This is a genomic window from Mucilaginibacter psychrotolerans (assembly GCF_004519315.1).
Taxonomy (GTDB): domain Bacteria; phylum Bacteroidota; class Bacteroidia; order Sphingobacteriales; family Sphingobacteriaceae; genus Mucilaginibacter; species Mucilaginibacter psychrotolerans.
The window spans coordinates 171,238-401,923 of the sequence record NZ_SOZE01000002.1; the positions used below are offsets into that span (position 1 = coordinate 171,238).

201 protein-coding genes and 3 tRNA genes (1 of these 204 cut by a window edge) are annotated in these 230,686 nt (G+C 45.8%); 92 read left to right on the forward strand and 112 right to left on the reverse strand.

What is annotated here, in order from left to right:
• The 5 genes from E2R66_RS02855 to E2R66_RS02875 all read left to right on the forward strand — a co-directional run.
• Window positions 1–73: the final stretch of a sensor histidine kinase gene (locus tag E2R66_RS02855; protein WP_133226559.1), read on the forward strand. 731 nt of this gene lie to the left of the window's left edge; only the last 73 of its 804 coding nucleotides appear in the window; its start codon lies off the left edge, out of view; it ends in the stop codon at window positions 71–73.
• Window positions 74–120: 47 nt separating this feature from the next.
• Window positions 121–303 carry a hypothetical protein gene (locus E2R66_RS02860; protein ID WP_134737898.1) on the forward strand — a complete coding sequence of 61 codons (183 nt, stop codon included), beginning with the start codon at window positions 121–123 and terminating at the stop codon, window positions 301–303.
• 125 nt (window positions 304–428) lie between these two features.
• Window positions 429–905, forward strand: coding sequence for a hypothetical protein (locus tag E2R66_RS02865; RefSeq protein ID WP_133226555.1), 477 nt, complete (start codon window positions 429–431; stop codon window positions 903–905).
• Between the two features lie 125 nt (window positions 906–1,030).
• Window positions 1,031–1,672 carry a response regulator transcription factor gene (locus tag E2R66_RS02870; protein ID WP_133226553.1) on the forward strand — a complete coding sequence of 214 codons (642 nt, stop codon included), beginning with the start codon at window positions 1,031–1,033 and terminating at the stop codon, window positions 1,670–1,672.
• Window positions 1,673–1,702: 30 nt separating this feature from the next.
• Entirely contained in the window at window positions 1,703–2,773 is a 1,071-nt protein-coding gene (locus E2R66_RS02875) for a PA0069 family radical SAM protein (RefSeq protein WP_133226551.1), read from the forward strand.
• 16 nt (window positions 2,774–2,789) lie between these two features.
• On the opposite strand, the gene E2R66_RS02880 is transcribed toward E2R66_RS02875, so the two are convergent.
• The 4 genes from E2R66_RS02880 to E2R66_RS02895 all read right to left on the reverse strand — a co-directional run bounded on the left by E2R66_RS02880 (window position 2,790) and on the right by E2R66_RS02895 (window position 5,723).
• The gene (locus tag E2R66_RS02880) at window positions 2,790–3,653 is read right to left on the reverse strand and encodes a hypothetical protein (protein ID WP_133226549.1); all 864 of its coding nucleotides are present in this window, start codon (window positions 3,651–3,653) and stop codon (window positions 2,790–2,792) included.
• Window positions 3,654–3,813: 160 nt separating this feature from the next.
• Entirely contained in the window at window positions 3,814–4,731 is a 918-nt protein-coding gene (locus E2R66_RS02885; RefSeq protein WP_133226547.1) for a helix-turn-helix domain-containing protein, read from the reverse strand.
• 12 nt (window positions 4,732–4,743) lie between these two features.
• Window positions 4,744–5,163, reverse strand: a complete 420-nt coding sequence (locus E2R66_RS02890) for a nuclear transport factor 2 family protein (protein ID WP_133226545.1) — start codon at window positions 5,161–5,163, stop codon at window positions 4,744–4,746.
• 26 nt (window positions 5,164–5,189) lie between these two features.
• Complete coding sequence (locus tag E2R66_RS02895; protein ID WP_133226543.1) at window positions 5,190–5,723, reverse strand: carboxymuconolactone decarboxylase family protein; 534 nt, start codon at window positions 5,721–5,723, stop codon at window positions 5,190–5,192.
• A gap of 131 nt (window positions 5,724–5,854) precedes the next feature.
• Between E2R66_RS02895 and E2R66_RS02900 the strand changes: the two genes are divergently transcribed.
• Window positions 5,855–6,619, forward strand: a complete 765-nt coding sequence (locus tag E2R66_RS02900; RefSeq protein WP_133226541.1) for a DUF4184 family protein — start codon at window positions 5,855–5,857, stop codon at window positions 6,617–6,619.
• A gap of 25 nt (window positions 6,620–6,644) precedes the next feature.
• On the opposite strand, the gene E2R66_RS02905 is transcribed toward E2R66_RS02900, so the two are convergent.
• Window positions 6,645–7,388 carry a zinc ribbon domain-containing protein gene (locus tag E2R66_RS02905; protein WP_133226539.1) on the reverse strand — a complete coding sequence of 248 codons (744 nt, stop codon included), beginning with the start codon at window positions 7,386–7,388 and terminating at the stop codon, window positions 6,645–6,647.
• The gene (locus tag E2R66_RS02910) at window positions 7,388–8,485 is read right to left on the reverse strand and encodes a Nif3-like dinuclear metal center hexameric protein (RefSeq protein WP_133226537.1); all 1,098 of its coding nucleotides are present in this window, start codon (window positions 8,483–8,485) and stop codon (window positions 7,388–7,390) included. Before E2R66_RS02910 ends, E2R66_RS02905 begins: the two co-directional genes overlap by 1 nt.
• A gap of 67 nt (window positions 8,486–8,552) precedes the next feature.
• On the opposite strand from E2R66_RS02910, the gene E2R66_RS02915 reads away from it, so the two are divergent.
• Entirely contained in the window at window positions 8,553–8,747 is a 195-nt protein-coding gene (locus E2R66_RS02915; protein ID WP_133226535.1) for a DUF2683 family protein, read from the forward strand.
• A 346-nt stretch (window positions 8,748–9,093) separates the two neighbouring features.
• Here the strand turns inward: E2R66_RS02915 and E2R66_RS02920 are convergent, their stop codons facing one another.
• The 3 genes from E2R66_RS02920 to E2R66_RS02930 form a co-directional block, all read right to left on the reverse strand.
• Entirely contained in the window at window positions 9,094–9,462 is a 369-nt protein-coding gene (locus tag E2R66_RS02920; RefSeq protein WP_133226533.1) for a TM2 domain-containing protein, read from the reverse strand.
• A 154-nt stretch (window positions 9,463–9,616) separates the two neighbouring features.
• A complete protein-coding gene (locus E2R66_RS02925; RefSeq protein ID WP_240049223.1) occupies window positions 9,617–9,931 on the reverse strand; it encodes a DUF2752 domain-containing protein in 315 nt (104 codons plus the stop codon).
• Window positions 9,924–10,340 carry a DUF4199 domain-containing protein gene (locus tag E2R66_RS02930; protein WP_133226531.1) on the reverse strand — a complete coding sequence of 139 codons (417 nt, stop codon included), beginning with the start codon at window positions 10,338–10,340 and terminating at the stop codon, window positions 9,924–9,926. Before E2R66_RS02930 ends, E2R66_RS02925 begins: the two co-directional genes overlap by 8 nt.
• A gap of 153 nt (window positions 10,341–10,493) precedes the next feature.
• On the opposite strand from E2R66_RS02930, the gene mfd reads away from it, so the two are divergent.
• A complete protein-coding gene (mfd, locus tag E2R66_RS02935) occupies window positions 10,494–13,844 on the forward strand; it encodes a transcription-repair coupling factor (protein ID WP_133226529.1) in 3,351 nt (1,116 codons plus the stop codon).
• On the opposite strand, the gene E2R66_RS02940 is transcribed toward mfd, so the two are convergent.
• Window positions 13,845–14,084 carry a PIN domain-containing protein gene (locus E2R66_RS02940; protein ID WP_133226527.1) on the reverse strand — a complete coding sequence of 80 codons (240 nt, stop codon included), beginning with the start codon at window positions 14,082–14,084 and terminating at the stop codon, window positions 13,845–13,847.
• 167 nt (window positions 14,085–14,251) lie between these two features.
• On the reverse strand, window positions 14,252–14,464 hold the full coding sequence (locus E2R66_RS02950; protein WP_133226523.1) for a DUF2281 domain-containing protein: 213 nt from the start codon (window positions 14,462–14,464) through the stop codon (window positions 14,252–14,254).
• Window positions 14,465–14,642: 178 nt separating this feature from the next.
• On the opposite strand from E2R66_RS02950, the gene E2R66_RS02955 reads away from it, so the two are divergent.
• On the forward strand, window positions 14,643–15,128 hold the full coding sequence (locus E2R66_RS02955) for a macro domain-containing protein (RefSeq protein ID WP_133226521.1): 486 nt from the start codon (window positions 14,643–14,645) through the stop codon (window positions 15,126–15,128).
• A gap of 209 nt (window positions 15,129–15,337) precedes the next feature.
• Here the strand turns inward: E2R66_RS02955 and E2R66_RS02960 are convergent, their stop codons facing one another.
• Window positions 15,338–16,105 (reverse strand): slipin family protein, encoded by a 768-nt coding sequence (locus tag E2R66_RS02960; RefSeq protein ID WP_133226519.1) that lies wholly within the window; start codon window positions 16,103–16,105, stop codon window positions 15,338–15,340.
• A 278-nt stretch (window positions 16,106–16,383) separates the two neighbouring features.
• On the opposite strand from E2R66_RS02960, the gene E2R66_RS02965 reads away from it, so the two are divergent.
• Window positions 16,384–16,947, forward strand: a complete 564-nt coding sequence (locus tag E2R66_RS02965; RefSeq protein ID WP_133226517.1) for a hypothetical protein — start codon at window positions 16,384–16,386, stop codon at window positions 16,945–16,947.
• Here the strand turns inward: E2R66_RS02965 and E2R66_RS02970 are convergent.
• The gene (locus tag E2R66_RS02970) at window positions 16,916–17,683 is read right to left on the reverse strand and encodes a hypothetical protein (RefSeq protein ID WP_133226515.1); all 768 of its coding nucleotides are present in this window, start codon (window positions 17,681–17,683) and stop codon (window positions 16,916–16,918) included. The genes E2R66_RS02965 and E2R66_RS02970 overlap by 32 nt on opposite strands.
• Window positions 17,680–18,459, reverse strand: a complete 780-nt coding sequence (gene rsmA / locus E2R66_RS02975; RefSeq protein WP_133226513.1) for a 16S rRNA (adenine(1518)-N(6)/adenine(1519)-N(6))-dimethyltransferase RsmA — start codon at window positions 18,457–18,459, stop codon at window positions 17,680–17,682. The genes E2R66_RS02970 and rsmA overlap by 4 nt, the downstream gene beginning before the upstream one ends.
• A 230-nt stretch (window positions 18,460–18,689) precedes the next feature.
• On the opposite strand from rsmA, the gene pdxA reads away from it, so the two are divergent.
• Window positions 18,690–19,745 carry a 4-hydroxythreonine-4-phosphate dehydrogenase PdxA gene (pdxA, locus tag E2R66_RS02980; protein ID WP_133226511.1) on the forward strand — a complete coding sequence of 352 codons (1,056 nt, stop codon included), beginning with the start codon at window positions 18,690–18,692 and terminating at the stop codon, window positions 19,743–19,745.
• Between the two features lie 81 nt (window positions 19,746–19,826).
• Window positions 19,827–21,011: a DUF5009 domain-containing protein gene (locus E2R66_RS02985; protein ID WP_133226509.1), complete on the forward strand. Its 1,185-nt coding sequence runs from the start codon at window positions 19,827–19,829 to the stop codon at window positions 21,009–21,011.
• A 12-nt stretch (window positions 21,012–21,023) separates the two neighbouring features.
• On the opposite strand, the gene E2R66_RS02990 is transcribed toward E2R66_RS02985, so the two are convergent.
• From E2R66_RS02990 to E2R66_RS03005, 4 genes are all read right to left on the reverse strand, one after another.
• Window positions 21,024–21,518, reverse strand: a complete 495-nt coding sequence (locus E2R66_RS02990; RefSeq protein WP_133226507.1) for a GNAT family N-acetyltransferase — start codon at window positions 21,516–21,518, stop codon at window positions 21,024–21,026.
• Between the two features lie 7 nt (window positions 21,519–21,525).
• Complete coding sequence (locus E2R66_RS02995; RefSeq protein WP_133226505.1) at window positions 21,526–22,269, reverse strand: ABC transporter ATP-binding protein; 744 nt, start codon at window positions 22,267–22,269, stop codon at window positions 21,526–21,528.
• Window position 22,270: 1 nt separating this feature from the next.
• Window positions 22,271–23,746, reverse strand: coding sequence for a DUF5687 family protein (locus E2R66_RS03000; RefSeq protein WP_133226503.1), 1,476 nt, complete (start codon window positions 23,744–23,746; stop codon window positions 22,271–22,273).
• 75 nt (window positions 23,747–23,821) lie between these two features.
• Complete coding sequence (locus tag E2R66_RS03005; RefSeq protein ID WP_133226501.1) at window positions 23,822–25,102, reverse strand: replication-associated recombination protein A; 1,281 nt, start codon at window positions 25,100–25,102, stop codon at window positions 23,822–23,824.
• Between the two features lie 65 nt (window positions 25,103–25,167).
• On the opposite strand from E2R66_RS03005, the gene E2R66_RS03010 reads away from it, so the two are divergent.
• A complete protein-coding gene (locus E2R66_RS03010; RefSeq protein ID WP_133226499.1) occupies window positions 25,168–25,821 on the forward strand; it encodes a DNA-3-methyladenine glycosylase family protein in 654 nt (217 codons plus the stop codon).
• 46 nt (window positions 25,822–25,867) lie between these two features.
• Complete coding sequence (locus E2R66_RS03015) at window positions 25,868–27,433, forward strand: TlpA family protein disulfide reductase (protein WP_133226497.1); 1,566 nt, start codon at window positions 25,868–25,870, stop codon at window positions 27,431–27,433.
• 120 nt (window positions 27,434–27,553) lie between these two features.
• Here the strand turns inward: E2R66_RS03015 and cphA are convergent, their stop codons facing one another.
• Window positions 27,554–30,181 (reverse strand): cyanophycin synthetase, encoded by a 2,628-nt coding sequence (gene cphA / locus E2R66_RS03020; RefSeq protein WP_133226495.1) that lies wholly within the window; start codon window positions 30,179–30,181, stop codon window positions 27,554–27,556.
• A 165-nt stretch (window positions 30,182–30,346) separates the two neighbouring features.
• On the opposite strand from cphA, the gene E2R66_RS03025 reads away from it, so the two are divergent.
• The 3 genes from E2R66_RS03025 (at window position 30,347) to E2R66_RS03035 (ending at window position 33,193) form a co-directional block, all read left to right on the forward strand.
• Window positions 30,347–31,273, forward strand: coding sequence for a cyanophycinase (locus tag E2R66_RS03025; protein WP_133226493.1), 927 nt, complete (start codon window positions 30,347–30,349; stop codon window positions 31,271–31,273).
• Complete coding sequence (locus tag E2R66_RS03030) at window positions 31,270–32,112, forward strand: isoaspartyl peptidase/L-asparaginase (protein WP_133226491.1); 843 nt, start codon at window positions 31,270–31,272, stop codon at window positions 32,110–32,112. Before E2R66_RS03025 ends, E2R66_RS03030 begins: the two co-directional genes overlap by 4 nt.
• A 100-nt stretch (window positions 32,113–32,212) precedes the next feature.
• On the forward strand, window positions 32,213–33,193 hold the full coding sequence (locus tag E2R66_RS03035) for a hypothetical protein (protein ID WP_133226489.1): 981 nt from the start codon (window positions 32,213–32,215) through the stop codon (window positions 33,191–33,193).
• On the opposite strand, the gene E2R66_RS03040 is transcribed toward E2R66_RS03035, so the two are convergent.
• The gene (locus E2R66_RS03040) at window positions 33,182–34,249 is read right to left on the reverse strand and encodes a DNA methyltransferase (protein ID WP_133226487.1); all 1,068 of its coding nucleotides are present in this window, start codon (window positions 34,247–34,249) and stop codon (window positions 33,182–33,184) included. The two genes, E2R66_RS03035 and E2R66_RS03040, sit on opposite strands and share 12 nt — an antisense overlap.
• A gap of 172 nt (window positions 34,250–34,421) precedes the next feature.
• On the opposite strand from E2R66_RS03040, the gene E2R66_RS03045 reads away from it, so the two are divergent.
• From E2R66_RS03045 to E2R66_RS03055, 3 genes are all read left to right on the forward strand, one after another.
• On the forward strand, window positions 34,422–34,601 hold the full coding sequence (locus tag E2R66_RS03045; protein ID WP_134737899.1) for a hypothetical protein: 180 nt from the start codon (window positions 34,422–34,424) through the stop codon (window positions 34,599–34,601).
• 265 nt (window positions 34,602–34,866) lie between these two features.
• On the forward strand, window positions 34,867–35,484 hold the full coding sequence (locus E2R66_RS03050) for a hypothetical protein (protein ID WP_133226485.1): 618 nt from the start codon (window positions 34,867–34,869) through the stop codon (window positions 35,482–35,484).
• A 160-nt stretch (window positions 35,485–35,644) separates the two neighbouring features.
• A complete protein-coding gene (locus E2R66_RS03055) occupies window positions 35,645–37,819 on the forward strand; it encodes a carboxy terminal-processing peptidase (protein WP_240049224.1) in 2,175 nt (724 codons plus the stop codon).
• Window positions 37,820–37,911: 92 nt separating this feature from the next.
• Here E2R66_RS03055 and E2R66_RS03060 read toward each other — a convergent pair whose 3' ends face one another.
• Entirely contained in the window at window positions 37,912–38,418 is a 507-nt protein-coding gene (locus E2R66_RS03060) for a hypothetical protein (protein WP_133226483.1), read from the reverse strand.
• A gap of 72 nt (window positions 38,419–38,490) precedes the next feature.
• The gene (ffh, locus tag E2R66_RS03065; protein WP_133226481.1) at window positions 38,491–39,819 is read right to left on the reverse strand and encodes a signal recognition particle protein; all 1,329 of its coding nucleotides are present in this window, start codon (window positions 39,817–39,819) and stop codon (window positions 38,491–38,493) included.
• Between the two features lie 266 nt (window positions 39,820–40,085).
• Between ffh and E2R66_RS03070 the strand changes: the two genes are divergently transcribed.
• Window positions 40,086–42,539, forward strand: coding sequence for a DUF5916 domain-containing protein (locus E2R66_RS03070; RefSeq protein ID WP_133226479.1), 2,454 nt, complete (start codon window positions 40,086–40,088; stop codon window positions 42,537–42,539).
• A gap of 72 nt (window positions 42,540–42,611) precedes the next feature.
• Here E2R66_RS03070 and E2R66_RS03075 read toward each other — a convergent pair whose 3' ends face one another.
• The 8 genes from E2R66_RS03075 to ruvX all read right to left on the reverse strand — a co-directional run bounded on the left by E2R66_RS03075 (window position 42,612) and on the right by ruvX (window position 47,958).
• A complete protein-coding gene (locus tag E2R66_RS03075; protein ID WP_133226477.1) occupies window positions 42,612–43,628 on the reverse strand; it encodes a DUF3078 domain-containing protein in 1,017 nt (338 codons plus the stop codon).
• 63 nt (window positions 43,629–43,691) lie between these two features.
• Complete coding sequence (locus tag E2R66_RS03080; protein WP_133226475.1) at window positions 43,692–44,015, reverse strand: hypothetical protein; 324 nt, start codon at window positions 44,013–44,015, stop codon at window positions 43,692–43,694.
• Complete coding sequence (locus E2R66_RS03085) at window positions 44,012–44,764, reverse strand: hypothetical protein (protein WP_133226473.1); 753 nt, start codon at window positions 44,762–44,764, stop codon at window positions 44,012–44,014. The genes E2R66_RS03080 and E2R66_RS03085 overlap by 4 nt, the downstream gene beginning before the upstream one ends.
• Window positions 44,765–44,828: 64 nt before the next feature.
• Window positions 44,829–45,659: a glucosaminidase domain-containing protein gene (locus E2R66_RS03090; protein WP_133226471.1), complete on the reverse strand. Its 831-nt coding sequence runs from the start codon at window positions 45,657–45,659 to the stop codon at window positions 44,829–44,831.
• A 44-nt stretch (window positions 45,660–45,703) separates the two neighbouring features.
• Window positions 45,704–46,261, reverse strand: coding sequence for a glucosaminidase domain-containing protein (locus E2R66_RS03095; RefSeq protein ID WP_133226469.1), 558 nt, complete (start codon window positions 46,259–46,261; stop codon window positions 45,704–45,706).
• Window positions 46,262–46,263: 2 nt separating this feature from the next.
• The gene (locus tag E2R66_RS03100) at window positions 46,264–46,902 is read right to left on the reverse strand and encodes an O-methyltransferase (RefSeq protein ID WP_133226467.1); all 639 of its coding nucleotides are present in this window, start codon (window positions 46,900–46,902) and stop codon (window positions 46,264–46,266) included.
• A 155-nt stretch (window positions 46,903–47,057) separates the two neighbouring features.
• Window positions 47,058–47,435 (reverse strand): GxxExxY protein, encoded by a 378-nt coding sequence (locus E2R66_RS03105; protein WP_133226465.1) that lies wholly within the window; start codon window positions 47,433–47,435, stop codon window positions 47,058–47,060.
• Between the two features lie 112 nt (window positions 47,436–47,547).
• Window positions 47,548–47,958: a Holliday junction resolvase RuvX gene (gene ruvX / locus E2R66_RS03110; RefSeq protein ID WP_133226463.1), complete on the reverse strand. Its 411-nt coding sequence runs from the start codon at window positions 47,956–47,958 to the stop codon at window positions 47,548–47,550.
• Window positions 47,959–48,109: 151 nt separating this feature from the next.
• On the opposite strand from ruvX, the gene E2R66_RS03115 reads away from it, so the two are divergent.
• The 4 genes from E2R66_RS03115 to E2R66_RS03130 all read left to right on the forward strand — a co-directional run bounded on the left by E2R66_RS03115 (window position 48,110) and on the right by E2R66_RS03130 (window position 52,547).
• The gene (locus E2R66_RS03115; RefSeq protein ID WP_133226461.1) at window positions 48,110–49,252 is read left to right on the forward strand and encodes a DNA polymerase III subunit; all 1,143 of its coding nucleotides are present in this window, start codon (window positions 48,110–48,112) and stop codon (window positions 49,250–49,252) included.
• A gap of 2 nt (window positions 49,253–49,254) precedes the next feature.
• Window positions 49,255–50,706 (forward strand): regulatory iron-sulfur-containing complex subunit RicT, encoded by a 1,452-nt coding sequence (ricT, locus tag E2R66_RS03120; protein WP_133226459.1) that lies wholly within the window; start codon window positions 49,255–49,257, stop codon window positions 50,704–50,706.
• Window positions 50,707–51,186: a gliding motility lipoprotein GldH gene (locus E2R66_RS03125; RefSeq protein WP_133226457.1), complete on the forward strand. Its 480-nt coding sequence runs from the start codon at window positions 50,707–50,709 to the stop codon at window positions 51,184–51,186.
• 74 nt (window positions 51,187–51,260) lie between these two features.
• A complete protein-coding gene (locus tag E2R66_RS03130; protein ID WP_133226455.1) occupies window positions 51,261–52,547 on the forward strand; it encodes a tetratricopeptide repeat protein in 1,287 nt (428 codons plus the stop codon).
• Between the two features lie 222 nt (window positions 52,548–52,769).
• On the opposite strand, the gene E2R66_RS03135 is transcribed toward E2R66_RS03130, so the two are convergent.
• Window positions 52,770–53,150 carry a hypothetical protein gene (locus E2R66_RS03135; RefSeq protein ID WP_133226453.1) on the reverse strand — a complete coding sequence of 127 codons (381 nt, stop codon included), beginning with the start codon at window positions 53,148–53,150 and terminating at the stop codon, window positions 52,770–52,772.
• A 71-nt stretch (window positions 53,151–53,221) separates the two neighbouring features.
• Here E2R66_RS03135 and E2R66_RS03140 point away from each other — a divergent pair, with 71 nt between their 5' ends.
• Both E2R66_RS03140 and rmuC read left to right on the forward strand, forming a co-directional pair.
• Window positions 53,222–53,473, forward strand: a complete 252-nt coding sequence (locus E2R66_RS03140) for a hypothetical protein (protein ID WP_133226451.1) — start codon at window positions 53,222–53,224, stop codon at window positions 53,471–53,473.
• A gap of 61 nt (window positions 53,474–53,534) precedes the next feature.
• Window positions 53,535–54,902: a DNA recombination protein RmuC gene (gene rmuC, locus E2R66_RS03145; RefSeq protein ID WP_133226449.1), complete on the forward strand. Its 1,368-nt coding sequence runs from the start codon at window positions 53,535–53,537 to the stop codon at window positions 54,900–54,902.
• A gap of 134 nt (window positions 54,903–55,036) precedes the next feature.
• Here the strand turns inward: rmuC and thiL are convergent, their stop codons facing one another.
• Together thiL and nadA are read right to left on the reverse strand one after the other, a co-directional pair.
• Window positions 55,037–56,083, reverse strand: coding sequence for a thiamine-phosphate kinase (thiL, locus tag E2R66_RS03150; RefSeq protein ID WP_133226447.1), 1,047 nt, complete (start codon window positions 56,081–56,083; stop codon window positions 55,037–55,039).
• A gap of 133 nt (window positions 56,084–56,216) precedes the next feature.
• Window positions 56,217–57,209, reverse strand: a complete 993-nt coding sequence (gene nadA / locus E2R66_RS03155; RefSeq protein ID WP_133226445.1) for a quinolinate synthase NadA — start codon at window positions 57,207–57,209, stop codon at window positions 56,217–56,219.
• A 407-nt stretch (window positions 57,210–57,616) separates the two neighbouring features.
• On the opposite strand from nadA, the gene nadB reads away from it, so the two are divergent.
• A complete protein-coding gene (gene nadB / locus E2R66_RS03160) occupies window positions 57,617–59,209 on the forward strand; it encodes an L-aspartate oxidase (RefSeq protein ID WP_133226443.1) in 1,593 nt (530 codons plus the stop codon).
• Window positions 59,210–59,345: 136 nt separating this feature from the next.
• Here nadB and E2R66_RS03165 read toward each other — a convergent pair.
• Window positions 59,346–59,418 (reverse strand) — tRNA-Gly (locus E2R66_RS03165).
• Between the two features lie 71 nt (window positions 59,419–59,489).
• Here E2R66_RS03165 and E2R66_RS03170 point away from each other — a divergent pair.
• Complete coding sequence (locus E2R66_RS03170; protein ID WP_133226441.1) at window positions 59,490–60,002, forward strand: gamma carbonic anhydrase family protein; 513 nt, start codon at window positions 59,490–59,492, stop codon at window positions 60,000–60,002.
• Here E2R66_RS03170 and E2R66_RS03175 read toward each other — a convergent pair.
• The 5 genes from E2R66_RS03175 to E2R66_RS03195 all read right to left on the reverse strand — a co-directional run bounded on the left by E2R66_RS03175 (window position 59,992) and on the right by E2R66_RS03195 (window position 66,479).
• Window positions 59,992–61,638 carry an Ig-like domain-containing protein gene (locus E2R66_RS03175; RefSeq protein WP_133226439.1) on the reverse strand — a complete coding sequence of 549 codons (1,647 nt, stop codon included), beginning with the start codon at window positions 61,636–61,638 and terminating at the stop codon, window positions 59,992–59,994. The genes E2R66_RS03170 and E2R66_RS03175 overlap by 11 nt on opposite strands.
• Window positions 61,639–61,753: 115 nt before the next feature.
• Window positions 61,754–63,616: a tRNA uridine-5-carboxymethylaminomethyl(34) synthesis enzyme MnmG gene (mnmG, locus tag E2R66_RS03180; protein WP_133226865.1), complete on the reverse strand. Its 1,863-nt coding sequence runs from the start codon at window positions 63,614–63,616 to the stop codon at window positions 61,754–61,756.
• 63 nt (window positions 63,617–63,679) lie between these two features.
• A complete protein-coding gene (locus E2R66_RS03185; protein ID WP_204985849.1) occupies window positions 63,680–63,961 on the reverse strand; it encodes a CBU_0592 family membrane protein in 282 nt (93 codons plus the stop codon).
• Window positions 63,961–65,826 carry an ABC-F family ATP-binding cassette domain-containing protein gene (locus tag E2R66_RS03190; protein ID WP_133226437.1) on the reverse strand — a complete coding sequence of 622 codons (1,866 nt, stop codon included), beginning with the start codon at window positions 65,824–65,826 and terminating at the stop codon, window positions 63,961–63,963. Before E2R66_RS03190 ends, E2R66_RS03185 begins: the two co-directional genes overlap by 1 nt.
• The gene (locus E2R66_RS03195; RefSeq protein ID WP_133226435.1) at window positions 65,826–66,479 is read right to left on the reverse strand and encodes an oxidoreductase; all 654 of its coding nucleotides are present in this window, start codon (window positions 66,477–66,479) and stop codon (window positions 65,826–65,828) included. Before E2R66_RS03195 ends, E2R66_RS03190 begins: the two co-directional genes overlap by 1 nt.
• A gap of 1,054 nt (window positions 66,480–67,533) precedes the next feature.
• Here E2R66_RS03195 and E2R66_RS03200 point away from each other — a divergent pair.
• Genes E2R66_RS03200 through E2R66_RS03210 form a run of 3 tightly spaced genes read left to right on the forward strand, consistent with a single transcriptional unit; the run spans window position 67,534 to window position 69,867 of the window.
• On the forward strand, window positions 67,534–68,310 hold the full coding sequence (locus E2R66_RS03200) for an MlaE family ABC transporter permease (protein WP_133226433.1): 777 nt from the start codon (window positions 67,534–67,536) through the stop codon (window positions 68,308–68,310).
• 1 nt (window position 68,311) lies between these two features.
• Window positions 68,312–69,094: an ABC transporter ATP-binding protein gene (locus E2R66_RS03205; protein WP_133226431.1), complete on the forward strand. Its 783-nt coding sequence runs from the start codon at window positions 68,312–68,314 to the stop codon at window positions 69,092–69,094.
• Window positions 69,091–69,867: an MlaD family protein gene (locus tag E2R66_RS03210; RefSeq protein ID WP_133226429.1), complete on the forward strand. Its 777-nt coding sequence runs from the start codon at window positions 69,091–69,093 to the stop codon at window positions 69,865–69,867. Before E2R66_RS03205 ends, E2R66_RS03210 begins: the two co-directional genes overlap by 4 nt.
• Window positions 69,868–69,980: 113 nt before the next feature.
• Here the strand turns inward: E2R66_RS03210 and E2R66_RS03215 are convergent, their stop codons facing one another.
• The 4 genes from E2R66_RS03215 to E2R66_RS03230 are packed head-to-tail and all read right to left on the reverse strand — an operon-like array spanning window position 69,981 to window position 74,710.
• Window positions 69,981–70,496 (reverse strand): glutathione peroxidase, encoded by a 516-nt coding sequence (locus E2R66_RS03215; RefSeq protein ID WP_133226427.1) that lies wholly within the window; start codon window positions 70,494–70,496, stop codon window positions 69,981–69,983.
• Window positions 70,497–70,540: 44 nt separating this feature from the next.
• Window positions 70,541–70,966 (reverse strand): rRNA maturation RNase YbeY, encoded by a 426-nt coding sequence (gene ybeY / locus E2R66_RS03220; RefSeq protein WP_133226425.1) that lies wholly within the window; start codon window positions 70,964–70,966, stop codon window positions 70,541–70,543.
• Complete coding sequence (locus tag E2R66_RS03225; RefSeq protein WP_133226423.1) at window positions 70,966–71,388, reverse strand: ATP-binding protein; 423 nt, start codon at window positions 71,386–71,388, stop codon at window positions 70,966–70,968. The genes ybeY and E2R66_RS03225 overlap by 1 nt, the downstream gene beginning before the upstream one ends.
• A gap of 1 nt (window position 71,389) precedes the next feature.
• Window positions 71,390–74,710 (reverse strand): DUF4175 family protein, encoded by a 3,321-nt coding sequence (locus E2R66_RS03230; protein ID WP_133226421.1) that lies wholly within the window; start codon window positions 74,708–74,710, stop codon window positions 71,390–71,392.
• Window positions 74,711–74,828: 118 nt separating this feature from the next.
• Here E2R66_RS03230 and E2R66_RS03235 point away from each other — a divergent pair.
• Window positions 74,829–74,902 (forward strand) — tRNA-Pro (locus tag E2R66_RS03235).
• Between the two features lie 268 nt (window positions 74,903–75,170).
• On the opposite strand, the gene E2R66_RS03240 is transcribed toward E2R66_RS03235, so the two are convergent.
• On the reverse strand, window positions 75,171–76,400 hold the full coding sequence (locus E2R66_RS03240; RefSeq protein ID WP_133226419.1) for a CehA/McbA family metallohydrolase: 1,230 nt from the start codon (window positions 76,398–76,400) through the stop codon (window positions 75,171–75,173).
• A 366-nt stretch (window positions 76,401–76,766) separates the two neighbouring features.
• Between E2R66_RS03240 and E2R66_RS03245 the strand changes: the two genes are divergently transcribed.
• The 3 genes from E2R66_RS03245 (at window position 76,767) to E2R66_RS03255 (ending at window position 82,524) form a co-directional block, all read left to right on the forward strand.
• The gene (locus tag E2R66_RS03245) at window positions 76,767–79,769 is read left to right on the forward strand and encodes a SusC/RagA family TonB-linked outer membrane protein (protein WP_133226417.1); all 3,003 of its coding nucleotides are present in this window, start codon (window positions 76,767–76,769) and stop codon (window positions 79,767–79,769) included.
• 22 nt (window positions 79,770–79,791) lie between these two features.
• A complete protein-coding gene (locus tag E2R66_RS03250; RefSeq protein WP_133226415.1) occupies window positions 79,792–81,378 on the forward strand; it encodes a RagB/SusD family nutrient uptake outer membrane protein in 1,587 nt (528 codons plus the stop codon).
• A gap of 66 nt (window positions 81,379–81,444) precedes the next feature.
• Window positions 81,445–82,524, forward strand: coding sequence for a phosphatidylinositol-specific phospholipase C1-like protein (locus E2R66_RS03255; RefSeq protein WP_133226413.1), 1,080 nt, complete (start codon window positions 81,445–81,447; stop codon window positions 82,522–82,524).
• Between the two features lie 175 nt (window positions 82,525–82,699).
• On the opposite strand, the gene E2R66_RS03260 is transcribed toward E2R66_RS03255, so the two are convergent.
• Window positions 82,700–85,300 (reverse strand): MGH1-like glycoside hydrolase domain-containing protein, encoded by a 2,601-nt coding sequence (locus E2R66_RS03260; protein ID WP_133226411.1) that lies wholly within the window; start codon window positions 85,298–85,300, stop codon window positions 82,700–82,702.
• A gap of 235 nt (window positions 85,301–85,535) precedes the next feature.
• Window positions 85,536–86,396, reverse strand: a complete 861-nt coding sequence (locus E2R66_RS03265) for an OmpA/MotB family protein (RefSeq protein WP_133226409.1) — start codon at window positions 86,394–86,396, stop codon at window positions 85,536–85,538.
• A gap of 208 nt (window positions 86,397–86,604) precedes the next feature.
• On the opposite strand from E2R66_RS03265, the gene E2R66_RS03270 reads away from it, so the two are divergent.
• Both E2R66_RS03270 and E2R66_RS03275 read left to right on the forward strand, forming a co-directional pair.
• Window positions 86,605–88,095 (forward strand): M28 family metallopeptidase, encoded by a 1,491-nt coding sequence (locus E2R66_RS03270; protein ID WP_133226407.1) that lies wholly within the window; start codon window positions 86,605–86,607, stop codon window positions 88,093–88,095.
• A gap of 102 nt (window positions 88,096–88,197) precedes the next feature.
• Window positions 88,198–90,432: a tetratricopeptide repeat-containing sensor histidine kinase gene (locus E2R66_RS03275; RefSeq protein ID WP_133226405.1), complete on the forward strand. Its 2,235-nt coding sequence runs from the start codon at window positions 88,198–88,200 to the stop codon at window positions 90,430–90,432.
• Between the two features lie 9 nt (window positions 90,433–90,441).
• Here E2R66_RS03275 and E2R66_RS03280 read toward each other — a convergent pair whose 3' ends face one another.
• From E2R66_RS03280 to E2R66_RS03295, 4 genes are all read right to left on the reverse strand, one after another.
• Window positions 90,442–94,188 carry an ATP-binding protein gene (locus E2R66_RS03280; protein WP_133226403.1) on the reverse strand — a complete coding sequence of 1,249 codons (3,747 nt, stop codon included), beginning with the start codon at window positions 94,186–94,188 and terminating at the stop codon, window positions 90,442–90,444.
• A gap of 67 nt (window positions 94,189–94,255) precedes the next feature.
• A complete protein-coding gene (gene fabD, locus E2R66_RS03285; RefSeq protein WP_133226401.1) occupies window positions 94,256–95,134 on the reverse strand; it encodes an ACP S-malonyltransferase in 879 nt (292 codons plus the stop codon).
• A gap of 88 nt (window positions 95,135–95,222) precedes the next feature.
• Window positions 95,223–95,861, reverse strand: coding sequence for a GTP cyclohydrolase I FolE (gene folE, locus E2R66_RS03290; RefSeq protein ID WP_133226399.1), 639 nt, complete (start codon window positions 95,859–95,861; stop codon window positions 95,223–95,225).
• Window positions 95,862–95,870: 9 nt separating this feature from the next.
• Entirely contained in the window at window positions 95,871–96,287 is a 417-nt protein-coding gene (locus tag E2R66_RS03295) for a 6-pyruvoyl trahydropterin synthase family protein (RefSeq protein ID WP_133226861.1), read from the reverse strand.
• Window positions 96,288–96,365: 78 nt separating this feature from the next.
• Between E2R66_RS03295 and mqnB the strand changes: the two genes are divergently transcribed.
• Both mqnB and E2R66_RS03305 read left to right on the forward strand, forming a co-directional pair.
• Window positions 96,366–97,064, forward strand: coding sequence for a futalosine hydrolase (gene mqnB, locus E2R66_RS03300; RefSeq protein WP_133226397.1), 699 nt, complete (start codon window positions 96,366–96,368; stop codon window positions 97,062–97,064).
• A 143-nt stretch (window positions 97,065–97,207) separates the two neighbouring features.
• Window positions 97,208–98,143: a menaquinone biosynthesis family protein gene (locus E2R66_RS03305; RefSeq protein WP_133226395.1), complete on the forward strand. Its 936-nt coding sequence runs from the start codon at window positions 97,208–97,210 to the stop codon at window positions 98,141–98,143.
• Window positions 98,144–98,232: 89 nt separating this feature from the next.
• Here the strand turns inward: E2R66_RS03305 and E2R66_RS03310 are convergent, their stop codons facing one another.
• Both E2R66_RS03310 and E2R66_RS03315 read right to left on the reverse strand, forming a co-directional pair.
• Window positions 98,233–99,855, reverse strand: coding sequence for an ATP-dependent DNA ligase (locus E2R66_RS03310; protein WP_133226393.1), 1,623 nt, complete (start codon window positions 99,853–99,855; stop codon window positions 98,233–98,235).
• Window positions 99,852–100,976 (reverse strand): ligase-associated DNA damage response exonuclease, encoded by a 1,125-nt coding sequence (locus E2R66_RS03315; protein ID WP_133226391.1) that lies wholly within the window; start codon window positions 100,974–100,976, stop codon window positions 99,852–99,854. Before E2R66_RS03315 ends, E2R66_RS03310 begins: the two co-directional genes overlap by 4 nt.
• A gap of 264 nt (window positions 100,977–101,240) precedes the next feature.
• Between E2R66_RS03315 and E2R66_RS03320 the strand changes: the two genes are divergently transcribed.
• Entirely contained in the window at window positions 101,241–101,606 is a 366-nt protein-coding gene (locus E2R66_RS03320) for a response regulator (RefSeq protein ID WP_133226389.1), read from the forward strand.
• A gap of 78 nt (window positions 101,607–101,684) precedes the next feature.
• On the opposite strand, the gene E2R66_RS03325 is transcribed toward E2R66_RS03320, so the two are convergent.
• The 5 genes from E2R66_RS03325 to E2R66_RS03345 all read right to left on the reverse strand — a co-directional run bounded on the left by E2R66_RS03325 (window position 101,685) and on the right by E2R66_RS03345 (window position 108,303).
• Window positions 101,685–103,880 (reverse strand): M56 family metallopeptidase, encoded by a 2,196-nt coding sequence (locus tag E2R66_RS03325; RefSeq protein WP_133226387.1) that lies wholly within the window; start codon window positions 103,878–103,880, stop codon window positions 101,685–101,687.
• Complete coding sequence (locus E2R66_RS03330; RefSeq protein ID WP_133226385.1) at window positions 103,877–104,239, reverse strand: BlaI/MecI/CopY family transcriptional regulator; 363 nt, start codon at window positions 104,237–104,239, stop codon at window positions 103,877–103,879. The genes E2R66_RS03325 and E2R66_RS03330 overlap by 4 nt, the downstream gene beginning before the upstream one ends.
• Before the next feature lie 198 nt (window positions 104,240–104,437).
• Window positions 104,438–104,818, reverse strand: coding sequence for a hypothetical protein (locus tag E2R66_RS03335; protein ID WP_133226383.1), 381 nt, complete (start codon window positions 104,816–104,818; stop codon window positions 104,438–104,440).
• A gap of 217 nt (window positions 104,819–105,035) precedes the next feature.
• Window positions 105,036–106,313 (reverse strand): DUF3472 domain-containing protein, encoded by a 1,278-nt coding sequence (locus E2R66_RS03340; RefSeq protein ID WP_133226381.1) that lies wholly within the window; start codon window positions 106,311–106,313, stop codon window positions 105,036–105,038.
• Between the two features lie 31 nt (window positions 106,314–106,344).
• On the reverse strand, window positions 106,345–108,303 hold the full coding sequence (locus tag E2R66_RS03345) for a beta-galactosidase trimerization domain-containing protein (RefSeq protein WP_133226379.1): 1,959 nt from the start codon (window positions 108,301–108,303) through the stop codon (window positions 106,345–106,347).
• On the opposite strand from E2R66_RS03345, the gene E2R66_RS03350 reads away from it, so the two are divergent.
• A complete protein-coding gene (locus tag E2R66_RS03350) occupies window positions 108,295–109,002 on the forward strand; it encodes a 2OG-Fe(II) oxygenase (protein ID WP_240049225.1) in 708 nt (235 codons plus the stop codon). The two genes, E2R66_RS03345 and E2R66_RS03350, sit on opposite strands and share 9 nt — an antisense overlap.
• A 29-nt stretch (window positions 109,003–109,031) precedes the next feature.
• On the opposite strand, the gene E2R66_RS03355 is transcribed toward E2R66_RS03350, so the two are convergent.
• Window positions 109,032–109,718 (reverse strand): hypothetical protein, encoded by a 687-nt coding sequence (locus E2R66_RS03355; RefSeq protein ID WP_133226377.1) that lies wholly within the window; start codon window positions 109,716–109,718, stop codon window positions 109,032–109,034.
• 246 nt (window positions 109,719–109,964) lie between these two features.
• Between E2R66_RS03355 and E2R66_RS28245 the strand changes: the two genes are divergently transcribed.
• Window positions 109,965–110,111: a hypothetical protein gene (locus tag E2R66_RS28245; RefSeq protein WP_158288325.1), complete on the forward strand. Its 147-nt coding sequence runs from the start codon at window positions 109,965–109,967 to the stop codon at window positions 110,109–110,111.
• 71 nt (window positions 110,112–110,182) lie between these two features.
• Here E2R66_RS28245 and E2R66_RS03360 read toward each other — a convergent pair whose 3' ends face one another.
• On the reverse strand, window positions 110,183–112,117 hold the full coding sequence (locus E2R66_RS03360) for a tetratricopeptide repeat-containing sensor histidine kinase (protein WP_133226375.1): 1,935 nt from the start codon (window positions 112,115–112,117) through the stop codon (window positions 110,183–110,185).
• A gap of 141 nt (window positions 112,118–112,258) precedes the next feature.
• Between E2R66_RS03360 and xth the strand changes: the two genes are divergently transcribed.
• Entirely contained in the window at window positions 112,259–113,032 is a 774-nt protein-coding gene (xth, locus tag E2R66_RS03365; RefSeq protein WP_133226373.1) for an exodeoxyribonuclease III, read from the forward strand.
• On the opposite strand, the gene E2R66_RS03370 is transcribed toward xth, so the two are convergent.
• Window positions 113,029–113,412 (reverse strand): VOC family protein, encoded by a 384-nt coding sequence (locus E2R66_RS03370; protein WP_133226371.1) that lies wholly within the window; start codon window positions 113,410–113,412, stop codon window positions 113,029–113,031. The genes xth and E2R66_RS03370 overlap by 4 nt on opposite strands.
• A gap of 164 nt (window positions 113,413–113,576) precedes the next feature.
• Here E2R66_RS03370 and E2R66_RS03375 point away from each other — a divergent pair, with 164 nt between their 5' ends.
• On the forward strand, window positions 113,577–113,864 hold the full coding sequence (locus E2R66_RS03375) for a PH domain-containing protein (RefSeq protein ID WP_133226369.1): 288 nt from the start codon (window positions 113,577–113,579) through the stop codon (window positions 113,862–113,864).
• 8 nt (window positions 113,865–113,872) lie between these two features.
• Here E2R66_RS03375 and E2R66_RS03380 read toward each other — a convergent pair whose 3' ends face one another.
• Window positions 113,873–114,610 carry a GNAT family N-acetyltransferase gene (locus E2R66_RS03380; RefSeq protein WP_133226367.1) on the reverse strand — a complete coding sequence of 246 codons (738 nt, stop codon included), beginning with the start codon at window positions 114,608–114,610 and terminating at the stop codon, window positions 113,873–113,875.
• 59 nt (window positions 114,611–114,669) lie between these two features.
• Here E2R66_RS03380 and E2R66_RS03385 point away from each other — a divergent pair, with 59 nt between their 5' ends.
• Together E2R66_RS03385 and E2R66_RS03390 are read left to right on the forward strand one after the other, a co-directional pair.
• Window positions 114,670–115,479 carry a tRNA pseudouridine synthase A gene (locus E2R66_RS03385; RefSeq protein WP_133226365.1) on the forward strand — a complete coding sequence of 270 codons (810 nt, stop codon included), beginning with the start codon at window positions 114,670–114,672 and terminating at the stop codon, window positions 115,477–115,479.
• Window positions 115,480–115,487: 8 nt separating this feature from the next.
• Window positions 115,488–117,602: an alpha-amylase family protein gene (locus tag E2R66_RS03390; protein ID WP_133226363.1), complete on the forward strand. Its 2,115-nt coding sequence runs from the start codon at window positions 115,488–115,490 to the stop codon at window positions 117,600–117,602.
• 166 nt (window positions 117,603–117,768) lie between these two features.
• Here the strand turns inward: E2R66_RS03390 and E2R66_RS03395 are convergent, their stop codons facing one another.
• Window positions 117,769–119,718: an amylosucrase gene (locus tag E2R66_RS03395; RefSeq protein ID WP_133226361.1), complete on the reverse strand. Its 1,950-nt coding sequence runs from the start codon at window positions 119,716–119,718 to the stop codon at window positions 117,769–117,771.
• Between the two features lie 25 nt (window positions 119,719–119,743).
• Window positions 119,744–121,102, reverse strand: a complete 1,359-nt coding sequence (locus E2R66_RS03400; RefSeq protein WP_133226359.1) for an MFS transporter — start codon at window positions 121,100–121,102, stop codon at window positions 119,744–119,746.
• A gap of 131 nt (window positions 121,103–121,233) precedes the next feature.
• On the opposite strand from E2R66_RS03400, the gene E2R66_RS28250 reads away from it, so the two are divergent.
• Entirely contained in the window at window positions 121,234–121,401 is a 168-nt protein-coding gene (locus E2R66_RS28250) for a hypothetical protein (protein ID WP_158288326.1), read from the forward strand.
• Window positions 121,402–121,794 (forward strand): ACT domain-containing protein, encoded by a 393-nt coding sequence (locus E2R66_RS03405; protein ID WP_133226357.1) that lies wholly within the window; start codon window positions 121,402–121,404, stop codon window positions 121,792–121,794.
• Window positions 121,795–121,856: 62 nt separating this feature from the next.
• Here the strand turns inward: E2R66_RS03405 and E2R66_RS03410 are convergent, their stop codons facing one another.
• The 3 genes from E2R66_RS03410 to E2R66_RS28255 form a co-directional block, all read right to left on the reverse strand.
• A complete protein-coding gene (locus E2R66_RS03410; RefSeq protein WP_133226355.1) occupies window positions 121,857–122,333 on the reverse strand; it encodes a hypothetical protein in 477 nt (158 codons plus the stop codon).
• Window positions 122,334–122,680: 347 nt separating this feature from the next.
• Window positions 122,681–124,102, reverse strand: a complete 1,422-nt coding sequence (locus tag E2R66_RS03415; protein ID WP_133226353.1) for a glucoamylase family protein — start codon at window positions 124,100–124,102, stop codon at window positions 122,681–122,683.
• Between the two features lie 74 nt (window positions 124,103–124,176).
• Window positions 124,177–124,326 (reverse strand): hypothetical protein, encoded by a 150-nt coding sequence (locus E2R66_RS28255; RefSeq protein ID WP_158288327.1) that lies wholly within the window; start codon window positions 124,324–124,326, stop codon window positions 124,177–124,179.
• Window positions 124,327–124,416: 90 nt separating this feature from the next.
• On the opposite strand from E2R66_RS28255, the gene E2R66_RS03420 reads away from it, so the two are divergent.
• The gene (locus E2R66_RS03420; RefSeq protein WP_133226351.1) at window positions 124,417–125,442 is read left to right on the forward strand and encodes an acyltransferase family protein; all 1,026 of its coding nucleotides are present in this window, start codon (window positions 124,417–124,419) and stop codon (window positions 125,440–125,442) included.
• Between the two features lie 223 nt (window positions 125,443–125,665).
• Here E2R66_RS03420 and E2R66_RS03425 read toward each other — a convergent pair whose 3' ends face one another.
• A complete protein-coding gene (locus E2R66_RS03425) occupies window positions 125,666–126,424 on the reverse strand; it encodes a class I SAM-dependent methyltransferase (RefSeq protein ID WP_133226349.1) in 759 nt (252 codons plus the stop codon).
• Between the two features lie 152 nt (window positions 126,425–126,576).
• Here E2R66_RS03425 and E2R66_RS03430 point away from each other — a divergent pair, with 152 nt between their 5' ends.
• The 3 genes from E2R66_RS03430 (at window position 126,577) to E2R66_RS03440 (ending at window position 129,564) form a co-directional block, all read left to right on the forward strand.
• Window positions 126,577–128,115 (forward strand): YifB family Mg chelatase-like AAA ATPase, encoded by a 1,539-nt coding sequence (locus E2R66_RS03430; protein WP_133226347.1) that lies wholly within the window; start codon window positions 126,577–126,579, stop codon window positions 128,113–128,115.
• Window positions 128,116–128,227: 112 nt separating this feature from the next.
• Window positions 128,228–128,821, forward strand: a complete 594-nt coding sequence (locus E2R66_RS03435) for a hypothetical protein (protein WP_133226345.1) — start codon at window positions 128,228–128,230, stop codon at window positions 128,819–128,821.
• A gap of 368 nt (window positions 128,822–129,189) precedes the next feature.
• The gene (locus tag E2R66_RS03440; protein ID WP_133226343.1) at window positions 129,190–129,564 is read left to right on the forward strand and encodes a response regulator; all 375 of its coding nucleotides are present in this window, start codon (window positions 129,190–129,192) and stop codon (window positions 129,562–129,564) included.
• 72 nt (window positions 129,565–129,636) lie between these two features.
• On the opposite strand, the gene E2R66_RS03445 is transcribed toward E2R66_RS03440, so the two are convergent.
• Together E2R66_RS03445 and E2R66_RS28910 are read right to left on the reverse strand one after the other, a co-directional pair.
• The gene (locus tag E2R66_RS03445) at window positions 129,637–132,603 is read right to left on the reverse strand and encodes an outer membrane beta-barrel protein (protein ID WP_158288328.1); all 2,967 of its coding nucleotides are present in this window, start codon (window positions 132,601–132,603) and stop codon (window positions 129,637–129,639) included.
• Between the two features lie 213 nt (window positions 132,604–132,816).
• Window positions 132,817–133,143 (reverse strand): hypothetical protein, encoded by a 327-nt coding sequence (locus E2R66_RS28910; protein ID WP_134737900.1) that lies wholly within the window; start codon window positions 133,141–133,143, stop codon window positions 132,817–132,819.
• A gap of 7 nt (window positions 133,144–133,150) precedes the next feature.
• Between E2R66_RS28910 and E2R66_RS28915 the strand changes: the two genes are divergently transcribed.
• Window positions 133,151–133,615, forward strand: a complete 465-nt coding sequence (locus E2R66_RS28915) for a hypothetical protein (protein ID WP_240049226.1) — start codon at window positions 133,151–133,153, stop codon at window positions 133,613–133,615.
• Between the two features lie 250 nt (window positions 133,616–133,865).
• Window positions 133,866–134,138, forward strand: a complete 273-nt coding sequence (locus E2R66_RS03460) for a hypothetical protein (protein WP_133226337.1) — start codon at window positions 133,866–133,868, stop codon at window positions 134,136–134,138.
• 90 nt (window positions 134,139–134,228) lie between these two features.
• Here E2R66_RS03460 and E2R66_RS03465 read toward each other — a convergent pair whose 3' ends face one another.
• The 3 genes from E2R66_RS03465 to E2R66_RS03475 all read right to left on the reverse strand — a co-directional run bounded on the left by E2R66_RS03465 (window position 134,229) and on the right by E2R66_RS03475 (window position 139,284).
• On the reverse strand, window positions 134,229–136,826 hold the full coding sequence (locus tag E2R66_RS03465) for a zinc-dependent metalloprotease (RefSeq protein WP_133226335.1): 2,598 nt from the start codon (window positions 136,824–136,826) through the stop codon (window positions 134,229–134,231).
• 94 nt (window positions 136,827–136,920) lie between these two features.
• The gene (locus E2R66_RS03470; RefSeq protein WP_133226333.1) at window positions 136,921–138,159 is read right to left on the reverse strand and encodes a PDZ domain-containing protein; all 1,239 of its coding nucleotides are present in this window, start codon (window positions 138,157–138,159) and stop codon (window positions 136,921–136,923) included.
• A gap of 129 nt (window positions 138,160–138,288) precedes the next feature.
• On the reverse strand, window positions 138,289–139,284 hold the full coding sequence (locus E2R66_RS03475) for a YihY/virulence factor BrkB family protein (RefSeq protein ID WP_133226331.1): 996 nt from the start codon (window positions 139,282–139,284) through the stop codon (window positions 138,289–138,291).
• A gap of 46 nt (window positions 139,285–139,330) precedes the next feature.
• Between E2R66_RS03475 and E2R66_RS03480 the strand changes: the two genes are divergently transcribed.
• A complete protein-coding gene (locus E2R66_RS03480; protein WP_133226329.1) occupies window positions 139,331–139,942 on the forward strand; it encodes a SixA phosphatase family protein in 612 nt (203 codons plus the stop codon).
• A gap of 251 nt (window positions 139,943–140,193) precedes the next feature.
• On the opposite strand, the gene E2R66_RS03490 is transcribed toward E2R66_RS03480, so the two are convergent.
• On the reverse strand, window positions 140,194–141,102 hold the full coding sequence (locus E2R66_RS03490; protein ID WP_133226327.1) for a hypothetical protein: 909 nt from the start codon (window positions 141,100–141,102) through the stop codon (window positions 140,194–140,196).
• A gap of 254 nt (window positions 141,103–141,356) precedes the next feature.
• Here E2R66_RS03490 and E2R66_RS03495 point away from each other — a divergent pair, with 254 nt between their 5' ends.
• Window positions 141,357–142,922: a glycoside hydrolase family 10 protein gene (locus E2R66_RS03495; RefSeq protein WP_133226325.1), complete on the forward strand. Its 1,566-nt coding sequence runs from the start codon at window positions 141,357–141,359 to the stop codon at window positions 142,920–142,922.
• Here the strand turns inward: E2R66_RS03495 and E2R66_RS03500 are convergent.
• From E2R66_RS03500 to E2R66_RS03515, 4 genes are all read right to left on the reverse strand, one after another.
• Window positions 142,919–143,710, reverse strand: coding sequence for a hypothetical protein (locus tag E2R66_RS03500; RefSeq protein ID WP_133226323.1), 792 nt, complete (start codon window positions 143,708–143,710; stop codon window positions 142,919–142,921). The two genes, E2R66_RS03495 and E2R66_RS03500, sit on opposite strands and share 4 nt — an antisense overlap.
• Window positions 143,711–143,752: 42 nt before the next feature.
• Window positions 143,753–144,985, reverse strand: a complete 1,233-nt coding sequence (locus E2R66_RS03505) for a peroxiredoxin family protein (RefSeq protein ID WP_133226321.1) — start codon at window positions 144,983–144,985, stop codon at window positions 143,753–143,755.
• A 95-nt stretch (window positions 144,986–145,080) separates the two neighbouring features.
• A complete protein-coding gene (locus tag E2R66_RS03510) occupies window positions 145,081–145,404 on the reverse strand; it encodes a hypothetical protein (RefSeq protein ID WP_133226319.1) in 324 nt (107 codons plus the stop codon).
• 24 nt (window positions 145,405–145,428) lie between these two features.
• The gene (locus E2R66_RS03515) at window positions 145,429–146,568 is read right to left on the reverse strand and encodes an acyl-CoA dehydrogenase (RefSeq protein WP_133226317.1); all 1,140 of its coding nucleotides are present in this window, start codon (window positions 146,566–146,568) and stop codon (window positions 145,429–145,431) included.
• Window positions 146,569–147,149: 581 nt separating this feature from the next.
• On the opposite strand from E2R66_RS03515, the gene E2R66_RS03520 reads away from it, so the two are divergent.
• From E2R66_RS03520 to E2R66_RS03545, 6 genes are all read left to right on the forward strand, one after another.
• Window positions 147,150–149,213 (forward strand): M13 family metallopeptidase, encoded by a 2,064-nt coding sequence (locus E2R66_RS03520; protein WP_133226315.1) that lies wholly within the window; start codon window positions 147,150–147,152, stop codon window positions 149,211–149,213.
• 150 nt (window positions 149,214–149,363) lie between these two features.
• Window positions 149,364–150,023 (forward strand): nicotinamide riboside transporter PnuC, encoded by a 660-nt coding sequence (pnuC, locus tag E2R66_RS03525; protein ID WP_133226313.1) that lies wholly within the window; start codon window positions 149,364–149,366, stop codon window positions 150,021–150,023.
• 9 nt (window positions 150,024–150,032) lie between these two features.
• The gene (locus tag E2R66_RS03530; protein WP_133226311.1) at window positions 150,033–150,590 is read left to right on the forward strand and encodes an AAA family ATPase; all 558 of its coding nucleotides are present in this window, start codon (window positions 150,033–150,035) and stop codon (window positions 150,588–150,590) included.
• 308 nt (window positions 150,591–150,898) lie between these two features.
• Window positions 150,899–151,459 carry an RNA polymerase sigma factor gene (locus tag E2R66_RS03535; RefSeq protein WP_133226309.1) on the forward strand — a complete coding sequence of 187 codons (561 nt, stop codon included), beginning with the start codon at window positions 150,899–150,901 and terminating at the stop codon, window positions 151,457–151,459.
• A complete protein-coding gene (locus tag E2R66_RS03540; RefSeq protein ID WP_133226307.1) occupies window positions 151,456–152,037 on the forward strand; it encodes a hypothetical protein in 582 nt (193 codons plus the stop codon). Before E2R66_RS03535 ends, E2R66_RS03540 begins: the two co-directional genes overlap by 4 nt.
• Window positions 152,018–153,394 carry a hypothetical protein gene (locus E2R66_RS03545; RefSeq protein ID WP_133226305.1) on the forward strand — a complete coding sequence of 459 codons (1,377 nt, stop codon included), beginning with the start codon at window positions 152,018–152,020 and terminating at the stop codon, window positions 153,392–153,394. Before E2R66_RS03540 ends, E2R66_RS03545 begins: the two co-directional genes overlap by 20 nt.
• 237 nt (window positions 153,395–153,631) lie before the next feature.
• On the opposite strand, the gene E2R66_RS28260 is transcribed toward E2R66_RS03545, so the two are convergent.
• The 3 genes from E2R66_RS28260 to E2R66_RS03555 form a co-directional block, all read right to left on the reverse strand.
• Window positions 153,632–153,805, reverse strand: a complete 174-nt coding sequence (locus tag E2R66_RS28260) for a bacteriocin-like protein (RefSeq protein ID WP_158288329.1) — start codon at window positions 153,803–153,805, stop codon at window positions 153,632–153,634.
• A gap of 400 nt (window positions 153,806–154,205) precedes the next feature.
• Window positions 154,206–154,931 (reverse strand): LytR/AlgR family response regulator transcription factor, encoded by a 726-nt coding sequence (locus E2R66_RS03550; RefSeq protein ID WP_133226303.1) that lies wholly within the window; start codon window positions 154,929–154,931, stop codon window positions 154,206–154,208.
• A gap of 2 nt (window positions 154,932–154,933) precedes the next feature.
• Window positions 154,934–155,947 carry a sensor histidine kinase gene (locus E2R66_RS03555; protein WP_133226301.1) on the reverse strand — a complete coding sequence of 338 codons (1,014 nt, stop codon included), beginning with the start codon at window positions 155,945–155,947 and terminating at the stop codon, window positions 154,934–154,936.
• A gap of 224 nt (window positions 155,948–156,171) precedes the next feature.
• On the opposite strand from E2R66_RS03555, the gene E2R66_RS03560 reads away from it, so the two are divergent.
• From E2R66_RS03560 to E2R66_RS03590, 8 genes are all read left to right on the forward strand, one after another.
• Window positions 156,172–156,384, forward strand: coding sequence for a hypothetical protein (locus E2R66_RS03560; RefSeq protein WP_133226299.1), 213 nt, complete (start codon window positions 156,172–156,174; stop codon window positions 156,382–156,384).
• Entirely contained in the window at window positions 156,378–157,277 is a 900-nt protein-coding gene (locus E2R66_RS03565) for an ABC transporter ATP-binding protein (RefSeq protein WP_133226297.1), read from the forward strand. Before E2R66_RS03560 ends, E2R66_RS03565 begins: the two co-directional genes overlap by 7 nt.
• Window positions 157,278–157,288: 11 nt before the next feature.
• On the forward strand, window positions 157,289–158,086 hold the full coding sequence (locus E2R66_RS03570) for an ABC transporter permease (protein WP_133226295.1): 798 nt from the start codon (window positions 157,289–157,291) through the stop codon (window positions 158,084–158,086).
• 235 nt (window positions 158,087–158,321) lie between these two features.
• On the forward strand, window positions 158,322–159,314 hold the full coding sequence (locus tag E2R66_RS28755) for a hypothetical protein (protein WP_204985850.1): 993 nt from the start codon (window positions 158,322–158,324) through the stop codon (window positions 159,312–159,314).
• A 65-nt stretch (window positions 159,315–159,379) separates the two neighbouring features.
• Window positions 159,380–160,693, forward strand: a complete 1,314-nt coding sequence (locus E2R66_RS28760; protein WP_204985851.1) for an alpha-L-rhamnosidase-related protein — start codon at window positions 159,380–159,382, stop codon at window positions 160,691–160,693.
• Between the two features lie 87 nt (window positions 160,694–160,780).
• Window positions 160,781–161,878, forward strand: a complete 1,098-nt coding sequence (gene dinB / locus E2R66_RS03580) for a DNA polymerase IV (protein WP_133226293.1) — start codon at window positions 160,781–160,783, stop codon at window positions 161,876–161,878.
• 198 nt (window positions 161,879–162,076) lie between these two features.
• Window positions 162,077–162,421 (forward strand): hypothetical protein, encoded by a 345-nt coding sequence (locus E2R66_RS03585; RefSeq protein WP_134737901.1) that lies wholly within the window; start codon window positions 162,077–162,079, stop codon window positions 162,419–162,421.
• A 190-nt stretch (window positions 162,422–162,611) separates the two neighbouring features.
• Entirely contained in the window at window positions 162,612–163,931 is a 1,320-nt protein-coding gene (locus E2R66_RS03590) for an ammonium transporter (protein WP_133226291.1), read from the forward strand.
• 176 nt (window positions 163,932–164,107) lie between these two features.
• On the opposite strand, the gene E2R66_RS03595 is transcribed toward E2R66_RS03590, so the two are convergent.
• From E2R66_RS03595 to E2R66_RS03615, 5 genes are all read right to left on the reverse strand, one after another.
• Window positions 164,108–164,728 carry an ABC transporter ATP-binding protein gene (locus E2R66_RS03595; RefSeq protein ID WP_133226289.1) on the reverse strand — a complete coding sequence of 207 codons (621 nt, stop codon included), beginning with the start codon at window positions 164,726–164,728 and terminating at the stop codon, window positions 164,108–164,110.
• Window positions 164,729–164,892: 164 nt separating this feature from the next.
• Window positions 164,893–165,678 (reverse strand): acyl-ACP--UDP-N-acetylglucosamine O-acyltransferase, encoded by a 786-nt coding sequence (lpxA, locus tag E2R66_RS03600; RefSeq protein ID WP_133226287.1) that lies wholly within the window; start codon window positions 165,676–165,678, stop codon window positions 164,893–164,895.
• 3 nt (window positions 165,679–165,681) lie between these two features.
• The gene (locus tag E2R66_RS03605; RefSeq protein WP_192901937.1) at window positions 165,682–167,079 is read right to left on the reverse strand and encodes a bifunctional UDP-3-O-[3-hydroxymyristoyl] N-acetylglucosamine deacetylase/3-hydroxyacyl-ACP dehydratase; all 1,398 of its coding nucleotides are present in this window, start codon (window positions 167,077–167,079) and stop codon (window positions 165,682–165,684) included.
• A gap of 99 nt (window positions 167,080–167,178) precedes the next feature.
• Entirely contained in the window at window positions 167,179–168,216 is a 1,038-nt protein-coding gene (gene lpxD / locus E2R66_RS03610) for a UDP-3-O-(3-hydroxymyristoyl)glucosamine N-acyltransferase (RefSeq protein ID WP_133226283.1), read from the reverse strand.
• Window positions 168,217–168,421: 205 nt separating this feature from the next.
• Window positions 168,422–169,648, reverse strand: a complete 1,227-nt coding sequence (locus E2R66_RS03615; RefSeq protein WP_133226281.1) for an HD domain-containing protein — start codon at window positions 169,646–169,648, stop codon at window positions 168,422–168,424.
• 139 nt (window positions 169,649–169,787) lie between these two features.
• Between E2R66_RS03615 and porX the strand changes: the two genes are divergently transcribed.
• From porX to E2R66_RS03630, 3 genes are all read left to right on the forward strand, one after another.
• Complete coding sequence (gene porX, locus E2R66_RS03620) at window positions 169,788–171,341, forward strand: T9SS response regulator signal transducer PorX (RefSeq protein ID WP_133226279.1); 1,554 nt, start codon at window positions 169,788–169,790, stop codon at window positions 171,339–171,341.
• A gap of 390 nt (window positions 171,342–171,731) precedes the next feature.
• On the forward strand, window positions 171,732–172,148 hold the full coding sequence (gene tsaE, locus E2R66_RS03625) for a tRNA (adenosine(37)-N6)-threonylcarbamoyltransferase complex ATPase subunit type 1 TsaE (RefSeq protein ID WP_133226277.1): 417 nt from the start codon (window positions 171,732–171,734) through the stop codon (window positions 172,146–172,148).
• Window positions 172,149–172,200: 52 nt separating this feature from the next.
• Window positions 172,201–173,427, forward strand: coding sequence for an alanine dehydrogenase (locus tag E2R66_RS03630; protein WP_133226275.1), 1,227 nt, complete (start codon window positions 172,201–172,203; stop codon window positions 173,425–173,427).
• Window positions 173,428–173,495: 68 nt separating this feature from the next.
• Here the strand turns inward: E2R66_RS03630 and E2R66_RS03635 are convergent, their stop codons facing one another.
• A complete protein-coding gene (locus E2R66_RS03635) occupies window positions 173,496–176,783 on the reverse strand; it encodes a PAS domain S-box protein (protein WP_133226273.1) in 3,288 nt (1,095 codons plus the stop codon).
• A gap of 430 nt (window positions 176,784–177,213) precedes the next feature.
• Between E2R66_RS03635 and E2R66_RS03640 the strand changes: the two genes are divergently transcribed.
• The 3 genes from E2R66_RS03640 to E2R66_RS03650 all read left to right on the forward strand — a co-directional run bounded on the left by E2R66_RS03640 (window position 177,214) and on the right by E2R66_RS03650 (window position 183,248).
• Entirely contained in the window at window positions 177,214–178,062 is an 849-nt protein-coding gene (locus E2R66_RS03640) for a 3-keto-disaccharide hydrolase (RefSeq protein ID WP_133226271.1), read from the forward strand.
• Window positions 178,063–178,592: 530 nt separating this feature from the next.
• Window positions 178,593–180,923 (forward strand): glycoside hydrolase family 3 protein, encoded by a 2,331-nt coding sequence (locus E2R66_RS03645; protein WP_133226269.1) that lies wholly within the window; start codon window positions 178,593–178,595, stop codon window positions 180,921–180,923.
• A 792-nt stretch (window positions 180,924–181,715) separates the two neighbouring features.
• On the forward strand, window positions 181,716–183,248 hold the full coding sequence (locus tag E2R66_RS03650) for a carboxylesterase/lipase family protein (protein WP_133226267.1): 1,533 nt from the start codon (window positions 181,716–181,718) through the stop codon (window positions 183,246–183,248).
• A gap of 244 nt (window positions 183,249–183,492) precedes the next feature.
• Here E2R66_RS03650 and E2R66_RS03655 read toward each other — a convergent pair whose 3' ends face one another.
• Window positions 183,493–186,663: an ATP-dependent helicase gene (locus E2R66_RS03655; RefSeq protein WP_133226265.1), complete on the reverse strand. Its 3,171-nt coding sequence runs from the start codon at window positions 186,661–186,663 to the stop codon at window positions 183,493–183,495.
• A 123-nt stretch (window positions 186,664–186,786) separates the two neighbouring features.
• Here E2R66_RS03655 and E2R66_RS03660 point away from each other — a divergent pair, with 123 nt between their 5' ends.
• Window positions 186,787–187,353, forward strand: coding sequence for a hypothetical protein (locus E2R66_RS03660; protein ID WP_133226263.1), 567 nt, complete (start codon window positions 186,787–186,789; stop codon window positions 187,351–187,353).
• 66 nt (window positions 187,354–187,419) lie between these two features.
• Here E2R66_RS03660 and E2R66_RS03665 read toward each other — a convergent pair whose 3' ends face one another.
• The 4 genes from E2R66_RS03665 to hpt all read right to left on the reverse strand — a co-directional run bounded on the left by E2R66_RS03665 (window position 187,420) and on the right by hpt (window position 190,366).
• Complete coding sequence (locus E2R66_RS03665) at window positions 187,420–187,833, reverse strand: HIT family protein (RefSeq protein ID WP_133226857.1); 414 nt, start codon at window positions 187,831–187,833, stop codon at window positions 187,420–187,422.
• Window positions 187,834–187,924: 91 nt separating this feature from the next.
• A complete protein-coding gene (greA, locus tag E2R66_RS03670) occupies window positions 187,925–188,398 on the reverse strand; it encodes a transcription elongation factor GreA (RefSeq protein ID WP_133226261.1) in 474 nt (157 codons plus the stop codon).
• Between the two features lie 384 nt (window positions 188,399–188,782).
• Complete coding sequence (locus E2R66_RS03675) at window positions 188,783–189,721, reverse strand: 2-hydroxyacid dehydrogenase (protein ID WP_133226259.1); 939 nt, start codon at window positions 189,719–189,721, stop codon at window positions 188,783–188,785.
• A 102-nt stretch (window positions 189,722–189,823) separates the two neighbouring features.
• Window positions 189,824–190,366: a hypoxanthine phosphoribosyltransferase gene (gene hpt / locus E2R66_RS03680; protein WP_133226257.1), complete on the reverse strand. Its 543-nt coding sequence runs from the start codon at window positions 190,364–190,366 to the stop codon at window positions 189,824–189,826.
• 411 nt (window positions 190,367–190,777) lie between these two features.
• Between hpt and E2R66_RS03685 the strand changes: the two genes are divergently transcribed.
• Together E2R66_RS03685 and def are read left to right on the forward strand one after the other, a co-directional pair.
• Window positions 190,778–192,007: a M16 family metallopeptidase gene (locus tag E2R66_RS03685; protein ID WP_192901938.1), complete on the forward strand. Its 1,230-nt coding sequence runs from the start codon at window positions 190,778–190,780 to the stop codon at window positions 192,005–192,007.
• Between the two features lie 21 nt (window positions 192,008–192,028).
• Entirely contained in the window at window positions 192,029–192,601 is a 573-nt protein-coding gene (def, locus tag E2R66_RS03690; protein WP_133226255.1) for a peptide deformylase, read from the forward strand.
• Window positions 192,602–193,208: 607 nt separating this feature from the next.
• On the opposite strand, the gene E2R66_RS28265 is transcribed toward def, so the two are convergent.
• Window positions 193,209–193,320: transfer RNA gene (locus E2R66_RS28265), tRNA-Asp, on the reverse strand.
• Window positions 193,321–193,472: 152 nt separating this feature from the next.
• Here E2R66_RS28265 and E2R66_RS03695 point away from each other — a divergent pair.
• Window positions 193,473–193,949, forward strand: coding sequence for an Lrp/AsnC ligand binding domain-containing protein (locus E2R66_RS03695; protein ID WP_067188338.1), 477 nt, complete (start codon window positions 193,473–193,475; stop codon window positions 193,947–193,949).
• 219 nt (window positions 193,950–194,168) lie between these two features.
• Here E2R66_RS03695 and E2R66_RS03700 read toward each other — a convergent pair whose 3' ends face one another.
• From E2R66_RS03700 to E2R66_RS03715, 4 genes are all read right to left on the reverse strand, one after another.
• On the reverse strand, window positions 194,169–195,356 hold the full coding sequence (locus tag E2R66_RS03700; protein ID WP_133226253.1) for a class I SAM-dependent rRNA methyltransferase: 1,188 nt from the start codon (window positions 195,354–195,356) through the stop codon (window positions 194,169–194,171).
• Between the two features lie 50 nt (window positions 195,357–195,406).
• Window positions 195,407–196,057, reverse strand: coding sequence for a zeta toxin family protein (locus tag E2R66_RS03705; protein ID WP_133226251.1), 651 nt, complete (start codon window positions 196,055–196,057; stop codon window positions 195,407–195,409).
• A 3-nt stretch (window positions 196,058–196,060) separates the two neighbouring features.
• On the reverse strand, window positions 196,061–196,411 hold the full coding sequence (locus E2R66_RS03710; RefSeq protein WP_133226249.1) for a hypothetical protein: 351 nt from the start codon (window positions 196,409–196,411) through the stop codon (window positions 196,061–196,063).
• Between the two features lie 199 nt (window positions 196,412–196,610).
• On the reverse strand, window positions 196,611–197,726 hold the full coding sequence (locus tag E2R66_RS03715; protein ID WP_158288330.1) for a DUF6515 family protein: 1,116 nt from the start codon (window positions 197,724–197,726) through the stop codon (window positions 196,611–196,613).
• Window positions 197,727–197,912: 186 nt separating this feature from the next.
• On the opposite strand from E2R66_RS03715, the gene E2R66_RS03725 reads away from it, so the two are divergent.
• Complete coding sequence (locus tag E2R66_RS03725) at window positions 197,913–198,695, forward strand: hypothetical protein (RefSeq protein ID WP_133226243.1); 783 nt, start codon at window positions 197,913–197,915, stop codon at window positions 198,693–198,695.
• Between the two features lie 113 nt (window positions 198,696–198,808).
• Here E2R66_RS03725 and E2R66_RS03730 read toward each other — a convergent pair whose 3' ends face one another.
• The 4 genes from E2R66_RS03730 to E2R66_RS03745 form a co-directional block, all read right to left on the reverse strand.
• Window positions 198,809–199,378 carry a thiamine diphosphokinase gene (locus E2R66_RS03730; RefSeq protein WP_133226241.1) on the reverse strand — a complete coding sequence of 190 codons (570 nt, stop codon included), beginning with the start codon at window positions 199,376–199,378 and terminating at the stop codon, window positions 198,809–198,811.
• A 975-nt stretch (window positions 199,379–200,353) separates the two neighbouring features.
• A complete protein-coding gene (locus E2R66_RS03735; RefSeq protein ID WP_133226239.1) occupies window positions 200,354–202,333 on the reverse strand; it encodes a glycoside hydrolase family 97 protein in 1,980 nt (659 codons plus the stop codon).
• Window positions 202,334–203,111: 778 nt separating this feature from the next.
• Complete coding sequence (locus E2R66_RS03740; RefSeq protein WP_133226237.1) at window positions 203,112–204,122, reverse strand: dipeptide epimerase; 1,011 nt, start codon at window positions 204,120–204,122, stop codon at window positions 203,112–203,114.
• A gap of 5 nt (window positions 204,123–204,127) precedes the next feature.
• The gene (locus E2R66_RS03745) at window positions 204,128–204,736 is read right to left on the reverse strand and encodes a hypothetical protein (protein WP_158288331.1); all 609 of its coding nucleotides are present in this window, start codon (window positions 204,734–204,736) and stop codon (window positions 204,128–204,130) included.
• Between E2R66_RS03745 and E2R66_RS03750 the strand changes: the two genes are divergently transcribed.
• Complete coding sequence (locus E2R66_RS03750; RefSeq protein ID WP_133226233.1) at window positions 204,735–205,724, forward strand: hypothetical protein; 990 nt, start codon at window positions 204,735–204,737, stop codon at window positions 205,722–205,724. The two genes, E2R66_RS03745 and E2R66_RS03750, sit on opposite strands and share 2 nt — an antisense overlap.
• A 142-nt stretch (window positions 205,725–205,866) precedes the next feature.
• Here the strand turns inward: E2R66_RS03750 and E2R66_RS03755 are convergent, their stop codons facing one another.
• From E2R66_RS03755 to E2R66_RS03770, 4 genes are read right to left on the reverse strand one after another with little or no spacing between them, the layout of a single operon-like run.
• Complete coding sequence (locus tag E2R66_RS03755) at window positions 205,867–206,475, reverse strand: rhomboid family intramembrane serine protease (RefSeq protein WP_394347168.1); 609 nt, start codon at window positions 206,473–206,475, stop codon at window positions 205,867–205,869.
• Entirely contained in the window at window positions 206,472–208,217 is a 1,746-nt protein-coding gene (locus E2R66_RS03760; RefSeq protein ID WP_133226231.1) for a M14 family zinc carboxypeptidase, read from the reverse strand. Before E2R66_RS03760 ends, E2R66_RS03755 begins: the two co-directional genes overlap by 4 nt.
• Window positions 208,218–208,251: 34 nt before the next feature.
• Entirely contained in the window at window positions 208,252–208,653 is a 402-nt protein-coding gene (locus E2R66_RS03765) for an MmcQ/YjbR family DNA-binding protein (RefSeq protein ID WP_317130760.1), read from the reverse strand.
• Window positions 208,610–209,329, reverse strand: coding sequence for an outer membrane beta-barrel protein (locus E2R66_RS03770; protein WP_158288332.1), 720 nt, complete (start codon window positions 209,327–209,329; stop codon window positions 208,610–208,612). The genes E2R66_RS03765 and E2R66_RS03770 overlap by 44 nt, the downstream gene beginning before the upstream one ends.
• 77 nt (window positions 209,330–209,406) lie before the next feature.
• Between E2R66_RS03770 and pepT the strand changes: the two genes are divergently transcribed.
• Window positions 209,407–210,672 (forward strand): peptidase T, encoded by a 1,266-nt coding sequence (gene pepT, locus E2R66_RS03775; RefSeq protein ID WP_133226225.1) that lies wholly within the window; start codon window positions 209,407–209,409, stop codon window positions 210,670–210,672.
• A 43-nt stretch (window positions 210,673–210,715) separates the two neighbouring features.
• Here pepT and E2R66_RS03780 read toward each other — a convergent pair whose 3' ends face one another.
• Window positions 210,716–213,301: a PIG-L family deacetylase gene (locus E2R66_RS03780; RefSeq protein WP_133226223.1), complete on the reverse strand. Its 2,586-nt coding sequence runs from the start codon at window positions 213,299–213,301 to the stop codon at window positions 210,716–210,718.
• A gap of 284 nt (window positions 213,302–213,585) precedes the next feature.
• On the opposite strand from E2R66_RS03780, the gene E2R66_RS03785 reads away from it, so the two are divergent.
• From E2R66_RS03785 to E2R66_RS03800, 4 genes are read left to right on the forward strand one after another with little or no spacing between them, the layout of a single operon-like run.
• Window positions 213,586–214,233, forward strand: coding sequence for a TetR/AcrR family transcriptional regulator (locus E2R66_RS03785; RefSeq protein WP_133226221.1), 648 nt, complete (start codon window positions 213,586–213,588; stop codon window positions 214,231–214,233).
• Entirely contained in the window at window positions 214,217–215,584 is a 1,368-nt protein-coding gene (locus E2R66_RS03790; protein WP_133226219.1) for a TolC family protein, read from the forward strand. Before E2R66_RS03785 ends, E2R66_RS03790 begins: the two co-directional genes overlap by 17 nt.
• Window positions 215,585–215,602: 18 nt before the next feature.
• Window positions 215,603–216,655, forward strand: coding sequence for an HlyD family secretion protein (locus tag E2R66_RS03795; protein ID WP_133226217.1), 1,053 nt, complete (start codon window positions 215,603–215,605; stop codon window positions 216,653–216,655).
• A 4-nt stretch (window positions 216,656–216,659) separates the two neighbouring features.
• Window positions 216,660–218,201 (forward strand): DHA2 family efflux MFS transporter permease subunit, encoded by a 1,542-nt coding sequence (locus E2R66_RS03800; protein WP_133226215.1) that lies wholly within the window; start codon window positions 216,660–216,662, stop codon window positions 218,199–218,201.
• A gap of 254 nt (window positions 218,202–218,455) precedes the next feature.
• On the opposite strand, the gene E2R66_RS03805 is transcribed toward E2R66_RS03800, so the two are convergent.
• Both E2R66_RS03805 and E2R66_RS03810 read right to left on the reverse strand, forming a co-directional pair.
• On the reverse strand, window positions 218,456–219,040 hold the full coding sequence (locus tag E2R66_RS03805; RefSeq protein ID WP_133226213.1) for a carboxymuconolactone decarboxylase family protein: 585 nt from the start codon (window positions 219,038–219,040) through the stop codon (window positions 218,456–218,458).
• Between the two features lie 75 nt (window positions 219,041–219,115).
• Window positions 219,116–219,661 (reverse strand): peroxiredoxin, encoded by a 546-nt coding sequence (locus E2R66_RS03810; RefSeq protein WP_133226211.1) that lies wholly within the window; start codon window positions 219,659–219,661, stop codon window positions 219,116–219,118.
• Between the two features lie 191 nt (window positions 219,662–219,852).
• Between E2R66_RS03810 and E2R66_RS03815 the strand changes: the two genes are divergently transcribed.
• Window positions 219,853–221,781 (forward strand): YARHG domain-containing protein, encoded by a 1,929-nt coding sequence (locus tag E2R66_RS03815; protein WP_133226209.1) that lies wholly within the window; start codon window positions 219,853–219,855, stop codon window positions 221,779–221,781.
• On the forward strand, window positions 221,778–222,401 hold the full coding sequence (locus E2R66_RS03820; RefSeq protein WP_133226207.1) for a DUF2306 domain-containing protein: 624 nt from the start codon (window positions 221,778–221,780) through the stop codon (window positions 222,399–222,401). Before E2R66_RS03815 ends, E2R66_RS03820 begins: the two co-directional genes overlap by 4 nt.
• A 108-nt stretch (window positions 222,402–222,509) precedes the next feature.
• On the opposite strand, the gene E2R66_RS03825 is transcribed toward E2R66_RS03820, so the two are convergent.
• Window positions 222,510–224,138, reverse strand: coding sequence for an NADP-dependent glyceraldehyde-3-phosphate dehydrogenase (locus E2R66_RS03825; RefSeq protein WP_133226205.1), 1,629 nt, complete (start codon window positions 224,136–224,138; stop codon window positions 222,510–222,512).
• Between the two features lie 175 nt (window positions 224,139–224,313).
• Here E2R66_RS03825 and E2R66_RS03830 point away from each other — a divergent pair, with 175 nt between their 5' ends.
• Window positions 224,314–225,513: an AAA family ATPase gene (locus tag E2R66_RS03830; RefSeq protein ID WP_133226203.1), complete on the forward strand. Its 1,200-nt coding sequence runs from the start codon at window positions 224,314–224,316 to the stop codon at window positions 225,511–225,513.
• Window positions 225,507–226,076: a DUF4276 family protein gene (locus tag E2R66_RS03835; protein WP_133226201.1), complete on the forward strand. Its 570-nt coding sequence runs from the start codon at window positions 225,507–225,509 to the stop codon at window positions 226,074–226,076. Before E2R66_RS03830 ends, E2R66_RS03835 begins: the two co-directional genes overlap by 7 nt.
• A gap of 63 nt (window positions 226,077–226,139) precedes the next feature.
• Here E2R66_RS03835 and pgl read toward each other — a convergent pair whose 3' ends face one another.
• From pgl to E2R66_RS03855, 4 genes are all read right to left on the reverse strand, one after another.
• The gene (pgl, locus tag E2R66_RS03840; RefSeq protein ID WP_133226199.1) at window positions 226,140–226,868 is read right to left on the reverse strand and encodes a 6-phosphogluconolactonase; all 729 of its coding nucleotides are present in this window, start codon (window positions 226,866–226,868) and stop codon (window positions 226,140–226,142) included.
• Window positions 226,869–226,874: 6 nt separating this feature from the next.
• Window positions 226,875–228,386, reverse strand: coding sequence for a glucose-6-phosphate dehydrogenase (gene zwf / locus E2R66_RS03845; protein WP_133226197.1), 1,512 nt, complete (start codon window positions 228,384–228,386; stop codon window positions 226,875–226,877).
• A 147-nt stretch (window positions 228,387–228,533) separates the two neighbouring features.
• Complete coding sequence (gene gndA, locus E2R66_RS03850; protein ID WP_133226195.1) at window positions 228,534–229,961, reverse strand: NADP-dependent phosphogluconate dehydrogenase; 1,428 nt, start codon at window positions 229,959–229,961, stop codon at window positions 228,534–228,536.
• A 1-nt stretch (window position 229,962) separates the two neighbouring features.
• The gene (locus E2R66_RS03855; protein WP_133226193.1) at window positions 229,963–230,586 is read right to left on the reverse strand and encodes an HAD family hydrolase; all 624 of its coding nucleotides are present in this window, start codon (window positions 230,584–230,586) and stop codon (window positions 229,963–229,965) included.
• Window positions 230,587–230,686 lie beyond the last annotated feature (100 nt).

Sequence of the window (230,686 nt, forward strand, 5' to 3'; positions counted from 1 at the left end):
CAGCTCACCAGGTAAAGGTTGCTACGTAAGCATTGATGTAAATCCCATTAGCAAAGAGACTACCATAGCTTAAACCGGCAACCGTTTGCCTTGCCCCGGTTGATACCTATATTAGCCCAAATGCTTAAGTCGGTGTACTTTTTGCTTAAATTAATGGCTTTGATACTGGCTATCGTGCAATATCTAAAAATGAAGCCTACAGTACATGCTTACTGGCTACCTTACGTGCTTTTAATTGCTATTTACGTTTGCTACGATGAAAGGGTGGGTAGGCATCAATCATTGCAATTTGTACGCAAGTAATATCAGTAGTGATATTTCCTTTTTGTTTTACGCCTTTTTTCTGAATGGTTTGCTGATAACGCCATCTTTTAAAAAGCGGGATAAGCCTTTTTATAGCTATAACGCTGACATGCTCACTTATCAACATGGCGTTCTTACAAGGCTTTTGGCATCTGGATACCTACACCATACTGTTGCATTATATAGCCGTCATGATTTTGTGCGGCCTATATTTTTACGAGCTCCTGCATTACACCATCCAACCGATATCCATCATTGTGCTACCTGGTTTTGGGCAAACACCAGCTTACTGGCTTTTGCGTAGCCAACTTTATGCCTCGTTTCCCTATATGGCCTACAAAAGCAATTACAATTACATTCACAGTTTATGGGCATCCCAATATCTCTGCTGCCATACTATACAGCTGGTTAAGTATGGCTTTTTTATGCTTCCGAAAGCCGGCCAAGCCTGCAGGGAGGATATAAAGTTCGTATCTTTTGGCTTTAAAAAAACGGTACAAAACCGGTTAAAATTGTGCTTGCAGTATTATTCACATTTATTTAACTTAACCATCGTTATTTACGGTGCCCGCGCTTCTAATTATACGTTAAGAATTAACTAATTATTCGTAAAAAAATTTTAAGCGCAGAGCAGCCTTTATAGGGGTTGCTGCTAAACAATAGCAGCAGCTAGCCGGCAAAGGGTTGTTGTATTACGATATATGTTGACCCCCTTTTACAACAAAAAATGCCTACGGAAGCTACACAAATAGTACTGGTTGATGACCATCGCCTGTTCAGGAGCGGACTGGTGTCGCTGATAAACAGCCTTGGCGGATATAAGATACTTTTCGAAGCCGGCAACGGCGAAGAACTTACCCGCAAACTATCCCCGCAACTGAAACCCGATATTATTCTGCTGGATATAAACATGCCGGTGATGGGCGGGATAGAAACCGCGCGATGGCTAAAAGCAAACTATCCGGATGTCTGCGTAATCGTACTCTCCATGTTTGAGGATGCCGAAAAAGTGCTGACTATGGTGAAGCTGGGTGTAAAAGGTTACTTGCTCAAAGACTCTGAACCATACGAGTTTGAGCACGCGCTGCGCAAGGTAGCTCAAGGTGAGATCTATTATCCCGAATTTGTTACCCGCCATCTGGTAAACAACTATAACCGCAATGCTGACGATGTAAAACTGAACAGCCGCGAGCTGGAATTTTTAAAACTGGCCGGTACCGAACTCACCTACAAAGAAATTGCCGACCATATGTGCATCAGTGCACGCACCGTTGACGGTTACCGCGACCAGCTCTTCGAAAAACTACAGATAAAGAGTCGTGTGGGCCTGGTACTCTATGCCATAAAAAACAATTTGATAGAGTTGTAATTTGCTAATTTAATTAGCAAATTTGTGCTTATGGCGCATGAGGAGAATCCTGAATTTTTTAAGGGTAGAGGGGCACAGGTAAACACACACAACAAATTTCTGAAGAATAAGTACGTGCTGGAGCATGCCGAAGGGCTTGATGAACAACTGCTTGAAGATACCCGCACACAGCTTTTTGAGGAGAGTGCCAAAAAAATTGTAAGCGAATCAAACAGCCCCGACCTTGGTCGTTTCGTTTCTATAAACCCCTACCAGGGCTGCGAGCACGGCTGCATATACTGCTACGCCCGCAATACGCACGAGTATTATGGTTTCAGCGCCGGGTTGGATTTCGAGCGTAAGATCATCGTAAAACGCAATGCGCCCGAGTTGCTTGAAAAGCACTTCAACAAAAGAGGCTACGAGCCCGTACCCATGGTTCTCTCCAGCAATACCGATTGTTACCAGCCTATCGAACGGAAGCTGAAAATCACCCGCGCTTTGCTGCAGCTGTTCCTTAAATACCGCAACCCGGTGAGCATCATCACCAAAAACAACCTGGTGCTGCGCGATCTGGATATCCTGGCACAAATGGCAGCCATGAATCTTATCCATGTGAATATATCGCTCAATTCGTTAAACGAATCGTTACGCCAAAAGCTGGAGCCACGTACCGTAACCGGAATGGGCAGGTTGGCCGTGATACAAAAACTATCAGAAAAAGGCATCCCCGTTAGGGTCATGGTTGCCCCCATCATTCCCGGACTAAACAGCAACGAGATGCCCGAGATTATCAAAGCCGCTGCCGATAGGGGAGCTTTGGCCGCAGGCTTCACCATCGTACGCCTCAACGGTAGCATTGCTGAAATTTTTACCGATTGGGTGCACAAAGCCTTTCCCGATCGCGCCGAGAAAGTGCTGAACATGATAAAAGCATGCCACGACGGCAACTTGAACGATAGCGACTTCGGCCGCCGCATGAGCGGCGATGGCCACGTGGCCAACTCCATCCATCAACTATACCGCATGGCTTGCGTGCGCTTTTTGGCCGGCCGCGAAATGCCGCCTTACGATTTGAGTTTGTTTATTCCTAAAGGCGGGAAACAGATGGGGATGTTTTGAGGTTAAAAATTTAGGGTTAATTATCGTTTGCGTTTATTTCGTAAATATAGTACTCCCCGCCAAAGTACTTGAGAACGATCTCTTTTACTTGGTGGCCGCTTTTGATTTTAATTACATGCCTCACATCTACTCCCAGCCCAATGCGCATGTTTTCTTCATAATAATTGCTGTGGATGTCTACCGTATCGAGGTCCTTGCTAATTGCTTTAATAATAGATAAGGTTGTTGAGTAATCGGTTGCCCCCTCCGTTTTAAATGATTTTTCAAAGGCGTATACTTTCTGCTTATAGTAAACCTCCACGTCGCCCGAAAGAAGGTTCAGAATATCGGCATTGCTACCAGAGTTCAGCACTGTTCGAATCCGATCGAAGGATGGGATCTTTTTAACATCCGGTCCTTTCGGAAACAGTTCGTGCGACGTATTCATTATCTTTACACTGGATAGTTTTTCCAACTTATTTATTTCGAGGGAAAAGTTAGTGCCATCGTAAACCCATTTATCGCCATACTCGCCAATGTTCTCCGTTGTTGATGGTTTACCCAACAAGGCTATAATTTCTGCCTTACTCATCCCCAGCTTTAACCCCCTAAAACCAATATCGCCCGAATTGATATTTCCCGAAACCTGGATGCTCCAAACAACATCTTTCTCTTCTGGCGAGTATTCAAATATCATGTATAAGGACCTGTCGGACTTTAATGCAAACACCTCGTAATCAAAGCCATCATCAAACTTTCCGCTTTTAAATGGCTTCCCCAATTCTGTCTTTACAGCGGCTCTGTATTGCTCCAGCTTAAAGCCATACAATCCCGTGTAAAACGCTTGCGCTTTACTTTTAAACGGAATAGCGAGTATCAGGAAAAAGAAAAGTTTCTTCATACTAATTGTGCGGGTAATAGGTTAGAGCGGTTTGTACCTGTAGTATTTTGCCATAAATATAATTAAAGATCGCTGATCCTGAAAAACATCAAGACCGCAAAAAACGCCTCGCATCCAGAAACTTTTAAAATATAAACTTACGGTAGCTAATACCACTCCATCACCCAGCATACGGCCTCTGCGTCCGCATAGCATCACCCTCACCCATCCTGTTAAACCCAACCGTATCCCGGTACATCTGCGGGCTTACATCTGCATTGGTTTTAAAGAAACGGCTAAAGTAACTTTCGTCGTTATAGCCCAGTTCGTAGGCAATTTCTTTTACGGGCTTATTAGTGAGGTATAGTTCGCGTTTGGCTTCTATGATGATGCGCTCGGATATCAGGTCGGTAAGCGTTTTGTTGAAATGCGCTTTGGTAATTTTGGCCAATGCCTTTGGTGTAATGTTCAGCAAGTCGGCATACTCGCCGGCGGCATGGCGGGTTTTAAAATGCAGCTCGATGTAATCCTTCAACTTCTGTAGGATAAATGGCTCTTTGCTGCCGGCTGTTTCTTTTTCTGCCTCAGGCTGCTGCTGCGCTTTTAAGCGGGAGGCGGTTATCAGCAATATTTTAAGGTACGATACCAGCAGTTCATATTGCGCCAAAGCAGGGTTCTGCATTTCGGCTTTTATCTGGCCCAATATCAGCTCCAACGATGTGGTGGCTTGTTCATCCACAAACAAAAAAGGCGGATTGTAGATATTGTTGAACAACACCCCATTACAGGCCACTTCTTTTTGATGTTTATGAATACAGAAGAAATCGGGATGAAAATGAAGCGCGAGCCCGGCGATGTCTTCTTTCGGTGTAAACATAAACGGCTGATAGGGCGCAAAGGCAAACAACGTGTTGGCAGTAAAGATGTAGTCGTTAAAATCGGCCCGGGCATTGCCGTTGCCCGCCATTATCCAAATAAGCGAATAATAGTTATTTCGCTGTATATGGTCGAAATAACTATTATTGCTAAATTCAAAAAGCTTAAAGGCAAGGTTACCCGTTTGCGGGTTAACTAATGTAAAGCTTTGCTGGTCGGTCATTTTTGTTGTGCCTTATAATTTACGGTCGGTTTCGGCAATGGGCATATCGTTAATGCTGGCAAAGCGTTTTTGCATATAGCCATCCTCATCAAACTCCCAAAGCTCGTTGCCGTAGCTGCGGTACCACTGGTCGGCTTCGTCGTGCCACTCATATTCAAAACGCACGGCCATCCGGTTTTCACGGAAACCCCAAAGCTCCTTTTTAAGCTTATAATCCAGTTCCTTTTCCCACTTGCTGGTTAAAAAGGCTTTGATTTCTTCGCGTCCGTTGATAAAATCGGTCCGGTTTCGCCATTCCGAATCTATGGTATAGGCCAGGCTCACTTTCTCCGGGTCGCGTGTGTTCCAGGCATCTTCCGCCGCCTGCACTTTTTGCAGGGCAGTTTCCATGTTGAATGGCGGCAGTGGATATCGTTTGTTTGCTATGCTCATGGTTTTATGGTTTTGCCTGCCGGTTATTACAATACCGGTGCTACAGGAAAATCCACTGCAATATCTGTTAAATTATGCAGGTAATTCATGGCTGTTTTATCGCTTATCTGTAAAATTAAATCTACCAGGTTTTCGTTGGTGTAGCCGTTTGCGTAAAAATCGTTTACAGCCTCTTCTGTAGCCCTGCCGCGGTCGGCGGTAATTTCTGCAGCCAGCTTAACCAGCGCGTTCAACTTTGCGTTTTCGCTTTTGCCTTTGCGCAGGTCTAGTATCTGCTCATCGGTAAAGCCGTTCATTTTGCCTATTACGGTGTGGGCGCTTAAGCAATATGCACAACCATTTACCTGGCTTACAATCAAGTTAACGGCCTCTTTTTCTTTATTGGATAATGTGGTTTTTGCGTTTTGGTAGGCCAGGTAGCGGCCAAGACCAGCATCGGAGTAAGCGATGGTGGCGTACAGGTTTGGTACAAAGCCCAGGGCTTTTTTCAGGTTATCAAATATGGCCTGGTTGGCTGGGGATACTTCTTCGCGGGTAGGTATTAAAAATTGCTTTTTCATTTTACTGTGCTTTTGTTTGTCGTTATTGACAATACAAAGGTGCAGCATCCCGCCATCCCGGTAAATGGATAAAGGGCGCAAGTACATGGATAGTTTTCCCTGCAATACCTTTCCTTTTTGTACATTAGCTTATGCCTTTCACTTTTGCACACCCCGCTATCGTATTACCTTTAGGTCGTTTGTCCAAGCGGACGGTATCGTTAACAGCTTTAGTAATCGGCAGCATGATTCCCGATTTTGAATATTTTATCCGGATGAAATTGATAGGTATCTACGGGCATAGCTTGGGCGGCTTATTTTGGTTCGACCTGCCGCTTGGCATGCTTGTATATTTTGCCTATCAGCGCCTCGTAAAAAAACATCTTATTGATTATCTGCCCGCATACTTAAACCGCCGATTCTCTACCTATAAAAGCATCGATGCCGGTGGCGTATCTGCCAAAGGTGTTATTACTATAATGATTTGCCTCTTAATAGGCTCGGCATCGCACCTTTTTTGGGATGGCTTTACGCACAAGCAACGGTATTTTGCCGCGCACTTCCCCATATTTACTTCAACTATTAACCTCGTAGGACATCCGGTTTTCGTTTACAAATTCTTGCAGCACTGCAGTACTGTAATTGGTTTCAGCGTAATTGGAATTGCTATAACACGGCTGCCAAAAGGCGAGGCAAGCGGCCAGCAAAATAAAGCCCGTTTTTGGCTTAGTGTTTCGGCTATAATGTTGTTGGTGCTGGCCATAAAAGCCATTGCATGCATTAAAACATGGAATAGCCAAAGTGAGTTTCCATACGGCGACATTATTGTAACCGCCATTTCCGGATTATTACTTGGGCTTTTGTTGGTTGGCAGTTATGCACGCAACAAAAAAGGCCCCATAGCTGGAGCCTTCTAAATATAAATTTATAGTTGGTTGCGTGTTATGCGTTCTCTTCTTCCAAAGCCATCAGCTCATCAACCAATATACGGCCGCAGTGCTCACAAACGATGATTTTTTTGCGCTGGCGTATATCGCTCTGGCGCTGAGGAGGTATTTGGTTAAAGCAGCCTGCGCATGAATCGCGCTGTATGGTTACTACCGCCAAGCCGTTCTTTGCATTGTTGCGCAGGCGGTTGTAAGCAGTAAGCAGGCGTTCTTCTATATTAACGGTAGCTTTATCGGCCTGGCTGTTCAGCTCGTTTTCTTCCTTTTCGGTTTCGGCAGTAATGGTACCCAGTTCGTCTTTCTTAGCGTCAAGGTCGGCACGGCGGGCATCTAAATCAGCCTGTGCTTTCTCGTAGATGGCGGTTTTAGACGCTATCTCGAAACCAAACTCGCGTATTTTCTTCTCGCTTACCTGTATATCCAAGCCCTGTATCTCAATTTCTTTAGAGATAGCATCGTACTCGCGGTTGTTTTTAACCTCGTTAAGCTGGGCTTCGTATTTCTTGGTGTTGGCTTGCGATTCCTTGATGATGTTTTTGCGTGTTACAATCTCGTCTTCAAGGTCGTCCAGCTCGTTCTTTATTTTTTGTATGCGGGTTTCTAATCCGGCTACGTCATCTTCCAGATCGGCAACTTCCATAGGCAATTCGCCGCGTACCTGGCGTATCTTGTCAATTTTGGTGTGGATGGTTTGCAGGTCGTATAAAGCTTTAAGCTTTTGTTCTACAGTTTGTTCCATTAAATATAATATTTGACGGGGTTTGTATTTACTTTTGTTAAACGGACCGCAAAGTTAACAAATTTATTTTGAATAATTTCATGCAATAATTGTTGCGTAAATTGCTCACTTTCAAAATGTCCGATGTCTGCAATCACTATCTTTCCTTCGGCATCAAAAAACTCGTGATATTTGTAATCTGCGGTGATAAAAATGTCGGCCCCGGCCGCTATGGCCTGCTTCAATAAAAAGCCCCCCGAGCCACCGCAAACCGCCACTTTTTTGATGGGTTTTCCCGTAAATTCGGTATACCTTATAACGCTTGTGCGCATTTTTTCTTTTACATCAGCTAAAAAAGCACCGGCATCCTTTGCGTTTTCCAACTCGCCTATCATACCGCTACCTACCTGCTGGTTTTGGTTAGTGAGCGCATAAAGGTCATACGCTACCTCCTCGTAGGGATGAGCCAGCACCAGGGCCATTATTATTTTACTTTCCAGGTTGGCGGGGTAAATGCTTTCGATACGAATCTCATGCTCGCGGTGGCGTTTGCCCGGCTCGCCCACATAGGGCTTGGCATGTTCGTTTGCTTTAAAGGTACCGAAACCTTCGGCATTAAAGCTCACCTCGCTGTAGTTGCCAATATTGCCGGCCCCTGCGGCAAACAACGCGTTGCGCACATCTTCTGCTTGTGCAACGGGTACATAGGTTACCAGCTTTTTTAATAATTGCTGCTTGGGGGTCAGTATTCGGCTATTCTTTAAACCCAGCGTTTCACAAATGCGCGCGTTTACCCCCGTCATGATGTGATCCAGGTTAGTATGAATGGCGTAGATAGCGATGTTGTGGCGGATAGCTTTCTCTACCACGCGCTCCACATAGGTTTTGCCGTTGAACTTCTTAAGTCCCTTAAAAACGATGGGGTGATGCGACACGATTACCTGGCAGCCGGTGGCAATGGCTTCGTCTACCACGGCTTCGGTACAATCCAGCGAGATGAGCGCCTGGTGGATATCGGCATCCGGGTGGCCGACGATTAGGCCCGAATTATCATAATCTTCCTGGTAAGCCAAGGGCGCCAGGCTCTCCAGATAAGCGGTAAGCTGTGCTAATTTCATATAAGCGAAGGTAATACAGGATTGAGGAGATTAAAAAGATTGTCAGGGTTTTTTATACTTTAGATTTATGGAGACAATAATCATCCACCCTAATACAAAAGAAAAAGCGATTGCTGTAAAAATTTTTCTAAAAGAGCTTAAAATCCCGTTTGAAGAAATCCCCAATTACGATACTGCGTTTGTTGAAAAAATAAACCGTTGTGAAGAGGATTTTAAAGCGGGGCGTTATAAACAAATCGAAATAAAAGACCTTTGGAAATAAATCGACAGGCAAATCTCTGTGTCCTTCTGCGCCTCCTCTGTGCGCTCTGTGGTTAAAAATCACCACTAACAAACAAAGACCAAAACGCCTGTAATATTTTCTTTGGTGGGCCAATCGCCGCCGGGCGCTGTGGCCCTTCCCAATGCTTACAATCGTTTCGGTCTTCCGGGGTTTTAAGCCCGTTGATTACTATCTTATCAGGCTTTCTTAGCCTTTGCGGTTTTCAGGTCGTTCTGTAACAGCGCCAGTAGTTCTTTATCGAAGCGCACGGTTAGTTTATCGGTGTTTTTGTTAAGCGTTTTCATGTGTATATGTATTTAAAGTTTGGGGTGATGTTTTCTGTTAATTATTCCTGAACGGCCATTTTGGTAATTTGGAAAGACTCATAAGCCATTTTTTGGTTGTATTCGGTGGCCAGGGAGCGGTGGTTAACCAAATCTATGATGGTACCGATCAAACAAAAACCACCGGTAAACAAGTAAAGTAGGCCCATTACGGTTTGCCCGGTAACAAAGCGTTGCACACCGTTAATTAAAACAAAACCTAGCAAGGTGTAGATAAGTATTTCCTGCGGGCTGCGCCTTTTGCCTGAGTAAACCATATAAAAATATTGCTTTTGCCTTTCGCTTAGGCCGTTTGTTGCCTGCTGCAAAAACATCATTTCTTCGGTTGTTATATCCGAGAAGGTCATATAAGGATCGTAGTGCGTGTTCATGGCTGTAATTTTTTAATGTTTGTGATGATTGATGATGTAAAACTACATCCAAACACGATCGTGGTCAATGCATTATTGGCAGCCTGTGATAAAGTATCGGTAAACAAGGCAGATTTTGCGGTGAAACTGGCCCGGAGCTTTAACGGAGAGAAATTTATCGGTGAGTATCGACACGCTGCATGCGGGCAAGATAGTTTACCGGGAAAATAAGGGTATATATCCTGTACAATATGCCAAGCACCGCCGGTATGCCCAGCCAATGGGCATGGAAAGAAGCGCGAATATCGCCATGGAACAAATAAGCAATAGCGTGGCCCAGCCCGCAGCCCGGGCACCAGGCAATACCCATGGCCTTTAGTGGGCATAAACTAAAATGCGATGGCCCCGCCGGGTTGGTAAACACCAGGCAAGCCATCGCAGCTATCCAAAATACAAGTTCGAAGTACCTGTTAAAAAGCTTTTTAATCAACTCTGTTACTGCGCGTGGTGAGCAGTAAAGATACGCCAAAAGCCATAATTACGCCAACAAGCAATGCGCCAAAAATGCGGCCGCTAAAGGCCTGCAGTGTTGGGTCCTGAGCGCTTATGCCGCCCCAGTTTATAAAAATAATACCGATAAACGTGGTTAGCGCACCGCCCACCAGCAGTATCTTAAAGCTTTGGATAAGCGCCTCTAAAAAGCCCATCTTTCCCTTTAGCTCGCCATCGCGAAAGTTCTTTACGCCGAAATAAAGGCCGATTAGCGGTATGAGTACCGAAACGTATTCTATGGTGGCCACCTTGCTATCGGTGAGGTCGGCATGGCTGCCGCGCAGCACAAAAAGCCATATGGTGCTTAATACACCTATCACTATGCCGAATATTACTGAATTTTTCATGTTGCAAAAACTTTAGTTATGGTTTTGGTTGGCGCTGCCTATCAGCAGCGAAATATCATTTAAAAGTAAAGTATCCGCCGTTTTGTTTGCTCAAATGTTGCATAATTAACAGCAGGGCTCTTAAAGCCCTTTTTTGCCTATATTTGCATCGTTTTGAATATCCGCGATATATTAGACAGGTATAAGGCCGACGAACGGATAAAGGCATTGGCGCAGGCGCTTAATGCCGGTAAAAATCCAAGGGTGCAGCTGAGGGGGTTAGTCGGATCGGGCGATGCGGCCATGGCTGCTGCATCTTATTTTTTGCAGCACAAGCATATGATATTCGTGCTGCCAGAGCGGGAAGAAGCGGCTTACTTCCAGGCCGACCTGGAAAGCCTTACCGGTAAAGAGGCTTTGCTTTTCCCATCATCATACCGCAAACCATTCGAATTTACCCAGCCCGATAGCAGCAATGTATTGGCCCGCGCCGAAGTATTGAACGAGCTTAACCACGCTACCGAATACGGCCAACTCATTGTTACCTACCCCGAAGCTATTGCCGAAAAGGTGATAGACCGTGCCTCTCTCGAAAAAAACACGCTCGAAATTGCCGTCAATAATAAGCTGAGCATCGACTTCATCAGCGAGTTTTTGGTGGAGTATGATTTCGACCGGGTGGATTTTGTTTACGAGCCTGGGCAGTTCTCGGTACGCGGGGGCATCGTAGATATCTTCTCCTTTTCGCACGATTTGCCTTACCGGGTAGAGTTTTTCGGCGATGCTATCGAATCGATACGCACGTTTGAGATAGAGAGCCAGCTATCGGTAGAGAAGGTGAAGAATATCACCATCGTGCCCAACGTACAATCTAAATTCCTTACCGAGAATAATATCTCCTTGTTGGAATATGTAGAAGCCGGCACCCAGGTGTGGATAAAGGATGTACAGTTTACGCTGGATATTATCCAAACCGGGCATAAAAAAGCCACCCAATTGTGGAAGGCCCTTACTGCCGAGGAAAAAAACCAGAACCCCGATTGGATAGACCCCAAATTTAGCTTTACCGACGAAAAACTGATAGCCGATCAGCTGCACGATTTCCCGCTGGTGGAATTTGGCAAGCAGTTCTTTTACCATGATGCCGCGCAAATTATGTTCGATATGCGCCCGCAGCCGTCGTTCAACAAGGATTTTAGCCTGCTGATACATAATTTCAAAAACAACGAGGCCGAAAAGATAGAGAACTACATCCTTACCGATAGCGCAAGGCAGGTAGAACGCCTCTACGCCATTTTGGATGATCTGGATAAAACGGTGAAGTTTACGCCGCTCAGTATTTCTATCCGCGAAGGTTTTATAGACCGCGAGCAAAAGCTCGCCTGTTATACTGATCACCAGATATTCGATCGTTACTATAAATACAAGCTTAAGAAAGGTTACCAACGCTCGCAGGCCATCACGCTGAAGGAACTGCGCGATTTGAAGCCCGGCGACTTCATTACCCATATAGACCATGGCATAGGCAAATATGCCGGGCTGGAAAAAGTAGAGGTGAATGGCAAGGTACAGGAGATGATCCGTTTGGTTTATGCCGATAACGACCTGCTGTATGTAAACATCAACTCGCTAAACCGCATCAGCAAATACAGCGGCAAAGAGGGTACACAACCGCGCATGAACAAGCTGGGCACCGATACCTGGGAACGGCTGAAGAAAACAACAAAAAAAAAAGTTAAGGATATAGCCCGCGACCTCATCAAACTTTACGCCCTGCGTAAAGCACAGGATGGGAACGCTTTTTCGCCCGATAGTTACCTGCAAACCGAACTGGAGGCGTCCTTTTTATACGAAGATACGCCCGACCAGGAAAAAGCCACCGTAGATTTTAAAAAGGATATGGAATCGCCGCACCCGATGGACCGCCTTATTTGCGGCGACGTAGGGTTTGGTAAAACCGAGATAGCTGTCCGCGCTGCATTTAAAGCCGTTGCCGATAGCAAGCAGGTGGCTATACTGGTACCGACGACCATATTAGCCGCCCAGCATTATAAAACCTTTAGCGACCGCCTGAAGGGCTTCCCTGTGAATATCGATTACATCAACCGCTTTAAAACCACCAAACAGATAAAAGACACGCTTGCTAAGTTGAAAGAGGGCAAGGTGGATATCATTATAGGCACCCACCGCCTGGTGAGCAAGGATGTGAAGTTTAAAGATCTGGGCTTGATGATTATTGATGAGGAGCAAAAATTCGGTGTATCCGTTAAGGAAAAGCTGAAGCAGATGCGCGCCAATGTGGATACCCTGACGCTTACGGCCACACCCATCCCGCGTACGCTGCATTTCTCTTTGATGGGTGCGCGCGACCTTTCTATCATATCTACCCCGCCGCCAAATCGCCAGCCGGTAGTTACCGAACTGCACGTGTTTAACGATAAGCTCATTAAAGAGGCCGTAGAGCACGAGATTGAGCGCGACGGACAAGTATTCTTTATACATAACCGCGTGGCCGATCTGCCTCAGCTGGGCGGCATGATACACAAGCTGGTGCCCAAAGCCCGCATAGGTATTGCCCACGGGCAGCTGGAAGGCGATGCACTGGAAGATGTGATGCTGAAATTTGTGAACCACGAATACGATGTGTTGGTGGCTACTACCATCATCGAAGCTGGTCTGGATATTCCCAACGCCAATACCATTATCATCAACTACGCCCATATGTTCGGGCTGAGTGATCTGCACCAGATGCGCGGTCGTGTTGGGCGAAGCAATAAAAAAGCGTATTGTTATTTGTTGAGTCCGCCATTATCAACCCTTACTAATGAGGCCCGCAAGCGCCTTAGCGCGATAGAAGAATTCAGCGACCTGGGCAGTGGCTTCAACGTGGCCATGCGCGATTTGGATATCCGCGGCAGCGGTAACCTCCTCGGGGCCGAGCAAAGCGGCTTTATTGCCGAAATCGGCTTCGATATGTACCACAAGATATTGGACGAGGCCATACAGGAGCTGAAGGAAGACGAATTCAAAGGCGTATTCCCCGATGAAAAGCCGAAGCCATTCATCAGCTTTACGCAGATAGATACCGACCAGGAAATACTGATACCCGACGAATATGTAACCAACATAGGCGAGCGTTATAACTTGTACACCGAACTAAGCAAGCTGGAAAACGAAACCGAACTACAAGCCTTTAAGCAGCAACTGCACGATAGGTTTGGCCCGGTTCCCCTGCAGGTGAACGATTTGCTGAATTCTATGCGCCTGCAATGGCTCGGAAAAACCATCGGTTTCGAAAAGGTATCATTGAAAAACAATGTACTGCGCGGCTACTTCATCACCAACCAGCAGTCCGCCTATTTTGAAAGCGACGCCTTCCGCGAAGTGCTGGCGTTTGTACAGCGCAACCCACGCCGCACCAACCTCAAAGAAGTTAAAAACACCCTCCGCTTAAGCGTGGATAGGGTAGGGAATATTAATGAGGCACTGGAGGTTTTGGAGGAGTTGATGGTGGTTGGGGTGTAGCTACCAAATAACCTTTACTACTTCATCGTACAGCTTGAATTTTTCATCGCCCGAAAGAATCGTTGCGTTTTCTTCAATTGCGGTAGCTATTAGCAATCTATCAAATGGGTCTTTGTGACTTTCGAATAGTTCTATTTGTGAATATCTGGCAAAATGAATGTTTTGGATATTTATGAGCGAAAACTCATCCTTTATCGCCTGGTTATAAACATCGCTAGTTGATACTAAAAACTCGGGCATTTTCCCAACCCTCTGCTTTATAACCAACTAAAATAAGCTCACCTGACTAAAAAGTATAATATTGGAAGAGTTTTCAATTATCGAAATAGCCTTACTGGATAAGCGTGGATTGTTTTTTTGAAACCAGATTAAGGCATGCGTATCTAATAGATACTTGTCGGAGTTCATTACATATAATCCTTAAGGTCCTCTAGTGGTTCGTCGAAATCATCCGGCAATGTAGCTTGGCCCTTTAAGCCACCAGGTATTCTTTTACCCTTTTTTTTTTCAACGGTTTCGGTCAAAAAGGTAACTATTACATCAGTTTTTGAATGCACGGGGGCTTGCTCGCTTAAAACGATATGCCCTTCTTCATAATATCCTTTAATTGCAGTCAACATAATAATCAAATATACGGAATCCTCTTCCTAAAAAAGCAAGTTTACGTCACAAGATACTTAGATTTTTAAGAGTGGCGTGATTGGAGGTATAAGCATTTAATCAAAATATCTTTATATTAGATGGATAAGTTGCCTGTTAAACTAAGGGCATATAGATCAACATATTCGAATTATTTCTATGATAATTTATAAACAAGGTAACCTTTTAGACGCTAACGTTGATGCTCTTGTGAACGCCGTTAATACGGTTGGTGTAATGGGCAAAGGCATTGCTTTGCAATTTAAATACGCTTTTCCCGAGAATTATATAGCTTATAAGCAAGCGTCGGAGCGAAATGAGATTGCTGTTGGTAAAGTTCAGGTTGTTCCTGTAAATGATTTGAACGGCGTTAAATTCATCGTCAATTTTCCAACTAAAAAACATTGGCGTAATCCATCAAAATTGCAATGGTTTAAGGACGGATTAAAGGATCTTCGAGAGCAAGTTAACAGATATGACATTAAGTCGATTGCACTTCCTGCCTTGGGTTGTGGAAATGGCGGCTTGGACTGGGCTGTTGTCAAACCTGTAATAGAGCAGTACTTATCCGACTTGAATATCGACGTATTCGTTTACGAACCGAGTGCTTTTGCAACGGAAATTCTAAAAAAGAAAACGATATAATCAAGCCTCTCGCAATCGCTCGGCTGTATCCGAGCTCGGAAGATTCAAAAACAGCTTCGTCATACCAATTTATTTCGGCACCCCACGAACAAAGCTGTTTAGTATATCGGCGACCTGTCCTGTGGGGCCCTGAAACAAGTTCAGGATGACGGTTGCTCTTCTTTCATGCAGTCACCCGAAAAGAGCCGGGCGACTGCATAAATACCTCATTAGTTCTCCTCCGTCTTCTTACTCACCATCTCCGTAAAACTCCTCGCGGCATTCGTAAAGTCTGATGGCACCAGTACAATGGTGGTGGTATTATTATCGATACCTATTTCAGATAGCATCTGCATGCGGCGAAGCTCCAGTGCTATTGGGCTGCCTTCCATTTGCTTGGCACCCTGCGTAAGTTTGATAGATGCCTCCAGTTCCGCTTCGGCTTTGATGATACGGGCGCGTTTCTCGCGGATGGCCTCGGCTTCGCGGGCCATGGCGCGCTGCATCGATTCTGGGATCTCCACGTCCTTCATCTCTACCATTACTATTTTAATTCCCCATGGCTCGGTGGCGGCATCTACAATTTTCTGCATGGTGGCATTGATTTCTTCGCGCTCGCGCAACACTTCATCTAAATGGTGCTGACCAATGATGTTACGCAAGGCTGTTACGGCAAACTGGTAAACGGCCTGGTTATAGTTGGCCACCTTGATAATGGCATCTTCGGGATTGATGACCTTGAACCACAGCACGGCGTTCACCTTTATGGTTACGCTGTCTTTGGTGATGGTTTCCTGCTGCTCCAGGTCAACCGTGCGGGTACGGATGTCAACGGTGATCTGCCTGTCAACAAAGGGGATGATAAAATAAAGCCCCGGACCAGCCGTATGGCTGTAGCGGCCTAAACGGAAAACAATGGCGCGCTGATACTCCTGCGCAATGTGAGCACTAATAACTATCAGCACCAGGGCGACAGCTGCAATAATAAGTAAATACATGATGTTTTGTTGTTTAATGAACGCATCGCCTGCCTGTAGGTTCCGGGAGGATTTTGAGCTTTCGGGGAAGATATCACCGGTACGCGATTACGCGGTAAATGTAGCGTACATTTCGATATAAGCAAAAAATATTTTCAGCGTCTAATCGCCTGATAAATAGCCTAAAAATACCGAGTATACACCTGCGCTGCTGCTGATAAACATGCCATTCCTGCCACTATAAAATATTGGCACGTAAATGGCAATACACCGTTTACAAACATATGCCCTCAATCAACATGAAATTACCCTTCAAGCGTACTCGCACAGATATAAAACAATATGCCGTTAAATTATCCAACGACGGCTTTAAACAGATTTTCGACCATATAGACCAGCTGAATATCAAACGGGGCGTGGATAAAATGGGGCTGGATAAATTCATCAATCAGTGTGCTTACCTGGCCGCCGGTTCTGGTGCTATATCCGGTAGCGGCGGCATAATTACCATGGTGGTGGGCATGCCGGTTGATTTTATTAACCTCATTACCCAGCAATTCAGGGTTACTATGGCTACTATGTACTACAGCCGCGGCACCTATAAAATAAGCTTCGAGGAATTTATGGGGCTGGTGGCTACTTCTTTTAAAATAGAAGCCGGCGTAGCTATGACTAAAACCGTAATGGAAAGCATTGCCGAAAAGCTATTACTCGCCTTTGGCGTACGCACCGCCGAGCGGCTGATACCAGTTGTAGGCGCAGTAATTGGCGGCACGGCAAATTACCTGTTCGTAAAACGCATGGCCGATTCGGTAAAGAAATCGCAGGGAATTAATGGGCCAACGGAGGTGAAGGTCTTTTAATGGTGGTATGCCATCCCGGTTCCACGGAGTAAGCTACGCTGAATTTTTTCAACTCCGCCATTGTAAATAACACTTCGCGCTGTGGTTCCAGGTTTTGGATAACATGTGGCAGCACATTATCGGTTGTTACAAGCAGCCCCTTTGGCGTAAGCAGGAATTTGTTGGTAATATCCTTCGCTTTCAATTTTCCAACCGCCGTCAATAGTTCTTTGCGAGTGGCAACAGCATTCGTTTCTCTTGGTTGCCCCGTCATGTCCCGATTAATTCTCGAGATGAGAATTTGCTTATACTTCTGCAGTATATAGTCGGTGCCTCCATCGCCCAATGCGGTGTTTAAAGATATCGAATTCCCATCGTCAGCTAAAAGAGTAAGCCACGTTTGATAAGCCGATGGATAAGCGCCCATGCCCTCGTAATACAACCTTATTGAAACCATTCTGCTATTAGCATACTCTACTTTATAATTCAAGCTGGTAATGCCGCAGCCACACTTCCTATAATTGTCGATAACATCCTGCAACTTCTCTCCCGAGAATAATACCGAATCGGATAAAGCCTTTTGCAAACCCGGGTAATCATCAGATACTACCGGAATTAATAAGCTATCCTTTTGATTTTGATATTGCAGGTAAACTTTTTTTGTGGTGATAATTGGCGGCGTTGCTTTACCCTTTGTTTGTGCAAAGCCACGAAAGCAAGCAAATATCAGGCATATCGCAATCAATATCCGTTTCATCTGCTTAGTGTTATCTCATTAGTCAAAGCTACAAAGTCTGCCACGCTTAAACGCTCTGCTCTTAAGTCGAGTGTTTTGTTTTCCGTCATTTTTTCTTTATTGATTAGGGACGATAGCGCGTTACGGAGCGTTTTGCGGCGCTGGTTAAAACCAGCCTTTACTACCTGCCAAAACAGTTTTTCGTCGCAGCCGAGGGTTTCGGTTTCATTGCGGGTTAAACGGATAACCGCCGAGAGTACTTTGGGCGGAGGATTAAAAACCCCTGCTTTAACGGTGAATAAATATTCAACTTTATAATACGCCTGAAGGAATACGCTTAAGATACCGTACTCTTTGCTGCCTGGTTTACTGGCGCAACGCTCTGCAACTTCTTTCTGGAACATGCCCACCACCTCAACTACACGCTCCCGGTTATCCAATATCTTAAAAAGTATCTGGCTGGATATATTGTATGGGAAGTTGCCGATAACGGCCATCTTCGGCTCAAACAGGCTTGCGAAATCAAGCTCCAAAAAGTCGGCGTTGATTAGTCGACTGCCCAATGCCGGATATTTCTTTTGCAGAAACGTGTACGATTCGGTGTCGATGTCAATCAGGAAGGCTTCGTACTCGGGCTTTTGCAGCAAAAAATCCGACAGGATGCCCATACCGGGGCCAACCTCCAGCACCTGCCTGTATTTAGCACCCGCCTGCAGGCTCTCCACCGTTTTCTGTGCAATATTTTTATCAGTAAGAAAGTGTTGCCCTAAATGTTTTTTTGCTCTTACTAATGTCATTATGCAAGTATATTTAAGCAAATTAAGGCATATTTGCGCTTTATTAAGGAATTATAAACTTAAAATCTTTTAATTTGCGTATTAAGCCGTAAGCCTAAGGCGCAAAGCTTAAAGCAATTATACTAACCGAGATACGTTTTTCTGTCGGCAATATTTCACAGTTCAATCGGTGAAATCATTTAAATCGGTGAAATCAAAAAAAGTATAATCGGTGAAATCAACATAAAACTATGAGCGACAAACCTAAAATAGGGATAAGCATCGGCGACATTAACGGCATTGGGTTAGAGATAATCATCAAAACGCTGGCCGATACCAAAATATACGATTATTGCACCCCAATTGTTTACGGCCACAGCAAGGTGGCTTCTTTCCACCGCAGGGCCACCCATATCAACGAGCTTAATTTCAATATCATTGATGATGCATCGCTGGCTATAGCCAAACGGGCCAACATGGTAAATTGCTGGGAGGAAGATGTACGCATAGAGCTGGGTACCGTTACCGCCGAAGGCGGCAAATACGCGTATCAATCTTTACAACGCGCTACCGACGATTTGCTGAGCGGCAAGATAGACGGGCTGGTTACCGCGCCTATCAATAAAGATAATATCCAAAGCGAAGAATTCAATTTCCCGGGGCATACCGAGTACCTGCAATCGCGCGATAGCGCAAATGAATCACTGATGTTCCTGGTGAGCGACACCTTGCGCGTTGGCGTTGTTACCGGCCATATCCCGGTTTCAAAAATCTCAGAAAGCATTACTACCGAAAAAATCATAGCCAAGCTAAAGCTCATGCACAGTAGTCTGCGCGACGATTTTTGGATACGCAAACCCAAGATTGCTGTGCTAGGCTTAAACCCGCATGCCAGCGATAACGGCCTGATAGGCAATGAAGAAAAAGACGTTATAATCCCCGCCATAGAAGAAGCACGCGCACATGATGTTTTGGCTTTCGGGCCTTACGCAGCCGACGCTTTTTTTGGCAACGGCACTTATATGCAGTTTGACGCGGTGCTGGCTATGTACCACGACCAGGGACTAATTCCTTTCAAACAAATCGCTTTCGAATCGGGCGTGAATTATACCGCCGGACTCAGCTTCGTACGCACCTCGCCCGACCATGGAACGGCTTACGATATTGCCGGCAAAAACCTTGCTTCGGAGATATCTTTCCGCGAAGCACTGTTTACCGCTATCCATATCATCAAAAGCCGACGCGAAACGGCCGAGCTGAACGAAAACCCGCTGGTGTTTAGCAAGCTCAGTCGCGACAGGGACTAAAACCAGCCTTTTAGCGATACTGTTTTTAGAAAATTTCCTTTTACTTAAAACATTTATCTCTAAAAAACATTTCCCTGTTTAATGAGTAATTTAATTAACCGCATCCGATCTATCGATGCGTTTCGTGCGGTTACCATGTTCCTGATGATCTTCGTGAACGACCTGGACGGCGTACCCAACACGCCCGAATGGCTTAAACACGTGGCTGTAAACGCCGATGGATTAGGATTAGCCGATACGATTTTCCCGGCCTTTTTGTTTATTGTGGGCTTAGCCATCCCCTATGCTTTTGCGCACCGCTCTAAAAAAGATGATGCCAAAATACCCATGCGCATCATTACGCGCTCATTCGCGCTCATTTTCATTGGCTTTTTCCACGCCAATATGGAAACTTATGATGAGGCCCACGCAATTTTGCCCCGGCCCGTTTGGGATAGCCTGGCCACCTTCAGCTTCTTTTTTATTTTTATTGATTATAGCCAAACGGCATCTAAACTTAAACGTTATTTATGCCAGGGCTTTGGCGTTGCCTTGCTTATTGCTGTTTGTGTGGTTTACAAGAGCTCGGACCCCGGGCATCCCTGGCTGCACCTTACCTGGTGGGGAATACTTGGGCTTATCGGCTGGGCATACCTTGTCTGCGCCCTTATCTATCACTACTCCAACGGCGTATTATGGGTACAAGCAGCAGCCTGGTTATTCTTTATGTTTTTTAATATCGATTACCATTTCGGGCTGCTCAACTTCCTCAATCCCATACAACAATACGTTTGGATATCGGGCAATGGGGCCATGCAGGCCTTTACCATGGCGGGCATATTTGTGTCGGTGCTGTACATGCGCCTTACTGAGAACGGCGAGCTGAAGATGCTTTGGGTGGCCATGTTTCTGATAGCCATTATACTGTTCAACCTGGGCTTTATCGTGCGCTATTTCAGCGGGGGCATATCCAAAATGCGCGATACACCCTCATGGGTGCTCATTTGCACAGGCATAAGCCTTATTGTTTACGCCATATTTGTTTTTGTGGTTGATACCTGCAAAAAGTACAATTGGGTAAAGGTTATAGAACCGGCAGGAACCAATACGTTCACCTGCTATCTGCTGCCCTACCTGTTTTACCCCATGTATCAAATGACTAACTTTAATTACCCCCAATACTTTGGCCAGGGCACAGGCGGTCTTATTCGGTCCTTGCTTTTTGCGCTGGTAATTGTTTGGCTGGCCGGTTTATTGCAGAAGATAAACGTACGGCTTAAAATTTAGCAACAGTACATATTACAGCTGTTTCCGCATCACATAATCATTCATCCAATAAGGCCCGATGGGGATATCCTCCTCATACGCAATAACGAAACCCATCCGCTCATAAAAATCTTTGGCCTTGTTAAAGCGGTTCACGTTAAGATCCAGGGTGTGTTTACCTGCTTCCCGGGTTCTATCGGCCACAGCATTGATCAGTATTTTACCGTAGCCCTTGCCCTGGGTTGCGGGCAGGCAATAAAGCTTGTGCAGTTTGTATATGTCCGCATCTTCATTACGCGGCGAGTAGGCGGCAAAAGCAACAGGTGTGCCGTCTTCAATCAACAGCAAAAAAGTTTGCTCTCCCGTTTCCACCTGTCCTAAAATTTTATCGCGGGTATAAATGGTGCTAAGCATGTAAGTAACCTGTTCCTTACCAAGCAATGGCTCATAAGTAGGCCACCAGGTGTCTTCAGCTATCTGCAAAATAGTATCCACATCGGCCGCTGTGGCCTCCCTTATCAAATACATACGCTGCTTAGTGGTTCTCTTCTTTATCTATAATGATGCCCGGTGTTACGGTTTGTCCTACACCAAAGTATTCTTCCAGTTCGTTAAGGGTTGATGAGCTGGTGGCAATATCTTTAATGATCCGGCCCTTTTCCATCAGCAGAATGCGGTCACACACATCGGTTACGTGGTTCAGGTCGTGGCTGGATACGATGGTGGTTACACCGTTGTTCTTATTCTCTGTTTTCAGGATATTCTTCAGGCGGAACTGAGTGCTCGGGTCGATGTTGGCGAATGGCTCATCCAACATCAGCAGTTGAGGTTTCTGCAGCAGGCAACTGCCCACGCCCACTTTGCACTGGTTTCCCTTAGATAAATCGCGGATGTATTTACCTTTCTTCAGCACCTCGCCGTTAAAAAACTCGGTCAAGCCTGCCAGGTATTCATCTACTTGTGGTTTATTCTGATGGTGCAGGCCTCCGATGAAGTAAAAATACTCTTCTGGCGTAAGATAGTCTATCAAAAAGCCTTCATCCAGGTAAGAAGCCGTGTAGTCTTTCCACTCCTCGGCACCAGCTACATTCTTTCCGTTGGATAATACTTCGCCTTCATCGGGGCGTATCAAATCCAGTATCATGCGGAACAGCGTGGTTTTGCCCGCGCCGTTATTGCCTACCAGGCCAATGCTCTCGCCTTTATTTATAGTGAGCGCAGGTACGTTTACTACGGTTGCACCGGCGTAAACCTTTTTTAAGTTTTTGATCTCAATCATCTTATATATTCCTGAAGCCTTCGGCTATTTTAAATCGTTTGTCGTAAAAATCGGCCTCCAGCTTTTTTATCCAAAAGCTGCGCGTGCCAATAAAGGCAAGCCCAATGATGGCTAGCGCCGCGTAGCCCGGGTAGGGCATCCCCAACAGGCTGAAAGGCCAGTAAATCAGGTAGGGCAGTATCAGCAGCGGGAATGATAACAACATCTGCGTTGCGCCCACGCCTTCCCAGTTAAAAGAGGCCCCTTTAGATAGATCGATACGCTTGTAATTGCGGTTGGCAAAAAACAGCACGATGGTGGTGTTTACACCCAGGTTCCACAAGTACATTACAAAGTGGATAAGAACAACCTTCCAGCCGAAGTAAGCGTAAGGCAGCGTAAGCAAAAAAGCAATGGTTGATACTACTGTAAACAACAGGTATTTGGCTTTTAAAAAATCGGAGAATTTGATTTTACTCACCAGCAAGCCATCGAAGTGCGACGCCTGCCAGCTAAACATAAACTGCCCGTAGCTAATGATGAAAATACCTGTCATAAACATGCCCAGGAATATCTTGAAGCCGTCGGGATATACTTTCTGGGTGTAGAAAATCAGCCCGTAAAACAACATAAAGCTACTCATGAGCAATGCCGAGCGCGAGCGTTTGTTGCGCAGGATAAGCTTTACTTCGTTGGCCACCAAATCGCCCACGCTACCATAACGGTTGAGAAACGGAATTTCGGTACTGCTCTTATAGGCCGATGCTTTGCGCGAGCCAAGTTCTTCGAGATAAAGATTGCCCTTGAGATAAATAAAGTTGAAATAAAACATGCCCAGGCCCAATACCAACGGCAAAAGGGCAAGGTAAGGCTTGGTAAGCAGGGCGCCGAAATACCCGTAAGACAGCTTACGCAACGAGTAAACGTGCCATACAAAATCGCCGGCAATGGCCAGGCCCAGCACTGCAAAAGCCACCAAAAACACCCAGCCGTTTAAATTAGACTTGCGCTTGATATACATGGCCAGGTAATTATTAAATACCGACAGCGATACCAACGCCACGAAAAACGCACCAGCCACCAAAGCGCCCGATGAGGGCAGAATAATTTTGATGATGAACGGCCCAAAAAGCACAATGGGCCATAGGTTAAAAAACGAGAGTATGGCCGTTAAAGCCAGATAGCCAACTACGCTATTGCGCTTAACGGGCAAATGCAAATAGGGCTGCACCTTTAGCGTAGGCAATTCCTGTAGTTGCATACGCATGAGCATATCCGACAAAAAGTAGATGAGAATAATGCCGCAAAAGGTAACCACCAAATCGTCTTTAGGAAATGCTTTCCCAAGTATCACATCCAGCAATACGCCCAATGCCACAACATAAAGCAGCAGGATGAGGATGAGGATGCCCATCACCACTTTTACGGCAATGGTTTTACCCGTGTTTTTTGAACGCCAGAAGGCTTTTAGTTCGTGATTGAAAAAGGTTGATATCATAGTTTAAGATGCTTGCGGCGACCTGACGGCCAGAACGGAAAAATAGTCTTTTTAAGGCATCGCGACAAGTATTAACTAATAATTATATCGGCTGCCCCAAAGTTTCCTCATTTTCTCTTTGGACTCGTTTTCCTTTGCGTTGTTACCCGGCTCGTAAATTTTTGTGCCCCTAATGGCATCGGGCAGAAAATCAAGGTCGGCAAAGTTGCCTTCGTAGCTGTGCGCATACTTATAGTTTTTCCCATAGCCGATGTTTTTCATCAGTTTGGTGGGGGCGTTGCGCAGGTGCAGGGGCACGGGCAGATCGCCGGTTTGCTTTACCAGGGCAATGGCCGCGCCAATAGCCGTGGTAGCGGAATTGCTTTTTGCCGATGTTGCCAGGTAGATTACCGTTTGCGACAATATCAATTGCGACTCGGGCATGCCGATTACCTGCACGGCATTAAAACAACTTTGCGCCAGCAACAAAGCGTTTGGGTTGGCATTGCCGATATCTTCCGCAGCAAGTATCAGCATACGGCGGGCAATGAACAGCGGGTCTTCGCCGCCAACAATCATGCGGGCCAGCCAGTAAACGGCTCCATTAGGGTCGCTGCCACGCATAGATTTGATGAAGGCCGAAATGATATCATAATGCTGCTCGCCGGTTTTATCGTATAGGGCCATGTTTTGCTGCACATGCTCCAGCACCACATCATTGCTGAGCACTATTTTTTCGCTGTCGAAGGCATTTACCAGCAGCTCGAAAATATTGAGGAGCTTACGCGCATCTCCGCCGCTGAGGCGTAGTAAAGCTTCATGCTCTTCTATGACGATATTTTTTTCTTTGAGGATGACATCTTCCTTTTGGGCTTTATCCAATAGGTCAAGCAGGTCCTGCTCGGCTAAATGCTGCAAAATATACACCTGACAGCGCGAGAGCAAAGCCGAGATGACCTCGAAGCTAGGGTTCTCGGTAGTGGCACCAATCAGCGTAACAATGCCTCGTTCTACCGCGCCCAGCAATGAATCCTGCTGCGATTTGGAGAAACGGTGTATTTCATCAATAAACAATACCGGCAGCACTTCGCCCTGTTCTTTCAGGAGGGAGGCTTTTTCGATCACCTCGCGCACATCTTTTACGCCCGAATTGATGGCGCTTAATGAAAAGAACGGGCGGGACAAAGATTGGGAAATGATATATGCCAGCGTAGTTTTACCCACTCCCGGGGGCCCCCAAAACAACATGGAGGGTAAAGAGCCGCTCTCTATAGCCTTACGCAACACCGCGCCCGGGCCAACCAGATGTTTCTGCCCCACATAATCATCCAGTGATTTTGGGCGCATACGTTCGGCTAATGGCGGGAGGTTGTTCATAAAGTAAATTTCAGAAATTGAAACGCTAAATCCTAAAAAAGTTAGTATGTTTAAATAACAATCGTATGCCACAACAGTTTACTTCTGCTACCTATCATTCTATTTGCGACGAACTCGCCGCTATAGACACTGATTTCGCCGCCGTTATCCAAGCCTACGGCTATCCGCCAATGTGGTCACGCCCGAATACTTTCGAAACCTTGGTGCATATAATCCTGGAGCAGCAGGTATCGCTGGCGTCGGCATTATCAGCATTAAATAAAATGAGGGAGCGGGTACAGGAATTAACGCCGGCAAGGATTTTATTGTTAACAGATGCCGAATTCCGCGAGTGTTACTTTAGCCGGCAAAAAACGGCTTACAGCCGTTACCTTGCAGAGGCCATCCTGAACGGGCAGATAAATCTCAAAGCATTCGAACAAATGGAAGACCATGAGATACGCAGCCAGCTTTGCGCCCTCAAAGGCATCGGCAACTGGACAGTGGATGTGTACCTGATGTTCGTGCTACAGCGCGCAGACATCCTCCCCTTGGGGGATTTGGCCATCGTAAATGCTATTAAAAGATTAAAGGGGTTACCCAAAGAAACCACCAAACAGGCGCTGGCTACTATTGGCGAACAATGGCAGCCTTACCGAACGGTGGCGAGTATGTTGCTGTGGCATTATTATTTATGTGTTCTTGCCGCAAAGAAAAAACAGAAGCCTGCGGATATATAAAACAGAAGTGGTACATTCGTCACTAATGGCCAATTAACCTAAACCTATGAGGCGCGTTTTTCACATCTTTATAATGCTGCTCGCGCCTGCATTTGCATATGCGCAAATGGGAAACATCAAAGGCATTATAAAACCAGCATCGGTAAATAAAATCACGTTTTCTGTCTATACCCTCGCTCTTGACGATAATATTGAATACAGCGCGGCAGTAAATAAAAAAGGCGAGTTTTCTATAAATATCCCGGCTCACTATTTACAACAGGTACAGCTGCCAGCTTACAACAATACCTGTGCCTACATATCTCCCGGGAGCAAAACCAGGCTTGTTTTGCAAGATGGGAAAGTGCATTTCAAAGGCCGTTACATGCTACTTAACATTGCTACTGAAAAGTATCGGCAAGAACTTACTACCTACAGGGCTGAGTTTTACAAACAGCATAAGCTAAGGGCGGATTCATCTTCAACCCAATATAAGCAGACCGAATACACCGTTCTGGATAGAGAAACCAAGTTTTTAACCGCTTTTATAAAGCGCAATAAGCCGCCTGCTGATTTTGCAAAGTATCAGCAATATAGCCTTAACTATAATTGTGCATATAATTTGCTCTCCTATGGCGTCAATTCCGGCCAGCCAAAAAGCTATTTCGATTTTTTTAGCCGGTTTCAGGCAAATAACCCGGATGCTCTGCCGGTAGCGATGTATTCTTTTTATTTAAACCGGTATAAGTATTACTATGATAATAATCTGATGCCGGAAAATGAACTCTCTTACACCACCGAGCTAAGCTCCATAAATCAGGTAATCATAAACAAGGTGAGCAACCTAAAAACCGAAGAGAAAACCAGGCTGAGAAACATTGCAAGCATTTACACTAAAAAGCTCTCGCTTAACAAAAGCGATTCTGTTTTTACTGATAGCATATATCGTGCAAACGAAGCCGTCGTTATGGAGCGCATATACCGCAACCCTTATATCGAATCGTACTTAAAAAATTTAAACGGGCTACTTAAAGACGTTTTCTTTACTTGGGAAATGGCTGAGTTAATAAAGGCAAACCATTCAAGTTATGCAAAACACTACATCCTGCTGTACCGGTCTACGGTTAAAAAGGTTAACATCGGCAGTGTGATAGATGCTTATAATAAACTTCTACAGAAGGAGGAAAATTACCGACAATCTGTTAAGTATAACATTAAACAACTGCCCAAAAACCAAAGCGACAGCGTTCTTTTTGATATTACAAATTTGTACAAGGGCAAGGTAATTTATATCGATTTTTGGGCAACGTGGTGCGGCCCCTGCCTGCAAGAAATGCCCGGGAGTAAAAAATTAAGGGATAAATTTTTAAATCAGGAAGTTGTATTTCTTTATTTATGTGTTCAATCTGAGGAGCGGGCATGGAGAGGCGTTATTGCGAATTTGGATATACAGGGAGAGCATATACTGCTTAATAATAAGCAATATCAAACCTTGTCGAAAAAGTTCGCTTTAAACGGAATCCCTCATTATGTGCTGATAGATAAAAACGGCAGGATAAAAAACGATAATGCCAGCAGGCCATCTGATAGGCAAACAGCCATTGAAATAACCCAGCTTTTAGGTGTTGATTAAGTACAAATGTCTAAAAAAGCACATGCAAGGCATTAGCGCCTGTGCAAGATAAAAGGGCGGGCTGAAATCAGTCCGCCCTTATGCTTTCCAAAAGCCCCATTCAGGGGTTGGAGGCTTCGCCTACACGTTAAACAACCCGTTCCTTTCCTGCTCCATGTAGTTTTGTACGGTCTCTATGGCGTTATCCACCACATCGCTCAAAGCGGTAATGAATGTGCCTGGTTTTGCCAGGCTCATGGCGTGCTTAATGGCATCTATCTCTTTAGGTACTATTTCAAAGGGCTTATTTGCGTCTACAGATTTTATGCCTTGTATCAATAAATCGAGAATGTTTTGGGCCGTGCGGCCGCGCAGGTGTTTTTCCTGGCGGAGGATGATGTAATCGAACATCTCGGCCGCAATTTTGCCCAGTTCTACAATGTCTTCATCGCGCCGGTCGCCCGTGCCGGCTATGATGCCGATCTTCAGTGGCGAATCGATATGGCTCAGGAACTGCTTGATGCCGTTAAAGCCATCCGGATTATGCGCAAAATCTATCATGAAGCGGAAATCCTTAAACTCGAAGATGTTCATACGGCCAGGCGTTTGTGCGGCCGATGGGATAAAGGTTTCCAGCGACATTTTGATGTCCTCTGTTTTGAACCCGTGCAGGAAGGTAGCTAGCGTTGCGGCCATTACGTTATCAATCATAAAACCCACCGTACCACCGAACGTAAGCGGTATAAGGATGGTGCGCTGTACACGTATCTTCCAATCGCCTTTTTGTATGGTGATAAAGCCGTTTTCATGCACGCAGGCAATGCCACCCTTTTTGCAATGGGCAACAACAACGGGGTTGTTTTCGCTACGGCTAAAATACGCCACGTTACAATCGGCTTTTTTGCCAATGGCCACGCAATGCTTGTTATCAGCATTCAACACCGCCCAGCCATCTTTTTTGATGGCGTTGGTCACCACGCTTTTTACGCGGGCAAGATCCTCCAGGGTGTGGATATCCGATAGCCCCAAATGGTCTTCCTGTATATTGGTTATCACGCCGATATCGCAGGAGCTAAAACCCAGGCCCGAGCGCAGGATGCCACCACGGGCAGTTTCCAGCACGGCAAAATCTACGGTGGGGTCTTTCAATATAAACTCGCTGCTTACGGGACCAGTAGTATCGCCCTTCAGCATCATGGTATTCTGCACATAGATACCATCAGATGTGGTGAAGCCTACGCGATGCCCGTTGTTTTTTACGATATGTGCTATTAAACGGGTGGTGGTAGTTTTACCGTTTGTACCGGTAATGGCAATGATTGGTATACGTGCCGATTTACCCGGCGGGTATAGCATATCTATCACGTGCCCGGCCACATTACGCGGCAGGCCTTCGCTTGGTGCAATGTGCATACGGAAACCCGGCGCTGCGTTCACTTCTAAAACTACGCCCCCGTTTTCGGTTAATGGCTCAGTGAGGTTCTCGGCCATAATATCTATACCACAAATATCCAGGCCGATGATTTTGGAGATGCGCTCGCAGATGAATACGTTCTGCGGATGCACATGGTCGGTAACGTCAACGGAAGTACCACCAGTGCTGAGGTTGGCGGTAGATTTTACGAATACCTTTTCGCCTGCGGCAGGCACGGTATCTAAAGTATAGCCTTTCTTTTCCAGCAGGTCCAGGGTGTCGCGGTCCACGTCAATCAACGTTAGCACATTCTCGTGGCCGTAGCCACGGCGCGGGTCGCTGTTTTCTTTGTCGATGAGCTGCTGTATGGTTAGCTCGCCGTCGCCTTTTACATGGGCCGGGTCGCGCAGAGCTGCGGCCACCATCTTGTTATCAATCACCAGTACCCTAAAATCGTAGCCGGTGATGTAACGCTCTACAATTACGCGGCGCGAAATTTTTGCGGCAAACTCGTAGGCCGCAATTGCATCTTCGGTAGTATTGATATTGATGCTGATACCCCGGCCGTGGTTACCATCCAGCGGTTTAAATACCAGCGGGAAGCCTATCTTGCGGATAGCCTCATCCACCTGCTCGGTACGGCTTATGGTCATACCTTTGGCAACAGGGATGGCCTGCTCTTGCAGTAAGCGCTTGGTTTCATCCTTATTGCTGGCAATATCAACGGCAATACTGCTGGTTTTCTCGGTCATGGTGGCGCGGAAGCGTACCTGGTTTTTACCATAACCCAGTTGTACCAGGCTTTGGTTGTTCAGCCTTATCCATGGTATATTCCTCGCAATAGCTTCCTCAACAATAGCACCGGTGCTTGGGCCAAGGCGGGTGTTCTCGCGTATCTCGCGCATTTGCTGTATGTCTTTCTCCAGGTCGTACTCCTCACCGGCTATCAGCGCCTCGGCAATCCGCACGGCAGACTCCGCTGCAAAAACGCCTACTTTTTCTTCCAGGTAAGCAAACACCACGTTGTAAATTCCGGGTGTTTTGGTTTCGCGGGTGCGGCCAAAACCGGTATCCATGCCGGCAAGGGTTTGTATCTCCAGGGCAATATGCTCTATTACATGGCCCATCCAGGTGCCCGATACTACGCGCTCAAAAAAGCCGCCGGGTACCCCAGGCGAGCAGCGGTGGTTGTATAAAGAGGGCAGCAAGGCTTTCATGCGTTCATAAAAGCCATCTATCTCGTTGGTGGGGCTTTGCTCCATCTCTTCAAGGTCGAGCCGCATTTGGATCAGTTTTTTGCGGTTAACGCTCCAGATGTTGGGCCCGCGCAGTACTTGTATATTTTCTATCTTCATAAGTGGTGATTCAAAACGAGTGTGAGGAGTAATAAGTTTTAAATCTAAAAAACTTATCATTCTAATAAAACCTTTAGGCCGAAAAATGCAGTTTTATTAATTAAATCAGTCTGTTTTAATCATTTTTATTTTAATTTGTATAAATTGATTAAGAAAGAGTAAATAATGGCAAGCCCTAAAGGAAAATTAGTAATAATTGGAGGTGCTGTGGATATGGGCAGTAATGTAAGCGTACTGGAACATATCATGCAGCCGCATTATATCAAGTTTTTCGAGAAAGGCATCCTGCGCCGCATTATCAACGAATCGGCAAAAAAGGAGGGCTCGGCTGTGGAGGTGATCACCACCGCATCGCAGATACCCGAGCTGGTTGGAAACGAGTACATCAAGGCCTTTAACCAACTTAATGTAACCCACGTAAATATCCTCCACATCAAAAGCCGCGAGGATGCCGCAAACCCCGAATACCTCGACCGCATCAGCAAAGCAGATGTGGTGATGTTTAGCGGCGGCGATCAGCTCCGCTTAACGGCAATTTTCGGCGGCACCCAATTTTTACAGATACTGAAGAAACGCTATACCAACGAGAACTTCGTTATCGCCGGCACATCGGCAGGTGCCGCAGCGGCTTCTACACACATGATATACCGCGGGCAAAGCAACGAGGCCCTGATAAAAGGCGAGGTACAGATTACCGCCGGGTTAGGTTTTATAGATTCCGTTATTGTGGATACCCACTTTGTGCAGCGCGGGCGCATTGGCCGTTTGTTGTACGCCGTTGCCACCAACCCGGGCATTTTAGGCATAGGCCTTGGCGAGGATGCCGGGCTGCTGATAACCGAAGGCAACATGATGGAAGCCATTGGCTCGGGTCTCATTATGCTGGTAGATGGCACTAATATTGTGGAGACTAACGTTTATGATGTAGAGATAGGCGACCCTGTTTCTATAGAGAACCTAAAGGTGCACGTGATGTCGATTTTTGATAAATACGACTTGCTGCAGCAACGGATGATCATCAAAAAAACGGTTAGGGTGGAAGATGGCGTGTTCATCACCAGCCAGGATAGCAGTAACGATCTTTTACAATGAAGTTAATTATTCACGGCGGTTTTTTTAGCGAGAGCCAAACCAACCAGGAAGTAAAAAAAGCCAAACAGGATGCCCTGCTGGAGATTGTGCACCTGGGTCATAAATACCTGGAGAGCCATACCGCAGCCCAAACCGTAGTATACACTGTGCGCCTGCTGGAAGATTGCGACCTGTTTAACGCAGGCACCGGCTCGCAGATACAAAGCGACGGCAAAATCCGTTTAAGCGCCGCCCTGATGGATGGCAAAACCCAAAAGTTTTCGGGCGTTATTAATATTGAGGATGTACGCAACCCCATTTGCGTTGCCGAAAAGCTGATGGATTACGATGACCGCGTACTCAGCGGAAACGGCGCCTGCGATTTTGCGAAACAAAACGGCTTCGGGTACTATAATACCGAAATACCCCAGCGCCGCAAAGAATACGAAAAAAAACTAAGCGACTCTATCAGACTAGGTACCGTAGGCTGTGTAGCGCTTGATATTTATGGCGATATAGCTGCCGCCACTTCAACCGGCGGCAAAGGTTTTGAAATACCCGGTCGTGTAAGCGATTCGGCAACAACGGCCGGCAATTACGCCAATGCCTTCGCGGGTATCTCCTGCACCGGGGTGGGTGAGGATATCGTGAGCGGCTCGGTAGCTACCAAAATAGTTACCCGTGTAACCGATGGCATGCCCCTTTCGCTCGCTACGGAAAAGACACTCGACGAAATGAAACCCTATGATGGCTTTGCCGGCATCATTGGCATTAGCCAAACCGGCGATATTTACCATGCCGATACGCACCCCTATATGGTTTGGGCTTTGCATGATGGGGAGGCGGAAGTGTTTGAATAGGTGTGTGCAAATAATTATACATTTCTACTTAATGGTTTCTCTGTGCTGATCCGTGCCGATTTTAAACCAATTAACCAAACATTTTCATTTTCACACTCAAATGCTCTCACTCGACAAAGACTTACAAAAAAAGAAAACTTCTCTAAATGAATTCGAGTCGGTAGTAATTAGGGTATTATCTTATTTACCTAATGTTTTAAGTGGCTATGAGGAAAAGTCTGGCTATCTTCTTTATTATTCTCATAGCGCAGGCGTAAAGAAATTCGTTCGCCCCATTAAAACAGATTTGTTTATCATGAATACTTCGGAATTCTCCGAAAAAATAAACACTTTAAAAACCATCTTAAATAGAATAAGAGATAAGCAGAACGATTTTTCTGACGACGAGTGTTTCTTGATTGACAGTGTTTTATACACTATACAACAAGCTATAGGTGCTGGATTTGACTTGCTGATAGACCCGAACAACGCCAGAAAACACGTAGGTAATCGATTCGAAGAACTTATTAAAGTTGTCTTTACTTCCATCGGCATACCTAATAAAAAAGTTACAATCAAAATCCCTTATGACATGGAGCAAGGAACGAAAAATTATACCTGTGAAAATGATTTGATACTATCTCCTTTTGCTAACATACCTGTAGACAATGAGGTTAAACCGATTGTTTTAAACGTAATCGATTTAAAAACAGGAGATAATGAAGTTGTTTTATCTCCATCGGCCGAGGCTCTGGCCGATAAATATATTAACACCAAAGAAATTGTTGTCTCTGTTAAAACAACTTCAAAAGACAGGATGGGTAAAATGTTTATGGATAAAATACTTTTGGAGCGGTTTGTTGGGCATGATTTAAAGGTGATAGGTATATTTTTAAATGACGTTCAGCGAAAGGGCGTTGCTAACATCAGCTACACCCTGGTCTCTGGATTGTTTATGGTTTATAATCAGTTTATAACACAATTAAACGGGGTTTATTATTTAGACCCTCCACCTGGTGCGTTCAAAGAGCCTTATAATAAACATATTAAGAGATTTTCAACTTTAATTACTCAAGAAATCGCTTCGTTGTTATCCGCGTAACTTAGAGCGTCTTTTAATAGAGTCTTTTTCGTCTTTAGATTTAAAAACACGTTGAATATGTTCTTCGTCGCTGATACGATTTTTAATTGTTTCACAATAAGAAAGGTCTAATTCTGTTCCAAGCCATCTTCTTTTATAAGCTTCCGCCACCGCAAAGGTTGTACCGGAGCCACCGAACGGATCAAAAATGATGCTATCGGAGTTTGATGACGATAATATTATTTTACGCAATAGTTCTACCGGCTTTTGAGTTGGATGAATTGTTTTCTCCCAGGAGCCGTTTGAGATTGTCGGAATTTCCAACACATCTTTAGGTTTAGCTCCAAGTGGGTTTGGCTGCCAAATGTAATTAGATGTTTTTCCGTTAGAGAACTGAGATGTTTTTGCTTGCGTTCTGCTGGGATATTTTACCGTATGTTCATTGTAAGGAATTCTTACATCATCAATATTAAAAATAAATTTCTCGGTCTTTCTAAGGTGCAAAATACTTTCGTGGGAGCGGCCCCAATCGTTACCAAGATTCCCTTTGTTACGATAGAACCAAACAAGCCATTTACATCCGCAAAACAGACTTGAAGCCGCCCATTTTAAATCTGCCAATATTTCTGAAAATCCGCATATATAAAGAGATCCCTGGTCGCTTAAAATGCGATGGGCCTCTTTTATCCAAGTCATACTCCAGTCAACATATTCCTTTTGAGAAGAAAAAGTATCCCATTCCGCCTTTTTGATGTTATAAGGAGGATCTGCAAAAATCAAATCAACAGATCCCGTTTTAAGTGTTTTCATATATGCTACGGCATCTTGATGATAAAGCGTTCCATAGATGGATTCAAAGTAAGGATCATAATTATTTGTATGTTCCTTTTTTGCGTACTCCCAAGTAAGCTGCATTTCTGCAACTAAGCTCTTCATTTGCTCTTCCGAGTAAACCCTATAGTTATTAATAGGATGCCTTGAGGTGGTAAACTTGCCCGATTTATCCCACCTCCTTAAAGTTTCAGGACTAATGTCTAACGCTTTTGCTGCTTCTCCTACTTTTATAAACTTTTCCATTTTAATAAAAACCTTATACAACCTTATACAACAATGTTACCTTCTTTTTTTAATAAAAACAAGAAAATGCCAAATTTTTTAGCCAACACTATAAGCTATTCAATAACAGGCAAATAATCAGCAAACCATCGTTTTATGTCTGTTTACTAAATATAATTTGCGCTTACACCCGATGAGCGAACCCCAGTTCATTCATTTGCGCCAAATTATCGGCATCAAGCCCTTAGCCTTGCCTATGGATTTCTCAGATAATATCCAACAAGAAAACCAGTCAAAAACAATTTACAGCATTGAAAAGGCGATCTTACCAAGAGCATCTCGAAGAGGCAATAAAAGGCTCTGTCAGGAATAGTATTTGAACGCAAATTCAACGTCATATAGCTGAAGAATTCCTTGTTCAAAACGAACACGTTTTTGATAATTTCCTTTCTGACGGTGTGTATCGAAAAAAGTATTGCCTGATGCTTGCATATACCAAAGCACATAAATAGCCGTTATACATCATTTGCGTTTGTTTATAAGCATCATAACCCCATCAGCCCTATTTGCAAATCCAAATTTTAGCACTATCTTTACATACCAGTTAATTTAATTATCCCGGGGAGAAAAAATCTTAAATGAGATACCTGATTATCGTACTTCTTTGCGCTTGCAACCTTACGGCTTCGGCCCAGTGGTGGCGGGGCGATTTCAAAAAGCACAAACGGTATCCGCTAATCGTGCAGCAAAAAACCCATTCTGTACAGCGCCTGCCCTGGTTTACCATGGCCAAAGTAGCCTTACAGGTTAAACAGGTACAACGCAGTGCTTATAATTTGGAGCTTTGCGAAAAGGAGGTAATTAAGGCCGCCCAGCACCATATGCGCTACCGCGAATACGCCATGGCCAGCTATAGTTTTAGTGAGTTGGCGCAGTTGTATGTGCTGGAGAACCGCCTTTCAGAAGCTAAATGGTATTACCTGCAAAGCATCCGCCTATCAAAAATACAGGCCGATGATGCGCACACCATTATCAGCCTGATAGCACTGGCTATGGTAAAAGCCGATCTGGGTGATTTGCCCCAGGCACAGCAGGATCTTGCCGAGGCGCGCCGCATTGCCATTGCAACGGGTCGCAGCGCCGAGGTGCAGTTTATAGATAAGAAGATAGCGTACGTAAAAAGCAATAAGGTGTGGCTATCTAAAACCGACCTGCGCTATGCCGAAACGGCCCAGTTACCCGGCAAATCAAAATAAATAACATAATACCGCGTTTATGTAACATTTACGTAAAATGCGGGTCGTATAAATAAAACAACCCAAACATTATTGTAATATTGTTATTCAATATATTAGCGGGACGGCTCTGAGCTGTCTCTTTTTTTATAAAGCGAAATTAAACCAGGCACCCGTATTGATGTTTCACCAAAGTCCCGACTTAACTACTGTAAAGGATATGTTTAAAAAATGTTATTTAATGCTGGCATTGGCGGCTGCGCTGGCCTGCAACGCCTCGCCCAACAAACCGGCAATAATGAAAAAAGCCGGGCCTAACGATTTGCAGCCCGATGAGCAGCAGAGCGTGGTGATGAAAACCGTAGCCGGCATGGTAAGTACCTATAACTACAAAAAGGTGCCGCTTAACGATTCTATCTCTGCCATCATCTATACCGAATACTTGAAGAAGATAGACGAGAACCACAACTACCTTACCGCCGGCGACGTAAAGGAGTTTGAACAATTCAAAACCGTTTTAGACGACGACATCAAGAATGGCGACCTGAGCCACGTGTTCTACATTTTCAACGTGTTCCAGAAAAGGTACACCGAGTATGTAAACTTCTCCATTGCGCAGCTAAGTAAGCCTATTGATTTTAACAAAAACGACACCTTTACTTACGACCGTGAGAAACTCCCCTTCGCTGCAAACGAAAACGAACTGCACGAGCAGTGGGCCCAGCGCGTAAAATACGACTTGCTTAACCTTAAGCTGGCAGGAAAAGAGCTGGAGGCCAATAAAGAAACGCTGAAAAAGCGCTATAGCAGCGTACTCACTCAATCTAATAAACTGAACAGCAACGATGTGTTCCAGGTGTTTATGGATGCCTTTACCGGCGCTATAGATCCTCACACCAATTACTTTATCCCATCGGCTGCGGCTGCATTCAATATCGATATCTCCCGTTCACTAGAGGGCATCGGCGCAACCTTGCAATCGCAAAACGAATATGTAACGGTTACTTCCATTGTTCCGGGTGGTCCCGCCGATAAAAGCAAGCAGCTGGCCGTAGATGAACGCATCATCGGTGTTGCGCAGGGTAAAACCGGCGAGTTCCAGGATGTAGTAGGCTGGAGGATAGAGAACGCTATCGCGCTTATCCGCGGCACCAAAGGTACTGTTGTACGTTTGCAGATATTGCCTAAGGGTACCGGCGCAACCGTAAAACCACGGGTGCTTGAGCTGGTGCGCGAAAAGATCATCTTGAAGGATATCTCGGCTAAAAAAGAAATACGCACTTACAACTCCAACGGTAAAATAGTGAAAATCGGCATCATCAACGTGCCTGCATTTTACCTGGATTTTAACGATTACAAATCGGGCAACCCCAATTACAAAAGCACCACCCGCGATGTGAGGCTGATACTGGATACCCTTAAACGCGAAGGTGTAGACGGCGTGGTGTTAGACCTTCGCCAAAACGGCGGCGGCTCGCTGATGGAAGCTACTGAGCTTACCGGCTTATTTATTAAAACCGGACCGGTAGTACAAGTAAGAGACCCACGCAACCAGGTAGAGTTGGAAAAAGACGACGACCCGGCTGTTGCCTATAGCGGCCCGCTGGCGGTACTTGTAGATAGATTCAGTGCATCGGCTTCTGAGATATTCTCAGGCGCTATACAAGATTACGGTCGCGGCCTTATCATTGGTACCCAAACTTACGGTAAGGGGTCAGTACAGCGCATTATAGACCTCGACCAAGTGATCAGCCCATCCATCAAAGATCGCCTGGCGAAACTGGTGGGCAAACAATCAACCGTTGCTACCGGCAGCCAGAACAAATTCGGGCAATTGAATTTAACTATCGGTAAATTCTACCGCATCAGCGGCGGTTCTACCCAGCATAAAGGTGTACTGCCCGATATTGAGTTCCCTTCGGTTATCCCGATGGATAAATATGGCGAAGACACCGAGCCGTCGGCTATGCCTTACGATGTTATAGATAAAACGGATTACACCCGGGTAGGCGACTTTACCGCGATAATACCACAGCTTAAAAAACTGCACGACCAGCGCATGAGCAGCAGCGACAGCTTTAAATACCTGTTGCAGGATATTGCCGATATGAAAACCCGCGAACAGGAAACAAGCGTTACCCTAAACGAAGCACAATTAAAGCTAAAACGCGATGCCGACGAAAAGAAAGCATTTGAACAAAACAACCTGCGCCGCGTAGCCCTGGGCCTGCCGCCATTGAAAAAAGGCGACACCAAACCAAAGAACGAAGACCTGGACTTTTTGAAACGCGAAGCCGGACAGATACTAACCGATTACCTTACGCTTGATAATAAGGTAAGCACCACTATTAAATAAACTCTTCCAAATAAATGGCAAACGCCCCGTTCAGGATGACTGAGCGGGGCGTTTTGGTTTTTGTGTGTGGCTTATGTTTAGTTAAAGGCTAGCTAAACTTTCAAAAGCCAAAGTCCGCCGTTGTATCGCCCGGCATATTTCTGTAGTTCGCTCAATAATAAATCCCTGTTCAGCATTTCGGGCGGTAGTACTATTCTACCTTTTCCATTCCACCATCTCATAAAGGCTGATACATTTTTATCGTATAAATCTAACCTGCCGTTGGGTTTTTCTCTTACAATCAAATCCTGCCATGCTATCTGCCTGTAAGGTGCCATTTCGGCCCGCTTCTCAACGCCACTATCTGTTTGAATTATTTCAAGCGTGAGCATTGATTTTGTAGCCTTTTTACCACCAATATACATGGACATCAAAACAACAAAAGGGACGATAAACATATATATAATGATCCCAATATTGAGTTCATTTTTGTACTGAAAATATTGCCTGGCAACAACTAACACCATTATGGGTACAGCAATTTTTAAAATCCGCAAGAAATTGCGCCTTGCTATCCTATTAATTTGGCTCTCGTCTACTTTAAACACCTGTGTTTGCATGCCCTAATATTAAAAAAAAAGCCTCAACATTTCTGTCAAGGCTTCTAAAAATCCCGCTACCCTTTCGGGAGGCTATTGTTTCGGCATCCTGCGCATCATGTTGGCCATGGCTGCCGGGTTGCTCATTTGCTTCATTACCTTTTTCATATCGTCGAATTGCTTCATCAGGCGGTTTACTTCGGCAAGGTCGCTGCCAGAGCCTTTTGCAATACGCATACGGCGGCTTGGGTTGATGATTTCGGGGTTCTCTTTCTCCTTGGGTGTCATACTCTGGATAATGGCTTCTATGCCTTTAAAAGCATCGTCGCTCACTTCTACATCTTTCATCATTTTGCCAACACCCGGTATCATGCCCATCAGATCTTTCATGTTACCCATTTTTTTGATCTGCTGTATCTGGCCGTAAAAGTCGTTAAAGTCAAACTTGTTCTTGCGGATCTTCTTCTGCAGCTCGGCAGCTTCTTTCTCATCGAATTGCTGTTGCGCGCGCTCCACTAAGGATACCACGTCGCCCATTCCCAGGATACGCGAGGCCATACGATCCGGGTGGAAAACATCAAGTGCTTCCATCTTTTCGCCGGTACCGATGAATTTAATCGGTTTGTTCACTACCGATTTGATAGAAAGGGCCGCACCACCGCGGGTATCACCATCAAGCTTGGTTAATACTACGCCGGTAAAATCGAGCCTGTCGTTAAACACCTTGGCGGTGTTCACGGCATCCTGGCCGGTCATGCTATCTACTACGAATAATATCTCATGAGGTTTGGTAGCTGCTTTTACCTTTTCAATTTCCACCATCATGGCCTCGTCTATCGCTAAACGGCCGGCGGTATCTATGATGACAACGTTGTTGCCGTCGCGCCTGGCCTGAGCTATACCCTCTAAGGCAATGGCAACCGGGTCTTTCGAGTCGCGGTTGGCATAAACCGGCACGCCTATCTGCTGGCCCAAAACCTGCAGTTGGTCTATCGCCGCAGGGCGGTAAATATCATCGGCAACCAGTAATGGCTTTTTGTTTTTTTGTGTTTTTAGGTAGCTGGCCAGCTTACCGGTAAAGGTGGTTTTACCCGCACCATTCAAGCCTGCAATCAGGATGATGGTAGGGGAGGCCTTTAGCTCCAGTTCGGCAGTGGTGCCACCCATCAGCTCGGTAAGCTCATCGTTCATGAGCTTGGTAAGCAATTGCCCCGGTGAAATAGACGTAAGCACGTTTGCACCTATGGCTTTTTGCCTTACATCGTCGGTAAATGCTTTGGCGGTTTTATAGTTAACGTCGGCATCTAAAAGTGCCTTACGTATTTCTTTCATGGTTTCGGCTACGTTTATTTCCGTAATTGAGCCTTGTCCTTTTAGTACTTTAAACGCCCTATCGAGCTTATCTGATAAATTTTCAAACATTACTTATCCTGATTTTTTGAGGTTACAAAGGTATGATTTTGAAGCAGAAACCCATTCTACTAAATAAAATCAATTGCCCAATTGTTGGGTCGGGCCAATTATATTAAACGGCCAGGCGAAATAATCACTGCACTCCTGCGAAAATTATTTTCGCGACCCAATGCACTGATTCCCAAAATTTAACATCTCTTAACTAAGTTTTAACATATAAAACTGTAACGTTTGGCAAACCGCTAACATCTTATAGGCACTATCAGCACCCCCATATGAAGGCATTTGTACTCGCCATTTCCTTATCAGTAATCACTTTAACCGCTTTTTCGCAAAAGGCCAAGAAAACCCTGGTGGCCGTAAAAACCGATGTGCCGCCAAAACTGGATGGCTTGCTGGATGATAAAGCCTGGCAAAACGTACCCATCGCAACCGATTTTGTGGAGCTGCAACCCAACGCCGGCACGCACGAAAAACCCGAAGAACGCACCGAAGTAAAGATAATTTACGATAACAACGCCATTTACATTGGCGCACGCATGTACGAAACCAGCGGCGAAAAGGTGGCCAAGGAAATTGCCACACGCGATAACGTGGGCAACGCCGATTTCATTGGTATCATCTTCGATACTTATCAGGATGGTATCAATGGTACCGGCTTCTTTGTTACATCGGCCAACAGCCAGTTCGATGCAAAATACACCCCGCCCGATCAAAACGGCAACACCGAAGACCCAAACTGGAACTCGGTTTGGACCAGCAAGGTGGTAGTTGATGATCATGGATGGAGTGCCGAGATGCGCATCCCTTACTCCGCCCTGCGCTTTGCCAAGAAAGATATCCAAACCTGGGGCATGAACCTTATCCGCAAACGCCAGCGCATACAGCAGCAATTGTTTTGGAATGAAATAGACCCGAAGATGAACGGCTTTATCAACCAGGAAGGCATCTTAACCGGTTTAGAAAAGCTCGACCCACCGGTACGCCTGGGCTTTTATCCATATTTTTCTACCTATGTAAACCATTACCCATACAACACAGCCGGCGTGCCTAACACCAAAGCCTCCGTAAACGGAGGTATGGATGTTAAGTACGGCATAAACGACGCTTTTACGCTCGACCTTACACTGATACCCGATTTTGGGCAGGTACAGTCTGATAATAAAGTGCTTAACCTAACGCCATTCGAGGTGAAGTATAACGAGAACCGCGCCTTTTTTACCGAGGGTACCGAGCTGTTCAACAAGGGCAACTTGTTCTATTCGCGGCGCGTGGGGGGTACGCCCATCAACTATGGGGCCGCGTATAATAACCTGGCCCCCGGCGAGGAGGTGATAAGCAACCCTACAGAAACCAAATTGCTCAATGCGGTTAAGGTCTCCGGGAGATTATCAAACGGTTTAGGTATAGGTGTTTTTAACGCAGTTACCAACAGCGCCTTTGCAATTATTGAAGATGCGCAAGGCAACCGCAGGCAGGTAGAAACCAGCCCGGTGGCCAACTACAACATTTTGGTATTTGACCAGAACCTGAAGAACAACTCAGCTATAACGCTCATCAATACCAACGTAAACCGTTTTGGTAAAGATTACTCTGCTGATGTAGGCGGTTTGGTGTACAACATCAACAATAAAAAGAATACTTACAAATTGCGCGGCTTTGCCATGATGAGTAACCTGTATGGCGGCGGCACCAAAACTAAAACAGGTTACAGCTACGAGGTTATCGGCGGTAAAACATCCGGTAATTTTACCTGGGATGTAGGGCAGGATATGGTGGATAGCCAATATGAGGTTAACGATCTGGGCTTTTACAATAACAACAACTACCTGGAGCATAACCTTAATATGCAATACACCAATTACAAACCCAAGCACTTTTTTACCCAATTTGGCGCGTGGACCAACACCTATTACTCGCGCCGCGTAAACGAATCTAGTTACCAAAACTTCAACCAAAACTTCGGTGGCTTTGGCACATTCAAAAACCTTTGGCAGGTAAACATCAACGGCCATTACCGTTTTGAAGGGAATGATTTTTATGAGGCGCGCGATGGAGAGCGCTACCGCTCGCCACGCAATTTTATGCTGAACTGGAACCTGAGCACCAACCGCTCTAAGATGGTTTCGGGTGGTTTTTGGTATTCTGATACCTGGGTTTGGAACGGTAAAGGAGGGCATGGTAACGACCTTGAAATGTTCCTCAACCTGCGCCTGAGCAACAAGTTCTCTATCAACGAAGATGTTACGATCAGCCCGCGGATAAACTACCTTGGTTACGATACAACTGATGATACCAACCACCCGGTTTTTGCTTTGCGTAACGTGCATACGGTAGAAAACATATTCACCCTTAAATACACCTTTAGCGGCATTATGGGGCTTAACTTAAGGCTACGACATTATTGGAGCAAGGTAAACAATAAAGAGTTTTTTAGCCTGGGCAAAGATGGTTACGTGGCACCGCTTACCTCTAACAACTTCGACCATAGCGACCGCAACGTAAATATCTGGAACGTAGACATGGTGTACGTATGGCAGTTCACCCCGGGCAGCGAACTTAGCCTCGCCTGGAAAAACTCAGCTTTCAACCAGGATTTGCCTGCCGACCATGGCTACCTAAACAACCTGCATGAGACGTTCAACCTGCCACAGAACAATAACCTCTCGTTGAAGATATTGTACTACATAGATTTCCAGAGTTTGAGGAAACATCATAGCAAAGGATAATATCATACACTACGTGCATTAACAGAAAAACCGGCTGATGGCCGGTTTTTCTGTTTAAATATATATTGATCATTACGGGAACTTGTACAATATCCCCAATGAGAGCCCTTCAGTGCCCTGTATATCGTTAGATGTATTCTTATCGAAGAGCAGCGTTCCGTTTATAGATACGTTGATGAGGCGGTTTACTTTTGCGGCAAGCACGGCATCCATCCTGTGGCGAACATAGGCAAGCGGTTTGCCATAGGGCACAAACATATCGTAACGGGCGTTGAGGTGCATGTTCTTGGCAATATCCTTATCAAAAATAGCCACCATCTGGAACGCGATATCCGTATGGATGGTTTTTCCGGGCGTAACGCCGTAGTTGCCCGGGTTGTTATGGTAAATGGTAGTATCTAAAACGAAGGTTTGGCGGGCCGTACCGGTACCCAATCGCAAATCAAAATACTTGGCCGGCTTGTACTCAAAACCAATAGACTCGGTTAAATACCCCGGCGACATCAAATTGGATATCAGCACAGGCGGGTTTACGCCCGCAGCATCGTACTGGAAACCCTTATCAAACTGCGACTCGAAACTTAACGACCCGAAAAAGAACCAATGTGCAGACATTTGCGTGGCCACCTTATTATCCAAAAAGATACGGTCGTTGGTTTTGCGCGCGCCCTGGCCTTTGTTTTTACTTTTTCCGTAAAGCAGGTTAAGGTCTGTAGAGTAACTGAAGGGGGCTTTGTTGTATTCCGTACGGAATATTAAATTGGTGCCCAAGGCTACAGCCGTTACGCCACCCGCACTATAGTTATTACTGAATGCCGCCTGGTTAAAGTTTAGCCCAAGGGTAACATACTTGCGCCAGTAGCTCACTTTATAATCCAGCATGGTTACGGGTATCAGCTCCTGCTGTATCTGTATAGGCCTGGTTGGCACCGGTATTGAATTGGGCCTTGGCGCAATGCGGTACCTGTTCAGTAAATTGGTGTCTATTTTTACGGTGTCCCGTTTGGTAGTGTCGGTAGTTTGGCCGTTGGCACTCAAGGCAATTGACAGGGACAGTAGGAAAAAGAAGCTAAAGCCGGTTTTCAACATAACGCAAAGAAAAAGCAAAAATCTCTTATTTCAACGCAAAAACTGAAACTAATGTGTTTGCTATCAAAAAAAAATCAGCCAGTTACAAAATTTGCGTCGGTTTAAATAGGCTAAATCTACCTCCATTTTGTACGCCTCCCGCTCGAATGAAATACCCATGTACGCCTGATGATGGTTGCGGTATCGGGCCAAATTCACTAGATAATTCAACAGGTAAAACATATAAAAGGGCAGTACCAGTAATTCAATCTGCTGGCGTAAATGGATGCGTTCGTGGTTAAGCAACACCTCATCTTTACGCATCGCACTGCTGCGGAGCAAAATGAATGGAAATAGCGCCATGGCGCTAACGTTCAGCCAGGGGACCACAATCAGCCAGCCCCTCATTTAGTGGTATCGATAAACATTTTTGGCAGGGGTGCCAGCTCAAATGCCCTGGGGTTGCGGCGATAGCGTTTGTAGCTGCTGCGCACATAGGCAACAAAATCGTACTCGTTGGCCGTAGTTACCATGTTATAACTGGGGCGGTACTTCAGCATAAAATCAGTCAGTTCCGGATCTTTTAAAAAGGTGATACCCCCTACGTACGTTTTATTGAAGCGAAAATCGATTACCGACTGGCGGTAGTCGCGATCTATAATTTCTTTCAGGTGCTCGGCATTACGGCCGCTACGGCTGAACAGGTTGTAAAGCGCATCTATGCTAAAGCCAACGCCACTTTGCCCAATAGAAAGCAGATCGGGATTGCTGGATGGACCATATATCCGGCTGTAATCGCTTTTGGTGGCCAGGTAGCGCCTTTGCGGATTGAGCACATTATCGCGTATGGTTACCTCCTGCAGTTGTATGGCTGTTGGGCGCATATAAACAGCCATGGGCAAATAATTTTTTACAGTAAGGGTATCGGCAAAATGATCAGATTTACTAAAGATGAGCACATCGCCAACGCTGGCTTTTATGGTAAACTCTCCCTTGATAGTATTGTAATTAGATTCGCCGGTATTGCTATTGCGCACGTTTACCCTTGCAATACGTACACTGCTGGTTTTATCGAATACGATACCTGTTAGCGGCCTTTGTTGCGCAATAGCCGGCATAAACATTATGCAAAACAGGATGGAAAGCCATGATTTCATTTTTGAACTATAAAGCTACGCCTTTATAGCACAGCCGCAGGTTTTATTAACAAATTTTAACACGCTATTTTATTACAACAAGTTTTTGACCAAGCTTTAAGTTGTTATCGGCCATCTTGTTCAGCGCCTTCAATTCGTCAACAGTGATACCAAAACGTTTGGAGATGTTGTATAGTGTATCGCCTTGTTTTACGGTATAGATTTTATCGTCAGGAGATGTCTTAGCAATAGAGTCGGGTTGGGGCCGGCCAATGTCGTTGTTTATTTCGGTCAGCACACGGTCCTCGCGTTTTATTTTGGCAACGCCGCCTTCAGGCCGGTCATACTGATCCAGGTTGTATTTTACAATGAGATTTATCAGTAGCTGCGGATACTTGGGGTTGGTGGCGTAGCCCGCTTTTTTCAGGCCGTAGGCCCAGCCCGTGTAGTCGTCCTTATCCAGTTCAAAAAGCTTTGCGTAATTCTTTTTCTTCAAAAATTCGGAGTGGTCGCGGTAGCTGTCTTCGGGGTTATCGTACACGCGGAAGCAATCGTTGGTTTGGTCGTCGTCTTTATAATAGCTTGGGCCCGTCCAGGTGCTGCCGCATTTAATGCCGAAGTGGTTGTTGGCGGCCACAGCCAAATCGCTGTTGCCCGCACCCGATTCGAACAGGCCCTGTGCCAGCGTTATGCTCGCAGGGATGCCGTAGGTATTCATCTCCTGTATAGCTATGGCCTTAAAGCGGTCGATATACTCCAAAGACGACATATTGCGATGCGATGCAATAGCAGCCTGGTTACGTTTTTGGATAGACCGGTTGTTTTTTCGCGCTTTGCTGCTGCTGATGGTGCTTTTATGCGCCGAGCACGAATTAAAAAGAATAGCAAGGATGAAAAGGATATAAAATTTACGCATGCAGCAATAACTTTAGCCAATAGAACGGCTAAAGCGAAAGTAAATTATTTTTGGCTATTGTCTGCAAGTTGTGCCGGCGTTTTTGCTTCTACGGGCTTTTCGTCAAGATCGTTCAGCTTGTACTTTTTGATAATGCCCATCACCTGCGATGCCCAGGTACGACTGCTGCAATAACCACTGCGTTGTATACCACGCGCCCAGCCTGCATAATCGTATTGGGTAAGGTTATCGGCCAGGTGGCTGAATTGTTTGCGTTCGGTCATTATACGGGCAAAATCCTGGAAGGACTCCATAACCGAATCGTAGCGTTTATAAGATGTGCGTACTTTTTTATTGTGTTTGTAATAAACTACAGTACCTCCACCTTTTACGCCAAACTGGTTATTGAGATTTTGGGCGATGTTGCTCTTGCCACTGGCCGATTCGTGCATGGCCACGCCTAAAATGATGCTAGCGGGTACACCTGTTTCGTGCATAATGCGTATGGCATTATCTTTGAACTTATCGATGTATGATTGTGGAGCTGTTTGTGCCGAAACGGTTGCTGTGGTTGCAATGAACGCGCATGCTAACAGTAGCGAAGCAGTAAAGAGTTTCTTCATAATTATTTTTTTCTGATGATCAATAGTCCATCGCGAACGGGGAGGATGAGTTTCTCCACATTCGTATTTAAAGCTATTAACTCATTTAGCTTGCGGATGTTTATAGTATCGGCATCTTTTTCGTTGCCATATACCTTGCCCTTCCACAAAACGTTATCAATTATTATTAACCCACCGGGCCTTACTTTGTGCAATACAAGTTCAAAATAAGTAAAATTATTTCGTTTATCCGCATCAATAAAAACTAAATCGAAGTTATTTTCCTCTAAATCAGCAATAACGGCCTCTGCGGGCCCAAAATGCAGCTTTATTTTTTTGTCCACATTTGTTGATTTAAAATGTGAAACAAGCATTTCCTCGTATTCGCGGTTAACTTCTATGGTGTGCAAAACGCCGCCTTCCACCAGTCCCTCGCTTAAGCAAATGGCAGAGTAGCCGGTAAATGTCCCTATCTCCAAAATAAGTTTCGGCGCAATCATTTTGCTCAGCATGCTCAGCAACCTGCCCTGGTAATGGCCACTTAGCATGTGCGGCTTCAGCACTTTTAAATACGTTTCGCGGTTGATAGCCTGCAGTTCGGGGGTCTCGGGGTCGAGGTGGGCATCAAGGTAGGATTGTAAAGCCGGATCTAAAATTTCCATTGGGCAAATTTAGGGAAATATTTTTTGACGAGGATTCGCGCCCTATTGTCTGAACCATGATTCACTTGATTAGAGGATTTAGGGATGCAAAGTGGCAACTATCCGTGGGAGGTGAGCAAAAAATCAAGTCATCTTCTAATCAAGTGAATCATGGTTCAGACAATAAGCTTGTTATTATGCACTCTTTTGAACTGCAAACTCTTTGAGCCAAAATTTATCAAAAGTCCAATCTCCATTTTATAGGCTTCCAAATAATTCATGGCTTGGGCCAAATGCACATCTTCTAACGCAACTATTGCTTTTAATTCAACCATAATAGCTTCTTCTACAAAGAAGTCTACCCTACGTGTTCCTATTTCTATACTATCATAGTAAATTATCATTTCCAATTCACGTGCATAAACCAAATTGGCTTTATCAAACTCGATTTCTAATGCACGCTGATATATCACTTCCTGAAAACCATTCCCCAGCGTACTGTGCACCCGCATTGCACAACCGATAATCTTTTCCGTGAGTTCCTTATGCTTCATTGAGCAAAATACTACTTTCTATCAAAATCGAAAAATCATTACTGTCAAATCGAGAAATCCCCTAATCAAGCAAATCATGGTTCAGAAAAATGACGAGGGAAGGATCAACGGATTAGAAACTTTTCCCCATCCACCCCTGCAGCAATATTACCGCCGATATCGTATCCACCAGTTCCTTGTTCTGCCTGGCTTTTTTGCCCATGCCGCTTTGGGCTATAACGGCTGATGCCATTTTAGAAGTGAAGCGTTCGTCCAGCATTTCTATGGGGATCTCCGGGAAGGTTTTCTTCAAAAGATTTACAAAGCCTTTTACATGGGGTGCAGATTGGGAGGGCGTATTGTCCATCTGCTTGGGTTCACCAACAATAAAGCGTTCTACAGGTTCGGTTTGCAGGTATTTTTTGAGGTAGTCGATAATCTTCAGCGGGTGAATGGTATCCAGCCCCGTGGCGATGATCTGCATCGGGTCGGTCACTGCAATACCGATGCGCTTGGTACCGTAATCGAAAGCCATTACTCTCATGCCTGGTGAGTAGTGAGTAGTGAATAGAGAGTAGTTAAGTATGGCATCTTTTTGTAATTTAAAAACTGAAACACATTCAAAGATAGCGCAATCCCATTCCGGTCTCAAATCTCATATCTAAAATCTCATATCTAATTTTTAACTTGCACCAATGCAGTTTAAGCAAATTACCGGGCAAAGCGCTATAAAGCAACGTTTAATTACCTCTGTAAATGAGAACAGGGTGAGTCATGCGCAGTTGTTTTTAGGTCCCGAAGGGGCCGGCAGCCTGGCTTTGGCCGTTGCTTATGCGCAGTATTTAAGCTGCGAGGATAAACAGCCCGATGATTCCTGCGGGGTATGTTCCAGCTGCCGCAAGTATCAAAAACTGATGCACCCCGATCTGCATTTCTCATACCCAACCTTCGGTACGCCAAAAGAATCGTCGATAGATTTTATCGACCAATGGCGTACGGCCTTTACGGAAAACCCATACTTAAGTTTAGATACCTGGCGCGGGTATTTGGATTCGGGCAACAAACAGGCTAACATCAACATACTCGAGTGCCATCAAATTATCAAAAAACTCAGCTTTAAACCGTTTGAATCGGTTTACAAAGTATTAATATTATGGCTTCCCGAGTACCTGGATAAACAGGGAAACGCGTTGCTTAAAGTAATTGAAGAGCCGCAGCCCAATACCCTGTTTTTATTAGTTGCCCAAAATCAGGATCAGATACTGAATACCATCCTCTCGCGCACGCAACTCATCAAAATACCGTGTTTAACTTTCGAGGACGTTAAAAGCCACCTCATTGCGCAGCATAACCAAACCGAAACTGCCGCTTCTGAAATTGCTTACTTAAGCAACGGCAACATGACCGAAGCGCTAAGCATGCTGCAACAGGATGCTAAAGGCTACCATGTAATGTTTGTGCAATGGCTACGCTTATGCTTTGGCAACAAGGGCCTGGAGGTGCTTGCGTTTACCGATCAGGCATCAAAAATGGGGCGCGAAAACCAAAAGAATTTCATACGTTACGGCATCAATTTTATCCGCGAATGTTGTTTGATATCGGCAGGTGCCGAAAGAATGGTACATTTACCAGTGCAAGAGCTGGAAACAGCGCGAAAAATGGCCGGCGTAATGAATATTGCCCAGGCCGAAACCATTATTACCGAGCTGGAAAAGGCTCATTATCATATAGAACGCAATGCTAACCCTAAGATCTTGTTTTTAGATGTATCTTTGCAGATTATAAAAGTACTAAATTTAAAAATCGTCCCTCCGGGGAATCATTATATACCGAATTAATTATGGGATGCGGAAGTTGCTCAACAGGGGGCGGTTGCTCACCTGCGGGCTGCAAAAGTAACGGCAGTTGCCTTACTAACGGTTGCAGCAAACTGGATGTACACGATTGGCTATCCCACATGGATATGCCAAACAATTATAAGCCCTTTAGCATAGTCGAAGTAAAATTCAAAGGCTCGCGAAAGGAGTTCTATCATAATCACGACAATATTTACCTGGAGGCAGGTGAACTGGTAGCAGTAGAAACCACCACCGGTGGCTACGATATTGGCCACGTAAGCATAACCGGCGAACTGGTGCGCATGCAAATGACCAAGCGCCACGTAAAGGAAGCTGATGTTACCAAAAAGATCTACCGCCGCGCTACCCCTGCAGATGTAGATAAATGGAAACTAGCCAAAGATTTGGAGTGGGAAACCATGCACAAGTCTCGCACTTTAGCTTTGGAACTGAAGCTGAGCATGAAGATAAGCGATGTGGATTACCAGGGCGATAAAACCAAAGCCACCTTTTATTATACGGCCGAAGGCCGCGTAGATTTTCGCGAGCTGATCAAGAAAATGGCCGAGAGTTTCCGCATCCGTATAGAGATGCGCCAGATTGGTATGCGCCAGGAAGCAAGCCGCCTTGGCGGTATAGGCAGTTGTGGTCGCGAGCTTTGCTGCAGCACCTGGCTTACCGATTTTAAAACGGTATCAACTTCTGCAGCACGTTACCAAAACTTATCTTTAAACACCCTGAAGCTTGCCGGCCAATGCGGCAAACTGAAGTGCTGCTTAAACTACGAGCTGGATACTTACATGGATGCGCTAAAGCACATCCCCGATAATGTAAATGTACTGAAGACCGAAAAAGGCGATGCACGCCTGCAAAAAACGGATATCTTTAAAAAGATAATGTGGTTTGCTTTTCCGCGCGAAGAATCGTGGGTTCCCTTACCCATCACCCGCGTAAAAGAAATACAGCAAATGAACCGCGAGGGCGTTTTACCTGCCGACCTTACCGAGGCCGTACAAGTAGAATTGATACCTGTAAAAGTGCTTGATTACGAAAACGTGGTTGGCCAGGATAGCCTTACCCGCCTGGATGAGCGCCGAAATAACAATAAAAACAAGAGCAAAAATAAAAGCCGAGGCAAAGGCCCGCGTCCCGAAGGACAGGCCCAGCAAACAGGCGCAAGACCCGATGGTGGCAACCGACAGCCAAATGCGCCTCAGCGGGAAGGCAACGCCCAAACAGGCCCAAGGCCGGAAGGCGGCAGGAGGCCTGATGGTAACCGCCAGCAAAACAATGGCCCAAAACGAGAAGGTGGAGCGCAAGTCGGCCCAAGGCCCGAAGGTGAGAACCGACCAGACGGAAACCGCCCGCAAGGTAATAATGGCAACAGGCGCAATAACAACCGACGTGGCCCAAACCGTAACCCCAATAATCCACCACCAGCAAGGCCGGAATAAATGAAACTGAAGCATAATTTGTTGCTTGCAACATGCTTTGCCCTAATTTTTGCGACCGAGGGTTGCAAAGACGCGGCAACGGTTATAGATACCAGTACCGAGATTGATAACCACAACTGGTCGTACGGCAACCGCGTAAAATTTGATGTTAAAATTGATGATGCCCGTGTGCCTTATAATCTTTATTTCAACTTACGGGTTGGGGGCGGGTATCGGTATTCTAACATGTACACCTTATTTTACCAAACATCTCCCGATAAAAAACTCAGCAAGCTACGCTACGAGTTTACGCTGGCCAACAAGGATGGCGAGTGGCTGGGCAGCGGCAGTGGCAATTTGTATAGCTATCAAATGCCTTTGCGTACAGCATATAAATTCCCGACTCCCGGCGTGTACCATTTCGAGTTAGAGCAAAACATGCGCGACAACCCCCTGCACGAAGTAAGCGATGTGGGCTTAAAAGTGGAAAAAGCAAAATAATTTTTTATTGGTTTTTTAATCTCCCAATCAAAGCAAAAAATTATCTTAGGGGCTTAAACCTTATGCATTAAGCCATGAAAAAGCTTCTGTTCCTCATTCTACTATTGCCGCTGTTTGCAAAGGCGCAGGCACCTAATGCCGATAGCATTAAAAACGCCGGTACTGTAAAGTATTATACCAAAATCATCGCTCAAAAACCCAACGACTCGGTTGCGTACTACAAACGTGGCAGTGCCTATCTTAACCTGGATAAATACAAACTTGCGTTGGCCGATCTGAACAAGGCCTTGCTGATAAACCCCAAATACAAAGAAGCTTTGCTGGATAGGGGCCGCACCAAACAATCGCTTGAAGATTACACCGGCGCGCTTAAAGATTATAACGCTTACCTGTTGATGAAGCCGAACAGCTCTGCCGCACTATACAACATCGGCATGGTAAAACGCATACAGAAGGATTACAAAACCGCCCTGGATTACTTTAGTAAAGGTTCGGCTATAGACCCTGGCGATCCGGATTTCTATAACGAAATGGGTATCTGCAAAAAAAGGCTCGAAGAATATAAGGGTGCTATCGAACTTTTTAATAAAGTAATGGAGCTTGATCCTGAAGACTACCGCCCGCATTACAACACCGGCCTCACCAAAAATTTGATGGAGGATTACAAAGGTGCAATAGAATCATTCGACAAAGCTGCTCAACTCGACCCTAAAAACGGCGATATCTATTACAGCCGTGGTGATTCCAAGCGTTATTTAAAGGATTATGCCGCAGCCATTGTAGATTACACGGTGGCTATACAATTAGATCCCACGTTTTTAGATGCGTATAACAACCGCGGTATAGCCAAATACAAAAGCGAGGACTATGACGGCGCCATCAGCGATGCTAACAAAGCGCTTGCCATCGACCCAAAATATGCCAATTCGTTTTATAACCGGGGCCTCGCGCACGAATCGCAAAGCAATTATGCGGATGCGGTGGAAGATTTCGACAAGTACATCGCCCTGGAGCCTACCGACCCTGATGGTTTCTTTAAACGCGGCAATAATAAATTGAATCTTGACGATTACGCCAATTCCATCCTCGACTATAACCAGGCTTTAAAATTAGATCCTAAATACACCAACGCCTATAACAATCGTGGTGTTGCCAAGCGGTCTTTACAGGATTACAAAGGCGCTATTGTAGATTACTCCAAAGCCATCGAACTGGAGCCTAAAGACGGCACGTATTTCACCAATCGTGCATACGCCGAGCATATGCTTAAAGATGATGCTTCGGCCTGTATCGACTGGAAGAAGGGCCTGGAACTTGGCGACAAGGATGCCGAAGAATACCTCACTAAATATTGTAAGTAAGGCAATGAGGCTGTATCATATATAAAACCCAGTGTTAAACAACAAAACTAAATTTGGTCAAGATAGGCTTTGTGTCATTTGCGCTAAACGGTATGCCAATCTTTGCGGCCTTTGTGTTTAAATTTTTACCACAAAGGCCACAAAGGGGAAAACACAAAGAACACAAAGCCAAATTTAATTTTGAGTAAAATGCCTAAAAAGCATTTATGATACAGCCTCATATTAGTTTACTGTATAGTCAGTACTGATTTTAGTAAAAGAGCCCAATTCCTTAGCCGATTCTTGCGCTACCGTTGTACTGTTGTCGGTAATAATGTACGATACCGTGTTTTCGCCGCCCGCGTTCTGTATCTCCACGTGCAATACGCCACCGGCCACCAGGCCGGTAGTGAACTCATAACTACCGGTAGTTACCGATTTAGTATCGATAGCAGAACTTACCGTCTCGCCGGCTTTTATTGCAGATAAGGTAACATTAAAGGCCGCTGTAGCCGTAACCGTTACTTTTATATTGTGTGACACAGGCCCCGCAGCTCCCTTTTTTGAACAAGAGTTTATAGAAATGCAGCCCAAAAGGGCCAACAAGATGATTGCGTATTTCATGGCAGGTATATTTTGGTTTTTATAAAACATGTAAATATGCCATTTGTAGTTTAAGAACACAAACTATCGCCATGAAACAAGTCATTTCTTATTTGGTAATCATACTGGCCGCTGCGCTGCTGTTTTTCACCGCCTGCAAAGGCAACACAGGGCAAACAGGTGGGGCGCAGGCAGATTCGGGACAAAAGCATATCGGTAATTCAGGCCCGGCAGATAGCTCTGGCTATGCTGTAAGCCCAACGGAAACAGGCGGTAAAGATACCAGCGGCAATGGCAACGGTACAGCAAATGCACCAAAAGATACGCTGAAAACAAATCCGTAATTATTGCTTTCTTTAGTAATCTATAAATTGCTACATTCGTTTTGCTAATTTTTTTATCAAAATGGATATAATGGTTTTGGTTGTTTCCGGTATATTATTTATTGCAGCGCTGGTGGTTTTCTTCGTTAAAAAACCAGGCAGCTCGAATATTTCAGCAGATGAACATGCTAAGCTGAAGACAGAGAATGAAAGGCTTAAAATTTCTGTGGCCGTTGCAGAACAGCGGGTTTCCGGCGCAATTGCCGAAAAAGACAATATCACCAAACACTTTAAGGACGAGCAAACCCGACTGTTAGACGAATTGTTTGATTTGCGTGGCCAGTTGGGGCAGGCCAACCAGTCGCTGGAATCTGCACGGTCGTACTACAAAGCGCAGCAGGAAAAACTGGCCGAGCAAAAAGCCGACATTGAGCAAACCCGCAGCCATTTCCAGAAAGAGTTTGAGAATATTGCCGAAAAACTTTTAAAAGAAAAAAGCAGGGAGTTTACGGATGTTAACCGATTGAGTATAGATACCATCCTCAATCCGCTTAAAGAAAACATCAAGGCCTTCGAAGCGAAAGTGGATAAGGTTTACAGCACCGAAGCCGCGGAGCGGCACGTTTTACGCGGCGAAATATCAAAATTGATGGACCTGAATAAACTCATCAGCACCGAAGCATCAAACCTAACTAAAGCACTCAAAGGTGATAATAAAAAGCAGGGCAACTGGGGAGAGGTGATCTTGGAGAAGGTTTTGGAGCGCAGCGGTCTGGTACGCGACCGCGAATACCGCATACAAGCCAGCTTGAACCACACAGACGGCAGCAGGCTGCAGCCCGATGTAATAATTGACCTTCCTGATGAAAAACATTTAATAATTGATTCTAAGGTATCGCTCATCGCTTACGAGCGATTAGTTAATTGCGAAACGGAAGAAGAGCGCCGTTTATTTTCTAAAGCGCATATCGAATCTATCCGGGCGCATGTGCATGGCCTGTCCGGGAAAAACTACCACGACCTGTACCAGGTAAACTCGCCCGATTTTGTGTTGCTCTTCGTCCCCATAGAATCCTCCTTCAGTTTTGCCGTGCAGCTGGATGCCGATTTGTTTGCCGATGCATGGGATAAACGGGTTGTGATTGTTAGTCCGAGTACCTTATTGGCCACCCTCCGCACTATCGCCAGCATTTGGAAACAGGAACGCCAAAACCGAAACGTTTTAGAGATAGCCCGCCTCAGCGGCGAGATGTATGATAAATTCGTGGGTTTTGTTGGCGATATGGAAGGCATCGGCAAAAACATCAAACAGAGCCAGGATAGCTACGACAAAGCGCTGAATAAACTTACCGATGGCCGCGGCAATTTAACGGTAACGGCCGAGAAAATTAAAAAATTGGGAGCGAAAGCTAATAAGCAGATTGATGGGAAATATATTGGTGAAGAGTAGGTTAAAACTTGCGATTCCCTGTAAAGCGTCATTGCGAGGCACGAAGCAATCTCCCTATAAGCAGAGCGATTTGCATGGCGCATTTTCCTGCGTAGAGATTGCTTCGTTCCTCGCAATGACGCTTTTTTTTGCTGTTACTCACTAGCTTTAAACGCATTCCAACCCTGCGCTGTTAGCGTGTGCACATTATTGCTTTTAGTAATCAGATTACAGCCGGCGTTCGATTCGGTAATGTAGCCGATGATGCTGAAATCCATTTTGTGCTTTATCTTATCGTAATCTGCCTGTTTTACCGTGAAGAGTAATTCGTAATCTTCGCCGCCGCTTAGGGCACAAACCGTTGGGTCGAGGCCGAATTCGCGGGCGGTCTCGTAAGTCATCGGGTCGATGGGTATCTTTTCTTCGTATAGGTTACAGCCCTTATTGCTCTGTTTACAAATGTGCAATATCTCTGAAGCTAAACCATCACTTACATCAATCATCGCGGTTGGTTTTACATCCAGTTCTTTCAGCAAATCGATGATATCCTTACGTGCTTCCGGTTTCAGCTGGCGTTCTACGATGTAGTCTTTGCCTTCCAGGTCGGGCTGTATGTTCGGGTTTTCTATATAAACCAGTTTCTCCCGCTCTAATAACTGTAGGCCGGTGTATGCACCGCCCAAATCACCCGATACGCATATCAGGTCGCCCTCTTCGGCAGTGTTTCGGTAAACGATGTCTTTTTCATCGGCATAACCCAAAACGGTTACGCTGATCACCAGGCCCTGTTTAGATGCTGTAGTATCGCCGCCAATCAAATCCACATTATAGTTATCGCAGGCCAGGTAAATACCTTCGTACAATTCTTCAATAGCCTCCAATGGGAACTTACTGCTCATCCCAATCGATACCGTAACCTGGCTGGCGGTGCCATTCATGGCGTAAATATCGCTTAAGTTTACCTGTATGGCTTTATAGCCCAGGTGCTTCAACGGGGTGTAAGCCAAATCGAAATGGATGCCTTCCAGCAACATATCGGTAGATACCAATAATTTTTTGCCGTCATGATCAAGTACCGCAGCGTCGTCGCCAACGCCTTTGATGGTGCTTTTTTGGGTAAGCTTTATATTTTTAGTGAGGTGTTTAATCAAGCCAAATTCACCTAATTCCTCTAAATGGGTACGTTCCTGGTTCTCAAACATTGTCTTAATTATTTTTCCACACGTCATTGCGAGGTACGAAGCAATCTCTACATAGGACAAGCCGACTTGTAAATCGCTTATGCAATGCTTAGAGATTGCTTCGTACCTCCGAATGACGTGGTTAATATTATTTTTATAGACCTAATCTCGCCGATATCTGCAACATCCGCTCAATCGGCACAACAGCTTTTTCTATAATATGTTGCGGCACGTCTATTTCGGGCGTGCCGTTTTTCATACACAAGTATAATTTTTCCAGCGTGTTGCGTTTCATGTGCGGGCAATCGTTGCAGGCGCATGTATTATTCGGCGGAGCCGGAAAAAATTTTTTAGATGGGTTCTCCTTTTCCATCTGGTGTATAATCCCTGCTTCCGTTGCCACAATAAACTCCGTTTCGGGGCTGTTGGTGGCATATTTCAGTATCCCGGTGGTGCTGCCTATGTAATCTGCCAGCTGCAGGATAACTTCCTCGCATTCGGGGTGGGCCAGTATCTTTGCATTGGGGTGGCGCTCCTTCAGTTTGGTAATTTTCTCCCTGCTGAAAATCTCATGCACCATACAGGCACCATTCCATAACACCAGATCCCGGCCTGTTTTTTTAGCCACCCAGGCGCCCAGGTTTTTATCCGGACCGAAGATGATCTTCTGATCTTTTGGCAAGCTTTCCACAATTTGCACCGCATTACTGCTGGTACAAACAATATCGCTCATGGCCTTCAGTTCCGCAGTACAATTCACATAGGTGATCACCAGGTGATCGGGGTAATTCTCCTTGAACTTTTTAAACAGGTGCGGCGGGCAGCTGTCGGCCAAAGAGCAGCCTGCCTTCAGATCCGGTAACAGAACCTTTTTGTTTGGCGAAAGAATCTTTGCTGTTTCGGCCATGAAGTGTACGCCGGCAAAAACGATGATATCGGCGTCGGTTTTAGCAGCCTGTTGCGAAAGGCCAAGGCTATCGCCAATATAATCGGCAATATCCTGTATATCTCCTTCCTGGTAATAATGGGCCAGCACAACAGCATTCTTTTCCTTTTTTAGTTTCTCTATTTCGGCAAACAGGTCAAGCGACGGGTCGATGTATTCGTCGGCAAAACCATTCATTTTTATTTCTTCGAAGGTATCCATTCCACAAATCAATTAATAATAAGTTCTTTTTATATATAAAGAAAACCTATTGTTATTAAGGTGTTAGTATTGTTAAGAATTTGTGATACGATTTAGCAAAAAAGTTGTTTTTAAACTTTTACTAACATTTATCCACGTGTTTTTATTTTTTATTTTATTGATTTTTAGCTAGCTGTAACAATCAGATATTAATATCAAAACTTAAATGTTAATATTTACTTGCTGTATAAAATGTTAGTATCATTGTGAAAGCTGCTCACAAATCGCTCAAAAGTATCGTAAAATTTGATAAAAATTGGAGTTATCCATCAAAGCGTTTATTTCTCACTTTTTACTTACACAAATTTAACAGGTTTTATACCGCTTATTAACATTAGTACTAATTTTACACAATATATAGATAAAGCATGACCAGAACTGTGGATTTCCTGGTAGTAGGTTCGGGCATTGCCGGATTAAGTTTTGCACTAAAGGCTGCAAAGCATGGTAAGGTACTGATAGTTACAAAAGCCAACGAAGACGAAAGCAACACGAAGTATGCCCAGGGTGGCGTTGCGGTAGTTGTGGATAAAAAAGAAGATTCCTTTGAAAAACACATTAATGATACCCTGATTGCCGGCGATGGGCTTTGCGACCGCGAAGTTGTGGAGGCCGTAGTAAAAGAAGGACCGGAACGGATCAACGAGATTATTGGGTATGGTACCAATTTCGATCGTACTAATGAAGGCAATTACGATCTCGCAAAAGAGGGCGGTCATTCCGAATTTAGGGTATTGCATTATAAAGATATTACCGGTTTCGAGATAGAGCGGTCCTTATTAGAGGAGATACATCGTGAGCCTAATATTGAGATATTGACGCACTATTTTGCGGTAGATTTAATTACGCAGCATCATTTAGGTGAGCTGGTAAAGAAGTCTTCTGATAATATAGAGTGCTATGGTATTTACGCATTTAATACCGAAACCAACCATGTGGAGAAAATTCTGTCCAAGGTAACTGTAATGGCATCGGGTGGAGCAGGGCATATTTATTCGGTAACTACTAACCCCACTATTGCTACCGGCGATGGCGTGGCCATGGTTTACCGTGCTAAAGGAAAAGTTCGGAATATGGAGTTTATCCAGTTCCATCCCACTGCTTTATATAATCCGGGTGAATATCCATCGTTCTTAATTTCCGAAGCTGTGCGCGGTATGGGCGGCGTTTTGCGGCGCACCAATGGCGAGGAGTTTATGCAGGAATACGACGAACGTAAGTCGCTGGCTCCGCGGGACATTGTTGCCCGCGCCATTGATGCCGAGATCAAAAAATCGGGCGAGGATTTTGTTTACCTGGATATCACCCATAAAAAGAAGAAAGATATTCTAGAGCACTTCCCTAATATCTACGCAAAATGCCTGGAGATGGGTATAGATATGACGCGCGATATGATACCTGTTGCACCGGCTTGCCATTATATGTGCGGTGGGGTAATGGTAGACCATAGCGGTCGTTCATCTATCCGCCAATTGTATGCCTGTGGCGAATGTTCATCCACCGGATTGCATGGGGCTAACAGATTAGCTTCCAACTCATTATTAGAGGCATTGGTTTTTGCGCATCGTATTTATGAAGACGCAGTAGTGGCTTTCAATAAGTTCGAAATACCTGAGGGCATCCCTGATTGGAATGAGCATGGCGTGAAACTATCTAACGAAGATATCCTGGTTACACACAATATCCGCGAGATGCAAAAGTTGATGAACGACTACGTGGGGATCGTTCGTTCCGACTTTAGGTTAGAGCGGGCAATGCGCAGGCTGCGTTTGCTTTATGAAGAAACCGAAGAATTTTACAAGCAAACCAAATTATCGGTAAAGCTTTGCGAGTTGCGTAATCTGATACAGGTAAGTTACCTGGTGGTGAAATCTGCAACTGCCAGGCATGAAAGCAGGGGATTACATTATACTACGGATTATCCTGAACATGCGGATATGTTGGAGGATACGGTGTTTTAGACATTTTATAACCACGCGTCATTGCGAGGAACGAAGCAATCTCTACGTTGGACAAGAGGATATGCAAGTGACTCTGCTAATCGGGAGATTGCTTCGTTCCTCGCAATGACGTAGTGGTTAGAAGGAGTTTGCTGTGAGCGAAAAACGGGATTCGAACCCGCGGCCTTCAGTTTGGGAAACTGACGCTCTACCGACTGAGCTATTTTCGCTTAATTTTTCCCAAACATAGTAATTTTTTTATTCACTAATTCAGTCATTCAATAAATCAATCATTAGCAATATGCCTTTAATCCTCCCTGTAAAAGATAAAAGCCCCATGTGGGGTAGTGACTGTTTCATAGCAGAGAACGCTACCATCGTTGGCGATGTAGTAATGGGTGATAATTGTTCCGTTTGGTTTAATGCCGTTATCCGTGGCGATGTGCATTATATAAAAATAGGTAACAACACCAACATTCAGGATGGTGCCTGCATACATGCTACTTATTTAAAGGCCCCAACTAATATTGGCGATAATGTTTCCATTGGCCATAACGCAATTGTTCATGGCTGTACGCTGCGCAATAATGTTTTGATAGGGATGGGCGCTATTGTAATGGATGATGCTGTGGTGGAAGAGTATGTAATTATAGGGGCTGGCGCTATTGTATTAGAGCGCACCATTTGCGAATCGGGTTATTTATATGCCGGTACACCTGCCAAAAAGATAAAGCCTCTTACCGATGAGCAAAAGGCTTTATTGGATAAACTGCCGCAAAACTATATTATGTACTCCGGCTGGTTTATGGATTAGTCTGTTCTTTGGGTATATCTAAAGGTTCTTCTGCTTCCCAGTTGGCACGTAGTACGATATCTTTAGGGCTTACCCAAATTATTTCTGGCTGCTCGCGGCGTTTTACGTTACCGCTATCCCATTTGCCGTTTTTGTTGGCATCGTACACTACCCTTACCGTGTATTTTGACGTAAAGTAATTCTTATATACCAGCGATGTATTTTTGGTGACTACGTCCCTGCGAACTACGTTTTTGGTGTCGTCCATCAATTCTACAATATACATTCTACCTGTATCTGCAGGCAATGTTACTTTAAGTGTTAGCTGACTGTAGTTCTCCGGCTTATCTATCGTAAATGGTTTTCCGTTTCGTTTACTCTTGTCGCCGTAGATATCTGTAAATGCGCCATCTAACAGATTAAGCTGATATTTTGAATTTGCCCGCCAGCGGTACTTCATGGTATAGCGCCTTAGGTTCGATGTATCTTTCTGCAATGTGAAATTGGTTACTGCTACCGAATCCTCTAATAGTGCAATATTGGCCAGGTCGTAACTCTCCAGGGGGAAGTTGCCGATAAGTAATAAATCTGTTCCGGGCTTCAGTTTATTATCGCGATTGGTACCAAAGGAAAATATCAGGTTACGGTCGAACTTTTCGCTTTTGCTTTTTAATTGGTAAATGGTATCAATCGGTTTGTTGTTGTCCAGTATGGCTATGCTCAACGAGTCGAAAGCCATGTTGCGCATATAAACAACAGCGGTATCTTTCGTTTTGGCGAACTCTACTATTTTTTCCTTATCCAGTGCAGGGGGATATAATATTTTTAGTGATGGTTTTTCTACAGGCCTATTGAAGATCATTGAGTACTTACCATCCAATGTAAATTTCTTTTCAGTTACCCGGAAATTGTCGGGGACTTGCTTAAATAATTTGAGTATGATGTTGGAGCTGTCTTTATCTACAACGATGGATTTTTTGGAGAAGCCAATGAGGTCGGCCTCCGGTTTAAAAATTTTATCCGGGCTTGGTTGTTTCAAAGCGTAGATACGGTAGGTGTCTTCGCGCAGGTTGTTGAGCGAGAAATTGCCGGCGGTATCTGTCGTCGTAAAAATGGTCGGTTTCTTTTTACCGAAGAGGAGGGAATCCTGGCTTACCGGGAAAAGGAAAACCAACGCGTCTTTTTCTTTGAGGCCCGTGGTAGAGTTGATAACGTTACCCGATAGACTCAATGAATCGATGTGGCTGCCTGTTGAAAAAACGTAGGTGAAATTTTTAAGCACATTGCCTTCGTTTACATCGGCGACGGCTTTACCAAAATTGATGACGTAAGTGGTGTTTTTTAAAAGTGAATCTTTAAAATCTATGATCAAACTTTTTTTGCTGCTTTTGTACTCCGGCTGTTTTTCCATGAAAGGCGTGATGCTGATTTCCTGGTATGCATTGGTGAGACGGAAGTACTCATCAAAATCTATCTGGATTTGTTTGGCCTTAAAATTACGGGTTTGATTTTCGGGTGTGGCCTTCAATATTTTTGGCGGAGTAAGGTCCCTGGGGCCTCCTTGCGGTTTTTGTTGTGCTGCGCAGCCCCAAAGTGCCAAAACGGTGATAAAAAAGAAGAAATTTTTGCTCAAAAAAAACGATTTTGAATTTAACATAGTTTTTTTGCCCTATAAGCCACTTTTATATTTTGATGAACCCTGATATTAAAAAATTAAAATAATTCGATATACGCGATATTTTATAAAAAACTGATTTACAGTTATTTATAAGCTATCTGGACACGTGAACCATCAGAACCGACACATCCGATGGTGAAACACCCGAAATGCGCGATGCCTGGCCCAAAGTGCGTGGTTTTATACGTTTTAATTTTTCGCGTGCTTCTTTAGAAAGGGAAACCAATTGGCTGTAATCGAATTCCGGGTTGATTTCCCTGTCTTCCATTTTTTTCATCTTTTCTACGATTTCCATTTCCTTGATAAAATAACTCTCGTATTTGATTTTTATTTCAGCCTGCTCAATAGTTTCTTTATCCAGTGCCGAAAGCTTATCCTGCAGGGTAGGGTCGATGCCTTTTAGATCTTTAAAGCCTATTTGCGGGCGGCTTAATAAATTGAACAGTTTGGCACTTTGGTTTATCGGGCTGGTACCTAACTCTTCCAGCAGGTTATTTATAGTAGCAGGGTCTACGCTTTTACTGCGGGTAAAAGCAACCAACTCATCAGATTTTTTGATTTTTGTATTCACCTTATCCAGGCGTTCATCGTTTATCAGGCCAAGCTCATGTCCCATCGGACTAAGGCGTATATCGGCATTGTCCTGGCGCAGCAGCAAACGATGCTCTGCCCTTGAGGTGAACATGCGGTAAGGCTCTTCGGTACCTTTAGTTACCAGGTCATCTATCAACACACCGATATACGATTCCGATCTTTTCAGGATCAGTTCGTGCTTATCGTTTATCTTTTGATGCGCGTTGATGCCCGCTATGAAACCTTGCGATGCCGCTTCTTCATAACCTGTTGTTCCGTTTATCTGACCGGCGAAGTACAGGTTGCTAATCAGTTTGGTCTCCAAAGTTAAACCCAATTGGGTAGGCGGGAAGTAATCGTACTCGATAGCATAACCCGGGCGGAACATTTTAGCGGTTTCGAAGCCCGGTATTTTGGTTAGCGCTTTGTATTGCACGTCCTCTGGTAAGGAGGTAGAGAAACCATTTACATAGATTTCGCAGGTGTTCCAGCCTTCGGGTTCTACAAAGATTTGGTGGCGGTCGCGCTCTGCAAAGCGGTTTATCTTGTCTTCAATAGAAGGGCAGTAACGAGGACCTAAACCTTTAATTCTACCGGTAAACATGGGCGAACGCTCGAAACCTTCTTTTAAAGTTTCGTGCACTTCGGGGTTGGTGTAGGTTATCCAGCAGCAACGTTGATCGGTTGCGAGCTTTACATCGGTGTAAGAAAAGCGTCCGCGCTCTTCGTCGCCCCATTGTTCTTCCATCAGCGAGTAGTTTAAACTTCGGCCGTCCACGCGGGGTGGGGTACCAGTTTTCATTCTGCCCGAATCGAACCCAAGTGTTATCAACTGCTCGGTTAAACCGGTTGCTGCTTTCTCTCCGGAGCGGCCACCGCCAAATTTCTTCTCGCCAATATGGATAACACCATTCAAAAAAGTGCCGTTAGTAAGCACTACCGCATCGGCTTCAATCTCTACACCTATAGATGTTTTAACGCCGGCGATGGTATTGCCCTTTACCAATAGCGAGGTAACGGTGTCTTGCCAGAAATCAACGTTAGGCGTTTTCTCCAGGGCAATACGCCATTCTTCAGCGAAGCGCGCACGGTCGCTTTGTGCTCTGGGGCTCCACATAGCAGGGCCTTTGCTTAGGTTAAGCATCCTAAATTGCAGGGAAGTTTTATCCGTGATAATACCCGAATAACCACCCAATGCATCAATCTCGCGCACTATTTGGCCCTTGGCAACGCCACCCATAGCGGGGTTACAACTCATCTGAGCAATTGTCCCCATGTTCATAGTGATGAGCAAAACAGATGAACCAAGGTTGGCGGCAGCAGCAGCAGCTTCACAGCCTGCGTGCCCGGCACCAACCACTATTACATTATATTTCTTAAACATATAACCTCCATGTTCCACGTGGAACAATGTTTATCATGAATATTAAACGTTCCACGTGGAACGTTATTTTTTCTCGTTTTCTGATGTTCCACGTGGAACAATGAACGAATAAAGGGCAAAAAGTGCCCAAATACTCTCTAAAACTACAAAAGGGTAGAAGCTGATCATGTAGGATGATAGGCCGCATAAGCCAGCACCAACGAAGTTCATACCACTATACCAGCGACTATGAGATGGCAGTTTCTTATATAAATTAAGCAGGAACGCTGCTAATAGTATGATTACACCCGTAGATGCGATGATATCTGAAAGCTTTACTTGTACCATAAAGTTGGATAAATCCATTACGCTTCTTTTAATTCTGATAGCTCAATCCAGCGCATGCTTTTTGCATCTAATTGTTTGTTCAGATAAGCAATCTTATCAGTCAACTGCTGCAGCTTCTTTGTGTCGATATTGGATACATTCAGTTCCTCGGTGGTTGCTTTAAGCATGTTTTCGATGTCGCTTATCTCTTTTTCTAAACCCGCGTATTCCTTCTCTTCCTTAAAGCTTAGCTTTACTTTCTTAGGCGTTTCAACCTGTACAGGAGCAGCGGCAGCAGGTTTTTTATTACTTTGTTTAGCTTCTTCCTGCTCTATACGGAACGACGAGTAGTTGCCATTATATATCCGCACCTGCCCGTTACCTTCCATAATAAAGAGTTGTTCGGCCATCTTATCCAACAGGTATCTATCGTGCGATACGATCATGAGGATGCCCGGGTAGGTGGTCAAAAACTCTTCCAATACGTTCAACGTATCAATATCCAGGTCGTTTGTAGGCTCATCCAGTATCAGAAAGTTTGGATTCCTGATCAGGATGCTCATCAGGTGCAGTCTCTTCTTTTCGCCACCGCTCAGTTTAGAAACCATGCCGTATTGTTTGGCAGGAGGGAAGAGGAACAGCGTAAGCAATGCTGAGGCAGATATCATTTTACCATCGGCCATGGTGATAAATTCCGCAACGTTCTTTACGATATCAATAACGCGCTCGTCTTCCTTAAAGGATAGACCAGCCTGGTTGAAATAGCCCAGTACGGTAGTTTCACCTTTTACTATTTCGCCGCCATCGGGCTGCAGTCCGCCTGTGATCATGTTGAGCAGGGTCGATTTTCCGCTGCCGTTTTTACCGGCTAAGCCAATTCTGTCACCCTTTTTGAATACATAGCTGAAATCATTCACATAGGTGTTGCCGTTAAAGCCTTTGCTAACGTGGTGCATCTCCATAATCTTGTTGCCCTGGCGTGCAATCTTCACGGTGAGTTCAACGTTTTGCTTTGGCCCGTTGTTCTTGGTTTTATCCTCCAGATCATAAAACGCATCAATGCGCGATTTGGATTTGGTGCCCCTTGCCTTTGGCTGGCGACGCATCCACTCCAATTCTTTCCTCAATAGGTTCGAGTTCTTTTGAAACGATGCTTCGTCGGATGCCTCGCGTTCGGCTTTTTTCTCCAGGTAATAACCATAATTACCAAAGTAGGGGATGATTTTGCCTTTGTCTATTTCTAATATCTCGTTACACACATTATCCAGAAAGTATCTGTCGTGCGTAACCATCAGTATGGTTTTGCTGCCTTCGGTCAATAATTTCTCCAGCCATTCTATCGTATCAATATCCAGGTGGTTGGTAGGCTCATCCAAAATGTATATTTCAGGGTCTTCAATTAAAAGCCTGGCCAGCGCCAAACGTTTCTTTTGTCCACCCGATAGCGTGTTGATGTGCTGGTTAAGGTGATGGATATCCAGGCGGCCCAAAATGGTTTTTATTTTGTACTCGTAATCCCAGGCATCAATCTCGCTCATCTCCTCCATTATCTTATCCATCTCCTTCATGTTATCCGGGTCGTTTTCTAACAACTCCTCGTAACGGCGGATAAGCTGCTGCTGGATGTTATCGGCATGGAAGATGTAATCGCTGATGGTAACGGCGTTCTTGAAAAAAGGATCCTGCTCCAGGTAGCCCACATTCAGATCGCGAGCCTGCGCTACTTTGCCTTCGGTAGGCTTTATAGCACCCGAAAGTATTTTTAGCAGCGTGCTTTTGCCCGCGCCGTTTACGCCTACCAGCGCAACACGGCGACCGCGGTTGATGCCGATGGTAAGGTTTTTAAATAACCAGTTATCATGAAAAGAGTGGCCCAAATTCTCGGCCGAAATGTATGTACTCACTAAGCGTTTATTATGTTATCGAATGTATAGGTATGTGTGCCTGGTTTGCCGGCCAGGGAGTTTTTGTACATGGCGTGCGCCACTGCGGCACCATCAATGCTGCGGTATTTCCTTAGGTTGCCGATAAGCAGATGATCTACCACCTTAAAAACCCCGATGAGGACTTTCTCAAACGTGCGTTTTTCTTCCCTGCCGCCATATAGCATAGAAGGCTGGTAAATGTGCAGGCTTTCTGTGCCGAGGCTTTTAAGATCTTCTTCCAGTTCGCCTTTTAGTTTTAAGTAAAAGGTAGACGATTTTGCGTTTGCGCCAATAGCCGAAACCAGGTGGAACTGCTTTACACCATTAGCCTTTGCCAAACGGGCAATCTCAAGGGGGTAATCATGGTCTATCTTACGGTACTGTGCTACATCCGGCGTATTGGCTTTGGTGGTACCCAGGCAGCTGAAAACGGCATGCCCGGTGATTGATGCGGCGTATTTAGGCAACTCATCAAAGTTTACCACCAGTTGCACCAGTTTTTTGTGTTTAACCGCTAATTCTTTGCGTACCAGTACCAATACTTCGTCGTATTCGGCATGGTTGAGCAACTGCTTAAGCAATTTACTGCCTATCAGCCCGCTTGCGCCCACTATAATTGCCTTATATCCCATTGATGGCCAGTTTTAAAAGCAAAATTAAGCATAAATAAAATTATGGATTTAACGGGGATATAAACCAATCGATTATATGACCAGGTGGTGATTGAGTTAACACGAATTAAAGAGAATTAAAAACGAAAGTAGCCGGGTAAATTGAGTGAACACGAATTTCACGAATTAAAGAGAATTAAAAACGAATGCAGCCGGGTAAATTGAGTGAACACGAATTTCACGAATTAAAGAGAATTTATAACGAATGCAGCCGGGTAAATTGAGTGAACACGAATTTCACGAATTAAAGAGAATTAAAAACGAATGCAGCCGGGTAAATTGAGTGAACACGAATTTCACGAATTAAAGAGAATTTATAACAAATGCAGCCGGGTAAATTGAGTGAACACGAATTCCACGAATTGAAGAGAATTTATAACGAATGCAGCCGGGTAAATTGAGTGAACACGAATTCCACGAATTGAAGAGAATTTAAAACGAAGGTAGCCGGGTAAATTGAGTGAACACTAATTCCACGAATTAAATAGAATTAAAAACGAATGCAGCCGGGTAAACTGAGTGAACATGAATTGCACGAATTAAAGAAAATTTAAAACGAATGCAGCCGGGTAAATTGAGTGAACACGAATTCCACGAATTAAAGAGAATTTAAAACGAAGGTAGCCGGGTAAATTGAGTGAACACTAATTCCACGAATTAAATAGAATTAAAAACGAATGCAGCCGGGTAAACTGAGTGAACATGAATTGCACGAATTAAAGAAAATTTAAAACGAATGCAGCCGGGTAAATTGAGTGAACACGAATTCCACGAATTAAAGAGAATTTAAAACGAATAGCATACAATTATTTTAACCATCATATTATCTTAATTATTTGATTTTTAATTATTTATGTTTAATAATTCGTGAAATTCGCCTTAATTAGACTCAATTCGTGTTCACTCAATTCGTGTTCACTCAATTCGGTTCGCTTTTTAACTTCTGATTAAATCGCATCGCGGTGCAAACATTTATCGGGCATATTGTTTATAACAGGCAATTAATTAACGATTTATGGCAGAACAGGTATTAACCGGGTATAAAAAATGGATGGAAGACGTTGGCGAACAGGGCGTTTTCTTTAGCCGTTTTTTCCGCAATATTTTTACAGGAGGCTTCGAGTGGCAGGAGTTTGTGCGCCAATGTTACGAAATAGGTTACAAATCATTCATGCTGGTGGGCCTCACTTCTTTTATCATGGGGCTGGTGCTCATATTGCAATTGCGCCCGGCTATGGTGGATATGGGTGCCGAGAGCATGCTACCCAAAACGCTGGCAGTATCCTTCATCCGCGAGATGGGGCCGGTAATTACCGCTATCATCTGCGCCGGCAAAATAGCATCCAGCATTGGCGCCGAGTTGGGGAGTATGAAAGTTACCGAGCAGATAGATGCCATGGAAGTATCGGGTGCAAACCCGATGCAATACCTGGTAGTTACCCGCATATTGGCCACGGCCATTATGGTGCCCATTTTGGCGCTAATGGGCGATGTGATAGGCCTTTTTGGCGGTTACCTGGCCCTTAACTTTACCGATGACCTAAGCTTCGCCTTATACTTCCGCAAATGCATCGCCTCGCTCGAATTTATCGATCTGTTACCCGCAATCGTAAAAACCATATTCTTCGGCTTCGCGATAGGCTTTGTAGGCTGTTACAAGGGTTTCCACTCTAATAAAGGTACCGAAAGCGTGGGGTTGGCCGCCAACTCAGCTGTGGTAACAGCCTCGCTGTGGATATTCGTGATAGACGCCATTGCCGTACAGATAACCAGCATTTTATTTTACAGGTAATATGGCAGAGCAGATACATAGTAATAACGTGGCAAAGCACAACCCGGATGAGGTGGTGGTAGATATTGAGCACATCTCCAAATCCTTTGGGGGTAATGAGGTGCTGCGCGATATCAACCTGCAGGTAAAACGCGGCGAGAACGTAGTGGTACTGGGAAAATCGGGCCAGGGCAAATCGGTCACCATCCAATGCATCGTAGGCCTACTGAACCCGGATGAAGGCACCGTAAAAGTGTTTGGCGATGTGGTGGCCGATATGGACGACCGCGAGCTGAAGGCTTTGCGTACCAAGGTAGGCTTCCTGTTCCAAAGCGGGGCATTGTACGACTCGATGACCGTGCGCGAGAACCTGGAATTTCCGCTTACACGCGTGTTGAAGATGCGCGACCAAGCAGAGATAGACCAGCGCGTAGAAGAGGTGCTGGATGGCGTAGGATTGCTCGACGCGGTGGATAAAATGCCATCAGACCTCTCCGGCGGTATGCGCAAGCGCGTAGGCCTGGCCCGTACCATGATCGTTAAGCCCGAAATAATGCTTTATGATGAACCCACAACGGGGCTGGATCCCATTACTTCGCGCGAGATCAGTGAGCTGATACTCAACATGCAAAAGAAATACAAAACATCATCAATCATCATTACCCACGATATGGAGTGCGCCAAAATAACCGGCGACCGCGTAGTCATCATGAATGATGGAAGATATATAGCCGAGGGCTCTTTCGACGAGCTGCAAAACTCGGATAACGAACTGGTAAGGTCATTTTTTAACGAAACAACATGAAAACCACAGCATCACAAAAAATAAAAATAGGCGTATTCACGATCATAGGCTTCGTTATACTGCTTTTGGCGGTATTCTTCATCGGCAACCAAAAAAGCCTCTTTAATTCTACCTTTAGGGTGTACGGCACCTTTAAAAACGTAAACGGCCTTACTGTAGGTAACAATGTTCGCTTCGCGGGTATCAACGTGGGCGTAGTAGAGGGCATCAACATCACAACCGACAGTTCGGTAAGGGTAGATCTTAGTTTGAATAAATCGGTGAAGAAATTCATCAAGAAAGACTCTAAAATGAGCATCGGCAGCGATGGGCTAATGGGGGACAAGCTGATTGTGATAGCGCCCGGAGGCATCACCAGCACAGAAGAGGTTAGCGACGATAACGAACTGAACGCTGTTAACCCCATGGATGTAGACAGGATTTTCAACAAGCTTGCCCGGGTAGCCGATAACGCCGAAGTGCTGACCAGCAACCTGGCCGATATCGTAGCTAAAGTAAACAACGGCAAGGGTAGCATTGGCCGCCTGCTCAACAACGATAAAATTGCCCGCGACCTGGAGGGTACCGTGCGCCAGGCCCAAACCACCATGAAAGGGGTACACGCCACCACCGCTACCCTCAACGAAGACCTGAAGGCCGCTCAGGGCAATTTCCTGCTGAGAGGTTTTTTCAAGAAAAAAGAGAAAGCCCTGAAGGCAAAACAAGACTCGATAAAGAAGGCGCAGGAAGCGATTTTAAATGCAAAGAAAAAAGCAGCAGCAAAACAGGATTAACGCCCGGTTTTTCAAAGAAATCCACAGATTTTTAAAGATTTTCACGGGTTTTCTGTCAACAAAAAAGGAGGCAAATTTTGCCTCCTTTTTTGTATAGTAAATCGTTTTAAGAATTATAAAGCGCTGGTAATCTTAGGATCTAAAGGTGTAACACCCGAGCGGTAGCGGTGAATCAGCTTGCCATTCTCGTCGATCAAAAATTTCTCGAAATTCCATTTGATATCACCTTTAAAATCGGGGTTATCAGCAGTGGTAAGGTATTGAAACAAGGGGTCGATATCCAAACCTAAAACGCTCACCTTGCCGCTCATCGGGAAAGTAACTGCAAAGTTATCGTGGCAAAACGCCTTGATATCCTGGTTGGTACCGGGTTCCTGACCACCAAAGTTGTTTGCCGGGAAGCCAACTACTACCAATTTGTCTTTGTACTGGTCGGCAAGTTTCTGTAATTCAGTGTATTGCGGGGTGTAGCCGCATTTTGAAGCGGTGTTTACAATAAGCACTTTTTTGCCTTTGTACTTAGCCAGCGAGAAATTTTTCCCATCGATGGATTTTAGTTTAAAATCATAAACAGAAGAGGGAGCCGACGTTACAAACATCAGCGCAAGTATTAATGCAAGAGTTTTCATTGGTTAAAAAATTGGATATGACTAATTTACAGGTAAAAATAGCATTAAAAGGTACGTGTACCCAAATATTGGTCTTCTTTTAATGTCATTTTTTTCTTGTCGGCGGCAGATTTATCCTTGTAACCCAATAAGTGCAAGGCACCGTGTATCATAACCCGGTGTAGCTCCTGTGTTTCGGTTACAGAGAATTTGGCTGCGTTCTCCTTTATCCGCTCCACCGAGATAAAGATGTCTCCCACAATGATGCCTTCTTCTTCAGCGTTATCGAAGGTGATGATATCGGTGTAGGTATCATGATCCAGGTATTGCTGGTTTATTTGCAGCAGATACTCGTCTGAACAAAATATATAAGTGAGTTCATCAAGCTTATATCCCTCTGCTACAATGGTTTCCGTAATCCATTTGCGTACAGCGCTCTTGTTTTTTAGCTTATAGCTGATACCCTCTTCAAAGAAATTTATAGTAGGCATTATATTTTAAAGTGTAGTTCTACCTCGTTGCCTTTGGCGTTGAATATGCATTGATCGGCCAGGTGTTTCAGGATGAATACGCCGCGACCGGTAAGTTCTTCGAGCCTTTCGGGCGCTGTAGGATCGGCCAGGTTGTTATAATCGAACCCGTCGCCCTGGTCGGTAATTGTCCATATTACGCGTTTTGGTTCTACGTCGGCATTTACGATAACAGTTTTGCTTTCATCCAGCTTGTTGCCATGCACAATAGCATTCACCACGGCCTCGTTCAAACAGGTCATCATGTTGGCAAAGGTATCGTCGCTAACGCGGTATTTATCAGCAATTTCCTCTATCAAAGCCTCCAGCAGCGTTATGCTTTCGTACTTTGATGGTAGCTGCAGTGTATATAATTGCCCCGCCTGAACGTTTGGCTGCTCCATGTCATTTAGCATTAAGTTGATCAAAGTATAGTTTAATTTTTTGCCTGTAATACAAATTTAGTGCCGATGGAACGGTTTTCAGCTGCTCTGTTTGCTTTGTTTTTATGCGCTCGTAATCCTGTAGAGCTTTTATGTATCCTGGGGGCATGTCAATAGCGGTCCGGGCCTCTCTTTTTGGGTCCTGATCGCGTTGCTGTTCTGCTTTATCTGCCTCCAGTAGGCGTGTTTGTATTTGTTGCTGCCTCTTTAATGCTTCATCGGTAATTCTCCTGTTTACGAGATCGTTCTCAGTTTGTTCCATTTGTTTTGCAATTTTATCTAAATTGCCCAATTTACCATTACCATCTTTATTATTTTGTTGATTTAGCTGCTGCAGGCTTTGCCTGATGAACTGCTGTTCGCGCGCCATGCGGGCTAGTTGCTCGCTCATACCCGGCCCTTGCCCTTGTCCTTTTTTGCCTTGTTGCTGGCCCTGCTGCTGCATCTGGTCGCGAGCTTTTTGCATATTTTGGTTAAGCTGTTGCTGCATTTTGCTGAGCTGTGATAAGGATGGCTGTCCGCTTTTTCCCTTGCCGCCTTTGTTCATCTGCTTCTGTAGCTGATCAAGCGCTTCACTAAGCAACAGTGCCAGGTTGTTCATAGATGTCATGGCGAATTGCTGGCTGCGTATAGCCTCGGCGGTGCGGCGGTCGCCTAGTTTTTCCAGAGCCTGGTCTATCATCGAATTAATAGCTGTAACCTCCTTATTCACTGTAGATTGTATCTGCGGTACACGTTTGCTGATGGCGTATAGGCTATCCTCGGCAGTTTTCAGGTTATCTCTGATGTCTTTTTGGCTTTGCGCCAGTTTGGTGTAGTTTGGGTCGGAAGGACTCATGCCTCTGAACTGCTGCATCAGCTTCTCCTGCCCAAAGGAGCTGTTCACTAATGATTTAAGCAACTCCCGTAGTTGACGGGCATCTACCGCATTCTGGCTGTCCTGGCCTTCCTCCTCCTCCTGCTGCATTTTTTTGGCCAGGTTTTGCATTTGTCGCGCTGCGGATTGCTGCGCTTTGGCGGCTTGCTTACGATTGTTCTTTTTTAGGTTTTCGCTGCCCTGGCCCATCTGCTCATCTATCGATTTCTTCTCTTCCTCCGGGTTATCATAGTTTTCTTTTTTGCCGTTGGCATCGTTGGTTTTCTGCAAATCGTCAAGGGCTTTCTTTATTTGCTGAAACTGCTGATTCAGTTTCTCCTGCTTCTGCAGGTTTTGCTGTATTATGCTCTCATTCTGTGCTTTATCTGCAAGGCCTTGCTGCTCTTTGGATAAATCTTCCAACTGGTTAATCACCGTGTTCAGCTTCTGTTCAAAATCAAGTTTTTTATACAGGTCCAGCATCCTGTCCAGCTCTTTCTTCAGCGATTTATTGTCCTGCTGCATTTTGCCCAACTCGTCGCGGGTAGAATCCTTCTGATCCTCGTTAAGTAGTTGCTGCAACTTCTCCAGCATATCGCGGGTTTTATCGTCGAGCACGTTATTGAACAGGTCTTCTATCTGTTTTTGTTTTTCCAGCAGTTCGTTGGTTTGCTTGAGGCCCTCTTTGCGGTTATAAAGGTTCTTCTTGTTGTCGGCTTGTATATCTTTCAGCAACTGTTCCAGGTCCTTCCTTTTTTGCAGCAATTGCTCCACCTGTTTTTTATCGTCGAAGCTGAGCGTGTTCTTATCCAGCAAAGCCTGGTTCAGTTTCTGCGCGTCTTTCTCTATCTGCATGGCCAGTTTTGCAGCCGATGCCATTTTATCCTTAAGCGCCTGCGAGCCGGCATCCAATTGCTCTGCCAGTGCGGCAGCATCGGGAACGGATAGAACGCGCTCAGGCGAGCGGGTACTTTTTGGGCCGTTAACCCCATCATTATCTGTTACTTCAAAGTAATAGGTAACCTGGTCACTGGGTTTTATACCTGCGGTTTTCAAATCCCAGAAATAGAAAAAGCCGCTTTGCATTGCAGATAAATCGGCTTTAACCGCTTTTGTGAACGATTTTTCTGTACCTTTTTCGCCTATTTTATAATGGAAGGCGAGCAAGGAGAACCCGTGATCGTCCTGTATCTTCCCGTTGAAATAAATCGCTTTGAGGCTAACGCTGTCCGGTTTTTCTTGTACCACTATCGCTGGCGCTTCATCGGCCACCACGCTGATGCGGTACCCGGCCGAATCGCTGTGCGTAACCGTTTGGTTAAGCGGGCTTACTGCGTAGGTAGCGTTTTGGAGAATACGTTCGCGATGCTGGAAAACACCCGGCGCCGATTGCGGGATGTTAATGGCTGCATTATTGAGTTTGAACAGTAGCTGTGTGGCATTTTGCGTGTGGAAAGCCCAATTTATTACGGTGCCAGCGGGCAGGGTAAGGTCGCCGGCGTTGGGGATAGTTTCGTTCTTCTTGTGCAGATAGGCCGGGTAGCTCAGCTCCGCATCGAAATGGAGCAAAACTGGTTTAAGACTTACGGTTATATTATAAATCGCTGATTTAAAACCGTTGCCTGATAAGCGGAATGATGTGCTCTGCTGCAAATTGCTGAAAAGGTAATGAAAACGGCTGATGTTCTCTTTATCCAGCTTAAAAGTGTTGCTGGCAGTTTCTATATAAACATCGGCAGGGAGCTTATCGCCGGATAGTTTTAGCTCTAGCTTAAAATCTTTGCCTTGTATAGCCGAGAGACTTTTATTCGTCACCTCGAATCGAAAGGGGGCAACCGGCGCAAAATATTCGTTGTGTCGGATGAGCCTTTTAGTGCTCTCTGTAAGTATGGATGGCGCCGCGAAAGCGATAATGCAAATAATAGCAGCCGGCGGGATTACATATTTAAGGTACTTATTGTTCTCGCGGATGTTTACTGCCGATGGGAAGCTAACCGGCTTCAGCGTTTCTATCTTTTGGTTGATGCTGGCTTCTATCAGGTCGCGGTGTTCGGCGTTTTCCAGGGCCTGTTTCTTTAGCTGTAGGGTATTCAGTAGCTTATCGTTTACATCGTTGAAATGCTTACCTATAATTTCGGCAGCCTGCTGGTGTGTAAGCGTTTTGCCCAATTGCAGGCGGGCAAGCAAGGGCGGCAGTACCAGCCAACACGCCAGCGACAGGTTGAGTATGATGAAAAAGTAGAATAATATGGTGCGTAGGGTAGTGCTGAAGTTTCCGAAATATTCGCCCAGCGCAATAACCACATAAGCAGAAAACAGGCCCGCGCCCAAAAATATCAGCCCGCGTAGCAGGTTGTTATAATGGTATTTACGGATGAACGTGTTGATTTTATCAATCAGCACGCCGTAGTTCTCGTCGGGGGTCATGTTACTATAGGCCTTATGCAGAATAAACGAAAATAGTAGTTTAATTAATATGAAACACAGTTTTTTTGTGAGAATAGCAATACCTGATTATATTTGCATCCCAATTAAAGGAATTGTTCGGGATGTAGCGTAGCCCGGTATCGCGCCAGCATGGGGTGCTGGAGGTCGGAAGTTCGAATCTTCTCATCCCGACTTTAAAAAAAAGGACTTATGATTGAAAAATCTAAGTCCTTTTTTATTTTGGTGTATTCTGGGTCTAAAAGCTTCCTCGTGTTTTAGTTTTTTTATTGCTAAAGAGAAGATTACATAACCTTCCTGAAGTTCGGAAAAGGATTGGGGATAGATAAGAAATTCGCTACGCAAGTAATCTCATATGGGTTAAAGCGAATGTAATTGATTCTATATAGAATTATGACGAGATATGCGAGGCATATTAACCTTCGGGCATAGATTTTAAACTTTAAAAATTCGGATCGAAATTGAAGTATATTGGATTTGATAATCCTACCATATTACCATTTACGGTCATCGCTCCGGGAACCTGGGGATAAGGCGTGCCGGGGCCTTCCACCGTTACGCGGTAATAAGTGCGTCCAAGTATTTTTGGGGCATCGGTAAACTGTATCATCGGCATTTCTCCACTGGCTTCAAAAGTGCCAAATTTGCCGCCATCCTTAATTACGGTGACGGTAAACTTACCCTCTGGAATGTGCTCCCCGGTAAGCTGAACACGAAAATTAACCGGCTTGCCCGTCGCTTTGGCATTATCGCCCATCATCATATCCATTTTTCCGTCATCGTTAATATCAGCGTAAAATTCAACGCGGGGCGCATACGGGTTTGAACTGATAGAAACTCGGCCGTTTGTAAGCGCATCTACCACCGCCTGCGAGCTGCGCTCTTTAGCAAAAACCCATGTTGTTGGGGTGCCTACATAATTGGCGTTTCTTTGGCCGCTATTGGCTGTTGCTTTGTCGGGCGAATCAGGAGTCCCGTGATGCGCGTCGCTTCCGCCCCTGCCTGTAAGCTTCCGGCCCGAGGACAGCATATCGTCCCAAATCATGATAGCGTTGGCGTTTCTGCTCCAAACTACCGAGTTCCACACCTCTATAGAGTTAACCAAATCGTACGAGTATCCAAAATTATCTTTCCCGCTTGGATGATTGGCTGATAGGTGAATGCCAAGTTGTCTTTTTATCCTGCCTATTACGGTGTCCCGTTGGTCGCGAACGTTGTAAAGTAACTGATGGTTGTAGGGTTTTGCCGAAAAAACATTGGCGTGCCCGCGCGTGGTAGTCAATTCTGCACCATATAATAAAAGTACAGAATCTGATTTAAATTCCGAATCAGTCCACGTGTTATGCGCAATATCGCCATCTACATGGTTATCATGATCGGTAATACAAATAAAGCCCATCCCTACCGATTTTGCAAACGCTAAAATCTTTCCAACTGAATTATTGGACGATTCTTTACTGTGGCTGGAGTGTATATGGAGTTCGCCCTTTAGCCAAATACCTTTTGTTAAGCTGCTGATGGGGGGAAGAGTACCAATATCTTTAACAGCCCATGGGTTTTTAATTGTTGATTGTGCCAACACCGGGTTGCAAGTAAAAAGACCGGCAACAAGCAGTATTATATAAAAAAGCTTACGCCGAACAGCGTTTTTTGTACAGTTGTTTTTAAACATGATATAGTGGATACACCTTATAAATGTCTACCTGACATTCGCGCTCAAGTCTACAAACAATACTATAAACTGATTTTTATCAAAATGTTACTTTAAATACGGGGGTTGCTGGCCTAATACAGCGGATCTAAGGCTATTGTGCTATTTAATTGATGATAATACCTGCTTTGCTTATTAGCAGCCACATCCACCTTCAATTTTTATTAACAGCGTGTTAAGGCAATGATCGTTATTCGAAATTTAATGCACCTAAAATTGCAAATGTTATCAATATGCTAACTAGTAATTGATATTTTAATAATAATACATGGTTTAATTTGCATTAAATTTAATAAAATTTCTACACCCCCATTAATCATTTTATTTATGAAACAAATTTACCAGCGCTTTTTTAGTGGTACAAACCATCATTCGAGGCAATGGGTACTGCTGCTTTGCGCTATTATATTCAGCGTATCGCCGGCATTATCACAAACCGCGCGTACCGTAAAAGGTAACGTCACCGACGAAAAAAACCAGCCGCTTCCCGGTGTTTCGGTAGTTATAACAGGCACTAATACGGGTGTCATGTCCGACCAAGATGGTAATTATACATTAAATGTTACAGGCAATATTGTCACGCTAAAATTCAGTTATATAGGTTATTTACCTAAAGAGGTGAGGGTTGGTGCCGATAACACCGTTAATGTAAGTTTACTACCCGATGCAAAACAACTGAAAGATGTTGTAGTAATTGGTTACGGCACCTCGAGCAAAAAAGATGTTACGGGAGCTATTACCTCGGTAAAAGCCGAAGAATTTAACGCCGGTGTTTTAACTACGCCCGCAGAGTTGTTACAGGGAAAAGTTGCCGGTTTAAACATTACCAAAAGTGGCGACCCTAATAAACAACCGGCTACTATTTTACGCGGCCCATCCACCCTGCGCGAAGGTGCCGCACAACAACCATTTTACGTAATTGACGGCGTGCCAGGTGCTTCTATAGATCTGTTGGCTCCTGCTGATATCGAAAGCATAGATGTATTGAAAGATGCTTCTTCAACAGCTATTTACGGTTCGCGTGCTGCGAACGGGGTAATTATTGTTACTACCCGTAAAGCCAGAGCCGGCCAAACAAGGCTTACCTACAGCGCCTATGGTGCTATGGAAAAAATATCAAAAAACATTGATGTTTTAACTGCCGACGAATTGCGCAAATATTTAGCCGATAATGGTGTGGCCCCTTTAGCTAAACCATTAGATGATGATGGCTCTAATACCAACTGGCAAAAACTGGCCGAAAGAACGAGTTACTCGCAAAACCACAACCTTTCTTACAGCGGTGCTGGTAACAACGCCGAATATGGCGCAAGCGTTAACTATTTTAAAAACGAAGGCGTTTTAAAGAACACCGACTTACAGCGAACTATTTTTAAAGGCTACATTAACCAGCGTTTTTTTAACGACAGGCTTAAACTGGGCATAACACTTACCAACAGTGCAACAAAAAGCGATGATATTATTCAGAGCCAGGTACTATCGGGCATATTGTTTTACCTGCCAACAGTTAGCCCTTTTAACCCCGACGGCAGCTATAAGGAAAACTTTGCCCGTACAGGCAGCGGTACTTTAAACCCGCTATCGTTAATTGATAATAACTTCATCAAAACCGATAACAATAAAACACTTGTAAATGGTTTTGCATCGGTGGATATATTAAATGGCTTGAAGTTTACCTTAAATGGTTCTACCCAGAAAGATCAAAACAACGTAAACACTTATTACAATAGCAAATCGGGGCTGGCAGTAGGTTTGGGTGGCGTTGCTAACCGCACCGCTTACAAAAACACCAGTGATGTAGTAGAAGCTTACTTAAACTACGATAGGGAATTCGGCTTGCATTCGGTTAAATTATTGGGTGGTTACTCTTACCAGCAAGACCGTACCAATGATGGCTTTGGCGTACAGACACAAGGTTTCTCCAATGATGCCTTAACGTTCAACAACCTCTACCTTTCCAACCCAAGTAACCTGTCTCAGATCAAGTTCGACCCGAACTATATTTCAACGCTTAGGCTCATATCATACTATGGCCGTGCCCAATACCAGTATGATAATAAATACTTGTTACAGGCATCCTTAAGGGAAGATGGTTCATCGGCATTCGGTATCAACCAGCGCCACGGGTACTTCCCTGCAGTTTCTGTAGGCTGGAGGATCATCAGCGAAAAATTTATGCAGAAAGCACCCGTTGTCAGCGATCTGAAGTTACGTGCGGGTTATGGTGTATCGGGTAACAGTTTAGGCTTTGATGCATTTACTGCACAGCTGATATATGGAATCCCTCCGGGTGGTGGTAAGTTCCTGAATAATGGCGTTATCACTAACCCAATTGGCCCGGTACGTAACGACAACCCCGACCTGAAATGGGAAAGCACCGCCACAACCAACATTGGTTTAGATTTTGGTTTATTAAATAACCGCATTACTGGTTCGGTAGATTATTATATCAAAAAAACCTCCGATTTGATCTATACCTACCAGGTATCTACTACTCAATACTTCTACCCTTTGCTAACTGCTAATGTTGGCAAGATAAAAAACAGCGGCCTCGAGGTTGTAGTAAGTGCTATCCCGGTAAAGTCGCAAGCTTTTACCTGGCGCACCTCTTTCAACGTTTCGCATAACAAAAACGTTGTGGAAAGTCTATCAAACTCGCAGTTTGCTGTAAATAATATCCCGTCTGCACAATTGGGCGGCAAGGGCCAGTCTGGCAACTACAGCCAGATTATCCAGCCGGGGTATGCCATCGGTACTTATTACCTATGGCACTATTTGGGCAAAAATGCAAACGGCGTAAGTACTTACCAAAAGGCCGATGGCAGCACAACTGCTGCGCAGCCGCTCACTACCGATCAGCGCATCACCGGCAACGCGCAGCCTAAACTAATATACGGCTGGAGCAACAGCTTCAACTATAAAAATTTCGATTTTAACTTCCTGGTACGCGGTGTTTACGGCAACCAGATACTGAACGCTACGCTTGCATCGTTAAACAACCCTGCCGATTCTAAATTCCAAAACATCCCGAGGTTTACGTTGGGCGAGTCGTTTAAAGACATCAACGCCTACCTGGTTTCTGATAGATACCTGGAAAGCGGATCGTACCTGCGTTTAGATAACGCTACGTTGGGATACACAATCAGGCCTAATGTGAAAGCTATCAAGAATATCCGCCTATACCTTTCGGGCAATAACATCTTTGTGATCACTAAATACCGCGGTGTCGATCCAGAAATTAACATCGGTGGCTTAACCCCGGGTATCGATAATAAAGATTTTTATCCTAAAACCCGCACGTTCAGTGTAGGTGTAACCGCTTCATTTTAAACATCCCTATCCATAAATACAGATGAAAAAAATATTTATATTATGTGCCAGCATTGCAGTACTTGCCGGCGCCTACTCCTGCACCAAATTAGATGTGCCGGTAGAATCGCAGTACGTTAAATCAAACTTCCCTGTTACCGATGCAGATTATAATGCGTTGCTAGGGACTATTTATTCTAATCTATCATCCAACTACGCGGTACCTTACTGGCGTATGCAGGAACTCTCTACAGACGAGGCCATCTTACCGGCCCGCGATGGCAACTTTGACGATGGTGGCCAGTACCGCCAACTCCATTACCACACCTGGACGTTTGACCACCCTAACGTTATTACTATTTGGCAGTGGGGCTTTGGTGGCGTAAATACCTGTAACCGTATCATCAGCCTTGTTAACGCTTCCCCTTCATCAGAAGCAAAAAAGGCAGCCACCATTGCAGAAGTAAGAGCAATGCGTGCCCTTTATAATTATTTTATGATGGATCTTTATGGTAACATCCCGCTGATAACAGAGTTTCCGGTGGCTACACAACCAGCCACGCAAACCCGTGCAAAAGCTTTTGAATATATTGAAAGCGAACTGCAAAGCGTTTTACAGCAATTGCCTGCAAAAACAGATGCAAACGCAACACTTTATTATGGACGCCCAACTAAAGCCATGGTGTTTGCCCTATTGGAGAAAATGTATCTAAATGCACAAGTATATACAGGTACTGCAAAATATACCCAGGCAGTAGCCATGGCCGATAGTGTTTTAAAGAACAGCAATTACAGCCTCGATGCCAAATTTCGCGACATATTTTTGCCCAACAATGGCCCGCAGATAAAAGAGACGATATTTGCCATTCCTTACGATCAGCAAATACCCGGTAACCAGTTCACCCGTTTTGGTTTCTTTTATTACCTGGTGAATGCTTACGGCTTTAATGTAGGCCTGAGTATTGCTATGAGCACCACACCAGAGTTTTACAATCGCTTTAACTTACCCGGCGATGTTCGCACTAAAACATGGCTGGCCGGCCCGCAATTTGTGCCTGACGGCAGCGGTGGTTTTACAACACAACCGGTATATTACCCAGGTACAACTACTCAAATTTACATAGAGCCAAAACTAACTTTGGTACCCGGTAAGCCTATGGATTTGGGTAACACTATTGCAAGCCAGTCTGAAGGCGTTCGTTCTTTAAAATATTATCCCGACCCAAGCATTATACAAGCGACGCGTTTAAATGGAAACGACGTGCCTGTTTTTCGTTTAGCCGATGTAATGATGATGAAAGCCGAAGCCATTTTACGGGGAGCTGCAGCTACTACAGTTAACGGTGAATTGCAAACAGCGGATGTATTGGTAAACAAGATCCGCACCCGCGCAGGTGCACCTGCCGTTGCCGGTATTGATTTGCAGGGTTTGCTTGACGAGCGTGCCCGCGAATTTTCATGGGAAGGATGGCGCCGTAACGACCTAATCCGTTTTGGTCAGTTTGAAACAGAGTACCCGTTGCCAAACGATGTACTTAACATGAACAAGGATGTTAACCGTAGGCTTTACCCTATACCTGCGCAGGAAATTAAACTTAACCCTAACCTGGTTCAAAACCCGGGCTATTAATAATTAAACAGAAATAGCATTGCAGCCCCGGTTCAATTGCCGGGGCTGTTTTTAATTCCAACCGTCATGAAACTCACATTCGCCTTATTACTTATTTCGCTCTTGGCATTACCTGGTGTAACTACAGATCCCGGCGATAATGTACCCATCAACCATATACAGGTTATCGGCTCGCACAATAGTTATAAAAGAGCTATCGACCCAAAACTGTTTAAGCTATTGCAACGCAACGATTCTGTTTCGATGAGCAAAATAGATTACAGCCACATCAGCCTTACCGAACAACTGAATTTAGGTCTATTAGATTTAGAGATAGATGTTTACGCGGATACCTTAGGTGGAAAATACGCCCACCCCAAAGGGCTGGACTGGGCGCCCGGCCAACCCGATTACGATACAGAAGGGTTGATGAAACAGCCCGGTTTTAAGGTTTTCCACATACAGGATATCGATTACCGGAGCAATTGCCCTACGTTTAAAGGTTGCCTGCAGGAGTTAAAAAAATGGTCGGATGCGCATCCAAATCATCACCCCATCTTCATTACCATGAATGCAAAAGATGAGGTAATGAAACGCCCCGGATTTACCGTCCCCGACAAATTCACGTCGGCTATTTACGATAAACTGGATAAAGAAATTGCCGACAATCTGGGTTTGAGTAACGTATTAATACCAGACAATGTTAGAGGCAAATATAAAACCCTCGAAGAGGCCATATTACATCAAAACTGGCCTACGCTGAAGCAGGCCAAAGGGAAATTCATTTTCTTACTGGACGAAACTGAGCCCAAACTTAGCGCGTATATCAGCGGCCATCCTGCACTTAAAGGCAGGGTGCTTTTTACCAACTCAGAACCCGGAACTCCTGAAGCGGCCATCCATGTGATGAACGACTCTAAAAAACAATTGCAGCAAATTACCGCGCTGGTAAAAAAAGGCTACATTATCCGCACACGTGCAGATAGTGATACCCAGGAAGCGCGTGCTAATGATAAAAGCAGCTTTAACGCTGCCATGGAATCTGGCGCGCAAATTATCTCTACAGATTATTATAAAAAAAGCGAACATTTTAAATCCGATTATACCGTTGCTTTTGCGGACGGTGGGTATTTTAGGTTAAATCCGTTGTTCAAATTGGCAAAATAAGCCGTTAACAATAGTCAAAAAACTTTTAGGTTTAACATTTTAGTAAATGAAAATGGCCGATTTAAAGACATGGGGTGCTGGAGGGCGAAAATTCGGATCTTCTCGTCCCGACGAAAGAAAAAGCCTTATAACGGAAGTTTTAAGGCTTTTTTACGCTATGTGAAAGCTTTAGAATTTATTCATCCATCTCCAACAACAAATTGGCGAACAGCGCCGTCCAACCTGTTTGGTGCGATGCGCCGAGGCCCTGGCCGTTATCGCCGTGGAAGAACTCGTAGAATAAGTGGTGGTCTTTAAAGTGCTCGTCGGCCCATTGCTTTTGTGTGGTTGCGTGGTATTGGTAGGCACCCTCGCTATTTTTGTCGAATATCTTTAGCAGGCGTTTGGTAAGCTCGTTGGCTACCTGTTTCAATGTAAGCTTGTTACCCGAGCGCGCCGGGAACTCTACCGTGTAGCCATCGCCATAGTACTGGTGGTATTTGCGTAGGGCGGTTATTATAAGGTAGTTTATAGGCATCCATATTGGCCCGCGCCAGTTGGAGTTGCCGCCGAACATAGCGCTTGAGCTTTCGCCGGGCTCATACTGTATCCTGAACTCGGCCCCCTGATAGCCAAATACAAAGGGTTTATCCTGGTAGTATTTAGATAGTGAGCGTATGCCGTAATCAGACAAAAATTCGTCCTCATCCAACAGTCTTTTTAGCAACTGCTCCAGGCGGTCGCCTATCATCAAGGCAAACAGGTAGTTGCCATCGGTGTTTTTTTTGTCGATATCTGATATAACTTTTGTCAGATCTGGCCGGGTGAGTTTTATGGTGCTGAGGCGGTTATTAAATTCGCGCAGTTTAGAAAAAATATCTGCCGGCATAATTTCCACCGCCAGCAACGGGATAATACCCACCAACGATCGTATCTTCAGACGCTGGCTGGCGCCGTTTTCGAACTGTATGGCATCGTAATAAAAACCGTCTTCTTCATCCCAAAGCGAGATATCAGTTTTACCGATGCGCTGCATTGCCCAGCCGATATTCAAAAAGTGGCGGAAAAATTTGGCAGCCGACTCTTCGTATGCGATATTATGCTGCGCCAGCTCGAGCGAGATACGCAGCATGTTGATGGCGTACATGGCCATCCAACTGGTGGCATCGGCCTGCTGTAGTTTTTTGATTCCCGGCGGCATGTGATTGCGGTCGAACACGCCGATGTTATCCAGCCCCAGAAAACCGCCTTCGAAAATATCGGTACCGTTAGCGTCTTTTTGATTTACCCACCAGGTAAAGTTCATCAGCAGTTTTTGGAATGCCCGCTCCAGGAAATCCCAGTCGGCTTTGCCGGTTTTCTTACGGTCGGCCTCAAAACAATACCAAACGCCCCAGGCATGTACGGGCGGGTTTACATCGCTAAAGTTCCATTCGTAGGCAGGTATCTGGCCGTTGGGGTGCATATAATATTCGCGCAGCACCACCAATAGCTGTTGTTTGGCAAAAACAGGATCAACATGTATAAAAGTTGCTGCATGGAAAGCCAGGTCCCACGCGGCGAACCATGGGTATTCCCACTTGTCGGGCATCGAGATGATGTTTCGGCAGGTTAAATGCTGCCAATCATAATTGCGTATGAAGCTGCGTGGAGGAGGAGGATCCTTAGGTTCGCCAAAGAGCCACTTAAAAACATCGAAGTAATAGAATTGCTTGGTCCATAACAAGCCACCAACAGCGCTTCTAAGCAATTGCTGTTGGTTTGCCGGCAGATGTTTAGGGGTTAAGCCTTTATAATATTCGTCGGTCTCAGCCATGCGTACGGCAAAAACTTCGTCAAAATCGCTCCAGGGCTCTTCGGTTTTCCCGCGGCTAAGCCTTATTTTGAAAACATTGGAGCCTTGGGCAGGTATTTCGGCCTTAAGCCAAACAGCCGCCTTTGTCCCTTTTTTTTCGGGGTTTATCGTTGGCTCGTTGTTTACCACGTAGTTGTTGATTCCGTCTTTAACAAAAGGCGTATCATTAGGTTGGTTGAAAATGCGTTTGCTATTCGTTTCGTTGTCGCAAAAAAGCTGTTCGCCACCCTCGTGGTAAAAATAATAGGCACCGTTGCGGGTAGAGGTGGTTTGTATGCAATCATCAGATACCGCAGCCATACCCGGCTTGCTGAACCGGGGGTTGTGCCGCCAAAAATTGCGGAACCATAAATGTGGCAGCACATGTATAGTTGCTGCCTCGCTTGAGCGGTTGTGTATGGTTACCTTCATCAGGATATCTTTAACCCCGGCTTTGGCGTATTCTATATAGCAATCGAAGTATCGGCCATCGTTAAAAATACCCGTGTCTAAAACCTCGAACTCCGGGCTAAGTCTGTCGCGGCGGTTATTTTGCAAAAGGTTCATATATGGGTATGCCTTTTGCGGATATTTATACAGGAATTTGCAGTAAGAGTGAGTGGGCGAGGAGTCTAAATGGAAGTAGAGTTCTTTTACATCCTCGCCGTGGTTGCCCTCGTTATTGGTTAAACCATAAAGGCGCTCCTTCAAAATGGGGTCGTTCCCGTTCCAAAAAGCAGGGGCAAGGCACAAAACCTGTTCACTGTCGCAAAAGCCGCCAATGCCTTCTTCGCCCCAGCGGTACGCATAGCTGCGGGCAAGGTCGTGGTTAATATAGTCCCAAGTGTTGCCATTCGGGCTATAGTCTTCCCTTACTGTACCCCACTGCCTTTCAGAAAGATAAGGCCCCCATTGTTTCCAGTTTTTATCATTATTCGACTCCGAAAGCCTTTTGTTTTCCATAATGTAATCAGTCCTGTTTAGCGGTCTGGCAGCGTTTTTTTATACGCTTTGTTTTATCCCCAAAAGATAAGAAAATACGCAATTAAACAGTATGGTTTTTTGAACAACTATTACAATAGTATACGCTTAATTAAGACATGGCGAAGAGTGGCGGTAGGAGGGCTTTACATAAAGCAAAAAGCGGCGGGCCAATTGGCCCGCCGCTTCAGGAAATGTAGTGATAAACCACATTTAGTTACTGCTGCTTGTCTGGTGCTTTGTTTATCAGCTCCATAAACTGATCCAGCTTGGGGGTAATGATAATTTGGGTGCGCCTGTTCTTAACCTTACCGGCTTCGGTGAGGTTATCGGCAATGGGGTTATACTCGCCACGGCCGCCGGCGGTTAAACGTTTGGGGTCTACCTGGTAAGTGTTTTGAAGGGCCTGTACTACTGATGATGCACGCAGCGCGCTCAAGTCCCAGTTGTTGCGGATATTCTTCTGCGAGATAGGTACATTATCGGTGTTGCCTTCTATCAGCACATCATAAGTGCTGTAGTCTTTAATGATTTTGGCAATTTTGCTTAATGTAGCATCCGCCTGATCGGAAATTTCGTAGCTACCCGATTTGTAGAGCATGTTATCAGACAGGGATATGTAAACCACGCCTTTCAGCACCTGCACGTCTACACCCTGTGCTTCGGCCTGGCTAAGCGAGCGAGTAAGGTTGTTGGTAAGCACCAAGTTAAGCGAATCGCTTTTGTTCTTAGCGTTCACCAGTTGTTGTATGTAACGGTTAGAAGAATTTATCTCGTCTACCAGTTTAGAGATATTTAAGTTGCCCTGGTTGCCCGATGTAAGGCATTTATCTAAAGCGGCCTGTAGCTGTTTGGCGTTTGCCCTTTCGTTAGCCAGCTGTTCTTCCAGGCTTACCACACGGCCGGTACGCACGGCAAGGTTTTGCTCGCTTGTAAGATATTTGGTTTTTAAATCGCGGTTACTGCTGTCAAGCTGGTTGTAATTGCTTTGCAGTTGTTTATATTGTTTTGAGCTAACGCAACTTTGTGCCATTACTGCCAATATAAGCAGTGCCGGTATTAATAATCTGATTTTCATATATCTGCATTTAAATAAAAGTTGAATGGGTATTATAACGTAGGTTATTCATAAAAGTTTTAACGCCGCTAAATAAGCATACAGGACTGTAAAAAAACATGACGAGCATCATAGCTGCCGGAGATTGCGCACATTAAAAACCAAAATTGTTTTTATACATTTGCGCACATCTTACTGATTATCAAACACCGTACCTACTCCCCCCTAAATGCGCTTATTACTTTTATTATGCTTTTGCAGCACCGCCAGCCTGGCGCAGCAAAGAAACCTGCAGGGTATTGTAAACTCCTGCTCTACCCAAAGTTTAAAAAGTAATCTATATTACCTGGCCAGCGCTCCGTTGCAAGGGCGGTTGATGGGTAGCCACGGCGATACGCTGGCCTCTAAATTTGTTGCGGCTTCATTTAAAACAAACGGCATTGCGGCACCATACGGCAAGGGCAAATCGTACTATCAACCAATAACCGCGGTATTGCGCACTGATAAGGCAACGCTAACTATCAACGGAAAGCCGTTTGATTACCTTAACGGCTGGCAGCTGTACCGCGCATTTCCTGTTGATTTTAAAAACGTGCCGGTTGTGCTTGCCGATTATAACACAGGGGCCGAACTTTTCCAAAACCTGCCACAAATAGAAGTAAGGGAAAAAGCCCTTTTAGTAAACAACTTGCTTACGCGCGATCTTGTAGCCAAAGGCCAATTAGATAGTTTGCAAAAAATGATGCTTAAGCGTGGCGGACTGGCCATAATATGGAGCGGAGATGCCCTTGCCCCATTGCTGGAAAGGCAAAAGGCACGGCGCTTTTTGCCGCAATATGTGCAACCAGAGGGTGAGTTAAATGATCCTGCGCTGATGCCAATAGTAGGGCTGACACCCGAGCGGCTGAAAGAAATGCTGGCCAATGATAAGCTTGCTACCAACCCGAATGGAACGCTGATTGGCGCCGGCGATAAACATGTTTATGAGTTAAGCGCAACTATCAGCCTTACGCTTAACCGTAGCTTTAAAGAAACGCAGGCCCCAAATGTTATAGGCATTATAAAAGGTACCGATACCTCGCTGGCATGCATTGTAATTTCGGCCCACCACGACCACGATGGTGTAAACGGAAAAGACATTTATTACGGATCGGTAGATAACGCAAGCGGCACCGTTGCGGTAATGGAGGTTGCCGCCATGATGAACCGCGCCATTAAAAAGGGCTTGAGGCCAAAGCGTACCATTGTTTTTGCATCTTTCACCGGAGAGGAGCGCGGCTTATTGGGGTCGGCCTGGTACGTAAGGCACCCGGTTTACCCCATGGCCAAAACCTATGCGGTACTTAACATTGATATGTTTGGCCGGGTTGATACCCTGCACCTGCGCAATAAAAGCGCAGACAGCCTAAACTATGCCTATATATTGGTAAAAGACACCTTGAACAGGGGGCTTAGGCAGGCTTTGTATGCAGCCAACGATTCATCGGTAAAAGTAACGCTTGACACACATTACGAAAGCCCCCAATATATGATGAGGCGCTTAACCGGATCCGATCAATACCCTTTTTACGAAAGGGGAGTTCCATTTGTACGGATAGATTGCGGTTTTAGTGCAGATTATCATAAGCCCACCGATACGCCCGATAAAATAAACTATTCGCTCCTTACTAAGCAAACCCAACTCGCTTTTATGACGCTTTGGAACCTGGCCAATAAATAGAAGGTACTGGATATACGGATATTGTATATTTATGCTTACCTTATCGGAAACATTTTTAACTGCGGTTTCCGTATAAGCAAACATAACTGGTCAATATAACGCATGCCCCTAAAACGTATTCGCCCGGCTAAACTTGGCGCAACTCTTTTGTTTTGCCTTGCACATGCTTCCCTGCTTGCCGGAGTGGCCAGCCCTCGCGTAGATAGCATCAAAAGCCTTATCAGCAAACAGCTTACTGCGCAGCAACCGGCAGATACGGTTACCATTAACCGTATAAACAAACTTGCCGCCGATTATTTCCAATCGAACCCCGATAGTGCTTTCTATTACGGCAAAAAAGGCGTGGAACTATCACGGAAAATACATTACGACCAAGGTATCGCAATCGGATTGCTGCAAACCGGGCACGTAAATTATTTCAAAGGACGGTCTGAAATGGCACAGCATGATTTTGACGAGGCCATAACTATATTTAAACGGCTTAAGAATTACAAAGGGCTAAGCGCCAGTTACGTATCGTTAGGCCGCATGTACACCCTGCTTGCCGATTATAAGCAGGCCCTTTTTTATCTTAACGAGGCGCTTAAGATAAACACCAAAATAAACGACGAAAAAGCACTTGCCGATAACTTTAAGAATATAGGCGTAGTGTACTACAGCCAGGGCGAACTTTCAAAGGCACTTGATTTCTATTACAAGGGCCTTTTTATAGCCGTAAAGAACCGTTATAACGGTCCATCGGCAGAGTTATATAACGATATCGGGCTGGTATTGCAAAATATGGAGGTTTATCCCAGGGCGCTTGATTATTACCAAAAAGCGCTTACCCTTTTCAAGGGGACAAAAAACTACCAGGCCATTGCAACCGTTAACGAAAACATAGGCGAAGTACTGCTTGCCCAACACGAATATAATAAAGCCATAGTATACCTTACCAAATCATTAGCCGTTGCCAAAAGCCAGGGGGATATTGATGGACTATGCTCGCTTTACACGGATTTGGGTTTGTGCTATGCCAACCAGCATCAGGATACAAAAGCCATCAGGTATCTGGATACCGCGCTGCAGATATCCAGCAAATATAAATACGTTTTTAACCAGGCCTATGCCCTCATTGGCTTATCTACCGCATATAACCTGCAAAAGAAATATGCCGATGCCTACCAGCATGCTATGGCGGGGCAGGCTTTGGCCATAAAACTGGGCAACCTACAGGTAAGGGCAAATGCAGCACTGCAATTGAGCAAAACCCTGGCCGGCCTTGGCCGCTTTGGCGAAGCCTACGCCTATCTTAACCAATACAACGATTTAAAAGCTACGCTTAAGGCAAACGAGAGCATACAAAAGCTCACCTCTTTTAACTATGAACTGGAATTTGCTACCAAAGAGCACCAGTTGCAAGAAGAGCAGCGCGAACAGAATTTATTGTACCAACAAAAAATATCCGGCCAGCGCTCACTCAATATCATCTTTGGCGTTATTATTTTGGCAATGGTAGTTATACTGCTGAGTTATTATCGCCAGAAACGCACGCAGCAAAAAATTAATGCCAAGCTGGCCGAGAAGAATAGCGAAGTTTTGCAGCAGAAGGTGAGCCTTGATGAGCAAACCTATAAATTGAACGACCTGAACAAACTGAAGGACCGGCTGATATCTATATTAGCGCACGACCTACGTGCGCCGCTGAGTACGCTAAGGGGAATGTTCGATTTGCTGCAGGATGATACCATTAGCCACCAGGAAATGCTGGATATGATACCCAGCGTTTTAAAAAAGCTGGAATACACCTCCGACTTTTTAGATACGCTGCTTTTTTGGATAAACAGCCAGATGGAGACATTCGTAAGTTCGGTAACCACGTTTTCGGTAACAGATGTGGTGCGTTATGAGGTAGAGAGCCACCTCGATGCTGCCATGCAGAAGGGTGTTACCCTTACCGATTATGTGCCGCAGGGTCTCATTGCATCGGCAGATCCTAACTCAATCCGCATCGTTATCCGCAACCTGATAACCAATGCCATTAAATTTACAGGCAAGGGCGATACCATAGAAGTGCGTGCTGCAACAGGTGAAGACGGCATGGTTACGGTAATCGTAAAAGATACCGGGGTGGGCATGTCGCCCGAGCAGGCTGATCGACTATTCAAAAGCAAGGTGGATAGCAAAACCGGCACCAATAACGAATTGGGGACCGGCATGGGCCTGTTGTTTTGCAAAGATTTGGTAGAAAAATGTAACGGCACAATACGGGTGAGCAGCCAACCGGGAATAGGAACGGAGTTTTTGTTCACTATACCTGTACATGCCTTGCCGGCAGAAAGCCAAAAAGTGGCTTAAGGGTTTGTTTTACATCTCTTCAGCATTATAGGCCGGGAAGTTTAAATAAAAGGTAGTGCCTACGCCAATGTTGGTTTCGAACCAAACCTTGCCGTTTGCGTTTTCAATAGAATTTTTAACGAAGGCCAGCCCAAGGCCGGTGCCCGAGCTTTTGGTAGTGAAGTTGGGTTCGAATATCTTATCGCGCATATTCTCGGGGATGCCGTTGCCGTTGTCTTTGATAGTGAGCAGTACATTTTTGCTGGTAACTAAAAAGTTTATTTCGATAAGGCAGGCTCTGCCTGTCGGCGTTGCCTCTATGGCGTTTTTAAGCAGGTTATTAAAACAGCGTAGCAACTGGTCGCGGTCGGCACTGATGTGGAACGGCGTTTCCGGCGGCATCATCATAATGCTTACGTTTTCCATCTGCTTAAAAATAATAACTGCCTGGCCAAGCATGTCGAATATGTTGATGCGCTCTATACGTGTATCGGGCATTTTGGCGAAGGCCGAAAACTCTGATGCGATGTTAGAGAGGCTCTCTATCTGCTCCACAAAAGAGTTGCTGAAACGCTCGAATTTTTGGTCGAACTTGGGGTCTTTATCCCTCCACGATTTGTCGAGCAGCTGCAAGCCCAGCTTAAGCGGGGTAAGCGGGTTCTTGATCTCGTGCGCTACCTGCTTGGCCATTTCGCGCCAGGCGTTCTCCCTTTCAGATTGTGCAAGCTTTTTGGCACTGTTTTCAAGCGCGGCTATCATGTTATTGTATTCCTGCACCAAGGCACCAATCTCGTCGTTGCGGGCCCATTTTATGGGTTCGTTCTTTTTGCCGTATATAGTTTTGCTGAGGTTGTATTGTATGAAATTGAGCGGAGCGGTTATCTGCCGGGCAATAATTACGGCAAAAAGCCCAATGGCTATGAAAACCAATGCGTAAACGTTTATCATTACATTGAGCAATGTGCCTATGCGTTCGGTATAATCGGCAGCGTTGGCAAAAAACGGCAGCTGTAAATAGGCTATAGTTTGATGCTGTGAATTACGCAAGGGAGCGTAGGCTGCTTTATAAGTAAGCCCCGATATCCGTTCCTCGTTCACCAGTTCAGACTTTTGCTGGTCCTTGAGGGCAATGAAAGCCAGGGCATTCATTCTCGGCGCAATAAGGTCGTAATCGTATATCTTGGGCTGGGTTGATATGATCTGGTTTCCGCGAAGGTCGTAAAGCGTTAGGTCGGTAGCGTAGCTATCGGCAAGTTTGTCAAATTCTGCCTTGTTTGCTTCGGTAACATCGGCAATATAACCGGCTATCGGCCCTTTTTCCAGCACGGTGGATATCCGCATAATTTTATCGCGGATGGTTTTATCCTGCTGCGATTGGTATTGTGTGCTTATGGACACGAAAGTAATTATGCCCACTAACACTAGTGTAATAACTACCGCAAAAATCATGGAAAATTGTATGCGGGTTTTATATAAGATCCTATCGGGGTTAATTTTAAAACTCCAGTTGAAGCGGTTGTTGTTGATATTGAGTATCTTCACTTTTATCCACAAAAACCTTACGAACAATACAATGCTGGCGAAGGCGAGTATCATTACAAAAAAGAAAGTGAGGGCGGTGATAATAGATGCAACAGGGTTTACCGCCTTGCTTACTACGATGAGGTTACGGTTGCTTGGCTTGTAAAGCAGGTGGCTGTAGCGCGTGAGGCCATCCAGCCAACTGGCCACATGGCCATCGCTCTCTTGCATAGAGTATTTCTTCAGTTTGCCATTAAACTCATTGTTTACCACGCTGTACACATAGCTGCCGTATTGCCCCACCAACATACTGTCGGTATAAAAAGCGTAAGAGTAGTCTTTGAACTCTTCTTCGGGCTTATCAGTTTTATCCACAAGTAACTCCGGAAAAGTGCCGCTTGCCAACTGCGGCTTTGCTTTCAACTCAATTACGATGGTGCCCAGGCTGGTGCCGGCATCGGTAATAGGCAGTATAGCAAAGTAGCTTTGGAATCCAAACGATTCGTTTTCGCGATAGAAATGCTCGGAAACCTTTAATGAGCTGTACAGTACCAGGTCTTTAAAAACATCGAGCGAATAATTTTTATCGGATGATATGGGCTTGTCATGCATATCAAACTCATGCATAGTGAACTCGTACTTAGATAAATACCTGTCAAAATATATTTTCTGCAGGTGCGCGCCAAGGTAGTCATTTGATTGCCCGCCACTTTTAAGGTACCGGATAACGGCCGTATCTTTGATGATTTGTTTTTCTACCTGTTTAAAAAGAGCGTCGGCGGTGAGGTCGCCGGGTAGTTCCAGGCGCTGTATCAGTACATGGCGGGTTGCCGCTTCTTTCTCTTCCTCGAACCTGTTGAGTTTTACGGCCGATATAATGGCGCATACCAGCACGATGACAATGAACGAAGCGGAGGTGAACCGTTGGTCGGCATAAAAGTAGCGGTACCCCCTTATAAGTACAAGCAGGCCACCAAGCAGGTAAAATACCGTAAAACCCTCATGCCAGCTTACCGCTACGGTAATGCCAATTATGCTCAGTAAAAAGACTACACCCTGGTGCGTGGCCGACATTTGCAGTTTAAAACAAATGGTAAGCACAACTTCGGTAAGCAGCACGAAGATCAAAAAGCTAAAGCATAGCATTAAAACACCCAGCAGGCTGTATACGGATAAATTGAGCACGTTGTTTACATCGAAACTGATTTTTGAATAAAGCACCAGGCCATAAAATAAATTGAGCAGGTAGGCAGCCATGGCCATCAATGCAACAACGCTTAAGAAAAACAACAGGTAGCCGAAAGCTTTGCCGGGCGTTTTTTTGAGCAGCTTATTGCGCAATGTGTACAGATAAGCCACAAACCAGCAAATGGCTAGTATGTTGATGCAAAAGTCGCCAAGGGATGGGTATATATTGTTGGCGCCGTAAAGCTGCGGGTTAAAAAGCATTAGCGGCTGCGTAAAAGCGGGCCAGCCGTAGTGCAGGTTGGCAAAGCGGAAAGCCACAATAAAAACAGCCAGCGCAAGTAGCGAAAGGTAAACCAGCCCACGGTTGGCCAGGTAAGTTACCAATACATGGATAAGCACGAAGAGGCTTAGCAGAGCGAGTACCCAGATGGTTAGCTCGGAGTAAAAGAAACGGATGTTTTGCTGCCCGCCGGTAAGTTTTACCGAAAAAAGATAAGCGTCCTTGATGCCATGGATGGCGTAGACGCCTTTATCGGCAAAGTCGGCAATATCAATGTTGGTATCGGTGCTTAGTTCTTTGGCGAAGATATTTTGCAGGTATTTATTCTGAAACCGGTAGGCATTTTTAACCGGGATGAAAAACAGGGCAGAAAACAGCCCTTCACTTTTTTTGATTACTTCGTAATACCCGTTATCGGTGCGTATAAACGAGGTGCCATCTTTAAAGCGGGCGGGGTTTTGGGGGATTACCGTAACCCCGCTCCAAAAATCAATATTGCCGTTACGTGCAGTAACCAGCAAAATGTTTTTGTTGTTGGTGTAGTTGCTTATAAAATTAAGCGCCGCCGAATGGTTAATTGCAAAACTTTTGATTTGCTCAAACCCCGCCTTATTATCCAGCACATCGTAAACATATTTTTCCTGCCGGTGCAGGTTGCCCTCCAGCACCTGCGCCGACTGTTCCAGGTTGTTTGCAGGCGAATAGGCGTTCTCAAAAACTATTGCTGTAATCAGCAAGCTGGCGAACAAAAGCGCCAGCAAAGCACGTATTTTTCCGGCGGTAGTCAATTGTTGTTAAAGCTATTTATCGTTATAAGCAAAACTAATTACAGCGTAATAAGTTTTGCTTAAACTTTTATAATACAGCGGCGGCGGTAGGCACTTCCTTGTTCACCTTTTTTACCAGGCCTTGCAGTACTTTGCCGGGGCCAACTTCGGTAAACGAGGTTGCGCCGTCGCGCAGCATCTGTTCTACTGTCTGTGTCCAGCGTACTGGGCCCGTTAGCTGGGCTATTAGGTTTTGCTTTATTTCTTCCACATCAGTATGTGGTTTGGCATCAATGTTTTGGTAAACCGGGCAAACGGGCGTATTGAATTGGGTTTGCAGAATGGCATCCTGCAGCTCAACCCTTGCGGCTTCCATCAACGGGGAGTGGAACGCACCGCCTACGTTCAGTTTCATAGCACGTTTAGCGCCGGCGGCCAGCATTTTTTCGCAGGCGGCATCAATACCGGCTATGCTGCCTGATATAACCAGCTGCCCGGGGCAGTTGTAGTTGGCCGGTACCACCACATCGCTTACCTGGTGGCATATATCCTCAACCGTAAAATCATCCAGGGCTAAAACAGCAGCCATGGTACCCGGCTGTATTTCGCAGGCTTTTTGCATGGCGTTTGCGCGTGCTGCAACCAGGCGAACTCCATCTTCAAAAGATAAAGCGCCGGATGCTACCAGGCTGGAGAATTCGCCCAATGAGTGGCCCGCAACCATCTCCGGCTCAAAACCGGCCATTACTTTTGCCAGGATAACCGAATGCAGGAAGATAGCGGGTTGGGTTACGTTGGTTTGTTTCAGGTCCTCCTCGGTACCATCAAACATTACGTCGGTAATGCGGAATCCCAAAATTTCGTTTGCTTGTTCGAATAGTTCTTTTGCCTGTTCGCTTTGCTCGTAAAGGTCTTTACCCATGCCCGGGAACTGGGCGCCCTGCCCAGGGAAAATGTATGCTTTCATAAGCCCCCTAACCCCCTGAAGGGGGAATTTTTTGTAAATGGTTTATAAATTATCAAACTCCTGCTCCCCCTTCAGGGGGTTGGGGGGCTCAACTTAATTTGGACGATATCAAATTCAGAAACTCTGTCCTGGTTTTTTCTTTTAAGAACTCGCCGGTAAACGCCGATGTGGTGGTTACCGAATTTTGTTTCTGTACGCCGCGCATGCTCATGCACAGGTGGCGGCACTCTATTACCACGCCTACACCTATGGGGTTAAGGGTTTGCTGTATGCAATCGCGTATCTCGTTAGTCAACCGTTCCTGCACTTGCAGGCGGCGGGCAAAGGCATCAACCACGCGGGGTATTTTGCTTAGGCCAACCACGTAGCCATTGGGTATATAGGCAATGTGCGCCTTGCCGAAGAAAGGTAGCATATGGTGCTCGCACATCGAATACACTTCGATATCTTTCACGATCACCATCTGGCTATAATCTTCTTTAAACATAGCGGAGTTCAATATTTCCGTTGCGTTCAAATCGTAACCGTGGGTAAGGTACAGCATGGCTTTGGCCATGCGCTCCGGTGTTTTCAAAAGCCCTTCCCGCTCGGGGTTCTCGCCAATGTGCTTTAATACATCCAGGTAATTGGCCGATAGCTTTTCAATTAGCCCATGGTTGTAGCGGTCTATCTTTTGGTAGCCGCTGATATCGTCGTCCCTATCGGGGATATGGGTATCGTTATTCATGTTTTGGACTTAGTCGCCAAAATACTCGGCAGAGTTGTTGTCGGTTTCAAATAATCGTACAGAATGCAGGAATACACCCGGATAAGCCTCGATAGGGCCTTTAAGCTGGTTGAATATTTCGATAGTAAGCAACTCTGTTGATGCCATTTTACCCCTCATAAAATCCACATCCAGGTTGAGGTTTTTATGGTCCAGCTTTTCTATCACATACTCGTTAATGATTACCTTAAGGTCTTTTAGGTCTATCAGGTACCCGGTTGCGTGGGTTATTTCGCCTTTAACGGTTACAAACAGGTTATAATTATGGCCGTGCCAGTTTGGGTTGGCGCATTTGCCAAACACTTCTGCGTTTTTTTCTGCGCTCCACTCTTCGCGGTACATGCGGTGTGCGGCGTTAAAGTGTTCTTTGCGTGTAATATGTATCATCATAGCAATTAATGCTGCAAATATACAAAACAAAAATAGCCGAGTTGTTTATCTTAGTGCCCATAATAAATCGGATTTATGCGGATATTGTTTGTGGCGGCAACAGGGATGGAAGTAGGTGGGTTTATCCTGGACTTTGGCTTCCGTATATCCGATTCGGAAAAGAAGAATATTTTCAAGACATCTAACGCTACCGAGGACACTACCAACTCGTTACTAATTACAGGTGTTGGTATGGTTGCTACTGCCTTTGCGCTTGGTAAAGAGCTGGCCACCAACCAGTACGACCTGGCCATCAACCTAGGCGTGGCCGGCAGTTTTGACCGCAGTATAGCATTAGGCGAAGTGGTGGAAGTGATAGATGATAGCCTGGCCGAACTGGGTGCCGAGGATGCCGATGCTTTTTTGCCCATCAGCCTGATGGGGTTAGGCGAAAGCAACTTTAAGGCATCGGAAACCATTGCCAATATCTTTAAAGGCACCAAAGCAGCCGGCAAGTACAAAAATCTTAAACAGGTACGCTCTATTACAGTGAACACCGTGCATGGTGAGGACGAATCGATAGCGAAAGTTGTGCAACGCCTGAACCCGCAATTGGAAAGTATGGAAGGCGCCGCCTTCTTTTATGCCTGCAGGCAGGCAGGGGTGCCCTGCTTACAAATCAGGGCTGTGTCAAATTACGTGGAAAAACGTAACCGCGACAACTGGCGCATAGGTTTGGCTGTAAAAAATCTGGATACCTTTGCTATTGACTTATTGAAAACCTTTAGCCCCTAGCCCCCTGAAGGGGGAGCAAAAGACCGATTTAATGTCGAACACCGAATGCTGAATGTCGAATAATGAAGGTAAACCTTCGGCGTTCGATATTCAGCATTCTATATTATGACTGCTTTGAGGGCTAAGTGATAAAAAGATATAAAATGACTAATTTAAAAGATTCCCCCTTTAGGGGGCAAGGGGGCAAACTTACACTTGGCTTTTCGCCCTGCCCAAACGATACTTTTATTTTCGATGCGCTTATCCATCATAAGATAGATACCGAAGGACTGGAGTTTGAGGTGTTTTACGATGATGTGGAAACGCTTAACCAGAAAGCGTTCCGCGGCGAACTTGATGTTACCAAGCTTAGCTACCACGCCTTTGCCTACGCGGCCGATAAATATATTTTGCTGGATGCGGGAAGCGCCTTGGGCTTTGGCGTCGGTCCGATGCTGATTTTTAATCCCAAACTTCTGCAACACAAAGGGGTTAAAACTATTTTTGAAAGCGCCTTTGGCAGTAGTGAAAAGACGGATCTTACCGATTTTGTAAATTCCTCTAAAGTTGGTATCCCGGGTAAATTTACCACCGCAAATTTTTTGTTAAGTCTCGTATTTCCGAACATCAAAGACAAGCGGGAGATAGTCTTTTCTGAAATTGAGAACTCGGTATTGGATGGCTCGATTGATTTCGGTTTGATTATTCATGAAAACCGTTTCACTTATCAGAATAGAGGATTGGAAAAACTGATAGACCTGGGCGACTATTGGGAAAAACGCACCGGCTGCGCTATCCCCCTGGGCGGTATTGTGGCTAACCGCAATTTGCCCGAAGATGTACAGCATAAGATAAACCGGGTACTGAAGCGCTCGGTAGAGTTTGCTTTTGCCAACCCAAAATCGGGGCTGGAGTACATCCGCTCGCATGCGCAGGAAATGAGCGAAGACGTGATGTATAAACATATCGACCTGTATGTCAATAAGTTCTCGGTTGATTTGGGTGTAGAGGGCAAAAAAGCAGTGAAGCTATTATTTGATACCGCGTTGGAGAAAGGTATTATCCCATCGATTAGTGCCGATTTGTTTTTGAACCCTTGATACAAGCCCGGCGGAGCCGCTGAAATCTCTTTATAGTTAATTGATGCTATAATAAAAGGAGTTCCACGGGGAACACCAATACGGAAGGGTTATCCTTGGCCCGGCAGCAAGGCCCTTAAACTATCAAGCGTATCTGCCTCTTCTTTAGGTTTATCATGTCGCCAGCGCAATATACGCGGGAAACGTAACGCAATGCCAGATTTGTGCCGGCTGGATTTATTGATCCCCTCGAAACCAATTTCAAAAACCAGCTCGGGCTTCACCGTGCGCACCGGTCCGAATTTTTCGAGCGTGTTGCGTTTTACAAAATAATCTACCTTATTTATTTCTGCATCGGTAAGGCCGCTATAGGCTTTGGCAAAGGGTACCAGCTTATCGCCATCCCATACGGCGAAGGTATAATCGGTGTATAGGTCGGCACGGCGGCCATGGCCCTTCTGGGCGTATATCATTACTGCATCCACCGAGAGCGGGTCTATCTTCCATTTCCACCAATCGCCCCGCTTGCGGCCAACCTGGTACGTGGCGTTTTTACGCTTGAGCATAACACCCTCGGCTATCATGGCGCGCGATTGCTCCCGGGTGGTTTCCAGTTCTTCCCAGCTGCCGAACTCAATCAATGCGGACAAGCGGAAGATTTCGGGGTAAGTTGTCTTCGCTTGCAATTTCTCCAGTATCAGTCTGCGTTCTGCCTGCGTCATGGTGCGGATGTCCTTCCCTTCATGTTCCAGGCAATCGTAAGCAATAACCGCCACGGGACTATCAGCTAATATCTTCTTGCTCAGGGTTTTGCGGCCGATTCGCGTTTGCAAAATGCTAAATGGCAGGGGCTGGCCATTTTGGAAACTGAGTATCTCGCCATCCAATACGGTGCCATCGGGCAAGGCGTTCAAAAACGGGTGCAGTTCGGGAAATTTTTCGGTGGCCAAATCTTCGCCGCGGCTCCAGATAAATATTTGCCCGTCGCGTTTGATCATTTGCGCGCGGATGCCGTCCCATTTCCACTCTGCTTGCCAGTCTGCCGCTTCACCTAAAGCTACACCAACCTCTTCGGCGGATTTTCGCTTTTCGGAGGTCTCCTGTATCGGGTACGCCAAAAAGAAAGGATAGGGGCGGGAAATGTTATCGGCTGCGCTTTGTTCTTCTATCAACTGTGCGTAGGTATAATCCTCCGGCATCCAGCTGCCCATAATGCGGTGGGTGAGGGCTGGTGCCTCAATACCGGTGATATCTGCCAGGGCTTTTATCACCAAACTTTGTGATACCCCCACCCGGAAACTGCCTGTTAGGAGCTTGTTGAATACGAAACGCTCCTGGCTATCCAGCATGGCCCAGGAATCCATCAGCCAGAGTTTCTTCTCCATTTCGGTTTTATCGGCGAGTGCGTTTATTTCGGCAATCCATTCGGTGAGCGTTTTGCTACTACTGTTTTGGCTTTCGGGCATCAGCAGGCTCATGGTTTCGGCCAAATCGCCCACCACCTGGTAGCTTTCTTCGAAAAGCCAAACCGGGATATTGGATGCCTCCATGGCCCAGGTACGTACCAGGGTAGAATTAATTTGTCGTTTGGGCCGCCGACCCGTAAAAAGGGCCAGCATGTGCATCTTATCGGTATCGGGTACATTGGCAAAATAGTCCTTCAAAACCTTAACCTTTTCGTTGGTTTTGTTGGTCTCGTCTAAAGAGAGAAAGAGTTGGGCGAACGCTTTCATATACCAGCCCCCACCCAACCTCCCCCGGAAGGGGAGGCGTTTACTGACCGCGATACTAACGAAGTCTCCCCTTCCGGGGGAGATTTAGAGGGGGCATCCTCCCCTTCCGGGGGAGGCTGGGAGGGGGCATCTTCTTCGCCACCATATAAAGTATGTACTTCGTGTGCATCGAACCCAATCTCATTTAGATACCTGCTGAATGATGCAGTGTAACCGTGCGTAAGGTAAACGCTTTCGCAGCCGGTAGCATCAATGGCGCTGATGAGGCCGTTCCAGTCGGCATGGTCTGATAACACAATCCCCCTGTCGGCAGCGCGGCGGCGTTTGGCCCCCCTTATAGACATCCAGCCGCTGCAATAGCCAAAGCTGTAGGGCGCAAACTTGCGCATCCATGGCGTGCCTACCGATGATGGCGGCGCCAGGATAATACCCTTGCGTACCTCTTCTTTCGAAGAATCGAAAGTTATCCGCTCGGTTGGGTTTAGCATGATGCCATTACGGCGGAGGGCTTCATTGGTGTTCTCGATAACCCCGTGCGTGTATACCTTGCCGATATTTAAATCGAGGTTTTGGAGTATTCGCTGGGCTTTGCCCAAAGAGTAGCCAACAATTACTGTGGCAAAGCCGTTTTGCAGGTTGCTTTGCCACCAATTGTTTACATCAGCAAAGATTGTGCTTTGCGGTTTCCATGTATAAACCGGCATCCCAAAGGTACATTCCGAAATAAAGTGATGGCATTTAACAGGCTCAAAGGGCGTGGAGATGCCGTCGTCTTCCGTTTTGTAATCGCCGCTTACCACCCAAACTTCGCCTTTATATTCTACCCTGATTTGCGCCGAGCCAATCACATGCCCGGCAGGATGCAGCGATATCTGCACGCCATGCTTGTTTACTGTTTCGCCGTACTCAATGGTGCGGAGGTTGATATCGCCTAAGCGGTGCAACATTACCTCGCGCGATAGGTGATGTGCGAGATAATTTTTGTGACCGAAGTAAGCGTGGTCGGCATGGGCATGGGTTATTACGGCATCGTCCACTGGTTTCCATGGGTCGATATAGAAATCGCCCCGGGCACAATAGATACCTTTATCCGTAAATTCGAGCAGTGGTTTACCTGGCATATTATCAATAACCTGTACGCCACAAATTAGTTTTATTTGGGCATTATTCCAATAAAGTACAAATAGGGCTGGTTAGCCCGGCTGTTTTATTTTAAAATTATTGATAGTGAAATAAAGCCCAAACAGTTAATTAACGACTAATAATATCCATGTTTTGTGGGGAATGTTCTACAGTTAGTATGTTTTGGGCAGCAATATCGGGTCATTTTAAGGATGTATTAATAAACGGCATGGGCTTTGTATAACTAATTGAAATACATAGCCATGAACAAGAAGATATTAATAGTTGACGACAATGTGCTGATTACCGAGGTAATGAGCTACATACTGACCAGCAATGGCTATGATGTAATTACCCTGAACCAAGGCGCTGCTGCGGTTATGAAAATAAATGCCACTCACCCCGATTTGGTGATTATGGATATCAGCATGCCCGATGCCGACGGCCGCGAAATATGCCGCATTATTAAACGTAATAAAGCGACTGCGGATCTGCCGGTAATCATCTGTTCCAGCAACGATGATATAGCGCTAACCCTGCAGCAAGACGGCCCGCCAAACGATATATTGAGCAAGCCTTTTGATATGGCTGTGTTGCTGGATAAGGTTGGGCATCAACTGGCTGCCTAAAGCGATCTCGACCCCTATTATAAAGCGAAACGCCCCGAGGAATGATTCCCCGGGGCGTTTCGCGTGTTGGGCCTTTACTTAAAATGCAGCCTTCAGCGAAATGTATTTGTTGATATCGTCGGATTTGAAGCCTTTCTCTTTCATTTGGGTAATGTACTCCGGTGTAATGCCCATGGCCTTTAAGGCGGTGGCATCATCAAGCGATACTTTGAACCCGATAGCCTTGAAGCCTTTAAGATATTCAGGCGTAATGCCGAGGGCTTTTAAGCCGCTGGCGTTATCTACGCTGATGTTGCCATAGCCCGCATCTTTAAAACCGTTGAGATATTCGGGCGTAATACCCAATGCTTTCAAAGAAGAGGCTTGGTCTACTGAAAGTTGTTTATACCCCGCCGCTTTAAAGCTTGCCATAAATTCGGGAGTGATCCCTAATGATCTTAGCGAGATGAGATTGTCGGCAGAAATATTGTTATAACCAACAGCCTTAAAGCCGTGGATATAGGCCCCATCAACGCCAACTGCTTTCATGCTGGTAAGGGTGGCTGCCTGTAGGTTGGTATAGCCTTCTTTTTTTAACGCGTTGATATAGGCATCATCAACATTCAGTGCTTTAAAAGCAATCATATCATCAGATGATGCATCGGCCTTAACTACGCCCGGCTTTTTGTTGGCGGTTTTAAATTTGCTGATGTATTTACCATCTATACCCTGCGCTTTAAAGCTTACCAATTTATCCCAGTCTACTTTTGGGTAGCCGGCTTTGCGTATATCGGCAATAAAGGGGCCGGTGATACCCATTGCGCGGCCGGTTATCAGCTGTTGTAGGGTGATGTTGGGGTAGCCATTTTGTTTCATCGAGCGGATGTATGACTCATCAACGCCAAGTGCCGAACAGGCTATTACATCATCTTTTGAGGAGGTTTTATAGCCATTATTCTTTAACATGGTTACATAATTCTTCTTGATATTGAGGAAGAAGAACGCCATTTCATCATCCTGGTTCACGCCGGAGATACCTTCGCCCTTCAGGAACGTAAAGTATGCGGCATCGCGGGTAAACTTGTACTTGCCGGCACCTTTACCACCATCGAACCGACCTGTAAATTGCATTACGCCGGCTTCGCGTACCAATTTAAATGCACCCTCCTGGCCTATTGGCAATGCGGTAAATTCGCTCACCAGAAAGTTGGAGTTGCTCATATTGTTTTTGTCATCGACTTCGTAAAGTTTAAGCTCCAGCTTGTTCCCTACAATCGTTGCTTTCCAACTGCCTTCCTCACGGGTGACGGGCCTGGTATCCCTGGCAGCCATGGTGTTTACATCTAGTTTTATGCCCGATATGGCGGGCTCATTTAATGCACATACCAAAAACGCCATCATGGGCAGCAGGAACAGGTATTTCCAGGCGGTATGTATGTTGGATTTTTTTGCGTTCATCATAACAATTCGTTTTTTTAAGAGTGATTGATTATAGTTGGTTGTAATTCTTAGGGATAAGTTGGGAACGGATACCTTCAGCAGGTTCATCTGGTAATCGCTGCGCTCTACGGTTGCATCGTGCAGCACTTCGTTATCGGCCAGGTACTCCAGGTTGCTTTCTACCTCTTTGCGATACAGCCAGGCAAAAGGGTTAAACCACTGGAAGGTCAGCATCAGTTCGGCCAGGAGCAGGTCTACGCTGTGACGTTGTTTAATGTGCACTTTCTCGTGCAGCAGTATCTGGTTGAAGGTTTCGGGCTCGTACTTAGCGGGGTTGATGTAAATGCTGTTGCCAAAACTGCAAGGCGCTTTATCGTCATCCAGCTCCACGATGCGGAAAGCACCGTCCTGTATCACCGGTTTGCGATACGATTGATAAGCCAGCACGCACAATTGCAGCAACAAATTTGCGCCGAATGCTGCCACACCGAACCAATAAAGATAAACCGCCCATTTAGTAATGCGTTGCATTAACGGCATCTGCGGCTCTGCAACCGGCTCAGTCTTTACCGCTGGTAAGTTTTGTGTCTGTGGCTTTTCGCTTGTGGTTGGCGCAAATTGAGGCAGTTGAACGGCTACCACCGGTGTGCTGGGTTTGGCAGCAGGTAGTTGCGTGCTATCGCGTAAAGCCCATTGCTGCGGTACTTTTACCAGCGGTAACAGGAATGCCATGGCCAGGCAACCAATGAGTACTGCTCGGTTTAAGCTGTAATAAGTTTCTTTTTGCAGCAGCAGTTTGTAAAACAACAGGCAAACGGCCAGCAGCAGGGCCACGTGTAATACATAAGGTATCATTTCTTGTTGGATTTAATGAGGTTTACGAGTTCGTCCAGTTCCGTGTCAGATATCTTTTCTTCTTTGGCAAAAAAGGCCAGCATGCTGGGGTACGAGTTGTTGAAGTACTGGCTCACGATATCTTTCATGGCGTGCTTCTGGTACTCCTCTCGCGATATTTTTGGGTAATAGTTGTAAATGTTGCCCACCGTTTCATGATCCAGAAAGCCTTTCTCTTCCAGTATCTTCACCATGGTAGCAACTGAGTTATAGTGGGGCTTCGGGTCGGGTAGTTCGGGAATGATTTCTTTGATATAAGCTTTGCCCAGGCTCCAGAAAGCCTGCATAATTTGTTCTTCGCGTTTAGCCAGTTTTACCATTATTCTAATAATTATAACGCAAGCTAATACTAATGAATTAGTATTACAACTAATGAATTAGGATTGTGTTGGAAATCTTATATAATGTGCTGGTAATTAGCCAAATAAAATTTATGGGTAATGCTTGTCGTAAAACACAAAGCACAAAAAAAGCCGCAATCACTTGCGGCTTTGTATATCTAAAAAATCAGGGGAGGCTTAAATGAAGCTCAATCCGCAGGCAATAAATACATTTAACAATAAAGCAGCCGAGCAGATGTTTACATTGCGGCGTGTACTTACATGCGCCATTTGCACATTTACTTTTTTAAACCAGCGGTTGTTTAACAGGATAAGGTGATTAACCAGTAAAAAGAAAACCGCGCCGGTTACTATGGCAACGCAGGCACCAAGGCCAACGTTTATCAGATGCCCTTTAATCAATAGTTTGGTAACCAGCATTGCGTTGGTAAGCAATACCACCAGCAAAAAGCTTACGTTGAACATCGATTTGAATTGAGGGATGCTTGTACCCTGCCCGAAGTTTTTGAAGTTCCACCTGTAAAACGCTACATAAATGGATTGATAGGCTTTTTGCATAATGTGTGCTGTTTAAGTTAATAGATACTTACCGTTTGTTCGACGATTTCGTTTACAAATAGTTTAACGTATTGCTGTTTGTTTTGTTATGCAATTTAAAATTAAATTTTGGAAAAGGCAACTTATGCCGTATAATAATTTTTTTAATCTAAACATAATCGTAAAAGAACGCTACAATTACTTAATGACGATAGCTAAACTAATCTTGTTCCGCCGTCTATTCTTTAGGCAACGTACTGAAATCAATCACCGGAGCCACACCGTTTGTGGCCCTTTTAAAAGGTGTTTTCAAGGGCACCAACTCATCAAAAAAGCCGCCGTTCTTTAAAAAGAACATATTGCCGTCGATACCGCCTGCATAATCTTTACGGTAGTTGGCGTTTGCCGTGGCATCGCCGGTATAAAGTGCGCCGGTTACCTCGTGCCAATTGTTGTTACTATCGCCCAGCCATTGGTTTTTGAAATTAGCCAGGCGTATCTGGTCGCCGCTATCGGGTTCAAAATTTTCGACGAAGGAATACAGGTCGTCTAAATAGGTTTTGGTTTGCGGCCTGCTGAAACTGGCTACCAGCAGCCATTTACCGGCGGCAATATCTTTAAACCATGCCGTGTAGGTTGTGCTTTTGGTAACCTTGTCCGGTTCGGCACGCAGTAAAAAAGCATACGTTTTGCCGGCCTGCCATGGGTATAGCATATAACTTTGCCCGCCCGAGCCTTCATCGCCAAACTCACCGCCGTGTACATCAGCACCTTTTTTCAATAGTATAACTTTCAGGCTGTCGGGTATAGTTTTAGGGTCGTCTGTAGTGAATGGGCTCCATACCGAGAACAGTATCCGCCGCTCGGTAGGCGAATTAACCTGCATGCCGAAGTAGCCGCTACTAAAGCCATCGGCCATAAAGTAGGAGCCTATCACATCCATTTTGGCGGGCACGCTTATCTCGTTATAAAACCATTTTACGTCTTTTTTGATAGCTGAGGGGATATCGAACCGCAGATGCACAGATGGCCCGCGCCTGCCGAAATGATAAGAGGTGCCGGCTTTTACGTACGTAAACTTATCTGCATCCTTTGCGCCCTGCACAATCAAATCTGATACGATAGCATAAATGCTCCCTGTTTTACTTAACCCGTTCAGACTTATTTTTACGTGACCCGCTTGCAAGATATCCACCTTACCAATAGCGATGGTATCGAACCCGGCATTGCTGATTTCTTTTATAAAAACCATTTTGCCAATGGCGATGCTGATTTTGCTTTTCCCGGCGGGCACGCGCAACCGTAACGATAAATTGAGCTGTTGTTGCGCGGAAGGCACCCTAAAGTAAATATTGGCAGTTGATTTTGGGCTGGTCCACTGCATTAAGCCGTCGTCTGTTATCAGCGCGCTACCGTTAACCCAGGCATTGCCGCCAATGGGGATGATGATTTTTGGGGCATCGGCAAAGGCCACTGAACTTACCAGGCAGGCTACTAAAAGCAATAATTTTTTCATTTAATAAGGGGATAATGCCGCTAAAATAAAACTATTCCCATTTAATTACCATAGTTTCCTCTGTATCAATACTGATATGATTGCCGCCGGTTTTGCCGCCTTTGTTGGCAAATAATACCATGGGCCCGGGCGACGCAGCCTGCATCAGCAGATTAAACTCTTTGCGCACAGGAGATTTGTTGACGATGATGGTAATCGTGCTCAAGCCACTTCGCAAGGTTTTCATCAGCACGTACTTCTGCGGCGATTCGAACAAAAAAGGGATATTCATTGATGGATAGTCGAGCACTTCTCTCAGGAATCCATTAAGGCATGTATAGTCTTCCGGTATTCGGCTTCCTAAACCAACCATCGTTGGTATCCACCAGGCATGGCCTCTACCATAGTTGTTCTTCACCGCCCAAACCTCATTGCCCTTGCTGGCTATTGCCTTGCCTGTTGTTGGGCGTAGCTGCCCCACCCATTGGAACGCCGGCAGTAAAACGCCGGCAACTGTAATATCCTCTATATTATCGATGGCTTTATACTCCAGTATATCTGCACCGAAAAGTTTTCGGAATGGAGAGCCCAACCGTGTGAGCGCAACGGCGTTTTCATCGTAATACCCGGTGAGGCCATCGGCAATTAATTTGCCGCCGTTTTGCACAAACGCATCGAGCAAAGGCCAGTATTGATGTGGGATGGCTATTTGATGCGCGAGGATGATGGCAACGCCGGTAAAATCTTCTCTCGAAAAATCAAATTCGCTTATTTCCTTAAAATTTGCCTGGATGCCGGCCTCGCTCAGCGCCTCAAAGTAAGCCAGGGCCGATTTCATAACCCCACCCTCATCCCGGCCTTCGTAACTTTTGCCGCCGGTTTGCAGTTTCTTTTCCACCCAGAGCGATTCGCGGGTGTAGATGATATTGATGCCGGATTCTACAACTTTAGCGTTTTCAAACAGGTCAGGACTGGTGTTCACTACAGCTATAACTTCTGTTGCCGCCAGCAGCCGGTTGCTGGGTTCGTTCAGGTAATTCAGCATGGCCCATTCGCCGGCCTCAATGCCTGATGAGCGCGGGTTAAGGCACCAGAATATGGCACCCTTACTTTCGGCACTAATGGCTATCCAAAGCCACTGGCTTATTTCTTCGGCACTTGGGCAAAGGGCCAGGAAACCGCTGTAGGTATTGTTGCCACCCTGCAGTTCGGTCATAAACCAGGGGATATCTCCCGCGCCCGAGCGCAATATTTCGCAATTGGCCGATACGGCCATGGCATATTGCGCCCTTTTAAAATAATCAAAGTGCCAGCTGGCGTGCGCCGAGCCGCCCAGGCTGGTGAGGAAACCGCGCCAGGCCGGGAAATCATACTCCGCTACGTTCTTAAATATGGCGTGGTTGTTTACATGGATGATACTATTGGGATGGTATTGGTGTATTTCATCTGCGAGCCATTTTAAAAACCAGGTATTATAGTACAGGTGGAAACGTTCATCGGCAAAATCGAAATGGTCGTACCCTTTGCTGGTGTATTCCGGGTGCGCCTGCGCGGCTTTCCATTCCTGGTATTTATCTGTCGTAAATTGTTCCTGCGGAAAATGCCCTACACCCGGCTCATTCACCGGCACCCAGCCATAACAGGATTTGAATTGTTTGAAGTGCGGCACTACATTTTCGACGTACTTTGCAATAGCCACCAGGTGGTCCTCATCCTTCGGGAATTTCAGTCCGCCTAAATCGGTAAAAGCAGTAGCGGGGAACAGGTTGCCATATATTTTAATGCCGTACTTATCGGCTGCATGGTAAGCAATGTCAAACAAGGTAAAATCCCAGCTGCCATCGGGCTTATGCATATACGTTTCAAACAGGCGGATACGGGTAACCGTCATGCCGGCCTCCCTCAGCCGCATGAACCATACATCAATTTCCTCTGCCGTTTGCCCGGGCTCAATAAAAACCTCGGCACCTATCATCAACGGGGTGGCCTGTTCCTTTGTAGTATGCTGCATAACCGTATTAACCTGATTGGTAGGGAATGGTTTGATATGCAGGGCATACCACTTATTAAACCTACCTTCACCAAAATGCAGGACCGCGCTTTGCGGTGCACCCAATTGGAACAAACCTTCAGCGATTTTGTCGACTCCTACCTGGATACACACGTAGGGATATCAGAAAACTTCTTAAGCACCGCACTTTCGGGCCATTTAAAGGATAACCTCGTGTGTTTATTTGAAAACAAACTGTTGCTGGCCGCAGGCACCGGGAACGAAACGTTGGTGGCGCACAATAAACTGGTGAGGGGCGATAGTATCTATTGGCTGGGCCGGGAGCATAACGACCCGCACGAAAATTCCTTTTTTGATTTGATGGACGAATTTGTAGAATATCTTAACCGCACGTGCTACACGGGCATCACCGGTTATGAGTTCCATTATAACCTGTACGAGGAAGGGGCATTTTATAAGAAACATATCGACCAGTTCCAGCAGAATGGTACACGCGCCTATTCCATGATTATGTACTTGAACGCCGATTGGGTATTGGCGGATGGTGGCGAGCTATGCATCCATCATGCGGGCCGCGAGCAACTCATTGCGCCTACCAACGGCAAAAGCGTATTTTTTAAAAGCTCCGAAATGGCGCACCAAGTAATGCAGACCAACAAAGCCCGCATGAGCATTACCGGCTGGTTAAAAGTGAATTGAAAATAGGAGCGCAGAACTGCGCTCCCATCTTACTTATATTCGTATATAGTGGAATAGATAGACACCAAATTCCCTGCGCTGAAGTTCAGGCTCACCATGTTGTACCGTTGGTCATCTATAACAGAAACAAAATACCACTGCCGCGAAGCGCTCATCGATGGATCGTAAACCTTATTGATATCTTTATTAAAAATAGAGATGCGTTCAAACTTGTTCACATAGGCCGCTTGTTTCTTTATATTGACGAGTTTTTGATAAACCCCGCCAATCGGATCGCCAACGGTAACAGAAGCACTCGCACCGTTTATTAAAGGCCATCTTTTTAACCCAACGCCGTCATTTGTCCATACCGATTTCACCTTATCATCTTCAAAATAAATTTGGATGCCCGTACCCGTTCCAAGCGTTTCGTCTAAATAGATACTGGTGTACAAAGGCAGCTTATCCTTCAGCGTCTCCAGGCTAGTAAAAACATTGCCAACTATACTGAGATTCCCAATATGCCTCTCGATCTTTATCTCCTGTATTCTGGAATAAAGGGCCGAGGCCGACTGGCCGACCGTTAAACCCCACTGGCCGCCGCTGTTAAGCGTATCGCTCGAAATTATTTTTGGCGGTATTGGGTCTACGGTTATTAAAGGCGTTTTTGTGCCCGCTTCTTTTATGCAGGCCGAGAACAATAGCGCTATCAATAAAAGGGTGAATTGGTTTTTCATGAGGTGTTTAGTTATGTATAAATACGCGCAGTAGCAGAAAAACGCTACAGGGCGTATGCGATAATTCCAGCCGCGAATGCTGCGTATTTTGTATTGCTTTTTTATCGCACTGCCCTAAAATTGTATAGTTTACTATACGCTAAAAAAGCATTTTAAAGGGTTTTACGCTATTTTAAACGGAGGATAGACTTCGCGTAAATTTGGCATCGTTATTATACTAATTGAGTAACTTAAAACATTACCGATATGAAAACTTCAGTACAAACCACCATCCTGTTAAAAGCATTCGATATTGAATTGAAAAGAATTATAGATGCCGATTTGGCTAAATACAAAGCAGAACAGCAGCGTAAGAAGAACCTGTCGTTCGTTAAACAATTGCTGGCCGCCTAAGCAACATTTCAGCATACATCAACTCTATATATAGCAAAGCCTTTGCCCTACGCGGCAAAGGCTTTTGCATTTCATGCCTGGCAAGCTTTAAAGTAGATAATAAATTCAGAGCCCATGCTTGGCTGGCTATTCACCTCCATGCGGCCGCCGTTTTCTTCGGTAAATTGCTTTATCAGCATCAGCCCGAGGCCGGTGCCTGCTTCTTTATCGGTGCCTTGTTCAGATATGGCCTTGCCGGTTACCTTAAAAAGCTTATCCAGTTTCTCTGCCGACATGCCCACGCCGTTGTCTTTAATATGCACCGCGTGCATCCCCGGCGCTTCGGTATAGAAAACCTCAATGATGCCATTCTGCGGCGTAAATTTTATGGCGTTACCCACCACATTTTGCAGGATGATACGCACATGGCCCGGGTCGGCCTGTATCCGGATAGGGGCGGTTACAGTATGTAGAACCTGCTGGCTCTTGTTTTTGGAAAAAAAGCCAAACACGGATAATACTTCATTTACCATGGCAACCAAATCAATTTCTTCCAGGCTAAGCTTTCCGCCCATTTGCTGGCTGTTGGCCCATACAAGCAGGTTATTGATCATACCGGTAACCAAGGTTACTTGTTTGTAAAAATCTTCGAAAACAGTATGCTGCTCATCTTCATCCAGGTCGCCGTAACGGATAAGCTCCAATGCCTGCAATATCGATGCGAAAGGACTGCGTAAATCGTGGCCTATTACCGAGAACACCTGGTCTTTGGTTTGATTAATAGCCACCAAGGCCTCTCGCTGACTGGATATTTCTTCTTTTTGCAATGCAATCGCCGCATTGCTGGCCATTAATTCTTTGTTCAATGCCGATTTATGCTTGATGCTGCGCACAATAACAAACAAAATGATTACCATCGATAATGCAAATAACGACACCAGCGCAATAAGCAGGCGGTTAAGGTCAATAGATTGCTTGTTGATCTGATTTTCTTTTAACAGTTTTAGGTTTTCGGCTTTCTTTTCCTGCAGGTGCCGGTAGTTTATCTCTATTTCTTTCGCTTCGGTAAACAAACTATCGGCGTAACGCTTGGAGTTTGCTTCGCTGGTATATGCATTTTTATAATCGCCTGTAGCAGCATAGCTCTTGGCCAATATATTGTAGGCGCGTTGTATGTCCCACCCGGCCTTAAGGCTTAGCGAAAGTGCCAGGCCTTTTTCGGTATTGGTCACGGCCTCCCGGTATCGGTCCATGGCATAATAGGTTTGCCCGAGGCCCGAGTAGGCGAAGCTCTTTTCCCAGTTGTCCTGATAGGGCTTGTAGTTGAGTGCCAGCGTATAATGCTTCAGGGCCAGTGGATAGTTGCTGGAGTGGTAATACGTTTCGCCCATCCGGTTTAAAATCATCTGGATGGTGTGCCAGTCTTTTATCTTTTCGGCAATAGCCTTGCCTTTTTTAAGGTGTATGAAAGCCTTATCAAACTGCTTTATCTCATCGTAACACAAACCGATATTGAAGTTATTGCCGGCGATGCGCGTGCTGTCTTTCAGCATTTCGGCGTAGGTCAATGATTTTTCGAACTCGGGTATGGCATCGTGCATCCTATCCTGTGCCAGGTAAATAAGGCCCTTGTTGTTGTACGATGCGCCAATGCCTTTCTTGAAACCTATTTTCTGGCTGATAGCCATGGCCTCGTCTGATGCGCTGAGCGAGGGGAAATACGAGCCTAAGATATAATAGGACCGTGCTATGTTATTCTGCGCGCTTGCCGTGCCTTTATCAAAATGTTGGTTTTTGGATAATTGAAGGGCCTCTTTGGCCAGCAACAGGGCACTATCGGGGTTTTGGTAGAAATACTTTTCGGCCAAGGTATTCAATAGCACTACACTATTGGTATCTGTTGCGTAACCGGGTTTCATCCTGGCATTCTTTAACTGGGCTAGTGCAGTAGTGGGTGTTTGCCCCTTGGCACAAAGCGAGATAAAAAGCAGCGAAATGCAAGCGGGTATCAGATAGTTTTTGCCCATAGTAGTTAAGGGAGAAGCAGCCGCCCTAATATGCGAATAAAAAAATAAAACGGTAATAATTAATACGGCTACGCTCTGTAACTTTTATGTGTTGATCTCATTCGATAGCTTTGCCATAACTAATGCCATACCCTTGCCTATATGAAAATAGCCACCTATAATGTTAACGGCGTAAATGGCCGCTTACCTGTACTACTGCGCTGGTTGAACGAGGAACAGCCCGATGTGGCCTGCCTGCAGGAACTGAAGGCTCCGCAGGAGAATTTTCCGCTGCAGGCGATTAACGATGCCGGATACAATGCCATATGGCATGGCCAGAAAAGCTGGAACGGTGTAGCCATATTGGCACGTGGTATGGACATACAGGAACGCCGAAAAGGACTGCCCGGCGATGAGGACGACAGCCAGAGCCGATACATAGAAGCATTGGTAAATGACGTGGTGATCGCCTGCCTGTACCTGCCCAATGGCAACCCGGCACCCGGCCCTAAATTTGATTATAAGCTTGCCTGGTTCGAGCGGTTGAAGATACACGCTGCCGAGCTGCTGGCATCGGGCCTGCCCGTGGTGCTAACCGGCGATTATAATGTGATGCCTACCGAGTTGGATGCGTATAAGCCCGAGCGATGGGTAGAGGATGCCTTGTTCAGGCCGGAAACGCGGCTTGCTTTTAAAACGCTGGTGGAGCAAGGCTGGACAGATGCCATCCGAAAGCTGTACCCAACGGAGGTTATCTATACCTTTTTCGATTATTTCCGCAACGCCTATGGCCGTAATGCCGGTTTAAGGATAGACCACTTTTTGCTTAGTCCGCAGGTGGAGGGAAGGCTAAAGACTGCCGCGGTTGACCTTCACGTACGTGGATGGGAAAAAACCAGCGACCATTGCCCCGTGTGGATAGATCTGGCAGATTAGCTATGCTCGGGCCTGCCGAAAAAAAGCACATAGCCGTTAATGTCTACTACCTCAAATCCGCGTAATCCATCGTCATCATCCATCAGGTGTTGCCGGAAAGGAACGTCGGCGGTTTTATACTCTTGGTATAATGCATCCGGGTTTGCTGTGTTAATGTAAGCATCCCAACGGGCCCAATCGTATTGTGTTGAATTAGGCCTGGGCATACCATCTCCCTTTAACATGATAGAAATACCGTCGCGGCCCACCATAGTAAAAAACGGTTCGTCTGCCGGGGCTATGTGCCAAATGGCAAAACCCAGCATCTTTTCATAAAAACCCAGCGAGGCTTTTAAATCGGCCACGATAAAAAAAGGCGAAACACTGTTGAGGTTTTGCATGGCTATATTGTTAAGATTAGGAAGCAGTTAATGGATAAAGCGTTATCACAAATATAAGTTCCTGGGAAATAAAAGCAACCCCGATTTTTTAGCGCAATCAGCTGTAACAATAAGGCCATGTGTGCGTTCAATGAGATGTATTAAAAATACCTGCCACAACAACTATGAAATACATCGCATCGCGCCTCTCAGAAGGCAATAAGATTTTCCCAGCCGAAATTTACATGGAAGAAAACGGCGTTACGGTTAAGATACCCGGCCTGTTCAGCGGTGATACCACCACCATTGCTTACGAAAGCATCTCTGCTGTTGAGATTGATACGCCCATGATCGGTTTCTCGACTATACGCTTTTATCACAGCGGCAATAAGGTAGAGGCACACGGTTTTAGCAAACACGATGTGGAAGAAATAAAAGGCTACATTGAAAGCGGCAGAAGCCGCGCGAGGTAGCCTTACCCTTATTTTTTAATAATATAAAAGTGTATGGTTTTGCGCGTGGCAAAACCAAGGCTTTGGTACACGTGGATGGCGCGGTGGTTATCGCTGCGTACATGTAAAAAAGGTGTATCGCCCGCCGCGAGGATGCGCTGTGTCTGAAATTGCAATACCTGTTTAGCATAGCCGCGCCCCAAATAATCGGGATGGGTGCAAACGGCACTTACTTCGGCATAATTGAATACATGCATGCGCTGCCCGGCCATCGCCACCAGCTTATCACCGTCCATTACGCCATGGTAATGCCCAAATTCTATGGTCCGCTCGGCAAAAGGGCCAGGGTTGGTGAGCTTGGTTAAGGACAGCATCCGGGGTATATGCTTTTCGGTTAATGGCGTAAGCGAAACCGATGAAAGCCCCGTATCCCGCCCATCATGTACCATCTGCAGGCATTCTATATATACTATTTGCTGCCAGGGCGCCGGGATTTCCGCTTCCACCGGGGAAATAAACCCGAAGGGCCTGCCAACTTGCGCCACCTCATATAGTTGCTGGAAATTTTCGGCCGTATTTTCCCTAAAGCCCACGAAGGGTGATACCTCGGGGTCAAAATATTTCACCTTATCTGTACCCATCGCCAGGTTACTATTGCCTGATAAAAGGGCATTCCAGGCGGGATTATCTAATACGTGCTGCATTTTATACGGCTGCTTTTGGGTGCCGGCAATAGTACAAAAATCGGCAATATGCTTTGTATGCAAAATGTAAAACCGACATTAACACGGGCAAATGTTTATTTTAGCCAGCTATACATCACCCTTTGCGCTACTTTTTTCATATCGGTTACCTCGGCACCCATTACCACGGCTGGCAAAAACACCCGGATGGCATGAGCGTACAGCAGGTTTTGGAGGATTGCCTTAGCCAGGTTTTTAAAAAGCCCACGTACATCACCGGCTGCGGCCGCACTGATGCACAAGTGCACGCCAGCCAGTTCTTTTTCCATTTAGATGTGGAGGCTGCCTGGGATTTCGACTTGCTTTTCCGGATGAATAATATCCTGCCGGATGATATTTCGGTTTTTGATATCCTACCGATGGAAGGCTTGCCCCATGCACGTTTTGATGCCATTGAGCGCAGTTACGATTACTTTATCCATACCTACAAAGACCCTTTCCTCAGCAATTTCAGTTCGATGTATTTGGTGGCGAATTGGGACATTGCCAGCATGCAGCGCGCCGCTGGTTTATTGCTTAATTATACCGATTATCATGCTTTTTGCAAAATGCCGGGCAGGAACGAGCATACCATCTGCAATATCAGCGAAGCAAAGATTTATACCGATAGCACGGGCGATAAACTGCGCTTTCGTATCTCGGCAAACCGCTTTTTAGGGCGGATGGTGCGCATCATCACCGGCAAACTGATAGAGATAGGCACCGGAAAATTAAGCGTTGACGAGTTTGAGGCGCACCTCATTAACCCGCAATTACCGCAATTGATAAAACCGGCCTATCCACAAGGATTGTATCTGAGTAAAATAAAGTACCCTTACCTGGATGCCCCCACACGCAGCGATTTTACCCAAATGCTTTCCGGTTGCGCCAATGGATGGGTAAGCAATAGTTAAACTATCTCATGAAGAAATTAGCCTATATCCTATTATGCCTTTTATATTGCCTGCCGGTAAGTGCTCAAAAAAAATCGGCAGCGGTTAATGAAAAGTTTTGGTGGAAACGGAACAACCTCCGCGTAATCCAAACAAACCTGCCCGGTTATGAGGCGGCCACCCTTAACCCTGATTCATTGGTAGCCGATCTTATTCACTTTTCGGCCAATACGCTTATTATCAATGCGGGCGGTATTATGGCTTTTTATCCTACAAAGCTCAAGCTGCAATACACCAACCCTTATATGAAGCCCAATACGCTTCGCGATGTCATCAGCAAATGCCACCAGAACGGTATCAAGGTTATCGTTCGGTTCGATTTTAGTCGGGTGCACGAAAGCATCTACAAGGTCCATCCTGATTGGTGCTACATTTCGCCAAAAGGCGAGCGGATCATCAACACCAATATGTATGCGGTTTCCATCAATGCGCCTTACGTGCAGCAAGGAGCCTTTGAAATTATTGGCGAAGTGATGGACATGTACCCCATCGACGGCATTTTTCTGAACATGCCGGGCTACCAGGTAAACAACGCCTACGAAGGTAAATACCTGGGCATCGACCAAAACGAAGCCGACAAAAAGCGCTTCTTTGAATACAGCCACGGACTAACCCTTCCTACAGAAGAAAACCCAACCGACCCGGCATATATCAAGTACCTGGAGTTTAAGAAATACACCGGCGATGATTGGTCTAAACGTTTATACGATTTGGTGAAAGCCAAAAACAAGCAGGTAGCCATCTGCACTTATACCGATAATTACGTGGATATCATCCGCCACGAATCGCAGGCAAACAGCGGCTTGCCTTACTGGCCCTATACCGCATCCGATAATGTAAACAACGCCACGCACTCTTTCCCAACGCATATCATCAGCAATGCCAGCATCCAGCAGATCGGGTTCCAGTCGCGCTATAATGCCGTGGAACCTGCCGAAGTGGCCATACGCCTGTATGAGAACATCGCCAACGGCTCGGGTCTTGACCTGAGCATGATGGGCGATATGCGCGGCTATGAGGATGAACGCAATTATGGCGTTATCAGCAAGATATACGCTTTCCATAAAAAACACGAGGCATACTTTGGCAACTACGCATCCACTGCAAAAGTGGCGCTCATTTCGCCCGGACTATGGCCGGGTGGACCGCCCATGCAGGAATACCGGGGTATACAACTGATGCTGAAGGAGGCCCACATCCCCTTCGATATCATCTTAAGCGAGCAGATAGAAAATCAGGCGGATATCCTAAAAAGATATGGGACGATTATTCTGCCCGAAACAACGGGGTTAACCTCAGCTGCGATACAGGCATTAAAGGATGCGCTGGCCGGCGGCACCAGCCTCATTGCCACCAACACCGCGCTGAGCGATAACCCGCAGGCCCTCCTTGATATTTTCGGGGCAAAGGTGCTTACCAAAGAATACGATGGCAGTGGCAATTACCTACAGCCCGATAATGCCTCAATTTTCAAACGCCTGAAATTGCAGCGGATGATTATGCTTAAATTCAACCTGGCACAATACGATTTCGCTGGGGCCGATAGCCATTATCTGCCTATCCTAAGCAAGGGCCGCCCCGGCCCGCCCGAAATTATTGGCGGACATACGCCAACCGGCCAATACGCCATGGCCACCAAGCGGACAGGTAAGGGCATGGCCGTAGTACTGCCTTTCAACATCGGTCGGATGTATTACCAAAACGGCTACCAGGAACACAAGCATATATTTTTGGATGTACTGGAGTATATTTATCCACAAGCCACGCAGGATATTGTCACCAACGCGCCCGAAAAGGTAGAGCTTATCTTACAGCGATATGGCAAGAATGATGCACAGGCCAATGGCAATAAAAACGACGGCTTGATATTGCACCTTATCAACCTCACAGGCTTTAGCGGGGCAACCTACTTTGAACCGCTGCCCGTATATGGCATAACTTTCAAAATCCGCTGCGATTTTAAACCGAGGGAAGTGGTATCGCTGGCCACGCATCAGCCCATAAAATTCACTTACCAAAACGGAGCTGTTGGCTTTACCGTAAAAAGTTTGGCCGATTATGGAGCGGTGTTGATAAACAGGTAAACGAAGCCAGCTACACAAACGTCATGTTGTCCGTAGGACTCCTTCGGAGAACTTGTTTCAACACCCCATCATAAAAGTAGCCACTTTGCTGAGCCGATCTGCACGCCCCCCACCCGTCCCGTGGGTTCCTGAAATAAATTCAGGATGACGGCGGGGTAATATATTCTTAAACCACCTCGAGCAAATGAAAGCCGTAAGGTTTTATAATCAGATAATCCTCGTTACTGCCAACGGTAAATTCCTGTTCGGTCCAATGGTCGTATAGGGTAACAAGGGTGTTGTTATGCTCTTTAAAGGCATACCACGTTAAGAAGGCCGCATCCGCACCGAAGTTGAATATGCAGAACAATTGCTTATCCCCGTGTTGGCGCAGGTAACCTGCTACATGAAAGTTATAGGGTGTGAGCCACCTGAGGTTTGAATAATCAGCCACAACCGGCAGTTTCCGGCGAATGCTGATAAGCTTTTGCGTTGCCGCGAATATTCTTTGTTCGAGGGTGCCTGCTTTATCAATCAGTTTGTTCTTTTTCCAATCGATAACGGGGCGGTGCATCCAGCGGTTATCATAGCTTTTGCCGGGGTCGTCTAAATACGAGTAATCGTTGGTGTAACCCAGTTCGTCGCCATAAAACAGCATCGGCACGCCACCTAAAAAGAAACTGTGGGCCTGCATCAGCAGTATCTTGTCGATAGCGGTTTCTATGCCTGGTTTATCCTTTTCGTTCAACGCCTTCTCCAGCCCGCACATCGAAGCCAGCGAGCCGCTTATCCTGGCATCGCCGGTTTTATGGTTAACGGAGAATAATTCGCCGGTGGCCGGGCTGCCGGGGTATTTGCCCGAGTAATACTCCCACAAAAACTTACGGTGTTCACGTGGTTCAAAACCGGCGGCGCTGATAATGCTATCGTCATACGCCAGCCCGATATCATCATGGCATCGGGTGTAGGTTATCCAGGTAGCACCGTAAGGTTTCTGCGCAATATCGTGCTGGGCGCCCAGCATCACCCGTGTATTACCGGTTGCCAGCATATCCCATTGCAGCGCCATTTGGGTAGCGTTGTAGGCAAAATCGCATTCCTTGCCTTTGAACAGGCCGCTGCCAAAATACTTCATAATATCGCGTGGCGCAGCTATAGCTTCGGCCAATAAAGCCATTCCGGGTGTAGCGGTCAGTACGCATTGTTTTATCAGGCGTAAAATGGTGTGCGTTTCGGGCAGGTTTTGACAAATGGTGCCAATTTGTTTCCAGAGGAATATCGGGGCATCTATCCGTAAAATATCTACGCCCAAATTGGCGTAGTATAATACATTATCCAACATATCAACAAATACCGCAGGGTTGGTATAGTTCAAATCCCACTGGTAGCTGTGGAAAACAGTCATCACCCATTTATTGCACTCGGGTACAAAGGTGAAATTTCCGGGTGAACTCTCGGGGAATATTTCGGGCATATGCTGCTCAAAAGCCGTCGGGATGGGGCTATCTGCATCGTACATGTAAAAATAATCCTGGTATTTGGCATCGCCTTGTTTGGCTTTTTCGGCCCACTCGTGCCGGTGCGAGGTATGGTTCAGCACAATATCCAGCATCAGGTACATATCGGCGGCTATCATTTTCTGCTGCAAGCCTTCAAGGTCTTTGGTGCTGCCAAAACGTTTATCCACCTTGCGGAAATCAGATACGGCGTAGCCACCGTCGCTTTCGCCTGCAGGGCTCTGGAATATAGGTAGCAGGTGCAAGAAGTTTACGCCGAGTTTTTCAAAGTGGTCCAGCTTGTTGCCCAGGTTTTTAAGTGTACCGCAAAAGCGGTCTACATACAGGCTCATGCCGGTGATATCATTACTCAGGTACCAATTGCCCAGGGCTGCCTTTTCATCGTCTTTCCTTTTAAGCTCGGCTGAGCGCGAAATATGGGCGTTGATCACCGCATCTATCATGGCCTCAAATAAGGGTTCGCCAGCCGGATGTTTGCTGTATAGCTCGCTGTAAAGCTGGTTCATAGTTTCGGCGCTGGTGAGCAGGCGCACGTAAAAAGCGTTATCTGCGCCCCCTATGTCGAGCTTGCTTTTTTGTGCCGATGCGTTGATGAGCTGATGTAAATGCGGATTATACACGATTGAGATTTTTATACGTAAAACATTAATGACCGCCGCCCACGGGTATCGCTACTTCGTCGGTGTCGTTTGCTACATCTTTTTTGATGCGGGTTGTGGCTAGTGCAGCCAGCAATAATAACACGCCGGCAAAGCTGATAGCGTTTGCAGGGTCATCGCCAAGTAGGTGCTTGTAAATATAACCAAAGCTAAGGGTTTGCAATATCATGGGTACAACAATCATCATATTAATAATGCCCATGTACACGCCATAACGTTCTTTGGGTATGCTGCCTACCACCATAATGTAAGGCACACCCATCATGCTGGCCCAGGCCACGCCGAAGCCTACCATTGGTGCGAATAAAAGGGCCCTATCGGTAATATGCACAAGCAGCAATAACGCTATGCCGGCCATGGCCAAACAGGTGATATGTACATATTTGGCGCTGAACTTGCGCGCCAGCCAAACCAGCCCGAAGGCCGAGCAAAACGTTACGATATTGTAGAAGCCGTTTACCTGGCCCGTTAATACTACCGCTTGTTCAAATAGCTCTTTATTGCCGGTGGATGTGGTATGGAAAACAGATTTGGCAATGCTGAGTGCCACGAACTGCCAGTAGCAGAACATGGCATACCATTGGAACAGGTACACCAGCGCCAGCTTCCACATTACCGATGGCATGTCTTTTATGGCGGCAAAAATTTCTTTAATAGGTTCTAATGCACCGCGCTTGCGCGCTTTTAGCTCGCGCAGTTCCTCATCGGTTGGGGGTATCTCCGGCGTAGTGAGTACCGACCATACCACCGATACGATAGAGCAAACGGCACCCACGAAAAACGAACCGAACACCCAATAGGGGATGCCCGATTGCCCATCTGAGGTAGTCGTTTCGCCCGTGATGATGTTCTTGAAAAACCCAAGCGACAGGTTGGCCAGCGTAATGCCCAGGCCTGTGAAAAAGCTTTGGGTGAGGAAACCCATGGCGCGCTGCTTCTCGGGTAGCTTATCGGCTATAAAAGCGCGGTAGGGCTCCATGGCAGTATTGTTGGCCGCATCCAGTATCCACAGCAAACCGGCGGCCATCCACAATGTTTTACTGAACGGAAATGCGAAAAGGCACAGGCTGCAAAATATTGCACCGATCAGAAAGAAGGGTTTGCGCCGGCCGAAACGCGGGCTCCAGGTTTTATCGCTCAGTGCACCGATAATGGGCTGTATGAGCAGACCGGTCATTGGTCCGGCCAGGTTCAGCAGCGGTAGTTGATCGGGATTGGCGTGCAAAAAAGTATAAAGAGGGTTAATGGCACTTTGCTGCAATCCAAAACTATATTGGATGCCAAAGAAACCAACATTCATGTTGATGATTTGCCAGAAACTAAGCCTGGGTTTAATAAATGCCATAATAAGGGGTATGGTTAGTGTTTAATTGGTTGCGGAAACGCCCAACAATATACGATTAGCTTTTAACCCATGAAATTTATCGGCAGCAAAAATATTTTTTTATCTGATCAATTAATATTTAGCATTTAATAATGGACGGCAAAAAATTACTGATGCTGTTAAATTTCAGAAGCAAGGCCGCTGTTTATAATATCGGCACGGATGTTAGTAAAGCAACCATTTTATTGAGTAATTATGCAAAACCTGCGGGCAATGGTACTTTGCAACCCTACGAAGCAGTGGTTTACGAATTGAAATAAATGAGCGGCATCACCGATATTCAAACCCTCCTGAAAACCATGACACCCGAACAGCATACAGGGGAATATGTTTTTTGTGCGGTAGCCACATTGGATGGCATTGACATGAAAGATGTGGTTTGCTTTTTTAGGGAGGCAGAAGCGGTAACCATTATAGTAAGCAAAACCACTGCCGATGCCTTAGGCTTGAAGTATGATTACATAGCCGCATGGATAACGCTTACGGTACATTCATCGTTGCAGGCTGTAGGCTTAACAGCGGCCTTTTCCTTAGCGCTGGCTAAAGCGGAGGTAAGTTGCAACGTAATAGCGGGGTATTATCACGATCATATATTTGTAGGCTACGCCGATGCTGCCAAAGCGATGGATGTTTTAAGAGCTTTGCAGGAATAGCGGTAAAAGCAAAAGCCCTGGTTTTTGACCAAGGCTTTACAATTATAAGTGCGAGAGGCGTTTTACAACGCCATAATAGCGGCCCTTTGCTTGTCCAATTCGTCGAGTTCCTTTTGCTTCTCGGCTATCTGCTTTGTAAGTTTCGCTATTTTTTTAACGTTGTCTGTTTGGTCATTCATGGCGTCATTGGCATCGTTCGCCTGGTTATTCGCTTTTTTAGCTTGTTTCATGGCCGTTTTAGCATCGCCTAAATCCCCATTGGTAGCGGTAGCGGCTGTAGATTTACTATCGAGGGCACTATTGGCCGCGTCTTGCGCTGTAGATACTGCTTTTGCATCGTACCCTACGGTTTTGCCTTTAGCCTCTGCAAGCTTATAATTTAGTTTGGCTATGTCTAAAGTTATTTCGGCATACTTTTTATTCAGTTTAGCCGTATCAGCAACAGTTTTATATTTTTGGGCACTCGCCGTTTGTGTAAAAAGAGTAATGCTAATGGTAACGGCAAAAGCCAGTAATTTGATTGTGTTAAAGTTTTTCATGATTTTTTATAAATCCGCGTTGTGCGGGATTTGTATAATACAACAACCGAGCCGCTAAATAATAGGCTCAATTACGTAACTTATTGTATTTAAATATGGTAGATTGTACTTAATAAAGGAGTTGGTGTGTTAATTACACTAATTTCTGCCGATCTGATTTGCTTATCGTTGGTTCTGGCGAGCGCATTCTTAGGCACTGTGTCCGGTAGAAGGGATTAAAAAAACGGCTGTCTGCCCACGCGCAATAAAACCCAAGATGCAATTTTCATTCCGCCCCTTATCGTAGACTTTCTTCCTTCAGATCCTGCCAGTCACTGCGCGTGAGTGAAGCGCTCCTATTGCACATATTATTCCTTTATCCACTTGCTTTTAAACCCGAGTTTTTTCAGCCCTTTTTGTATATCGGGGTTATTCATAAACAGTTTCCAGATCAGTCCGCTGCGGTAGTTCTCTATCATCACTACTATAGGCCCCTCGTCTATAGCCAGGTGGGTTTTTGCGTACCAGTTATGGCTCTCGCTAAAGCCATCGGCAAAGCCGTATGGTCCCCAAATTTTATCGCCATGGTCGTAGTAAAAATGCTTAAGCGCCTGCATAGAATACTCCGGCGTGTAAGGGAAGGAGGACAAGGCGGCTGTTGGTTGTATTACACCCAGGTCTACCTCGGGGCAATGGGCAACATAGCCTTTGTAACTATCTCCGGCGGTTAATCCCCAGCAGTTGGCGCCGTAGCCCTTGTAATGTTTGGGGTTTTCGATACAGTAAGCACGATTGATAAGCGTATGGTTCTTTGTTTGCACAGCATAGTCTATGCCCTGGTCATCTGCAAGGTTGTTTGGATCGATGCCCATATAGGTGTACTGCTCAAAAAATAAAGGGCCGCCTTTATCAAAATTACCTAGCGGCAATACGTTGCCATAATACGTTTTGCCGTTTTTCCAGCCGCCGCTTTTTACCCAGCTATTTTCGTAAAGGTCTTTAGAGATGGCATGATTGGGCGATGATGCCGCTACGATATAAGTGATCAAAGCCTCATCGTACCCATAAACTGGGAAGTTCATATCAAAGCCGTTGCTTGGGCTCCAATGCCAGTACAAAAATTTATCGCTGCCGTTGCTGTGCCAGTTCCAGTTGGCGGCATCCCACATTTGCTGCACCCGTTTCTGAAAATAGCGCTCGCGTAGTGAGTTGCCATTAAAATAGGCTTTCGCGGTAAGCAGCCCCATCATTAAGTACGATGTCTCTACAATATCGGCACCGTTATCTACCCTGTCAAACGGGATGGTTTTGCCCGTGCTGCCATTCATGAAATGCGGATAGATACCATGATAGCAATCGGCTTTGATCAGGAAGTCGGCAATTTTGGTAAGGCGCTTTAAAGCGGTATCGCGACCGATCCAACCCCGGTTTACGGCTACCACCGTAGCCATTATGCCCATGCCCGTACCACCAATGGCGCAAGCCTCGGGGCCGAAGGTGCCTTTGCTAAGGTTGGGTTCGTCGTAAGCTTCGTTAATGTAATCCCAGTAATATTCGGCCTTTACGGTATTGTCGCGCTCGCGGGCCAGGCCGCTAACGGGGTGGGCGTAATGCCAAAAATAGCGGAAGGTTTGCCGCTGTACCACATCCAGTAAGGCCGAATCGCTCAGGCCTTTAATAATACCAACGGGTGCTATGGCAGTTTTTTCTGTTACAGCCCTCTTTTTTTGCGCAGAAACCGTTAGCACCAATAGCATGAAAGCTACTGTGCAGCAAAAATTGTTTTTCATTACGTTTGGGTATATGGGTAGGTTTACAAAGGCTAATTTAGAGTTTATCGGCTTGAATACAATACCCGCCGGTGTTAATCTGCCTCTTCCTGCAGGCGCTCTTCCTCCAGGTCCAGCCGATTTTCTATGATGCGTATCAAATCATCGTCGTAACCGTCTTCCTTGCGGAAACCATGCAACCGGCAACGTTCGTGTTCTATCACTTCCTTACAACATTGCGTCATGTTGTTTACAGCAGATTCTAATTGAAAAGCATGCAGGCAAATCTATATTTATACTATAGCCTCCTCATTTAAATTCTATATATTTCGGCGATGGAAATAAAGGAATTCAAACGGAATAATTTCGACTTATTGAGGCTGCTTGCGGCAACCGAAGTAATATTCGACCATTATTACCAGCACCTGAAATTGCCCATCAGCCACACCTGGTTAAAGATACTTTACCTGTTCCCCGGCGTGCCTGTTTTCTTCGTTATCAGCGGGTATTTGATATCCGCTTCCTACGAACGTAATAATTCTATCAAAAACTACATCCGTAACCGGGCATTGCGTATCTATCCCGGCTTGTGGGGGTGCATCATCTTAACGTTGATTGTTTTCACCCTAACCGGCGTAAACTTCCTTAACAAGCAAACGCTTGCCTGGTTGCCGGCACAGTTGCTGGGCTTTATTTATACGCCTAACTTTTTGGCCAACTACGGCTTCGGCTCGTACAACGGCAGCTTGTGGACCATCCCCATCGAGCTGCAGTTTTATATCATGCTGCCCATCTGCTTTTTATTAGCGCCAAAACAGAAACTCAATGCCTGGTTCATTGCGCTGTTCGTCGTTTTCATCGGACTAACGCTTACTTCCGAATTGGTGCACCTTGGCGATAAGCTAACCAAACTTATCCGCTATACCTTCGTGCCGCATTTTTACCTGTTCTTGCTGGGTGTTATCTTCCAACGGCTGCGCATTTATAGTTCGAGGTTTATCTATGGGAAAGCATTATATTGGATAGTACCTTATGTGGCCTTTAGCATGTTCTTTTTCGATAGGATAGATGCCGCGTATTTCACGGTAATGCAGTATATCTTCCTGGCATTTACCCTGCTGTCCATGGCTTACACGCTACCCAACCTGGCTAATAAGCTGCTGCGCAAAAACGATATTTCCTACGGTATATACATTTACCACGGCATGATTATCACCGTAATAGTAGAGTTGAAACTGGTGCCGTATTTTAATCTGCTGTACCTCATAGCAGGCACGGTAATGATGGCTACGCTATCCTGGGTATTCATCGAGAAGCCCTTCATCAAGCGCAAGGAGCGTACCATACACGCGGTAGAGTAAAAGAAATACTTCCTACGTTTTTTAGTTCCCCTCTTGAGAGGGGGCGCGGTGGAATGGTGCGGCTGCAGGGGTGTGTTCTGCGGGATACCTGCAAATGTGTTTGTGCCTGTATAAAATAAAGTGCAACGTGTATTGGTTCCTAACGGGTGGGCCCCCAACACACCCCTGCACCCCTCTCGAGAGGGGAATCGCACAGCCCCGGCTCTGGATTCTATGCCTTATTCTATTTCGTCACCACCCCCACAAACATATTCCCCATCCAATTGAATGGCGCAAACAGGCCGTAGATAAGTTTTGCCACGGGCAACTGCATGCTTTTGGGCAGCTTGCCGGCGAGTTTAGATACCATAAGCCCGTGATCCCACAGGCGCAGTACTTTTATTTGCTTATAGTTTTTCAGCAGGTAGCTTTTGATAGCCTGGGTAAAGCTGTTGGTGTCCCAGCGGTACACATAGTTGGTGGCATCGCCCTGTACTTCCCATTCGGTACCCATCAGGTTGCCTATCATGCTATCGTAGGGTTCTATTACGATTACTGCCTTGCGGGCCACGCGCAGCATCTCGGTAAAGCCGGTTACCGGACGCGGCAGGTGGTGCAAACCGTCCTGCACAACCACCAAATCGTACGAGGCATCGGGCACATCCAGATTTTCGCCATTGAGCATGATGGTGGTTATTGATGCATCGAACTCGTTACATATCTTGAGCGAATTCTCGGATATATCGCTCACGGTAACATTATCGAAGCCGTTCTTTTTAAAGAACAGCCCTTCGCCGCCAACGCCGCCGCAAGTAAGTAGTACGCTCCACTGGCGTATATTGGGGTTGCTTTGCTCCAGCACGGCAAGGGCCTTCAGCAACCGGCGGTCGCGCAGGTAGCGGGTAAGCGGGTCGGTAGTGATATGGAAATCGAACTCCGAACGTTGCTCCGGCGCGTAAATTTCTTCGTAAGCGTTCTGCTGCTGTTTAACCTGCTCAAGCATCCTGTAATTTTTTTAGGGGAAAGATAGGGATTTTGAGGGAAAGGAGGAATATAGGATTTTGCGTGCACCGGATGCAGCATTGTATTGCTTTAATCGGGCATTTCATTTTCAAAATAATTCCCTATCTTTCGCCTTAAAAAACCTTATCTATTGTGTTAGTTAAAACTTTTGGCAGCGCAGTTTTCGGCATACAGGCCATTACCATAACCGTGGAAGTGAATATAGCTTCGGGCACCAAGTACTTTGTAGTGGGCCTGCCCGATGTGGCCATTAAAGAGAGTTATTTCCGTATTGAATCGGCCCTGAAGAATTGCGGCTACCGCATGCCAAGGCAGCAGGTGGTGGTAAATATGGCCCCGGCAGATATCCGCAAGGAAGGCTCTGCTTACGACCTAACCATCGCCGTAGGTGTGCTGGCGGCTTCGGGACAGATTGAAGCCGAAGAACTGGACAAGTATCTCATTATGGGCGAGCTTTCGCTCGATGGCAGCCTGCAGCCCATTAAAGGCTCGCTGCCCATTTCCGTACAGGCACGCAAAGAAAAATACAAAGGCTTTATCCTCCCCAAGCAAAACGCCCGCGAGGCGGCGATAGTAAATGATTTGGAAGTTTATGGCGTGGAGAACATTAAACAGGTGGCCGATTTCTTCAACGGCACCGGCACGCTGGAACGCGAAGTAGTAAATACCCGCGAGGAGTTTTATGATAGCCTAACCAATTACGATAGCGACTTTAGCGAAGTGCGCGGGCAGGAAAACATCAAGCGCGCGCTGGAAATTGCCGCCGCAGGTGGGCATAACGTGATACTGATTGGTCCCCCCGGCGCGGGGAAAACCATGCTGGCCCGCAGGCTGCCCTCCATACTGCCGCCGCTGAGCCTGCACGAATCGCTGGAAACCACCAAGATACACTCCGTAGCGGGCAAGCTATCCACTGCCGATGCTTTGGTGACCACCCGGCCCTTCCGGTCGCCGCACCATACTATAAGCGATGTGGCCCTGGTAGGCGGCGGCAGCAACCCTCAGCCCGGCGAAATTTCGCTGGCGCATAACGGTGTGCTGTTTTTAGATGAACTTCCCGAGTTTAAGCGCAGCGCGCTGGAGGTAATGCGCCAGCCGCTGGAAGAACGCAAGGTTACCATATCGCGCGCCAAATTTACGGTTGATTATCCGAGCAGCTTTATGCTCATCGCCAGCATGAACCCATGCCCCTGCGGCTATTACAATCACCCGGAGAAGGAATGCATTTGTCCGCCGGGAACCGTGCAGAAATACCTCAGCAAAATATCCGGCCCACTGCTGGATAGGATAGACCTGCACGTAGAAGTTACCCCGGTAAACTTTACCGAGCTATCATCAGACCGCCTTGCCGAGAAAAGCGAAAACATCCGCGAACGCGTGATCAAAGCCCGCGAGCTGCAGATTGAACGCTTCGGCAGCAAGCCCGACCTGCACGCCAATGCCCAAATGAGCCCCCAAATGGTGCGCGACATTTGCAAGATAAGCCAGGCCGGCCAAACGCTACTGAAGAAAGCCATGGAAAAACTGGGTCTCTCCGCCCGCGCGTACGACCGCATCCTGAAAGTATCCCGCACCATTGCCGACCTCGCCGGCAGCGAAGAAATACTGCTGGAGCACTTGGCCGAAGCCATACACTTCAGGAGTTTGGACAGGGAGGGTTGGGCCGGGTAGAGGATGGTGAGGGCTATGGCTTCTGCTGTATTTTATAGGTTGTGCTGTAGCGAAACACACACCACTTAAGGGTTCGGTACTATATATATAGTAAATAAACGGATACAAATAAATGATGAAGACCATATTAACGATTGTTTTTTCGATAATGACCGTTTGTTGCCTGGGTCAGGGTTTCAACAATAACGAAAAATACGACCAGCAAGACCTTGAGTTTCTGTTTGCCAAAAGCGGCATAGAGGTGTTTAAGTTTCCTTTTAAATCTAAAACAAATAGTGCACTTAATATCATTATAGAGGAATATGTGAATGGAAACCTGGTTGGAAGCAACGATTTTTTTGAAGACTTTCAGCCAATGTTTAAACTGTTAGACGAACCCATATCTTTTTTCTTTCCCCCAATGAATGATAGTGTGAGTCAGCATTTACGATTTTATTTAACAAGAACACCCGGGGGGATAAAAATCAGCGCCAAAACCAGTAAAATTGAACGACAGTACACCTTTCGGTCGAAGCATATCAAACTGACACAAACCCGCGCCTTCGACTATATCCCGAAGTTTATCGATAAAAAACAGCCGCTTTTTGTTTTTTATGGAACAAAGAAAAAGGACCTGTTATCCTGTCCGGGCGACGCTAATGTTGAAAAAGTTATCAAGATGTATGATTATTTGGTGGTGGTGTATGCAGACCTGCTTAAACATTAAGGAGCTATTTCAGGCTGTCGCTGGGCTGATCAATAATATCGGCATTTAGGCTAGCCTGTAGCAGTGCCGCTTCTGCAAATGTCCTTGCAGCAAAGAAGCCTTATTGCTGCCTTCAACTTTAGAACGGTAGTGCCAGTGTGGCCGCAGTTTTTTACTTGTCTTCACCCCATCCCCTGAATGTGCCACGATAAAATCAACCTGGAATTTCCTGGAAAGCCACAGCTAAAACCCGCGCAAAAGCTAGACAAACTCCCCGCAAAAATTGCCACTTTGCCTTTCCATTAATGGCCTTCTGTGGTATTTCGGTTATAATTAAATTATTTGTTTTTTTTGAAAGTTATCCATAGCTTCACACAACCGCTTCCCCGATGAATAAACAGCCTAAGAAAATCATTATTTTCGACGACGATGAAGATATCCTATCTATCTGCAGCTATATTTTAGAAGAGCAGGGCTGGGATGTACATACCTTTACCGATTGCAATCACATCACAGAAAAAGTTTCGGCCATTTTACCCAACGTTATCCTGATGGATAACTGGATACCCGATGCCGGTGGTATTGTAGCTACGCAAACCTTAAAGAAAGAGGAGTCGCTGAAGCATATTCCGGTGGTTTACTTTTCGGCAAACAGTGATATACAACTACTTGCAGGCCACGCTGGTGCCGAAACCTACCTGGCCAAACCTTTCGATTTAGAAGAACTGGAACGGGTTATCAACACGGTAGTAGTTGCCCATTAAGCTAATTGTTTATAAACAAAAGAAGCCATCCCTTTATTAACGGATGGCTTCTTTTGTTATGTGTGTATGCAACTACAATGGGCCGCCGCCACCTGGGCCACCGCCGAAACCACCACCACCCGGCCTGCCACCGCCGCCGCCAGGGCCACCACCAAAGCCGCCTCTGCCTGGATCTGCGGATGGAGCCTTGCCTGAGAACTTTTGAAGCCTTAGCGTAAACGATAGCAGGAAGTAACGCCCAAGTTTGTTTACATTGGTTTGGGTAACCGTACTTCCTGTGGTTACTGATGAAAAGCCGGTATTCTCATTAAATAAATCATACGCTGCAAATCGCAGGGTGCCGCGGTGATCTTTTAGGAAACGGCGCTCTACGTAAGCATTCAGTATATTTGGGTTCCTGATTTGTAGCGACTCGTCGTAACCGTAGTTTAGTGTTTTGGTATAATCGTAGCTCAGCGTCCAATCTTTCCAGAAATAATTCTTGCCGCTTGCGCCCAGGTTGAGGGTGCGGATATTGGTATTCTGGTTAAATGACGGGGTATTCAGCGAGTTATCGGTTTTGTTAATGGCGTAGCTGGAGTTCAGTTCCGCATCTATCACATCCGTAATATTCACCCTGAAACGCAGGCCTGGCGATAGCGTAAATGTTTTGGCGATGTTTTTTTCTATTGCCGTTGCCACGTTGTTAGAATCTACCGAACCGGCGAATCCGATATTATTGGTATAGCCAACATTGGTGTTAAAAATGAGGGTGTACTTACGTTCAGACCACGGCTTGGAGTAAAGCAAACCACCGTTTACCTGGTAGTATCCGCTGGCGTTTTGGTACTTGATGAGGTTTGCGCCTGCAAAGTTCTTTAGTGTGGGGTCGGCTGCCAGTGCCGCTGCTGTAAAGCTGCGCGGATAGGTGATGTTGACGTTCACGATCTTATTATCGGTTTGCGTATAGCCTACGTTTGCGAAGAAGATATTGCCCGTTTGAAAACTGAAGTTACCATAGCGCAACTGCAGGCTGTTGTTGAACTCGGCGTTTAGATTTGGGTTACCTTGCACCGGATATGACGCATTGGAGAAATCTAATACGGGCTGCAACTGGTTAAAGGCTGGCTGGTTGCTCGTTCCGTTGTACTGGAAGCTCAGGTTTTGGCTCCTGGAGAAATTATACACGAAACGCGCGGTAGGTATCACATTGAAATTGGTGATCCTGGTAGACTGGCTCGTTTTTACATTGAAGCCTTCCAGGGTAGATGGTTGCGCACCAATACCAATTACATAGTTGTACTTAGCCTCTACTACCCTATAGTTTAAACCAAAGCGATTAGTGGTAAAAGTGTAGTTATAGTTGTTGCTCAAAAGCGGGTAATTGCGGTAAGCATTGGCCGCGTACAAAGTATCGGTTTCTTTGTCGCTGGTGGTGTAAGTGTGGTTGTAAGCGTAGTTACCTTCTAAAAACGAGCGTTTGCCTAGCGGCTCCTGGTACGATAAATTTGCGCCATACGTGTTGGTGCGGCTATCGGTGTAAATTACCTGGTTTTCTGGCGCGTTGCGTAAGGAACCGGCTACATAGTTGTAGATGGGGTTATCATACTGGTTGTTTTTATTGGTAGATGCGTTGAACCCGATACCAAGATTGCGGCCTTTGTGGCTAAACCGGTGGTTATATAAACCAGTAATGCCGTAATTTGGCGATGAAGAGTTACTGATAGAGTTAGAAGTGTAAGCCTGAGTTACCTGACCATCGCGCTTTGCGTTTACGATATCCAGGCTGGTAACATCGCTGCCCGCGTAGGAGAAAGTTGGTGTAAGTTTTAAATAGTTGATGGTATCGGGTTTCCACTCCAGGTTGAAGTTGAAGCGATGATTTACCGGGTTGTTGGTTTCTGTGCTCTGGCTATTGCTTTGGCTAACAATATTGGCCGATGCGTTGGTTTGCAGGGTAGTTGAGTTGGTAAAAACCGTATTGTCGTTAAAGCTGTAGCTTCCATATACCGAGAGGGTTTTGCCCCACTGGTCCCTAAAGTTTAGGCCTATAGAATGCGCGTTGGTTATGCCGTTAGCATTTGTGGTAGAGCTGTTGCCGCCCCTTAAGGCATTGCCACGGCCGCCACCGCCTCCTCCTCCGCCAAAACCACCGCCGCCAGCCGCGCCACCGGTTGCCGAGCCAAAGCTAAAGGTGTTTACATTGGTGTTGTTGATGCTGCCTAATACCGAGATCTGCTGATCGCCTTTGAACTTGAAAAAGTTAAGCAAACCTAAATAGCGGTTATCGTTGGTAACGCCGGGGTCTTTAGGCAAGGCATCAGAGCCATCGCCCACGGTGGCCTGGCCAAAGTAGCCGTAGTTTTTATCCTTGCGGATGGTGAAGTTGAGCACCTTTGTTGGCTCGCCGGTTTTTACACCGGTAAGGTTGGCCTGGTCGCCGTAGTCATCTACTATCTGCACATTGTCTATCACATCTGCAGGCAAATTCCGGGTAGCGCTTAACACGTCGCCGCCAAAGAAATCCTTGCCGTTTACGCGCACTTTGGTAACCTGCTTGCCCTGTGCGGTAACGGTACCATCCTTAGCTACATCTATGCCGGGTATCTTCTTCAGCACATCTTCAATAGGTGCGTTTTCGCGCACTTTGTATGCAGATACGCTGTATTGTACGGTATCTTCTTTAAATACCACGGGGTTAACGCCCACTATGGTTACTACGCCTAACTGGCGGGTTTCCGATTTCAGGATGATGGGGTCGAATACGATGGCTTTATCGCCCGCTGGTAAGGTGTAATGTTTGATGATACCCTGATAGCCGATAGACGAAATAGTAAGGGTGATTTTTGTGCCTTTTATGGCATTGAACAGGAATTTGCCGTTCACATCGGTGGTGCTGGCAAGGCTGTCGCCAAGTTCAGAGGATATCCTTACGCTGCTGCCTGGCAGGGTAAGCTTGGTAGAATCGATGATGGTGCCGCTTATCTGGCGGCCACTCTGGGCATTGGCATTCAGCCCGGTAACGGTTAGGATAAAGAGTAGTATGTAGATATATTTCATAACGTGTTTTTTAGCGTGCATTTGAGCGATTGCCTATACCACGCATTTATTGTGCAAATGTTCACTTAATTGATATTAAATATTTAATAATCATAGTATTGTTACACGCGCAAGGGGGTAAATAATAGGATTGTTACACACCAAAAAACAAAGGCCCCGTTAAAACGGAGCCTAAGATAATAAGATGTATAAAATTGTATAGTAGCCTGTATTTTAATTAGACAAGTGCAGGGCAGCAGCTACCTGGCTGTAGTTCCTGAGGTTTAACCCGGGATGCGTGGTACCCAAAGTAGTGAGCGAAGTGCCCGCCATAATTACCACCCTGAAATCAAGCCCACTTGCCGTAAAGTTTGATTTTACGCTTACGTAGCCTACTCCGTAAGAAGAAAGCGCAAGGGTTTGGCCGGCCTCGGCATAAGGCATGGCAAAAAAGCCGCTATTGCTACCGGTTATTCTAAAGAACATCAACACCACGCCTTTGTCTACTATATCTTGTGTAATCTGCGGCACGTTAAATTGCGTAAAGCCTGTCAAAACCACAGTACGATTGCTTAGCAGCACGCTGCTTACGTTGGCATTTCCATCGGCACCGGCTGCGCCGGTCGCACCATCAGCACCTGTGGCACCGGTAGCGCCAGTAGCTCCTTGCGAACCAGCTGGGCCTTGTGCACCAGTAGCGCCAGTTGCACCTGTAGCTCCGGCGGGACCCTGTGCGCCTGTGGCGCCGGTAGCCCCTGTTGGGCCGGCAGGGCCTTGCGCCCCCGTAGCACCTGTAGCTCCCGTAGCGCCGGTTGCACCAGTTGGGCCTGCAGGGCCTGTAGGCCCAGTTGCTCCAGTAGCACCAGCCGGGCCTGTTGCGCCCGTTGCGCCATTAGCGCCGGTTGCTCCCTGCGGACCCTGTGGCCCCGCAGCACCCGTGGCGCCGGTAGCACCAGTGGCACCGGTAGCACCTGTTTCTCCATCGGCACCGGCAGGACCGGGTGTTATCGTCTTTTTACAAGCCCAAGGCTAGTTAAGCAAATTATCGAAATGGCAAAAAGGGTATATTTTATTCTCATAGAGGGTGCAGTGAGTGTCTTTGTACGAGAGGGGTGTTAATAAGTTTCAGGACGTATTCAAGGAAATAAATTTTCCTAAACCGTCAAATGATTTTCTGGAGTGACATCATACACCATAATTGTTAACGAGTGTTAAAAACAGTTTCGCCAAAGAATAAAACCTTTTCAAAGTCGTTTTCGTTAAATATTATAAATCTTTAACCTATGGATAACATCACTACGTCGCTCCACGCAAGGGTACATGCGTGGATGGATGCTATTGGCTTTAGGCTAAATGCGTCGCAAACCAATTTCAGAAACAAGGAAACCACCAATCATTACTTTTTCGAAACATTCAACTTTTTCGAAAAAGCCAGAGGGGGCGATATGTCTAAAGCGAAATTCCTTTGCTTCGATGTGTATGGCGAAAGCATGAGCGTTCGTTCGCTGCTCGACCTGCAAGCCGCTTTCTTCGAAAATATCAGTCAGCTTAAATGAGCCGTTTGCCCGCGCATTAAAAAACAAAGCCCCTACTAAAAATAGCAGGGGCTTTGTTTAAGAGGCCATACCCGGTATGGGCATCTAATCTTAATATTCTATTTGCGTGTCGCTGCTGTCGTTAGTAAAACGGCTTACGGTGCCGCCAACCACATTGATAACAGGTTTGGTTGGAAACAGGGCCTCTTTTATGCGCAGGCGCAAATCGGTGTAGTGCGCTGTTGTCAAGGCATCGCCGCCCTTAGGTAGGCTGGCACTAATTTTAGCCAATTCGGCCCTAACCATTGGGCGGATATCAGATAGGGCAATATTTATTGGCGTTAAGCCGTAGCTTGCCAATTGTGCCGATGTAGCACCGGGGAAACTTTGGCTGGCATCAACATTCAAAAACATCTTTAAATTATCGATATACCCACGCTGCAGGTTGCGCTGAAACTGGTCGGGCTTAGCGGCAGGGAATATACCGGGACGCAGATCGGTAAGCAAATCGCTAACCGTATAAGCCAATGCGCCACTCTTCGTTTCGTTATCGAACATGCGGGCCAGGCGCGATGGGTTTAACAAATTGCCCAGCGCATTTACCTGCACGGCTTTTATGCGGCCAATTACCACGCCGTTATCGAACTTGCTCAACTCGGCAGTATTGATGAGCCAGGTTGGCGTTTTAAATACCTGCTGGTTAAGGAATGCAACTGCATCGCGTTGCAGGCTTTTGCTCACGAAACCGTAAACCGGGCCTGTTTGGTCATAGGTTTTAAAGTTTTCGTTCATGCCGCCAACGTTCATGGTTACGTGGCCTATATAGCGATTGTATTGGCCTATTACCTCATTATAAAGGGTTTGCACGTCGTCAAAATCCTCACCTTTCTGGTAGGTCCATTTCTCCAGGTTCGGTAATATCCTTTTCAGGTTGGCAATACCGTAGTTGCTGGCCTTCATGGCATTATCGCCCAGGTCTTCATTTTGCAGGCGCGGGTCTATAGAAGTACCCTGGCGCCCGTAGTAGTAAAGCGGGTTGCCGGCGTTTTTCGTAGTCCACACATCCAGCAATTCTTTCTCCTTCTTTGGTGTTTTGCCGCCGCCAAAGTAGCTGTAGCCCCATTTAACAGCCCACAGGTCGTACTCGCCAATTTGTGGGTACAGGTGGGTTACGCCATCGCCGGGTTGTGCAATGTAGTTGAAGCGGGCATAATCCATAATAGATGGCGCTGTACCGTGTGTAGCGGTAAATGTTTTAGAACGCAGCGAATCTACCTTGTAAGCGTAGCTGCTGCCAAAGTTGTGTGGCAGGCCCAGGGTGTGCCCAATTTCGTGCGATGATACGAAGCGGATCAATTCGCCCATTTGCTCATCGGTAAATTGTGGGTTGCGCACATTGGGGTTTACGGCTGCGGTTTGTATCAGGTACCAGTTGCGCAACAGGCTCATAACGTTGTGGTACCAACCTACGTGGCTCTCCAGTATCTCGCCACTGCGCGGATCGGAAATATGCGGGCCGTAGGCATTTTGCACATCTGAGGCAAAGTAGCGTATCACGCTATAACGTGCATCTTCCGGACTAAACTCGGGGTCTTCCTTATAGGTAGGGGCAACTTTGCCAACAATGGCATTCTTAAAGCCTGCCGCTTCAAAGGCTTTGTTCCAGTCGTTAATGCCGGCAATAAGGTATGGCACCCATTTTTTTGGTGTGGCAGGATCTATATAGTAAACAATTTGTTTCTTTGGTTCTACCAGTACGCCGCGGGCATAAGCTGCTTCGTCTTTAGGCTCCAGCCTCCAACGGTGTATATATGACGTAACTTCGGATTTTTGCGCACCAGTGCCGTAATCGGTTTGCGATTGGCCAAAATAACCCACTCGCGCATCCATTAAACGAGCTTTCATAGGCACTTTAGGCAGCAACAGCATAGAAGTGTTTAGCTCAAAAGTGAGCGCTGCGTTGGTATTATCGGTTGGCGATTCGGCTGCGCGGAAAGTTTTCAGCGTGCGTACCTCTACGTTGATAGGGAAACTTTTGATGGTATCGATATACGAGCGGCTGTTATCAAGCGCGCTTACTTTGTAAAGCTTCTTGATATTATCCGGCAGGCTTATGGCGGCAAGGTCGCCGTTATACATATCGGTTACATCTATCAGTACGCCGGTAGTGTCTTTGTTATACGCTTTGATATCGAAAGATGCCAGCACAGCATCAAGGTTAGAGTTTTTTACCGATTGGTACATATCGCTGGTACTATCTGCTCTTACCGAGTAGCTAGGCACCCGCACGAAAATTTGCTTATCGTGGCGTTCCCATTTCCAAACCTGGTTGTTCACTTCTTCGCCACCGTACTGCTGACCGAATGATTTTAAGCCGGCCGGCGTTTTTACGAAACGGGTTACCACCAACATTTCGCGACTAATCAGGCTATCGGGAACCTCGAAATAATATTTACCGTCTACCTTGTAAGTTGTAAAAAGGCCCTCATCGCCCTTTACCTTACCTACTAGGTCGCTGAATTTTTTAATGCCTTCTTTCTTTGGCGGGGCCACAGTTGCGGTTGTAGTGGTTGTGCCGCCCGGAGTTGTAGTGGTTTTAAGGGTTACCGTAGATGCGGCGTTTTTTTTGGTAGCGCAAGAGCCGGCTGCGAAGGCAAGGGCAACAATGGCCACGCGCAGGCAAATGCCTGCCCGTAAAGGTTTGTTCATAATTTTTATAATAATTAAGTAGTAAAGATCAAAGTGCAAAATATAAAATATTATGCAATATTGTCAATAGGGCAACGGGCTTGTTACAAATGGCTTATATCCTTCTTCTTAAGGTGAGTATAACTTTATCGTATCGTTTATCGTGATAAACTTCGAGCAGTATGCTGCGATCGGCTCTGGATTTTAACAGGTTATCTACTTCCTCGGTACCCATTTTTGCAACCGGCTTAAAGTTGATAGATACGATCTCGTCATTTTTCTCCAGCCCAATCTCGTCTGCCGGCGAGCCGGGCTCTACCCTGCTGATGATAAGGTGATCCAGATTATCACCCGCAGAAAAATATTCTATGCCGCTCATGTCGTGTTCAAAAGGGATGCTATAGGTTTCGTTTGGCTTCAGGTACAGCCAACCGTTGCTATAATCAAAAACAACGTTGAATTTTTTCAGGATGCCGATGCCCATATTGCCATCGCGCGGCACGTTATATGGCCGGTTATCGGCAGTAGTATCGGGGAACGAAGTGATGACATCCTTTAACTTGTATTTGCCAAGCTCAATCTCTTTTATGCGGCTTATAACGCCATCTATGGGGCCATTAATGGCAACGCCCAGGTTGGCCTTGATAAATTTAGGTGGGATACCGTTGGTTTTTTGCAGGTTCTCTAATGACAGGGGGTGTCCGGCGCCAAGGTCTATCACCAGTTTGTTCTTTACGCGGCGCCCACCGGGCATAACTACGATGGTTTCCAAATAAGGCTTTTTATCTTCGATGGTTATGGGTATGCGCTGGTTTTTTTTGATTCCTCTCAAATCGGCAGGGCGGCAAACGGTTAAGGTGCTATCAGAGAAATTCACCTTTACAGCGAGGTTGTTAAAAAAATCCCAGCCAAGCAAGCCGCGTATAGGCAGACCCACATAACTGGAGAGATTGAAATAATCTTTTTTTAAAATAGCTGCCGATATGCCAGTACTGTAAAGACCCGGGATTCCAAGTTTTAAAGGTGGGGTAATGATGGCTTCATAATCGCCATCGGTACCGAGGCCGGTTATCTTAATCGTGCGCAGGTAGTCGAGTTTTATCGAATCTATCATGGCGGGATCGGTCATGATCATCAACCCAACGCCTGTATCCAAAATAAAGTTATAGGGGCCCTTATCGTTAATGCGCATATTAATGACCACCATATTGCGGATAACCCTGAAGGGGATGGATACGTTCCTGCGGCCACTGTCTACCGTAAAAGATTGTGCCGCAACCGATACATAACAGCAGCATATAACCGCAGTGAGCCAGAAAGCTCTTCTTTGTAATATGTATTTAGCTACTAGCAAGGAACCCTATAATTGGAAGCTAAATGTACAGCATTATTTAATTAATGTGCAATGCCCTTGTTGTAAATAGCTAACTATAGCCTAATACACAGTGTATGAACGCGTATGGCTTTGGCTAACAGCTAAGTTTTAAGTTTTTTTCTCTGCAGGAGAAGTGACAAGATTACCCTTTATATCGGGATTTTGAGGGGGTAATTGCTTAACGGTACTTTCCACTTCGGTTTGCTGAATATGTACGGCATAATCGGCAGGTTCTATATGGCTGCCTATGGCTTCTGCATACACCTGGGTAAACTCGGCCCCGATGTATAAAATAGCCGCCGTATAATAAATCCACACCAATATCACAATGAGCGACCCGGCTGCGCCATAGGTAGATGATGAGCCTTGCGACGTATATTGTATATAAAGACCAATGATGTATTGCCCCAGGATGAACAGAACCGCAGTAAAAATGGCACCCGAACGCACGTCTTTCCATTTTATCTTTACATCGGGCAAAAATTTAAATATGATGCCAAACAGCGTAGAAATTACTAATAATGTAACACCAAGGTTTACCAGCTTTAGGAGGTTGCCCGTAATCAAAGGTAAAAAATGTGCTATACGGTCCCTTAAAGCATCCATTAAGATGCCTACGAGTAAAGATGCCATGAGCAAGAAGCCCAGGCTAATGATAAGCGAAAACGAAAGGAATCTATTCTGCAACATTTTTACCCAGCCTTTTTTGGGCTTGGCCTTTACCCGCCAGATCATATTCAGCGAATCTTGTATCTCCAGGAAAATACTGCTGGCACCTATCAACAATGTGCCAACGCCAACGGCAACAGCAGTGCCGGTTTTACCACTTAGCTCAAGACTTTTAAGCATCTCTTGAATCTGCAGAGCGGCAGATTCACCTACGTAATGCTTAATTTCGGGATAAAGCCTGTTGGTGGCGGCATCGTGGCCAAAAACCAGGCCGGCTAAGGATATGATAAGGATAAGCAGCGGAGCCAACGAGAAAACCGTGTAATACGCAAGGGATGCGCTTAACTTTAAGCCATTATCGCTGCCGAAAGCGCTGAATGTGGCCACCAACACTTTCCAGAGGTGTTTTAAATATTCTTTATCAAAAAACTTCATATCTATATTTTTGTAAATACCTTTACTTGCAATCCATATCAACGTTATGAAAAACGCATCGCTAAGAAATAAAGCTTTAAGAGCACTGTTTGTTTGCTTTTTACTTAGCAATTATAATGCATTTGCACAAGAAACTACCATATGGCTGGTGCGCCATGCCGAAAAAGAGGCTGCTACCGCGTTAAACCCCGATAATCCCAACCTTAACTTAGATGGGCTGAAACGCGCCGCATCGCTTGCCAAATTCCTGAAGCGCGAAAAAATAAAAGCTATATACGTTACCAAATACAAACGCACCGCCGAAACGGCTACACCGCTGGCTACGCAGGCCCGCATATTGCCCCGGGTTTATGGCGATAGCCTTAAAACTTTTGCCTCAACTATACTGAAAAACTTCAACGGCAACAACGTGCTTATCATAGGGCACTCCAATACCCTGATGCCCCTGCTGGATGCATTTGGAAGTGAAATGCCGTTTGACGCGCTTGATGAGGATGATTACGACATGATTTTCAAACTCACTATCAATGATTCGGGTGAGCGCAAGCTGGAAATATCCTACTATGGCACACTGCACCATAAATCAGACTTGCCGGAGAAGTACAAGGAGGATAACCGCCCAGCGCAGCAATTCATCAGCCAGCCATCGCACTATTGATTTTGGCCCTTCGCCCGGGGTAAGGTAAATCGGCGCTCTGGCGACTGCGCGTTCACCCGGTAATAAGCGGTCTGATTATTCCTCTATAACCGAAAAGAAATTGCCCGCCGGATCTTTAAACCAGGCTATGTTTGGCCCGCCATTGCCGCGCGAAATATTGTCTTCGTCGGTTTTGAGGTGTTCGCTGCTCCAAAAAAAGAGGCTGTACCATGTTTATGATACAGCCTCTTCTATATTGGGGGCATGCCTGCCTATTTTAGCGTGAACGATGCTTTACCCATGGTGTATCCATCGGCATATAAAATTACGGTATATGTACCTTTTTGGAATGGTGAGTACAACCAGTCAATAGGGTAGGTGCTGCCATCGTCTTTAAAATCAATGGCCGTTTTATAGGTGTATTGCAAATCCTGTGCGTCGGCAGTAAAGGTGCCGCTATCTGCCGGCGTTATGAGGTTGCCGGTAGGGTCTATAACGCGTACGTAAACATCATGCAGTCCTTTTTCGGCCACGGTGTTGCTTGCAACAGTAAAGCTTATCTTTATTTTCTGTACGTTTTTAGCTTTCTTCTCTTCAACTTCTTTGCCGCTGTTCTTTATCTTATAAGCAATTACTTCAGCAACGCCTACCTTTAATGCCGATGCTTCTTTTACCCTCGAATCCAGCTCCTGGTTTTTCTTTTCCAGGTCGGCTGCCTTGCCGCTGACTGTGGCCAGGTTGTTCTTCAACGTGTCGCGTTCTACGGTTAGGTTAGTGTTTTCTTTCTTAAGCTCTTCGTTTTCGGCAGTGTATTTGGCCACAAAATAACGTAGTTGCTTTACATCTTCCTGAGCCTTGCCAAGCTCGGCAACGGTAAGCTTGCCTTTTGCCAGTTTTTGGCGCAACACTTTTATTTTAACTCTCAACGAATCATTTTCGGCTTTCATGGCTGCGCTCATTTGCGCACGACCGGCGTTTACCTGCTCTATTTGTGCCTCCAGGCTATCCAACTCTGTTTGCAGGCGGGTTTTCTCATCATTCTGGTAAACTATCTTCGTATCCGATTTGCTTTTTTGCATGTACAGGTACACATCTGTACCCAACAAAGCCACTACTACCGCTATCAAAAAGTAAATTACATTCGAATTTTTTTTAGGCGGTTGTCCGTATTCTTTTTCCATCGTAATTGATCGTTAAGTTTAATATAGCCTAAACTATTACAAAAGCTTAGGGTTTTACCTGGGGTTGTTGATTAAATAAGTGGTTTAATTTATGCTAAGGTAAAAAAATCTGTTAAACCACATAAATTTTAGCGTCAATTTTAAAACCAACCTGAATAACTAAAACATAAAACCGAGGCAAATATTATGCTTAATAATAAAACCGCTTAGTAATGAGTTTATATCTTTGCAGCTTTTAATAAAATACCGGCTTGATGCTACGTTATAAATACTTTTTTGCGCTCGTTCTTTCTTTGTTGATTTCGGCACCTACGTTTGCCCAGGCAGTTGTTACTGCGGATTCTGTTTCGGTTCGCCCACAGCCCAAGCGGGAGTTTAGGGGCGTTTGGATAGCTACGGTATCTAACCTCGATTGGCCGCAGAATGCGCGCGGAACAGCAGAGAGCCAGCAGCGCGACCTCATAAATCAACTGAACGCACACCAGCAAGCGGGCATTAACGCCATTATGTTCCAGGTGAGGCCCGCAGCCGATGCCTTCTACGCCAAAAGCCGCGAACCATGGTCTAAATACCTTACCGGCAAACAGGGCGAAACCCCGGATTACGACCCCTTACAATTTGCTATAAACGAGGCGCACAAGCGCAGCATGGAGCTGCATGCCTGGTTTAACCCCTACCGCGCCACCTTCGATAATAAATTTTACGCACTTGCCCCTGATCATATTACCCGTACCAAACCCGAATGGTTTTTTACGTACGAAGGTATAAAGCTTTTTAACCCCGGTTTGCCCGAAGTGCGCGAATATATAGTGCAGGTGGTGCTTGATGTGGTGAAGAACTACGATGTAGACGGCATACATATGGATGATTACTTTTACCCATACCCCGCAAAAGGACAGGTAATAAACGACGCTGAGGCGTACGCAGAATATGGCAAAGGCTTTGATAATATAAAGGATTGGCGCCGCGATAATGTAGATAAGCTGATACACATGCTGGCCGATAGCATACACAAATACAAGCCAACGATGAAGTTTGGCATAAGCCCGTTCGGCATATGGGCCAACAGGAGCCAACACCCCGATGGTTCGGAAACAAATGGAGGCTCCTCTTACATTGAAAACTTTGCAGATAGCCGCAAATGGATGAAAGAAGGTTGGATAGATTACATAAACCCGCAGATATACTGGCATATTGGTTATCGCCTGGCTCCGTTTGAAAAACTGCTGGATTGGTGGAGCAGCAACACTTACAATCGCCATTTGTACGTTGGCCAGGCTCCCTACCGCTTTTATGAGCCGCGCAGCCTTGCCTACAAAAATCCATCGGAGATACCCAATCAGCTTAGGCTTATTCGTGCCAATCCGAGGGCACAGGGCAGTGTATTCTTCCGCTCTTTATCAATAGTAAACAATGCCAATCACTTAACCGATAGCTTAAGGACAGATTTTTATCGCTACCCGGCACTGCCGCCGCCAATGCTTTGGCTGGATTCGGTACCGCCTAATGCACCACAGGCTTTTACGGCGCGGCTGGAAAAAAAGAATGCCGTTTTGCGATGGAGTGCCCCCCTGGCAGCTGCTGATAATGAGCCCGTTTACGGATACGTGATCTATCGGTTCCAGGTAAATGAGAAATTTGATTTAGGCGACCCGCGCAACATCGTACATATCCAGTATAATACTGATACCCTTTACCAGGATACTACTGTACAGCCGGGAAAAACCTATTTTTATGTGGTAACCGCTATAGACAGGTTGAAGAACGAGAGCGAGCGAACGGCACCCATGGCCGTTACGGTGCCGGCGTCAGTACTTTAAAGGTTGATGAGTTGTTTATCTGCTAATTGCTGCAGGTAAATATCCAGTTGGCTATCGCCCATGCCGTATATTTTTTCGGTTTGCCAGAAGGATTGGTAAATGGCCGGTTTTGTACGGCTGCCGTCATTGTAAATAACCAGCAGTTTACGATGAATATAATTTAAGCCGTCGGCATCAAATTCAAGTCTTTTCAGATGCGCCTGCATAGCTGGCTCCAGATTGGACATATTGCCCCAAAAGGTGGTTTCGGTAAGCCAGGCTTTCAGCTTAGCGGCATCGCCCTCCACGTACATCGCCCATGCTTCAGCAGCAAGTGCAAAATCGTATTCGCTTAATTGTACGCGGATATTATCGTACAGGTAATCTAACTGCTCGCCGTTAAGCTGACCCATACCCATAAAATCTTCCATACCCGGGAAATCGGTAGGGCTTATCAAATATACTTCAGGGGCAGATAGGTTGGTTTGCTGGTTAAGCAGCATCATGCATGCCAGTAGGTTTACCTGGCAATGCAAATCAAAATCAAACCAAAGATTTATTTCTTCGTAAGGCTGGCTCAGCATTTCCAGCGGTACAACCACGCTGTCGTGGTAGCCCTCCGGCGTTTCGCCAAAGGTTGCGCTTATCCATTCAGCCCGTTGCTGCCAAAATGCCGCTGATGCAACATTGGCCATCACCGGCCCTTCTGATAACACTTCGCGCCATATCATCACATCGCCGGCTATATCGGCCTGTTCAAAACCGGGTAAAGTGGCATCGCCATTGAGGATATGGAGTGTTTGCTGCATAGTATTAAAAGTGCATTTTATGGCCTTTTGTTTTATGGGGCATTATATCTTTTCGGCCAGCAGATCCTCCGTTAGCTGCTCAAACTCGCTAATGAATTCGGTGTAGTAGTGCCCGGTGCCCGGCCCGCTGAAGCCGGTGTGTATTTTGCGTACATCGCCGCTCTTATCAATAATGATGGTTGTAGGGAAGCCCACAACTTTGGTAAGCATAGGCAGGCTTTTAGCCGTTTCCACTTTGTTGCTGGTGTAGCCGGTAATCAATAGCGGGTAGGGGATATTAAAGCGATCTTTTATCTGCGCTACCGTTTTTTGCGATTTGGCAAAATCGGTAGTGCGCTCGTAGGCGAGGCCCACAACCTCAACGCCCTTTTTATGGAATTTCTTGTAATAGTTTACCATGTAGGCGGTTTCGTCCATACAATTAGGGCACCAGGAGCCCATGATCTGGATGATAACCACTTTGTTTTTAAAGCGTTCATCGTCCAAAGAAACCGTTTTCCCGGTTATATCCTTAAAGCTAAAAGCTAGTTTTTTGTAGCCCGGTTTTAAAGCAGCTAGTGAATAAGCATCGGGGAGTTTAGCGTTCTTGTTACGTACTGCGGTCCAAACATCTTTACCGGTTAAACCTGAGAAGAATTTGCCCTCGCTCAGGGTTTTATCATCACTTATTTTCGCCGTGAATAAAAAGGCATGCCCTCCATCGAAACAGCTTAGGTAAAGGCGATTACCGGCCACCGTACCCTCCAGAAAGCGGTAATCGCCTGTTGTGGTTAAAAAGGTACCCGTTACTTTGCTGCCGCTTTGTTTGAATTCAGCCACGGTGGTGTCCTGATCGGCACCCTCGCCAAATATGGCCGACCAGCGGCCACTCACATCAAAAGCGGGCTTTTCGCCATCCTTAAAAAAACGATAAGGGGTAGTTGCCATTGCAGTAAATTCCATGGCTGCATCGCGAGCGCCCAGGTGCTTGATAAATTGCCCGCTAAGCGTTTGGCCGGTTTGTTTAAGCCGGAACTCCGAATCGAACAAAGGCATTTTGACGAATACCGAATCGCCGCTGCCCGTTACGTTAGGCACCTGCAAATGCTCGGTGCTGTTGATAACCGTCAGTTGCTGCTTGCCGTTGCCGCTAACCTCAAAATTGAAGGGGATTTCGTTACCTGAGGTAGTTTTGAGTGCGCCGCGCCAGATGCTGGTTGCCAGTTTGGTTTGTGCCGAAGCTATTGGGGATAGCGAAGCGAAGACTGCCGCGCTAAATAGAAGTTTCTTTATCATGGATAAAATAGTCTACTAATTTGATATACTTTTTCAAAAGTAACAAAAGGAGGCAACTATTTAAAAATTCGGTAGCAAATGACAATGGGGTGAGCTTATTTTTTCAGCGCCTTTTCAATATCGGTGAGCTTATCTAAGAAGCGTGCGTTGAATTCTTGCTGACGCTGATTAAATAAAAGTTGCCGCTCATTAAACGATTGTTGTTGCTCCATGAATTTATGATTCTGTTGAAATTCTTGAAGCGACAACTCTACAAGTTGCCTAAGCATTGCGTTTGTTTCCTTAAACATGCCAGTATGCTCATTTAAAATTTGCGTATGCTGATTGAGTATTGTAGAATGCTCATCCAATTTTTCCGACTGCTGATCTTGCTTCCGCAGCATCTCGGCGATAACAACTAAAAAATCCTTATCCGTCATATCCAAATTTAAGCAAATTATCAATTACTTCAATACCTCGCGGGAGATGACAATCCGTTGAATCTCTGATGTCCCCTCGTATATCTGCGTTATTTTGGCATCCCGCATCAGGCGTTCTACATGGTACTCTTTTACAAAACCGTAGCCGCCGTGTATCTGTACGGCTTCTACGGTGGTGCGCATTGCGGTTTCTGATGCGAAGAGTTTGGCCATAGATGCTGCCTGCGCGTAAGGCAGATGGTTGTCCTTTAGCCATGCCGCACGGTAGCACAGCAGGCGTGCGGCTTCTATCTCAGTAGCCATGTCGGCCAGTTTGAACTGGATGGCCTGCAAATCGGCCAGGGTTTTACCGAATGCCTTGCGGTCTTTAGCATATTGTACCGATAGTTCATAAGCCCCGGCGGCGATGCCCAGCGCCTGCGATGCGATGCCGATGCGCCCGCCCTCCAGCGTGGCCATGGCAAATTTAAAGCCGAAGCCTTCCTCGCCTATGCGGTTTTCTTTAGGAACTTTTACATCGGTAAACATCAGCGAATGGGTATCAGAGCCACGGATACCCATCTTATTTTCTTTGGGGCCCACAGTAAAACCTTGCATGCCTTTTTCTATAATAAGCGCGTTGATACCGCGGTGTTTTTTGGAGGCATCGGTTTGGGCCATAACAATATAGGTTGATGCCGTACTGCCATTGGTTATCCAGTTTTTGGTGCCGTTGAGCAGGTAATAATCGCCCATATCAATGGCCGTGGTTTGCTGCGAGGTAGCATCAGAACCTGCCTCAGGCTCGCTCAGGCAAAAAGCGCCTATCACCTGTCCCTGCGCCAGTGGTATTAAATATTTTTGTTTCTGCGCTTCATTGCCATATTTCTCCAGGCCGTAACACACCAGCGAATTATTTACCGATACCACTACCGATGCCGATGCATCAACCTTTGATAGTTCCTCCATCACAATGCTGTAGGATATGGCATCCATGCCGCTACCGCCATACTCGGGCGATACCATCATGCCTAAAAAGCCCAGCTCACCCAGCTTCTTTATCTGTTCTGCAGGGAATTTCTGGTGCTCGTCGCGCTCTATTACGCCGGGTTTTAACTCCGTTTGCGCAAAATCGCGCGCGGCCTGGCGTATCATCAATTGCTCTTCGGTAAGTTCAAACTGCATAGGTGTATTTTGATGAGCCTAAAGTAAAGTATTATGCACGCATAGCAAAATTATAGGCACAAAAAAAGAGAGCCTTTTTGAAGCTCCCTTTTCCCCTAATTAATTTAAACTATTGATTAAACCCAAAAAAAAGAACAAATCATCTCAACTTGGGCTACTGAGAATTCAATTAAGCCTGAACACCTGAAAACGTTTTTGCATAGGTAGATGCTTTTATGTTTTTTGCAGGATATGCAGGGCTGTTTGGTTTATAACAAAATTAACGCCATGTTTTTTTACGGTAAGAAGCCCGTGTTTAAACATAAATAGGGCATTTGGAGAAATTCCAAATTGTTTATTTGACACAATGAATGGCTTTAAGCGTTGATAGTTAGTTGTTTAATGAGCAATGCCGGTACACTCGTGTTTTGAATCGCGCAAAACGCCTACAACTTTTATGTTTAATTTATTTTCAGATAAATTTCCAACGCATTCTTCCATCGTCATTAAATGAAATAAAATTAACTATGTATATTTAACCACTATTGATTTTCTGTTTTTACATACACCCCCTGTATTTTATTACATACACCATCTAAAATATGATCAAAAAAACAAACACCCGCGCAATTGCGATTTTTGCCATTGCCGCTTCGCTTTTGAGCGCCTGCAAAAACGGCGGCGGCGACCAGGCAAAACTTTATGCCGAAAACGACCGCGTTTTTAAGAACATTGATACCGCCGCTAAACCCGGCGACGATTTCTTTTTATACGCCAATGGCAGGTGGACAAAGGAAAACCCTATTCCGGGCGCTTATTCAAGCTGGGGTATAGGCAACGTAGTGCAAAACGACTTGCGCGATAAACTGAAAAAAATAAACGAAGACGCCCTGGAAGCCAGTGCTGCAAAAGGCAGCAACACGCAAAAAATTGGTGATTTCTATTTCAGCGGGATGGATTCCGTGAATATAGAGAAGCAAGGCTTAGCTCCTTTAAAGGATGAGCTGGCATTGATAGATAAAATAAGCGACACCAAAGCATTAGTTGCGGAGTTTGCGCACCTGGCAACTATTGGCGTGCCTAACCCTATCAGCACTTATGTAGGCCAGGACGATAAAAACAGCAGCAAAATGATGCTGCAATTATACCAGGGAGGCATTGGCCTGCCCAACCGCGATTACTATTTCAATACCGACAAACATAGTGTTGATATCCGTACCGATTATCAGCAAAAACATTTGCCCATAGTTTACAAGCTCATCGGCCTGGATGCCGCCGCCGCCAAAGCAGCTGCTGATAAAACTTACGAGCTGGAAAAATTCCTGGCATCAAACTCCCGCAAACTGGAGGACCTGCGCGACCCTTACAAGAACTATAACAAAATGGCTGTTGATGACTTGGGCAAATTGGCTCCTGCTATTGACTGGAAAAGCACTTTAGCGGGAATGGACTATAAAATGGTGGATACCGTTATAGTTGGCCAACCCGAATATTACAAAGCCGTAAACGAGGCGCTAAGCAAGTTTACCCTTGCCGACTGGAAGAACTACCTGAAGAAAAACCTGGTTGGCGATGCCAGCCCTTACCTCAGCAAAGCTTTTGATGACGAGAACTTTCGTTTTTTTGGCATGGCATTATATGGCCGCAAGGAGCAACTGCCACGTTGGAAACGCGTGATAGATACCGAGAATGGCCTGATGGGCGAAGTACTGGGACAAATTTTTGTTAAAGCATACTTCCCCGAGAAAACAAAGGAACGTTACGTAAAACTGGTGGAAGATATGCGTACCACCTTTAAAGAGCACATTGAAAGGCTGGACTGGATGAGCGCCGCTACCAAAGAAAAAGCCTTTAACAAACTGGCTAAGGTAATGCCCAAAGTGGGCTACCCCAACCATTGGAAAGATTACAGCAGTTTAACTATCGACCGCAGTTCGTATGCACAAAACGTAATGCGTGCCAGTGTTTTTCTGCATCACTTAAATGCCGATAAACTGGGCAAACCGGTGGACCGCACCGAGTGGGGTATGACACCGCAAACCTACAACGCTTACTACAACCCCTCGAATAACGAAATTGTATTGCCGGCTGCTATTTTTATGATACCAGGCGCGCTGGATGAAAATATAGATGATGCCGTGGTTTATGGCTACGCAGCAGCATCAACCATAGGCCACGAAATTACCCACGGTTTTGACGATCAGGGCCGCCAGTACGATGCGCAGGGAAACCTGAAAGCATGGTGGACTCCGCAGGATTCGGCCAAATTTACGCAACGTGCCGAGATGCTGGTGAAGCAGTTCGACGGCTATAAAATTGGCGATCAGCATATAAACGGTAAGGCCACCCTCGGCGAAAATATTGCCGATTTGGGCGGCATCGTTATTGGCCTGGATGCGTTCAAAAAAACACAGCAATATAAAGATGGCAAAACCATAAACGGCCTTACGCCGCTGCAACGCTACTTTTTAGGCTATGCACTGGGCTGGCTTGGGCACGACAGGCCCGAAGCATTGTCGAGCCAGTTGCTTAGCGACGTACACTCGCCGGGCTTTATGCGGGTGAATGGCCCCTTTACCGATGTAGATGAATTTTACCAGGCTTTCGGTATTAAGAAAGGCGATAAAATGTGGCTGGATCCGGCGAAGAGGGTGAAAATTTGGTAAGCTGCTTTTTTGCCACGAAGTACACAAAGATAAAAGCACAGAGAGCACTAAGATTTTCCTTGGTGCTCTTTGTGTTATAGCCACTGTAAAAGCTTTGCGCCCTTGGTGGTAAAAAAGCCACCATATAATTAGCTTTTTTATATTTACAGCATGCACGCATCAAGCTTGTCCGTAGGCCAGCAACTTATCCAGGAAATAAGGAACACAACCTTGTTAGAATGGGTAGGTGCAATTACGGGCGCCGCCTGCGTTTATCTGGCAGCCAGGCAAAGCATCTGGAACTGGTTGGTAGCAATCGTTAGCGTGCTTGCTTATAGCATCGTTTTCTACAAAAATCAATTATATGGCGATGCTGTACTGCAAATGTACTTTTTAAGTACCTGTGTTTATGGCTGGTACTTCTGGCTAAAGAAGACAGAAAAAGACGAAAAACCCATCACGAGTTTAACAAACCAAGGGCTGGCATTAACAGCCTTGGCAACCGTTGCCCTGGCCCTGGTTCTAGGTTTTATATTAGATAAATTTACGCCCACAAATGTGCCTTATATCGATGGTTTCTGCACGGCGGTAAGTTTTGTTGCACAATTATTGATGACACGCAAGGTATTGCAAAACTGGGCCCTTTGGGTGTTTGTAGATGCCTGCTACGTGCCGCTGTATATCTATAAGAGACTTTATCTTACCGCTTTGCTATATGTAATACTGTTTGTTATAGCGTACAAGGGATATATCGATTGGAATAAGCAATATAAAAAGACCGTCATCCCCATGTCCAAAGGACTCCATTTGGAGAAGAAGGAGCAGAACTGAGAATAGCTAATGGAAAAACCCGAAATCGAACATCCGAAATCCGATATCATCAAAATAGCCGTGGTGGGCCCCGAATCTACAGGGAAATCTACCATGTCGAAATTTTTGGCGCAGCACTACAAAACAGCCTGGGTGCCCGAGTTTGCCCGAGGCTATTGCGAAAAACTTACCGCGCCGCCTACCTGGCAGGATGAGATAAATATGTTCGAAGGCCAGTTGGCCCTGGAAGCAGCAATACTGCCGCAGGCTAATAAGCTGCTCATTTGTGATACCACGTTCATCACCGTGAAAATCTGGGCCGATTATTCTTTCGGCAAATCGCCGCAGGTAGTACTGGATGAATTGCCTAAACATCCCTACGACCTTTATCTGCTACTGGCTATAGACCTGCCCTGGGAAGATGACCCGCTGCGCGATTTTCCGCACATGCGCGAGCATTTTATGGATGTTTGGTACGTCGAGCTGGCGGCACTTAACGCCAATTACGTTTTGATAACAGGCACAGGCGAAGACAGGTATGATAATGCAGTAGCGGCTGTAGATAAGTATCTTGCAAACACTATTTAGACACGATTAAACACGATTTAAGGATTAAGGGATTTAGCAGGATTCTTTGCAAAAAGGATATTAAACACAGTTAAAGGATTAATGGATTTTACCGGATTCGTTTCCGACTCCTTACACTACGCTTATAATTTTAATCTTGTTTAATCTTTCAATCCTTAAATCCTGTTAAAATTGGCACCTAAACGAATAAATTTCTGCTTTATTTTATCGTATTAATCAAAAAATCGCTAAATCGTGTATTTTTTTGTAACTGTATGCAACGTTGCCAAATAGCCCGCGTCATTTAACTTGAAACCTCACAAAATTAATTGGAAGCTGTATTTGTAGATAAGCATTATCAACTGGTAGTTGAGTGTAAGCAGGGAAGCAAGAAAGCCTGTTTCGAGTTGTACAAACTATATTCTAAAGCAATGCTGAACATTGCCTTTAGGATAGTGGGCAACATTGGCGAGGCCGAAGACGTGCTGCAGGAAGCTTTTACAGATGCCTTTAACCGGCTGAAAGATTTTAGGCAGGAAACTACTTTTGGGCTTTGGCTTAAACAAATCGTAGTGCATCGCTCCATCAACCTGCTGCGCAAACGGAAGCTGGAACTGGTGGAGGTAGACGACGGGCACCTGGATAACATAGCCGACGAAGAGCCCTGGAACGACGACGATGTACAATATAAGGTGGCACAGGTAAAAGATGCTATGAAAGAGTTGCCCGATGGTTACCGGGTGGTATTGTCGCTCTACTTGTTGGAGGGATACGATCACGAAGAAATTGGCCAGGTATTGGGCATAGCAGAAAACACCTCGAGGACGCAGTTCCTGAGGGCTAAGCGGAAATTGAACGAGATATTAATTAGGAAAGGAATAACAAAATGAGCAAGCGTTTGGAAGATTTTATTGGCGATAACCGGGAAGAATTTGACGACCTGGTACCCCGCGCCGATATATGGGACAACATCTCAAAAGAACTGGATGCCTGGGAGGCAGAAATGCCAAAAAAGCGCGAAGCCAAAACATTCTCCCTTGGCTTCGTGCTAAGGGTAGCCGCCATGATCATCGTAGTTATGGGTATAGGTTTCGGCGTGTATGTACAAAGCCAAAAAGGCAGCAACGGCCAAACAGCCGAGGTGGACCTAAAGAGCATTAACCCGACCTACGCCAAACAGCAGGTACAATACGCATCGCTGATAGAAACCAGGAAAATAGAGCTGAAGCAGGTAGCCAAATTCGACCCGCAGCTTTACAACGAGTTTAGCAACGAACTGGCCAAAATGCAGGCCAACTATAAAAAACTAAGTACAGATTTAGCCACCAGCCCTAACCAGGAACGTGTTTTACGTGCAATGATCCGGAACTTGCAAGTACAATCGGAGGTGCTTAATCAGCAATTGAGTGTGATAGAACAGTTTAACCAAAGCAAAAAGCAACAACAAAATGGAACTAAAGATATTTAACCGCCGGATGTTTGCATTAATTGCAGGCATTGCCTTAAGCATCATAGCTTTTGCGCAGTCAACCTTGGCCATGCCGCAAACCGTTACGCCGCAAACCGAGCAACTGGACGACAAGACCTACCAAAAACAGATGGCCGATCTGCAAAAGCAGATGAGCAATCTGCAGAAACAAATGGCCAAACTGCGTATGGATAAAAGCCAGCAGAAACTAGCCGCGGCCTCTAAAAAACGCAACGAACAGTTTAAAATGAAGTTTAAAGACTTCGGCAAAGACTTTAAAGAATTTGGCAAGAAGTTCGGTAAAGACTTTGGAAAGACCTTCGGTGCAGATTTTGGCAAGAATTTCTCTGGTAGCTTTGCGGGCGTGGTGCCCGATTCGGGTAGCTTCAACACAATGAGCTTCAGTACTGATAGCAGCGGATACAGTAGCACCGTGAACAGCGGCGACCAGGTTGAAAAGATAAAAAACTACAGCAAAACCTACAGTGTAGATGCCAACGATGTTTTGCAGATAAACAACAGCTTTGGCAAAATTACCGTGAATACCTGGGCCAAGAATGAGTTTAAGGTAGATGTGCAGATGAAATTCGGCTCGGATAACGCAGATGCGGTTGACGATATGATAAACGGATCCAGCATAGAAGATAGTAAGGTGGGTTCTATGGTATCGTTCCGCACCAAATTGTACGACAATGGTGGCAACCGTAGCAGCAGGCACCAAAGCATAGAGATAAACTATACGGTTTATATGCCGGCCGGCAACCCTATCGATATCAACAACAAGTTTGGTGCCGTTGTCTTGCCGGATCTTTCGGGCAAGGCCTTTATAAAAGTATCTTACGGCAACTTAGTTGCCGGGCAATTATCAAACGCGCAAAACGAGATAGACCTGCGGTTTGGAGATGGAAACTCGTCTCTTAGCTCTTTCAACAACGGAAAGATAAGCGTGGCATATACGCAAATAAAAGTAGGAAGCGCAAACAACCTTGATGCTGAAATCAAATTTGGTGGAATTAATGTTGAAAGGCTAAAGGGCTCTGCCGACGTTAACGCCAGGTATGGAGATGGTTTCAGAGTAGGAACGATTGACAAATCCGTGAAGAGCATCAATGTAGATGCGCAGTTCACCAAAATAAGGTTCGATTTTAAACAATCGGAAAACTTTAACTTCGACGTAACCACCAAATTTGGCAGCTTTAGTTATGATGATGACCAGGTGAAGGTAACCTCAAAATTACCTTCTGACGATGACCGCGGGTGGTCATCAACCAAAAGCTACAAAGGATATGTAGGTAAAGCAGGCTCAACAAATCGAATAGTAATTGACGCAAGTTATACCGATGTAAGCTTTAATTAACAAGCCCATCTTAATATGCAAAACGCCAGGCCCGCTTAATTGTCGGCAGGGCGTTTTGTAATTTTAGTGCATTCAAATATCAACCAATGGAATCTTTGCCTACTCGGAAGCGCCGATATTACCGATTAGAAATCGTATCTATATCAATAATGTGATATTTATCTGCGATAAAGTAATAAATAGTTTCTTACTTAAAACACCTCGCTTCCTCAATGAAAGCGAGGCGCTGTTAGCTTATTAGGAGCAGAGATTGCTGCAATAAGGGTCCAAATAAGCAATACAAGATGATTGGCTTCCTCCGTCTGCCTGGCACTCCTTCATTCCAGTCGTAACACAAACGCTGTAACACTGAAGTGTGCCGCCTAAAACCTTCTTCATTTCTTCTCTTGTTAATTTTTTTTCTGCTTTCATAAATAAGTAAATTTAATTGATTGCCGTAAACCACGCCCTCAGCAAATTGGCTATATGTATTATAGAAAAACATATCTGATTCGAAGAAACCGTTACAAACGTTCAAAGATTTTAAACGGTTCAAAAATTTCGCTAGAAAACAAAAAAGACGCCTTGGGGGAAGAACGGTTTGTTTCTTTTTGTTAAAATTACATAAAGCGATTTAAAAAACAATATTATTCAATAATTAAATATTTCTTTACGCTTAATCCATTATTGCCCGATTGATAATGTCGCGCCGGGAATTTGGTTGCCTTAAACATACAGTTAACAACTATTTGCCTTAATTATCAAACCGTGCGTAATATTGCCACCCCTGTCTGCTTGATAGCATTCAGGGCGTTTCTTGTAATGGGTATTGCTATATATTCTTCCCGTCTATGATCTTAAAGAAATCTTCGCGGTAGGTATCGCCTACTGGGATTACTTTGTCGCCAATGAAGATACGGCTGCGTTCTATGCTGTCGATTTTGTTAATGGCAACAATGTATGATTTATGCACGCGCATAAAATGGCGTTCGGGCAGGGCATCTTCCATTTTTTTCATGCCCTGTAGGGTAATGATGCGCTCGGTAGGGGTAAAAATGGAGATGTAATCCTTAAGCCCCTCTATAAACAAGATATCGTGCAGGTACACCTTCTGTATCTTATGCTCGGTTTTCACGAAGATAAAATCGCTCATAAAATCGTCCTGCTTGGCCGGTTCGGGTGCTACGGCGGGCTTAGCGGCCGGGGCGATCACCGTTTGCGCCTTCTGTACCGATTTGAAGAACCTGTCGAAAGCGATAGGTTTCAGCAGGTAATCGATTACATCAAGCTCGTAACCTTCCAACGCGTATTGCGGGTAGGCAGTGCAGAGTATTACTTTTGTTTTGCCGTTAGAAATTTTGAGGAATTGTATGCCGGTAAGTTCGGGCATCTGCACATCCAAAAAAACCAGGTCAATGCCGCCATCCTGCACCATGGTTAGTGCTTCAATGGGATTGGTAGTAGCCTTTATTAATTTCAGGAAAGGTATTTTGGAAATATAATCTTCCAGTATATGGAGGGCCAGGGGCTCATCGTCAACTACAAGGCATCTGATCATGGTTATAAAACTAAGGATAATTGTACAGTGTAGGTGTCTGCTTCGTCGCGTATTTCTAAATTATATTTACCGGGATACAGCAAATCCAGCCGTCGCCTTACGTTGATGAGGCCTATGCCGCCCGAGGCGTCGCGGTTATGCGAGTGCTTTTTGTTCTGCACAAAAAAGTACAGGTGGCCGTCGCTCAGGTTTATCTTCAATACAATGGGCGATGCCGGGTCGTTGGCTACCCCATGCTTAAAGGCATTCTCTATAAAAGAGATGAGCAGCAGCGGCACGATATGTTGATTGGTAACCTCGCCATGCACTTCGTAATTGATAAAGGCCTTGTTGCCAAAACGTATTTTCTGCAGGTCGATATAATTTTGCAGGTATTGCAACTCTTTGCTCAATTCAACCTTATTGTCGTTGCATTCGTAAAGCATGTACCGCATTATTTCTGATAGCTTGAGGATGGCCTCGGGCGTAGTATCAGATTTTTGGTAGGCCAGCGAATAAATGCTGTTGAGCGAATTGAACAGAAAATGCGGATTTATCTGCGATTTAAGGAAGGATAGCTCGGCGCTTAGGCGTTGGTTTTCCAGGTCGCGCTGTATGCGTTCGTTCAGGAACCAATCTACCGAAAAGCGGAGCACCGTGCTTAAGAAGACGAAAATAACGCTGGTAAAAACGGTACTGCCAAAGTATCGCCAAAAGCTAAGGATATGCCCCTTCTCCCGCATTAATATAAGCTCTTTAAACATGAGCGCTATGCCATATTTACCCAACCCAAACAGTATTATGGTCAAAATAATAGCACCGGCATAAAGCTTATACTTCTTGGTATCTAAATACCGCGGTATAAAAACAAGGAAGTTGATATAAAACAAACCGATGTTGATACCGCCGAATCCTACAAATATCACAAGCAGGTCTTTCAGCGTCATTTTGCTGCTGCCATAGGCCAAATACACAAAAAACGAAATCATGCTCAGCCAAAAAAATACGTGCCAGAATATTTGCCAGCTCTTTTTCATGTAATATAAACGGTTTCTACCGTGCCTAAAGTAGCATTTTGATGCCAAAAACGTCCTCGTATTACAGCCTCCCGGCTATTTTTTCGACGAACAGGCGTTTATGACCGATGAACGGGCCAATGGCCGTAAAAAGGCGTTCATCTACAATTCCGGCCTGTTGGTCTAATTGATTTTAGCGGGCCCATTGTTTAGTATTCCTTTGTACTATCAAAACAATCACAACAATGAAAAAGCTAGTTTCAAATTCAAACCCCTTCATCTTATTATTGGCACCAGTGCTTTTTGCCATAGTAATGGGGGTGAGCTACCAGTTTGAACAAAAAACGCAAGAATTTACAGCCGCACACGCATCTGCTGCACAAGCCAAATCGCTTTTTGTAAAAGGCGTTAGCTTAGTAAAAACAGTTGTATCTGTAAGCAAAGAGAACGTATGGTAATTCGTACCGAGGGGTTATCGTACAGCTTTGGCAGCCAGCAGGTTGTTAAATCACTATCATTACAAGTTCCGGAAGGAAGTATATACGGGTTTTTAGGCCCAAACGGTGCCGGTAAAACCACCACCATTAAAATGCTGCTTAATCTGTTAAAAACGGATGAAGGCAGCATTTTTGTTTTCGAGAAAGAGCTGCAAACCAATCGAATAGCCATATTATCGGAAATTGGCTCGCTGATAGAGCAGCCCGCCATATACGCACACATGAGCGGTCGTGAAAACCTGCTGAACCGCGCTATGTTGCTGGGCGTTGACGATGCCCGGGTAGATGAGATGCTGGCCTTGGTAAAGCTAAGTAACGCCGCCGGCAAAAAAGCAGGGCAGTATTCGCTGGGGATGAAACAGCGCCTGGGTATTGCACTGGCTTTATTAAGCAACCCTAAGCTATTGATATTGGATGAGCCTACCAACGGCCTCGACCCGAACGGTATCATCGAAATACGCGAATTGCTGGTACGCCTAACACGCGATCACAAAAAAACGGTATTCATCAGCAGCCACTTGTTGGGCGAGATAGAGAAGATGGCCACCCACGTAGGTATCATCAACAATGGCGAATTGCTTTTCCAGGGAGATATCAAGGACCTGGAGGCCATAAGCCAGCCCATGATATACATTGAAACTGATAACGTGGTGGATGCAGCAAACCTGCTTCAGCGCAACCGTTACGAGGTAGCCAACGTGAACAACGATAGTCTTACCGTACCCTATATATCTAAACAGCAAATGGGCACCGTAAACGGGTTGCTCAACCAAAATGGCATAACGGTTTTCGCCATTAACAAACAACATAAAGACCTGGAGAACCTGTTCCTGTCTATAACCAAAAGCAATTAACCAGAAAAGACATGAAAGGATTTATACTATCGTTCCGGTCGGAGTTTTATAAGAGCCGTAAAACAGCCGGTTTCTGGGGAGCCATCATACTGCCGTTTTTGATAAGTCTGCTGGCGTTATCTATCTTCTACTTCAAGAGCGAGAAATTCGTAGCCATGTCTGGCATGTTGCTTTGGCTGCAATTTGCGCTGGTAAGCCTGGGTGTAATGGGCACCTTGTTGTTGCCTATATACACGATATTTATAGCTTATTCTGTAAACAATGTAGAGCATAAGGCAGATACCTGGAAAACTCTGTTCAGTCTGCCTATTTCGCGCTGGTCGGTTTATGGGGCCAAGTTTGCTTATGCGGTGTTCCTTGTTTTGCTATGCTTGTCATTGTTCGTACTGTTCACCATCGGCTTCGGCAACTTGTTAAGCCTGCTGAAACCCGAACTTAAATTCAACACTTACCACCTCGAGTGGGTGCTTACGCAGGTGTACTTCAAGCTATTCCTTTCATCGCTGGGCATTCTTTCCATCCAGTTTCTGATGAGTTTGCTTTGGAGCGATTTCCTGAAACCGATGGGGATAGGCTTCATACTTACTATTGTTGGTATTACAGCAGCTTCGAAGGGCTGGGAGTATGCTTACACGCTGCCCTACGCGCACCCTATGGTGGCTTTAAGCAGTATGTTCAAAAACAAAAGGGGACCTGCCCAGGATATTGCAATAGATGTATTTACCAAAGATGTTTTTGTGGCGGTGGCCGTATCGGTAGTGGTTTTTATAGCCGGGTATTTCATTGTACAGCGCAAAAGCGTGAAATAGGGAGCCTCATCCCAACCCTTCTCCAAGGGAGAGGGGCTAAAAAGCATCTATTGAAAGTCCTCCCTTTGAAGAGGATTATTTCATGAGGGCTTCGCCGTTTAGGTGAGGCTAAAGCGATGCGTGAAATAGGGAACTCACATATCAATTCAAAATATTTAGGGCGCGAATTATCGCGCCTTTTTTTGTTGGCTATTTTTCTACCTTTAATAAACCTGTTATTATCCTATCCGCAACCATGAAACGTATCTATACCGCCTTTCTGGCACTGGCAAGTACTGCACTTTACTTAGCTGCCTCTGCCCAAAACATCAACCCTTCGCTGTTATCCAGGCAATGGAAAGCCTCGTGGATAACCGTGCCCAACCAGCCCGTACAGGGCTATGGCGTTTACTATTTCAGCAAGTCTGTGGATTTACCCACCAAGCCGGCGAAGTTCGTGGTACATGTATCGGCAGATAACCGGTATAAACTATACGTAAATCATACGCTGGTATCCCTTGGACCAGCACGTGGCGATACCTATTACTGGAACTACGAAACTGTAGATATTGCCCCGTATTTAACCGGTGGCAAAAACAACATTGCCGCTGAGGTTTGGAACGACGGTGAATACCGCCCCGAGGCGCAGATATCGCAACAAACCGCCTTTATCTTACAAGGCGATACCGGTATAGAAGAAGTTTTGAATACCGATAACAGCTGGAAATGTATCCGCAACGACGCTTATAAACCGGTGTTAGGCGTGGGCTACAGCACTTATTACGTTGCCGGTCCCGGCGAATTGCTGGATATGCACAAAACCATCAACAACTGGCAGGATAATGATAAAGGCTGGCTCAACGCCCAAAAGATAGATAGGGGTAATCCTAAGGGCTTCACCAACGCTTTTGGCTGGATGCTGGTGCCATCATCTTTGCCGCAAATGGAATTGAAACAGCAACGTTTGGCGGCGGTGCGCAAGGCAAGCGGTGTCACCGTACCCACAACTTTCCTCTCAGGGAACGCGCCCCTCACCATCCCGGCCAATACCAAAGCTTCGTTACTGCTCGACCAGTCGTTCCTCACCAACGCATACCTGAACTTAAATTTCAGCGGTGGCGATAATGCTGGAATATCACTCACCTATTGCGAATCGCCCATGAAAAACGTGGGCAATACCTATCAAATCGTAAAACCTAACCGCAACGATGTAGATGGCTACAAATTCGTTGGCAGGAAGATAGTATAATTTCCGATGGCTCAGGCAAGCAAAGCTTCACTACGCTGGCCTTCCGCACCTATCGCTACATTTTGGTGAATATTTTCACCAAAGATGAGCCGCTAACCATTAACGATATCTACGGTACTTTTACCGGCTATCCCTTTAAATTCAAAGCTAAATTAAATGTCGGCAACCCCGAGTTGCAGCAGATGCTGGATATCGGTTTCCGCACGGCTCGCTCCTGCGCCATGGAAACTTACTTCGATTGCCCCTATTACGAGCAACTGCAATACATAGGCGACGGCCGTATACAGGCGCTTGTTTCCTATTTCAACACGGGCGATGACCGCCTGGCCCGCAACGCCCTCAACCAAATGGACCACTCGCGCCTGGCTGAAGGGATTACGCTGAGCAGGCATCCATCATTCAGTCCGCAAATTATCTCCACTTTTTCGCTCTGGTACATCAGCATGCTGCACGATTATTGGATGTACCGCAACGACGAAGCCTTCGTAAAAGAAAAACTCGACGGCACGCGGCAGGTGCTGGCCTTCTTCGCCCGGTACCAACAGGCAGACGGCTCGCTCAAAAACCCGCCCTATTGGCGCTTTGTAGATTGGGTAGGCACCAAAGGCTGGGATTTTGGCCAGCCGCCAAAAGACGCCAACGGTAACTCGGCCATGCTGGATATGCAATTGCTATGGACCTACCAGCAAGCCGCCGAAATGGAGGCAAAAATGGGCATGCCGGTGTACGCCCAACAATACCGCGCCGCCGCCGCGAAATTAAAGGCAACCATCCAACGCAAATATTGGGATGCAGCCAAAGGTTTCTACGCCGATGCCGGCGATAAGCTCACTTATTCGCAGCATACCAACGCACTGGCCATCCTGAGCGGCGCGGCAGGAGCAAATACCGCACCCCTCGCCAAAAAAATAGCCGCCGACAGCAACCTTGTAAAATGCACTATCTACTTTAAATATTATCTGCACCAGGCATTGGTAAAAGGCGGGTTGGGGAACGATTATTTGAGTTGGCTGGATGTTTGGCGCGACAACATCAAAATGGGTCTGACCACCTGGGCCGAAATATCCGACCTGGAGCATAACCGCAGCGATTGCCACGCCTGGGGAGCCAGCCCTAATATCGAGTTCTTCCGCACGGTGCTGGGGATAGACAGCGATGCGCCGGGGTTTAGCAGAATAAGGATAGAACCGCACTTGGGCAAGATGACAAGTGCCAGCGGCGAGATACCTCACCCCAATGGTGTGGTGGCTGTAAACTACGCCAAAACCGGCAGTAGATGGGCCATTTCGATAAATTTACCCATGGGTACTGATGGTGTTTTGGTATGGTTGGGCAAAAGCTATCCGTTAAAGGGCGGCAAGAATAGTTTGAGTATTTAATACCCCCGATTATGGCATTTTTGCGGTATTTGTGTTTTAATTTTACGCCAAAGAACACAGATTTAATTTGTTTACCCGGCATTATAGGTGGAAGAAAAGCAAGGACAGCCCCGGCGTAAGATTATCCATATAGATATGGATGCTTTTTACGCATCCGTAGAGCAGCGCGACAATCCGGAATATTGCGGAAAGCCCCTTGTGGTGGGCGGCGCACCCGATGCAAGGGGAGTAGTGGCCACGGCAAGTTACGAGGCGCGCAAATTCGGCGTGCGCTCGGCCATGTCCAGCCGGAGGGCATTGCAACTTTGCCCGCATGCCATCTTTGTAAGGCCACGATTTGCGGCGTACAAAGAGGTATCGCAGCATATCCGCGAGATATTTGGCCGGTACACCGATCTGATAGAGCCCCTTTCCCTGGATGAAGCCTACCTGGATGTTACCGAAGATAAATTAGGCATAGGCTCGGCCATCGATATTGCCAAAGCCATCAAACAAGCCATAAAAGATGAGCTTGACCTCACAGCGTCGGCAGGCGTATCGGTGAATAAATTTGTAGCCAAAATAGCCTCTGATATGGAAAAGCCGGATGGGCTCACATTCATAGGCCCGTCGTCGCTGGCATCGTTCATAGAAAAGCTTCCGGTAGAGAAATTTTGGGGCGTAGGCAAAGTAACGGCCGATAAGATGAAAAAGCTGGGCTTGTTTACAGGTGCCGATCTCAAGCAGCTCTCGCTGGAACAAATAACCCGCCACTTTGGCAAGGCGGGGGCCTTTTATTATAATATAGTAAGAGGCATTGATGAGCGCGAAGTGCAACCGCATCGCGAAACCAAATCGGTAGGTGCAGAAGATACTTTCCCCTACGACCTGAGCTCTTTAGAGGAAATGGAGGCTGAGCTTGATAAGATAGCCCTGCTGGTGCATCAGCGGCTTGTAAAGCACCAACTGAAAGGCCGCACCATAACCCTGAAAGTAAAATACAGCGATTTCAGGCAGATAACGCGCAGCCAATCATACCCAGATGGGCTGGATGATTTGCAAACTATCGCTGCCACTGCCAAAAGCCTGCTGCGCGCCACAGATGTGGAAGAAAGTCCCGTTCGGCTGCTAGGCATAACCGTTTCTAACTTTACCACCCCGGAAATAAGAGAGAAGGGGCCCTCTGGCCAGCTTGAATTATTTTAAAGCACATTTCTGTTCCAAAATTTTTCTAACGGTTATTTTGTGATAAAACGTATAGATATAATGCGCTTTTGTCAATATATTCTAGGGTTTCCGTAGTTTATTTAGTAAAAATTGCAACCAATGATGTATTTTAAAAAGAAATAATAAAAAATCGTCATTTTTTTTGTCATTTTCATTTTAATATTCTACTTTTAGATTATGCCTCTAAGAAAATATAGACATATTTTAACATTTTTCTTGCTATTTGAGGCAATTTTTCTGCTTTCACTTCCTTTTTTCGATCAAAATGAAACTCCTTCAATAAATTCAACAACTAACTACCGGGAAAATCAGGAAAAGCGGCACATCATTGCAGCTTTTTACCTTAAAAACCGTGTAAGGAGTTTCCAAGCCAACAAAATCCGTTTCCATTCGTTATCCGGCAGCGCGATTACCATTTTTAATTCGGGTTTCTCATACCTGAAAAGTGATTACCATTGGCATGATTTAGCTATTGAGCGGCTAACCAAGCTGATGTTGTTTCCGTACCACTCTTTTTGGTAGGGTTGAACCTGGAGCAACAGTTTGCCACTATTCCCGATTGAATTTTACTGATAGCCCCTTGATTTGAGGGAGTCCTTAAGAATTGCGCCGGAAATAACACTGCTATTGTTGCTTTTTGTTTTAGCATACCCAACCACCAACCAGTGGCTACCCCGACTATTTTAATTTAATCACTTATCACGACAACAAAATGAAAAAAATTGTACCATTCGGCATACTCGTAATCGTAGTAATCCTGGCGTTGCTATACCCGGGTGCCCAGGTAAACCCTAAACCAGACACAGCCAAATTTGTAGGCGCCGATGTTGCCTGGATGCTAATATCAACCGCACTCGTATTATTGATGACACCGGGCCTCGCTTTCTTTTACGGCGGCATGGTTCGTAAGAAAAACGTTATCTCTACCATGCTGCAAAGCTTTGTTTGTATGGGCCTTATCACTATCATTTGGGTGGTGTTCGGTTTCAGTATGGCCTTTGGCGATGACGTTAATGGATGGGGTATCATTGGCAATCCTAAATCGTTCTTCATGATGCAGAACACGCTCGGCGTGGCCTGGAAAGCCTCTCCTACTATACCGGTCATATTATTTGCAATGTTCCAGTTAAAATTCGCGGTTATTACGCCTGCGTTAATTACCGGTGCATTTGCAGAGCGTATCCGATTTAACTCTTACCTCATTTTTATTACGCTGTTCATTGTAATCATTTACATCCCGCTTGCGCACGCAACCTGGCATCCTGATGGTTATTTCTTCAAAATGGGCGTCCTTGATTTCGCAGGCGGTACCGTGGTACACATGAGCGCTGGCTGGGCTGCATTAGCATCGGCATTGTATCTTAAAAAACGTAACGAAGTGCCAGAGGCCCACACGCCTGCCCGCATCAGCTACGTGATATTAGGCACCGGCTTGCTTTGGTTTGGCTGGTTCGGTTTTAACGCAGGTTCTGCATTAACGGCCGGCGAACTGGCTTCTACAGCTTTGGCAACTACAACAACTGCTTCGGCAGCGGCAGCCATGTCGTGGATATTTTTTGATATTTTGAGGGGTAAAAAACCATCGGCAATGGGCGCTTGTATAGGTGCCGTTGTGGGTTTGGTAGCTGTAACCCCTGCTGCCGGCTACATTACCGTATCAAGTTCATTGATAGTAGGTATAGTTGCCGCTGTGGTAAGTAATTTGGTAGTTATATGGCGTTCTAAAACAAACATCGATGATACTTTGGATGTTTTCCCTTGCCATGGTGTTGGTGGCATGATGGGTATGCTTTTAACGGGTATATTTGCTACACAAAGCGTTAATAGTTTAAATACAACAGGTAATGGTTTGTTTTATGGCGAAACCACCCTGTTTGTTAAACATCTTATTGCCTTAGTGGTTGTTTCTGCGTTTGCTTTCTTCGGGGCTCTTCTGTTATTGAAGGTAACCGATATGATAAGCAAGTTGCGTGTATCTGAAGCCGACGAACTAGCTGGTCTGGATATGAGCCAGCACGACGAAGAGCTATAACCATACATCGAACGTGTTTATAAAAAGGGGGTGCTATAGCACCCCTTTTTTTGATTATAGCCCATGAGAATATTGGTGATTCATACATAAAGCACGCAAATATTTGCTACTTCACGAGCGCAAGATCACACAATGTTTTTTTTGATACAGCCCGATGTGGTAAAGTATGTGGCCCCTTACGATTTATAATCGGCAATGCTTAGCCGGTTTTTGCAGAAGCTGTATTCGTGCTCCTGGTTGGAGCAGATGATGGTAAGTCTATTGGCGCTGTATTGCTCTATGAGGCTTAGGTACCAGTCGATGCCCTGGGTATCCAGGTTGGAGGTGGGTTCGTCCAGCATCAGCATCGGCGTATCCGAACAGAAAGCAAGGGCCAGCTTCAGCCGTTGTTTCATGCCCGATGAAAAATATTTGACGAGTTTGTTGCGGCTGCCGGCGAGGCCCAGTGTATCGGCAACGGCTTGTTTATCCAAGCCAGGTTTATAGTGTTTGAATTTGAAATGGAACTCGATGATTTCGCTCAGGCTGAATTCTTCAATCAGTTCAAGGTAGGGTGCGGCCAGGCTCAGGTATGTGAATACATCTTCTGGGTTTACGAGTTTACTTTCGTATGTATATGCCAAATCCCCCGCAGACGGCACCAGGCTGCCGTTTAAAACCTGCAGCAAGGTTGATTTTCCCGAACCGTTAGATCCCAGTATCGCGTAACTCTCCCTATCGGCAAATGTATAATCAATCCCCTTGAATATCCATTCGCGGTTAAACCTGCGGCCTATATTTTTTAGGGAGATGGTCATTTTCTTTTGTCTGAACTCGAATTTTTCGCGGGTGTTTGTTTTGAGGTGCTCAAGAGGGCTGGGCCGTTTATGGAATTAAAGAATTTACAGAAGCCATTATCTGCAGCAATGCTCTTCCTAATTCTGCCCATTCCCAAAATTCGTTTAATTCGAGTTCAGACAAATTATATACTCCCAAAACCCTTCATGATACCGCGCTGCGAGTTTTGCACAAAGTTGATGATCTCGTCGCGCTCTACGGTTGGGTTAAACTCGGCTTCGATGATATCCAAAGCTTTGGTCATGTTGTATTTTTTGAGGAAGATGATACGGTATATCTCTTGTATCTCGTTGATAGTAGCAGCCGAAAAGCCCCTGCGGCGTAAACCAACCGAGTTGATGCCGATGTAGGATAACGGCTCACGGCCTGCCTTGGTGAACGGTGGCACGTCCTTACGTACCAACGATCCACCCGATATCATGCTATGCGCGCCAATTTCTACAAATTGGTGCACGGCAGACGTGCCGCCAATGAATGCATAATCGTACACGTTGATGTGGCCGGCCAGCTGCACGGCGTTGGCTATGATTACGTTATCGCCGATAACGCAGTCATGTGCTACGTGCACGTAGGCCATCAGGAGGCAATTACTGCCTATGGTGGTAGTGTTTTTATCCAAAGCGGTGCCGCGGTTAAGGGTTACGCATTCGCGGATAACGGTATTATCGCCCACGGTAACGGTGCTTGGCTCGCCTTTGTACTTTAAATCCTGCGGTGGTGCCGATACAACAGCGCCCGGAAAAATGCGGCAGTTTTTGCCGATGCGGGCACCATCCATTATCACCGAATTGGAACCCACCCAGGTGCCCTCGCCAATTTCCACATCTTTATGGATGGTTACAAACGGTTCAATTACTACGTTATCGGCAATTTTGGCCTGAGGGTGTATATAAGCTAAGGGCTGTATCATGCTTTATTTGTATTTTACTATTTGTGCCATTAGCTCGGCCTCTACCACAATTTTTTCGCCAACCATTCCTGTGCCCTTCATTTGCGCAATGCCACGGCGTATAGGCGCAACCAGGTCACAACGGAATATTAACGTATCGCCGGGCAATACCTTATCTTTAAACCGTGCATTTTCTATTTTAAGGAACAGTGTAAGCCAGTTCTCCGGGTCGGGCACGGTGTTCAGCACCAAAATGCCGCCGGTTTGGGCCATTGCTTCTATCTGCAAAACACCCGGCATTACTGGTGCGCCCGGGAAGTGGCCGATGAAGAACGGCTCGTTCATGGTTACGGCTTTCAAACCTACCACGTGCGTTTTGGATAACTCCAATATCTTATCAATCAGTAACATTGGCGGGCGGTGCGGCAGAATGTTCATTATCTGCACCGTATCGTACACCGGTTTCATGTTAGGATCGTACACTTTTATATGCTTGCGGCTGCGTTCTTTTTTGATGAGGGTTTTTATCTTTTTGGCGAATGCAACGTTTGCGGCGTGGCCCGGCCTTGCGGCCATAATATGGCCCTTCAGCGGTACGCCAACTAAGGCCAAATCGCCAATCATATCCAGCAGTTTGTGGCGGGCGGGCTCGTTTTGGTGACGAAGCTCGATGTTGTTCAATATCCCCTGCGGTGCTACGCTGATATCTTTGCGGTTGAATAGCTTGGCCAGGTGAGCAAGTTCGTCTTCGTCTACATCCTTATCAACCACAACTATGGCGTTGTTCAAATCACCGCCTTTTATGAGGTCGTGCTTCAGCAATGTTTCCAGTTCGTGCAAAAAGCAAAAGGTACGGCTGGATGCTATCTCTTTTTTAAACTCGGCTATGGTTGATATGGTAGCATGCTGGCTGCCTAACACAGCCGAATTATAATCTACCATGCAGGTAAATCGGTAGTCGGCATCCAAAGGCATGGCCACCATTTCTACCTTGCGGTCGGGTTCTGTATAGTGTATGTTGTAAGGTATGTGGTAATATTCGCGGTCGGCTTCCTGCTCGGTAAAACCAATAGCCTCTATTGCATCAATGAATTTTATCGAACTACCGTCCATTATCGGCATTTCGGGGCCACTAACGTCTATCAGCACGTTATCAATTTCCAAACCAACCATTGCAGCCAGCACGTGCTCCACCGTGCTTACACTGGCACCGTTTTGGGTAAGCGTGGTACCGCGCGAGGTATCAGTAACGTTGTCGCAATCGGCATCGATGATAGGCTGGCCCGGGAGGTCGGTTCTGCGGAATTTATAACCGTGTTTTTCGGGGGCCGGGTTAAAGGTAAGCGTTACAAATTCGCCGGTGTGCAGCCCTGTGCCCGAAACAGAAACAGGCTCTTTAATAGTTCTTTGTTTTACATTCATTTTTATAATTCATTGGTCATTGGCTCATTTGTTTATTGGGGGGGTGTCTATAGTTGCTTTTGCAATACTAATGAACCAATGAACAGGTGAACCAATGAACTATTTATTTTTCAATTCCGTAATTATCTTTTCTAACTCTAAAACTCTCTTTTCTAATTCGGGCAGGCGGCTTACCACCACGTTCGACCGCATATTGTCGCCATATAATAAAGCCGGCGAGCCGCCCCACTTTAGCCCTTCTTGTTTTATAGGGCGACTAACCCCCGATTGCGCTTGTACCTGCGTGCCTTTTGCTATGCTGATATGCCCTACAATACCCACCTGCCCGCCAAGCATTACATTGGCTTCCAGTTTGGTGCTGCCGGCAATGCCGGTTTGGGCGGCAATCACCGTGTTTTCCCCAATCTCCACATTGTGGGCTATCTGTACCAGGTTATCCAGCTTGGTGCCTTTGTGTATAATGGTTGAACCCATTGTGGCCCTATCTACAGTAGTATTGGAGCCTATCTCCACATCATCCTCAATAATTACATTGCCTATTTGGGGTATCTTATTGTAAGTACCATCTGGCTTTGGCGCAAAGCCGAAACCATCGCTGCCAATTACCGAGCCCGAGTGGATGATGACATTGTTACCTATAACACAATCAAAATAAACTGTAACTCCGGGGAATAAGGTAACATTATCGCCAAGGGTTACATTATCTGCAATGTAGCAATTTGGGTAAACTTTACAGTTAGCTCCCAATTTTACATTTTGACTGATGTAGGCGAAAGCACCTATGTATGCGTCCTGCCCAATTTGTGCCGAGGTGTGTATGAACGAGGGCTGCTCGATACCTTTTTTATTTAACTTAAGCGTATTGTATTGTTCAAGCAGCAGTGTAAAAGCGTTGTAGGCATTCTCCACTCGTATTAGCGATGCCTTTACCGGCCCGGTTAATTGCTGGCTTTTATTGATGATAACGATAGATGCATCAGTGGTGTACAAATACTGCTCATATTTTGGATTGGCCAAAAACGATAACGAACCCTGTTGCGCCTCTTCTATTTTAGCTAGCTGACTAACGGCCGCAAGCGGGTCGCCTTCAACAGTTCCGTTTAGCATAAAGGCTATGTCCTTAGCGGTAAATTGCATCCTGCAAATTTAGGTTTATTTTACGTTTTGTTTATGCCCTATTAACATTGTCCATTTTTTCTGAACTCGAATTTTATGGCATTAAGCGAATTAACAGAATTGCTTTTAGATTGGCATTTTTAATTTTGCCCATTCTTTAAATTCGTATAACGGCACAGCCCTCTTAAAAACCGTTAAAAAACAATTAACAGTGAAAAATTCGGGTTCAGACAAGCCCTTTACTATAGCAAAGTATATATTTTTTTACGGTTTTGGTTAATGCCTCCAGGTTGCTGTTGTCGCTTGCCTGTGCAATGTCCTTTATGTCGCCGTTCTTCATCAATATTTGTATGTTGCCGTCGCCTTTGTTATAGGCGTTGTTTCGTATCACATCCGTAAAAACAAAATAGCCGGCTTCTTCCTCGGTAATATTATATTTCGCGGCAGCTTTGCGCCTTAGCCCGGCTACAAAATCTTCATCGGGCGGGGTAGATGCCATATCTACATGGAAAAGCTTGCGTTGTATAAAGTTATTACACAAGGTACTCAATACCAAATCGCTGCTATCGGCCCACACCTTTACAGCAGCCATTACGTCGGTATCATCCAGCTTGGCAAAAATATCCAGGTGTATGCTTCCGTCATTAAAGGCTTCGCGCGGGATAATATTATCCAAAAAGTGGCTAAGCGCCGGGGTGATGTTGAACTTTTGGCCCATCAGTGCCAGCTCGCGACTGCGGTTGAATATCTTGCAGAGCAGCTGCTCTGCCGCTATAACGGTTTTGTGCAGGTACACTTGCCAGTACATTAGCCGGCGCGCTATCAGGAATTTTTCTATCGAGTAAATGCCTTTTTCCTCTACGGTAACGTTATCGTCTTTAACGTTCAGCATCTTAATGATACGGTCTGAACTGATAACGCCTTCAGATACGCCGGTAAAAAAGCTGTCGCGGTTAAGGTAGTCCATTCTATCCATATCCAGCTGGCTGGATACCAGCTGATGCATGAATTTTTTGTGATAAGTGCCCTTGAATATCGCAATAGCCAGCGAAAGCTGCCCGTGGAACTGCTGGTTCAGCTTATCCATCAGCAAGATAGATATATGTTCGTGGTCGATACCTTCGATGATGGTTTGTTCCAGCGCATGCGAGAAAGGGCCGTGGCCAATATCGTGTAGCAGGATAGCAATCAGCAGGCCCTCTTTTTCTTCCGGCGTGATTGTGCCGCCTTTGTTGCAAAGGGTTTCTATGGCAGTGCCCATCAGGTGCATGGCACCAATGGCGTGATGGAAACGGGTATGCAATGCCCCGGGATACACCAAATGTGTCATGCCCAGTTGCTTGATATACCTGAGCCGCTGGAAGTAAGGGTGTTCGATAAGATCGAAAACCAGGTCGCTCGGTATGCTGATGAACCCGTACACAGGGTCGTTTATGATCTTCTTTTTGTTCAATGCGGCGTTATAGTATGCAAAAGTGCCTAATTATGACAAAACAAGCACCATGCTAGTGTTAATATATGTTAAACCTTTGTATAATTTTACAACAAATTATACAAACCCGGGGTTATAGAAGGGTAAAATTAGATATATTATGCAGGATACCGCCATATTGTGGGCCGACGATGAGATTGACTTGTTGAAGCCACATATCATGTTCTTGACCGAAAAGGGCTACAAGGTTACCACCGTAACCAATGGCCACGACGCTTTAGACGAATTCAAAAAACAATACTTCGACCTGGTTTTCCTGGACGAGAATATGCCCGGCCTAACCGGACTGGAAACCTTACAGCAAATAAAGAATATCCGCAGCGATGTGCCTATTGTTTTGATAACCAAAAATGAGGAAGAGTACCTGATGGAGGACGCCATTGGCTCCAAGATTGATGATTACCTCATTAAACCGGTGCACCCTAAGCAGATACAGCTTACCATTAAAAAACTTACCGAGAACAAGCGCCTGGTAACCGAGAAAACCACCATGGCCTACCAGATGGATTTCCGCACGCTGGGCATGACGCTGAACGACAACCTGAGCCACCAGGAATGGGTAGATGTGTATAAGAAACTTATCTACTGGGAGTTGGAACTGGAAACCCTGGAGGATGCCGGAATGCACGAAATACTAACGCTGCAAAAGGCAGAGGCCAACGTGCAGTTTTGCAAATTTGTGGAGCGCAACTACCTCAATTGGATAAAAAACCCCGATACCGCGCCAACCTCTTCGCCGCAATTGTTCAAGAAGAAAGTATTCCCTAAGCTCGATGGCAACGGGCCGGTTTTCTTTATCCTGATAGATAACCTGCGCTACGACCAGTTCAAGATCATCAACCCCATCATATCAGAATACTTCAGGCTGGAAGAAGAGGATACTTACTACAGTATTTTACCAACCGCAACGCAGTATGCACGTAACGCCATATTCTCGGGCCTGATGCCTTTAGATATGGAGAAACGCTACCCGCAAATGTGGCAGAACGACGAGGACGAAGGCGGCAAGAACCTGTTCGAGGCGGATTTTATTGCCGACCAGCTAAAGCGCACGTTACGCCGCGAAATAAAGCATTCGTACCATAAGATATTGAATATAGATGAGGGCCGCGCGCTGAACGAATTGGTAAACAACCTGATGCAGAACGATTTGAATGTGGTGGTTTACAATTTTGTGGATATGTTGAGCCACGCCCGCACCGATATGCAAATGATACGCGAGCTTGCCAGCGACGACGCAGCCTACCGCTCGCTCACCTTATCCTGGTTTGAGCACTCACCATTGTTCGATCTGTTGAAGTTTTTAGCATCTAAGCAGGTGAGAGTAATCATCACAACGGACCATGGTACTATCAAAGTAAAAAACCCGAGCAAGATCATTGGCGACCGTAACACCAACACCAACCTGCGCTACAAACAAGGCAAAAACCTCAACTACAACGCCAAAGAGGTTTTTCACATTCGCAACCCACACGATGCCATGTTGCCCAAGCTACATGTAAGCAGCAGCTTCGTATTCGCCAAAGGCGATAGCTACTTTGTGTACCCGAATAATTACAATCACTTTGTGAATTTTTATAACGAGACGTTCCAGCATGGCGGCATCTCCTTAGAAGAAATGATTATCCCGATTGTAACTTACGGGCCGAAATAAGACGCATTTTTGCTTATATTTGAGCATGGTATTGATAATTAAAACCATTGAGGATATAAACAAGGTCAAAAAGATTTTGGCTAAAAGAGCTCCTAACGGGTTTGATGCCAATAAATTCTGCGGGGCTTTGAAGGCTGATAAGGACTGCCTTAAAGTGCAGCTACGCTTAAGAAATGAATGGAGTTAACATTTGGCTAATAACACAACAATAACCACCCTGTCATTTCGAACCCTTACGCGTTGGGCTGTAGCAGGGAAAGGGTGAGAAATCTTATACGCTATTAATAGCAGAACAGCACATCGTATAAGATTTCTCTTCACCCCGCACCATGAGCCCTCCCGCTGTTCATCGAAATGACATGGTGGTTATAGGTCAAAATATTCAAAACGATGGATATCAACATCAACACCCTCCAAGAACTGGCAGGCGCAACGCCTGAGATATTGAAATACGCTGGTATCAATAAAATTTTTCTTTTTTACGGCGATATGGGTGCGGGCAAAACCACGCTCATAAAATCGCTTTGTGCCGCGCTGGGCGTAAAAGATGAGGTTACCAGCCCGACGTTTTCTATTGTAAACGAATATGCAGCCGAAAATGGCCCCGTTTACCATTTTGATTTTTACCGATTGAAAGAACAGGGCGAAGCGCTGGATATGGGTTACGAGGAGTACTTTTTCTCCGATAATTATTGCTTTATAGAGTGGCCCGAGAAAATTGCCGGTCTTATTCCCGACCAATATACCGGCGTACGTATAGCCGTTGCAGAAGATGGCGCGCGGCAGATAACTGTGGAAAACATTTGATGCTCAAGCCGGTTGTTTTTCTTATCTTCATCATCCGGAAAAAAAAGATAAAATGAGTTCAGGAAAATATAGCGGCTTTTCTGATGTTGCCCGCCAGGCACTGCTGCAACCACAGGAATCGATGCTGGAGGTTAAAAGCAAAAAGAACAAGTTATACATCGGCATCCCCAAAGAGGTCTCTTTCCAGGAGAACCGTATCCCGCTTACCCCGCTATCCGTAGCTTTGCTGGTAAGCAACGGTCACGATGTGCTTTTAGAGAGCAACGCCGGGCTGGCAGCCAACTTTTCTGATAATAACTATAGCGAGCAGGGTGCCCAGATCGTGTACGATACCAAACGCGTTTACGAAGCCGATATCATCATCAAAATAGCGCCGCCAACCATGGAAGAGATTGCTATGATGAGGCCGGGGCAATTATTGATCTCTGCTTTACAGGTTTCAACCCTTCAACCCGAGTGCCTGCATGCTTTATTAGCCAAAAAAATAACCGCCATTTGTTTCGAGAACATCGAAGATGAGGGTGGTACGCTCACCGTTGTACGGGCAATGAGCGAGATTGTGGGTGCTACATCCATCCTGATAGCGGCCGAATACCTGAGCAATATTTTCGGCGGCAAAGGTTTGATGTTGGGTGGCATAACCGGCGTGCCGCCAACCGAAATAGTGATTTTGGGTGCCGGCACAGTTGGCGAATATGCTGCGCGCACGGCTATTTCGCTGGGGGCTGAAGTAAAGGTATTCGATCCATCCATCTATAAACTTCGTCGCCTGCAAAACAACATCGGCAGCCGCATATTTACATCGGTGATACAGCCTATTGTATTAGAGAAAGCCGTAACCGGATGTGATGTAGTTATTGGTGCCATGCGTGCCGATGACGGCCGCAGCCCGTGCCTGGTATCAGAAACTACGGTGAGCAAAATGAAACCCAACTCGGTTATCATAGATGTAAGCATAGACCAGGGCGGTTGTTTTGAAACTTCTGAGGTGACCAACCATACGCACCCGGTTTTCAGGAAATATGATGTTATACACTACTGTGTACCCAATATTGCCTCGCGCGTGGCGCGAACGGCCACATATGCCCTTACCAATATTTTTGCGCCGATTTTATTAGATATAGGCGAGCAGGGCGGCCTTAAGAACGTTATCTGGAAAAAATCGGGCATCCGCAATGCGGTGTATATTTACCAGGGCCACCTCACTAACAAGCACATGGCAGAGCGCTTTGGTATACCTTGTAAAGACCTTGATTTACTTGTTGCCGCAAACCACTAGTTTTTCGTTTAAGCTTTCGCCGTTCGAAGAGCGGGTTTTACGAACAGCACGAAAAAGTATCTTAAGGTTTATTGATAAGGTACTATGCCAGTCATGTTGGTTATGTTGCGTATCACGTTATCCAGTTCGTCGGCAGATATTTTAAGGTAATTTAATATTTGTGTACGGGCTTCCTCGCTATCCCTGGCATCATCAAGTAGTGGCAACAAGCCCATAATGCGGGCAAGTGGCGCCCTTATTATGTGTGATTGCATCCAGGATATCTCCTTCAGTTTTTCGTTTTGTTGCTCTATGGCTTCTACGTAATGTAGCCTTTCAGTAACATCATTGGCAACGATTACACGGGCATCTATCCCCCGGTAATCAATATCATTGCTTTTAATCTCTACGAATATAATTTCGCCGGTTTTCTTTTTATGCCGTATAGTCCCCGGCAAGTTAAACCGGCTCGATTTTCCACGTTCTTCTAAAATCGCTTGCAACGCTGGTACATCTTCTGGCGGCCTTATATCTTTTATGGTCATGGATAAAAACTCGTCGCGCGAGTAGCCGTAATGCGCTAAAGCCGAATTATTTACATCCAGAAACATGAGCGTGTCCTTAGCAAAAACCATTTTTGGCAGTGGGCTTGAATGGAAAAGTTCGCTATAACGCTTTTCCGAATCTATTAAACGGTGTTCAGTTAGTTTGCGCGTCGTTATATCTTTAATATATACCGAAAGTCCATTGATTGATGGGTATGCACTTATTTCATACCATTTTTCTAACGGAGCGTAATAGTCTTCGAAATGCACCGCCCTGTTTGTAGATACCGCCAAATGATATTGCCGGTAGGATTCAGAGTCTACCGAATCGGCAAATACATCCCATAAGTTGTTATAGAGAATCTTCGCACGTGGCTTGCCCAATACTTTTTCGGCCATGATGTTCCAATAGGTCACCACCCAGTTTTTGTCGACGGCAAAAAAAGCATCGCCTATACTCTCCAGTATAACATTACGCTCTTCAAGCGCGGCTTTCGCGTTTATTTGCGCTTTTAAGCGGCCATCTATATCCTGAAAACTACCGTAAACCCTTACACATTCGCCATTAACAAATTCCGACTCGCTCACAACACGCACCCAACGTATATTGCCTTTTGCAGTAATAATTTGCAATTCAACATCAATAGGGGTCCCATTTTGAATTGCACCTTGCATTAGCCGGATAATGGTATCCCTGTCATGCCCTTCGCGATAAAAGCTGGCACCGGTTTGTGCAGTGGGTTCGTAATCTGGTTCAACCTCATGTAGCTGCTTGGTTATCTTTGACCAAAACAGCGTTCCTTTTTTCACATTTAATTCCCAACCACCAACCATGGCCAGGCCCGCAACCTTATCTAATAAGTTCTTAAGCTCTATTTTATCGGTGATATCTTTTCCAACGGCAAAAACGAGGCCTTCTTCGGCAGAATTACTGGCTGTCCACGAGAGCCATATAACCTTGCCGGATTTGTGGAGAAACCTGTTTTCGAAAGAGAGTGTTTGCTCGTTTCGGCTGAAACTATGTAAACGCTTTCTGCTCGCATCCCGGTCATCCGGGTGAAGTAAACTGAACAGTGGTTTGGCCAGTATCTCTTCTTTAGAATAGCCTAGTAGCCTGCACATGGCTGGATTAACTTTCTTAAAATAACCGTCGGCACCAATAATGCAAATAATGTCTGGCGCAAAATTAAAAACCTGATTTAGATTCTGCTCCAGTTGCTTCCGTCTTATCTCCGTTCCAAAATGGGTGCTAAACTTCTCGAATAAGGCGGGCCAGTTGTCGTCTGGCAACCGATCGGTGCCAAGGCCAAGTAACAGGGCGCCAATAGTTATATTGTCGGCAATGAGCGGGATGGAGTAGGCCATGGCTAATCCTGCTTTCTTTGCTGCGTCTCTCCGCAGGAAGTCTTTCCGCTCGCCCAGGTTATCCCAGAATTGGATATTGCCGGTAGCCCATGCTGTGCCGGGTAGCCCTTCGCCTTTCACAAAACTTTTAAATTGCGCGCTTTCGAGATAGAAATCTTTCATTTCATCACTGTCGGAAAGATGAGATGTTAAAGTGATTTTATTTTTATCGGCACCTATGAGCCATACCTCGGCCATTGAAAAGTTGCCAAAAGCAACCAGCCTTTGCAACAGCTTATCCAGCAGAACAGGTAATGCCAGGGCATCGTTGAATATAATGCTGGTATCCGCAAGCAATGCGGCCTGTATCTCTTCGGTTTTACGCTTGGTTACATCCCTTTCAACAGATATCCAATGGGTGTACCAGCCTTTTTCGTCGGCCACGGGGGTAACTGTAAAGTTAACCCAAAACGCCTCGCCGCTTTTTTTATAGTTGATCAACGTGCTTTCGCAGGGTTCCCAATTTCGTAAGCATTTGCTCAAATGCCCTAGCTGGGCTTTATCTGTTTTAGGCCCCTGCAATAGGCGTGGCGTTTTTCCTATAACTTCTTCGGCAGTATAGCCGGTCATCCGGGTAAAAGCTTCGTTTACGTATAAAATACGAGGGCCGGGTTCATCAAAAGGCTCTGCCTCGGTAATTAGTACAGCATCTGTGGTGTTGGTAATTACCGATTCGAGCAGTTTGAGATGATGGTCTTCCTTTTTTTGTTTGGTGATATCCCGTATAAACATGGATATGCCACCAGCAGATGGGTAAATGCGGTTTTCTTGCCAGCGTTGCGCGGTCGGATAAAAATCTTCATTGCAGATATAAATTTTTTCGGCAAACGCCTTCTGGATGGCCTTATACGTAGCGGTATTTTCTTGATTCTGGAAAACGTCCCAAATATGTTTTCCAATCATTGCTGAAAGATCCATGCTCAGCATGGTTAATACCTGTTTATTTACATAGGTATAACACAGGTTTTCATCTAAGGCAATAAAACCATCGGTCATGGTTTCCAGCAACCCACTTATTTGTTCGGTTTGTTGCCTAAAATCCGCTTCCATTCTTTTTTGGGCGGTTATGTCGGCAAAGTTGCAAGCTACTGCCTCAATTTCAGGCTCGTTAAGCAAGTTGGTAAAGGTGCACTGCACCCAAATATATTTACCGCAGGCGTGTTGTAACCGGAATGTGCTGCTTTGGGTTGGCCCATTAGCTAAAACGCTGCTTAATAAGACACTAACGTGCGGCAGGTCGTCTGGATGTATCGTGTTTGTAAAGGAGCCTTTAGGTAAGCCAGTGTCTTGCCAGCCAAGGATTTTATGCGCAGAGTAACTACCATAGATTACCGCAAGCGATGTATCCAATAAAATCAAGCCGAAAAAACTGTTTTCCAGCAGTTTTTCAATACGGTTTTCTGTACCTATCAGCCTTTGGTTTGTCATTTAATAATTCAATAATTGGCAGCAAAATATTAAGACAACCTAATTGGGGGTTAGGGATCTTTACTTCGTTTGAAGTTTAGTTCAAGGTTCCCGTTTTAGGTTATTGCACACCCATGGCTAAAACCGAGCCAATATCATTGACAATTACAGCGACGCAACGTGCAAAAGCTACGGATACAGCTTGTTGTACGTTGCGGTCGAAGGAAAGTTATTTAAATTATTCCCTAAAGGCGTATTTATTTATGTGTTTTATATTGCTTCATTAATAATGCCGCCCCAAATTTTGTAGCCTGCTGAGTTGTAGCGCCCGGTGCGGTAATTGCTTATGTTTTTGTATGGGCATCGAATTATAAATATTAATATCATGTTGTTGCATATTGCCGGTTTATGCGGTAATATGATTATATTAGGTACTTCAATAACCCCTGTTATGAAACCCGCTAAACCACTATCCACGCTACTGTTGTGTGCCCTGATCTTCGGCACTACCGCATCGCTGAAATCCGATAAATGGGAGGCGCTTTTCAATGGCAAGGACCTCAGCGGATGGGATACCTATATCGGCCCCGATCTCGACGATAAGGGTAAACCCATTACCGGTATCCCCATCGGCTTAAATAGCGATCCCAAACAAGTTTTTACCGTAATAAAACAGAATGGGGAAAAGGTTATTCGTGTATCTGGCGAGAATTGGGGTGCTATCTCCACAAAAAAGGAGTACGGCAACTACCACTTACAACTACAGTTTAAGTGGGGCGCGCTTACCTGGGGCCAGAAAAAGGGGCAGAAGATGGATAGCGGCCTTTTATATCATTCTGTTGGGAAATATGGTGCCGATTACGGCGCCTGGATGCGGTCGCAAGAGTTTCAGATAGAGCAGGGCAATTGCGGCGATTACTGGGGCGTAGCAGGTGGCATGGCCGATATACCCGTTATACGCCGTTACCAGAAAGATTATATTTACAACGTAGGCGGTATTATGAACACCTTTAGCGAAGACAGCCCGCAAGGCAGGCATTGCATTAAAGGCGGTGACGCCGAAAACCCCAAAGGCGAATGGAACACGCTGGATTTGTATTGCAACGGCGATACCAGCATCCACGTGATAAACGATAAAGTGATGATGGTACTATACCACAGCAGGCAGATGGAAAACGGACAGCCGAAGCCACTAACCAAAGGCAAATTGCAAATACAATCTGAAGGAGCCGAAGTGTTTTATAAAGATATACAAATACAGCCTATTACCCAGCTGCCTGTAGAGCTGGTTAAGCAATAACACCTGCATGCTTTTTTCCGGCTTCCGCCTACTTGCGAATGATTTGCGCGTGCGCCCGGTATAAAACCCACACCCCTCTTCCATCGATAGGCAGCCTCAACCTATACGCTGCCCATACCAATCATCGCTAAAACGAGGTGTTTATTACAAATACGCTTACCGATGCGCAGAAGCCATTGAAATACATGCGATAAATTTTATCAATAAAATAATGTTAGTATAATACGCTAACTACTTGCTATTTAAAAAATAAATATCTACCATTGTGTATCATTGACACATTGTCTGTTTTGTGTTGATAATAAACCAATTAATAAATACAATTTCAGTATAGTGGTGATTTAACCACAGAGAACACAGAGGAAAAAACCGGAGTTACACAGAGAACTTAGCAAATGGTTAATGAGTTTTTCTTTGCGGCTTAGCGTCTTTGCGTGATAATTACGTACGATAATCGCTGTGAGCCTATGTGTAATCTCTGCACCGTATAGTTAAATAGAGATGCAATTAAAAAATAATAAACCCAATATATGAAAAGAAAGTACCTCCTGCTGGTGGGCCTGCTACCGGCTTTGGCTTCGGCACAAACCAAATACACCGAAAGTAAAAACGGCGACGTAGTTACGGTTACCAATACCGGCGGACAAAAGCTAGGCTACTCGGCAACATCGGGCGTAAAAATTCTAACGGTTGACGGCCTGGCCTTTAAGGACCTCAACAAAAACGGCAAACTGGATAAGTACGAAGACTGGCGCTTACCTGTTGACGTACGCGCTAAGGACCTTGCCGGCAAAATGAGTGTGGAGCAAATTGCCGGGCTGATGCTGTACAGCCGCCACCAAATGATACCCACTATACCCGTAGGGCCCTTTGCAGGGACTTATAATGGTAAAAATTTGGCCGAAAGCGGCCTTAATGCCTGGGATCTGTCAGACCAGCAAAAGGATTTTTTAACTAAAGATAACGTGCGCCACGTGCTTATCACCTCGGTGCAAAGCCCCGAGGTTGCCGCCAGGTGGAACAATAACGCACAAGCATTGGTAGAAGGCATCGGCCTGGGCATCCCAAACAACAACAGTTCAGACCCGCGGCATGGCACGGTAGCCAACGCCGAATTCAACGCCGGCGCAGGCGGTAATATCTCTATGTGGCCGGGCTCGTTGGGTATGGCTGCAACATTCGATCCATCGGTTACCCAGGATTTCGGGCACATTGCCGCGCAGGAATACCGTGCGCTTGGGATTGCTACCGCCCTATCGCCGCAGGTGGATATTGCGACCGACCCACGCTGGAACCGCTTTAGCGGCACCTTTGGCGAAGACCCCGCACTGGCCGCAGATATGGCAAGGGCTTATATCGATGGTTTCCAAACCTCTACCGGCGATACAGAAATTAAAAATGGCTGGGGGTTTAACAGCGTGAACGCTATGGTGAAACACTGGCCAGGCGGCGGCTCAGGCGAAGGCGGGCGCGATGCGCATTATGGTTTCGGCAAGTATGCCGTGTACCCGGGCAACAATTTCCAGCAGCATTTGATCCCTTTTACCCAGGGTGCTTTTAAACTGAACGGCAAAACCGGCGTAGCCGCTGCCGTGATGCCTTACTACACCATCAGCTGGAAACAGGATACCAAAAACCACGAGGACGTGGCAAACAACTATAACAAATACATTATTACCGATCTGCTGCGCAATAAATACAAATACGATGGCGTGGTATGTACCGACTGGCTGGTAACCGGCGACGAAACCGTTATCAATAGCTTCCTCTCAGGTAAATCATGGGGGATGGAAAAAGCCACTATTGCCCAGCGCCATTACAAGATACTAATGGCTGGTGTAGACCAGTTTGGCGGCAATAATGATATGGTACCGGTGATAGATGCCTACCAAATGGGTGTTAAAGAACATGGCGAAGCCTTTATGCGTGCCCGTTTCGAGCAATCAGCAGTGCGTTTGCTCCGCGGGATTTTCCGCACCGGCCTTTTCGAAAACCCATACCTGGATGTAGATGTTACCCAAAAGACCGTGGGTAACCCCGACTTTATGGCGGCAGGTTACCAGGCGCAGCTAAAATCAATTGTAATGCTGAAGAACAAAGGCGGCGTACTGCCCCTGCAAACCGGCAAAACCGTTTATGTGCCCAAAAAATTCACCCCGGCAGGCAAGAACTTCCTGGGTATGCCTTATCCCGAAAAAACCGAGTATCCGGTAAACATGGAAACGGTGAGGAAATATTTTAAGGTGACCGACAATCCCGACTCTGCCGATTATGCGCTGGTGTTCATTGCCAGTCCGATTGGCCATGGCGGCTACAATGCCGATGATGTGGCAGCAGGCGGTAATGGCTATCTGCCGGTATCCTTACAATACGGTACCTATACCGCCACAACTGCACGTGATACCAGCATTGCCGGCGGCGACCCGCTGGAGAAATTCACCAACCGCAGCTATAAAAACAAATCGGAAACCTCAACCAACGTAACCGATTTGGCTATGGTGACCGATACCTACGCCAAAATGAAGGGTAAACCGGTAATCGTATCGATAAACGTAAGCAACCCGATGGTGTTTGCCGAACTGGAAAAACAGGCCAGTGCCATCATTGCCGATTTTGGCGTGCAGGGCCAGGCCAGCCTGGATATCCTTACCGGCAAAGCAGAACCATCGGCCTTATTGCCGTTACAGATGCCTTTGGATATGAATGTGGTTGAAGCACAGTTTGAAGATGTTCCGCACGATATGAAAGTATATGTAGACAGCGAAGGTCACAGCTACGATTTCGGTTACGGTTTGAACTGGAAAGGCGTGATAAAAGATGCACGTACAGCTAAGTATGTGAAGCTGTCGGCAAAACCATAGGGCTTTGTCATTAACCACAAAGGGCACAAAGATTTACACAAAGGGCGCAGAGAGAAAAACTTTGTGCCCTTTGGTGCGCCACGAGGCGTGCGTAAATATATAAATACCTAATGGATGAAAGAGCCATACAACCCAATTAGCCGTTCAGGTTGAAGGAAGCGCGGCATATCAGGAGGAAACGAATGGTGTGAAGCCCGCGCAGACGGTACAGTAAGCTGCATCAGTCAGGCTTCGTAACGCTAATGGTATCGGTCAAGCTGCCAGAGATGCTGAAACCTGTCATGGTAGTGAGCAAACGGCGAAGATGTCACTACCAGATACCCGGAGTAATATGATGTTGCGTGCTGTGCGAAGGTAGCGCATGAACGTGGGAGGCCCTAACGTAATTATGGAAAAAAAAACCATTTAGTCGAGGGAGTCGGAGATGCCCGTAGTAGTGAAGATACTCGGAAAGGTAAAAACGGGAGGAGCGAAGGGGCATTACTGCAAATACCGTTTCCAGGGAAGCAGACAGACATAATTGATGTACCATCTGAAATGTCGAATACAGTTTTGTAAGACCGGGGGAACTATATCAGAAAGTCAAGCAGAAATAAAAACTGTGAATGCTGATGGTGAAGTTTGTAGGAAAGCCGTATGCGGGAAAACTGCACGTACGGTTTGATGAGGGAGTCGGGAAGGTGAATTGCCTTCCCGCTCTACTCTACTGGTTTTCCCTTGGTGTTCTTTGTGGTAAAATTCACCACCATATTGTTACCTTAGATTGCTCTCAAACCTATAAATCCAATTATAATGAAACGCATGTTCCTCCTGCCGCTTATCCTGCTTTGCGCTATTGCGTCGGCACAAACGCCATTCAGCACTGTTAAAACCGATGCCGGGCAAATATCGGGCACAGAGAGCAGCGATGCCAGCGTACATATCTATAAGGGTATTCCATTTGCCGCGCCTCCGGTCGGAAACCTACGCTGGAAAGCGCCGCAACCTGTTGCGCATTGGCGTGGCGTAAAAGCCTGTACCGATTTTTCTAAGATGCCGATGCAGGGCAAACCCAACGAATTTGGCGTTTATACCCGCGAGTTTTTGATAAAAGATGAGCCGCTGAGCGAAGATTGCCTGTACCTTAACGTATGGACCGGCGCCAAAACCCCAATGGAGAAACGCCCGGTCATCGTATGGATTTACGGTGGCGGCTTTGTAAGCGGTGGCACCAATGTACCCATTTACGATGGCGAAGCTTTGGCTAAAAAAGGCGTGATATTGGTGAGCATCAACTACCGTGTGGGTATCTTCGGCTTTCTTGCGCACCCTGAACTCACTAAGGAATCGCCCAACCATGCATCGGGTAATTATGGTTTGATGGACCAGCTGGCGGCTCTTAAATGGGTGAAGAAGAATATAGCAGCCTTTGGCGGCGACCCGGGTAACGTTACCATCGCCGGGCAGTCTGCAGGCGCTTTCGGGGTTAATTACCTGGTAGTATCGCCATTGGGCAAAGGGCTTTTCCATAAAGCCATTGCTGAAAGCGGCGCAGCATTCTTAACCGGACCGATCAGCGCAGGAAACCTGCAGCAGGCCGAACAAGAGGGCCTGAAAACGGCCAAAGCTCTGGGCGCAAATTCCCTTGTGGAATTGCGGGCCTTGCCGGTTGATGCCTTGCTCAAACAAATGAATGGCCGCCCCATTGTTGATGGCTATGTATTGCCGGAACCCGTAGCTGCTATATTCGCCGCCAATAAAGAAAACCAGGTGCCTGTACTAACCGGCTGGAACGAAGACGATGCTTTTGTAGGCAAGCTAAAAAATGCCGCCGATTACACCGCCGATATACAAAAACGCTACGGCAGCCGCGCAGATGAATTTTTGAAGCTGTACCCCGGCAGCACAGATGACCAGGCAGCACGCTCGCAAATCAACTTTTCGAGGGATGTGACCTTTGGTGTGCAGAATTTTACCTGGGCCAATTTACAGAGTGCCAAAAACAAGGCTAAAGTGTACCTGTATCGCTTTACCCGCCGCATGCCGGCTACCGAAGATTTCAAAAAGTACGGGGCTTTCCATACCGGCGAGGTGGGATACGTATTCAATAATCTAAAGTATCTCAACCGCCCATTTGAGCCGGTAGACCAACAACTGGCGGATATTATATCTTCCTACTGGGTAAACTTTGCCGAAAGCGGTAACCCCAATGGCCCTGGCCTGCCTCCATGGCCGGCTTATAACAGCAAGGACAATCAAACCATGATCTTAAGCGAAAAACCTGCCGCCGTTTCGCTGCCCGATAAAGCGGCGCTGGAATTTATGGTAAATGATATGAGGAAATAACGGAATAGCATACAAAAACAAAGCCTTTGCGGCCTCCGCACTTCTTTCTTTGTAGCTGCTTTATGGTAGGATTCTTCTATCACAAAGCAGCTTTTTTTCCGCAAAAATAACAGATTGAAACAACAATGGTGGTGACACGATTTTGACACCTGCCTAAAATTTTTAATGCCCTGATTACCTGATAATTGCAAAGTGTTCACGGTGTTCACAGCGCACGCGTGAACGCTGTGAACGCTATTTCTGGTTATTCGGCCTCCTCTCCATCGGCAACCTCAAGGATACCGCCCGGCTGCTTAAAGTTGCTTTTTACGAAGTGGCACCAATCGCATTCTTTTTTCCCGCAGCCAGTGCTAAACTCATGGTTCATTATCTTTTGATAAACTGTGCTTATCTGCTCCGTAACCTGTTCAATATCCTGCGGACTGATGACTATCTTTTCCTTAAAATACTCCTCGCTTACGGGTTCAACAAAATCAAAAACGGTGTTTATTACCTCCCAATCGTTGGTTCGGTCGTTATCCACCAGTATTTTGTAAAATACCGCCTGTCGCCAGTAATCGCCGCCGTTGGGGTTGTCGTCGGTGGGGCGCATTAGTTTATCTTTGGCATTGCGTACGCGGCCGGTTTTGTAGTCAACCACCGTAACGTTCTTGCCGTCAAACTCCATCTTATCCAGGTTGCCCTTTATCGGCACGCCGCCGACTTCAATGTTTTTGATGCTGCGCTCGGTTTGCGCTATTTTATTCCATGTGGGCGCGTTCAACTCATAGTAGGGCGGCAGTATTTTCTCGCCGTAATCAACCCGTAGCTTAAAATCTGTTTTGGTGAACGAATCGCGGTTGCGGTACATATACCATTTAAACTCCTGCACAAAATCGGCTGTGGGCATAAACTCGTTGTCGTAATCTGGCAATTTTCGGTAGGCTTTATTGAGCGCCCAGTGCACAGCCTGCCCAAAAGTTGCCGATGGGCTCTTGCCGGAAGGCACGCGTATAAGGCACTGGAAGTAGAAGCGTAAGGGGCAATCGAGGTAGTTGCTCAAGTGCGTAACCGATAGGGTATAGTTTTGCAGCAACTGGTTAATATAGTTCCTATCCAACAGTTCAACAACGGGCTTATCTGCTTCGCTGAATTGCGTGGCATAAAAACCCAGCATATCGGTATCGCTCACCTTGGGGAAGCTTAACTGCAAGTCAGTATCGGCCAGTATCTCGCCAATGAACTGCGAGGGTTCCTGGTCCTTACCCTTGGCATCTTTACCCGCGTAAGATATATGCAGATGTTGCTTGGCGCGGGTAATAGCCACGTAAAACAAGCGCCGTGCCTCTTCTTTTTGCGCAATATCGTCAGATGCCGAACTGGTAAGCGTATCGGGGTAGCTGAAACCATAATTGCGACCCTTACCATCCCAGGTTTTTTTATCGCAGCCGATGAAGAACACGTGTTCGAACTCAAGTCCTTTGGAGCCATGAGCTGTGAGGAAGTTGATGCCGTTATCGGAGAAGATAACTTTGTTCAGCTCCAGCCGGATGTTGTTCTTCTTCATCAGTTCTATGGTAGCAATAAGGCCCGATAATTTTAGTTCAGGGTCCTTGCGGCTCTCATCTTTCAGGAAATCGAAAAAGCTGGTCAGCACCTGCATATGCGTGCCTTTATCCTGCTGCTGCATAATGTATTTAAGGATGCCCATTTTGGTAACCACATCCTGAAAAAACTGCTGCAGCGTTACGCTAACGGCCGATTTTAAAAGCTCGTCGATATCGGTTACCAAATATTTCATTTGCACGTTAGGCTGATTGCCGAAAAGGCTGCCTTGCGGGCTGATGCGCATCTCATGGATGTGGCGACGCAGGCTGGTTACAGGCTCGTTGTTGCGGGCAGTTGCAAAGTTTTCCTTGAAAACGGCTACGCTGGCTTTGGCAATTTCAATAGGTGGTATGTCGAACAAATCGTAATGCAGTATCTCAAACAGTAGCTCGTCTCCGCTATATGGCGAATCGAGTTCCATAGCCAGGTAACGTAGTATGTTCACTATCTTCTCGCCAAAGGGTATGGTAAGTACATCAATCTTACGCTTGGTATTTACGGCTATTTTTTGGGCCTCCAGGTAGGTAAGCAGCTCTTCTACCTGACTGTGATTGCGGTAAATAACAGCAATTTCGCCCGGTGCCGCACCATCAACTACTAATTGCTTTATCTGCAGGGCTACGTTCACCAATTCCTGCGCCGGGTTTTCGTATTCCTGTATTACAGGCTCAACTGCAAGGGCATCGAAACGGGGGTGCGATGCCTTCAGGTTTTTATCGAGCCGTAGTTGGGCAGTAAGCCGCTCTTGATTGTTATTAATGAGGGCTTTTGATATATCCAGTATCTGCTGGTTAGAGCGGTAGTTGTGCTTAAGCACTACGGTGTGCAGGGCACTTACGTAATCCCCGGCAAAATCGAGGATGTTTTTCATATTGGCGCCCTGGAATTTGAAGATAGATTGGTCGTCATCACCCACCACAAATACGTTAGGCGTTTCCCAGTAATTCAGCAAAAACTTCAGCAGGTCGTTCTGCGAGCCGCTGGTATCCTGAAACTCGTCTACCAAAATGTACTGGTAGCGTTCCTGGTATTTGCGCAAAATTTCCTCGTTCTCGCGGAAGGCCTTCAGCACCCAGATAATCATGTCGTCGTAATCGTACCTGCCTCGGGCTTTCATCTTGGCGGCGTAATTATCATACTCGGCAACGGCAGCCAGCAGCTTGCCCATGGTTTCGTGGGCTTTGTCGATATCCTTTTGCTTTGGGTCGCCAACTTTTATGCCTGCTTTGGCGTTCGCCCGTTTGTAGGTGAATTCTTCGCGGTTAGGCAAATCATCCAGATATTCTTTTACGGCCTGCTCAATCATTTCCCTGCTCCAGTTCTCTCGCTTCATGGTAGAGAACAGGGTTTTCAGGCGGGGGGCATCGTAGTAGATATCGCCGGTAAAGCGTTTCAGCAAATGGTTCTTATCAAACTCATCTACCAATTCGCGAAACAGCATGGCCGATTCTAAATCCGATAAGGACTCCAAATTCAGTTTGCCGAAATATTCCAGGTTCTCCTGTATAATTTCGTTACAAAAAGCATGGAAGGTATATATGTTGATGCGATAAGCATCCGGCCCGATGAATTCGAACAGGCGCTTGCGCATGGCCACCGCGCCCGCATCTGTATAAGTAAGGCAAAGTATCTCGTTTGGTTGCGCATCGGTATCGGTCAATATTTTGCCGATGCGGGCAGCCAGTATCTGGGTTTTACCCGTGCCTGGCCCGGCCACTACCAGCACCGGCCCATCCATTTTATTTACGGCGGCCAGCTGCTCGGGGTTAAGCCCGGCCAGCGCTTCGCGGAATTTGACGTTGTATTTATTGAGGGTAGGCTGTATCATGATTAATGTAAAATTACTAAAAATAATAGCGTGAAGGGCGGGCTAAAAATAATGTTACGAACATTTGCTTTTAGCGGCGGTAATGCTACATTTATCCGCAATTAACCCTAACGCATATCACAAATGGAAACACCCTATGGCGGGCGCGCAATAATCAACGATGATTTCGACAGGATAGAGATCATCATCCCTGGCAAGAAGAATTATTTTATCTTATTGTTTTTCTGCGTATGGCTGGTGGGCTGGTTTTTTGGCGAAACCAGTGCTATGGGCATGTTCGGCCACCAGGGCGCGATTGATCTTTTTATGATTGTTTGGCTTACCGGGTGGACCATTGGCGGCGTATTCGTAGTCTGCACAATCCTTTTTATGCTGCTGGGAAAAGAAATTATTCAGTCAGGGCAGGGCACAATCACTATCCGCAATAAGGCATTATTCTTTTTATCGCCTAAAGTTTACGATTTGAACGAGGTTAAACATGTGCGCGCTGCGGAAGAGTTTTCTATGTACAATAGCTTCCAGTTTGGGCGCAGGCGCAGCGGGCTAATGAGCAACTTTAACTCCGGAACCATTAAATTTGATTACGGTTTAAAGACGGTAAAATTCGGCAACGATCTGGATGAAGCAGAAGCCAGGCATATTATCGAAATACTGAAGAAGAAGCGGTTGTTGACGGATAAGAACTTTTAATTATAATAAAAAGAGGCGATGAATTAACTCATCGCCTCTTTTTAAAAATCCTCTATCCCTCGCTTATTATTCTTCGTGTGTCACCACTTTCAATGCTTCTTTTATCTTCTCAGCCGTTGCTGCCAGTTCTTCCTGGCTTGGGCTTAGTTTTGGGCGGGCAAAATTCATATCATCAACCAGGTTCATGGGGATAAGGTGTATGTGCGCGTGCGGCACTTCCAGTCCTATAACTGCTACGCCTACCTTTTTGCAGGGTATAGCTTTTTTAACGCCAATAGCTACTATTTTGGTGAAGATCTGCAGCTCGTTGTACGTGATATCGTCCAGGTCGAAGATATAATCCACTTCTTTTTTCGGGATAACCAGTACATGGCCTTCGGCAAGCGGACTGATATCTAAAAACGCCAAAAAATCGTCGGTTTCGGCAACTTTATGTGCCGGTATTTCGCCTGCAATTATTTTTGAGAAGATAGTCATGATTGGTGAGTGGTTGATTATGTTGAATGGTGAGTGGTTGGAAATTTGGCTGGTTGGATGAGCAAAATTCACCGCTCACCCAATCAACCATTCATTATCGGCTTACTTCCAGTATCTCGAATTCTATTTTACCTGCGGGTACTGTTATTTCAATCGTCTCGCCTACTTTTTTGCCTAAAAGCCCTTTAGCAATAGGGGATGTAACCGAAATCTTGCCGGTTTTCATATCCGCTTCGCTTTCAGATACCAATTGGTAACTCATGGTGGCGCCGTTTTTTAAATTCTTTATTTTGACGATAGATAAAGCCAAAACCTTTGATACATCAAGTTTCGATTCATCAAGCAAACGTGCATTCGCCAACGTTTCCGACATTTGGGCTATTTTAGCTTCATGTAAACCCTGTGCTTCTTTCGCAGCATCATATTCTGCGTTTTCAGATAGATCGCCTTTATCGCGTGCTTCTGCAATTTGTTTGGATATATCAGATCTGCCGGTGGTTTTTAACCTTTGTAATTCTTCTTTTAATTTTTCTAAACCTTCTTTGGTGTAGTAAGAAACCTCTGCCATAGTACTTGATTAATAAAATTCGTTTGCGTTGATGCCAAAAAAAACCGCCCTACTATTTATAGCAAAATAGAAGAGCGTGTTGGCCTTAAAAACAAACAAGACTACGTCGGCCCGGCCTGCATAGTCTTGTTTAGTGTAAAACGAAGATAAGGTAATTAAGTTTTAATATCCAAATTTTTGTTTTGGGATTGTCACCGATTGAGAAATGATTCCACCGATTTTATTGTCACTGATTTTACCGATTAAATAGATTCCACCGATTTTATTGTCACCGATTCCACGGATTTTACATTCACTGATTTCACCGATTAAATAGATTACGCCGATTAAAAATGATTTAGCAGAACTTCACCGATTTTGCAACCACTCACCACTCACCACTCTCTACTCACCACTCACAGGCAACGCCAATAGCTTCTCCGCCATTACCTCGCTTATTTTGCGGTAGCTGTCGAAAGTCCAGCCAGCTACGTGGGGACTAAGGACCACCTTGCCAGATTGACGCAGCTCATCGAACCAGGCTTGCTCATTCAGGGCCGGGAATTTCTCCACCTCCAGCACGTCCAGCCCGGCACCTATGATTTTACCTTGCCTGATGGCGTTCAGTACAGCGCTTGTTTTCACCACTTTGCCGCGCGAGGTATTGATGAGGAAAATGGGTTTTTTGAAATGGAACAGGTATTCATCGTCTACCAGTCCGTTGGTTTCGGCGGTAAGCGGAATGTGGAAGCTGAGCACATCGCTGTATCTTACTATTTCTTCCATGCTTACCTCACGGGCATATTTATCACTAAAACCGGTTTTATATTTATCATAGGCCAACACTCCAACCTGGAAGCCTGATAGCTTGCGCGCAAAGCTTTGCCCCATGTGGCCGTAACCAATAATGCCCACCGTTTTTCCTTTCAGCTCGTGGCCCCGGTTGGCCTCGCGCTGCCAGCTGCCCGCGCGTATCTGCGCATCGGCTATGTTGATGTTGTTCATAAGCGATAGCAGCAGGCCTATGGCATGTTCACCTACCGCATCAGAATTGCCTTCGGGAGCGTTGATGAGGGTAATGTTTTGTTGAATGGCGTATGCTTCGTCGATATTATCCATGCCTGCCCCGGCGCGGCAAATAAAGCGCAGGTTGGGTGCGCCATCTATTACAGCCTGATCTACCCGGAATTTGGAGCGGATAACCAGGCCATCGTAACCGTTTAGTATATTTATGGCTTCGGCGGTGGTGATGGTGGGTTGGTAATTGCAGGTGTAACCCGCAGCTTCTACACGTTGTATAAAAGCCGGGTGTATATCATCAACGATGAGGATGTTGTTTTTCAATGCCTTAATTTTTGAGGAAGGCAAATTTATGAAATACGCAGGTATTATTCAGGGAGCGCCAAAGATGTGTTTATGGGATGACGGAAAACCGAAGCTTTGCGTCTATTTGCCCAACTTGCGGTATATACCTTTCAGGTTGCGTCCCATCTCACGGTAATCAAGCCCGTAGCCTATCACAAAATCATTCGGCACCTGGAAGGCCACATATTTCAACTCCTCAACGCTATAGATAACCGCATCGGGCTTAAATAGCAGCGATACCACTGTTATAGACGCAGGCTTGCGTACCATTAATTTTTCGATAAGGTAGCGTATGGTGTTGCCTGTATCTATAATATCTTCTATCAGGATAATATCGCGACCTTCGATGTTGCCGGTAAGGTCAAAATCATCGCGTATGGTTTGCGTGCTTGATACCCCGCCGAAGTACGAAGCCAGCTTTGTAAAGGTAACCTGACTGGGCAGCGTTATCTCTTTTACCAAATCGGCAATAAACATAAAGCTACCATTCAATATACCTACAAATATGGGCTCTTTGCCTGCGAAGTCCTCATTTATCTGCTGCGCCAATTCACTAATGCGTTGTTGTATCTCCTCGTATGATATCAGCGGCTCAAATTCCAGGTCGGCTATCTGTACTTTCATCGTACTAAAATAAAATAAATATGCATATCGCGTTGTAAAAATCTCGTCATCAAACGAAAATATAATGCCTGTTAGCCCATTATTTTCTTTACACAGTTAAAAACCACACAATGCCCCTGCCTGCACATTAGGTGCAGGCAATTGGTCCTAATGCGGGCAGTTAAGATTTTTTCGCCTGATTGTAGTAAAAACAAGTAGTGCAATCTCTAAGCTCCGTATTTTCGGTTGGTAGATATTAGCAGCAACTTTGCTGGTGTTAAACAAGGGCTGAAAGCTTATAATTGGTGGCATATAGTTAGTAAAATTCAATAGAAATGCAAATTTCTTTTGCGCCATTGGCGCGTCAAAAGCAGGGCTAACATCCACTAAAACAGCGTGCAATCAGTATAAACGCTATCTTTGCCACTGCACATGACAGACCACCAGATACACACCCTGCCCAACGGCATCCGCATATTATTCAAATATTCGCCATCGCCCATAACGCATTGCTGCTTTATAGTAAATGCCGGCTCGCGCGATGAACTGCCTAAACAGGAAGGCCTTGCGCATTTTATAGAGCATATGCTTTTTAAAGAAACCGAACGCCGCAATACGCCTCAGATACTTAACCGGCTTGAGCTGGTTGGTGCCGACCTTAACGCCTACACCACCAAAGAGTACACTTGTATACACGCTTCGCTGTTGAAGCAACATCTGGAGCGCGCGGTAGACCTGTTCGAAGATATCCTATTCCACTCCACCTTCCCCGAAGAAGAGATGGAAAAAGAACGCGGTGTAATATTGGACGAGATATCCAGCTACCTTGACCAGCCCGAAGAAGCGATACAAGACGATTTTGAGGAATACCTTTTCGCCGGGCACCCCATAGGCCAGAATATATTAGGCACGCCCGAATCTGTAGCCGCCATCAACCGGCACCACATCAGTGCCTTTATGCAAACCAATAATAACACCCACCAAATGGTGTTTGCGGTTTACGGCGATTACGAATTTGGCAAACTGATAAAGCTTTGCGAGAAATACTTCGGCCTTGTGCCCGAGAACACCAATCAAAAACACCGCATAGTTCCTCCAATCACACCGGGCGGGCAGCACGTGGTGCAAAAACCCATATCGCAAACACACTGCATTTTGGGCGGGCGCGCTTATCCATCGGCACATGCAAACAAATATGGCTTATTGCTTCTGAACAACCTGCTTGGTGGTATGGGCATGAGCAATCGCCTAAACCTGGAGATTCGCGAGAAACACGGTATAGCTTACACCATAGAGAGTAATTACACCTCGCTTACCGATACGGGCATCTTCTCTATCTATTTCGGTACTGATGCCGGCAAGGCCGAAAAAGCCCTTAAGCTGGTACACAAGGAGCTGAAAAAACTGCGCGATAACAAAATAGGCACCGTGCAGTTGAAACAAGCCAAGGAGAAATTCATCGGGCAGATTGCACTGGCCGAGGAGAGCCGAATGAGCCTCATTATCAGCATGGCTAAAAGCCTGCTCGATTTTAACCACATCGATTCACTTGAGGATATTTTCTTTAAAATAAACGCTGTGAGTGCTGAAGATCTACTTGAAATTAGCAACGAAATTTTTGATAATGACCGTATGATAACCTTATTATTTGAGCCTAAGTAATAAATCGCTTATTTTTGCAGGATGAAATATCCTATCGTAGCATACGGCGACCCGGTTTTGAGGCGTAAGGCCCCGGCTATTGAGCCTGATGAGTATCCACATATAAAAGAACTGGTTAGCAATATGTACGATACCATGTACGGCGCGCGCGGTGTGGGTTTAGCTGCCCCGCAAATAGGTATGAGCATGCGTTTGTTCGTGGTAGATATTTCACCCTTCGACGATGAAGAACCTGAGCTGGCGGGCTTTAAAAAGGCCTTCATTAATGCCGAGATATTGGAGGAGACAGGCACTGAGTGGTCGTTCAACGAAGGCTGCCTCAGCATACCCGATATTCGCGAGGATGTATCGCGCAAGCCGGTGATCCGTATGAGTTATTACGACGAGGACTGGAAACACCACGAAGCAACCTTTAAAGGCATGGCGGCCCGCGTTATACAGCACGAGTACGACCATATAGAAGGTAAGCTGTTTACCGATAAGCTAAGCCCCCTGCGCAAACGCCTGATAGAAAAAAAGCTGAACGATATCTCTAAGGGTGCAGTTGATGTAGATTACCGCATGAAATTCCCCGATGCAAAAAAGGGGCGGTAGGGTTAAGGAAAACGTAGCAGTAGCGGTTGCAGGCCTTTCGTGTTTAGAATGACAATAAAACGTCATTCTGAACGTGTTTCAGGACCCCATCATAGAAGTAGCCATTTTAGATAGCCACGCTGCATGTCGTTGTGTTGGCTGTGCAGTTTGGCAAAAACATTTCACCGTGGGATATTTTATAGTTCATTACTTGACCCCCGCTCAAAAGCCGACTATTATTTACAAAGCATAATCATCTTCGCGACAACGACGCAAAATGTCGGTAGCTATTACCGTTGGGGTTCTTTGCGCGCCCTTGTCCGCCCTGCACTATTCTTAAAATTTATTGCTATTAGCTATTAATATCGATGGTTTCAATCCACAATAAAATCGATGCGGATTACAAAACCTTATAAAACAGCAAAGCCCCTGATGGGCAGGGGCCTTTACTAACCAATTATAAACCTAAATTATGAGAAGAGCTGTAGGAGAAGGGGTCGAACCTTCACAGAGTGGTTATTCTTATTGCTAAGAGTTTCCCAGGATCTCCGCCACCGCGACAAGGAGGTGTGTCTGCCAAAAATTTCACCATCCTACAGGATATAAACTAAACCTTGCGTTTAGCTTGCTGTTGGGGAAGGGTTCGAACCTTCACAGAGTGGTTAGCCCGCTTCGGGTTTTCCATGATCTCCGCCACCGCGACAAGGAGGTGTGTCTGCCAAAAATTTCACCACCCAACAATTTATTTTTTTTTAAAGAACAAACAGCAATTCTCATTTGCTTGTTACAAATTTAAAGGACTTTGCTATTCCTTGCAAATATTTCAACAAAATATTTTTATTTTTACTGTAATTTTAATTAAACTTGTATTTGAATATAGATATTAAAATATATGCCTCACAGGAAACCCCAAAATTTAGAAATTGACAATCTGGATATACAGATTTTGTCGATTTTGATGAAAAATGCAACAACTCCGTACACGGAGATTGCAAAAGAGTTGATTGTTTCCGGCGGAACCATCCACGTTAGGATGAAAAAGCTGGAAGAACTGGGCGTAATAAAGGGCGCGAGCCTTGAAGTGAACCCGCAGAAGCTTGGATATGATGTTACTGCGTTTTTGGGCATCTTCCTGGAGAAAGGCTCGCAATACAACGAGGCCGTGAAACAGCTGAAAATGGTACCCGAAATTGTGGAGCTGCACTATACAACAGGTAGCTGGAGCATCTTCGCCAAGATTGTTTGCCACGATACCAACCACCTGCGCGAAGTTTTGAACGAGCAGATACAAAGCGTAAAAGGCATACAACGTACCGAGACTTTTATTTCATTGGAAGAAAGCATAAAAAGGCAGATCACCTTGGAGTAACGTTTACTTGAGTTTATCTGGTTGGCAGCGCCCCTCTGCCAAAAAAATGAAATGATATCGAACAGTGAAGCTAAAATTTCGCTGCTCGATATTTTTTTGCCTATAAATCCGCGTCATTGCGAGGCACGAAGCAATCCTCGGCAGGCAGGTCGGATTTGCAGGTTCGCTCTGCCTGCAGAGGATTGCCACGCTATCGCTTGCAAAGACGAGGGGGGGTGTTTACCAAACCCTGCAAAGTAACCCCTTCAAATATTCCCCTTCCGGGAGGGACGACCTCACCGGATGATCCTCCGGCTGGTGGAACTGGTAGATGAACTGCACCTGCTTCCCGGCATCCAAAGCGGCCCAAGCGAGCACCTGTTTAAAAGTTTCCATATCCATAGCACCCGAACAGGAGAAGGTAGCCAGCAAGCCGCCGCTGTTCAATAACTGCATGCCCAGGCGGTTCAAATCTTTATAAGCCCGAGAGGCCCTATCCAATGCTGAGCGCGACGGCGCATATTTAGGTGGATCAAGCACGATGATATCGAACGTCTCTCCCTCGTCTCTGAATTTGCGCAACTGGGCGTTCACATCTGATTTAATGGCGTTGTGCGCGGCCTCTCCAAAACCATTCAATCGGATATTTTCGGTTAAAGTTTCTATAGCCAATGCGGAGCTGTCTACGCTGGTAACCGATGCTGCACCTTCGCGCAGGGCGTTCAGCGTAAAGCCACCGGTGTAGCTAAAGCAATCCAGCACCTTCATGCCTTTGGCGTAGCTAGCCAACAGCTTGCGGTTGTAACGCTGGTCGCAGTAGAAGCCCGATTTTTGCCCCTCGGCAATGTTGATACCGTAGGCAATCCCGTTTTCTTTTACCATCACCAGTTCTGGTGGCTGATTGCCGGCAAGCAGCGTATTTGTTGTTTCCAACCCTTCGTGCGCGCGCGATGTGGCGTCGCTTTTATCGAATATGCTTAGCGGACTAAGCAAAGCGTTCAATTCATCTATAATAACCGGCATGGCATCCTGCATGCCGCTGGTAAGCACCTGTACCGCCAGGTGGCCGGCATATTTATCTACGATGAGGCCCGGCAGGTAATCAGATTCGCTGAAGATGAGGCGGCAGGTATCGGTACTACCATCGGCCAGGATATGGGCACGCCCGGCAACAGCCGTTTGCACCTTGGTGCGGAACCAGGCCTCGTCTACAGGCACCGTTTCGTCCCATTCCAGCAGGCGCACGGCCACGCGCGACTGGCTATTGTAAAACCCATAAGCCAGAAAGGCGTCCTGGCTACTCAGCAGGCGTATGATCTCGCCATTGGCCGGTTTGCCCTTCACTTTTTCTATCGCGCCCGAAAACACCCAGGGGTGGCGGTGTAGCACCGCTTTCTCTTTCCCCTTTTTTAATACCACATCAATCATGCGGCAAAGTTAAGAAACATAATATAGGGTGGGGAGAATAAAATGGGGGGCTACGGTAGCTCAGGGCGCCATACCCGGATTGTTTCATCGCCTGTTTTAATTTCGGTAAAAAGCTCTGCCACTTGTTCGTAAATCCATTGCGGCTGAGTTTTCTGGTCGTTATGCACCAATTGCCGGTTACGGTACAAAGCCACTAATCGGGGCTCGGCAATCACGTGTTCCGTAATCGAGGCATCTAATAGCAGAAGGTTTGTTATAACAGGGAAAAATCCTTTTACTTGTTTGATGCAGGCTTCGAAATTCATTTTTATACTTTCGGCATCAACGAAATGGCCCTTCCTTTTTATTCTAAGATTTACGCGATCCATAGATTGGCTAATCGATGGCAGCATCATAAAAATCAGATTGACCTGGTATCTTCTCTTTTTAAAATATTTTGCCCGATCTAACAGGAAAGCGTTACGGAGATTAGTCTCTATCGTAAAGTTCAATCGTTCGGTGAGTACTTTTTGTTCAAGCCTTTCATAAACTCGCGTGAGTTCGGCCTCAACTGCTTCATCGGAAATGTCTGGATACTGGTGCCATATTTCCGCTTTCGATTTATCAGGATCGAAGATGGTTGCATCAGGCAATGAAAGCGTTTCAGAAAAGGAGCTTTTGCCCGCCCCATTAGGCCCCGCAATAATAGTAAGTGCGGGCATGGCCTATTGATAGATCTTCAATATTTCCTCTCTGCCGGTTGTGGTATCTATCTTCACCAATTCAATCTTGCCATCTGGGTATCGATGAATGAATTCATTCGGCAGACCGGCGGTTGATGAGTGGCTGGTATAAAGGTCGTTTTCGTAGGCTTCGGCTACCAATTGAGAAGTAACACCGTGCAGCTTGTTATTAAGTTCGTATGGAGATAATTCAAATACCGACCGCGCGGGTTTACGGCTTAACAAATGATGAAGGGCGGTGTTCCTTTTTACACTGGTTATAACTTGCGCCCATTCATCAAGCGGGATAAAAACACCTGTTGGCTGATCGTCCTGATTAATAATAACTTTCATAAAGTGGGGTTGTTAAGTTATTAACAAAGTTAATTAAATTGTTCAATAAGGCGATAGACGTTACAGCAAGCATTTCGCGGTAGTTTTATTTACGGAGCAATAGATTTGCCTATGCAAAACTTATCGCGAAAAGCCCCCCCCAACAAAAAAGGGCACCCCGCAATCCGGAATGCCCTTTCTTGTGTTATATAATAATCTGTTATTGTCCGCTTGCTGCGTCGTCGTCTGATGGCAGGCCAACGACTTTGTAAACGGTATTATTGTCTTCGTCCAATGCTTCCTGGAAATAAGTGCCATCCGGCGCTACGTACAGTTTTTCGCCGTTTACTTTTATTTTGCGACAATCCTGCGGCAATTGGTCAACCACGTCGCCAATTTTAAGCGGCGCATCGTCGCCTGCTGAATAGGATTGGTCGTCCTGGCCGCCTGCTGTGTTCAGTTCGCCATCTTTGCCGGCAACTTCGTACACGTGGGTTCCGTCGTCGCGGGTTACTGCGCGGTAATAAACACCGTTAGCTTCATAGTATTGCTCGCCGTTGATGGTGATAGCTTCCGCGCCTGATGGCAAAGCGTTAACCTGTGCACCAACCGGTGGCTCCACAACGGTATATTGGTTATCGAACTGGCGATAGTAAAGGCCATCGCTGTAGTAATACTGGTAATCGCCCCAGTAGAAAGGGTAGTAGCCAAATGGCAACACGCCTATGCTGAACCCGATTCGTGGAAAATAGTACGAGTTATAATACCCACGGTAGTTATAATACCCACGGTTAAAATAACGCGGGCCATAGTATGCACGGCCCCAGGTGCCGCCACGGTACACACCGTCGCGATAAGTGCCGCCACGGTAAGCGTAAACGCCACGGTTTATGCCGCCGCCACGGTAGCCCGAAAAGCCACCGCGATTGTAACTGCCGCCACGGTAACCGTAATTACCACCCGGCCTGTTAAAGCCGCCACGATTAAAGCTGCCGGTATTGTTTGGCCTGTTGAACCCACCGAATGAATTAGTGCGCGGGCTGCGGTTAAAACCGCCACCTTGCGAATAGCCGCCGCGCTGCGGGGCCACGCCCACACTGTTTGGCCTGTTGAAGCCACCTCCGCCAGAAGGGCGGCTAAAACCGCCTCCACCCGACGGACGACTAAAACCGCCGCCGCCACCGCGGCTAAACCCACCGCCCGACGAACCACCACCACCGCGACTAAAGCCGCCACCACCACCGCCGCCGCCTCTGCGCTGTGCAGCTGCGGGTAAAGCCAACGAGGCCAGCAAAAGGCCGCCGAAGGCTAACGAAAGGAATTTTTTATATGTCATTTTATTTTGAATGATTGTTGTTGCCCGTTTTTACGCGGATATAAGTACAGACTAAGATAATTATCAACGGTTTAATTGGCGTTAAATTATTTTTTTGAGTTGTTTTGCCGGAAGAATTATGAGGCCTTGATTTTTCGTTTGTGTTTTATTATCTTGCACTTGAAGCACAAATTTATATCAAAAGATATGAGTACTGTAAATTGGACCAGTCCGACATTAGATGCTGAACCTCAAGATTGGACTAATCCTGCGGCCGACACCGTATTTGGATTGGAAGAAAGAAATAGGATTGTACAAGATATTATAAATGATTTTATAAAAGTACATGGTTGTACTGATGCGGCTATTGGTATTATAGGACTGGCTTTACCGGGTGCTGGTATACCAGGGCTGATAATTTCAATAGGGATGCAAGCTACAGTCTTTTATCCGCCAATGGTTAGAAAAATTGCGGCAGTTTATTTAGCCCCCTCTGATGAATTAACTAAAGCGCTCGATGAGGCCCTTATTGAAACTCTTCCGCTAAACGTAATTGCAGATTTAGCGTCTTATTTTGGGAGCCATTTCTTTAAAGAGATGACAAAGGATATTTTACGCGAATATAGTTTGACTCTACTTGGTGCCCTAATACCGTTTGTTGGCGGCGCAATATGTGCAGGGCTTGATTATTATATTGCAAAAAAAATGACAAACAGAATTGGAAGAATGGTTGCTCTCTACTTCCAAAACGATTGTCAATGGATAGGAAATCAGAAGCTAACCTATCAATATGTAAAAAAAATGCCGGATGACTTAAACGAAATTCGGAAGAAAAGCCCCGAAGCCAGAAGAAGTTTGATAAAAAACTTATGGCCGTCCATTCGAATGATGAGGAAAAACAATATGACCGAAGAACAAATAATTTCGGCTTTAGCATCTGAAAATGTACCAAAAGATTTAATACGAGAGGCGTTAGACTTTTGCAAATAAGATTAACGAAAATGTGAGACGTCACCCGCGTTTCGTTGCTGCTTTCCGCCGTTATTTGTATTGCCACCAACAATTATGCGATTGTCGGTTTCGGAATACAAATCTCTACAGTTCTACACCCTTTCCGCCACAAACAAAAATGCCTCCTCAAACTGCAGGCAGTAAAAACCGTCGTTAGTGGTTTGATATCCGCCATCTCCTACGGGCGTTAATCCCTCAGTTTTTACCCCTATTGATGGAGAAAGCAACTCAATCACTTCCCCTGCCGGTTTCCATTTCTTAAAGCCGCTCATTACCGGGAAGATCTTTTTATCCCCGCAAAATATCACCAGGTTTATTTTGTCGGCGTAAGCTTCAAAATTATCCAGTACAAAATCATCAGTGATAATATTTACGGCACTATAACCCGCGTCAATAAGGTAATCTAATGCCGCTTTAATTGCATCGCCGTTTCCGGTGGGGATTAATTTTACATCCGACTGCAAACCCGTCTCCGGCTCATCGGCAACTAAGATATCTATCTTGATGCCGTAAGCGTTTATTTGTTCGGCAGTGGCTGGAGTGCAGATAACGGTTGGGCTCCACTCCAGCAACTGGCCCAATAGTTCGGGGTCGAAGGTGTTTAGCCCGAGGGCCAGCAAGGCGGGTTCCTGCTTTTCGCGTACGATGTGGTGCGACGACATTTTTATCAGATAGCTGTTTTACAGGCAAAGGTAATCGAAATAAACAGCAATAAATTCGGCGCGACGACAACCGCATTTATAAAAAAACGTCATGCTCAATTTATTTCACCCGAATGCAGCCGTAGTCCGTCGACTAAAAGTCGACGGCAATGAAGGTGGGTTTGCGGCCACTGGCGCAAATCAAATATGGTAAAAAGTATGCACCTTCATTGCCGTTCTATTTATGGAACGGATAAGCGGTGGGGAGGGGTAAAAAACCGTCATGTTGAAATTTTTTTAACACCCCATCATAAAAGTCACCACTATGCATGCCGCCCACCTGTCGTGTGGGGTACCGAAAAAAGTTCCATGACGAGGGGCGTCATGTTCAATTTTTTTCACCCGAATGCAGCCGTAGTCCGTCGACTAAAAGTCGACGGCAATGAAGGTGGGTTTGCGGCCACTGGCGCAAATCAAATATGGTAAAAAGTATGCACCTTCATTGCCGTTCTATTTATGGAACGGATAAGCGGCGGGGAGGGGTAAAAAACCGTCATGTTGAAATTTTTTTAACACCCCATCATAAAAGTCGCCACCATGCATGCCGCCCACCAGCCGTATGGGGTGCCGAAATAAGTTCCATGACGAGGGGCGTCATGAACTGAATTTTTTTTCACCCGAATGCAGCCGTAGTCCGTCGACTAAAGTCGACGGCAATGAAGGTGGGTTTGCGGCCACTGGCGCAAATCAAATATGGTAAAAAGTATGCACCTTCATTGCCGTTCTATTTATGGAACGGATAAGCGGCGGGGAGGGGTAAAAAACCGTCATGTTGAAATTTTTTTAACACCCCATCATAAAAGTCGCCACCATGCATGCCGCCCACTCCATAGGAGTCCTTGGGGGCCTGCCTTGCGGGATAAAATATTGAACGATGAAGCTTAACCCTTCATCATTCGATATTCAAAATTCGGTGTTCGATATTTTCAAGGGCTCTTAATTCACCTTCTCAAATCTTGCTGCCCAGCCACCTCCGGAAGCCAGTTTTACGGTGAGTTTATCCTTGGAGGTTAGCGTTACTTCCTTGCGTACGTAGTCGGTACCGTTGCGGTCGGCGTTTACGCCATCGCTGAAGAGCACAGCTTTATAGCTTCCCTCGCCAAGAAAGGAAAGGTCGATGGTGATTTCCCGGTCGTCCCAATTGGTCATGGCACCGGCATACCAGGTAGTTCCTTTGCGGCGGGCAATGCTCACAAACTCGCCCACCTTGCCATCAAGCGCAACGGTTTCATCAAATGTGGTAGGTACCGACGCGATGTAATCTGTGCTTTCCTGCTCTTTTTTGTAAGTGCTTGGGTTATCGGCCAGCATCTGCAAGGGTGCCTCAAAGATGGTGTACATAGCCAGCTGATGAGCGCGGGTGCCTTGCGTCATAGGGTTACCGTTAATAGCACGAAACGCCGCCTTGTTGGCGTTGCGCATACCGCCGGGGGTATAATCTAAGGGACCGGCAAGCATACGGATGTAAGGGATGCTTACATCATAACCCGGTTGATTGTTTACGCCCCATTTCATATTCTCGAGGCCCTTTACGCCCTCGAAGTTGAGGATATTGGGGAAGGTGCGCTGCAGGCCCGATGGCTTGTACATGCCATGGTAATCTACCAACAAATGGTGGTTGGCGGCCTTTTGGGCAATATCATACAAAGAGCCCACGGCAAACTGGTCGTCGCGGTCTATAAAATCTATCTTGAAACCCTTCACGCCTATTTTTTCATACTTATCAAAAACGGCATCGGTTTGCTGCATGGTGGCAAACCAGCTTGCCCAAAGGATGATGCCAACATTGCGTTCCTTGCCGTAAGCCACTAATTCTTCTATGTTGATATCGGGGTTTACCTGGTTCAGGTCGGTATCTTTAGACCAACCTTCGTCTATGATGATGTACTCCAGCTTGTTGGCTGCAGCAAAATCGATGTAGTATTTATAAGTGGGTACGTTGATGCCCGCTTTAAAATCAACGCCGGTAATGTTCCAGTCGTTCCACCAGTCCCAGGCTACTTTCCCGGGTTTTATCCAGCTTTGGTCGGCCACGCGCGAAGGCGAGGCCAGTTTCTGCACCATGTCGTTATCGGCAAGCTGTTTATCTTCGGTACTGATCACCACCGCGCGCCATGGGTATGAGCGTGTGCCATTGGTTTTAGCCATGTATTCGGCCCGGCGCGTTACAATGTAGTTCATGTTGGCGTAACCACCAGCTGTTTGATCGAGCGGGAAAGGCGCAAAGGTGCCGTGCAGGCTGTTGCCCTTGCCATTGGTGAGGTACATGCCGGGGTAATCTTCAATATCGGCCTCTAAAATAGCGGCTTTAATATTGTCGTTTATTTTTACCAGCACGGGCAAAAATGCCAGCGTATCTTTTTTTACTGCGGATACGTTTACGGTATCGTAATGTGCCTCGTAGGAGGTATTCCACTTATCCTTAGCGCGGAAATCGTTCACAAAGGGCAGGTAAGCCTGGTTATCGGCAGCGAAGTTGAAGTTCGCCTCCTCATCCTTCAAGGTAATGGTTTCCTTAAACTCGGTGGTGAAGCGGTAAGCAACGCCATCGTTGTAAGCGCGGAAGATGATGCCGTAATCGCCGTTGAATTTCAGGATAAGCTGGTTGTAATTATCGTGTACCTTATCCCTTTTGTAGATGGGGGTATTGAAGTACTCATCCTTACTGCTTGTTTTGTCGCTTTTTACCACCGCGTTGAGGCCCAGCACAGCGCCGTTGCCCAAAACCAGCGATACGTTGGAGGGCGTGATGACGTCCGTTTCCCCGTATTTCACCGACCAGTTGATGGTAGCGCCGGCATTTATGCTAACGTCTATCTTGCCATCAGGCGATTTGATATGGTAATTTTTAGCGGGTGTTTGCGCGGCTGCGAAAAAAGGCATAGCAGCCAGCAGCAGTAAGATTCTTGATTTCATGAGCGAACGATAAAATGGTGCGCTGAAATTAAGTGTTTTATTGTTTTAACGACAATTAAAATTTAACGATTTGTGGTCTGATTTTGGCGCGGTGATTTGAGTGAACACGAATTGAGTGAACACGATTTTATCTAATTGAGGCGAATTTCACGAATGTTTAGCTTCAATTAAAAAGTACAGGTTGGTGTTAATTCTTTTTAATTAGTGGAATTCGTGTTAACTCAATTTTGTCTAATTGAATCGAATTTCACGAATTGAGTGAACACGAATTTTATCTAATTTAGGCGAATTTCACGAATTTTAGCTTCAATTATAAAGTATAGGTTGGTGTTAATTCGTCTTAATTAGTGGAATTCGTGTTAACTCAATTTTCTCTAATTGAATCTAATTTCACGAATTTTTAGCTTCAATTAAAAGTATGGGTTGGTGTTAATTCGTCTTAATTAGTGGAATTCGTGTTAACTCAATTTTCTCTAATTGAATCTAATTTCCCGAATTTCTAGCTTCAATTATAAAGTACAGGTTGGTGTTAATTCGTCTTAATTAGTGGAATTCGTGTTAACTCAATTTTGTCTAATTGAATCTAATTTCACGAATTGAGTGAACACGAATTTTATCTAATTGAGGCGAATTTCACGAATGTTTAGCTTCAATTAAAAAGTACAGGTTGGTGTTAATTCTTTTTAATTAGTGGAATTCGTGTTAACTCAACGCGTGTCATTTTTACTCTGTGAACTTTGTGCCTTCTCTGTTATCTCTGTGTTTAAATAGTCCCTTCTTAAGCCACAATCCCCAACCCCACTTTATCACTCAATACCCATTTACCATCAATAAACTCCGGTAATTGATAAGGGTTATTACTAGTGAGAAATGGCCCATCCAAATCTGCAAAATCGCATTGGGGGGCAAGGGCTGCGGCGGCAAGGGTGGCGCAACTGGTTTCCGTCATGCAGCCTATCATTACCTTCAGACCAAGCTCACGGGCTTTATCCAGCATCAGCTTAGCCTCGTGCATCCCGGCAGATTTCATCAGTTTGATATTGATGCCATGGTACACGCCATTAGCCTTTTCTACATCGGCCAGGCGTTGCACGGCCTCATCGCCTATAAGGGGGAGCGGACTATGCTCGGTGAGCCAGGCGTTGCTATCGATATCGGTTTTTAGCATGGGCTGCTCTATCAAAACTACGCCCTGTTCTTTTAGCCAGTAAACCAGGTCGAGGCTTTGTTTGCGGTCGGTCCAGCCCTGGTTTGCATCTACAAACAGCGGCACGTTGGTTATCGAGCGGATGGTTTGGATGATTTCTTTATCGTTATCGCGCCCGAGCTTTACCTTAATGATCTTAAAATCGGCCGCTTCCTTCAGTTTTTGGATAATGACTTCTTTGGTATCAATACCGATGGTAAAACTGGTGACGGGCATTTTTGCCGGATCGGTACCCAACAGCTCCCAGCAGGGCCTGCCTTGCAGTTTACCGTCTAGGTCGTGCAGGGCAATATCTATCCCTGCTTTTATGGCCGGGTTGCCGGGTGCAAGGCTATCCAGGTAGGCGGTTATGGCGCAATAATCGAACGGATATTTAAACTCTGCGGCATCAACCTTTGCCAAAAACGCATGAGCGGTTTCGTAGCTCTCGCCCATGTAGGGCACCATAGATGCTTCGCCGTAGCCGGTGTGTCCCTCGTGCGCAACCTGTAGCAGTATAACGGGCGTAGAGGTGCGCGAGAATTTGGCGATAGTAAAAGTATGTTTAAGCTGTAGCTCGAAGGGCTGGTAAGTAAGCTTCATGATGGTTAAGCGTCGGTTTTTATCATCAATTCCCAGTAAATACCCATTTGCCCGCGGTTTTCAAAGGTGCCGGCGGGCAAATGGGTAGGGAACTTTTTTTTAGAAATATCTATGGTGTTTACAAATTGTGTCAACTCCGGCAGTTTATTTTCTACGAATTGCAGGATGGCGTAATCCCAAACAGCGTAGTGGCTCAGCATCCAGGCAAATTCTACGTCGAACTTACCTTGTTTCATGTAGTTGTTCAGGATGGTGTACGACCCCAAAATAACCGCCTCATCCAAATCGTCTATCCCGGTGAGCCAGTCGGTTTCTACAATGAGGTTCCAGTTGAGGAACACCAGCCGTTTAAGGGCCTCCAGTTTGGTAGCTTCGTCATCCGACTCCAAAAAAACACGGAGGTATTCGCGGTGTATGGCCTTGTAGTTGTCCAGTATCAATTTATCGGCCTGCCAATCGGCTTCGGTAGCAACATTGCTGTTGAGTTGCTGTTGCGTGCGTTTATAAATCTCGTGCTCGTTTTGCGAGAGGCTTAAGAGGGATAAAGTCATTTTTACTACATAAAACCCAAAGCTAAAATAATAAGTCTGAAACCTGCTTATCTTTGCCGCCATGGCGGCACAAATATACCACCCCTTCAGCACCTTCAATTTCAGCAACACCAAATGCTTTTTAACCGGGGATAGTTTAAGCAGCACCGAAGAAAAGATACAGGTGTTTCCGCAATGGCTGATGAGCCGCTACAGCCTGGAAGATAAGCCCTTTAAGCTGCTGGACGAAAGCATCGCCACCTATAAAGACCTGAAGGTACCTTGCTCTGCCGCCGTAAATGAACAGTATTTGGAGCCCTTGGAAGCGGAGATTGCCGCTGCTTTTGAGCTCGGCTATGAGGGCTTGAAAGCTTTGGACGAACTCAGACTTTTTCAATGGGTATGCAAGTTGCTGTATGGCATTGTTTTTAACGAATTGCAGGCCGGGATAAAATTGCAGCATGCCCAGGGCGAGGAGTTCAATATATCGCAATCCATCATCCATAAATTCAGCCACCTGCACCTCATGCTGCAGAGCATCAACCTGCCCATAACGTTCGAAGATTTTAAACCTTATAGCTTGTTTTTGTTTAAGGTGGATAACCATGCCGAAGAGTTTGGCTACCGCGACGAGATAAATACTCAAACCTTTGCCCTGCGGATAGCAGATTTTGGCCTGGTGATGTGCCTGCAGGATAACGGCGCCAACGGCAGCTATCACCGCGAGTTATACGAACAGCTTAAAAATGATACCCTGCACCCCATCCAGTTCGAGGAATTTTCGGCAAGGGTGTTCTATTCTAACTATCTGTTCAACCGCCTGCCCGAGTATGAGGTGATGCCCGTTGGTGAAGAAATCTTCGTAGAAGCCATGCCCCTGCGCGGTATCAGCAGCAAGCCGCTGTTTGACGATTGGACCAACAAAACCTACGGACAGGTGCTGGAAAGCTTCTGGAAAAGCTGGGGCTTCCTGCTTTTAGAAATCATCAAAAACCCCAACCAGCCCATAAGCTTTTTGTTCGATGCTGATGGCAACCGCGTCCCGGCCGGGGCCATTACCCTGCACCCCTAAACCCTGATGTGCGCGTTCGGTAGCGCACAAAAGGCAAAACCGCACAAGGGCATGGAAAAACTAAGAAAAACACAGAAAAGCACAGATTTTTCTCGGGATTCGTCCGGTTTTTCTATGAAATAATCCGGATAAAACCTTCTTCCTAAAACTTGCTAAAAAACTCGTTGATGACGGTATGATGAAGTATAATGGTAATCAGGATACCGCTCAGCGCGCCGAACATGTGGGCATCGTGATTGATATTGTCTCGGGCGTGCTTAGCTGCAAAATGGCAATAAACCAGGTACAGGATACCGAATATCCAGGCAGGGATGCGGATGCCAGGTATAAATATCAGGCCCATCTGGCCATGTGGATTAAATAGTATAGCGCTGAAAATCACCGCGCTGATAGCGCCCGATGCACCCAATGTATTATACCATGAATCTTCCTTATGTTTTTGGATGGAAGGCAAGTCGCTCAATATCAAGCTTACCATATACAAAACGCCAAACTGCCAATGCCCAAGCATGGCTTCCAGTTGAAAGGCGAAGAAATAGTAGGAAAGCATGTTAAAGAACAAATGGTTCCAATCCGCATGAATGAGTCCACTGGTGATGATGGTGTAAACCCGATGCCCGCGCGAGGCCTCGTAAGGGTTGAGGATAAATTTGGCGTAGATATTAGGGTCGGAAAAGGCCCATAGCGATGTGGCCAGTGTTAGTACAAAAATTACCGATGCCACGGGGGCCATCGTAAGGTATTCCATCATTTCAGGTCGAGTTTAGTATCTGTTAGTAACCTGCCCACCGGGTAGCGCAGGTAAGTTTTTTCGAAATAGGGCGAATTGCGGTAAACGAAATTAAGTTGAGCAGCTGCGCTTGTCGCCATTTTGGGGTCTTTTGCTTTTTCTTCATCCAGTTTTTTGCGCAACTCCGGGTCGGCTTTCAGCAGCGCGGCGGCAACATCCTCAAAAACGTAATCAGAGAAATATTCTTTTTGCCCCAATACCGAATCGAAGAAGTTCCAGGCGAAGAACGAATCTACGCCCTGCGGCTCCAAAGTTTCAACAATGTAACGGTTAATGGGCTGGTTTACATATACCACATAGTCGCCGGCGTAGAATTTAATTTTGCTATCTACCGGGGTAAGCTTTACGCCGGTATGAATGTAGTGGCCCTCGTAGGGCCGCGCGCCTGTTTTATAATCAGCAATGTAGTACATCTGTAAGCTTAGCGTGGTATCATGCGCCAGTTGTTTCATGGCTACCTTATTCAACTTAAACAAGTCGATAACCTTGCCCCAGGCCTGCGGTATAACGTAGGCAACGGGTTTATCAACCGTTGCGGTGGCTTTATAAGTGTTAAAGAACTTGATGGCTTTGGTATAAGGCTTGTTGCGGTCGTAATACAACCGGGGCAGGCCACTTACTTCGCTGGGTTTGTAGGCAGCCTGGTAGCCTTTAAAGGTTATGGTATCTATCTTGCTTTGATCCAGCGACCAGGCCAGGTCGAAAGACTTTTGCTTGCTCACCTGGGCATCCACTTTTTTGCGTAGTTCGCCTATGGTTTTGGCATCGCGCTGGCAAATGGCTATCAGCTGCTCCATAAAGTTATAGGTGGCATACAAGCGTTTGTCGAAGGGTTTCAGCATATGTGTTTCCGTCATATAGCTGATCATATTGTGCTGGGCGGCAAAACCTGTTGAGAAACGCGGCGTCTCCATAAAACTCACTATGCCGTTATCCGGCAGGCCGCTTTCGCCCGCGCCGTAGGGTATCATCTCGTAGCCGCTTTTCTTCATGCCATTGTACAGGTCGGCGGTCATTACTCTGGCGGTATAGTCTGCTAATAATGGGTTCTGTTTATCCTTTTGTGTTTCTATCAACGTCATCACGTACTGGTAGTCGGCACCATCGCTTACGTGGTTATCCAGCAGTACTTCTGGCTGCCAGGTGTTGAGTATCTGCGTAAAAGCGAGGGCGTTGCGGCTATCGGCTTTGATAAAATCACGATTGAGATCCAGATTGCGGTAATTGCCACGGAAGCCATACGCATCGGGCCCGTTCTGGTTGGCGCGCGAGTGGCCGCGGTTCATGTTGCCATCGATATTATAAACGGCTATGATGCAGATGACCACATCTTTGGGTAGCTTGTTGCCTTTTAGCAAATCGCGCGTAAGCATCATGCTGGCATCTATGCCTTCGGGTTCGCCGGGGTGTATGCCATTGTTGATGAGCAGCACACGTTTATCCTGTTTTTTGATGAGTGTAGGGTCGAAGGTCTTATCCTTCGATAGCACCACCAATGTCAATGGCTTGCCCACATCCGTCATGCCGTAATCAATCATCCGCATCTGTGGATATAGCTTTGCCAGTTTTTGATAATAAGCAATAACTTCGGCATGCGTAGCCGAGTAGTTTTTATCTTTGCTTAGTTCAAAAGGGCTGAGTTGGGCGTTTGCCTGCGTAAACAGAACGAGGCATAGCAGCAGGACGGGGATTTTCTTCATCATGTTGCGGCAAATATAAGGCGCTTGTTGCTGCAAATTATTGGTTAGCGGCTATTTCGGTCTGTAACTTTTTGGGGAGGTTTTTCAGTACCAGGTTGTAGGAATGATCTATTAGCGCTAAAAGCTGCATGCGTGTAAGTGAGCCACCCATAAAAATGGTGTTCCAGTGCACTTTACTCATGTGGTAACCTGGCTGCACTTCGGTATATTGTTCCCTCAGCTCAATAGCGCGTTCCGGGTCGCATTTGCCGTTGAAGTGCTGCCCATCGGCCAGGCCTATCAGTAAGAACATCTTGCCGGCAACCTTAAAAACCAATGTATCCTCCCCAAAGGGAAACCCTTCTTCAACCGCAGGCAAAGCAAGGCAATAATTGCGCAGCTCCTCTATATTCAACTCAATTCCCCCCGATAGATTTATCGTAACTGGCTTCGTGGCCAAAATTGTATTTGATACCGATGGTAATCTGGCGGTACTGGTCGGACGCGTTGTTCTTAAATTGAGATACGGGGTCCGCATAACCATCCAGCCCTTCGCCAAAGGTGATATTGTGCTGGTAACCTATGTCTATACCAAATTTTGGCACACCGTAATAATCGTAAATCTTAAATTCGTAGCCAAAACGCAAAGGTAAGATAACGTTCACCGATTTGTTGCTGCCGGGAAAAAGGTAAGCGGGATCTAAGAGGCTATATTGGTTCCTATCCACATTATTGAAAATAGCCCCGATGCCGACTCCGGCATAAAAATTTTTGAGGAGGTTTAGAAAATCGCTGCGGTAATAATCAATACCATCGCCCAACTGATAGTTAAGGTGCACCATCAGTGCCTTATATTTATTCTCAAACCGGCGGGTATCCTTATCTTCGGCCACGGTATTGCCGCCGCCTTTTAAGTTTCCCCATTGAAACTCAAGCACGATGGGTATATAGGGATTGTAATAGTAGGTAAGATCGGCATGGTAAGCCTGTGTGGTAAAACTTTTCTTTAAATCTGCCAGGGGCTGTACCAAACTGGCACCCGCACCAATACCAAAACTATTATAATTGTAGCCGGACTGGGCCTTAACTTTGCCAAAAGCAAAAACGACAGCAACTAATAAAATATACTTTTTCAAATTAATTGAGTTAAGGTTATTCACAGATTGCAATGCCTGGCGCATGCAAAATAAAATTTCACTAATATAGGTTTTCTATGGATTTTAATACAGCACTTACTTATACAGCCGCCGAAAGATTTTTGCGGTACGTTACCATCGATACGCAATCAGACCCTGCATCACCAACATGCCCATCTACGGAGAAGCAAAAAGACCTCGGTCGCCTGCTGGTGGCCGAATTGCTGGAGATGGGCCTTACCGATGCCCATCTAGACGAGCACGGCTACGTGTATGCCACCATCCCTGCAAATACCGACAAGCCGGAAGTGCCGGTGATTTGCTTTTGCTCGCATATGGATACCGCGCCCGATTGCAGCGGTACCGGCGTGAAGCCATTGGTGCACCGCAACTACAACGGTGCCGATATCATTCTGCCAGACGATAGCACCCAGGTTTTGCGGATGGCAGAACACCCCGACCTGAAGAACCAGCTGGGCAATGATATTATTACCGCATCGGGCACTACGCTGCTGGGTGCCGATAACAAGGCCGGCGTTGCCGAGATAATGGATGCCTGCTATCAGTTGATAAATCACCCCGAGATAAAGCATGGCACCATAAAAATCCTTTTTACGCCCGATGAGGAAATTGGCCGTGGTGTGGATAAAGCGGATATTGAGAAGATTGCCGCCTTCGCTTGCTACACCATAGATGGAGAGAACGCCGGCAACCTGGAGAACGAAACCTTTTCGGCAGATGGAGCAATGTTAACCATCAACGGCGTAAGTGCGCACCCGGGTTTTGCGAAGGGCAAAATGGAAAGTGCTATTAAGATTGCCGGACTGATCATTGCCGCGCTACCTCATCATTTATCGCCCGAAGGAACTGAAGGCATGCAGGGCTTTGTACACCCGGTAGATATGGCCGGCCATGTAGAAACCGCCACCATAGATTTCATCATACGCGATTTTGACGAGGATTTGCTGGCGAACCATGCTGATGTTATCAGGCAGATTACAGCTGGCGTTTTGAAAAATTTCCCCAATGCCAGCTATACTTTGGAGGTGAAACCCCAGTATCGTAACATGAAAAACGTGCTGGCGCAGCACCCGCAGATTGTAGACTATGGACTGGAAGCCATACGCCGCGCAGGCATGGAACCTAAACTTTGCAGCATACGGGGTGGTACCGATGGTTCGCGCCTATCATTCATGGGTTTGCCTACACCCAATATCTTTGCCGGTGAACACGCGTTCCACGGCAAGCAGGAGTGGGTGAGCATACAGGATATGCAAAAAGCAGTTGATACCATTTTGCATTTATGTAGCATTTGGGAGGAGCGAAGCCGCCTAGCTCCCTGACGTGAGCGACAGGGAGTAGACGCGCGGCACAAATAACTAACCCTTACTGACCCACCGTATTCTTTGGCTTGCTCAATAAATTGATAAATAACCGGTACGCACCGGGTACGCCCGCAGGCAACTGGCGGAAGAACGCCAGCGAGGTGTAAACAAACCTGCCCTCGCCATATTCGGTAACGGCAACGGCGCCGTTACTTTGGCCCTCGCCTGGGTCGCCCATTTGCAATGGGGTTTTATATTTCGGGTCGATGTTGTTAAGCATGTACACGCTGCGTTCCTGTATCCAGCCTTTAAAATCCTCCTGGCTTATCTGGTTGGGGTAATTGAGGATAGGGTTGTTTTTATCGAGGATGGTTACCGGCGCGGTTTCGTCGGTTACGCGTTCGTTCACTATCCGGAAGGGGTAGGGGCCGATCTCTTTGGTAACCAAACCATTGTTGTTATTGTACTGTACCACCAGGTTACCACCGTTTTTTACGTACTCCATCAGTTTTGGCTGCTCGTAAGCAAGCCGCGGGTTTACGTTGTATGCCCGTACGCCGGTTACGATGGCATCGTAAATGCTGAGGTCGCCGTTAAGGATTTCGCTTTCGGTAAGCTGGTGTACTTCGTAGCCTACTTCGCGCAAGGCATCAGGCACCAGGTCGCCCGCACCGCCTATATAGCCGATGCGTTTGCCTGCAATCTTCAAATTGATATTCACCAGTTTGGCCTGCGCCGGCGGGAAGATAGTTATAGCGGGCACGTGGTTGTATTTGATATTAAGCAAACCCTGTGAAAAGGTTTTGCCGTTTGCAGTGGTAATTACATCCAGGTTGGCGGTGTTTGATCTATCATCCGTAGGCACAACGGTAAACGCCACGGTCCACTCGTCGCCCTTCTTCTTGCCCGTAAAGTCTATCCTTTCGGGACTGATTTTCCAGCCGGCGATGGGTTTGATGCTTACGCTGCCATCGGCATTGGTAAAGGATTTGAGTTTTACCTGCACGGTTTGCGGTAGCGGGCCGTTGAAAACGTAAACCTTTTCGGTAATGTTAGCAGTAACAGGTGGGGCAATTTCTAAGGGTTGATAAATTTCGCCACGGGCGGGGTCTACGTATTTGTATTGCAAGGTTCGGTAGAAGGTCATAGGCTTACCTGCGATCAGGAAGGAAAATTTCATCTTAGGTGCGTCTGGGTTTTCCGGATTACCCACTTTAGTGTCGTCATCTATATAGTAACTTCCTATCGGGTGTGGCTGCTCTAACCAATAAGGCTGCGAAATGCCGCCTGTAACGCAGGTGTTATTAAATGTTTGCAATTCGCCGACCGGTATATCCTTATTGGTAACCGCCAGATCGTAGTGCGTAAGGGGCCTGCTGCCTGCTGCGCTTGCCGGGCTTTTTGCTTTATCCATGGATTGTATAAGCTCCAATCCGTTCAATACGATATTTAATCCATTGCGGCTGATGACCTGCGTGCGGATAGCCATTTGGTCATCCTGCGCATAAGTGGGCTCTGCTGTGTATGCTTCAAACCACAACCCCGCACAGGCGGCAATCAAATCTTTCAGGTCTTTTGTTTTTTGCTGATGCCAATACGTATAATCTTCCACCGCACCCGCTTTCAGCCTTACGGTTTGCATAGCTTTATCGTTTACAAAATCCATATCCACCTTATCCAGCAATTTTACTAAAGCAGGTACCGATGCCTGCGGCGCGTCGTCATTAAAATCCTTACGGATTTTGGCCAGCTCGTCTCCAATCGGCGCGCCGCCTGGGATACGTGCCCAGGTGGTAGTTATGCCGTCCATCAGGTCGGTTTTTGGGGCATCACCTAAAATAGTCTTGAAATACTCGAATACATCGCCTCGTTGCCTGGCCGAGCCAAAGCCCTGCGTTTTGTGGTTGCTGCGGCTTTCGGCAGCAATTTCGCCATAGCTTTGGCCTAAAGTAGGGTTATAGCCGCCAACGTTCAGCTTAAACTGGTCCTCAGATGTGGTGTTGGTATTGCCAAAGTTGAAGGTATTCCAAAGCAAACGTTTGGCCTGCCAAGGGGTAACGCCATGCTTCAGTTGCTCGGGGTAGCGTTTTGGGTCGGCTGCTGCGCTGAAGGCTTCCTGCGCTAATATAGCCGATGCCGTGTGGTTGCCGTGGCCGCCCTCGCCCGTAGTGGGGAAACGGCATATCATCACATCCGGCCTGAATTTGCGTATCACCCAAACCATATCGCCCAGTATCTTATCCTTATCCCAAAACTTCAGGGTTTCCTCGGGGTTCTTGGAGAAACCGAAATCTGTAGCGCGGCTAAAGAACTGCTCGGCACCATCCATTCTGCGGGCGGCCAGCAATTCCTGCGTTCGTATCAGGCCCAGCAATTCGCCTTGTTCTGTTCCTATCAAATTTTGTCCGCCATCGCCACGGGTTAACGACAAATAACCGGTACGGTAATGTTTCTCCTGCGCCAGGTAGGCCAGCAGGCGGGTGTTCTCGTCGTCGGGATGGGCGGCAATGTATAGTACGCTGCCCAAAACGTTCAGTTTTTTAAACTCCTGTTGTATGGTGCCTATGTCGCTGGGTGGTGCGGTTTGGGCTTTAAGGCTTTGGCTAACAATAAATAAGGCGATGGTAAACAGCAGAGTACGCTTCATAAGAACAAATATATTATAAACACCTATTGGGCATATAGTGTAGCGATAATATTATATGGGGGTGACTGTCTGAATCAGAATTCACAGAATTTAAAAATTAACAGGATGTGTGGTCATCAGTAATTCTGAAAATTCTCAAATCCTGTAAATTCTGATTCCGACGGGTAAAAAGTTAATCAATCGATTAAATCGTGGCACGGTTATCAATGTGTTACAAAAGGCTGACAGAAATAATTTTAATTAATTAATCGATTGATTAATTTTGTGCCGTGATAATAACCACAATGGAAAAAGAGAAAATAGATAAGAAGGACCATATACTGGATGTAGCTGAAAAAATCTTTGCGGAATTTGGCTATGATGGTGCTTCTACCCGTGCCATCTCCGGCGAGGCCGGCGTTAACATGGCCATGCTTAATTATTACTTCGGATCCAAAGAAGGTGTGTTCCTGGCCATATTCGAACGTCGCATAGCGATGTTTCAACAGGTACTCGCCGAAATTGGTAACGATACCAGCAAATCTGCCTGGGAAAAGCTGGATAAATACATCGAAAGCTACGTGGAGAAAGTGGTGAATAACAATTGCTTCCACATTATGCTACATCGCGAAATATCCAAAACAAAGAAATCGGAACTTACCGATAGGATAACCGCTATCGTAATGAAAAACGTAAAGGTTTTTCAGGGTATTATTGCCGACGGGGTAAAAAGTGGTGAGTTCAACCCCGATATCGACCAGGAACTATTGGTAGCCACCTTGTTTGGCACTAAAAATTACATCATAAACACGCCGCATATTTCATCAGTAGTATTAGGCTACGATGTGTTGGATAGCCAGGCACAGGACGAATTGTTGAAACCCCGCCTGAAAAAATACCTGAAAAACCTTTTGAAAGCTTACCTACAAAACTCACATGACAACCATAAATAATAGTCCCTTGAAACCTCACCTATTGAAAAGAGCTGTTAAGGCCGCGGGTGGCATTGCTGTATTGATTACCGCATTGCTTATTACCAACCCGGTAGCGGCCCAAGACAGGACCATCACGCTTGACGAAGCCGTTAAGCTGGGATTGGACAACAGCAAAACGCTGAAACTATCGCAATCGAAGATCGACCGCGCGGTATCGCAGTTCGAGCAAGCCAAAGACCAGGCATTGCCAACCGGCAAGGCAAGCTTTGGCTACAACCATGCCGAAATACCCGCAAACACCCTAAACCTGGGTGGCGACAGCAAAGTTAACCTCCCCTCCAACGCGGATGCTTATTTAGGCACGTTATCGCTTAACCAGGTAATTTGGGCAGGCAACAAACTTAAATACGCCCGCGAAAGCACAAACCTGCTTACCCAGGTCGCACGCCTTGATGCCGTGAACGATCGTGACGAGATCGCGTACAACATTATCAATGCCTACTATAACCTTTATAAGGTATTGCAGGCAAAAAAGGTAGTTACACAGAACCTGGTTACCATAGATGCGCAGATAAAACAATCGCAGCGCTTCTTCGACCAGGGTTTGGTTACCAAAAACGACGTTTTGCGTTTCCAACTGCAACGCTCTAACATCGAACTGAACGGGATAGACCTGGAAAACAACCGCCGCATCATCAATTATAATATGGATGTGTTACTGGGCCTGCCCGAAACCACCGAGCTAAACATTGCCCAGATAAACGATGCTGCTAACACCGCCGCACCGCTTACTGTTTACATCGATAGCGCATTTGCCCACCGTGCCGAATTAAAGCAGATGGACCTGCGCACCCAGGTAGCTGATGTAAACATCAAAAGTATCAAAGCCAATACATCGCCAACACTTTCGGCATCGGGCATTGCCTACTACGTAGGCCTATCAGGCAACCCTATACCAAAAAGCGGCAAATTCATTACGCCAATATCGGTAGGACTTACCCTCGGCTGGAACTTCGGCACCTTGTGGACCAATAAAAACAAGCTTAACGAAGCACGACTGCAACAACAGGAAATCATCATAGACAAAGGCATCACCGGCGACCGTATCAAAAACGAGGTGAACCAAAGCTACCAGAACTACAAAACGGCACTGGATAAAATAACCCTGCTGCAGACCTCTATAAACCAGGCCAACGAAAACAACAGAATACTGGAATCTAAATACAAGAGCAATATATCATCGGCTACAGACCGTGCCGATGCGCAAACCTTACTTTACCAGGCCGAAATAAACCTGGAACTGGCCAAAGCAGATGCAGGCCTGGCTTACTATACTTTACTAAAATCAACCGGAACTCTTAACAAATAATATTAATACAAAAATACCATGGCAAACCAGGAAACAGAAACCAAAAAGAAACCTAATAGAGTACTTCCTATCATTTTAGGGGTAGTACTTATCGGTGGTATCATTTTCGGTGTAAAAGAATATATATATTTCAGCAAGCACGTTGATACCGACGATGCACAGATAGATGGCGACATAAGCCCGGTAGTAGCCCGCGTTGGCGGCTATGTAGATAGCATTATGTTCGAAGAAAACACGCACGTTGAAAAAGGCCAGCTGCTGGTGAAGATAGACGACCGCGATTACCGCGTGAAATTGGAGCAGGCACAAGCTGCCCAGGTTGGCGCAAGCGCAAACATTGGCGTTGGCGAATCGCAGATATCAACAACAGCCGCAAATTCATCAAGCGCGAAAGCGGAGGTGACATCGGCAGGTGCACGTCTGGATAAAGTGAAGAAGGATTACGCCCGTTATGCCAACCTGGTGCAGGATGGCTCGGTGACCCGTCAGCAGTTCGATCAGGCTAAAGCCGATCTTGAAGTTGCGCAGGCCAACTACGATGCTGCAAAAGACAAATATAAAGCAGCCCAGCAACAAGTTGCCACCAGCCGTAGCCAGTTAAAGGTTACCAATACAGGTGTAAGCCAAAAGCAGGTTGATATAGATTATGCAAACTTACAGCTTACCTATACCCAGGTAAAATCGCCGGCTACAGGCCTTGCTGCCAAAAAGAACGTGCAGGTTGGTCAGCTGGTGCAGGCCGGGCAAACTTTGTTTTCGGTAGTAAACGATAACAGTCTTTACATCACCGCAAACTTTAAAGAAACCCAGTTGGATAAAATACGCAACGGACAAAAGGTTGATGTTAAGGTTGACGCTTACCCCGATTTAAAAGTTGAAGGCGAAGTTTATAATTTTTCGCCTGCTACAGGTGCCAAATTCTCGTTACTACCACCAGATAACGCAACCGGCAACTTCGTAAAAGTAGTACAGCGCGTGCCCGTAAAAATTAAACTGAGTGGCAGCAAAGAAGATTTAGCCAAACTGCGCCCGGGCATGAGCGTAGATGTTTCGGTGATTACAAAAGACTAATACAATGGCTGAAACTGGCTTTAAAAAATGGATAATTACCATTACGGTAATTATGGCATCGCTCCTGGAGCTGATAGATACTACCATCGTAAACGTGGCCATACCTAAAATACAAGGTTATTTGGGCGCTACGTTAGAGGATATTGCCTGGGTGGTAACCGGCTACGCGGTAGCAAACGTTATTATCCTGCCCATGTCGGGCTGGTTGGGCGGGCGTTTTGGCCGCAAACAGTACTTCCTGGCTTCTATTATCGTATTTACCATTGCATCGTTCTTATGCGGGAATGCAACAACCCTAAATGAACTGGTTATCTTCCGTATACTACAGGGTATAGCGGGTGGTGGATTGATATCAACCGGGCAAACTATTCTGATAGAAACCTGGCCACGCGAGCAGATAGGTACAGCAACCGCTTTATTTGGCTTAGGCGCTGTAGTAGGCCCTACCGTAGGCCCAACCATAGGCGGCTGGATTACCGAACACTACACTTGGCAATGGATATTCTATGTAAACATACCTGTGGGGGCTTTGGCTATTTTCCTTACGTACACGTTTATCAATGAGACGCCCAAGTCGGAGAAAAAGCCCATCGACTGGTGGGGCATTGCACTGCTTGCATTAGCAGTTGGTAGCTTACAAACGATCCTTGAAAAAGGAGAGTCGGAAGATTGGTTTGCAACTACCTATATAACTGTGTTAACCGTAACTGCAGTTATAGGCACTATACTATTTATATGGCGCGAGCTGAGTACCGACCACCCGATAGTAAATTTTAGCATTATGCGGCACCGAAGTTTTTCGGTGGGGATGTTTACGTCCTTTATATTGGGCTTCGGGCTATACGGCTCGGTGTTTGTATTCCCGGTGTTTTGCCAGAATTTGCTGGGCTTTAATGCGCAGCAAACGGGCGAGCTGCTGTTCCCCGGGGGCTTGTGTACCATATTTATGATGCCATTTATTGGTAAAATGCTGAATAAAGGTGTACCTGCCCAATTTATGGCTACTGCGGGCATGTTCCTGTTCTTCGTATTCACCTGGATGCTGAGCAACTCTACCCTGCAAACGGGCCAGAGTGATGTGCTGGTACCCTTATTGATACGCGGCGTGGGTATGGCCCTGTTGTTTGTACCATTAACAACCCTGGCTATGGCCGATCTGAAGGGCCCTGAAATTGGGCAAGGTTCGGGCTTGAATAACATGATGAGGCAGCTGGGTGGGTCATTTGGTATTGCGTCTTTGACTACCATTATTCACATACGCATGGGCAAGCACCGCAGCGATTTGATTACCTATATCAACCCGTATAACCCAGCCTTTACCGAGCGGCTAAATATGTATCAGCATGCCTTTATGGCCAAAGGCAAATCGGTATCTGATGCCTTACACATGGCTTACGGAGCTATAGAAGGTGCCGTAACACGCCAAAGCATGTTGCTTACTTACGATGATGCGTACTGGATATCGGGCCTGGTGATGCTGTTTTCTATCCCGTTGCTATACCTGCAGCCGTTTAAGAAGCTAAAAGCAGTTACCGATTCGCACTAAAAAACAAAACCGTTCAGCTTTGTCAGCTGAACGGTTTCTCCAAAAAAATCAACAATTAAATTTGTAATCCCTCTCCCGGGCTCACAAAGTTGTAGTTAATAAAAATTATGATTAGGAGAGGTGTTATAATCTTATGCTATAAAATTAGTTGTTTTTAATTAACAAACACAAATTTAATTTCATATTATTTTCATCTTAACAGTATTGGTCAAAAGGGGTATGTAAAAATGTCCCTTTTGGCTTTATAAATGGTTTTAGAAAATAATTTTGCCTGTTGCGGTTACCAATGAGGCAATGCGTACGGCATCGAATATACGCTCCTCTGTAGTACCCAGCTTTATCAGCGAATCTTCGTGCGCGTTTACGCACATTTCGCAGCCATTTACAGCAGAAATGGCCAGGCTCATCAATTCAAAAAATTCTTTCCCGGTTACCGGCTTCATCATCAGCTGCATGCGGATGCGGGCGGGTATCTGGGTGTATTTCTCTTTCTGCGTAAAATGGCGGAAACGGTAAAAGATATTGTTAGATGCCAGCAACGATGCGCAGCCCACGGCTTCGGCCACATCTGCAGCTGTAGCACCCTGCGCTTCGGCATATTGCGTATAGTAGTTGGTAAGCGGTAGGTTATTGTTGTTTACAGCAGTGCTAAGGCCAAGCAGGGCGCATTCTTTTTCGCTGAGGTGAGCAGAGGTAAGGGTGCTGGTAAAATTCAGCTTAAAATCGCGCAGATAGCGCGATTCGCCTTTTTCTAACAATGTAAGGCTGGCGGTGCGGTAAGCCACATCAAGGCCGAGGCTTTGCAGTATTTCTTGTATCAGTTCGGTACTTTCGTTCATGATGTTAAAGATGTTATGGTATAAAAAAGCCCTGCTCCCAACGGGTGCAAGGGCCATATATATAGGGGTATTAAATTAAACGGTAAGGGTTTCCTGGCCTTTTTCCCAGTTGCAAGGGCAAAGCTCATCTGTTTGCAAACCATCAAGCACGCGTAAAACTTCTTTTACGTTACGGCCAACGCTCAGGTCGTTTACCGATACCCAACGGATGATGCCGGTAGGGTCAACAATAAAAGTAGCACGGTAAGCAATTTTTTCGTTAGGCTCTAAAATGCCCAGGTCTTCTGCCAATGATTTAGAAGTATCGGCCAGCATCGGGAATTTAAGGTCGCGCAGGTCGTCGTGATCTCTTCTCCAGGCAGCGTGTACAAATTCAGAATCGGTAGAAGCACCAATTAAACGGGTTTCGCGGTCGCGGAATTCGCCATAGTTTTTGTTGAACTCAGCAATTTCTGTAGGGCAAACGAAAGTAAAATCTTTTGGCCACCAGAACATTACGGTCCAAACGTTATCATCATTTACCAGAAAGTCTGAAGTGATGGTTTCAAACTCTTTGCCTTTTTCGAGGCTTGTTACGGCTATTTTAGAAAACTTCGGGAATTGTTGTCCTATTGTTAACATAATGGATGTTTTGTTAAAATTTATGCAACAAATATACGCTTTTAAAGCTTCGGCTTTTATCTGAAATATCTATGGCGTATAGAGGATAGCTATAGTGTTTAGGTTACACGATAGTAGGTACTTAACACTTGTTGATATCCGATTCGTGCTCATTTTTTCCTAAAATAATTTTATTTGCCTATCATTATCGTATGAAAACCAAACCTATCCTAATTGTGGCCGCGCTGGCATTTGTAATTGGCTGCGGCATTTTTATAACCGCCTGCAAAACCGCAAAGAAAACCAAAAAGGCTGCCATTATCGCTTTCCTTAAACATTTTGATGCCAACATAAAAGCAGGGAAAACCAAAGCCGCCCTCACCTGTTTTGAAGACGGCCAAAATAAGGCGGCGAACAAAAAGCTGATAAAACTACTTGCCGGTAAAAGTGGCCCGGACAGTAAGGGCAAGGCACTTTTTAAAGTGGATTTGGATATAGATGCAGTAGGTATCGATTTTACCAACCCTCAGGCAGTGGTGGCCGTTATCCCTGCGAAATTTAAGCATGATAGTTTACCGGATGCTGCATCGCATATCAATTTTACCTTGCACAAGGTGGCTGGCGAAACATATAAAATAGTGGGTGTAAAGGCTGACGATTTTGCGTCGGACTATGCCCTTTATCAAAATAAGGTAATTAATGCTACCGTGCCCGAAACGGATCTTTACAGCCCGGAAACGCTGGCTGCCTTTAAAGTTGCCAAGCAATTACAAACCAAATACGATAGCGTACTATGGTTTCAGCATGTGGATAAAAAAGCATGGTATTTTGTAATAAAGGGCAAAATTACAGACAATTATTATTGGGAATACCGGGACGAGTACGCCAATGAGAAAACGAAGAAGTCTGATTTTAAAATGGGGCTGGTGAATCCGGATTTAAAAGAGGTTATCCCGGTTGAATACGATTTGGTGCACAATATTGGAGGCACAATCGACAGCCTCATAGAGGTGGAAAAGGGCGGAAAAAAGGGTTTTTATGATATGGCAGGAAAACTGGTTGTCCCCGTCTCCTACGACATGGTTTTACCTTTAAGTGATGGTGATAACATTGGCCTGCTAAATAGCGGAAGCGATTTTTTTTATTTGAAGAAAGACCTAACGCTTAGCGAAAAAATAGTCGATTTTAAAATAGCCGAAGTATTGCCCAAGGTTAAGCATTATAACGAAGACTACACCTTATCAGACAAAACTACGCGAAACCTGATGGAATATAACTCGAGAGACCGGTTTACATCGCTTGTGGTTTCTCCGTCTTACCTGGTAGAATGGAACATTCTTGATAAGTTCATTAATCTACAAAATCCGCTAAGGAAATTTGTGGAAGACGAATCAGGGGAAGGCGAAGGAAGTGGATCGATAGCAGTGAGCTACGACGGTACCGGAAATAAGGAAGAAGGAAGCTGGTTTGAAAGCATCTTTCACTCGGTAGTTGATGACTACCTGGGCAGCCGCGCCAGCCTATATCAAACAAAAAATGTACTTGTGATAGATAAAAAGCAAAATAAGGTTTTCTCATTCCAGGGTACAAATTATTTTGGCGGGGGTGAAGGGGGTGGTACAATTAGCGGCACCTGTAACGAAAATAGTTTAAAAGCAATAAACGATTCGTTATTTGAGTTTAAAACTACATCAATATTTAGCCAGGAACTGTTAGATACCAATACTTACATGAATGAAGCACCTTATTATTATTACCTGCAAATTAAAGGCGGTAAATTAGTGCCATTGGCAACAGCGCGAAAATTCCCTACCCAGTTTGTTAAGTTAGACGACTCTTACCTACGGGGCTGCTATATGGTTACAAAATATAATTCAAAATCCGGTAAAAGCATCGACGCTACTTTCGATCGTTTAACACCCGAGATATTACAGGTAATGAAAAACGAGATATACGCCTCTTATAATTACAAGTTCAAAAATGAAAGATGGAACGATATTTTCAGATATAAATTCAATCAGCAGGATACAGTAATGCACGATAACGTTGACGATTCACTGACCGTGGTAGATAAATACAACATAGAGTGGATAAACAGTAAGCTGAAAATTAAGAAAGCCGCAACGCTGGCGTTGAGATGAGCATTATAACTAAAGTGCTACGGCTTCTAGCTTTTTTGTGGGTGTTGCTGCTTAGTAGCGGTACCATTTTACAATACCTTGTTTTTAGCCAAAACACCGTCTTTTTACAGATAAAGAAAGAAGCTATACAAACGGGCTGGTACCTGCCTGCATTTTACTGCCATATTTTTGGCAGTAGTGTAATTCTTATTACAGGTTTTTTCCAGTTCTCAAAAAGAGTTTACAATAACCGCCCGCTGCACAAAACGCTGGGCAAAATTTATGTGTTTGGCGTCCTGTTTTTTGCAGCGCCGGGGGCTTATGTAATGACACTCTTCGTAAGCCGTGGAGCGGGCGTGTTCGCATCCTTTTTAATACAAAACACGCTTTGGGTAGCCTGCACTCTTGCAGCCTGGCTATTGGTGATGAAGGGCCGCATAGGCGACCATAAAAAGATGATGCGCCGCAGCTATGCACTGGCTTTCGGCGCGGTAACGCTTAGGTTTTACATCTGGCTGTTTACCACGTTTGGACATGGCGTTGGCTTTGAGCATAATTACCTCATCATTGCATTCGCGAGCTGGGTACCTAATTTGCTGTTGGCGGAGGTTATTAATAGGTGGGAGGGGAAAAGGCCATAGTCAATGGTCGATAGTCCATAGCCGGAAAAGGAATTGAGCATCTATAGGCCTTAGTCCATAGCCGGAAAATAGTTGAGCTACTATCGACTATGGACCACGGACTATTGACTAAAGAATATACTTCGTACTCAAAAAATTCGAATCGTTATCATTTACAATCTCGTTGATGAGCTGCTTATTAATCTCGTTCATTTTGGTTGCCACCAGTGAGCGGATAGAGAACGAGCGCAATGCATCATGTACCGATAAGGTTCCTTCTGCGCTATCCTTGCGCCCCGTGAAGGGGAATACATCCGGCCCGCGCTGGCACTGGCTGTTGATGTTTACGCGGCTCACCAGGTTCACAAAGGGGTCTATCAGTGCCGAAATCTCCTTGGCATCGTTACTGAAGATACTCACCTGCATGCCATGCGGCGAATCTATCTGGTATTGGATAGTTTCCTCAATATCTTCAAATGGTATCACCGGGATGATCGGGCCAAACTGTTCCTCTCGGTACAGCTTCATTTTCTCGTTAACCGGGTACACCACCGCCGGGAAAACGAACGATTCGGCAGTTACGCCGCCGTGCTCGTTCATTACGCTGGCTCCGTTGGAAATGGCATCCGCTATGCATTCTTTAAGGTAATCGGGTTTATGCGGCTCGGGCAGCGGGGTAAGCTTTACGCCATCTGTCCAGGGCAGGCCGGGTTTCAATGCACTTACGGCCTCGCTTAATAGCTTTAAAAAGTCGTCTGCCACTTCCTTTTGTACAAATATTACTTTGATGGCCGTACAGCGCTGCCCGTTGAAAGATAAGGCACCCAATATGCACTCGCTAACGGCAAGCTTAAGATCGGCATTTTTGGTAACGATGGCGGCGTTCTTAGCATCCAGGCTCAACACCGCACGCAGACGGTTAATTTTTGGATGCCGTTTCTTCAGGTCGTTAGCAACCTTGCTGCTGCCGATAAAGGCCAGCACGTTGATCTTACCGGTCGCCATCAGGCCGGGCGTAACTACGGCACCTCGGCCGTAAACAGTGTTTACGACACCTTTAGGGAAGGCATCCCTGAATGCCTCCAGCAACGGGTAGTGCAACAGCGTACCGTGCTTAGGCGGTTTAAATAAAATGGTATTGCCCATTATAAGGGCGGGTATCAGCGTAGTAAAGGTTTCGTTAAGCGGGTAATTGAACGGCCCCATGCACAGTACCACACCGAGCGGGGAGCGGCGTATCTGGGCTACCAGTCCCTCCGCCATTTCGAAACGGGAAGATTGCCTGTCAATATCTTTTAACCCATCGATTGTAGCGTTGATGTACTCCACCGTACGGTCGAACTCTTTGGCAGAGTCTGCATAAGATTTGCCAATCTCCCACATAATGAGTTTTACAATGAGCGTTCGTTGCTCAATCATCTTATACACGAATTTATCCATGCATTTGATACGGTCTACAATGCTCATGGTAGGCCACGCGCCGCGGCCGTTGTCGTAGGCTTTCAGGGCAGCTTCCATTGCTTCCATGGCCTCATATTCTCCGCAAACGGGATAGGTGCCAATCAGCTTACGTTTCAGCACGCCATCAGCATCGGGCAGCATTACGGGCGAATACACCTCGCTCACGTCGCCATCCCATTGGCGCATTTCGCCGTTAACCAAATATTCGCGCTGGTGGATTTCTGCTATACGGTGCTGCTCGGGAATTTCCTCCTCGGGCACAAACATACTTAAGAGTTGTTGTTGGTAATCTTGCATAGATAGGGCTTTTGATGTATGCTAAAATACGATTGTTTAGAGGGGAAAGCAACATGCGAAGCGAAAGGTTTTTGGGAAATTGACGATAACGTGGTGTTAGCTGACTTATAAACAACTCAAAGATTGTTTATATTTAAAAACGAATACATTTGTATTAAATCATTGGTTTATATTTATGCCTACTGAAGTTGCAGAGCGACCACGAGTTTATCTTGATAAAGTTCACCTTAAGGGATATAAGTCTATTGAAGACCTTACTATAGATTTTCAAAAGGGGTTGAATATTCTTATTGGGAAGAACGGTGCGGGGAAGTCTAATTTTTTGGAATTTATTCATCAGGCGGCGCACACAGACGCAAATTCTAAAATTTTATTTAAGTATGCTAACCTTAGATTCTTATCTGAAGATAACCATACGTTTGTGCTTGAATTAGAAAAAGCCACTTATAACAGAATTGACAAAGAAAGTATTCCAGATGCCATAAATGTATTCGAACGTTTGATTATTGATAATCAAACTGTGCTTGATACGACTAACGAATCAGATTCCCGCACTGCATTCTTGTACTATGGGAGGAAAATCTTTTATAGGAAACTAACAAGATTGTTTATCAATTTAGGGTATCAAAATATATATCCGTTGTATATTAAATTTAATCTCCCAAATAAACTTACTTGTATAGATATTCCTGGTACGCTCCGCATTGGCTTAGAAAACGAATTTTATTACTGGATATATCCCGATACATTGCCATTTATCAGCGAGATTTTTTGGAAAGTTGAATCTTCATATGATGTGGATGATATAGATACAATTAGCAAAATTTCGGTGCCTGCTATAAACGAACATTTAATTTTCAACCAAGACATAGTCTCATCTTTAAAGAAATTTACACCAATTGAAGATGTAAAGTTTAATACCAGTCTAAATGTTTATAAGGATGAAAAAAGCGTTACTATTGAAAATATCAAACTGGAGTTCTTAATAAACGGAAACTGGTTGCCTTGGTCTCAATTGTCCGACGGCACGAGACGTCTTTTCTTTATTGTCTCTGAAGTAATTTATGCAACTGGTTTTGTATTAATTGAAGAACCCGAGCTCGGCATCCACCCTCATCAATTTCACCTATTGATGAATTTCTTAAAAGAGCAATCAGAAGATAAGCAAATTATACTTTCCACACACTCCCCTAAAGCGTTGGACCATTTGAATGAAAACGAATTAGGGAATATATTAATAGCCGAGTACGATTTAGCAAAGGGCACTCAAATCCGCCACCTTACCGATGAGGAGACCGATAAGGCGAAAGAATACATCAAAGAAGTTGGCTTTCTTAGCGATTACTGGCTTTTATCCGATTTAGAACAATGGTAAAAGTTGGGCTTGTGGGCGAAGACCCGAACGATACTTCTTCAATAAAAAACTTATTAGCAAAAAGGTACAATGATAGAATTCATTTTGTTCCCTTGCTGCAAGGTACAACGGGGACAGGCTTAGATACCTTAAAGTTTAGAAAAGCATTAATTGTAGAGTTCAAGCGCAAACAATGCGCGTTTGCTATTTGCATAAGGGACCTTGATGCATTGAAATCTCAAACAGATCAACTCAAAAAGAGGGTTCAATGGTTCAACAACCTAAACGAATCTATTAATAACCAAGGCGTGTTACTACTGAATATTTGGGAGTTAGAAGCATTGGTTTTTGGCGACATAGAAACCTTCAACAAAATCCACAAGATAAATCACAAGTCCAATAAGGACCCAATGTTTATTCAAGAGCCCAAAGAAGAACTAAAAAAAATAACACGTAAATCTCAAAACCCATATAAGGAATCTCATTGTCCCGACCTTTTCAAACAATTAAATATTGATAAGATTGAAGCTAAATGCAGTTGCTTTAAAGAGTTTATCAAAGAGCTAGAAGGCAGGCTAAATTAGCAACTAAAAGAGAAAGCCAATAACATTGCTGTTATTGGCTTCGTATGCGTTCTAAACGTAAACTTATTTCTTCTCCAGTTTCCCTGCTGCCCCCTCATCCATAAACCATTGCAAATCGCCATCGCTGGTTTCTACAATCAGTTGGGCGGGGTATAGTTCAATATCCTTATCGTCTTCCAAAATATGTTTCACCGCTTCTGCCTTGCCTTCGCCGTACACCAGGAATGCGATATGCTGCGCATTGTTGATGAGCGGAGCAGTAAAGGTGATACGGTTCATTTTTACCTCATCGATGTAGAGCGCCTGTACTGAGGCGCTCTCGTCGTGCAATACCGAAGTATGCGGGAACAGTGATGCCGTATGCGAGTTATCGCCCAGGCCAAGAATAATCAAATCGAAACTGGCGTTTTGCCCGTCGAAGAAATCGATTAAATTGCTGGTATATTGTTTGGCGGCCTCATCGGCACCCAATTCGGTTTGTACCGGGAACACATGGGCAGGGTTTATCCCCAGCGGATCAAACAGGGTGTTCTTCGCCATCAGGTAATTGCTCTGCGAATCTGTCAACGGTACATCGCGCTCGTCGCCAAAAAAGAACCAAACCTTTTCCCACTCTATTTTATCGCGGTAATCGCTTACCAACAATTCATGCAGCTTTTTGGGAGAACTACCGCCACTTAGCGCAACGCTAAAGCGGCCATTTTTTTCTATAGCCGCTGCGGCGGTGTTGGCAAAGAATTCTGCCAGGCTGGCTAGTACCTGGTCTGCAGTTTTAAATATATTCAGTTTCATAAAACCTTATTTTTTGCCGTTCACAGGTATAGTGAACCAGTTGAAACCATCTCGTGCAATTAATGCCTCAGCGGCTTCCGGCCCCCACGAGTCGGCAGAATAATTAGGGAAATTCAGGCTCTTTTTATTGTGCCAGGTGTTCAATATCGGCATAACCAGCTCCCATGCGGCCTCTACCTGGTCGCCACGCATAAACAGGGTTTGGTCGCCATGCATGGTATCCAGTATTAATGTTTCGTACGCTTCAGGTGCCTGGCTGGTATAAGTACCTTTATAATCAAACACCATATCTACTACATTGAGTACCATATCTATGCCCGGGCGTTTAGCCTGTACCTGCAAACGGATGCTCATCTCGGGTTGTATGCTGATGATGAGCCTGTTTTGCTGCCAGCTTTCCGCCGCTTCGGTTGGGAATATCAAATGCGGTACATCTTTGAATTGTATAGTTATTACCGATGACGATTGGTGCAGCCGTTTGCCGGTACGCACATAAAAAGGCACACCCTGCCAACGCCAGTTGTCTACAAAAAACTTAAAGGCGGCAAATGTTTCGGTGTTAGAATTCGGATCAACCTTTGCTTCTTCGCGGTAGCCGGGCACTTCCTTACCTTTCATCCAGCCGCTGCCGTACTGGCCACGTACGGCGGAGTTGCGTACATCTTCTGGTGTAAAGCGACGCATGGCTTTCAATACGTCAACCTTACGGTCGCGCACTTCATCCGCAACAAAACTAACCGGCGGCTCCATGGCCACGTGGCAAAGCAATTGCAGCAAGTGGTTCTGTATCATATCGCGCATAGCGCCGGAGCCATCGTAGTAATCGCCGCGGTCTTCTACGCCCAGCTGCTCGGTTACGGATATCTGCACGTGTTCGATATAGTTACGGTTCCATAGTGGCTCCATAATGGAGTTGGCAAAGCGGAACGCCATAATGTTCTGTACGGTTTCTTTGCCCAGGTAATGATCTATACGATAAATCTGGCACTCATCAAAAATGCCTTTCAGCAATTCGTTCAATTCCTTGGCGGTCTCCAAATCGTGGCCGAAAGGTTTCTCGATGATGATACGCACCCTATTCTTATCCTCAGCCAGTTTGGCTTTATGGATATTGGAGGCGATGATCGGGAAGAAGTTTGGCGCAACGGCGAGGTAAAACAGCACGTTGGCCGTGGTTTTCCATTCTTCGTTATGGGCAGCTATGCGCTTGCCGAACTCCTTGTAAGTTTCGGCATCGGTAGCATCAGATACCTGGTAGTAAATGTTGTTTACAAACTCGGCCCATTTCTTGGCATCGGTTTTACCGCTGCGCGAGAATTGGTCTATATCCTTATGCAAGTTGTCCCTAAACTGCCCATCCGTAAGCTTGGTACGGCCCGTGCCGATGATGGAGAATTGCTTCGGCATCCAGCCATCTAAAAAAAGATTGTAAAGAGCAGGGGCAATCTTGCGGGAGTTAAGGTCGCCCGTGCCGCCAAAAATGATAAATATGGTAGGGTCAGACTTTACATTACTCATTGTCGTAGTGTTTTAGAAGCAAGAATTGAAGAACCAAGAACCAAGAAAAGCCCGATTGGGGGATATGCCTTTTTTGATTGATGCCCTCTCTGTTTCTTGCCTGTTGTATTAAATTCTTGAATCTTGTTTCTTGATTTCTTACCTCTCTTAGTCTTTAGGTACCCATTGCGTATGGAAGGTACCCTCTTTGCCTATCAGCTCGTAAGTGTGTGCGCCGAAATAATCGCGCTGCGCCTGGGTTAAGTTAGAAGGCATGCGTTCGCTGCGGAAAGCATCGAAATAACTTAAGGATGCAGCAAAGGCCGGTGCAGCAATACCCGCAGCAACTGCCAAGGATACTATTTTGCGTATGCCTGGTAGGGTGCCTTGTACCAAAGCGGCAACATCTGCATCGAGCAGTAGGTGCGCCAGCGATTGGTCTTTACCGTATGCGCCGTAGATATTCTCGAGGAATTTTGAACGGATGATACAGCCGCCTCGCCAGATTTTAGCAATCTCATCCAGCTTAAGCTCGTATTTGTACTCAATAGATGCGTTGGAGAGCATGTGCATGCCCTGCGCGTAGCTGATGATCATGGTAAAGTAGAAAGCCTGCTCCAGCGCGGCAACCAGTTCTTCGGTATTACCCTCAATAGCCTGGTGATCTTCGGTACTGTAGATGCCGGCTGCTTCGGTACGCAAGGCTTTGTATTTAGACATATCGCGCATTGATACTGCGGTATCTACCGTTGGGATAGGTGCCTGTAGATCCATTGCGCTTTGTGATGTCCATTTACCTGTGCCCTTGGCGCGGGCCTCGTCCTTAATATCATCCAACAACAGGTGGTCGGTACCAGGTGCTTTGTATTTGAAGATGTCTTTAGTGATATCTAACAGGAAGGATTGTAAGCGGCCCTCGTTCCACTCGGCAAAAATCTTACCAATGGCTTCGTTATCGAGCTTCAATCCTTTTTTCATGATCTCGTAAGTCTCGGCAAGCAATTGCATAATACCATACTCGATACCGTTGTGCACCATCTTCACAAAGTGACCCGATGCACCCGGACCGATATAGGTTACGCACGGCACGCCATCAACCTTAGCCGCAATGGCTTCGAATATCGGCTTCATTACGTTATAGGCTTGCTTATCGCCGCCCGGCATCATGCTCGGGCCTTTGCGCGCGCCTTCTTCGCCACCGGAAACACCCATGCCAAAGAAGTGCAGGCCAATGGCTTCCAGTTCTTCCACACGGCGGTTGGTATCGGTAAAGTGGGAGTTACCGCCATCTATCAAAATATCGCCTTTTTCCAACAAGGGAACAAGCTCCTCAATTACAGCATCTACAATTTTACCGGCGGGTACCAGCATCATAATAGCACGCGGGGTGGTTAGGCTTGCGATAAATTCTTTTACATCGCCAAAGCCTTTTGCCTTGCGGTCGCCCGCTTCTTCGTTTAAGGAAGATATTTTACCGGCATCTTTATCGTGCCCGGCTACTGCGAAGCCATGGTCGGCCATATTGAGCAGTAAGCTGCGGCCCATAACACCCAGGCCTATCATGCCAAAGGCATATTTATCTGTTGTTGCGCTCATGTTATTTGAGGTTTTCGTCTTTAAGGTCGTTTAATATTTTTTTAGTTGTCTCGAAGTCGGTATGCTGAAAGGCACGGATGCCTAGTTTTTCGGCTGTTTTTACGAACATGATACGGTCGTCGAAGTACACGCACTGCTCGGGCGGGGCCTGCGCAATACCCATGGCCAGCTGCCATATACCCGGGTCGGGTTTACGCATTTTTACCTCGCAGGAGGAAATAAATGCGTCGAATGCCTCGTGCAGCTTGAATTTCTTTACCCGGTAATCGTTCAGTTCCTTGCCCTCGTTGTTGATGGATATTACCCGGAAACCGCAGTTCTTCTTCCACTCTTTCAGGTAAGCCAGCATATCGGGCAGTTCTTTCGACTGGGCATACATAAACTCTTTAAAATCTTCGCGCACGAATTCGCGCGGATGATTAAAGATTACGGTATCGAGGTACTGATCAAGCGTGATGCTGCCAATTTCGTACACGTTGAAGATGAAGTTATGCAGGGCGTTTACTTCTTCGTAATCGAGCCCGAACTTCTTCGCAGCTTCCTTACGCGATTCGTGTCCCCAGCCGTTAGTCAGCAAAATGCCGCCTACGTCGAAAAAAAGGATCTTGAGGTCTTTGTATTTCATTGGGCAGATATTCTATTGCTCCCCTCTTGAGAGGGGGTGTGTTGGACTGAGCGCAATGGCAGGGGTGTGTTTGCCACGCTGGTCAACACACCCCTCCACC

Coding starts and splice junctions, on each gene's coding strand:
- E2R66_RS02905 (WP_133226539.1), bottom strand. CDS start 7,388: ATGGAACAAACTGTAGAACAAAAGCTTAAAGCTTTATACGACCTGCAA.
- E2R66_RS03810 (WP_133226211.1), bottom strand. CDS start 219,661: ATGTTAACAATAGGACAACAATTCCCGAAGTTTTCTAAAATAGCCGTA.
- E2R66_RS03405 (WP_133226357.1), top strand. CDS start 121,402: ATGAGCGGCATCACCGATATTCAAACCCTCCTGAAAACCATGACACCC.
- E2R66_RS03800 (WP_133226215.1), top strand. CDS start 216,660: ATGGCTGAAACTGGCTTTAAAAAATGGATAATTACCATTACGGTAATT.
- E2R66_RS03410 (WP_133226355.1), bottom strand. CDS start 122,333: ATGAAAAACTTTAACACAATCAAATTACTGGCTTTTGCCGTTACCATT.
- E2R66_RS03320 (WP_133226389.1), top strand. CDS start 101,241: ATGAACAAGAAGATATTAATAGTTGACGACAATGTGCTGATTACCGAG.
- E2R66_RS03650 (WP_133226267.1), top strand. CDS start 181,716: ATGAAACGCATGTTCCTCCTGCCGCTTATCCTGCTTTGCGCTATTGCG.
- E2R66_RS03820 (WP_133226207.1), top strand. CDS start 221,778: ATGAGCATTATAACTAAAGTGCTACGGCTTCTAGCTTTTTTGTGGGTG.
- E2R66_RS03435 (WP_133226345.1), top strand. CDS start 128,228: ATGATGAAGACCATATTAACGATTGTTTTTTCGATAATGACCGTTTGT.
- E2R66_RS03490 (WP_133226327.1), bottom strand. CDS start 141,102: ATGGAAAAAGAATACGGACAACCGCCTAAAAAAAATTCGAATGTAATT.
- E2R66_RS02960 (WP_133226519.1), bottom strand. CDS start 16,105: ATGTATTTACTTATTATTGCAGCTGTCGCCCTGGTGCTGATAGTTATT.
- mnmG (WP_133226865.1), bottom strand. CDS start 63,616: ATGTTTAAGAAATATAATGTAATAGTGGTTGGTGCCGGGCACGCAGGC.
- E2R66_RS03025 (WP_133226493.1), top strand. CDS start 30,347: ATGGCAAGCCCTAAAGGAAAATTAGTAATAATTGGAGGTGCTGTGGAT.
- E2R66_RS03740 (WP_133226237.1), bottom strand. CDS start 204,122: ATGAAGCTTACTTACCAGCCCTTCGAGCTACAGCTTAAACATACTTTT.
- mqnB (WP_133226397.1), top strand. CDS start 96,366: ATGCGGATATTGTTTGTGGCGGCAACAGGGATGGAAGTAGGTGGGTTT.
- E2R66_RS03420 (WP_133226351.1), top strand. CDS start 124,417: ATGGAAATAAAGGAATTCAAACGGAATAATTTCGACTTATTGAGGCTG.
- porX (WP_133226279.1), top strand. CDS start 169,788: ATGCAGGATACCGCCATATTGTGGGCCGACGATGAGATTGACTTGTTG.
- E2R66_RS02965 (WP_133226517.1), top strand. CDS start 16,384: ATGAAATTACCCTTCAAGCGTACTCGCACAGATATAAAACAATATGCC.
- E2R66_RS03040 (WP_133226487.1), bottom strand. CDS start 34,249: ATGGAAAAGTTTATAAAAGTAGGAGAAGCAGCAAAAGCGTTAGACATT.
- E2R66_RS03375 (WP_133226369.1), top strand. CDS start 113,577: ATGAAATACATCGCATCGCGCCTCTCAGAAGGCAATAAGATTTTCCCA.
- E2R66_RS02890 (WP_133226545.1), bottom strand. CDS start 5,163: ATGAGCATAGCAAACAAACGATATCCACTGCCGCCATTCAACATGGAA.
- E2R66_RS03660 (WP_133226263.1), top strand. CDS start 186,787: ATGGAAACACCCTATGGCGGGCGCGCAATAATCAACGATGATTTCGAC.
- E2R66_RS03010 (WP_133226499.1), top strand. CDS start 25,168: ATGCCACAACAGTTTACTTCTGCTACCTATCATTCTATTTGCGACGAA.
- E2R66_RS03655 (WP_133226265.1), bottom strand. CDS start 186,663: ATGATACAGCCTACCCTCAATAAATACAACGTCAAATTCCGCGAAGCG.
- lpxA (WP_133226287.1), bottom strand. CDS start 165,678: ATGATACAGCCCTTAGCTTATATACACCCTCAGGCCAAAATTGCCGAT.
- E2R66_RS02870 (WP_133226553.1), top strand. CDS start 1,031: ATGCCTACGGAAGCTACACAAATAGTACTGGTTGATGACCATCGCCTG.
- pgl (WP_133226199.1), bottom strand. CDS start 226,868: ATGAAACTGAATATATTTAAAACTGCAGACCAGGTACTAGCCAGCCTG.
- E2R66_RS03750 (WP_133226233.1), top strand. CDS start 204,735: ATGGCGGCACAAATATACCACCCCTTCAGCACCTTCAATTTCAGCAAC.
- E2R66_RS03090 (WP_133226471.1), bottom strand. CDS start 45,659: ATGCGTAAATTTTATATCCTTTTCATCCTTGCTATTCTTTTTAATTCG.
- E2R66_RS02860 (WP_134737898.1), top strand. CDS start 121: ATGCTTAAGTCGGTGTACTTTTTGCTTAAATTAATGGCTTTGATACTG.
- E2R66_RS03035 (WP_133226489.1), top strand. CDS start 32,213: ATGCTCTCACTCGACAAAGACTTACAAAAAAAGAAAACTTCTCTAAAT.
- E2R66_RS03635 (WP_133226273.1), bottom strand. CDS start 176,783: ATGACAAACCAAAGGCTGATAGGTACAGAAAACCGTATTGAAAAACTG.
- E2R66_RS02955 (WP_133226521.1), top strand. CDS start 14,643: ATGATAATTTATAAACAAGGTAACCTTTTAGACGCTAACGTTGATGCT.
- E2R66_RS03305 (WP_133226395.1), top strand. CDS start 97,208: ATGACTAATTTAAAAGATTCCCCCTTTAGGGGGCAAGGGGGCAAACTT.
- E2R66_RS03605 (WP_192901937.1), bottom strand. CDS start 167,079: ATGAATGTAAAACAAAGAACTATTAAAGAGCCTGTTTCTGTTTCGGGC.
- E2R66_RS02950 (WP_133226523.1), bottom strand. CDS start 14,464: ATGTTGACTGCAATTAAAGGATATTATGAAGAAGGGCATATCGTTTTA.
- xth (WP_133226373.1), top strand. CDS start 112,259: ATGAAAATAGCCACCTATAATGTTAACGGCGTAAATGGCCGCTTACCT.
- E2R66_RS03250 (WP_133226415.1), top strand. CDS start 79,792: ATGAAAAAAATATTTATATTATGTGCCAGCATTGCAGTACTTGCCGGC.
- E2R66_RS03255 (WP_133226413.1), top strand. CDS start 81,445: ATGAAACTCACATTCGCCTTATTACTTATTTCGCTCTTGGCATTACCT.
- E2R66_RS03745 (WP_158288331.1), bottom strand. CDS start 204,736: ATGGCGGCAAAGATAAGCAGGTTTCAGACTTATTATTTTAGCTTTGGG.
- E2R66_RS03095 (WP_133226469.1), bottom strand. CDS start 46,261: ATGAAGAAACTCTTTACTGCTTCGCTACTGTTAGCATGCGCGTTCATT.
- E2R66_RS02990 (WP_133226507.1), bottom strand. CDS start 21,518: ATGTATTTGATAAGGGAGGCCACAGCGGCCGATGTGGATACTATTTTG.
- nadB (WP_133226443.1), top strand. CDS start 57,617: ATGACCAGAACTGTGGATTTCCTGGTAGTAGGTTCGGGCATTGCCGGA.
- E2R66_RS03295 (WP_133226861.1), bottom strand. CDS start 96,287: ATGATACATATTACACGCAAAGAACACTTTAACGCCGCACACCGCATG.
- E2R66_RS03030 (WP_133226491.1), top strand. CDS start 31,270: ATGAAGTTAATTATTCACGGCGGTTTTTTTAGCGAGAGCCAAACCAAC.
- E2R66_RS03055 (WP_240049224.1), top strand. CDS start 35,645: ATGTTTCACCAAAGTCCCGACTTAACTACTGTAAAGGATATGTTTAAA.
- thiL (WP_133226447.1), bottom strand. CDS start 56,083: ATGTTTGAGAACCAGGAACGTACCCATTTAGAGGAATTAGGTGAATTT.
- E2R66_RS02875 (WP_133226551.1), top strand. CDS start 1,703: ATGGCGCATGAGGAGAATCCTGAATTTTTTAAGGGTAGAGGGGCACAG.
- E2R66_RS03260 (WP_133226411.1), bottom strand. CDS start 85,300: ATGGAAAACAAAAGGCTTTCGGAGTCGAATAATGATAAAAACTGGAAA.
- E2R66_RS03315 (WP_133226391.1), bottom strand. CDS start 100,976: ATGCCAGGTAAACCACTGCTCGAATTTACGGATAAAGGTATCTATTGT.
- nadA (WP_133226445.1), bottom strand. CDS start 57,209: ATGGATACCTTCGAAGAAATAAAAATGAATGGTTTTGCCGACGAATAC.
- E2R66_RS02900 (WP_133226541.1), top strand. CDS start 5,855: ATGCCTTTCACTTTTGCACACCCCGCTATCGTATTACCTTTAGGTCGT.
- E2R66_RS03460 (WP_133226337.1), top strand. CDS start 133,866: ATGGATAACATCACTACGTCGCTCCACGCAAGGGTACATGCGTGGATG.
- E2R66_RS03475 (WP_133226331.1), bottom strand. CDS start 139,284: ATGAAGTTTTTTGATAAAGAATATTTAAAACACCTCTGGAAAGTGTTG.
- E2R66_RS03730 (WP_133226241.1), bottom strand. CDS start 199,378: ATGTCGTCGCACCACATCGTACGCGAAAAGCAGGAACCCGCCTTGCTG.
- E2R66_RS03340 (WP_133226381.1), bottom strand. CDS start 106,313: ATGAAAAAATTATTGCTTTTAGTAGCCTGCCTGGTAAGTTCAGTGGCC.
- E2R66_RS03105 (WP_133226465.1), bottom strand. CDS start 47,435: ATGAAGCATAAGGAACTCACGGAAAAGATTATCGGTTGTGCAATGCGG.
- E2R66_RS03715 (WP_158288330.1), bottom strand. CDS start 197,726: ATGACATATAAAAAATTCCTTTCGTTAGCCTTCGGCGGCCTTTTGCTG.
- E2R66_RS03830 (WP_133226203.1), top strand. CDS start 224,314: ATGCCTACTGAAGTTGCAGAGCGACCACGAGTTTATCTTGATAAAGTT.
- E2R66_RS28255 (WP_158288327.1), bottom strand. CDS start 124,326: ATGACGCAATGTTGTAAGGAAGTGATAGAACACGAACGTTGCCGGTTG.
- E2R66_RS03520 (WP_133226315.1), top strand. CDS start 147,150: ATGATCAAAAAAACAAACACCCGCGCAATTGCGATTTTTGCCATTGCC.
- E2R66_RS03735 (WP_133226239.1), bottom strand. CDS start 202,333: ATGAAATCAAGAATCTTACTGCTGCTGGCTGCTATGCCTTTTTTCGCA.
- E2R66_RS03835 (WP_133226201.1), top strand. CDS start 225,507: ATGGTAAAAGTTGGGCTTGTGGGCGAAGACCCGAACGATACTTCTTCA.
- E2R66_RS02940 (WP_133226527.1), bottom strand. CDS start 14,084: ATGCCCGAGTTTTTAGTATCAACTAGCGATGTTTATAACCAGGCGATA.
- E2R66_RS03240 (WP_133226419.1), bottom strand. CDS start 76,400: ATGTTTAAAAACAACTGTACAAAAAACGCTGTTCGGCGTAAGCTTTTT.
- E2R66_RS03440 (WP_133226343.1), top strand. CDS start 129,190: ATGAATAAACAGCCTAAGAAAATCATTATTTTCGACGACGATGAAGAT.
- E2R66_RS03130 (WP_133226455.1), top strand. CDS start 51,261: ATGAAAAAGCTTCTGTTCCTCATTCTACTATTGCCGCTGTTTGCAAAG.
- E2R66_RS03050 (WP_133226485.1), top strand. CDS start 34,867: ATGAGATACCTGATTATCGTACTTCTTTGCGCTTGCAACCTTACGGCT.
- tsaE (WP_133226277.1), top strand. CDS start 171,732: ATGGATATCAACATCAACACCCTCCAAGAACTGGCAGGCGCAACGCCT.
- E2R66_RS03780 (WP_133226223.1), bottom strand. CDS start 213,301: ATGAAGCGTACTCTGCTGTTTACCATCGCCTTATTTATTGTTAGCCAA.
- E2R66_RS03805 (WP_133226213.1), bottom strand. CDS start 219,040: ATGAACGAAAGTACCGAACTGATACAAGAAATACTGCAAAGCCTCGGC.
- E2R66_RS03590 (WP_133226291.1), top strand. CDS start 162,612: ATGAAAAAAATTGTACCATTCGGCATACTCGTAATCGTAGTAATCCTG.
- E2R66_RS03545 (WP_133226305.1), top strand. CDS start 152,018: ATGGAACTAAAGATATTTAACCGCCGGATGTTTGCATTAATTGCAGGC.
- folE (WP_133226399.1), bottom strand. CDS start 95,861: ATGAATAACGATACCCATATCCCCGATAGGGACGACGATATCAGCGGC.
- gndA (WP_133226195.1), bottom strand. CDS start 229,961: ATGAGCGCAACAACAGATAAATATGCCTTTGGCATGATAGGCCTGGGT.
- E2R66_RS03540 (WP_133226307.1), top strand. CDS start 151,456: ATGAGCAAGCGTTTGGAAGATTTTATTGGCGATAACCGGGAAGAATTT.
- rsmA (WP_133226513.1), bottom strand. CDS start 18,459: ATGACATTAGTAAGAGCAAAAAAACATTTAGGGCAACACTTTCTTACT.
- E2R66_RS03215 (WP_133226427.1), bottom strand. CDS start 70,496: ATGAAAACTCTTGCATTAATACTTGCGCTGATGTTTGTAACGTCGGCT.
- E2R66_RS03710 (WP_133226249.1), bottom strand. CDS start 196,411: ATGAAAGTTATTATTAATCAGGACGATCAGCCAACAGGTGTTTTTATC.
- E2R66_RS03755 (WP_394347168.1), bottom strand. CDS start 206,475: ATGATGGAATACCTTACGATGGCCCCCGTGGCATCGGTAATTTTTGTA.
- E2R66_RS03245 (WP_133226417.1), top strand. CDS start 76,767: ATGAAACAAATTTACCAGCGCTTTTTTAGTGGTACAAACCATCATTCG.
- E2R66_RS03785 (WP_133226221.1), top strand. CDS start 213,586: ATGGAAAAAGAGAAAATAGATAAGAAGGACCATATACTGGATGTAGCT.
- E2R66_RS03530 (WP_133226311.1), top strand. CDS start 150,033: ATGGAAAAACCCGAAATCGAACATCCGAAATCCGATATCATCAAAATA.
- E2R66_RS03275 (WP_133226405.1), top strand. CDS start 88,198: ATGCCCCTAAAACGTATTCGCCCGGCTAAACTTGGCGCAACTCTTTTG.
- ricT (WP_133226459.1), top strand. CDS start 49,255: ATGGGATGCGGAAGTTGCTCAACAGGGGGCGGTTGCTCACCTGCGGGC.
- E2R66_RS03140 (WP_133226451.1), top strand. CDS start 53,222: ATGAAACAAGTCATTTCTTATTTGGTAATCATACTGGCCGCTGCGCTG.
- E2R66_RS03560 (WP_133226299.1), top strand. CDS start 156,172: ATGAAAAAGCTAGTTTCAAATTCAAACCCCTTCATCTTATTATTGGCA.
- E2R66_RS03015 (WP_133226497.1), top strand. CDS start 25,868: ATGAGGCGCGTTTTTCACATCTTTATAATGCTGCTCGCGCCTGCATTT.
- E2R66_RS03185 (WP_204985849.1), bottom strand. CDS start 63,961: ATGGATTTATCCAACTTTATGGTACAAGTAAAGCTTTCAGATATCATC.
- rmuC (WP_133226449.1), top strand. CDS start 53,535: ATGGATATAATGGTTTTGGTTGTTTCCGGTATATTATTTATTGCAGCG.
- E2R66_RS03225 (WP_133226423.1), bottom strand. CDS start 71,388: ATGGAGCAGCCAAACGTTCAGGCGGGGCAATTATATACACTGCAGCTA.
- E2R66_RS03480 (WP_133226329.1), top strand. CDS start 139,331: ATGAAAAACGCATCGCTAAGAAATAAAGCTTTAAGAGCACTGTTTGTT.
- E2R66_RS03115 (WP_133226461.1), top strand. CDS start 48,110: ATGCAGTTTAAGCAAATTACCGGGCAAAGCGCTATAAAGCAACGTTTA.
- cphA (WP_133226495.1), bottom strand. CDS start 30,181: ATGAAGATAGAAAATATACAAGTACTGCGCGGGCCCAACATCTGGAGC.
- E2R66_RS03565 (WP_133226297.1), top strand. CDS start 156,378: ATGGTAATTCGTACCGAGGGGTTATCGTACAGCTTTGGCAGCCAGCAG.
- E2R66_RS02865 (WP_133226555.1), top strand. CDS start 429: ATGGCGTTCTTACAAGGCTTTTGGCATCTGGATACCTACACCATACTG.
- E2R66_RS03350 (WP_240049225.1), top strand. CDS start 108,295: ATGCTGCATAACCGTATTAACCTGATTGGTAGGGAATGGTTTGATATG.
- E2R66_RS03175 (WP_133226439.1), bottom strand. CDS start 61,638: ATGTTAAATTCAAAATCGTTTTTTTTGAGCAAAAATTTCTTCTTTTTT.
- E2R66_RS03045 (WP_134737899.1), top strand. CDS start 34,422: ATGAGCGAACCCCAGTTCATTCATTTGCGCCAAATTATCGGCATCAAG.
- E2R66_RS28260 (WP_158288329.1), bottom strand. CDS start 153,805: ATGAAAGCAGAAAAAAAATTAACAAGAGAAGAAATGAAGAAGGTTTTA.
- E2R66_RS03760 (WP_133226231.1), bottom strand. CDS start 208,217: ATGATGAAGAAAATCCCCGTCCTGCTGCTATGCCTCGTTCTGTTTACG.
- fabD (WP_133226401.1), bottom strand. CDS start 95,134: ATGAAAGCATACATTTTCCCTGGGCAGGGCGCCCAGTTCCCGGGCATG.
- E2R66_RS03790 (WP_133226219.1), top strand. CDS start 214,217: ATGACAACCATAAATAATAGTCCCTTGAAACCTCACCTATTGAAAAGA.
- E2R66_RS03500 (WP_133226323.1), bottom strand. CDS start 143,710: ATGCAGCAAACACTCCATATCCTCAATGGCGATGCCACTTTACCCGGT.
- E2R66_RS03135 (WP_133226453.1), bottom strand. CDS start 53,150: ATGAAATACGCAATCATCTTGTTGGCCCTTTTGGGCTGCATTTCTATA.
- E2R66_RS03400 (WP_133226359.1), bottom strand. CDS start 121,102: ATGGCATTTATTAAACCCAGGCTTAGTTTCTGGCAAATCATCAACATG.
- E2R66_RS02970 (WP_133226515.1), bottom strand. CDS start 17,683: ATGAAACGGATATTGATTGCGATATGCCTGATATTTGCTTGCTTTCGT.
- E2R66_RS28250 (WP_158288326.1), top strand. CDS start 121,234: ATGGACGGCAAAAAATTACTGATGCTGTTAAATTTCAGAAGCAAGGCC.
- E2R66_RS03640 (WP_133226271.1), top strand. CDS start 177,214: ATGAAACCCGCTAAACCACTATCCACGCTACTGTTGTGTGCCCTGATC.
- E2R66_RS02985 (WP_133226509.1), top strand. CDS start 19,827: ATGAGTAATTTAATTAACCGCATCCGATCTATCGATGCGTTTCGTGCG.
- E2R66_RS03630 (WP_133226275.1), top strand. CDS start 172,201: ATGAGTTCAGGAAAATATAGCGGCTTTTCTGATGTTGCCCGCCAGGCA.
- E2R66_RS03685 (WP_192901938.1), top strand. CDS start 190,778: ATGACAGACCACCAGATACACACCCTGCCCAACGGCATCCGCATATTA.
- E2R66_RS03795 (WP_133226217.1), top strand. CDS start 215,603: ATGGCAAACCAGGAAACAGAAACCAAAAAGAAACCTAATAGAGTACTT.
- E2R66_RS03335 (WP_133226383.1), bottom strand. CDS start 104,818: ATGCAAAAAGCCTATCAATCCATTTATGTAGCGTTTTACAGGTGGAAC.
- E2R66_RS03080 (WP_133226475.1), bottom strand. CDS start 44,015: ATGAGGGGCTGGCTGATTGTGGTCCCCTGGCTGAACGTTAGCGCCATG.
- E2R66_RS03705 (WP_133226251.1), bottom strand. CDS start 196,057: ATGCCCGCACTTACTATTATTGCGGGGCCTAATGGGGCGGGCAAAAGC.
- E2R66_RS03330 (WP_133226385.1), bottom strand. CDS start 104,239: ATGGTAAAACTGGCTAAACGCGAAGAACAAATTATGCAGGCTTTCTGG.
- E2R66_RS02995 (WP_133226505.1), bottom strand. CDS start 22,269: ATGATTGAGATCAAAAACTTAAAAAAGGTTTACGCCGGTGCAACCGTA.
- E2R66_RS03000 (WP_133226503.1), bottom strand. CDS start 23,746: ATGATATCAACCTTTTTCAATCACGAACTAAAAGCCTTCTGGCGTTCA.
- E2R66_RS03425 (WP_133226349.1), bottom strand. CDS start 126,424: ATGCTTGAGCAGGTTAAACAGCAGCAGAACGCTTACGAAGAAATTTAC.
- E2R66_RS03695 (WP_067188338.1), top strand. CDS start 193,473: ATGCCTCACAGGAAACCCCAAAATTTAGAAATTGACAATCTGGATATA.
- E2R66_RS03855 (WP_133226193.1), bottom strand. CDS start 230,586: ATGAAATACAAAGACCTCAAGATCCTTTTTTTCGACGTAGGCGGCATT.
- E2R66_RS03595 (WP_133226289.1), bottom strand. CDS start 164,728: ATGACCATCTCCCTAAAAAATATAGGCCGCAGGTTTAACCGCGAATGG.
- E2R66_RS03725 (WP_133226243.1), top strand. CDS start 197,913: ATGAGTACTGTAAATTGGACCAGTCCGACATTAGATGCTGAACCTCAA.
- E2R66_RS03415 (WP_133226353.1), bottom strand. CDS start 124,102: ATGAAAAACAATTTTTGCTGCACAGTAGCTTTCATGCTATTGGTGCTA.
- E2R66_RS02895 (WP_133226543.1), bottom strand. CDS start 5,723: ATGAAAAAGCAATTTTTAATACCTACCCGCGAAGAAGTATCCCCAGCC.
- E2R66_RS02880 (WP_133226549.1), bottom strand. CDS start 3,653: ATGAAGAAACTTTTCTTTTTCCTGATACTCGCTATTCCGTTTAAAAGT.
- E2R66_RS03100 (WP_133226467.1), bottom strand. CDS start 46,902: ATGGAAATTTTAGATCCGGCTTTACAATCCTACCTTGATGCCCACCTC.
- greA (WP_133226261.1), bottom strand. CDS start 188,398: ATGGCAGAGGTTTCTTACTACACCAAAGAAGGTTTAGAAAAATTAAAA.
- E2R66_RS03230 (WP_133226421.1), bottom strand. CDS start 74,710: ATGACCCCCGACGAGAACTACGGCGTGCTGATTGATAAAATCAACACG.
- E2R66_RS03815 (WP_133226209.1), top strand. CDS start 219,853: ATGAAAACCAAACCTATCCTAATTGTGGCCGCGCTGGCATTTGTAATT.
- ruvX (WP_133226463.1), bottom strand. CDS start 47,958: ATGAGAGTAATGGCTTTCGATTACGGTACCAAGCGCATCGGTATTGCA.
- E2R66_RS02910 (WP_133226537.1), bottom strand. CDS start 8,485: ATGAAATTAGCACAGCTTACCGCTTATCTGGAGAGCCTGGCGCCCTTG.
- E2R66_RS03645 (WP_133226269.1), top strand. CDS start 178,593: ATGAAAAGAAAGTACCTCCTGCTGGTGGGCCTGCTACCGGCTTTGGCT.
- E2R66_RS03195 (WP_133226435.1), bottom strand. CDS start 66,479: ATGGGATATAAGGCAATTATAGTGGGCGCAAGCGGGCTGATAGGCAGT.
- E2R66_RS28755 (WP_204985850.1), top strand. CDS start 158,322: ATGAAACGTATCTATACCGCCTTTCTGGCACTGGCAAGTACTGCACTT.
- E2R66_RS03510 (WP_133226319.1), bottom strand. CDS start 145,404: ATGACGGATAAGGATTTTTTAGTTGTTATCGCCGAGATGCTGCGGAAG.
- E2R66_RS03555 (WP_133226301.1), bottom strand. CDS start 155,947: ATGAAAAAGAGCTGGCAAATATTCTGGCACGTATTTTTTTGGCTGAGC.
- E2R66_RS02920 (WP_133226533.1), bottom strand. CDS start 9,462: ATGAACACGCACTACGATCCTTATATGACCTTCTCGGATATAACAACC.
- pnuC (WP_133226313.1), top strand. CDS start 149,364: ATGCACGCATCAAGCTTGTCCGTAGGCCAGCAACTTATCCAGGAAATA.
- E2R66_RS03550 (WP_133226303.1), bottom strand. CDS start 154,931: ATGATCAGATGCCTTGTAGTTGACGATGAGCCCCTGGCCCTCCATATA.
- E2R66_RS03270 (WP_133226407.1), top strand. CDS start 86,605: ATGCGCTTATTACTTTTATTATGCTTTTGCAGCACCGCCAGCCTGGCG.
- E2R66_RS03355 (WP_133226377.1), bottom strand. CDS start 109,718: ATGAAAAACCAATTCACCCTTTTATTGATAGCGCTATTGTTCTCGGCC.
- E2R66_RS03125 (WP_133226457.1), top strand. CDS start 50,707: ATGAAACTGAAGCATAATTTGTTGCTTGCAACATGCTTTGCCCTAATT.
- E2R66_RS03310 (WP_133226393.1), bottom strand. CDS start 99,855: ATGAAAGCGTTCGCCCAACTCTTTCTCTCTTTAGACGAGACCAACAAA.
- E2R66_RS03360 (WP_133226375.1), bottom strand. CDS start 112,117: ATGGGCAAAAACTATCTGATACCCGCTTGCATTTCGCTGCTTTTTATC.
- E2R66_RS03570 (WP_133226295.1), top strand. CDS start 157,289: ATGAAAGGATTTATACTATCGTTCCGGTCGGAGTTTTATAAGAGCCGT.
- E2R66_RS03445 (WP_158288328.1), bottom strand. CDS start 132,603: ATGAAATATATCTACATACTACTCTTTATCCTAACCGTTACCGGGCTG.
- E2R66_RS03370 (WP_133226371.1), bottom strand. CDS start 113,412: ATGCAAAACCTCAACAGTGTTTCGCCTTTTTTTATCGTGGCCGATTTA.
- E2R66_RS03515 (WP_133226317.1), bottom strand. CDS start 146,568: ATGCAGTTTGAACTTACCGAAGAGCAATTGATGATACGCCAGGCCGCG.
- E2R66_RS03085 (WP_133226473.1), bottom strand. CDS start 44,764: ATGAAATCATGGCTTTCCATCCTGTTTTGCATAATGTTTATGCCGGCT.
- lpxD (WP_133226283.1), bottom strand. CDS start 168,216: ATGCAATTTACCGCTAAGGACATAGCCTTTATGCTAAACGGAACTGTT.
- pepT (WP_133226225.1), top strand. CDS start 209,407: ATGGATTTTAATACAGCACTTACTTATACAGCCGCCGAAAGATTTTTG.
- E2R66_RS03170 (WP_133226441.1), top strand. CDS start 59,490: ATGCCTTTAATCCTCCCTGTAAAAGATAAAAGCCCCATGTGGGGTAGT.
- ybeY (WP_133226425.1), bottom strand. CDS start 70,966: ATGCCTACTATAAATTTCTTTGAAGAGGGTATCAGCTATAAGCTAAAA.
- E2R66_RS03200 (WP_133226433.1), top strand. CDS start 67,534: ATGGCAGAACAGGTATTAACCGGGTATAAAAAATGGATGGAAGACGTT.
- E2R66_RS03075 (WP_133226477.1), bottom strand. CDS start 43,628: ATGTTGAAAACCGGCTTTAGCTTCTTTTTCCTACTGTCCCTGTCAATT.
- hpt (WP_133226257.1), bottom strand. CDS start 190,366: ATGAAAGTACAGATAGCCGACCTGGAATTTGAGCCGCTGATATCATAC.
- E2R66_RS03345 (WP_133226379.1), bottom strand. CDS start 108,303: ATGCAGCATACTACAAAGGAACAGGCCACCCCGTTGATGATAGGTGCC.
- E2R66_RS28245 (WP_158288325.1), top strand. CDS start 109,965: ATGAAAACTTCAGTACAAACCACCATCCTGTTAAAAGCATTCGATATT.
- E2R66_RS03825 (WP_133226205.1), bottom strand. CDS start 224,138: ATGCAAGATTACCAACAACAACTCTTAAGTATGTTTGTGCCCGAGGAG.
- E2R66_RS03205 (WP_133226431.1), top strand. CDS start 68,312: ATGGCAGAGCAGATACATAGTAATAACGTGGCAAAGCACAACCCGGAT.
- E2R66_RS03210 (WP_133226429.1), top strand. CDS start 69,091: ATGAAAACCACAGCATCACAAAAAATAAAAATAGGCGTATTCACGATC.
- zwf (WP_133226197.1), bottom strand. CDS start 228,386: ATGAGTAATGTAAAGTCTGACCCTACCATATTTATCATTTTTGGCGGC.
- E2R66_RS02885 (WP_133226547.1), bottom strand. CDS start 4,731: ATGACCGACCAGCAAAGCTTTACATTAGTTAACCCGCAAACGGGTAAC.
- def (WP_133226255.1), top strand. CDS start 192,029: ATGAAATATCCTATCGTAGCATACGGCGACCCGGTTTTGAGGCGTAAG.
- E2R66_RS03585 (WP_134737901.1), top strand. CDS start 162,077: ATGCCTCTAAGAAAATATAGACATATTTTAACATTTTTCTTGCTATTT.
- E2R66_RS03390 (WP_133226363.1), top strand. CDS start 115,488: ATGAAGAAATTAGCCTATATCCTATTATGCCTTTTATATTGCCTGCCG.
- E2R66_RS02930 (WP_133226531.1), bottom strand. CDS start 10,340: ATGAAAAATTCAGTAATATTCGGCATAGTGATAGGTGTATTAAGCACC.
- E2R66_RS03700 (WP_133226253.1), bottom strand. CDS start 195,356: ATGATTGATGTGGTATTAAAAAAGGGGAAAGAGAAAGCGGTGCTACAC.
- E2R66_RS03325 (WP_133226387.1), bottom strand. CDS start 103,880: ATGATACCTTATGTATTACACGTGGCCCTGCTGCTGGCCGTTTGCCTG.
- pdxA (WP_133226511.1), top strand. CDS start 18,690: ATGAGCGACAAACCTAAAATAGGGATAAGCATCGGCGACATTAACGGC.
- E2R66_RS03060 (WP_133226483.1), bottom strand. CDS start 38,418: ATGCAAACACAGGTGTTTAAAGTAGACGAGAGCCAAATTAATAGGATA.
- E2R66_RS03005 (WP_133226501.1), bottom strand. CDS start 25,102: ATGAACAACCTCCCGCCATTAGCCGAACGTATGCGCCCAAAATCACTG.
- E2R66_RS03505 (WP_133226321.1), bottom strand. CDS start 144,985: ATGATAAAGAAACTTCTATTTAGCGCGGCAGTCTTCGCTTCGCTATCC.
- E2R66_RS03465 (WP_133226335.1), bottom strand. CDS start 136,826: ATGAACAAACCTTTACGGGCAGGCATTTGCCTGCGCGTGGCCATTGTT.
- E2R66_RS03495 (WP_133226325.1), top strand. CDS start 141,357: ATGCTACGTTATAAATACTTTTTTGCGCTCGTTCTTTCTTTGTTGATT.
- E2R66_RS03265 (WP_133226409.1), bottom strand. CDS start 86,396: ATGAAAATCAGATTATTAATACCGGCACTGCTTATATTGGCAGTAATG.
- ffh (WP_133226481.1), bottom strand. CDS start 39,819: ATGTTTGAAAATTTATCAGATAAGCTCGATAGGGCGTTTAAAGTACTA.
- E2R66_RS03070 (WP_133226479.1), top strand. CDS start 40,086: ATGAAGGCATTTGTACTCGCCATTTCCTTATCAGTAATCACTTTAACC.
- E2R66_RS02915 (WP_133226535.1), top strand. CDS start 8,553: ATGGAGACAATAATCATCCACCCTAATACAAAAGAAAAAGCGATTGCT.